The organism is Bacillus sp. z26, assembly GCF_058313635.1.
Map to the genome: position 1 here is coordinate 403,700 of NZ_JBZFQM010000003.1, position 208,543 is coordinate 612,242.

Consider the following 208,543-nt stretch of genomic DNA (forward strand, 5'->3'; position numbering starts at 1 on the left):
GCATTGTTTTAATATCCACTGCTTTCAAGGATGATGGCCCAATTACTCGCAGTCCGTCTTTTTCTTCTTTGATTATAATGCCCATTTCTTCCATTTTGGCAACTAGAGAAGATAAGTGCTCCATTAAAGCACCTTGTACCAATACGTTACCACCAGTAATGGCAGCAGCAACCATGAAAGTACCTGCTTCAATACGGTCTGGAATAATATGATGTTCTGTGCCGTAAAGTTTTTCTACACCTTCAATACGGATGGTAGCTGTTCCTGCACCTTTAACTTTAGCACCCATTTTATTCAAATAGTTAGCCAGGTCAACAATTTCCGGTTCTTTTGCACAGTTATCCAAAATAGTGACACCATCAGCTAATGCAGCAGCCATCATGATGTTTTCAGTCGCACCAACACTTGGGAAATCCAAATAGATTTTTGCGCCTTTAAGACGACCTTCAACCTCAGCTTCAATAAAGCCATTACCAACTTTAACGTCAGCACCCATTGCTTCAAATCCTTTTAAATGCTGATCGATCGGACGTGAACCAATTGCGCAACCGCCTGGTAAAGCTACGCGAGCTTTTCCGTTTCTAGCCAATAATGAGCCCATGACAAGAACTGAAGCACGCATTTTACGAACGTACTCAAACGGTGCTTCTTCTGCTAATGGTTTAGAAGCATCCACTGTTACAGTATTATTGCTAAATTCAACTTCTGTATTTAAATTACGAAGTACTTCATTTATTGTATATACATCGGATAGCTCCGGAACGTCTTTAAGAACGCTTTTTCCTTCACTTGCTAATAATGTTGCAGCTAATACAGGTAAAACGGCGTTTTTAGCACCTTCAACTCGAACTGTACCTTCTAACCTGTTTCCGCCGCGGACAATGATTTTTTCCAAAGTTATTCCCCTCCGCGTTCAATATCTCTATATTAGTATTCAAATGCTATTATCGGTGTGCCAATGGTAAACTGTATCCCATTGTCCATTCGATCGTCTTTCTGTTCTCGAAAGGCCAATTGGAGGTTGACTCCATTGGTCAGATTATTTGTAAATTGTTTGCTTTTTGCAGCAACAGAAATAAAATTGCTTTCTATTGCACGCTCCATTGACTTAGCTTCAAATTCATTCATCCAGTTTTTTAGTAAGACCTTATCCATATTAGCACCGGTTATCCCTTTGATACAAGAGAAATATTGGGGCTTGTCCTTAAATATGCCCTTAGTACCAGTTTTGAGCCAGTTCTGAATAAAATCCACGTGTCCACGTGTCCACTCAGTTCCCTCAATGCTAAAAATCAGAACTGTTTTTTGTGAATCACTGGACATGATTTTAATAGTAGACGTAGTATTCAACTTTTCATCCAGATATGTACCAACCAATGTTTTTCCATTGCTGCTTTTATCTTCGTTCCAAACATAATTGGTATATTTATTCTGTATGTCAGCTGTTACGACAGGGAATTGATCATCCACATTTGCACGAGCTAAAACAATCCAATCCGTTATTTCTGCTGCTGGATCTGCATGTTTTATGCCCTCTGCCAGTAGTATCAAATCGTGTTTAGACAAAGCTTCTGTCGTCTTATTCCCTACATATAAAACCATCAAACCAACAATTATTGAAAGAATCACTTTTTTCATGTATACCACTCTCCCCTATTGCTTTAGTCTTACCTTGGGGATTCATAAGCATACCGTAATCTGTTCGTCACTTTCTGACAACTTCGATTAATTAAAGAGATTCGTTAATTGCTGAGCATAACTCCAGTACTCAAGAAAAAATCCACTGACAGCTGAACCAATCGTGATGGTCAGCAAGATATACAGCACTCTTGCCTGAACCACTCTTCCCGCTCTCAGCAACTTATCAAAGTGTAAGGCTTGTAATGCCCACCATGTCACCGCTATAAAAAACAAATGGCTCACTATGCTGAGTAAAGCTTGCATTCCGAATGAATTCATGACCTTTTTCCTTTCATACAAAAAGATATACTTTTACAGTGTAACATATTTAAAAGGAAGGTTCCTCTTTTAAGACAAATAATCGACTATTTCTAACAAAAAAGTCAGCATCGGAAAAAAAACGCGAATTTTTGTCATTTCATCTGCATGATTTGCCTATCGAATTCAGCTACCTATTATTTTACAAAAAATAAATATAGATATCTATGTTCACTTTTTCACAATTTTACAGGTATTTATTGGGTATCACTGTTCACCAACAACTATTCAGAAGAATCTTTTCTGCCATTACACTATGTCAGGCTCATTTATTCTCCCTGATAAAAAACCAAGAGGCTCATTCACCTCCTGGTTATGTAGATCTATCTCAGCATTTGGTATATATCCGTAAAATTCTGGTGGAAGAAATCGAGCAAGTAATGAGGGAATAATCCAAATAGGATCGATCCCACTGCGCAAAGACCAATTATATAATGAACGATAGATATGTTCCTGCTGGCTTTCCCTTCTTCTCCAGACCTCATAAATAACTGAACCATGATATTAAAATAATACATATACGAGATCACTGTGGTTATTAACATAATTCCTGCCAGCAGATAATGACCATTTTCTTTTGCAAAAAGGGTCATGAATATATTCAGCTTTGCGATGAATCCCGCCGTACCTGGAATTCCTGCCATGGATAGGATGAAAATACTCATCGAGACAGCTAAAAATGGTGCTTTTTTATACAGACCGGAGAGCATATATTGATCCTCGTCTCCAATCTCCCGGTCTTCCGCGATCAATTGAATGACGGCAAATGCACCTGTCATCATTAACATATAAGCGGCAAAATAGTACCAGACAGATTCAATCGTATATTCTCCAAAGGCCGCCACTGCGGCAAGCAAGTATCCCGCATGAGCAATACTTGAATAAGCAAGCATCCTTTTAAGATTCTTTTGCCTTAATGCAATCACATTTCCGGCGATCATCGTGAAGGCGGCAAGAACAGCCAGATAGTTTTGATTGGCCGTAAAAATCGATAAGAATCCGATATCATCCATTGTCGCTGTTAAATAGACCGTAACCACGATACGTATTAAGAGCGCAAAGCCTGCTGCTTTAGAAACGGTACTTAAAAAGGCAGTGACCGGTGTTGGTGATCCCTCGTATACATCCGGAGCCCACATATGGAATGGCACGGTAGCCAGTTTAAAGGATATTCCAATCACAAATATCAGGAAGGATAGTCCGGCAATATATTGAAGCTGGGAATTATCCTGTGTGGCGAATATAGTACCGATTTCAAAAATATTAGTCGTTCCGCTCACGCCATACAAGTAACTCAGAGCAAACAGGATAATCGCCGTTGAAATCCCGCCATTGACTACATATTTCATGGAAGCCTCAGCAGATTTCAGGTTATTCTTCTGCATTCCCGCAAGGATATAGGACGAGACGGACAATAGTTCAAGCCCAACAAACAATGTGATTAAATCTCCGCTTGATGTCATCATCATCGCACCCAATAAAGCAGTTAAGAATAAATAATAAAATTCAGCCTGGTATGGCTGCATTCCGGCTCTCGGCTTATGCCCAATAGCCAACAACATAACGAACGCAGACCCTGCCAGAAGAATGAGTTTAAACGCTTTGGCAAAGGAATCCAGGCGGAACGTATCATATAAGATGGATTCTGCCTCCATTGGTATCAAACCCAATAAGGTAATGATAGCCAAAAGGATACTGCCAAACGCAAACCAGCCAAGTATCTTTCGTGCAAACTGTTTAGGCATGCAAAGATCCATTACCGAGAGAATGACCGCCGCACCAAGAATGATAAATTCCGGTATTAATAAATTCCAGTTCATTGACATTAACGTATCCATATCCATATGGCGATCACCTCCCTATCCCTGTCATCAAGTCAGCAATTTCAGCCTGCAGCGGTCCTTCCAGGATAGCCGGGCTGATGCCAATCAAGATAATGAAACTAAGTAATACAAATGCCGGTACTGCTTCTGCCGCTCTTAAATCGGCCAGAGGCAGCGTATCCTTTTTGGTACCAAATGTAATAGTCAGAACGGCGCGTAATACATAAACAGCTGTTAACACAATTCCAAGCGTACCAATGGCAGCAAGGATTGGTTCGTTTTGAAATAATCCCATGAACGCCATAAATTCACTGATAAACCCGGACATTCCCGGCAAGCCAAGTGATGCCATCCCGCCTGCCAATAAAATACCGGAAAAAATCGGAATGGATTTAGCTAATCCACCAAGCTGATTCAAATCCGTCGTTCCGGTTCTTTCATAAAGGAAACCGACCAGCAAGAATAACAACGCGGCAATCAATCCATGAGAAACCACTTGAAACAGAGCTCCCTCTATCCCCGCAGCATTTAACGCACCCAGTCCAATCAGGACAATCCCCATATGAGAGATAGAGGAATAGGCAAGCACGAGCTTAAAATCCGTCTGGAGTAAAGCAAGCCATGCCCCATACAGGAGATTAATGACACCAAGCAAGGCAATCAGAAAGGAAAACTCCTTAAATTCTTCCGGAAACAATCCCATTCCAAACCTGATTAGCCCATAGGCACCAATTTTCAATAATACACCGGCATGCAGCATGACAATCGCCGGCGGAGCCTGCACATGGACACGCAGCATCCAGGTGTGGAACGGAAAAATCGGCAGCTTGATGCCAAAGGCAAGGATGATTCCGGCAAAGAGGACATATTTTAATTCCTGGCTGATTGGAGCGAGCAGCGTCTGCCCGCCAACCGATAAGATTTGCCCCAATATCTCCATATTGGCTGTACCGGTTCTCGCAAAAAGAACCATAATCACAAACAGGAGAAAACCAGAACCTAATCCGTTATAGATCAAGAAGCTAAAGGCAGCCTTCTCTTTGTCAAAATACCCCCATTTCCCTATTAAAAAGAACATCGCCACCAACGTAACCTCGAAGAATAGGAAGAATAAAATTAAATTCTCAGCCAGGAAGACACCAAGCATGCCAACCTCTAATAAGAGGAAAAGGAGAAAATAGCCCTTCCATTCCTTTTTAATTTGAAGAACAGAAGCAATGGCTGCGAGCGTACACAGAATGGCCGTCAATAGGACCATGACAAGCGAAATCCCATTGAGACCTAACTCAAAAGGCACCGCATACAGTTGACTTTGTCTGATTCCCCCATCTCCTAATTGAAACCATTTGTGAAAAACCGCAAAGGCTGAAAATTTCACACCGGATAGATACTGGCTATATATATAGAAGCTAAGGAGCAGTGGAAGAATAGTTCCCAAAACCCCCAAACGTTTCAACGCTTTTTCATTATCTTTTGATACAAACAGCAATCCAGCTATCCCTATGAACGGAGAGAAAACTAGCAAACTAAGAATATATGGATTCATCTGACGTACCCTCCTGTCCATGCAAAGATCACAAGCACGGCAGCCAGGCCAAGCAGAGCAATCGTTCCGTATAGTTGAATTTGGCCATTATGGGCTTCAGATCCCTTGACCGATCCGTAATGGACCAAGTATTGAATCGCTGCCAATATTCCCTGGAGGATATATTTTTCAATCCAGAAGAGGAGAACGCCGAAGGATTTTACGCTACGTACAATTGTATACTGATAAAATTCATCGACATAAAACTTATTGGCTACCATTTGATACAACGGTCCAGGCACTTCCTCCTCCAAACGGACATGGCCTCCTCTTCGATAAAACAAGTAGGCAGTTCCGCTCCCAATCAAAAAGGCAAATGTGGCCGCGATGGGGATCCAAATTGGCCCCTCTGTATGTACATGGCCAATGTATTGATTCCCCTCCACCAGCCAATCTCCAAGAAATGTGCCCAACCAAGGAGTGTTCACGTAACCTGCAAAGATTGAAAGGATGCCAAGGATCATCATCGGAACGATCATAGAACCAGGTGACTCCTGAATGCCCTTTGTTTCATGTCGGGAAGGCCCGGTAAAGACGAGAAAGAAAAGGCGGAACATATAGAAGGCTGTTAATATAGCAGTTAGGAAAGCGAGAATAAATAGGACGTAATGGCCGCTCTCCCAAACAGATACCAGAATCTCATCCTTACTAAAGAATCCGGAGAAGAACGGAAATCCGGTAATGGCCAATGTACCAATTAAAAATAGTGGCCCGGTACGCTTTAATTTTTTCCACAAACCACCCATCTCGTGGATATTCTGGGTGTGAACGGCATGAATGACACTGCCGGCTGCCAGGAATAAGAGGGCTTTAAAAAAGGCATGTGTTGTTAAATGAAAGACACCGGCTACATAGCCTGCTGTCCCGAGTGCGAGCATCATATAGCCAAGCTGGCTAATGGTTGAATAGGCCAAAATTCGCTTAATATCCTTTTGGACCGTAGCAATGACGGCAGCAAAGATGGCTGTAAAAGCACCGATAATCGCTACTGTCAGCAAGGCCGTTTCACTCGCTGCAAACAGAGGATACATGGTCGCTACCAAATAGACTCCGGCTGCCACCATTGTAGCGGCATGAATCAAGGCTGAGACAGGAGTCGGGCCTTCCATCGCATCAGGAAGCCATGTGTGTAAGGGGAATTGACCGGATTTCCCGATGGCGCCAATAAAGATCAGCAATGCAGTGGCCGTAATCCAGCCTGGTGAAAGGTTACCATTTTCTACGGCAGCAAAAATGACTGCGTACTCAAAGCTTCCCGTTTTCCAGAATAAGAGGATGATGCCGATAAAAAGACCTAAATCGCCAATTCTGGTCATAATGAACGCTTTTTTCGCTGCGCGCCGTGCCGCATCCTTGTAAAAATAAAACCCGATCAAAAGGAAGGATCCCAACCCGACCAATTCCCAAAATATATAGAGCTGCAGGAGATTGGGTGAAACAACCAAACCCAGCATGGCAAACGTAAACAGTCCCAAATAAGCAAAGAAAACGGGTACTCTTTGCTCACCATGCATATACCCAATTGAATAAATATGTACTAATAAGCTGACCAGTGAAACAATGACCAGCATCAACGCATTTAGCTGGCTTACCTCTACTCCCATGGTCACTTGTGCGTCCCCAATTTTCAGCCAATCCACCACAGAGCGATAATCAGGTGTTTGAAAACGGGCAAAGAGTACCAGCAGAGAGCTAAGGAAGGTAAGAAACGTGAAGCCAATCCCTATATACGCGCTCGACGCCTTCAGCCTCTTGCCAACCACAAGCAAAAGAACGAATGACAGGAGCGGGAAAAGAGGGATGACCCATACAAGTTTCATCATAGTAACATTTCCCCTTACGATTGAAGAACGGCATTTCCCCTCTTCAATTCGAGATTATCCATTGACGTTAATTTTTCAATGTATCCATTTCATCTATATGGACGGTCTTGCGATTCCGATAAAGCGAGAATAAAATCGCTAGTCCCACTGCAGCTTCAGCAGCTGCCACCGCGATAGCAAACAGAGCGAATACTTGCCCTGTAATCGCAGGGGCCGGTCCAAGCTTACTAAAAGCGACCAAATTAATATTCACCGCATTGAGCATTAATTCAATAGATACAAGAACAATGATTATATTACGCTTTGTTAAAGCTCCATAAAGCCCTATGCAAAATAACGTTAACGCCAGCGTTAAATAAGCAGGAAGCGGAACAGAATTCATTTTTCCTCCTCCTTTTGATCATCTTTTCTTGCCAGTACTACAGCTCCAACTAAGGCAACCAGCAGCAATACAGAAACCAGTTCAAATGGAATCACAAATTTCGTAAAGATTGCGAGTCCAATTTTCTCCGTATTATTGATATGCAAGGTGCTCGGTTGATTTGCAAAATTTGAATCAGTGGTGCCTGTATGGACTGACTCTGTAAAGTTTAAATTATAGATACCGGCATAGACTGCACCCGCAAAGCCCAAGATCCCGACTATGACAAAGGCTTTCCTCCATATGCCTGCCTTCGATACACTGGGGTCACGATGATTGGTCAGCATAATCCCAAAAAGCATAATGATTGTGATGGCCCCAGAATAAATCATGATCTGGACGACCGCTACGAATTCTGCTGACAGTAAAACATAAATTCCGGCGATGCTGATAAAGGTAAACACGAGCGCCACCATCATATGCATCACCTTTGTTAAATGGATCATCAGCACAGCGCCGCAAATTGCTATTAACGCCAGCACACTGAATGCCGCCATTTCTCCGCTCATTATTGATTCACCTTTCGAATATTTTCATCATTTTCGTCGAGCCATTCCAGGTTCTTAAATAACTCGTCCCGGCTGTATTCTGCCAGTTCAAAGTTATTGGTCATGACAATGGCGTCTGTCGGACAAACTTCTGTACATAAATCACATAAAATACATATCTCAAAATTGATGTCATAGGTGTCGATGATTTTGCCTTTTTTAGTAGGATCAGGATGTTTTTTACCTGTTAAATGGATACAGTCTGTAGGACAAATATTCATACATTGATTGCATACAATACATTTTTCGGGATAAAATTTTTGAATGCCGCGGAAACGATCAGGTACCATAATCGACTCGTTTGGATAATCATAGGTTACTTTTTCACGAGCTAAATTCTTCAGTGTGTACTTCAGCCCCTTAGCTAAACCGAACATTTTTCTCCCTCCCTCTATTCATCTCTCTATCTAGGCTATAATTTTATGACTAATGCCGTTATGAAAATATTAAGTAAGGCAATCGGCAGTAACACTTTCCAGCCAAACTCCATTAAATGATCTGCCCGTAACCTCGGAAACGTGACACGAACCCAAATAAGAAAAAAGATGATTACAAACCATTTTAAGCTGAACCAAACAGCACCCGGGATCCACTCAAGGAACGGAAGCGGCTGCCATCCTCCAAAAAACAGGACTACGGACAAAGTGGCCATCGCAAACATATACACATACTCTGAAAGCATAAAGAATGCCCATCTGAATCCCGAGTATTCAACATGAAAACCGGCGACAAGCTCCGATTCAGCCTCTGACAAATCAAAAGGAACGCGATTTAATTCCGCTACTGCGGCTATAAAAAAGACAATAAACGCAATCGGCTGGCGGATAATATTCCATACACCGGATTGATCTTCCACAATATCATTTAAATTCAAGCTGCCTGATAACAGAATAATCCCGATGACCGACATGACAAGCGGAACTTCATAAGAAATCATTTGGGCGCCTGCACGCATCCCGCCAAGGAGGGAATATTTATTATTGGACGCCCAGCCGGCTGCCAAGATCCCCACTGTACTAACTCCTGACACCGCAATATAGTAGAGCAATCCTACGCCAAGATCCGCGAATTGAAGAGCCTCTGTAAAGGGCAATACGGCGACAACTGCCATGGCCGGTGCGAAGGCGATAAAGGGAGCCAATTTAAATAATGGTTTATCTGCCTGGTTCGGAATCGTATCTTCTTTAAGGAGCAATTTGAGGACATCTGCGACAGTCTGGAGCAAACCCCATTTTCCCCCAAGCTGATTGGGACCATGGCGCAGTTGCATATAGCCCATTACCTTCCGCTCTGCCAATATGGCAAATGTCACAAATCCCAGAATGACAAACATCAGAACAATCGCTGAACCTGCAAATATAGCTACGGAGCTCCAGCTTGGAGTTGAGGTAAGTAAATCTTGAATCATCACCCATCAACCTCCCCAAGGACAATATCAATCGCACCCAATATAGCAACCAGATTGGCTATGTTTTCTCCTTTTAATAATTTTGGCAGAATTTGCAAATTGTAAAAAGAAGGCCGTCTGAATTTTAGCCGATACGGTTCTTTTTTTCCGTCGCTTGCTATGTAACAGCCAATTTCTCCACGCGGTGATTCAATGCGTACAAACCCTTCTCCTTTTGGAGGTTTAATAATTTTAGGAACCTTCGCCAGCACCGGTCCATCAGACGGAAATTGCTCGATACATTGCTCCAAAATTTTTAAGGATTCTTCAATTTCATCCAGCCGAATTTCATATCTCGATAACACATCGCCTGTTTCACGTGTAACAATTCTGAAATCAAATCGTTCATATATGGAGTAGGGAGCTATCTTTCGTAAATCCTGTTTTACACCCGTACAGCGTAAATTTGGTCCGCTCAACGAATAGGCAATGGCATCTTCAGCTGAGTAAATTCCAATTCCCTTTACCCTGGTTAAAAATATCTCATTTCCGCTTACCAGCTCCCGATATCCCTCCAGTTGTTCACGCATATAGGGAATAAATTCTGCAACCTTTTGAATCCAGCCTTCCGGGGCATCCCATTTCACACCGCCTATACGCATATAATTAAAGGTCAGTCGGGCCCCTGATAGCTCGTTTAAGAAATTAAGAATCATTTCTCTTTCCCTGAATGCGTAGATAAATGGACTGGTCGCTCCCAAATCCAGCACGAATGTCCCCCATGCCACAAGGTGGCTCGAAATCCGACCCAGTTCCATGGCCATGACCCTTAAATATTCAGCTCGTTCAGGCACTTCAATCTTCATCATCGTTTCGACTGCATGACAAAGCACATAATTATTGGTCATCGCTGATAAATAATCTAGCCGGTCCGTGTAGGGGATAATCTGAGTGTATTGAAGATCTTCTGCCAGCTTTTCAGTTCCTCTATGTAAATAACCAATAACCGGTTTTGCTTCTGTTATGATTTCCCCATCAATTTTTACAACAATCCGCAGAACACCATGTGTACTTGGATGCTGAGGTCCTACATTCAAAAGCATTTCTTCCGTTCGAATCATACCCCTACACCTCCACATCGTCGTACTGCTCATAATCCTTACGCAGTGGATGACCAACCCAATCTTCCCCGAGAAGGATACGCTGTAAATCCGGGTGACCAGTAAATGTTATCCCGAGTAGATCATATATTTCAGACTCGGCCCAATTCGCACCCTTCCATAACGGTACGATAGATTCCAATTCTGGTTGATCACGATTCAGTTTCACTTTAATGACAATATCACGCTGATATGGAAAAGAATACAAATATAAATATACCTCGAAATGGGTGATAAAGTCAGTTCCGTGAATTTCAGATAAATAGTTAAACTTCAATTGTTCATTTTTGCGTAAAAACGCAAGCGTTTGAAAGTATGCCTCCCTTTTCACAACAATTGTCGGCACATCCTTGGAAAGCGTATTAATATAGGCATCTTCTAAACTATCAGGGCCTATATTCCCTTCCAATATCGTTTTATATGAATCTAGCAGGGCTTGATTTGGAGATGGAACTTCTTCTGGTGCTGGTGTGGATCGTTTTTCAGTCGGTTGTGCTTTAGCTTTAGCTGCTGCAGCGGCCTTTGCCTTAGCGAGGGCAATTGCTTTCGCTTTGGCTTTTTCTTTGTCTGATTCGTCTAGTGATGTGGCGGATTTGGATTCTCCCTCTGGCGGTGTGGCGGATTCGGATTCTCTATCTGTTCGCTTTTGTTTGGTCAGTGCCGCGGCCTTTGCTTTGGCTGCTGCCGCTGCTTTTGCTTTCGCGAGGGCGATTTCTTTTTCTTTGTCCGTTTCGTCTTGTGGTGTGGCCGATTTGGATTCTCTATCTGTTCGCTTTTGCTTGGCCAGTGCGGCGGCCTTTGCTTTGGCTGCTGCCGATGCTTTTGCTTTCGCAAGGGCGATTGCTTTTTCTTTGTCCGTTTCGTCTTTTGGTGCGGCGGATCTGGATTCTCCCTCTGTTCGTTTTTGCTTGGCCAGTGCGGCGGCCTTCGCTTTGGCTGCTGCCGCTGCTTTTACTTTCGCGAGGGCGATTGCTTTTTCTTTGTCCGTTTCGTCTTGTGGTGCGGCGGATTTGGATTCTCCCTCTGTTCGTTTTTGCTTGGCCAGTGCGGCGGCCTTTGCTTTGGCTGCTGCCGCTGCTTTTGCTTTCGCGAGGGCGATTTCATCTTTTTCTTTTTGGAAATCTGCTTGTGTAGATGGTTCTGAGGATTGTCTTTCAGCAAGCTTTCTTTTTGCTGCTTCTTTTGCCTTTTCTGCCGCCTCTTTCTTTTGCTGGGATAAGTCTTTCTCGCTCAACTACAACACCTTCTTCCCAGTTTTCGCCTCATATTTAATCTTTTCTTTTAATTTATTGATGCCATATATCAGCGCAGCAGGATTGGGGGGACAACCGGGTATATAAACATCGACGGGCACAATTTGGTCGACACCCTTCACGACACTGTAGGAGCGTACATATGGACCTCCCGCAGTAGCACACGAACCCATAGCAATTACCCATTTCGGTTCAGGCATTTGATCATATAGCCTTCTTAGAATAGGAGCCATTTTCTTTGTTACTGTGCCAGAGACAATCATAACGTCTGATTGACGAGGAGATGTCCGAAAAAATGAACCAAACCGGTCCACATCATAATGCGAGGAACCTACTGCCATCATTTCAATTGCACAACATGCCAGTCCAAAAGTAAGCGGCCATAAGGAGTTTCCTCTCGCCCATCCCTTGACTTGCTCCAATGTCGCCATAAATATCGTACGTTGAAGTTCATCCACTTCACGAGGAGACAGATCATCCATTTTTAATTCCATTTAAGCACCTTCTTTTTCCAGGCATAGAGTAATCCAATTACAAGCATCACTACAAAAATAAACATCTCAATCAATGCAAATACACCTAATTTGTCATAGGCTACAGCCCATGGATATAAAAATACAGTCTCCACATCAAATAAAACAAACAACAGTGCAAAAATATAATATCGTACATTAAATTGAACCCGTGAATCATGAAAGGGTTCCAGCCCACTTTCATATGTTGTACCTTTTTCATCGGTGGGTTTGTAAGGTCTTAATAACTTTCCCAAAGACAGTGCAACGATCGGAAGTAAGATACCAAGGCATAAAAAAACCAGAACGATTATATAATTGTTCTGATACCAATGTAGTGATGCCACTCTCATCCCCCATTCTTCGTCTTAAATTGTCTGAATATTTAAATGTAACCGTATACATTATATCATCGTGAAATATACATGTCGATACTATATGGATAATTTTGGTCATACCACTTCTATATCATTTATTTTTATAGAATGGGGTAATGCTTGTTTATTACTGGATTTCGCTGCTTTTTTGCATCTTTGTTGCACCTTTATCCCGTCAAAGCTCTAGCATAGGTGGAGGATAGGTGTTTTCCCTCACCTTTCACACACCTTTGCTGCACCTTTACCCCGTCATAGCTGTGGCATAGGTGGAGGATAGGTGTTTTATCACAGCTTTCACACACCCTTCCTGCACCTTTACCCCCTCATAGCTGTCGCATAGGTGCAGGGTAGGTGTTTTTCCTCAGCTTTCATACACCTTTGCTGAACCTTTACCCCGTCATAGCTGTAGCATAAGTGGAGAATAGGTGTTTTCCCTCACCTTTCACATACCCTTGTTGCACCTTTATCCCCTCATAGCTGTAGCATAGGTGCAGGGTAGGTGTTTTCCCTCACCTTTCACACACCCTTGCTGCACCTTTACCCCGTCATAGGTGCATCAAAGGTGTAGCAAGAGTGTGCCATAGCTGACTGCTTTCATAATCAAACACCATCCATTTCACAGCCCAATCTCACAATTACGCAAATCTCTCATTCCCATACACTTACCGGTAACTACATCCCCTCATACTTTATATATATTTCTCGAATGCGAAGTTATGTACAAAAAAACTCCAGGGGTCTCATCCCTGGAGTTTTTATATAGCTTTTTAACGTCGGTTATGTTCAGCAATATCTAGACGGTTTAAAGCACGCTTAAGTGCCAGTTCTGCACGGTGTGCATCGATTTCAACTTGTCTGTCTTGAAGTCGTCTTTCGGCACGTGCTTTAGCCTGTTTGGCGCGAGCAGTATCAATATCTTCAGCACGTTCAGCTGACTGCGCGAGTATGGTTACTTCTTCTCCGTTTACTTCCATAAATCCTCCGGATACAGCAACCCATTCTGTATTGTTACCCGTTTTTAAACGAACGGAACCGATATCAAGTGGAGCTACCATTGGAATATGGCCGGCAAGGATACCAAGTTCCCCCGTTTTTGCTTTTGTACTGACCATTTCTACTTCTTCTTCCAATACAGGACCGCCAGGAGTAACTACAGAAACTTTAATCGTTCTCATATATGTGCCCTCCTATAAGATCCTTTTGGTTAAGCCTCAACGCCCATTTGCTTAGCTTTTTCAACAACGTCTTCAATGCGTCCAACAAGACGGAATGCATCTTCAGGAAGGTTGTCGTATTTGCCTTCAAGGATTTCTTTGAAGCCTCTAACTGTTTCTTTAACTGGTACGTAAGAACCTTTTTGACCAGTAAACTGTTCAGCTACGTGGAAGTTTTGAGATAAGAAGTTTTGAATGCGTCGTGCACGGGCAACAACTAATTTATCATCTTCTCCCAATTCGTCCATACCCAGAATGGCAATGATATCTTGTAACTCTCTGTAACGTTGCAATGTAGATTGAACGCTACGAGCCACTTCATAGTGTTCTTCTCCAACAATCGCAGGAGAAAGCGCACGAGATGTAGATGCCAATGGATCCACCGCTGGGTAAATACCCATTTCTGATAGTTTACGCTCTAAGTTTGTTGTTGCATCTAAGTGGGCAAATGTTGTAGCCGGAGCCGGATCCGTGTAGTCATCGGCTGGTACGTAGATTGCTTGAATAGATGTAACAGATCCCACGTTAGTGGATGTGATACGCTCTTGTAATTGACCCATTTCTGTAGCCAATGTTGGTTGGTAACCAACGGCAGAAGGCATACGTCCAAGAAGGGCGGATACTTCTGAACCGGCTTGTGTGAAACGGAAGATATTATCGATGAAGAATAGTACGTCCTGACCTTGTACATCACGGAAATACTCAGCCATTGTCAAACCAGTCAAGGCAACACGCATACGTGCACCAGGTGGTTCGTTCATTTGTCCAAATACCATGGCTGTTTTCTTGATAACACCGGAGTCAGTCATTTCGTGGTAAAGGTCATTTCCTTCACGAGTACGTTCTCCTACACCTGCGAATACGGAGATACCACCGTGTTCTTGGGCGATATTATTAATTAATTCCTGGATTAATACCGTTTTACCTACACCGGCACCACCGAATAATCCGATTTTTCCACCTTTAATATAAGGGGCTAGTAAGTCTACTACTTTGATACCTGTTTCAAGGATCTCAACTTCAGTAGATAACTCATCAAATTTCGGAGCTTCTCTGTGAATTGGATCTTTTTGATAGTTTCCTTCTAAAGGAGCATCCAAATCGATTTTTTCACCTAACACGTTGAATACACGACCAAGTGTTATGTCTCCAACCGGTACAGAAATCGGTGCTCCTGTATCGATAACCTCTGCATTACGGACTAATCCGTCTGTAGAAGCCATTGCAATCGTACGAACCGTATCATCGCCTAAGTGAAGAGCAACTTCCAAAGTAAGGTATTCTGCTTCATCAGCAGGTGCTCCTTTGGAAATGTTGATCTTCAGGGCGTTATAGATCTCAGGTAGTTTGCCGTTTTCAAATCTAACGTCAACAACTGGACCCATGACTTGAGTAACGCGTCCTATGTTCATTCCATTCCCTCCTATTTACTCTATGCCGTGTGAATGTTCGAATCTATAGTTCCATTTTATCTATTCGAGAGCAGCGGCTCCGCCGACAATCTCGGTAATTTCTTGTGTAATTGCAGCCTGGCGAGCACGGTTGTATGTCAATGTGAGAGACCCGATAAGCTCAGAGGCATTATCAGTGGCACTCTTCATTGCCGTCATCCGTGAAGCATGTTCGCTTGCCTTACCATCCAGCAATGCGCCATAGATTAAGCTCTCGGCATATTGCGGCAGTAACACTTCTAGAATCTCATCCTGATTAGGTTCGAATTCATAAAGTTTTGTTGCTGCTTGTCCTTCTACACTTCCAAGAGGTAAAAGTTTAGTTTCCGTTACTTCTTGGGAAATAGCACTAATAAAGTGGTTATAGTACATATAGATTTCGTCAACAGTTTCGTCTGCGAATAATTTTACCGTACTGGCTGTGATTTCTTTAATGTCATCAAAGCTTGGTTGGTCAGACAATCCGACCATCTCCTGAATGACGTTCATTCCGCGGACACGGAAAAACTCGCTTCCCACGCGTCCGAGAACGATAATGCCGTATTCATCCGGGGATTGATGGCGTTCATTGATTGTCTGATAAACTTTACGTAAGACACTGCTGTTATAGGCTCCAGCTAATCCGCGATCGGAAGTGATAACCAAATATCCGGTTCTTTTCACAGGACGTGAGACCAGCATCGGATGAGATGCATCCGTGCTTCCATTCGCAATGCTCGCTACGACCTCTTGGATTTTTTCCATGTACGGTACAAAAGCTTTCGCGTTCGCTTCGGCACGATTCAATTTGGAGGCGGAAACCATTTGCATGGCTTTTGTGATTTGGCTCGTCTTTTTAGTTGATTTTATACGCGCATCTATATCACGTAATGATGCCATTCATTCTCACCATCCTAGTATTTAATGCCTATCCTGTTATTCCGATACAACAAATTGTTTTTTAAATTCATTAACAGCTGCATTCATATCGTCTTCTTTTGGCAGGTCGCCAGTTGTGCGAATATGTTCATACAACTCATTGTGGTTGCGTGCAGTCCATTCGATGATTTCAGCTTCGAAACGTCTGATATCAGCAAGTGGAATATCATCAAGGAATCCACGAGTTAAGCAGTATAGAATCAATACTTGCTGTTCTACACGAAGCGGTTTGTGAAGATCCTGTTTTAATACTTCTACTGTGCGTTGACCACGATTTAATTTTGCTTGTGTGGCTTTATCCAAGTCAGATCCGAATTGGGAGAAAGCTTCAAGCTCACGGAAAGATGCCAAGTCCAAACGAAGAGTACCGGCAACTTTTTTCATTGCTTTAATTTGCGCGGATCCACCTACACGGGATACGGATAGACCTGCGTTGATTGCAGGACGTACGCCGGAGAAGAAAAGATCAGATTGTAAGAAAATTTGTCCATCTGTGATGGAGATAACGTTTGTTGGGATATAAGCGGAGATATCTCCTGCTTGTGTTTCAACGAACGGTAAAGCTGTAATTGAACCGGCGCCAAGTGCGTCGCTCAATTTTGCAGCACGCTCTAATAAACGGGAGTGCAAGTAGAATACATCCCCTGGGAATGCTTCACGGCCTGGAGGACGTTTTAGCAATAAGGAAAGCTCACGGTAAGCTGCTGCTTGCTTGGATAAATCATCATATACAACAAGGACATGTTTGCCTTGAAGCATAAAGTATTCACCCATTGTTACACCACTGTATGGAGCAAGGTATAACACTGGTGCTGGTTGTGATGCAGATGCAGAAACGACGATTGTGTAATCCAAAGCGCCATGCTTACGGAAAGTCTCAACTGTTCCACGAACGGTTGATTCTTTTTGTCCGATTGCCACATAGATACAAATCATGTTCTCATCTTTTTGGTTCAAAATAGTATCGATCGCCACAGATGTTTTACCTGTTTGACGGTCACCAATGATTAATTCACGTTGTCCACGTCCGATTGGAACTAGGGCATCGATCGCTTTAAGTCCTGTTTGTAAAGGCTCATGAACAGATTTACGATCCATTACACCCGGTGCATTATTTTCAATTGCACGCGTTTCAGATGTAACGATTGGACCCATTCCATCAAGTGGTTGTCCAAGAGGGTTAACGACACGTCCGATTAAAGCCTCACCTACTGGTACTTCCATAATGCGGCCTGTACGGCGTACTTCGTCTCCTTCTTTAATGTCGCGGAAAGGACCCAGGATAATAACACCAACGTTATTTTCTTCCAAGTTTTGCGCCATACCAACTACACCGTTGGAGAACTCCAACAGCTCTCCGGACATGACGTTGTCCAATCCATGAACACGCGCGATACCGTCACCAACAACGATTACGGTGCCGACTTCACTCATTTCTATATCAGATTGATAGCCTTCAATTTGTTTCTTAATCAGCGCGCTGATTTCTTCAGCTCTGATGCTCATGAATTTCACCCCTAACTTCTAATATTAACTCAACAATTGACGTTCCAAGCGTTCTAGCTTACCTAAGACCGTACCATCAAAAATACGGTTACCGATTCGCAGCTTGATTCCGCCCAGAAGACTGCTGTCTACGATATTTTCAATGCGCAGTGCCTGTTTTCCAATTTTTTGGGCAAAAGCCTTTGAAATGCCTTCTTGTTCCTGCTTCGATAAAGCACGGACAGAATAAACTTTAGCATCGACTACACCTGTGTATTCGTTTACCAAAAGAATAAATTCATCTGCCAGAGTCGTCACGATATTTTCGCGATGACGGTCTACAAGAATCATTAATAGGTTTTGAATAGATGGAGACATAGTAGCAAAAGCCGTTTTTATAGCGTCTTTCTTACTCTCCAACGTAACCTTTGGATGCTCAAGGAATGTAGTAAGTTCCTTATTTGACAGGAATACTTCCTTCAAAGTCCGCATTTCGCCTTCCAAACGGTCAATTTGATTATCTTCCTTGGCAATTTGGAAAAGAGCATCTGCATAGCGTTTTGCTACAACCGTATTACTCATCGCTCTTCTCCTGCCTCTTGAATGTAATCGTTAATTAATTTTTGTTGATCAGCTTCACTAAGTTCTTTTTCAATCACTTTGGACGCAATTAGAACGGACAAGGATGCAACCTGCTCACGAAGGGCAACCATTGCTTGCTCTTTTTGCTGTTCAATTTCGCGTTTCGCTGACTCTTTCACACGTTCAGCTTCCTGACGGGCAACAACGATGATTTCTTCGCGTTGTTGTTCACCATGTTTCTTAGCATCTTCAATAAGAGACAAAGATTCCTGGCGTGCTTCTTTCAGCATAGTACGTTGTTCTTCTAACAAAGCAGCTGCTTCTGCACGATTCTTTTCTGCTACTTCAATTTCACTTGCAACATGTGATTCACGTTCTTTCATAATGCCCATTAGAGGACCGAATGCGAATTTTTTCAGTAAAAGCATCAAGATAATAAAAGAGACTAATTGGAAAATGATATCTCCCGTATTTAGCCCGCTGTGTGCTGCAGCTCCAAGTACCAAATTATTAAATAACACCCCTATTTCACTCCCTTCAGAAGTCTTTACGGCTTACTTTTTAGTGCATATACGTTTAAACCGTACAAGGACGGCTAGATTTTAGTAAACATAAAGGAATGGCGAAGATTATCAATTGATTCTCCGCCATCAATATTGTCAATTACTTGTTCAATACCATGAACGCGATAACAACCGCGATGATAGGAATCGCCTCTACTAACGCTACCCCGATGAACATAGTTGTTTGAAGCATACCACGTGCTTCCGGTTGACGTGCGATACCTTCTACTGTACGAGATACGATCAAACCATTACCAATACCTGCTCCAAGAGCGGCTAAACCGATTGCGATTGCTGCTGCTATAACTCCCAAACTCATTATGAAGTTCCTCCTTTAAATTGTATAACTTAAATTAGATTTTTTTATATTATTAATGGTCTTCGCTGACCTTGTGGGCCATGTAAACCATCGTTAACATCGTAAAGATAAATGCCTGAATTGCTCCGATAAACAAACTGAAACCTTGCCAAATAATAGTTGGCACAATGGCTAAAACATTGCCCCAGATTCCTGTAGCAAGAGATCCTGCTAAAAGGCTGAGTAAAATTTCACCCGCATAAATATTACCGAATAGACGCAAGCCCAGTGTTAGGGTATTTGCAAACTCCTCAATAATCTTTAAGGGAAATAAGAACGGCATTGGTGATACAAAGTTTTTACTGTATCCTTTTAAACCGCGCATTTTCAGACCATAGAAGTTTGTCAAAACTATGATCATCACTGCAAGGGTTAAAGCGACTACTGGATCGGCTGTCGGTGACTTCCACCATAGGTCTCCATCATACGTAACTGAGAAAGGAAGACCAAGCATATTTGAAACAAATATGTACATGATGAGCGTCGTTCCAAGAACTAAAAAGCGTCCGCCTGTGTTCCAGTCCATATTGCTATTAATAATGTTTCTGACAAAGTCTATGACCCACTCCATAAAGTTCTGCATACCTGATGGCTTCACTGCCAATTTTCTTGTCGACAGTACAGCGATTAAAAATACAATCACACTTGCGACCGTAATCATCAGAACGTTACCAAGATTAAAAGTAAGGCCCATTAATTCGACTGTTGGTGCTCCATGATTCAATCTATATTCACCTCTTTTCCCCCCGCCTTATGTTATGGATTGTTAAATCTATCATAATGACAAGGTAACCCGTCATTAATCCCAATACTACAAAAAAGACATTAAATCGATCTGGGTATTGCATGGCGATAGCTACAGCCAGAATAGCTGCGGCCATTCTCGAGATTGTCCCAATTGATTTCATACTGCGGCCATTCTGCACCATTTCTCCCAATTGAGCAGTTTTTTTGGATAAAAGCCAGATATTATAAATACCTATAATACTACCAAGTGCCATTCCCAATGCTTCTGCTTTATATGGGGTTACCCCCCATAGGATAACATAAATGGATAATAAGGTGAACGTGAATTTAAGATAGCGTTTGAAAACAATGTGGACTTCTAGCATTTGATTAGGTTTCTCCATTAAAGTAGTTATTTATCGAACGGATGGCAGCATAGACTCCTATTGCCAGTCCGGTCAGGAGACAAAGGATTAAAAAAAGGGGTTCCAATTGATATCGATTATCGAGCCACCTACCAAAAAATATTCCTATAAGCGTAGGACCGACAATTTGTGATAAAATCGCAGACATTAAACCCATTGCATGAAAAGCACCGCGATTATTTTTCATTGTATCTCCTCTGCTATGAATAGGTGGGGAGGATATAATAATAATCTCACATTGACATGATAAATGGAAATATGTCTGTCAATTTGAAAACCCTACCATTTATACCCTATGTAAGAATACAATAGGCAAAAATGATTGTCAATTCAGATAGGTGTTGAATCCATTACCTATACTAGAATATAATATAAATTCTGTAAAAATTAGTGTATAACTTTCATTCTAACTGAAAATGCAAGAAATTTGTATCGTTTATTACGACTTTTTGGTGATTTTTCTCTACTTCTGCCACAATTTCGTAATAATTTGAAAGAATAGATTCCGGTAAAGTAACCCTTTGTTTTAAAACTCCTCTTTTAACATTTTTTATTTCTGCTAAATCTTTCGTATTTATGAGCGAATCCGCATCATACAGGGAAAACCTTACAGCATCTGCTCCAAACGGCAAATAAATGCTTATATCCATTTGGCGTTTGCCTTTAATTTGGTCAATCTCTAACCCTTCGGCAATTGGATATTCAGGCTTCTGCATCGCAAAAATATAAGGAATCTGCCTTACTTTAGATCGTCCCGTTTCATTGAGGTACAAATATCCATCTTCAAGATCACTCTTCTCCTTCCAATCATCCAATTCAAGCTGCATCTCCAGTGTCTTTTTCTGACCTCCTTCAAGTGTAAAAGCCAGAGGTAGCTTCCAGGACTTAAATCTTTCCTTACGAGGAATTGAAAAATAAAATTGCTTTTTGTACTTGCTTCTATTTTCTACTACTATATTTGCTTTATACGTACGGCCATTAGATGCCATGCCGAAAGTAACAGATGATGGGGCTAAAAATGTATCCTCTTGAAGGGCTTCTCTCCCATTTATCCGGCCTGCCCCTTGTTCAAATGTGTGATACATTTCTTGTTTTTCGTTTTTTAACAGATTGGCACTGGTCATTAAAGCAGATTTAAATTGTTCAGGGACCCAGTCAGGATGAGCTTCTTTTAGCAAAGCACAAACGCCTGCGACATATGGAGCTGCCATACTTGTCCCCTGCAAAGATAGATAGCCGCCTCCAGGAATCGTGCTTTCAATGTTTACACCGGGGGCGACCACATCAGGTTTTATTCCAATGGTATGAATGACTGGTCCACGAGAACTAAAGTGAGCCATTTTTTCTCTTTCAACAATTTCTTCCGTACTGCAGGCAATCGGCCCCGTTTTCATGGCCCGTTTCATTTTCAATCCATCTTTTTGCGTGACGGTTATGACAGGAATTTCTGAATTCATTTCAAGTGAAGCATTTAATTCCCCGTCTTCATTATTAAAAATGATTACCCCCAAAGCCCCAGCCTTCGTTGCATTAATCACCTTATCTTTAAAGGATATGACTCCCCTTTCCACCAATACGATTTTATTCTCCACTTCAATTTTATGGTAATCCTTCTCTTTGCCCAGGCCTGCATCACTCAGTAACATAGAATGTGGAAAATTCCATTCAGGTGAGCCTACAACAGATTGAACCTTTATATCTGCCCAGTTTTTCGTAAAATTCAATCGTTTCACTTTACCTGCATCTGCACTGGCTCCGACACTTATAGCTCCTCCTGATGTCCCTGGTGAGCCAACCGACCATATCGCCGGTCCATCATTTCCATTTGCCACCACAGCCACAATTCCCTTTTTAACTGCCTTATCAAGGGCTTTACACGTGGGCAGATCAGGGCCATTCATGGTATCTCCCAATGACAGATTGATAATGTCCATCTTATCGTTTACCGCTTTCTCGATTGCCGCGATCACTTGATCAGTTGTTCCATATCCGCCTGGTCCCAACGCTCTGTATGCATAAATATTGGCCTCAGGAGCCATTCCTTTCATTTTCCCATTAGCTCCGATAATCCCCGCCACATGCGTACCATGCAGGGTTGCATTTTTCTGGTTCCCCAGAGTTTCCATTGGGTCTGAATCTTTATCAACCACATCGTAGCCGCCTTTATAGTTAGCCTGAAGATCAGGATGCGTGTAGTCAATCCCCGTATCAATAACCCCTACCTTCACTCCTTTACCGGTAGCCTGTAAGGGCTGGTTGAATTTCAAGTGCGACGGCTGGCTTTTTGGTCGCGAGTCTTTTTTAATAGAGGCTTTAAATGAACCTGTTTGATAAATAGCAGTAATTGATTTCTCCTTCTTTAAACTTGATAGAAGCGCGGAAGGAATATTTGCCGAAAAACCGTTGTATACAACATGATAAAAATAGCGCGGTTTAATCGCTGGATACTTTGCAGTTAGCTTTGCCGCCACTTCCTTAGGTGCTTCATCTTTCACTGTTTCAATCACAACTACCTCTGTACCCTCAGCATAACTATGCGGGATATATACTAAAAATTGAATAAACATGAAGAATCCTATCAAAATTCGCATCAATGAGTATCATCACCATCCTTATTTTTTTAGAATGGATTAACTGCCATCACTTATACATGTAAAAAAATAATTCCTCTCCTTTAAATAAGAAATCGAACCCTTTCCCTATCGACTTCTTATTGTTTGGATGATGCTGCTCTCTTAAAAAATTCGTTTAGTTTACATTCGGGAGAGGGTATGAATGTCAGGATACAAGTTTTTTCGTTAGGATGTGCATACAACATGTTTGGACTTTACGACCTCTTGTCATTAGTGATATCCGCCTTTATTATCCTGCCTATCGTCGTATTTCTTCGGGAGATGGGGTACCTGATTGTCAGCGGGTTATTTGGTGTTATTAATCCGAGATTGACGATAGGATCAGGTCCGCGCCTCATTAAATTGGGAATGTTTGATTTCCGCAAATATTATCATTTGTACAGCTGGTTTTCATATGATGATTTAAAGCGCAAGAGCAAGTTCGCTTACATTTGCGTCTACTTGGGACCCATTTTAATGAACCTGGCCATCGCTCTCATCATTAATTTTTCAATTGCTAACGGCTGGATCGTGGATTATAAAACATTTTGGGACCGGTTTGCTTTCTACTCTATCTATTATGTGCTATTTGATGTTGTACCGATGCATACGTTCAACGGAAAGCCCAACAATGGGATGATCATTTATGAAATGCTTCGTTACGGAAAACGGATTGATTATAATAATGAGTCCTTCCTTCCGGAAACCTGGAAGGTGGAAGAAGAATATCAGGCAGAAATGAAGAGAATTGAAGAGTTAAGAAAAGAACGCGAAAAAAATAAAAGATAACAGCTCCTGGATCTTATTTGATTGCTTTCAATAGGCAGACAGATTAAGACGAAAGATATTTTTACGTTTATCAATTACTAGCTCACCCTATTAAAAAAAAGAGATGTCCATCAGCCAAAAAAGCTGATGAACATCTCTTTTATCTTTATTATTTTGTTCCGAATAAGCGATCGCCTGCGTCACCAAGTCCTGGAACGATATAGCCGTGATCATTTAATTTTTCATCAAGTGCAGCGATGAAAATATCAACATCCGGATGGGCTTCTTCCACTGCTTTAACGCCTTCAGGAGCCGCAACCAGACAAACAAATTTAATATTTTTTGCTCCACGCTTTTTGATTGCGCTAATAGCATCGACAGCAGATCCACCTGTAGCAAGCATTGGATCAACTACGATAAATTCTCTTTCTTCTACATCAGCCGGAAGTTTTACATAATACTCAACTGGTTTCAATGTTTCAGGATCTCTGTATAATCCCACATGGCCAACTTTTGCAGCTGGTATAATTTTAATCATGCCATCAACCATGCCGAGACCCGCACGTAAAATAGGGATAATAGCCACTTTTTTACCTGCGATGGTTTTGGATGTTGATTTGCTGACTGGCGTTTCAATTTCGACTTCTTCTAACGGGAGATCTCGGGTAATTTCAAAAGCCATCAAAGTAGCTACTTCATCCACTAGTTCTCTGAATTCTTTTGTGCCCGTATTTTTATCACGGATAAATGTTAACTTATGTTGAATTAACGGGTGGTCAAATACAAAAACTTTTCCCAATTGGATCTCTCCTCACTTTAAGTTCCTTTTTTTACACTCGTTTTATTGTACAGAAAATTCTCGATTTGTTCAATTAAGTTTAGATTACCAAAATGTACCGTTTAGAGACCTTATTTAACTTAACAATCTTAACTACTTTAGTTTTTTAATAATCCCTTATTTTATACGGTATTCCCAAAAAGGGGGTATCAATAAGCCTTTAACGGACTCATCAACACCCCATCTACATATCCTTAATAATCAGGATACAATTCATATTTGCTGGATAGCTTTGTCACTCGTTCTGCTGCTTCTTTCAGCTTCTCTTCATCCTCGTGATTTTTGAGGGCAAGGCTGATGATGGCAGCAATCTCATCCATATCCTCCAATTGGAATCCACGGCTGGTGACGGCTGCTGTACCAATACGGATACCGCTTGTCACGAAAGGACTTTCCGGATCATATGGAATCGTATTTTTATTAGCCGTAATACCGATATCATCCAATACCTTTTCAGCTACTTTACCTGTTAGATGAATGGAGCGAACATCAATCAGCAATAAGTGATTGTCTGTTCCGCCTGAGACAATTGTAAGTCCTTCCTTCTGCAGACTTTCGCCAAGGCGTTTGGCATTCTCTATAATATCCTTTGCATAACCTTTAAAGGAATCCTGAAGCGCTTCGCCGAATGCCACAGCTTTTGCGGCAATTACATGCATAAGGGGTCCGCCCTGAATACCAGGGAATATGGATTTGTCTATTTTCTTGGCAAACTCATCTTTACAAAGAATCATGCCGCCACGTGGTCCGCGCAATGTTTTGTGAGTTGTCGTTGTGACGAATTCTGCATAAGGAATCGGGCTTGGGTGCAATCCAGCTGCAACAAGTCCTGCAATATGAGCCATATCTACCATCAAGTAAGCGCCCACTTCATCCGCAATTTCACGGAACTTCTTGAAATCAATTGTCCTCGGGTATGCACTTGCTCCGGCAACAATTAATTTCGGCTTACTTTGAATCGCTTTCTCTCTGACGTCCTCGTAATTTATAAGATGAGTTTTTTCATCAACACCGTATTCAACAAAATTGTACTGGATTCCGCTGAAATTTACAGGACTGCCATGGGTTAAGTGTCCTCCATGGGATAAGTTCATCCCCAGCACTGTATCTCCTGGATTCAAAATTGTAAAATAAACAGCCATATTTGCCTGAGCACCTGAATGCGGTTGCACGTTCACATGCTCTGCTCCAAATATCTTTTTAGCACGTTCTCTTGCTAAATCCTCCACAATATCCACATACTCACAGCCGCCGTAATAACGTCTTCCCGGATACCCTTCGGCATACTTATTCGTCAGAACGGATCCTTGCGCTTCCATCACTACTTCGCTGACAAAGTTTTCAGAAGCGATCAGTTCAATCTTTCCGCGTTGTCTGCCCAGTTCTTGTTGAATTGCATCAAATACTTGTGAGTCTTGCTCTTGCAAATACCTCATCTTATAGCTTCCTCCCTTTTCGTCAAAACGGACAATTCTTCACTTTAGTCCCTTCAATTCTAGCACGATAAAGGGCAATAGTCATTTATTCCATTGACGTATCATTCTTACATTTACTTCTCGTTAAACCTATTATATTGAGCCCTCGGCCCGCCTATCAGTTTCGGTCTTGTCATGGCCAATGTCACATGTGCCTGGCCAATCTCTCTTACCGCGGAACGCAACGGAACCGCCACATGCTTTAGGTGCATACCGATCATTGTATCGCCAATATCTATGCCTGCATCCGCTTTAATATGCTCGACCACGACCGCATCCTCAAGATTCGTAAATGCATAGGCGGCCATTGCCCCTCCGGCTTGGCGGGCAGGTACAACCGATACTTCGTCCAATCCATATTGAATGGCTGTTTTTCTTTCAATAATTAAAGCTCTGTTAATATGCTCACAGCCTTGGAAAGCCAAGTAGGCTCCCTTTTGCTTAGAAAATTCATCTACAGCTTCAAAAATAGCCTTCGCTACTTCCAGCGTCCCGCCCGTACCGATCCGTTTGCCAATCACTTCACTGGTGCTGCAGCCAATCACCAACAAACGGCCATTCATTGGAAAAGCAGCTTCCAGATCATTCAGAATAGCAGTTACTTGAGTTCTTATATCCACTACATTTAGCTCACTCATTTGCATACTGCCTTTCTTCGTTTATTTTTCCGATTCAGCTATTTTTCCGATTCGTGTTTGATGGCGACCGCCTTCAAACTCCGTTGTCAGCCAAATACGGGCGATTTCTCTAGCTAAGCCAGGACCAATCACACGCTCTCCCATGGTTAAAATATTACTGTTATTGTGCGCTCTTGTCGCTTGGGCACTAAACATATCATGAACAAGTGCTGCCCGAATTCCTTTTACTTTATTTGCTGCAATGCTCATGCCAATCCCTGTACCGCAAATTAAAATTCCTCTGTCAAATTCTCCATTTGCCACTCGTTCTGCTACCGGCAGGGCATAATCAGGATAATCGACAGATGTTTCGCAATCACATCCAATGTCTTCGTACTGAATCTCAAGCTCGTCCATTAAGTTCATAATTTCTTTTCTTAAATTAATTCCGCCGTGATCTGATGCAATGATAACTTTCATGTTAATACGGCTCCCTTCCATTTTTAAACTGCCTTTTCTCTATCCTAATTCTAGTCTCTCAATTTTTCCACAAGCTTTTTAATCCAGTGGGATAATTCATGGAAAGTTTGTTCATATATTTGTTCATTTCCCCCAAATGGATCCGAAATATCCCTGTCTGCCGGATCCTCTTTTACAAATTCCTTTAAGGTAAAGGTCTTTTCAATAGCTTGAGGGTAATTCATAGCAATTAACTGTTTGTGGCTTTCCGTCATTGTAAATATATAGGTTGCCCACTCGATGTCTTCGCCTTTTAAAGGAGATGATGCATGTTCATGGACCACTTGGTGCTGATCAAGAACCTTTGCGGCGTACTCAGAAGCAGCTTGCCCTCTGGACGCATAAACCCCTGCTGATTTCACTTCCAAATCAGCTTGTTTATAATTTCGCAAAATGGCTTCTGCCATGGGACTACGGCATGTATTTCCCGTACACACAAATAAAATTTTCTTCAACTTCATTCCCTCCTGTCCCCATTATAGAATATTTACGGACAATAAAAAAATGTACCAGATCGATCTGATACACATCTTTATCCATGTAGGTGCAGGATGATCTTTAAACCAACCGCAAACATGATGCTTCCTCCAAAAACCAAGCTGTATTTTCCTAGAAATGTATGTACTCTCCTCCCTAACAGCAAGCCTGATACCGTCAAAAAAAAGGCAGCAAACCCAAAGCAGAGAATGGTCATCAACGCTCGGGAGCCAAGCATCCCCAAACTCAGACCAACAGAGAAACTATCCAGACTGACACTTGTTGCAAATAGAATTAATCCTGTTCCCACCGGGGCTACAACGGTTTCACTTTTCCCTTGGATTCCGGAGAGGAGCATTTGTAAGCCAAGAAACAGCAATAAACCCGCACCGGCATAAGATGCAAATAATCCAAATTGAGCGGACAATAACTTCCCTGAAAAAATTCCTAAAAGCGGCATCCACATATGAAAAATACCAACCGTCGACCCAATGATGAGTACTTGCCTAAGCCTCAGCTTATACGAACCCATTCCCAATCCAATTGAGAAGGCATCCATTCCGAGTGCCAAAGCCATAAAAAGCAGGCCAAATAATTCAACCATCTTTTGTTCCATTAATAGTTACCTCCCGGGACCAGCTCTTTAGTAAACATATGCCTGTCCCGGATCAATTAGAACTTGTCTTGCTGGATGATTCTCCCTCCGGCTGCCTTCTTTAATCTATTCATAATGGCTTGCCCGATGCCTTTTTCCGGAAATACTTCTCCAAAAATAAGATCCGGCTGTTCTTTATCAAATTGGCGCAGCACCCCATACATTTTCTCGGCTACAGAATTCAATTCCTCGCGAGTTCCCCCGGTAACAATGACATCCGCCTTATAGAGATGGGCATGCTCATCAACCGTATATACGCCCACTTTTTTACCGGAGGCACGCTCTTCATCAATCAATGTTTGAATGAATTGAGGGGTGCCGTCCACGAGAGTCAGCGGTGCTTTAGGCGCATAATGTTTGTATTTCATTCCCGGCGCTTTTGGGGCGTCACTATCCTTCAGCAGACCAGGGTCAACAGATACTTCACCGATTACTTCTTCGAGCTGTTCACGCGTAATCCCGCCAGGTCTGAGAATTTGCGGTATTTCCCCCGTCACATCAAGTACAGTCGATTCGAGACCGACCCCAGTTGGCCCTCCGTCAACAATTCCGGCAATTTTTCCGTCCAAATCCTCACGGACATGTTCTGCCGTTGTTGGACTCGGTTTCCCAGATAGATTTGCACTCGGTGCCGCAGTTGGACATCCCGCTTCCTTTAGTAACTCAAGCGCAACCGGATGATCAGGCATTCGAATGGCTACCGAAGAAAGCCCTGCTGTCACTACATCCGAGAAGACTCCCTCTTTCTTTTGGAAAATTAACGTCAAAGGACCCGGCCAAAATCGATCCATTAGTTTCTCCGCAACTGCAGGTATCTCTTTCACAAGGCCATGCAATTGTTCTTTGTCTCCAATATGAACAATTAATGGGTTATCGCTCGGTCTTCCCTTCGCTTGATAAATAGCTGCTACTGACGCTCCAATCAAGGCATTCGCTCCAAGTCCATAAACCGTTTCAGTCGGAAATGCAATCAGTTCTCCCATCTTCAATTTTTGGGCTGCATCCACAATTTGTGGATAACTATTGTTTTTATCCACATTTTTATCCACTGTCCACAATTTCGTTTTCATTGTTATCACCTGCCACCAATCTACATCATTCTCTATATATTACTTATAAATTAAGGATTCTTCGACATTTTTCACAAATTTACTTTGCAAGTATAAAAGAATTTAATTAATAAAACAAGCTTTATCCACAGTATGTGAATAAAGCTGGCAAAACCGTGGATAATTTCATCCTTATAGGGCTCTTTCCATAAAATACGCTTCCTTCATTGTCCACACTTTGTCCACAACCTCAGAATTCTTCACCAAATCAGGAATCTCCCGGTCATTCACCCGCTCAAATTGAAGAGCCTCAAAAAAACCTAATGCCTGAAGTTTATTCGAGATCAGAAATATTTTTTTCAACCCTTTTTCTTTTGCCAGAGCTAATACAGTCGCAAAGAGAGCCGGTACCTGTGCTTGAGCCTCCGGTACAAACAAAAACGATCTGAGCACCCCATATTCTCCACAAGGCTCAAGACCAATCATTCCTTTTAATGAATCTTCTTCTTTTAAAAGGATAAACTTTCCGGAACAAATATCCGTATGATTCAGCTCAAGCCCCTGTGTTTTAATAAACTGCTCCATTGCCTCAATATCGACGCTTTTTGATATAGATATATAATACACGTTCTATTCTCCCTTCACTACCAAATGTTACTCTACTCTATGATTATGATTTGCTAGGGAGAATAGAACTTAAATAGCTATTGAACTCTTAGTTGGCTGGATTCTGGAACACTTTGGCTGGATTTCCCCTGAGTTTGGCCGGATTCTGGAACACTTCGGCTGGATTCCCCGTGAGTTTGGTTGGATTCCGGACAACTTCGGCTGGATTTTTCTTGTTTTCCTCTCTATTCCCGGCATCTCCGCTGGTTTTTGCCTGATTCTTGCTCTATCCTGGACCTTTTCTCTACTCTAATCCGGTCCACTCAGCTGATTTTCCTATTTTCCAATCTAATTCCGTACATTTCCACTCTACTCCTTCTCCCACCGCGGTTCATCAAATTTGTCCTTTTTAAAGTGGACTCATGTTTCCCTCCGGAGTGATGCGGTTTCTCAAAATAAATCTTTCACCATTTCTACTAAAAAGAATTTCACCTTGACTGGCTCTTCATCCTGACTTTCATAAACAGGTGGATTGGCTTCCTTGTCAGCTTTATTTTCAGGCTGTTCCACGTCTTTATTTTGTGACGCCCGTTCTTCTGTCTGTTCATTCGGTTGTTGTGTTTGACTGAACCTTTCAATTGGTTGAGTCTCTTGTGCATTTTTTTGTGTTTGTTGTGTCTCCTGCACATTTGTTTGTGTCGTCTCTACCTCTAGTACATTTGTTTCTGTTCGTTGTGTCTCTTGCCCATTTGTTTGTGTTGGCTCTACCTCTTGTTCATTTGTTTGTGTTTGTTCCACTGTATCCTCGTTTTTACTGCTGTTAGATTTTTCATCATTTGCTGCTGGCACTTCAGGCGACTCTTCAGGAATCGTTGCGTCTGACTCACTTGCTACGGCTGTTCCACTGTTAAAATCAAGGAAGCATAGCGGAGGAAAAAGGACGCACCACCAATTGTCCCCCTCTCCTTCACCTAAAGTAATCTTAATAGCTTCATACTTTCCGGCCGGATATAAATATTGACCATATAGTTTCGTAGGAAAAACAGTTTCCCCAAAATCAACCTGTATACTTTGTACATTATTTTCTTTCACCATTACTTCTTTTGCTATGGCCTCTATATCAGCTAAATGAGCGCTTATAACTTTTCTGGCTTCTTCAATCGATGTTAATTCAGCTACCCACTTGTTAATCTCCTTATTGACCTCATCTCGAATCGACCGCTTCAATTTCTGATCAGATTCCTTATTGCTATTAGCCAAAATCCGCAAGCGGATCGCCTCATTTGGTATAACCTGAACCTCTGTTGCAGATGTATTATTTTTTGGGGTCAGTAACCCAGTCATGGTCGCTGCACATAAGAATAAAATATATATTAAAGGCAAGTATTTTTTAGCCATCATCATAAGCACCGTCCCTTCACTTACCAACAGTGTGGACAGTTTTTTTCTATCTTAAACTATAATTATCTGAATTTTATTACTGCTGTAAGATTTTTAAATAAAGGGAGTTGGTTGGCGTTAGATATAATTGGTATTGAATACAGCATGCGGCTTGAAAATATGAGTTCTGAGAATGTAAATCTCAGAGTCAACCTAAAACGGATTTCAGCGCTTATAAAAAGGACACAGCTCAATCGAGGCATGTGTCCTTGTTTTTATTTTATCTCAGCAAAGACCATTCGATCTTTCCCATTAATATCGAAAATAACTTCCACATGTGCTTCAGGATATCTCCTCCGCAAAAGTTCTGCTACTTGCTCACCCTGACCGGCACCGACTTCAAAACCAACCAACGCAGTATCTGCAAGTACACTTGGCAGGGCTGATACCATTTGCCGGTAACAATCCAGTCCATCTTCACCAGCAAATAAGGCAAGATGCGGTTCATGATTTCTAACCACATCTGAAAGAATCGCATGATCAGATTCAGGAATATAAGGAGGATTGGAAAGAAGGATATCTACTTTTTTACCAGACTCAATCAATGGCTTGAGCAAATCTCCCTGCAAGAACGTCACCTCTGCATCAAGTCGTTCAGCATTTTTAGCTGCTTGTTTCAATGCTTTTTCTGAAAGATCCACAGCTGTCACATTCACATTGGGACATTCCAACGCCATCGTTATAGCAATAATACCACTGCCTGTCCCGATATCAGCCATCTCCAGCTTTGTTTCAGGACTGAACAGGTTCTTAACTTTTGCTAAGGTGTGGAATATCAGTTCTTCTGTTTCGGGACGCGGAATCAGTACATCCCCATTCACCAGAAATGTCCTGCCGTAGAACTCCTCGCTGCCAATGATGTGCTGCACAGGTACTGCCTCGATTCCATGCTTTTTTACATCCCTAATAAAGAGAGCCTCTTCCTCTTCCGTTAACTCCTCATGCATATTCGCAAGCATTTGGGCACGGGATAAATGGAGCTGATTCATCAATAGCCATTCCCCGGCATTTTCATCGCGGTCATTTTCCCTTAAAAAAGAAGAAGCCCATCGAAGAGCTTCATACACTTTCATCATTCTTAATCCTCCGCATTTTGAAGACGGCTTGCCTGATCTTCCATAATTAATGCATTAATGACTTCATCAAGTTTGCCTTCCATGATTTGATCAAGCTTTTGGATAGTTAATCCAATGCGGTGATCCGTTACACGGTTTTGCGGGAAATTATACGTACGAATACGTTCCGAGCGGTCCCCTGTACCTACGGCAGATTTACGGGCACTATCATACTCAGCCTGTGCTTCCTGCTGGAATTTATCATAAATGCGCGCGCGTAGTACTTTCATGGCTTTCTCTTTGTTTTTAATCTGTGATTTTTCATCCTGGCAGGATACAACTATTCCTGTTGGAACATGAGTAAGACGTACAGCAGACATGGTTGTGTTAACACTTTGTCCGCCTGGTCCGCTTGATGCAAACGTATCTACGCGGATATCTTTATCATGAATGTCAACTTCTACTTCTTCTGCCTCTGGCAAGCAGGCAACAGTAGCCGTTGATGTATGAATACGACCGCCTGATTCTGTTTCAGGTACACGCTGTACGCGATGGGCGCCGTTTTCAAATTTCATTTTGGAGTATGCGCCATTGCCATTAATCATAAAGATAATTTCTTTATAACCGCCGAGCCCCGTTGGATTTGAATCCATTACATCAATCTTCCATCCTTGCGCTTCAGCAAAACGGCTGTACATTCTATAGAGGCTTCCGGCAAATAAGGCTGCTTCATCCCCGCCAGCTGCTCCGCGGATTTCCATAATTACGTTTTTGTCATCATTAGGGTCTTTAGGAATCAGTAATACTCTAAGCTTCTCTTCCAGCTCTTTCATCTGTCCGGAAAGCTCATCCACTTCTTCCTTCACCATTTCACGCATGTCAGCATCCAGCTTATCTTCAAGCATCGCTTTAGCATCCTGAAATTGGGAACGCACATCTTTATATTCTCTATAAGCAAAGACAGTCTCCTGAATATCTGATTGTTCCTTGGAATATTCACGAAGCTTCTTTGTGTCATTTACAATTTCCGGGTCACTTAAAAGCTCATTTAATCTTTCATATCGGTCTTCTACTGCTTGTAAACGATCGATCAACTTCTTCACCTCATTAACAGGTTTTTAAAAACACAGGTGTCATCACCTTAGCGTTTGATTTGTTTATTGTACCACAATATAGAGGAAACGAAAAAAAGAGGGTGACAGAGATCCAAATTTATCATTCCTCTTTGGAATATCCATATCCCTGACATACAAAAACACCTCCAAATTCAACTGATCTTCCGGAGGTGTTCATTTTCTTTAAAATTTGTTGGTTTTAAGGTTGTTCATACCACCGTCAATTGGTGTATGCACCGTTTCTTGTTTACCCGGTACTTCATGATGATGACGGCATCTTGGTTCATAGGATTCTGATGCTCCCACTAAGATAACAGGTTCATCATAGCCTGCAGGCTTCTTGTCAATCAGACGCTGTGTCCTGCTTGACGGGGATCCGCATACGGAACAAACTGCCTGTAGTTTTGTTACTTGTTCTGCCAAACACATTAACTCTGGCATCGGCCCGAATGGTTCTCCTCTAAAATCCTGATCCAAACCAGCCAAAATTACGCGATATCCACTATCCGCCAAATGCTGGGCAACTTGTACAATTTCTTCATCAAAGAACTGCACTTCATCAATGGCAATTAAATCTGTATCCAAATCTATATGATCAAAGATTTTAGATGAATGTGGAATGGTTTTGGCAACAACAGAAGATCCATTGTGGGAAACCACCGCTTCCTCACTGTAGCGATTATCAATAGCCGGTTTGAAGACAGCAATAGATTGCTTAGCAAAGACAGCTCTCCTTACCCTGCGAATCAGTTCTTCAGATTTTCCGGAAAACATGCTGCCACAAATTAATTCCATCCAGCCGGATTGTTTCATTTCGTACATGTGTTGGGGTCTCCCTTCCTGTCTTTACTCCACTCATTTGGGTTTACTAATAAGATTCCTGCATGTCTTGTACCAATAGCTAATTATACATCATAAATAGCGTATGAAATATTTTATTAAATATATAGTAAGGATTATTGCTGATATAAAATATATAGCTGACTTCTAAAAAATGCAATACAGGCTGGCCTATTTTGACATTCCTGCCTGCGTCTGTTCTTAAAGTCACGCTAATAAAAAACAGGCAAGCGGCTTACCCGCTGCCTGTTTCTGAAAATCCGAATTATTGTTCTTGTTGTTGGGATTTGAAGCCGTACTTCTTGTTGAAACGCTCAACACGTCCATCAGCAGAAGCAAACTTTTGACGTCCAGTATAGAATGGGTGGCATTCATTGCAAACCTCTACGCGCACCTCTTCTTTAACGGAGCCAGTTTCAAATTCATTACCACAAGCACATTTAACAGTTGCTGTTTTGTAATTAGGGTGAATTCCTGTTTTCATCTTTTCCACTCCTTCCGCCCTGAGTCTTTCGAAACAGAGTTATCAAGCATGCTTTTTCGAATTGAAGCACACTTAAGATATTATATCAGACGTTCTATTTTAAATCAACTACTACTGCCAACTATTACAAGAGTCTTTTCGATCCGCCTGTTGACTTTTTCATCTCGTCATCAAGGTATTGGAAGAACTCCTGATTTGTTTTAGTTTGTTTCATTTTACGCAATAAACGCTCTGCAAAATCTGGCATATCTGACATTGTCTTACGTATAGCCCATAATTTTTCCAAATGATCTTTTGGAACGATGAGTTCTTCTTTTCTTGTTCCGGAACGGCGAATATCAATAGCCGGGAATATTCTGCGCTCTGCAAGAGAACGATCCAAATGAAGCTCCATATTACCTGTCCCTTTAAATTCCTCATAAATAACGTCATCCATACGTGAGCCTGTATCGATAAGAGCTGTTGCCAGAATCGTTAAGCTGCCGCCCTCTTCGATATTACGGGCAGCCCCAAAGAAACGCTTCGGACGGTGAAATGCCGCTGGATCAATCCCGCCTGACAACGTTCTTCCGCTTGGCGGAATTACAAGGTTATAGGCACGTGCCAATCTGGTGATACTATCCATTAAAATAATAACATCCCGTTTATGTTCAACAAGGCGCATCGCACGTTCTAAAACAAGCTCTGCTACTTTGATATGGTTTTCAGGAACCTCATCAAATGTCGAGCTGACCACATCTCCCTGTACAGACCGTTCGATATCTGTTACTTCCTCAGGACGTTCGTCAATTAACAGGACGATTAATTCAGCCTCCGGATGATTCGTAGTAATGGCATTGGCAATCTCTTTAAGAAGCATCGTTTTACCAGCTTTTGGAGGAGCAACAATCAAGCCACGTTGTCCAAACCCAACCGGTGCTACGATATCCATTACACGCGTAGAGACATTTTGAGGAGTTGTTTCGAGTACAACCTGGCGATCCGGGTACAACGCCGTCAATGCAGGAAAATGCACTCTATCTTTAGCTGATTCAGGATTATCTCCATTTACCGCTTCTACATGCAATAATCCATAATATCGTTCATTCTCTTTTGGAGGACGCACTTTACCGGATACTTTATCACCGTTTCTTAAGTCAAATCGGCGAATTTGAGATGCCGAAATATATATATCCTCTGAACTTGGTGAGTAATTAATCGGTCTGAGGAACCCAAATCCTTCAGACGGAATGATTTCTAATACACCTTCCATGAACAGATACCCATCTCGTTCTGCTTGTGCCTTTAAAATGGCAAAAATAAGTTCTTTCTTTGTTAGCTTGCTATAATAAGATACTTTATATTTTTTAGCTTGCTCGTACAGTTCTTTCAGCTTTAAATTCTCTAAATCGGAAATTGTTAATTCCATTATGACACCACTCTTTAGTTATTAATTTAATTGATTTTTAGTGATTTGTTAGTACTACATAGATAGGGTTATCAAGAAGAAAATATTTAGGAAGGTAAAAGGATGAGTTGCGGTTTATTTTTAAGTAAACCTTTAATCGCTAGATCAGCATTTCTATATTCTATTCTATTTTTTTCTCAAAAACAAATCCATTTTACTCGCTTTTGATTAAGAGTTCAACTTTAAACATTACATACATTTTTTCTAAACCATCATAACATTCTAAATATAGCACAATTTTATAACTTTTATAATAAAATCCTCCAGATTTTAATCTGGAGGAAATGCTATATTTATCCAGGTTGTGATTTTATAACCAAATTTGGTCTCTTTTAAAGAGGACCTTACCAGATTTCGCTCTCATAACAGCTGAACGAATCTGTTCAAAAGTGCTTATGAAATGAAGTTCCCTGCTCAGTTCCTCTTGATTTTTTACATTAAGAGTTCTTAAGCTGCTCTATCTCTATCGGTGATAATTTTTCTCTCCATATGGTAGCTCCCAGTCCTGAAAGCTTGTCCACTATATGACTGTATCCCCGATCGATATGTTCGAGTCCGGTTATCTCGGTTATTCCTTCTGCTATTAGACCGGCAGCAATTAAAGCAGCGCCTGCTCGTAAATCACTAGCCTTCACTTTTGCTCCATTCAGCTGAACGGGTCCATTGATAATCGCAGAACGGCCTTCTACCTTAATATCGGCATTCATCCTGCTTAATTCATCTATATGTTTAAATCGAGCTCCATAAATAGTATCCGTAACAACTGAAGATCCCCGAGCCTTGGTCAGGAGTGTTGTGATAGGCTGCTGCAAATCCGTTGGGAAACCAGGATACACCAGAGTTTTTATATCTACAGCTTTTAATTGTTCAGCTTTCGGTATATAAATTTGATCGTCCCGCTCTTCAATGGTCACTCCCATTTCTCTCAGCTTAGCGATCAAGGGTTCAAGATGCTGCGGAATAACATTATCAATTAATATGCCATCACCAATTGCTGCTGCAATAATCATATAGGTCCCTGCCTCTATACGGTCTGGTATGATGGTATGCCTGCAGCCATGAAGTTTTTCAACACCTTCGATGCGGATGACATCTGTCCCTGCACCTTTGATACTGGCCCCCATATTCGTTAATAAAGTTGCAACATCGATAATCTCCGGCTCTTTTGCGGCGTTTTCAATAATCGTTTTGCCCTTAGCTAAAACAGCTGCCAGCATAATATTGATTGTTGCCCCTACACTGACAACGTCCAGATAGATTCTGGCTCCGCGCAATTCGTCAGCACGCAAATAGATTGCTCCCTGCTCATTCGTTACTTGAGCTCCCAAAGCCTCAAATCCTTTGATATGCTGATCGATTGGCCTCGGACCCAAATAACATCCACCAGGCAAGCCGATAACCGCTTTCTTAAATTTACCGAGCATTGCTCCCATTAAATAATAGGAAGCGCGTAATTGCTTGACTCTTCCGTTTGGAAGAGGCATTGAAATCATATTTGATGGATCAACAGTCATTTCATTTGAATCAAGTGTTACCTGACCACCAATTTCTTCAAGTAATCCTTTTAGCATTTCTACGTCAGAGATATTAGGAAGCCCCTCAATTGTTACAGATGAGTCAGCAAGAATAGTTGCTGGAATTAAGGCAACTGCACTATTCTTTGCACCACTTATGCGAACTTCCCCTTTTAGCGGATACCCACCCGCTATTTTAAGTTTTTCCATAATAGCTCCCTTCTGCGCCCTTGATGCAGTTTTCTACGCCCGGCGAGAATAAGGTAAATATTACCACAAAGATCCCCTGATTTAAAGCGAGTCAATCAAATTATTTCACAAGGTTCGATTATTCATACACATTTTACCAAATTTTATAGCCCTGTTCTTGTTTCCCAATCTTTAAGGAATGCTTCAATACCTTTGTCTGTTAAAGGATGTTTACAAAGCTGAAGAATGACATTATATGGTACAGTGGCAATGTGCGCGCCGCGAAGTGCTGCCTGAGTCACGTGCTGCGGATGGCGGATACTTGCCGCTATAATTTCTGAATCGATATTATGAATCGCAAAGATTTCTGCAATCTCAGCAATTAAATCCAGACCATTTTGCCCAATATCATCCAATCTACCGATGAAAGGTGAAACATATGCAGCACCGGCTCTTGCAGCAAGCAATGCCTGATTAGCATTAAAGATTAGTGTTACATTTGTTTTGATTCCTTCTTGTTTCAAAGCATGAACTGCTTTTAGTCCTTCTGGAGTCATTGGTACTTTTACTGTAATGTTCGGAGCAATCTCAGCTAATTCTTTCCCCTCGCGAATCATACCTTCCGCATCGAGCGCAATAACCTCTGCACTTACAGAACCAGGTACCAACGCTGTAATTTCACGAAGGCGATCATGGAAAGAAACATCTTTTTCTTTTGCTACCAATGATGGATTTGTTGTTACACCTGCTAAAATACCAAGTGCATGCGCTTCCTTAATTTCATTAATATTAGCAGTATCTATAAAAAATTTCATTTTAAATTCCTCCCAAACAAATTCTCATATCTTTCTATATTGTGTCACTGTTTTTCATTTTCGGCAAATAATATAAATGATAAAAAATTGTTTTTATTATAAAAAATGTAAAATAGTAAAAAAGGAGGATCCCATAATAAATGGGCTCCTCCCGTAAAGATAAGTTTTATGCTCTGTTAGTAGAACCAAATTCACGCATTTTACCAATAACTGTTTCTTTAATGGCTTCACGAGCTGGTCCAAGATATTTACGTGGGTCGTAAACTTCTTTATCTGCTGCCAATACTTCGCGTACTGCTTTAGTAGAAGTAATTTGATTTTCAGTATTTACATTGATTTTAGCAGTTCCAAGAGAAATAGCTTTTTGGATATCGTGTGTAGGAATACCGGATCCACCATGAAGTACTAAAGGCATACCCGTTTCTTTTCCGATTTCTTCCATTTCCTTGAATCCTAGATTTGGCTCGCCTTTGTAAGGTCCATGTACAGAACCCAACGCAGGAGCAAGGCAATCAATATTTGTACGTTTCACAAGGTCTTTACACTCTTCAACGTCAGCATAGATAACGCCATCAGCGATTACGTCATCTTCCTGTCCGCCAACTGTTCCAAGTTCTGCTTCAACAGAAACTCCATTTGCATGAGCATAATCAACCACTTTAGATGTGATTTCAATATTCTCTTCATATGGATGATGAGAAGCATCAATCATAACGGAAGTGAATCCTGCATCAACAGCTTCTTTACATTTTTCAAAGCTAGAACCGTGGTCTAAGTGAATAGCAACCGGAACTGTTGTTTTGTATTCTTCCATTAAGGCTTTTGTCATAGCTACACACACTTTAAAACCGCCCATGTAACGAGCTGCCCCTTCAGAAACCCCTAAGATTACCGGAGATTTTTCTTCCTCAGCAGCTTGAAGAATCGCTTGCGTGTACTCTAAGTTGTTGATGTTAAACTGTCCAACTGCATATCCTTCTTCTTTTGCTTTGTTTAGCATTTCAGTCATTGATACTAAAGGCATTTTTCTTCCTCCTTGTTAATAATAAGATACGAGCCAAACGGCTTCCCTTATCATTTTCCCTAATGGATCGATATGTATTCCCCCTTTTAGCATATTGCTTTTTTAGAGGGAAGTCATCTCTAGCATATCAACTTGTCCTAAAACTATCAACAAGTGTGCAAAATGTACATTTAACTGTCAATATTAGCAACCGGCAAATGATTCTTTACCGCTTTCCTTATATCATCAATATCAAATGGTTTTGCAAAATGCGTTAAAGCTCCCAGGCTCATCGCTTCCTGAATCATATCTAATTCTCCATACGCAGTCATAATTAATACACGAATGTTCTGATCTTCTTCTTTCATTCTTCTTAAAATCTCAATTCCGTCCATCCCGGGAATTTTCATATCCAGTAATACTAAATCAGGTGATTCATTTTTTTGGAGCGCCAATGCCTGCTCTCCATTTGCAGCCAGGTATGTTTGATACCCTTCCTGCTGCAAAACTTCATTCAGTAATATCCGGATGCCAAATTGATCATCAACAATTAAAATTTTTTCATTCATTTTACACAGCTCCTTCTTTCCGTTAGCCTGTATAAACATAGATACGTATAAATCTATAAGTTCTACTAATAGGTAAATAATCCTCTATTCAACTGAAAATGTCTTTCGACAATTTCTGTCTAAGCATTTATACTTTGACAAGAACTAATCATTTTACTACGGTACAACTAAGGATTAGGAGCATCTATTACTATTAAAATTAGGAGTGGACCTAAATGTTGAAAATATTTTTAACTCAATTAAGCGGCATTTATAAAAAAATCGAACAAGATGAACAAGAAAATATGGAAGACGCAGCGAGATTATTAGCTCAGGCTTTAGTAGGTCATGGCACTATTTATTTGCATGGTTTTAAAGAAATGAATGGAATCATCAACCAGGCAATTGATGGCCCTGAACCATTAAAAGGCATGAAACGATTATACAATGGTCAGTATATGGCTCAGGTCGAACAACGGGACCGCGCTATTATTTTTGCACGCTCTGCTAGCGAACCGGAGGCAGTGGCCCTGGCTGAATCTTTGAATGGGCAGCGTATTCCTTTCGTTGCTGTATCCCAGGCACCAACTGCTGACGATATGGATAGCCCAAATCTTGCTAACCTGGCAGATATTCATATTGATATAAAGGCAAACAGAGGCCTTATTCCCAATGAAGATGGGACAAGAAGCGGGATTCCGACCCTTGCTGCCGCTCTCTTTGTTTATCAAGGAATCACTCTGTCAATCGATGAGATCATTAAGGAATATGAAGAAGAATAATTATCCTGTTTGGCCAGAAAATAACTTTACATTACGTAAGCGTATACCGGCAAGTATCTTGTCTGATTTTGTAGAACGAAAGTTTTTCTCTAAAAAGGATTTATCTTTACGGGTGTTTTAGGGTAAGAGTTCATTTCCATTTGGCGCAAAATGTGATAAATGACCTTTTCAGTTTTCTACTGAAGAGGCATTTTCTTTTTTACACACAGTCGCTCTGGTTAATGTAATTCAGACTTAGGTGGTTTTCGTTCGATTTCTTCATCTGTGGATACTCATCTTCCCCCTCATTCCTACAAAAAATAAGGTGTACAGAAAGCCACTGTCAAGCGACTTTCTGTACACCTTTTACTTTATTCCTTATTTTTCGCCAAGTGACGCATGAATGAATTCACGGAACAACGGCTGCGGACGTTGTGGTCTTGATTTGAATTCAGGATGGAATTGAGAAGCAATAAACCATGGGTGATCCTTTAATTCAATAATTTCTACCAGACGTCCATCCGGGCTTGTTCCAGAGAAGATAAAGCCTTGTTTCTCCATATCATCACGGTAATGATTGTTGAACTCATAACGATGGCGGTGGCGCTCATATACCACTTCATCTTGGTAAGCTTCAAATGTTTTCGTTCCAGGAACAATTTTACATGGATATAGTCCAAGTCGAAGAGTTCCTCCAAGGTCCTCGATATCAATTTGTTCAGGAAGTAAGTCAATGATTGGGTTTGTCGTTTCTGGATTAAGTTCAGAAGAATGAGCGTCTTTTAATCCAAGGACGTTACGTGCAAATTCAACAGATGCAAGCTGCATACCCAAGCAGATTCCAAAGAATGGCTTTTTGTTTGTACGGGCATATTCCGTTGCCAGGATTTTTCCTTCAACACCGCGGTCTCCAAATCCACCCGGCACTAAAATACCATCCACATCATCCAGCATTTCATTTACATTTTCTCTATTTACATGTTCTGCATTGATCCATTTAATTTTCACATCTGCATCAAATGCATAACCGGCATGTTTTAATGCTTCTACTACAGAAATATAGGCATCTTGAAGCTCTACATATTTTCCAACAAGACCGATTCTCACTTCTTTGGTCAGGTTCGTTACTTTATGTAGCAACTCTTTCCATTCTGTCATATCTGCATCATTTGTTTGTAATTTTAAATGGTTACAAACAATTTCATCCATTCCTTGTGCCTGAAGATCCAATGGAATGGAATATAATGTTTCCGCATCACGGCACTCAATGACAGAGTTTTTATCAATGTCACAGAACAGAGCAAGCTTGTCTTTCATGTCCTGAGAGATTGGTAATTCTGTACGCACGACGATAATATTTGGCTGAATACCTAAGCTGCGCAATTCTTTAACACTGTGCTGTGTAGGCTTCGTTTTCATTTCACCGGCAGCTTTCAGGTATGGAATCAGTGTACAGTGGATGTATAGGACATTATCGCTGCCAATATCACTCTTAATTTGACGAATCGCTTCAAGGAATGGCAATGATTCAATATCCCCTACAGTTCCGCCGATTTCGGTAATAACGACATCTGCATTTGTATCGTGTCCAGCTTTCATAATTCGCTCTTTAATTTCGTTCGTAATATGAGGAATAACTTGGACAGTTCCGCCTAAATAGTCTCCGCGGCGTTCTTTTTTCAATACATGGGAGTAGACTTTACCTGTTGTTACATTGGAAAGCTTAGATAGATTGATATCAATAAAACGTTCATAGTGACCTAAGTCTAAATCGGTTTCTGCACCATCATCCGTCACGAACACTTCACCATGTTGGTAAGGACTCATGGTTCCTGGGTCCACGTTAATATATGGATCAAATTTTTGGATTGTTACTTTCAATCCTCTGTTTTTTAATAAACGTCCCAGTGAAGCAGCTGTGATTCCTTTACCTAAGGATGATACAACGCCACCCGTAACGAAAATATATTTTGTCATGTATAAAAAACCTCCTAAAGATCGTATTGAATTTATTTAACAAGCACTAAATCTATTCATACAGATTATTTTTTGTTTTTTAATCGGACCTATTCCTAATAAAATAAAAAAAGCTCCCTTGCAAGCAAGGGAGCTTAAATCGCTTAATCGTGTTTCCTTTATTTTAAAGGAGCCCAATGAATATTCTACAAAGATTGACACTTGAAGTCAAGGTTAAAAGATTATAGTTTGTCGTCCTCATCATCTTCATCAATCTCTAATTCTTCTTCCTCTTCTTCATCATCATCAAGATCAAATTCATCCTCAACGAGAACTTCATCCTCGATTAGATCCTCATCATCGTCATCTTCGTCGTCATCTTCATCGATATCGTCGAAGCCAACAATCAACGGTTCATCCTCGTCCTCTTCTTCATCGAAGTCATCAAGATCGTCGAATTCAAGATCTTCATCCACATCATCAAAGTCATCGACAATCGCTTTTTTACCTTTTTTCTTCTTCTTCACTTTAGAAGCTGGAACTGTTTCTTCTTCTACTTGTTCAACAGGATACCATCCTTTTAATCCCCAGCGATTGTCTCCAATGCTGATAAAACGGCCATCAATATTCAAATCTGTATAGAATTGACCCATTTTTTCACTAACTTCTGCATCTGACAAACCAAGCAACTTTTGGATTTTATCCATCATCACCTTAAAATCTATTGCTTCTTTCTTTTCTATAAGTAACACGTTCGCAATTTCAATGTAAGCCATTTCACTTACTTCTTCCTTAGACAGGTTGGCTAGTTTCATTGTTCGCACTTCCTTTCTATCAAATCAACATGAATGCCCAATTATGCATATCCCATTATAACCAAACGATTCATCTATTTGCCACTTTATTTTATCCGTTCTATTCTTTTTCCTGTGGCGGCTTCAATAAAAAGCCATCACAAGGACCAGGAGGAGCACTGACAGGAATTTCATTCAACCCTTTTCCAGTATCCTTTTGTTTCTCCATTATAACCTGCTTTTATGTATCTTATAATAAAAAGCACCACTTTTTTTATCCTACCATACAACCACGCGGTTTTGTTCAATACCTATACACAAATATTGAACAAACTAAAAATCCCTGCTCCTTCTGTCTTTCCGGCAAGAAATGGGGTATAGACCGACAACCGACCTATACTCCCAAACACTGTGTTTTTACATGTTTCTGCGATATTGTCCTCCAACTTCATATAATGCATTTGTGATTTGGCCCAGGCTGGCTGTTCTAACCGTTTCCATTAGCTGCTCAAATATGTTCTCTCCATTAATAGCAGCCTCTTTTAATTGAGTTAAAGCCTTTTCTGCATCGATCTTATGCTGTTCCTTAAAGTACTTCAAATTCGTAATTTGCAAATCCTTTTCTTCTTTTGTTGCACGGGCCAGTTCCATATTATTTACGTCTTCTTCACTTGGAGGATTTGGATTCAAATATGTGTTTACCCCTATAATCGGAAGCTCACCCGAATGCTTTTTCATCTCATAAACAAGAGATTCATCCTGAATCTTTCCACGTTGATACTGCATTTCCATTGCACCAAGGACGCCGCCTCTATCATTAATTCGCTCAAACTCCTGTAAAACAGCTTCTTCGACTAAATCCGTTAATTCTTCTATAAGAAAGGATCCCTGCAGAGAATTTTCATTTTTCATCCAGCCGAATTCTTTCGTCACAATCATTTGTATGGCCATGGCCCGGCGGACGGATTCTTCCGTCGGTGTGGTAATAGCTTCATCATAGGCATTAGTATGCAAAGAATTACAATTATCCTGTAAAGCGAGCAATGCTTGCAGGGTCGTACGGATATCATTAAAATCAATTTCTTGAGCATGCAGGGAACGTCCCGATGTCTGGATGTGATATTTCAGCTTTTGGCTTCGTTCATTTGCGCCATATTTATCTCTCATTACGATCGCCCATATTCGTCTTGCCACACGTCCAAGAACGGTATATTCAGGGTCGAGCCCATTTGAGAAAAAGAAAGAGAGATTAGGAGCAAACGAATCAATATCCATACCTCGGCTTAAATAATATTCTACATACGTAAAACCATTAGATAGGGTAAAAGCCAGCTGTGAAATAGGATTTGCGCCCGCTTCAGCAATATGATACCCCGATATGGAGACGGAATAATAATTTTTCACCTGTTTTTTTACAAAATACTCCTGGATGTCGCCCATCATTTTCAAAGCGAACTCCGTAGAAAAGATACATGTGTTTTGTCCCTGATCTTCCTTTAAGATATCGGCCTGAACCGTCCCTCTGACAACCTGCAGAGTCTCTTCCTTTATGGTTTCCATTTCATCAGGACTCAGACTTCTCCCAAGCTCCACTTGTCTTTTTTCGATTTGCTGATCAATGGCGGTATTCATAAACATGGCAAGAATGATGGGTGCAGGGCCATTGATTGTCATGGAAACGGAAGTACTTGGTGAACATAAATCAAACCCGTCATAGAGTTTTTTCATATCTTCAAGGGTACAAATACTGACACCGCTTTCTCCAACTTTCCCATAAATATCAGGGCGTATATGCGGGTCCTCTCCATACAGAGTGACTGAATCAAAAGCTGTGCTCAGTCGTTTAGCCGTATCATCCTTTGATAAATAATGAAAACGGCGATTTGTTCTCTCTGGTGAACCTTCTCCGGCAAATTGACGCTTCGGATCTTCCTCTTGCCTTTTAAACGGAAAGACGCCAGCTGTAAATGGAAATTTACCCGGAACATTTTCCTTCTGTACCCAGTGAAGAATTTCTCCATAATCCTGAAATTTAGGTAAAGCTACTTTCGGTATGGTCAGACCACTTAATGTAGTAATCTTCAATTCTGTCTTTATTTCTTTATTTCGTACTTTCGTAATCAGTTCTTTTTGTGAATACAAGTCCTTCTGATTGTTCCAGCCATCTATAATGGCTTGTGATTCGTTGGTCAGATTCTGCCTATATTCCTTTTGGAGCTCAAGCAGTGTCTCACTTCCATCTGCTGGATAGCCCTTTTCATTCCATGCCTGTATGGCGCCTTCTATTTGAAATAACCGCCTGGCAATCTGCTGTTGCTCACGTGAATCAGCATGATATTGCTTTACTGTTTCAGCAATTTCACGTAGGTAATATTGACGGTCAGGGGGGATAATGACATTTTGTTTTTCTGTGCGCATGGATGTATGAAATCGGCTTTTGTATTCCTTACCGGTTTTCTTCTCAATGACTTCAAGCAATGCCGCAAAAAGCGCATTTGTCCCCTTATCATTAAACTGACTCGCAATCGTTCCATACACCGGCATCTCAGCCAGATCTTTATCAAAAAGATTGCGGCTGCGCTGGTATTGTTTTTGGACCTGACGCAATGCATCCTCTGATCCTTTTCTTTCAAATTTATTGATAACGATTAAATCGGCAAAATCAATCATGTCTATCTTTTCAAGCTGTGAAGGTGCTCCAAATTCACTGGTCATGATATACATGGAAATATCGCATACTTCCGTTATTGCCGCATCTCCCTGGCCAATTCCGCTTGTCTCAATGATAACGGCATCGAACCCGGCTGCTTTTACGACAGCCACAGCATCTTTAATCGAATCGGACAGCTCTGATCGAGAGTTCCGTGTTGCCAAACTCCTCATATACACACGCGGATGAAAAATGGCATTCATTCTAATTCTGTCTCCAAGCAGCGCTCCGCCCGTTTTTTGCTTCGTTGGATCTATGGAAAGGATGGCGATGTTTTGCTCAGGGATTTCATTAATAAATCGGCGTATTAATTCATCCGTCAGCGAACTTTTACCTGCTCCTCCAGTACCAGTTATCCCAATTACCGGAACCTTGTTACCATGGTTATCCTTTACCTTTAAGAGTTCATCTGACAATGCAGCGGCTTCCTGCCCAGCCAGTAATCCATTTTCCGCCATTGTAATCGCACGCGCTACCGATAATGGCGCCGATACAGAAAGCTTGGCTTCATTTAACTCTTCAAGTGGAGGCAATGAATAATCACACTTACGCATTAACAATTCCATCATGCCCTCGAGGCCCATTTCTCTTCCATCATCCGGTGAAAAAATCCTGGCAATTCCATAATCATGCAGTTCTTTAATCTCTCTCGGAATAATTACGCCGCCACCGCCGCCATAAATACGAATATGACCGGCTCCTCTTTCCTTCAGCAAGTCATACATATACTTAAAAAATTCCACATGGCCTCCCTGATAGGAAGAAACGGCAATCCCCTGAACATCCTCCTGAATGGCAGCATTGACGATCTCTTCAACTGAACGATTATGGCCAAGGTGGATAACTTCCGCCCCTTTTGCCTGAAGAATTCTTCTCATAATATTGATACTGACATCATGTCCGTCAAATAAACTGGAAGCCGTCACAAAACGTACCGGGTGTTTTGGTTTGTATCCTTTATTCATCTATTCATCATTCTCCTTTGCTTATCGATTTTCCCCAGTGGCTAATCCGCTTAAAAGAAGCTGTGTTTGCAACTTAATATATTGATCGATTGTATAGCTTTTTCTTAGTGTCCATCGTCTAAATGCCCACATTTGGCCATGGACGATAATATTATGGGCAAGCAAGTGGATTTGTTTCGGGCTTAAATCAATTTCCTTCTGCTGTACACATGTCTGAATAAGTTCCTCGAACATGTCAGCCATTTCATTTTCTTTATTTAAGACATAGGGCAAGGCTGCCCGACTCAACGATTTGGCTTCTTGATACATCACCAATACTTCATTCTGCATTTCGTCACAGATTCTAAAATAATAGGCGATTCCCAGCTGCAGCCCGGCAAATGTTCCCTCGCTTTCTTCAAGCGCTTTTTGAAGCCGATCCTTCACCTCGTCGTAAATATTGTCACAAACCAAATACAAGATATCATCCTTCGATCTGATGTATTCATAGAGCGTTCCAATACTGAATCCGGCTGCTTTTGCAATCTCCCTGGTCGTTGTCCGGTGGTAGCCTTTTTCTATGAATAAGGAGACCGCCCCCTTGATCATCTCGTCCCGGCGTTTTTTCACAAGCCTCTCATCCTTTACCGAGGCATGAACCTCTATCCGCTTCACCCTTTCACCCACCTAGTCGCTTCGTATTTCTCCTAAACAACCTGTTCTTCCCGGCAGGATATACCAGGAAGAACCCTATGAAAAATTAATTTTTGGTCAGCATTCTTGAGATAACCAGTCTTTGAATTTCCTGTGTTCCTTCATAAATTTGAGTGATTTTTGCATCACGCATAAATCGTTCCACCGGATAGTCCTTGGTATATCCATATCCACCGAATACCTGTACAGCTTCAGTAGTAACCTTCATCGCTGTATCGCCGGCAAATAATTTAGACATAGCAGACTCTTTTCCATATGGAAGCCCCTCGGATTCAAGCCATGCAGCCTGATAGGTTAATAATCTGGAAGCCTCAATACTTGTTGCCATATCTGCAAGCTTAAAGCCCACTCCCTGCTGGGCGGAAATCGGTTTGCCGAATTGGACCCGCTCCTTCGCATAATCGACTGCAGCATCCAGCGCTCCCTGAGCAATCCCGACAGCCTGGGCAGCAATTCCGTTTCGGCCGCCATCCAGGGTCATCATAGCAATCTTAAATCCTTCTCCTTCTTGCCCTAATAAATTTTCCTTCGGTACCTTACACTCTTCAAAAATTATTTCAGTTGTTGGAGACGAACGGATTCCAAGCTTCTTTTCTTTCTTTCCTACACTAAAACCCGGGAAGTCTTTCTCCACAATGAACGCACTTGTACCTTTATGTTTAGAAGACGGATCTGTCAAAGCAAAGACAACATATGTATCTGCCACGCCTCCATTGGTGATGAATATTTTAGAGCCGTTTAAAATATAATGGTCTCCTTCCAAACGCGCAGTTGTTTTCATTGCACCGGAATCTGATCCGGAGCCCGGCTCAGTTAACCCGTACGCTCCAATCTTTTCTCCCTGAGCCATAGGTCTCAAATATTTTTGTTTTTGTTCTTCATTGCCAAATTTATAAATTGGCCAGCCCGCCAACGACGTATGGGCAGACAGGGTAACGCCTGTTGAAGCACATACGCGTGAAAGCTCTTCAATGGCAATACAGTAGGCTACATAATCGCTGCCAATCCCGCCGTACTCCTCTGGCCAAGGAATCCCCGTAAGTCCGAGTTCCGCCATTTTATCAAAAATTTCTCTGTCAAAACGCTCTTCCTCATCTCGTTCTGCTGCAGTTGGCGCCACTTCATTCCGTGCAAAATCTCGGACCATTTTGCGAATCATTTCATGTTCTTCTGATAATTTAAAGTTCATTCTTAGCTCTCCCCTATTCTATTTACCTATTAATTGTTTACTGATTACGATTCGTTGGATTTCACTTGTACCTTCATATATTTCCGTAACTTTCGCATCCCTGAAATAACGTTCTACCGGGTAATCCTCGGTATATCCGTACCCTCCAAAAACCTGTACGGCTTCTGTAGCTACCTCAACTGCTGTTTGCGAGGCAAACAGTTTTGCCATGGAAACTTCCTTCGTACACAGTTGACCCGCATTTTTTAAAGCGGCTGCCTGGTAGACAAGTAATTTGGATGCCTCGATCTTGGTCCCCATATCGGCAAGCTTAAAACCGATGCCTTGTTGATCAGAAATCGGCCTCCCAAATTGGGTACGTGCCTTCGCATATTGGACTGCATGCTGAAAGGCCCCTTCCGCGATTCCGAGTGCCTGGGCGGCAATTCCAATTCTCCCCGTATTTAGATTATTCAGGGCGATGGTTAAACCCTGCCCTTCAGAACCAAGCAGATTTTCTGCTGGCACTCTCATATCCTCAAAGGTGATTTGTACCGTTCTCGAACCATGCAAACCCATTTTGTTTTCATCCTTGCCGATGATCAGACCAGGTGTTTCTTTGTCTACAATAAAAGCGCTGATTCCCTTACTTTCTTTGGAAGGATCCGTGGAGGCAAAAACAATATAGACATCTGCCTCTCCCCCATTGGTAATGAAAACTTTTGTACCATTGATGATATAGTCTCCATTCTTTTTAACTGCTCTTGATTTCAATGAACCTGCATCTGATCCTGCGCTCGGTTCTGTTAAACAGAAGGCTCCCAGATATTCCCCGCTTGCAAGCTTAGGTATATACGCCTTTTTTTGTTCTTCATTGCCAAAATTCAAAATTGGGTAGGTTCCAACAGATGTATGGACGGACAAAATTACACCAACTGCTGGACTTATTTTTGAAATTTCATGAATCGCTGTAATATAAGAGATAAAATCCATCCCAGCCCCACCGTACTCCTCGGGAATAGGGATGCCCATCAATCCGAGCTCCGCCATTTTGGATACAATCTCCCTCGGAAATATCCCTGCTTCCATCTTTGGCACAAATGGTTCGATTTCCTTGTTGGCGAATTCACGAACCATTTTTCTCATCATTTGCTGTTCATCCGTAAATCTATATTCCATGCAGACAGCCCCCTTTTGGACTAACTTAGTTGTATTGATAAAAGCCTCTTCCGGATTTCTTACCGAGCCATCCAGCACCCACATACTTACGCAACAGCGGACATGGCCGGTATTTGTCATCTCCAAGACCTTCATGCAAGGTCTCCATAATGTACAAACAAGTATCAAGGCCGATAAAATCTGCGAGCTGAAGAGGGCCCATCGGATGATTCATCCCGAGCTTCATGACTTCATCGATTGCTTCTTTGGTAGCGACCCCTTCATATAACGTGAAAATGGCCTCGTTAATCATCGGCATAAGTACACGGTTAGACACAAATCCAGGGAAGTCATTTACTTCCACCGGGATTTTCCCGAGCACACTAGCGGTCTTCTCAATCATTTCGTACACTTCATCCGAAGTTGCGAGCCCACGAATGATCTCGACAAGCTTCATAACGGGTACAGGATTCATAAAATGCATCCCGATTACCCGTTCCGGGCGCTCAGTAGCCGCTGCAATTTCTGTAATCGGTAAGGAAGAGGTATTCGTAGCAAGTATGGCATGTTCCGGTGCCACTTCATCAAGCTGCTTGAAAAGTTGCTTTTTGAGATCCATTTTCTCGGTGGCCGCTTCAATCACCAGGTCCACATGACCTGCGTTATTTAAATCAGTAGAGGGGGTGAATTTCCTCAGGATCTCAAGCCTCTTCTCTTCATCCAATCGTCCTTTTTCCACTTGCCTTACTAGATTGTTTTCAATCGTATCCATACCTTTTTTTACGTACTCTTCCTTTATGTCATGAAGAAACACATCAAATCCAGCTACCGCACATACCTGGGCAATCCCAGAGCCCATTTGCCCGGCACCGATAACCATTATTTTTTTAATTTCCATCCCTGATCCCCCCGTTCTTACTCTGTTACTTTTGGCACTTCGATCATGATTGCATCGCCCTGCCCACCGCCGCTGCAAATTGATGCAATTCCGATACCGCCACCACGTCTTTTCAGTTCATACATGAGAGTAAGAATGATTCGTGCTCCACTTGCCCCAATCGGATGGCCAAGCGCGACTGCTCCGCCATTTACATTTACTTTTTCCGTATCCAGATTAGCAAGTTTTCCACTCGCCAATACCACCGCTGCAAATGCTTCATTCACTTCAAATAAATCAATCTCATTGAGCGATTTTCCTGTCTTCTCAAGAAGCTCATTAATGACTAATCCAGGGGTTTTAGGAAAATCCTTTGCTTCAACTGCAATCTCGGCATGACCGATAATCGTTGCACCTATGCGGTAGCCTTCCTGGTGCGCTTTATCCCCACTCATTAAAACGAGCGCCCCTGCCCCGTCATTAATTCCTGGTGCATTGCCAGCCGTTATCGTTCCATCCCGATCAAACGCCGGTTTCAATGAACTCAACTTTTCTAATGTCGTATCCTTTCGCGGAGCTTCATCGATCTCCACCTTAATAGGGGCACCTTTACGCTGTTTGACCGTTACTGGAACAATCTCTTCCTGCAGACGTCCGGATTCGATGGCCTGGATCGCCTTTTGATGGCTATGATAAGCCCATTTATCCTGGTCAATCCTCGATAATTCCAGATCAGCCGCTGTGCTGTTGCCGTAGGAGCCCATATGCGCTCCGGTAAAGCTGCATGTCAAACCATCATGGACCATCATATCGACCAATGCCGTATCTCCCATACGAGCTCCCCATCTTGCTTTCGGAAGAATATATGGAGCATTACTCATTGATTCCATTCCACCGGCCACAATAATCTCTTCTTCACCAAGCCGAATAATCTGGTCTGCGAGTGTCACACTTCGCATACCGGAAGCACAGACTTTATTAATTGTTTCCGTCTTGACCGACCATGGAAGCTCGGCTTTCCTTGATGCCTGGCGTGAAACAATTTGGCCTTGGCCTCCCTGCAAGACGCAGCCCATAATCACTTCATCTACATCTTCCCCTTTAACTCCTGCACGTTCTAAAGCTTCTTTTATAGCGATACCGCCTAAATCTGAAGCTGTTAAACTACTTAATGCTCCCCCAAACTTTCCAAAAGGCGTTCTTGCACCATCAATAATTACGGTTTTCCCCATCGTTTTCCCTCCGCTTATAAATTTCTTCCTTCGGTTAATTGACTGAACGCTCGCTCGTCGATGACTGAAATTATGTAAGCGCTTTAATTTGGTATAATTGTATTTTACTGTAAATAAGAAAGAAACGGAAATGTTTACACAATATTTCGAAAACAAATAGTTGCGTACATTTCCGTTTCTGCCTCATCTATTACTACTATATGAACCCCTACATATATCGGTGAAAATTAAGATACAAGCTCCCTTTGTTCCCCAAACACCGCTTTTTCAAGCAGTTCTGCCACATCATATGTTTTAACTTCTTCTTCCACTTCCTTCGCCTTTGTACCGTCACTTAGCATCGTTAAGCAATATGGACAACCGGAACTGATAACCGTTGGGTTTACTTCTAAGGCCTGCTCTGTACGGGCAACATTGATACGGTGACCTGTTTCCTCTTCCATCCACATTAATCCTCCGCCCGCTCCGCAGCACATTCCATTTTCACGATTTCGTTCAATTTCTACAAACGATGCTCCTGGAATTGCTTTTAAAATATCCCGCGGTGCATCATACACATCGTTGTATCTTCCCAAGTAACAGGAATCATGGAAAGTAATTTTCTCATTTACTTCATGAACCGGTTTTAATCTGCCATCCTTCACCAAATCGGCGAGCACTTGCGTATGGTGATAAATCTCTGCCTGTAAACCGGAGTCCGGATATTCATTCTTAAAGATATTGAAAGCATGCGGATCGATTGTCACAATCTTTTTGACCTCGTTTTTCTCGAATTCTTCAATATTCTTTGTGGCCAGCTCCTGGAACAGGAATTCGTTGCCAAGGCGGCGCGGTGTATCTCCGGAATTTTTCTCCTTATTGCCTAGAATGGCAAACTTTATGCCCGCTTCATTTAATAGCTTGGCAAAGGATAAGGCGATTTTTTGTGAACGATTATCATAAGATCCCATGGAGCCCACCCAGAATAGATATTCAAACTCCTCACCGGATTTCTTCATTTCTTTCACGGTCGGTACGACTACATCCTCACGTGCTTCCCGCCAATCCTCACGCTCTTTACGGTTTAATCCCCAAGGATTTCCCTGACGTTCAATATTTTGCATCGCACGCTGAGCATCAGCAGGTACTTTCCCTTCAGTCAATACAAGATATCTGCGCATATCGATAATTGCCCCGACATGTTCATTCATAACCGGACATTGATCCTCACAGTTACGGCATGTTGTACATGCCCAAAGCTCTTCCTCTGTAATAACTTCTCCCACCAAGGCTGGATTGTACATTTCTGTCGTTGCTGCTGTTTCCGCAACACCCGCACCCTGAGCGGCCAACGCAATTTGATTGCCTTTTGTATTGCCGAATACGAAGGAAGGAACCCACGGTTCTTTCCTTGTGACTGCAGCGCCTGTAAAGGTTAAATGGTCACGCATTTTAATTAAAACATCCATTGGTGACAGCATTTTTCCTGTACCTGTTGCCGGACACATATTGGTACAGCGCCCGCATTCCACACACGCGTATAAATCAACGAGCTGCAGATCCGTAAAGTCCTGAATCTTTCCTACTCCGTAAGTCTCTTGTGTTTCATCCTCAAAATCTATTTTCTTTAATTTTGGAGGAGTCAGTCTGTGTAAGTAAACATTGGCCGGCCCTGCAATTAAATGCGCATGTTTGGATTGAGGGATATACACTAAGAACGTCAAAATGAAAAGTAAGTGTATCCACCAGGCTACATAGAATACAGTTATGGCAGCTGACTCATTCATCCAGCCAAGCGCCATCGCAATCGTTGAAGCAATTGGCTCAGACCAATGAAGCTCCCCGCCGTGCCAAATGATTGCTGCTCCATTTGCCACGAGTGTCGCCAGCATCAATCCTCCGATAAAGATCAGAACAAGCCCGGATTTAAATCCCCTTTTAAGCCGGACAAGCTTCTCGATATAACGGCGGTAGAATGCCCAAACAACAGCCACCAGCACTAGGAGAACAACTATCTCCTGGAAAAAAGTAAAAATCGGATATATAGGTCCCAATGGTAAATGGGATCCCGGTTTAATTCCCTTCCAGATTAAATCGATGGCTCCAAATTGGACAAGGATAAAACCATAAAAGAAGAGCACATGCATCGTTCCGCTTTTCTTATCTTTAAGTAGTTTTTTCTGCCCAAATACAAACACCCAAATCTTTTCCAACCGCTTTTTTACGTCATTATCAAACTCTGTTTTCTTCCCGAGTTTAATATAGGCTATTCTTGTCCTAATCAGATACACGAACAGCCAACCTGCGTAAGCGGTTACAAGTGCAGCCGCAATTAAGTTGATCCATAGAAGACCATTCATCTCCATTCTCTTTCGCCCCTTTTGCTACCAAAAGCATTATTTAAAAGATATATCCAACATGAACTCGTAATACCTAATCCAGTATAGTATAGCTATATTTTATATAATGAATGAGCATTCAGTCAATCGTTAATTTACATATTTTAGATTAATTATTAAAACATGGTAAATATAATCTATATATTCCGAGAAGACAATCTTAGATTTATTTTGACATTTAGAGTCATACTAAGTTGAGTATATTCTTATTTGAGTTAATGAACTTTGGGGATACTTCCATAGACGCGTACAGATTTCGAAAATATAGCGTTTTATGCCTGTCCCCTCACCTTATAGCTCTAAACACGGTGGTTACGTAAATACCCGGAAAGGAATGGCAATTATTTATGGATATTCGTTTTGGATACGTCTCTACTGCTCTAAATCTTTGGAATTCTACTCCTTCAAAAACGATAACCTATACGCGTTGGAGCGGATTGCCCTTAGAGGAGCAACTTGATCGATTAATCATGATTACCAAACAGAACATTGAAACAACCAAACGAATCCTCCATTATAATATTGCTCATGAAATACCGATCTATCGTTTCTCCAGCTCAATTGTCCCCCTCGCAACTCATCCGGAAGTGAGATGGGACTATATAACGCCGTTTAATAGAGATTGGGCAGAGATTGGTGAACTGGTGCGGAAATACAACTTGCGCGTCAGTTTCCATCCAAATGCCTTTACACTTTTTACCTCTCCCAATCATGATGTGACGGATAAGGCAGTTGAAGACATGGTATATCATTATAAAATGCTGGAGGCTATGGGAATGCCGGAGCAAGCGCTTATAAATATCCATGTTGGCGGATCTTACGGAGATAAACAAGCAGCCATTCGGAGGTTTTATGCCAATAGCCGGAAAATTCCGGAAGCCATTAAACAGCGGATGACGCTTGAAAATGATGATAAGACCTATACAACAGAAGAGACTCTTCAAGTTTGTGAACATGAAAATATCCCGCTCTTATTTGACTATCACCATCATATCGCAAACCCTTCACTTATCTCACTGGAGGAGTTGCTGCCGCGTATTCTTCAGACATGGGAAAAAAGGGGCTGGAAGCCTAAGATCCACATCTCCTCTCCCAGATCGGAAAAGGAAATCCGGGCACATGCGACTAATGTGGATGTAGATTTTATCCTGCCATTCATCCACCTGCTGAAATCCACGGGAATTTCTGAAATTGACTTCATTATCGAGGCAAAAAATAAAGATATCGCAATGATGAAACTGATAGAAGATTTGGCTTCCTTACGCGGGATTAATCGGATTAATGGCGGCAGTATTAGGATTAAATAAATACTTGGACTTATCCTCCTCCCAATTTTGCTGACATCATATAAAAAGCCCACACCACTTTTAGGTGCGGGCTAATTTCGTGAATTACATTTTTTCCGGAGCAGATACTCCAATGAGTTTTAATGCATTTGCCAATGTAATTTTTGCTGCCTGAACAAGAGCAAGTCTTGCTTTACTTCTTTCTGGTTGATCTTGATCCAATACTTTATCAGCATTGTAGAAGCTGTGGAATGTGGATGCCAAATCAAAGATATAATTCGTAATTCGGTGCGGCATACGTTTTTGGGCTGCTTCTGCAACTGCTTGTGGGAATTCACCAAGCTTTTTAAGAAGGTCAATTTCTTTTTCAGAACCTAATTTGCTGTAATCAACCTCTCCTTCTAATGTAATTCCAACCTCAGCTCCCTGACGGAGGATGCTGCAAATACGGGCATGTGCATATTGAGCATAGTATACTGGGTTGTCATTAGATTCGGATACAGCCAGGTCAAGGTCAAAGTCCATATGCGTGTCCGCACTTCTCATTGCAAAGAAATAACGAACGGAATCCAACCCAACTTCTTCCATTAAATCTCTCATTGTGACGGCTTTTCCAGTACGCTTGGACATTTTCATCTTCTCCCCGTTTTTAAACAGGTGAACAAGCTGAATGATTTCTACTTCCAATGTATCTTTGCCGTAACCCATTGCCTGTATTGCTGCCTGCATACGGGGAATGTAGCCGTGATGATCTGCTCCCCAAATGTTGATTAATTTATCAAACCCGCGCTCCAGCTTATTTTTGTGGTACGCGATGTCTGGAAGAAGGTAGGTGTATGAACCATCATTCTTGATTAATACACGGTCTTTATCATCACCGAACTCAGTAGATTTGAACCAAGTAGCGCCATCTTTTTCATAAATATGGCCCTTCTCCCTTAACGACTCCAATGCTGGCATAATTTTGCCATCCTCATATAGAGAAGTTTCGGAGAACCATACATCAAATGGTACACGGAAGCTTTCAAGGTCTTTCTTCAATTTCTCCATTTCATACTTTAATCCGTATGCACGGAAGAAATTAAACCGTTCTTCTTCATCTGCCTGTACATATTTATCGCCAAATTCTTCAGCCAGGCGTTTACCGATATTGATAATGTCCTCGCCATGATAGCCATCTTCAGGCATTTCTTTGTCCATTCCAAGCGCCTGCATATAACGAGCTTCCACGGAATAGGCTAAATTGTTAATTTGGTTACCTGCATCATTGATATAGTACTCACGGGATACATCCCAACCTGCTTTATCAAGAATATTGGATAAAGAATCCCCAACTGCCGCGCCACGTGCATGGCCCAAGTGTAGATCACCTGTCGGATTCGCAGAAACAAACTCAACCTGGATTTTTTCTCCGCCGCCTACATTTGATTCTCCATAAGCTTCGCCTGATTCTAAGATGGTTGGAATCAGCTTTGTTAAGTATCCATTATTTAAATAGAAATTGATAAAACCTGGTCCAGCAATTTCTATTTTCTCAATAGATGCTTTTGATGTATCAAAATGAATAATGATGTCTTCCGCTATTGTCCGAGGCGCCTTTTTAGCAATACGCGCAAGCTGCATAGCCATATTAGTAGAATAATCTCCATGTGTTTTATCCTTTGGCAATTCAAGAATAACACTTGGAATCGTTGCTTCATCTGCTAAACCAGCCTTGATCACAGCTTGCTTAATCTCTTCTTTAATCTGATCTTGAATCTCTGTTACGATGTTCATCTTGTCTTTTCCTCCTTGACCGTCAATGTAAGTGAGTAGTTGCCCACATTCTCTTGTTGTAAATATAGGTTGTAGGAAACATAGAATGTCTCCTCTTTTGTTTCTGGATGGACGGTATGCTCCAGCTTATTTGTACGTGTCGTTAAATCCAGTGTACCATGAATGCTATCATAAGAGCCTCTAGTTTCTGTGCCAATTTTGTAAAGTTGCTTCATTCTAACCGCACCGCTTCTAATAATTAACATTTCATCTCCGCTATATTTAACGGTTGTATTTATTTCTCCGTTATTTTCAACGTGCTCAATATAGCGGAGATATGTTGCATTTGGCATGTGATGCAAAGTACCAAATGTAATTAGTTCAATATTCTCTTCATCATCCACATATTGAATATGTGTTTTCAATCGAACCATGACCTCTATGGGTGCGTTACTTTTTTCCTCGGTCATCTAATAAATTCCCCCTGGAATTGATTATTTTTACTCAATCATACAAGTATAAGGTAAAGAAAAACTCTATGGCAACTTGTCAGAATCTTTTTTCTAAAAAAAATCCCCGGTTCTACTATCATAGACAGGGGATTGCTGGTCTTATTCAGTTATCATTTTTTATTTACCCAGCCTAATAGAATTTCGCGAATAAATTTGGCTGTAGCAATTTGTGTTTGTTCGGATGAATCATAAGCAGGAGCTACTTCCACAATATCTGCTCCTACGACCTTCACGCCGGAATTTGAAATAGCAGTAATCGCCTCAAGCATTTCTTTGGATGTAATGCCGCCTGCTTCAGCCGTTCCGGTACCCGGTGCATGCGCTGGATCCAACACATCAATATCAATCGTGACATATACGTTTCGTCCTGACAGGGTTGGCAGCACTTCTTTTAAAGGTGCAGCAACATCAAATTTATACATATGCATCCCGGAATTCTTTGCAAATTCGAACTCTTCCCTCATACCTGAACGAATTCCGAATGAGTAGACATTCTCTGCACCAATTAAATTACAAATCTTACGAATAGGTGTGGAATGGGACATCGACTCCCCTTCATACTCTTCTCTCAAATCCGCATGAGCATCAAAGTGAATGATCGCTAAATCTTCATATTTATTATGAAATGCTTTAATAATCGGCCATGTAACAAGATGCTCGCCACCCATGCCAAGCGGGAATTTTTCCTCGGCCAAAAGAGTATTAATATATTCTTCAATCATATCAATACTTCTTTGGGGATTGCCGAATGGGAGCGGTATATCTCCAGCATCAAAAAATTGTACATCCTCCAAATGCCGATCAATATAGGGGCTGTATTCTTCCAATCCAAGTGACACTTCGCGAATACGGGCCGGTCCAAAACGAGACCCAGGGCGAAAACTAACCGTCCAATCCATTGGCATACCGTATAAAACCGCCTCTGACTCTTTAAAATCAGGGTGACTTCCTATAAAAACCTTACCAGAATAAGCTTCTTCAAATCTCATCCTCTGCACTCCTCTACTGTACTCATTTCTATCATTTATTATTTATTTTTAAAAGGTCACCAACAAATTTGGGCAGCACAAAAGCCGCCTTATGAAGCTCTTTTGTATAATATTTTGTATCCAATTCAGCAAACCGCTCATCGCTGATTTGGAGAGGATGATATTTTTTCGATCCCATCGTAAAGGTCCATAAACCGCTTGGATAGGTTGGGATATTAGCTGTATACAGACCGGCAATCGGGAAAATGTCCTTTACATCTTTAAAGACCGTCCGTATCAAATCAGCTTTAAACCAGGGATTATCGGTTTGCGCAACAAAGATGCCCTCATCCTTGAGTGCGTTATGGATGCCAGCATAGAAACCTTTTGTAAATAAATTTACGGCTGGTCCAACCGGTTCAGTTGAATCTACGATAATCACATCATATTGATTTCTACTTTTGGCTATATGCATAAAGCCATCATCAACCAGCACATCAACTCTGACATCATCAAGCTGACCTGCTATTTCTGCCAGATACTGTTTTGAGTATTCAATGACTTTGCTATCAATTTCTACTAAAGTAGCTTTTTTTACACTCTCATGCTTTAACACTTCACGGATTACACCACCGTCACCGCCGCCTACGACAAGGACATGCACCGGATTTGGATGTGTATGCAAGGGAACATGAGCCACCATTTCATGGTAGACAAACTCATCCTTAACAGATGTCATCACCATATCATCCAGCATGAGCATCGTGCCCCATTCTTCTGTTTCTACTATATCTACCTTTTGAAAATCAGTTTGTTCCGTATGTAAGGTGCGGTTTATTTTTATAGTGATCCCAAAATGATCTGTTTGCTTTTCTGTAAACCAAATACCCATGTGGAACCCCTCTCAAATTTCAATATCAGCGGCTCAATCATCCATTTCTATCTATTAAACTTAGAAGAGTATAGTGCAATCTATTGAAAAAGTAAAGATTTTCCCGCATTTCCATTTTTGTCAATCTTATGTCCGTTTTACGTTTAAAAATGATGGTTTATTTTCATACTATTGGTAAGGAATAATTTCAAAACAGATCAGGGGGAAGACAGGTGTCTCCAAGCAGACTTAGAAGAAGGAAATTACTCGCTTACAAGCGCGCCTTTATATTTACAGTGTCGGTGATTGCCACACTTATACTAGTTGGAATTGGTACAGCCTTGCTTATTGTAAAACTTGCCGGACCGCCATCCATATCTGTACCGCAAACAACCCAATATATAGCTGATGATTTAAGTACATTTACGGAAAGCCACGGAGCCGAGAGAAGGTATTGGGTTCCTCTCAGCGAGATATCTCCCTATTTAATACAATCCACTCTGGCAGTTGAGGATCGGAATTTTTACGAACATAACGGTTTTGATACAAAGAGAATTTTGGGAGCAATTGTCTCAGATACAATTGCGATGGCTAAGGTACAGGGGGCCAGTACGATTACTCAGCAATATGCCAAAAATCTTTTCCTTGGCTCCGAGAAAACCTGGACACGCAAAGCTAAAGAAGCTCTTTATACTCTTCGAATTGAAGATCATTTCAGTAAAGATGAAATTCTCGAAGGGTATTTAAATACGATTTATTACGGACATGGAATGTATGGGATACAGGCTGCGAGTCATTTTTATTTCCATAAGGATGCCAAGGATTTAACCTTAGCTGAAGGAAGCTTACTTGCCGGAATTCCAAAAGGCCCAGGTATATATTCACCGCTTATCTCGAAAAAACAGGCAAGGGAACGACAGTCTATTGTCCTCGCCTCTCTAAAGAATACCGGCAAGCTCAGTGCCAAACAGGTGAAGGAAACACTGGAAACCGCGGATCATTTAACTATTTACGGTTCATTGGATACAGAGGAAAAACAAGAAGCCCCTTATTTTCTTGATGCTGTAAATCAAGAATTGCGCCATGTCTTAAAGGGAAAAGAGGAGCTAATCAGACAGGGGGGCTTGAAGGTTTACACCACCTTCAATACTAAACAGCAGACAATCGCTGAGGAGACGGTCGCGAAGAATATACAGCCCGGGGCCGACCTGCAAGCAGCATTAGTTGCAATGAATCCTCATAACGGGATGGTAAAAGCATTGGTGGGTGGAACTAATTATAAAAAAAGCGCATTTAATCGTGCGACCCAGGCACTCAGACAGCCAGGTTCGACGATTAAGCCACTGCTTTATTACACAGCTCTTGAAAAAGGATTCACTCCATCAACCACTTTGAGGAGTGAAGTAACCACCTTTTCATTTGATGGAGGTAAAGACGAATATACTCCACATAATTTTAATAACCGATATGCTAATGATTCGATTACATTGGCACAGGCACTGGCTGTCTCAGACAATATTTTTGCTGTCAAAACGCATTTGTTCCTTGGTGAAGAGGAACTGGTGAAAGCCGGTAAGCGCTTTGGATTAACCACTTCCATGACCAAGGTTCCCTCATTGGCACTTGGAACATCCGGAGTTAAACCACTGGAAATGACTAACGCTTATAATTTATTTGCCAACGGCGGAAAAAAAGTTCAACCTTACTTTATCACTAAGGTGACAGGGAGGGACGGTGAAGTTCTTTATCAAAAAAAATTAAAGCGAGCATCAGTATTAAAGCAAGAGGATGCCTATGTGATGACGCAAATGCTAACAGGTATTTTTGATAAAAAACTAAATGGTTACGCCTCTGTGACAGGAGCCTCGATTGCCCCTAAGCTTTCGAGACCCTATGCCGGGAAATCCGGCTCAACTGAGTACGACAGCTGGATGATTGGCTATACCCCGCAGCTCACTGCGGGTGTATGGACCGGGTATGATCATTCGCAGAAAATTGAAACCAAACAAGAAAAAATAGCTGCCAAGGAAATATGGGCAAGCTTTATGGAACAATCTTTAACGGATGAGCCTGTTAAAGATTTTAAAAAGCCAAAAAATATTGTTGCCGTCGAAATTGATCCAGAAAGCGGCTTACTTGCACACAAAAGCTGCCCGGTTAAACGGCTTACTTATTATAAAAAAGGGACAGAACCCACACACTATTGTCCGGATCATACAAATAGTACTAACGAAAATGACATAACGCCTTCCGATGAGCATGGCCAGGATAAGCCACATGATCCCTGGTACAAGAGAATATGGCCTTTTGGGAAATTGTAATCCATTTGGCTAAAAGCATAATGAATATAAAAATCCCCAAACCAATGGTTTGGGGGATTTTCGTGTCCTAGTTCTACGTGCTTGCACGCTGGTTTTAGTGTACTTTTTTTACGGAAAGCCGACAAGGAATATGCTGATTTATCTTTCAAAAATTACACATAAATCAACATTCTGTCCAGCATCAGTTTGTACCTAATTGTTCCTTTAATTCATCTCTCGAGTTATTCCATAGCTCTTCATTATGACTCTTAAGGAAATTAGCGAGGATGATTTTAGAAGGTTCATCCATATGATCAACAATGATATGCCTTTTCAACGATTTATCCATGCGATTCACATGCTCCGGCAACGATTTATAGCCACGGCGAATCTCAGCATCAACCGTCATTTCGCATGCTGTTACGCCTGCATAATAGGCTCCTTCTTTCGTCTGTTCAATCGTAACCCATACTAGCCAGTATGGCTTTCCGTTTGGCACATCATCTTTATTGGGCAGGAACTTGATTCGTTTCTCGATTGCACTTCTGGCATGCATGGCACCTACATCAACAAAGGCTTCGCCTGCTTGCACATCAATAATGACAGGTGAAACATTCTCAAGGCTCAAGGCACCCATTCCAAAGCCCTTGTGACCATCAGTAGGATCATTTTTAATGATATTAAAAGCTGGTTTTTTCTTATCTTGACTCATGGGCTGATACAAGCCTCCCTTTAAATAAATATAGAAACTAAGAACTGCTCAATTGCCGGTACCAATTTATAAATAATTGGATCAATGGTGTAATGACCCAGCGGTGTAATGACAAGGATGAGGAATATCAACGCTCCGTACTGTTCATACTGCGTCATTTTCGGACGAACAGCGGGCGGAACAAGATCCTCAATAATACGATACCCATCCAATGGAGGAAATGGCAATAAATTAAACACAAACAACACGACATTTAAGCGGATAAAAATATTGAAAAAGGTGTAGATGAAGTCCGGTAAATTAGTCGCGGCTCCCGTCATACTCATGATATATATCAATAGAATCCCAATGAAGGCCAGTACAAGATTGCTCAAAGGGCCAACAACCGAAACAATAATACTGTTCATTCGGGGATTCTTAAAGAAAAAGCGATTGACCGGAACCGGTTTTGCCCAGCCAAACCCTACTAATACGATAAAAATCGCACCAATTGGGTCAATATGGCGTATCGGATTTAATGAAAGCCGTCCCTGATTTTTCGCCGTGTTGTCTCCGAATTTATAAGCCGCATAAGCATGGGCAAATTCATGAGCAGTAAAGGCAATCGCAAGCGTTACAAGTGTATATGGTAAATTGGCAATGATACTCTGGAAATCAAACATCCTAAACGTCCCCCACTTCCAAACATTAATAAAGAACTTATCAGTTCAGATCCACTCGTTCATTCTGCACTTCACCACTTGCTTTCCACTCACGATTATGGAAAACTATCATCATAATCACTTGTTTTTACAAATAATGAGGAGGGCATCCAATGCCGTATGTAACCGTTAAAATGTTAGAGGGCCGTACTGAAGAACAAAAAAAGGCTTTATGTGAAAAAGTAACCGAAGCCGTCTCAGAAACAACCGGAGCACCAAAAGAAAAAATCACCGTGTTCATTGAAGAGATGACTAAATCTCATTATGCGGTTGGCGGTGTACGTGCCAGCGATCAATAAAATTCGAATGGAGCATATGATATGCTCCATTCTTTTTATTTCTCATGCCCCTCTTACATAGGGATAAATCATCGTTTTAGTTCGCATACATCGGTTTGTTTTCCCTGATAAGCTGTTCTGCATAATCAAAGGCTTCATCTATTTCCTCTGCCGTATAATGCTGCTTCGCCTTTAACTCCTGGATTTTCTTCATAACTTCATCTTTGGATAGATGATCGAAATAGAAAATGGTGGAGACTAATTCAAGAAAACGCGCATTATGATTGTTCAAAAGCTTTACACACGCAGATAGTTCATCATTCCCCTGTTGATTTCCATATAAGGAAAGGAATTCTTTACCTGCATCTGTTAAAGAGTAATCATAATGAACATACCCATTCTCTTTATCCTTCATTTCTAATAAAAGTCCCAGATTACAGAGTTCTTCTATCTTTAGCGTTAACTCCTCTGAATATGGTCCGTAAAAATGAAATTCAAATTTCTCCTGAAAAGGATATGCGAGTTTTTTTGAGATAAAAACCATCTTTTGAAGCTTTTTTCTTCCGCCTATATGCCCGGCTGCCTCAATGGCTGAAAGAATTCTGGCATGCTCCCTCAACACCATTCTTCACTCCTCCTGTATCAATTAATCCCACTCAAGCCATTCTTTTATTTTTTTCTTTATTTCTAGATGATTCGATTCATCTTCAAGCACATCAGCAGGAAAATACAATTTATGATCTGTACGCCTTTTCCCAGATATTGCATCCACGATATCTGATTGTCTGGACAGCTCTTTTAACTCTTTCTTTTTAGAAAGTAAATAAATCGGAATTCTTTCACCCTCTTCTCCGGGACGATAAAAATCGTATGGAAGATCTGAAGAAGAGTCAAGCACCAAATAATAATCTGGATCGAGACCTGCTTCTTCAAACAATTGGGTAAGTTCCATGACTTTTTTCATTTCAGTACTGGATGACGGCAGGAATTCAACATACTGAAATAAATTCCGGTTCATATATCTGGAGCATAAATCACTTAGAATCCTATCCTCTTCTTCTTCCCATAACTGAAAGTAGTATAGCATAACGCTATCGTCCAATTTCAGATAGTCGTAAAGAGTCACGGACTGTGTAAATAAAGAATAAAAATGATGCGGTACCTGCTTGAATTGATAATTCTTCTTATATAAATCCTTGGCTCGATGCAGGATTTTTGTCAAAATGACTTCTGCACTTCGAGATACCGGATGGAAATACACCTGCCAATACATTTGATATCGGCTCATAATGTAATCTTCTACAGCATGCATCCCGCTTTGTTTAAAGACAACCTGATCTTCCGTTGGCCTCATCACGCGCAGAATCCGCTCCATATCAAACTGGCCGTAGCTTACTCCCGTAAAATAAGCATCTCGTAACAAGTAGTCCATCCGGTCTGCATCAAGCTGGCTCGAAATCAAGCTGACAACCAGCTTATTGGCATGCGTTTTGGCAATGACCTCAGCCACCTCTTTCGGAAAGCTGTCATCTACCTTTTTCAAAACAGCATTAACCTCAGTATCTCCTAAAATAATCTTCCTTGTAAATTTTTCATGATCCAAATCAAATACTTTTTCGAACGCATGCGAAAAAGGACCATGCCCAAGGTCATGAAGCAAAGCTGCACATAAAGACAGGAGACGATCTTTTGGATTCCACTCAGGTCGATCGGTAAATACCCCATCCACAATCCTTCTCACAATCTCATATACTCCGAGAGAGTGACTAAATCGGCTGTGTTCGGCCCCATGAAATGTTAAATAAGTTGTACCAAGCTGTTTAATCCGTCTTAAACGCTGAAATTCCTTTGTATCAATTAAATCCCATATGACCCGATCATTCACATGTACATAGCGATGCACCGGATCCTTAAATACTTTTTCTTCATTCATTTTTTGCAGAGAATATTCTATCATTCTATTCCCTCTTCCTAATCGGTCATGGTTCTATTATAGCTTGTTTAATCTAAAATAACATAATCATCTCTTTCCATACTAAAGAAAGCGATGGAACCACCCTACATGAACGGAAATATGAAAGTACCCGACCCGTCATTTAGTTGGTTATCGTACCTTTTTATATGGATTTTTTGGTTATTAGATTAGTAAGTTCGTTCCATTGCGCGCTTACTCCACTCGCTTTCCACGGGGAGGAAGGCTTTAGCCTCCTTGGCTACGCCTGTGGGGTCTCAGCCTTTCCTCTAATTCCCGCAGGAGTCGGTGGCTTCCACTCCATTCCACTAAGGTTAATAGTGGTATACAGTAGTAAAAAATCTATTGAAAACAAATAAAAATCCGAACTATTAGGCGTAATATTTATTAAAATATCACCTAATAATTCGGATTTATCATTGACTGAAATAATTATGTCCCAGCCGCCTGCTTTTAGATTGAGCTTTTTAGACACTGTCTCTTTATCTGGTTGTAAATTTCCAAACTGGTGAGCGTGTTTTTCCGCCATAATTGTCACTTACTTCCACATACCAGAAATAATTGTGACGATGCTTTAAATCCTTTAATCGAATTTGTACTTTCTCCTGATTTCTTCCGTCCTTATCTTCACCCAATAAGGTATTTGAATATACATTTACACCTATATAATCAGTCGCCACCTGTTTTTGAATCGGATTGAGTTCCATTTGTTCAAATGTAAATTCATCGACCTCAGGCTCAAAGAAATTATAGTCATCCAAGTAAGGAGAATAGGTTTTAACCGTTAGCTCCTTTGCTTCCGGATTAAAGCGAAGCATCCGCATATATCCTTCTCCGCCTTCCGGACCGCTCTGGTAGTCAGCCAGCATTTCATACACTTTGCGTGATTTCGATGGGTTATCCTTTAGCGGAATGGTCGCTACATGACGACTTGCTCCTGAATTATGTCCGGCAAGGACCAGTTTGATATTCTCATACTTCCGTACAATTTCTTTAAAGACCTGCCTGCCGTTGTGCGTTCGTTTCCCTTTATGATCGAGATAATTATGCAAAGCAAGCACCACATTTCTCTCCGAGTATTGGTTCAATACTCGATCAACCCATTTTAATGTCGCCGGCACTGTTTCTTTCCCCCAGCCCAGATACAGGAAGAGGAAATCATGCCCTCCAAATGAAACTAAATCATAGTGATTTGTATTATTTTCCATACCGCCGCCGTAATGGGAGGTATGTTTAAATCTTTTTTCACCGAAATATTTCGCATAATTGCGGTAATCCAATACCAAGTTTCCAACATCATGGTTCCCTGAGACCACTCCATAAGGAACATGATTCTCATCCAAAATTCTCATACTTTTATCCGCAACATCCCATTGGTCCAAGTCCCATCTGACATTCACAATATCTCCCGTATGAATCACGTATTCTGCATTGCCGAGCTGATTTTGGATTCTAATCCAGTTTGTCATCACAGGGAAAATATGTGGAAATGACTCCGAATAATATTGGGTATCTGACATCCATATCAAATTAAAGGGCCGATTCACTTCTCCAATAATCTGATCTTGCAGGAGTACTTGCATCTTTTGATGATTTAAATAGCTTTGCACATCGATTTTTGCTTTTAACGTGAAATCTTTTTTGCCATAGCCATATGCCAATGCATCCCATTTTGAGGTATCTACATTCCAGGCATAGAGAGTAACCTTCCTCCCTTGCAAAGAATGCCCGACCCACTTTACCTCCATCTCTTTCATATCTGATGGTGCTTCATCCATAAGAATTTCAAAACGCTGGTATGGAAATCCCTTATTCGAATCGATGACCCAATACTTTTTGTCTACCTTAGAAATTTGTTTCATTTGTTTAGATGAAACAGCAGCTTCACGCGGAAACGTTTGATTGGGAGGCGGTTCTTCATCGGCAATATTAGAGTACGCTTTTATCTGTGCATCACTTTTTGAATTGAAGTCATAGCGATTACCGGAGAAAAACTTGGCCACTATTTTATCATTGGTTGGGTCATCCACTTTCACACTTAGTTTTGGATGAACTGATACTCTTTCATCATGATCACTTGGAGTTGCCTTACCGGTGATAATTGGCGCTTCATCTACGATATTAAAATGAATCGTTTTCTTTTTACGATTTCCTGCCGCATCCACCGACTTAAAGGTAACCGAATGCTTCCCCTTTTTCAGCACTCCGGAGGAAGTTGTATAAGGCAGATTAATTTCCCGTCCATCAAGATAGCCTTTAATGGACGCAATGGACGTCACTTCATCTTCCGGGGTTGCATCAATAGTAAATGTGCCTTTATAGGTTCTCCCGTTAAGTGGTGCTTTCACATGGAGATTAGGGGCTGTATTATCAAAAACCACTTCTGCTTGATGAATAGCCGTGCCGGTTGATTGAATGCGGTGAATCCCATCCTGATAAGCGGTCGTATCAATCTCCGCCTCTTCCGCCGTGAATAGAGCTGCCGGAATTATAAACTCATAGGATTGAATAACTACCCCCTTATTCCCCACCTTCCATAGCTGATTCTCACGTGTACTTTCCCGATTTTCATCTCCATCGCTCGTTATAGAATTAACACTTATCGGCCGGATAATCGTCCCATCACCCATTAATAACTTCACGTTTTTAATAGAGAAGCGATCGATGTCTTTTATTTTTACTGTACTCCCAGGCATAAATGGCTCCTTCTTCGTACCCGTATGAATAGAAATAGCATTTTTACCTGGTTTGATTTCATCAATTGGAATGGATATCTCATATGGAAGATATAATCCTTCTGTAGGTTTTAATTTTGAAATAAGACGGTCTCCTATGTAGACGGCACTTTTCTTTCTTTCATCAATCCCCAACCCTTCAAACACAATGGCAGCCGAACGGCTCACTGTCCGTTTCGTTTTCAGTTTTTGTCCATCAACCGTCAGCTTAATCTGTTCATTTGCCGTTTCCTTTTGAACCTGGATCTTTTTTGTTCCTTTCAGGATTGTATTATTTTGGACTGAAAGCCCTGGTTTCACTGGTTTATACATATCAGGATTGCCAATTTTAATAGACTTTGTCCCTTGCTCCGGGTACCTGACCACATGCTGTCCATCTGATACTTCCAAATAATAATCAAAGGTGGGCATAGAGCCATAAACATCGTGCCTCGATATGGTCGATTGATAGGTAGTCGTCGTTTTCATGAGCATATTAGCTTGTGAAAACGTTGGATCCTGCCCTCTTTTATAGAAAATTTCCGCCCGTTTGATCAGATGTTCATCCTCAATTTGAACTTCAATGGTTACATCAGAACGCTCAGGGATTTCATTGGGCATTACAATGGGCCGGACAATCGGTTTTACGGTATCCGTCTGTTGATTGGAATTTAAAGGGATCTGTCCATTACTGGTCTGACAGGGTGTATATTTTTTAATCTGCTTGTCCTGCTTTAATTTCTTAGACCCCTTTGCCTCCTTATAATGGTGGAGTCCTTTTTCATACGATACATAGGAAATGACTGCTCCTGTATCTGTTGCTAAAACAACCGTATTTTTACCTTTATTATATAAATTGCCTTCCAACCGGATTAACTGTTGATCTTCCACCTTCGTATGAAAGTGACCATTAAAATCCTGTACACCTAAATTGGCTTTATCTTCTGCATTCTTTAACCAAATGATTTTCGTAGATTTCGGCTTTATAAAAGTTGATTCTTTTATATCCCATACTTGCATGGATTTGTTCATAGAGAGGTAACGCAGATTATAATCGTACAAATCGATTGCCACGTCTGTAGTATTATAAATCTCGACATATTCATATGTTTTCCCCTGTGGAGAAATCTCAGTGATTAATAAATCCGGGGTATCAATTGACATGGCGATCCCTGCATCCGGATTAAACGATATACACCATACTGCTGTTAAAATCAGCAAAGCTATCTTGTTCATACTTATCCTCATTCCCCATTCAAAGATGATACCTTAGTATGGAATAAACAGAGGATATTTATGAAAAAAAGTCGTTTCTCTAAAAAATATGTTTTTAGAGAAACGACTTTTTTTAAATTTATTTAATTTTACCTTTTATTTTTTCAATTAGTTCATCTTCTGTTGGCGCCGCGACTGGACGGTTATTTACGAATGCAAATGATTTTTTCCGTCCAGGTCCACAGTAGGACTGACATCCAATCTCAATCTTTGCATCGGGATCTACCTTTTTTAATTTTGGTAGCAATGTCTTTAAGTTTGTAGCCTGACAGTCGTCACATACTCTAAATTCGTTCGACATGACCGCCTATCCTTTCTTGCCATAATATTGACTCTTCCTTATGTTGTGAGCCTGTTGGGACTAAAGCGTATTGTATCACTCCATATCCCCTATTTGCAACAATCCGCTGATTATCTATTAGTTAATGAAAAAATCTAGTAACCTGTATAAACTTTTCTTTTTATGTCCATGCTAGAACCATAATTTGCAAATTTATTTTAAATCTTATAGAAAAGGGAGTTGCAGATCATGAAAATTAGACAAGATGCATGGACAGAAGAAAATGATTTATTATTGGCAGAAACTGTTTTAAGACATGTCCGGGAAGGCAGTACCCAATTGAACGCATTCGATGAAGTTGGGGATAAATTGAACCGCACTGCAGCAGCCTGTGGGTTTAGATGGAATGCGGTCGTACGTCATACCTATGAAAAAGCATTACAGCTTGCCCGTAAACAACGTAAGCAACGTCAGAGATTACTTGGAAAAGACCAGGGCGGCAAAAAGAAGATTCTATATCAGCCACCAGTTCCGTCTTTACGAGATTTTGAAACAGTTACAACCGCAATGGAAGATGAACTAATGGAAATGGAGATTTCACCGGAGATCAACGATACTGAAGAATTTGAACAGACCAGCCTTTTCCCTGTGCTGGAAGAATACAAGACTCCGGCTCCGGCTCTTACGATGGATGATATCATTGCATTCTTGCAAACATATGATACAGACAGCCTGAAGCTGCAGGCTTTAAAATCCGAAAATGAAAGATTAAAACTTGAAATCCGAGATCTGAAAAACACAAATAAAGAATTGCAGCATAAGCTCGATAACGTTGAAGAAAATACAGTTACCATCCAGGAAGACTACGAGACACTCATGAATATTATGAATCGCGCTCGCAAATTAGCTTTACTGGATGAAGATGACCATCATGCTACTAAATTTAAAATGGATCGCAATGGGAATCTGGAAAAAATCGCAGAATAACCATACAAGAAAGCCGGCCTCTCCCATGAGCCGGCTTTCTTATTGGCGATACCCAGCACGACATAAAGCGTTCCTTCTTAAACTGGTTATCTCTGCTCCGAATGGCTATCATCTCTGTTAAAAAGTATAGAGGCTGCTTTCTGACAGCCCCTGCAAAAATATCTTTCCCTTTGGCATGTATGTAGTTTTAATCAGTCGATTCCCAATTTATCATTTCTGTCTTGCATTCTTTCTAAATAGGATTCGAATAATGGCATTTCCGCTTCAGTCAGAGAAATCATTTCAATTTGTCCGGAATGATCCTGTAAAGCCTTCATTAAACGCAGCATCACATCACTCACAGTCAGCCGAACCCCTAGTAAATCGGACAAGGAAGCCATGACTTCTGGATTTACAGTCGGATAAACGAATTTCGTTTGTGCACCATTTAGTGCAATTTCATAGAAATCCCTAACCAATCCTGCTCTTTTTCCTGCATCCCCGTTGACATCCAAATAGATTTGCACCGCTACACCATTTCGGATTCTTCTCTGAGAAATTCCTGCGAATTTTTTGCCATCAATGCTTAAATCATAGCTTCCCGGACAATAGGAGCCCACGATTTCACCTGCTTTAATGTCCTGATCAAAATCTCGAAACATATACTGAATCAATTCCCACATTGCGTCATATCCGCGATTAATCTCGATTTTCCGTTCCCTTTCCGGAAAAACAAGCGTAAGGTTCAAGATTCCCTCATCCAGTACAACTGCCAATCCCCCTGAATTCCGAACAATACAGTCATAGCCCTTGTTATGTAAAAAATCAGCGGCTTGCTTCAGCATAGGCAGCCGCCCATCCTGAATGCCCAGTACAACTGTTTTTTGATGAACCCATGCCCGTGCTGTAACTGGCGAGGTCCCTGCCCCTACCGAAGCGCATAATGTATCATCAATTGCAAATGATTGGATAGCGCGTGTATGCAGGCCGGTTAGGCTATGGTCTATGATTCTCCAACGATCCTGCTTTAATAAATTCATCATTTTCTCTCTCCATCTATAAAAAATAGGCGCCATAAATGGCGCCATAGGTCACTTATATTCTTATTTTACCAAAGCTTGTGAAGCTGTGATAAGCGCGAGGTTGTATACATCTTCTGCATTACATCCTCTGGATAGATCGTTCACAGGAGCGTTCAACCCTTGCAGGATTGGTCCAACTGCCTCAAATCCTCCAAGACGCTGTGCAATTTTATAGCCGATATTACCAGCTTCGAGGCTAGGGAATACAAATACATTTGCAGAGCCTTGAAGTGGAGAGTTTGGAGCTTTAGCTTCCGCAACAGATGGTACAATTGCCGCATCAAATTGGATTTCTCCATCTACGATTAATTGTGAATCCATCTCTGTCACAATTTTAACAGCATCTGCCACTTTAGTAGTTTCTTCAGATACAGCAGAACCAACTGTGGAGAAGCTGAGCATTGCCACACGTGGATCAAGGTCAAACATACGTGCAGTTTTTGCACTTTCTAATGCAATTTCAGCAAGATCCTGGCTGTCTGGAGCAATGTTGATTGCACAGTCAGCAAATACATATTTTTCATCACCTTTTACCATGATGAATACACCTGAAGTCTTTTTAACGCCTGCTTTTGTTTTAATGATTTGCAATGCCGGACGAACTGTATCTGCTGTAGAGTGAGCCGCACCGCTGACAAGACCATCAGCTTTATTTAAATAAACAAGCATGGTTCCAAAATAGTTTTCATCGAGCAAGATTTTACGCGCTTGTTCTTCTGTCGCTTTACCTTTACGGCGTTCAACGAAAGAAGCCACAAGCTCGTCCATCATAATATATGTAGCAGGATCGTAAATTTCCATATTATCTACAGAAATATTCATACCCTTCGCTTTTGCAGTAATTGCATCAATGTCTCCAACTAAGATTGGAACAATTGTTTTTTCAGCTGCCAATCTTCCGGCTGCTTCAAGAATTCTTTCATCCATACCTTCTGGGAATACAATTCGCAATTGATTGCCAGAAACTTTTTCTTTTAATGTGGTAAATAAATTACTCATTTTTTATGTCCTCCTCAAAATGTCCTCTTCATAGAATACACCTTTATGATGAATTATTTAATAGGTTTGCCTTATTTTTTAAAATTATAGCGGGATGTCAAAATATCGACAAGTTTATTAGAGCCATGATTCGGGAAAATCTCTTAATGATTATGATATAGTATAAATTGGCATGAACGAAATGACAGTAGGAGATGATCAATATGAGTGAAGCAGCTAAAACATTGGACGGTTGGTATTGTTTACATGACTTCCGAACAGTCGACTGGGTTACATGGAAAATGTTGCCCGAAGACGAGCGCGCCGCTGCCATCAATGAATTCCTGGGATTAGTAGAAAAATGGAATAAAACTCAGGACGAAAATCAAGGCAGCCATGCTCTTTATACGATTGTAGGACAAAAAGCAGACTTCATGATGATGCTTTTACGCCCAACAATGGAAGAACTAAATGCAATTGAATTAGAGTTTAATAAAACTAAGTTAGCAGAGTTCACAATTCCGGCACATTCTTATGTATCTGTTGTTGAACTAAGTAATTATCTGCCTTCTGATTCAGATGAAGACCCATATCAGAATCCTCATGTCCGTTCCAGACTATACCCGATCTTGCCGACATCTAAGCATGTTTGCTTCTATCCAATGGATAAGCGCCGCCAAGGCAATGATAACTGGTATATGCTGCCGATGGATGATCGGAAAAAACTTATGTATTCTCACGGAATGATTGGCCGCCAATACGCTGGTAAAGTGAAACAAATTATATCTGGCTCTGTTGGTTTTGATGATTATGAGTGGGGAGTTACCCTTTTCGCAGATGATGTTATCCAATTTAAAAAATTGGTTTATGAAATGCGTTTTGATGAAGTGAGTGCCCGATACGGGGAGTTTGGCTCCTTCTTCGTAGGAAATATTCTGACTCCAGATCATATCAGCGAATTCTTACATGTTTAAATAGTATAAATGGAAGTGCCCGAAAACCGTTATACACGGTGGAATGGGCACTTTTTTTGTTATACAGAGGTATTATTTGCCATCATCCATATTTGAAAGGCGGTTCGTTTACATCCTTTAAGGAAAATCGATGCAATGAAAAGATTCTATAGTACCGTCGAATTTTAAACATGTATTTTCATTAGACGACAAAAGAATACGTACCTCCAGCGGCTACTTTTGAATCTGTTATAACGGATTATGTAAAATTAATCTATAAGAATTACATACTTTGATAAGGTAAAGGAGCACACCTCCTTATTAAATTACATACATAACCTCCACCACCCCATTTGATTCGATTCCCATTTTCCATTCAAAATGTCCCTTTCACTTTTCACATCAAACGTCTGCTTGCCTCCATAGACTATTAATTGAGAAACCCCTCTTTTTATCATAAGCCGGTCTCTCTCTGCATATTTTTCTATAGTGAGCATATCTTTTACGTATCTAAACACACCCAGAAATGACCTATCGAAAAGAGGTGCTTCAGTATGGCAGTTATAAAGGCTACAGAGGAAGATATAAAAGTCCTTGCCCGGTTAATGAGAGCAGAGGCGGAGGGTGAGGGAGAGCTCGGAATGTTAATGGTCGGCAATGTAGGCGTCAACAGAGTACGTGGAGAATGTCTGGATTTTGTAAATATCCGGTCTATCCCTCAAATGGTTTTTCAAAACCCAGGAGGATTTGAAGCGACACAAAAAGGATACTTTTACCAACGTGCCAGGGAGAGTGACATCAAACTGGCAAGACGAGTCGTTAACGGTGAACGCTTTTATCCGGCCTCGAACGCCCTTTGGTTCTTCAGACCAGAAGAAAGCTGCCCGGAACAATGGTATGGCCAATATAATACCGGGCGATACAAAGCACACTGCTTCTTTGCACCGACACAATCTGATTGTCCAACTGTTTTTTAGAATACTATTGTTAATAGAGGAGGAGTCATTTTATGAAACAACCGGGTTCACAATCATACGGCGGAGGGCAATCATATGGAGGTGGTTATCAAGTTCCTTATAATCCCTATATGGCAGGACAAACCAGCGCAGGACAGCAACAGTTTCCACAACAACAACAACAAATTCCCTATCAGGGACAGCCGTTTGCAACGGGTGGTGGTGGGTCACCTTTCCAAACGTCTCCTTCGCCATCTCCGGGTCAATTCGTAGAGCAATCCTATATAGAGAATATTTTACGATTGAATCGCGGTAAACTGGCTTCTGTTTATATGACATTTGAAGGAAGTAAAGATGGCAACACCAAATTATTCAAAGGAATTATTGAAGCAGCAGGCCGTGATCATGTCATCTTAAGTGATCCTCAAACTGGCACTCGCTACTTGTTGCCCCTGATCTATCTTGATTATGTTACCTTTGATGAGGAAATAGAGTATTCCTACCCCTTTGGCGGCTCGAATCGTTAATGGTAAAAAGAAAAGTTTCAGAGCGTATAGTTAAATGACAAAACTCTCTCATTTATTACATAGAAAAAACCGCTTATGTCTTGCATGAGCGGTTTTTCTATATCTATCGAATTTATGCATATTTATACACGGCCACAATCATTAAAACCCAGGAAGCAATAAAGGCAACTCCGCCAAATGGCGTTATGATGCCAAGCTTGCTAATACTGGTGACACTAAGTAGATATAAACTTCCGGAAAAAAGAATAATTCCAACTAACATGGCCCAGCCTGACCAATTTAATAATTGATGTGAAGATAATCGATCCCACAACAGCCCAATTGCCAGTAGCCCACCTGCATGAAACATTTGATACTGAACGGCTGTTTGCCAGACTGCCAGAGATTTTTCAGAAATCTTCCCCTCCAGCCCGTGAGCTCCGAATGCACCGCATGCCACAGACATTGCTGCATTAATGGCTGCTATAATAATAAATGTTTTCAACCCAGTCTCTCCCCTTTACGATTAAAAATCAAGCAGTGAATCTCCGTTTGCGTCCTCCATCTTAACTGCTTTCTCCTGCGGCAGGGAAACAGTCGGATTCGTTTGTTGAATTGGAGTATATGACACAGATTGGTTCACAGCAGCTTGTCTTCCCACTTCTGTATGGTCTGTTATAACAAGGTCAATCAAGCTTTGAACGGCAATTAGATATCCATTTCTTTGTTCAGTAGGAGCTATTTTAGCTTTCTGAATCAGTTCGCCCATTTTATCCAGTATCTTTTCTGATGTTATTTCCATAGATTCACCCCACTTACCTTTATCCTGTTCATATCCAATTCTATCTTAACTTCGCCAAGGAATCTATTCATCCGTAACCTCAGAGATTGGGAATTGTCCAATCTATTTCTTTAAGCCCTGATTGCCGAAGAAATTCATTTGTTTTAGAAAACGGCTTGCTTCCGAAGAAACCTCGCCGGGCAGATAACGGGCTTGGATGAACAGATGTAATGATATGATGCTTCTTCTGATCAATTAAATGAATTTTAGATTGTGCTGGTTTCCCCCATAAAAGGAAAACAACCGGCTCTGCCTTTTCGTTCAATGTCTCTATTATTCTATCAGTTAGTTGCTCCCATCCTATCCCCTTATGGGAATGGGCTTCTCCTTGTCTGACCGTTAAAACGGTATTTAATAAGAGTACCCCCTGATCTGCCCAGTTTTTCAAATATCCATTATCAGGAATTGGGATTCCTAAATCATCGTTCAGTTCTTTGAAAATATTGCGCAGCGATGGAGGAAGCGCTACCCCAGGCTGTACAGAAAAACTTAATCCATGTGCCTGATTGGGTCCATGATAAGGGTCCTGCCCGAGCAATACTACTTTCACTGATTTGAAATCTGTATAGTGCAAAGCATTATAAATATCTTCAGCCTTGGGATAGACTGTCTCCGTTTCATACTCTTTTTTTATAAAATCATGCAAGGCCACATAATAAGGTTTTTTAAATTCATCCTGTAAATATTCGTTCCAGTCATTCTTTAAAATCTGACGACTCATGCAGATCACTCTCCATCTCTTTTTCACGGATTGCTAAATCCAACAAACAACCTTGACACACTTCTCTCCTCATTACCCAACTAAACTTATGTTTATAGATTATTTAATAGGTTATATAAACACTATAACTTCACAACTAAGAAAAAATATCGGAATTTATAAAAATCGAGGAGGATGTATGATGTATCAAGTTTATGTAGTAGAAAATTCAGTTCAAGCTAAAGAAAAAATTGAACAACTTACATCTGAAGGTTTTACAAAAGATCATATTTATTTGTTTTCCCACAACAAAGAGTTTTCAAAGGACTTGACTGATGCAACAGATACAAGCCCTATAGGCATCGGTGAACAAGGCTTTTTTGAAAGTGTAGGCAATCTCTTCAAAAAGCGCGGTGACGAGTTGCGCTCAAAGCTTCAATCACTTGGATTATCTGAAATAGAAGCACTTCAATATGAAAAAGATCTTGATGAGCACAAAATTGTAGTCGTAACATCCGACCAGGCAAGCGATATTGATAACACAAAAATCATGTAATATATCGTTGGAGGAAAAAGGGCTTAAGGATATGAACTCTTCCTTAAGCTTTTTTTCCATGCAGTAAGCTGAAACGGCCATTTAGCTATTGTCCAGTTTCCCCTGCCCGGGTGGCCGACCGCTACATCTGATCCTGACCACTTGCCCTCGATTTCACAGCCCATCTGCTCCAAGCTTTTTAAATTGCCAATTACACTTAATAAAGAATCTTTCTCTCGGTTGCTTAAATGGGTACAGACCTCATTTAACGGTAGAACCTTCATGCCCCAACATCAATTAATCTGTGAGGATACGTTTCTTTATTAAAGCTATACTTTTATTATAAAGTTTCTTCATTATCCACTATCTTCTACATATAGTATCATTACTATATGCATTTGTACTTCCATAAACTATTGTTGTGTACCTCTGCATTCTTTTCATGATAAAATACCATAAAATGTTGATTCAAGCACTCTATTCGTAAGAAGATGTCATCCATTAACAGCATCACATTTATACGATATATATTGTCTTGATATGTATTTTAAAGTATAACTTAATTAAACTTTATATTGAGGGAGGATACGCTAATGAGTCTAAAAAAAGCATTGACTATTGCAGGATCTGACAGCAGCGGCGGAGCAGGTCTTCAAGCAGATCTTAAAACATTCCAAGAGTTAGGTGTTTATGGGATGAACGCCGTTACTTCAATCGTTGCCATGGATCCTAAAAATGACTGGTCTCACAATGTATTTCCTATTGATGTCTCAGCTGTGGAAGCCCAATTGGATACGATTCTTTCCACAGGAATTGATGCTATGAAAACTGGTATGCTGGGAACCGTTGATATTATAGAACTGGTTGCACGAAAAATTAAAGATTATGGTCTTGATAAAGTAGTCATCGACCCTGTCATGGTTTGTAAAGGGACAGATGAGGTGTTAATGCCTGAGAATACAGTCGCAATGAGAGAATTACTTCTGCCGCTTGCAACGGTTGTGACACCAAATCTTTTCGAAGCATGGCAATTATCCGGGATTGGGCCCATTACTACTATTGATGAAATGAAACAAGCAGCAGCAATCATCCATGATCAAGGAGCAAAGTATGTTCTTATCAAGGGCGGCACTAAGCTTGAAGGGCAAGATAAAGCGATTGACCTAATTTTTGACGGAAAAGACTATACGCTCTTGGAATCCGAGAAGTTTACGACAACCTATACTCACGGTGCCGGCTGTACAACTGCTGCAGCAATTACTGCTGAACTGGCTAAAGGAAAAACGGTTGAAGAAGCATTAGCTACTGCTAAAGAATTCATCTCTGCAGCTATTGAACATGGCTGGAAACTAAATGAATTTGTTGGGCCTGTTATGCATGGCGCTTACCGTACATATAAATAATGAATGTTTATTTACTGGGCTGTCCGGAATATGGGCAGCCTTTTTAGAGCTCCATTTTTAGCATTTTTTCAGATACTTTAGTATCATAATTAGTACATCACTATTTTAATAGGAATAAACTGTATTCTTTTTTTATATTGGGAGGTAACCTTAATGAAGCCAATTGACCTGATTGATTCACAAAAAGCTCTGCAAACATACGCTGGTATACAGGTTTATTTGCATTTAGAGACAACGAACGGTGCCTATGCGACCCATAATGATGAAGCATTTTTCTCAGCAGGAGCATTTATCCGTAACGTTTCCATCTGTTTCGATGAAGGAAAAATTATGGGCGATGGCCCATATCGAGTTGGATTGAGGATGAAGGAAGGCTGGGTATATGCTGAAGGGATTACTCATTACGAGATTGATGAATTTGGCCGCCTTTTAATGGCCGGACTCGATCCGAATGGAAGATTGGCTGTCGCTTTTGAAATCAGTACCGTCCCTTTTGATAAATAACTAGGAGTTGTGATAAATGGATAAAGAGAAGCATGTTTTAGTCATATTCCCTCATCCGGATGATGAGGCATTTGGGGTTTCTGGAACAATTGCCTCTTATACGAGAGATGGCATCCCTGTCACCTATGCATGCTTAACGCTAGGTGAAATGGGCCGAAATCTTGGAAATCCCCCGTTTGCCACACGGGAGAGTCTTCCGAAAATCAGAAAAAAAGAATTAATGGACGCTGCACAGATAATGGGTATCAAGGATTTACGTATGATGGGGCTGCGTGATAAAACTGTCGAATTTGAAAATGAAAAATGGCTGGCAGATCAAATACTTGCGCTAATTGATGAGCTTCAACCTTCCCTGATCATTACTTTTTACCCAGGATTCAGTGTTCATCCGGATCACGAGGCTACCGGCAGAGCTGTGGTACAAGCCGTTTCCGAAATTGATCCTGACAAAAGGCCGAAACTTCATTGTGTAGCCTTTTCCAATAACCATCAAAATGTCCTTGGACAGCCTGATATCGTAAATAATATTCAGGACGTAATTGAAACCAAACTAAAGGCAATCTCTGCGCACCGTTCCCAAACAGAGGCAATGATGGCCGGTTGGTCTCAGCTACTTGCTGAAGGAAATAAAGAACTTGAAAGCCAGCTTTTCTTTGAGAGGTTTTATCAGTATAAATGGCCTGAAAAAATATAAGATTGAAAATGTCTTTTAAATAGCAATCAATAGCAGAACTGCCCCATTAAAGTTAGACATCAATCTAACTTTAATGGGGTTTTTTATGAGCATTTCTAATTTTATTTCAATAAAAAAACCGCCTTCATTACAAAAGGCGGTTCAAAAAAGGGGGGGATACTTTGGAAAACTTCATTGTAATTCTATGGTAACCATATTTTGATACGTTTATACCGTTTTAAAAAATTATTTTTGAACCATATATTTGTAGATGATATGCGCTACCCCATGCTCTTCATTTGATAAGGAGACATCCTTGCAAAGGCCCTTAATCTCATCGGAGGCATTCCCCATGGCAACGGATAAGCCGGCCTTATCAAACATAGATACATCATTAAAGTTATCTCCAATAGCAATCGTTTCTTCAAGTGGGATTTGTAATTTTTCCATTAAGCTCTCTAAAGCTATTCCCTTAGAGACACCGCTCTGGTTAATCTCAATATTTCCTTTACCTGATGAAGTGACCATTAGTCCTTCCATCTGTCCAAGGATTGTAACTGTATTTTTTAATTTATTCATATCAGTAGAAAAGACTAGTATTTTAAATATTTCGATATCCTCTTCGTTAATCAGCTTGAAATAATCATCTGTTGCAAATACGAACCCTAATTTAATTCTGCCTTCAGCAAATTCGCGAACTTGTTCCTCTCCCTGATCAGGATTGGCACTCAGAAAGATATCGACGAGTGAATCAATCGCTTTTTCAGGATTCTTAGAGAATGTCCCTCTGTTTGTATACAGTTCAAAATAAAGATCCATTTCCTCCAAAAGCTTGACAGTTTCTAGCAAACTGTCTTGTTGCAACGGATTCGATGCTATCAATTCACCCTGTTGATCATAGACAGCCGCTCCATTCAAACTAATAATTGGGCAGTGAAAGTTAATCTTATCAAGAGCATATCTTGCTTCTTTATAAGAACGACCCGTAGCTACTATAACCTGCCCTCCACTGTCTCTGACAGCTTCCATGGCTTTCCGGTTCTCTTCACTTACCATCTGATATTCATTCAATAATGTTCCATCCATATCAGTTGCTATACATTTCATTCTACTATTCCCCTTCTATATATATTCTTAGAAAAAAGCTGAAGGGCCTCGTTCAGGCGCGACAAGCATAAGAGGAGGTGCGTAGGGAGAGCGCTCTTTCTCTCCCGCAGCAGCTACACTTATGTCTCGAGCGACTAGGCCCTGAAGCTAGATTACAAAAAAGCTGAGACAGCTTGCCCAGAAGTGAGGAGCATAAGAAAAGGGCTCGGAGGGAGGTGTTCTTCCCTCCTGCAGAGACCGTGCTTATGTCCTGAGCTTCTAGCCGTTGAAGCTGGATTACATAAAAAGCTGAAGGGCCTCAATTAAGGAACGAAGACTAAATACGCCACGTCCTGTGGCAACGTCTTCATGACCTACATCCTTTATGCCTGCACAGAAGTCTTCGGTTTTCATATCACTCCGAATAATCTACATCACACAGAATTGCACATCCTCCTCTATCAGCATAAAGTTATCAAAAGTGGATAAAGATACTATTGATTAATTGAAGATTGCCCCTTTTTTTATTATGCTAAAGGATATTAAACTAGGGAGGAAGTTCATGGAATCTCTTACCAACGCTAAACTTCTTAGAGCTATGTATATACCTATATTCTACCCATACATAAAGACGGTTTTCAAATTTAGATGATGAAAGTATTAGAGGGTGAACGATTATGAATAAACAAACTGATTCTCCATTATCATTTTGGGGAGGATTGGGCTTCACTGCCATTTTGGCATTACTCGGTTTTATACTTGCCGAATTGCCTTTTTTTAGTTACATAGGACCTTTAGCATGCAGTATTATGCTAGCTATCCTCTATCGTAATATTCGGAGCTATCCTACAAATTTGCGAGCTGGTGTCCAATTTTCAGCAAAAATACTGCTGCGGGCCGCTATTATTTTATATGGCCTGAAATTGGATATGCAGATTATCTTCAATGAAGGGCTTGGCTTGGTAGCCAAAGCTTTCATCTGTATCGTGCTTTCCGTAGCACTCATGGTATTGCTCGGTAAATGGCTGAAAATCGATCCCATGATTTCTTTCTTGCTTGGGGCAGGTACTGGGATATGCGGTGCAGCTGCTATAGCGGCAGTATCGCCTGTTGTGGATTCAAAAGAAGAGGATACAGCGATGAGCGTCGGGATGATTGCATTGATGGGTACGATTTTTTCTGTCTGCTATACCATGCTTATTCCGATTCTCCCCCTAACACCAACTGAATATGGAATTTGGTCCGGGCTTAGCTTACATGAATTAGCTCATGTAGCATTGGCGGCTGAACCCGCTGGGGAAGCTGCTGTTACAATGGCATTATTGGCTAAATTATGCCGTGTTTTCTTGCTGATTCCTTTCTGTTTTGTATTAGTATTCTGGATGAAACGTAAACAGGAATCCGGCAATCAAACAGCCATTCCATTCCCGTGGTTCCTGCTGGGATTTTTGGCCTTAAGTATCTTTCGTACATATCTTGCCGGGTCATGGTTTCCTGAATACTTATATGATTACATCGCCACACTAACTACATTTCTACTTTCGATGGCTATGGCCGGGCTGGGATTGACAATAGATTTAAAAGAGCTCAAAAGTCGCGCAACTCTTCCATTGCTTACGCTTTTCATTACATCTTTCCTTCTATCCATTCTGACTTATTTCTGGGTATAAGCCTTAGAGAGGCTTATGCCTCTTTTTTTTTTTGTGTTTCCTTCATTTATAGGTGAGTTTTATTAAATTTTTTTGTCGTACAAGCCTATGTACATGCATATGATGTTTTTAGCAATCAAAATGGAGGTTAATATTTTATGTATGGATTAATGGGATATGTCTATTTAGGAATTTCCTTATCAGCCCCTATTGGACCAATTAATGCAGCACAAATGGAACGTGGTCTAAGACATGGATTCATGAATGCATGGGTATTCGGGCTTGGCGCCATTCTGGCTGACATCTGTTTTATGTTTGCTGTTTATACTGGCTTGTCTCAATATATACAAGTTCCACTCATTCAAACCTTTCTCTGGTTATTTGGTGCATTTGTCCTCACCTATTCTGGAATTGAAAGCTTGGTTGCGGTTTATCGCAATAAAAACCAAAGCGATACTCGGAACAGTGGAATTACACGTTCCTTTCGCTCTGGCTTTATCATGTCGCTAATGAATCCTTTATCTATTCTTTTCTGGCTCGGCATCTATGGATCAGTCCTCGCTCAAACTGTCACTCACCTATCCGCACAGCAAGTCATTATAAACAGTATGGCTATTCTTGCCGGAATCTTTGTTTGGGATATTTTAATGGCCATGATGGCTTCTATATTTAAACGGTATTTAACCAATAAACTCTTGTCCGGAATCTCAATTATATCTGGCATTTCGTTAGTTGGTTTCGGAATCTATTTCGGGTATATGGGCTTTCAATCGTTATGAAACCTTCGCTTAGTGAGTGGCCTTTTTCGTATGCGAATGATAGCCATAATGAAGGTAATCAAGCCAACAAAGGAAACAAAGACTAAACTTACGAAAAAACCCATTCTTGTATCCTTTTCAATAATTGTTCCCACAATAGCAAGCGTAATGAGACCAAGCCCAATCGTTCGCTTAACCTTTTCTTTTGTTTTTAATTCATTAAGTTTAGAATACGTTAACAGGATTAATAACCAATTATACAATATCAATAATCCAGCACCGGTTGTAAAATATTCATAAACCTTATCAGGCATTACTCTCGATAAAACAATCGAGATCAATAAGCCGGTAACTGTTACAGCAAAAGCCGGCAAAGGTATCGCGAACCTACCCTTTTTACTCAATACCTTGGGTGCATCTCTATCCTCTGATAAAGTGATCAGCATATTCGTAACGGAGTAAAGGGAAGCTGACATCGTTGAAAAACCAGCTATGATTAAAGCTCCATTAAATAGATGGGGGATGAATTTGATCGGATAATAGTTCAACACCGTAAGAAACGGGCTTTCGTTTAAATTAATCTTATTCCACGGAAGCATCATCACCACAAAACCCAAGGATATAATATAGATAAAAGTTAAAGCGAAAATCATCACTTTTCCTGCCTTGGGAGCATCTTCTTTTTTCTCTAATCTCATGGACATGATACCAAGAACCTCAATACCACCAAAGGCAAAGAAAGCAAACACAAGGGACGACCATGTTTTCTTCCAATCTGTCGGGAAAAATTCCTTACCTGTAGCAGGAAAGTCAAGCGTTTCTTTTCCATCAATTATTCCGCTTAGACCGAGGATTACAATAATAACGAACATTAGGATGGCCGACACCTTCACGATTGCACTGACATTTTCCATCGGCTCAAAAAGCTTTGCTCCAATCATAATAACAATCAGCCCCAGCCCGCCATATATGGCAGCAAAAATCCATAGAGGAAATTCTGGAAACCAAAACCTCGAGAATAAAGAAAGGGCCGTTAATTGACTCCCCATGATAAGCATTTCTGAGAACCAATAGACCCACCCATTTAAAAATCCAAAGGACCGTCCAAAAGCTTTTCTTGAATATGTGCGAAAGGACCCTTTTTGGGGATCTTTTTCTGTCATCTTCGCTAAAGCCTCATATACGATATAAGTGGTACATGCCGCAAGTAAAAAAGAAATTAATATAGCTGGACCGGCAAGTTTGATTCCCAATCCTGATCCAAGGAAAAAGCCTGTTCCAATTGTACACCCCACCCCTATTAGGGAGAGCTGCCACCACTGTAATTTTTTCTTTTCGGGAGTTACGCATGCTACTTTTTTCATATCTTATTCCGCCTTTGTCAGGTAGTATCCTCAATTAATCTGCTCCATCCAGACGAAACTTATGCTTTTTTGTATTCCCATATAAAAAGGGTACAATCCGCTTAGATTGTACCCTTTGGTTTTGTTGAATTATGGTTTTTATTGAATTAAATGCGTTCTACATTTGCAGCTTGCGGACCGCGATCTCCGTCTACGATTTCGAATTCAACTTCTTGACCTTCTTCAAGAGTTTTGAATCCTTCTCCTTGAATCGCAGAGAAGTGTACGAATACATCGTCACCATCTTCGCGTTCAATGAAACCAAAACCTTTTTCTGCATTAAACCATTTTACTTTTCCGACCATTTTTTTGGCCTCCTAACTTTTAGTGAAAATTTTAAAAGTAGAAAACCAGAAAAACCTTTTCTGTCTAAGCATGTACTTAAAGACTGTAAAAATTTTTTTGATCTTCAAACCTTTTAGCTATTTTTATCGTACCATACACACTACGAATTGACAAACAATTTAAACAACTCTAACTAGTCCAAAATGTGCTGATTATAACAAAATGAGGTAATAAGTGTATCAAATATACTATAAACTAACACAAATCGAAATAATTGGTGTATGTTTTTCAAAATAGAATAAACTGAAGTATGAGGATTCAACCTGTATTTGTGTTAATCAACGTAGCTAGATTATCCGCAAAACAGATCGTTCAACCGCTCCCCTTTCTGCTCAGCTATTTCTTTAAATACTTCTTATAGAAATACATCCTGATGAAAAAGCAACCATCGATTTGTATTATTCACCTGCACTCCACTTCCTTAGATAAAACGATAAGTGATAAACCCTCACTTTATTTCATACACGCTAACTATGTTATATTAACAGTACAAGATATTGGAGGAGTATGAAATTATGGCGAAAAGTTTAGTATTAGCAGAAAAACCATCAGTAGCTCGTGATATTGCGAATGTACTGAAATGTAATAAAAAAGGAAATGGCTTTTTAGAAGGAGATAAATATATCGTAACATGGGCGCTTGGACATCTAGTCACATTAGCAGATCCAGAAACCTATGATAAAAAATATCAAAAGTGGAATTTAGAAGATTTACCAATGCTTCCTGATCGTCTAAAACTATCCGTAATCAAACAGTCAGGTAAGCAGTTTAATTCCATTAAATCGCAAATAAATCGTGCGGATGTTAATGAAATCATTATCGCAACAGATGCCGGACGCGAAGGTGAATTAGTTGCTCGATGGATTATTGCTAAATCTAAAGTAAATAAACCGATTAAACGGCTATGGATTTCATCTGTAACAGATAAGGCAATCAAAGATGGATTCAACAATTTAAAACCTGGCAAAGCATATGAAAACTTATATTACGCTGCTGTAGCTCGTTCTGAAGCAGATTGGTATATCGGATTAAATGCTACTCGAGCCTTAACAACAAAATATAATGCACAGTTAAATTGCGGACGTGTACAAACGCCTACTGTAGCTATGATAGCGGCACGAGAAGAGGAAATTAAAAACTTCACCCCACAAACATACTATGGCATTGATGCACAAACTGATTCTGTCAAACTAACTTGGCAAGATACCAGCGGGAATAGTCGAAGCTTTAGCAAAGAAAAGATTGACTCCATTGTAAAGTCACTTGGCCGTCAAGATGCAACCGTGATCGCTATTGAACGAAAAGCTAAAAAATCATTTTCTCCAGCCCTTTATGATTTAACAGAATTACAGCGCGATGCCAACAAATTATTTGGCTACTCAGCGAAAGAAACATTAAAAATCATGCAAGGTCTATACGAGTCGCACAAAGTCTTAACCTATCCTCGTACAGATTCTCGCTATTTATCTTCGGATATTGTCAGCACGATCCCAGAACGACTAAAAGCATGTGGAATAGGCGAATACCGTTCACTTGCTAATAAAGTACTGAACAGACCCATAAAGCCTTCTAAAGCGTTTGTAGATGATAGTAAGGTAAGTGATCACCATGCCATTATCCCGACTGAAGGATACGTTAACTACTCTTCTTTCTCTGATAAAGAGCGTAAAATCTATGATCTAGTAGTGAAACGTTTCATAGCCGTGCTTTTCCCTGCTCATGAGTATGAACAATTAACATTACAAACGACAATTGGAAAAGAGAAGTTTATTGCGAAAGGTAAAACAGTTATTAACTCCGGCTGGAAAGAAGTGTATGAAAATCAATTTGATGATGAAGATTCTTCAGATGATGTAAAAGAGCAATTACTGCCTTATATTAAAAAAGGTGATGTATTAAAAACCAAATTAATTGCACAAACATCCGGGCAAACAAAACCACCTGCCCGATTTACAGAGGCCACCTTATTATCTGCTATGGAAAACCCGGCAAAATATATGCAAACGGGTAATAAAGAGCTTGCAGATACATTAAAAGCGACAGGTGGACTAGGTACAGTTGCTACACGTGCGGATATCATTGATAAACTATTTAATTCATTCCTAATCGAAAAACGCGGCGGCAAAGAAATATACATTACTGCAAAAGGCCGTCAACTGCTAGATTTAGTTCCCAAAGAATTACGTTCACCCTCTACAACAGCAGAGTGGGAACAAAAACTTGAATTAATTGCAAAAGGCAAGCTAAAAAAAGATGTCTTCATCAATGAAATGAAACAGCATACAAAAAAGATAGTGGCTGAAATTAAAGCCAATGATAAGAAATACAAACATGAAAACATCTCTACCAAGTCATGTCCTGATTGCGGTAAGCCTATGCTTGAAGTTAACGGTAAAAAAGGCAAAATGCTTGTATGCCAAGATCGTGAATGCGGCCATCGTAAAAATGTTTCACGTGTTACGAATGCACGCTGTCCACAGTGTAAAAAGAAACTTGAGCTTCGCGGTGAAGGAGAAGGACAAATCTTCGTATGTAAATGTGGCTATCGCGAAAAATTATCTGCTTTTGAAGCAAGACGCAAAAAAGAATCACGCGGTAAAGTAGATAAACGTACTGTTCAGAAATATTTAAAACAACAAAATGAAGAAGAACCGGTAAATAATGCACTGGCAGAAGCGTTAAAAGGATTGAAGTTCGATTAATAAAAAAGGCTTTACCATGCTCTACCATAGAATCAACTAAAACAGCATAAAAGAATAGAAAAAGCGTGTTTTGATGGAATTTAATCAATACACGCTTTTTCTATTCTGCTAAATCATCACCCTAAAACAGGACGCTTGTTCACCAATTATTTTTGATATTCCTTTATTAATTCATTCAATATTAATTGTTCTGTATGGCTATAATTGAGATCTGCTTTAGCCAGCTGTTCTTTAGGCCCTACTCCCACTGCAAACATACCTGCGCTCTTAATAGCTTCGACACCTGCTGCGGCATCCTCAATCCCTATGCATTCATAGGCTTTAACTCCGAGCATATCAGCAGCTTTCAGGAAGATTTCCGGATCTGGTTTGCCCCTTTTAATGGTATGAGCATCCACCATATAATCAAATTGGTCACTCAGCTGCAAAGAGTTCAACACAGCCGGTGCATTTTTACTGACAGAAGCAAGACCCAGCTTATATCCGGCATCTTTAATATCAATTAGCAGTTGCTTAATGCCAGGTAAGATATCACTCGGCGTGATCTGCTTAATCAGATCCACGTAATGCGCATTTTTCTGTGCAGCCAGCTTTTCTTTTTCTTCATCAGTATAGGAAGATTGTTTATTCCCAATCTCCAGTATGATTTCGAGAGATTCCATCCGAGAGATACCTTTTAATCTCTCATTATCTTCTCTTGAAAATTCAATCCCCAGCTCACTGGCAAGCTGTTTCCATGCACGATAATGATATTCTGCTGTATCTGTAATAACGCCATCCAAATCAAAGATAAACGCTTTTAATACTTTACTCACGAGATTTCCCCCTCCTTTTTCAGCGGTACATTTACTACACCATCAGCAGGCAATTCGAGCTCACTACCGTAAACTTTGAGTTTCATAACCGGCCCGGTTTGAGAAAAGCTCACGGACTCCTGATTTACTTCAATAGTTATGTGGTGATTTCTGTAATTGATAGTAAAGGAATAACGTTCCCAAGCCGCTGGGATAAATGGCGCAAAGGAAAGCTCTTCATTAAATGTTTTCATACCAGCAAATCCCTGTACAATTCCTAACCAGGAACCCGTCATACTTGTAATATGCAGGCCATCCTCAGTGTCATTGTTATAGTTATCCAAATCAAGCCTTGCTGTCCTTGTATACATCTCATACGCTTTCTCTTCCATACCGAGCTCAGCTGCCAAAATCGCATGAACGCACGGAGACAGAGAGGATTCATGTACAGTCATGGGCTCATAAAATTCAAAATTACGGCGTTTTTCTTCTTCTGTAAATTCGTTATTCAGGAAATAAATTCCTTGCAAAACATCTGCCTGCTTAATAAAACAGCTGCGCAAAATTTTATCCCATGACCATTTTTGATTTAATGGGCGGTCTTCAGGCTTTAATTGTGATGCTGGCATCAAATCTTTATCCATATACGTATCATGCTGAACAAATACTTTATTTTCATCATCATATGGATAGTACATTTTATCCTTGATTTCCTGCCAGTTATTCAACTCTTCTTCCGTAATAAATAGGTCTGAAAATCTCGCTTCGTGCCCATTTTCTTTTAAATAGGCAATGACTTCGAGGGTGTAACGTAACGTCCATGCTGCCATTGTATTTGTGTACCAGTTATTATTGACGTTATTTTCATATTCATTAGGGCCTGTTACCCCATGGATCATGTATTGATCCTTCTTTTTATGATAATGAACACGATCAGCCCAGAAGCGTGAAATGCCAACCAGCACATCTATGCCATATTCGTTCAGATAGTTCTTATCCCCCGTATAATTCACATAATTATAAATCGCATAGGCAATTGCTGCATTACGATGGATTTCTTCAAACGTAATTTCCCACTCATTGTGGCACTCTACTCCCGTGAAGGTCACCATAGGGAATAATGCCCCTTTTACGCCCTGCCTTTCTGCGTTGAGATAGGCTCCTTCCAATTGAGCATGACGGTAGATTAAGAGATTGCGAGCCACTTCGGGCTGAGCTGTTGCCAGATATAATGGAATGGCATAGGCTTCAGTATCCCAATACGTTGCTCCGCCATATTTCTCGCCTGTAAATCCTTTGGGCCCGATATTTAATCGGGCATCTTCCCCATAATAGGTTGAAAACAGCTGAAATAGGTTAAAGCGAATTCCCTGTTGTGCTTCAATGTCTCCATCAATTTGAACATCTGCCAAGTCCCAGCGCTCGGTCCATTTATCGCAATGTGCTTTCAAACAGGCTTCAAAACCTTGCTGCTTAGCCGCGTTAACGATCTCCAAGCCCTTCTCACATAGAAATCCGGCATCATGGTCACGATCTGTTGTGATTGCTACATATTTGGTTAAGGTAACCGTTTTGCCCTCTTCTGATGAAACTTCAATTTTATTATCTACATATTCTTCATGTTTGAACGGATTGATCGCGGCTGTGTTGCCATCCACTTCAAGAGCCATAGTCGCGGAAACGGTAAAGCGCGCTGTTCCGAAAGGGTTTTCATTTGTTTGCATCACCAGATTGCCAGTGAGCTCAGATGAGCTGGATGATATATATTTCCAAAAGTCTTCTTCATAATTGGAATCTTCATTACGAACTTCCCCATCTAAATAAGGAATAAACGTAATCGTACTGTCATGGTTAATTGGTGTAACCGCATACTTAATTACGGCTAATTGTTTCTCTGCAATTGATAGATAGCGGACTACTTTCACAGCTGTTTCTTTTCCTGCTTGTGAAATGGTAAAGCATCTTGTGAGAACACCATTTTTCATATCCAGTTCACGGCGGTAATTGCTCACTTCTGACTTATTAAGGTCCATTTCCTCTTCACCTATGAAAACACGGATTCCGATAAAATTGATTGTATTGATGACTTTTCCAAAATAATTGGGATATCCATTCTTCCACCAGCCTACCCTTGTTTTATCCGGAAACCATACACCTGCTATATAGGTTCCTTTATGAGTATCACCTGTATAGGTTTCTTCAAAATTACCTCTTAGCCCCATATGCCCATTACCAAGGCTCGTCATGCTTTCTGCCAATCTGAAATCATCTTTATGCATCTCTTCTTCAATAATCTTCCAAGGATCTATTGAAAACAGCCGTTTCATGCAGTACCCCTTTCCATCTTGACTCGATCATTTATTTTAACTAGTGGTATATTGGCTTCATTGATTGAATTGTGCAATCGGTTGCACGAAAGTACAGTTTTATTATAACTCATTCATTAGTTTATGAAAGTATTATTTTGATAATTCTTAAATTTCCCTAAAATACATTACATAGAAGTGAAGCCAGAGTTTAAATAGTGACAAATGGTCTATATATGAACATTAGCTTCGGGCTCCACATAATAGGTCTTTCCCTACTACGCTTGATCTAACAGACTAAATATAAAAAACCTCTGAAGGATTACTTAATGGAGTAATCCTCTAGAGGCTGAATCCTGCTTTTTATTCATTTGAACGGATATCAGGACTATTTTCGTGCGGTGGCTTGCCGGGATGCATTGGTCCAAAATGAGGCGGAATGTACCCATTTTCCTGAATCCTTTCAAATCGTTTATTCATATGATTTGTTAACATATCGGCAGACTCTTTAGACATAACACCGAATTCTACATACTTTGCAATAATAGCCTTTTCCTTCTCATACACTTCTTTATGCATCGCAGCCAATTCAGATTTTTGTTGCTCCGTTAATGTTGGTTTTGTTTGTTTATTGCTGTTTTCTGCCGCTTTTACAACCGTATTTGTTAATCCTATGGATGTAAAACTTAGTATAAAAGCCATTATCAAAAGCAGAGACCCTTTTTTCACTCATCCCACTCCTTCATTATATTCTGACTCTAGTTTTTACCACTCTTCATTATTTATGCATAAGCTTTTCCCTCGTATATAAGTAAAAAAGGCTGTACCCGTTAAGAGCCAGCCTGTTCTTACTTATTTTCTTTTTCCTGGATTTGATTTCTTCTTTGTGAATTTTGGCTTTTGATCATATACAGGCCGAGTATCCACAATCTTTCCTTTATACAGTTCTTTTTTCTGAACGGTTATATTCAGTTCGCGCGCGTATTTTTTCAATTCACGTTCTTCACGTGCGGTTACGATTGAAATGACTGTTCCACTTGCTCCCTGACGGCCAGTCCTTCCTGATCGATGTATATATTGAGCAATCGTTTCAGGAAAATCGACATGGATAACATATGGCAATCCTTCTATATCCAAGCCTCTTGCTGCCACATCAGTAGCTAACAATATGCTTGACTCCTGCCTGCGAAAATCACGTATCGCTGCTTCCCTGTCCATTTTTTTAGAATCACCATGAATGATACCTAAATCTACTCCCTTATATCGAAGCTTAGATGCCAACACATCTAGATTTCCGATATCTTTACCAAAGACAAGAGCTCGCATATCAGCCATTTTTGTCAGTTTCTCAAGGATGAAAATTTTATCACGCGCCTCGGTGACAAAATAAATGTGATCGACTTTTGATTGCACGGTATCTTCCTTTTTAACTCTTACTTTAACAGGATCATTCATCCATTGGTCTGCTTCTTCCTCTAATCCGGCCGGCAGCGTAGCAGAAAAAAGAACAACCTGACGATCTTTCATTGTGCTCTTAATGATTGTCCCAACTGTAGGCAAATGTTCCGGAATCATGAGTTGATCCCCTTCATCCAATACAATTGTTTTGACCTCATGCATTTTTAGCTTTTTTTGCTTAATCAGTTCCTCAAGCCTGCCTGGAGTTCCGATAACAATATGAGGATGTTTTTTCAGCTTCTCCAATTGACGCTTTGGATTGGCACCCCCGATAAATGAGGCAGCTGTGATACCTGTCTCTTTTGCCCATGCTTGTACAACTTCAAAAATCTGCATAACAAGCTCTCTTGATGGAGCCAGAATAACAGCCTGAACCTTTTGTTCATCCGCTTTTATTTTATTTAGGATAGGAAGGACATATGCAAGGGTCTTCCCAGTTCCTGTCGGAGACTCTGCCAACAGGTCCTTTCCTTCATAGATAGGGAAAAATGTTTCTTTTTGGACTGTCGTTGCTTCTTTAAACCCGGATAATTCCCATTGTTTTTTTAACCCATCTATTAACTCATTGATCATTAAATCATTTGTACTCATTATATTCTCCTAACTAAATCCTTACTTGTATGGTTCTTATTATACATATGCCAAACGATGAATATCAATAAAGGAGAGGCCTCGACACATTCCAAAGGAGTCTCTCCTTCCCAAACACAATTTTATACAGTCTTTAAACCTCAACCATTTGAAGAATCAAGTTCGTTATTTCCTGCGGCAGAGCAACTGTTTTAAGTATTGATTTGCCTTTTACCACTTCGTCAGTTATACACCTGCTGCTGCAACGGGTGTATCCACATAAACACCAGCCAATTTTAAATATGTCTCCTTCATATAGCCAGGGAAGCGTGCTCCAAGCGATACTTTTTAAGCAATATGATGTATTGGTAGAAGAAAATACAGTTATACTACATATATACAATAAAATTACTATATTAAAAGAACGCACAAAAAGTGAAAATGTATTTATTTATAGGCTTCTTGCGACATGGGATTATTTCCATTAGAATGAAACTACTAGTTTATGCGAAAGAGGTTGAAGATGGTGGAGCACAACAATACGTCAAATTTTATTCGTAACATTGTTATTGATGATATAAAATCAGGTAAAACAGAACAGGTTATTACTCGTTTTCCTCCTGAGCCAAATGGGTATTTGCATATTGGACATGCAAAATCCATAGTTTTAAACTTCGAACTTGCTGATGAATTTAAAGGCAAAACAAATTTACGTTTTGATGATACAAATCCGTTGAAAGAAGATACAGAGTATGTTGAATCTATTAAAAAAGATGTCAAATGGCTCGGGTTTGACTGGGACAACCTCTTCTTTGCTTCTGACTACTTTGAAGAAATGTACAATCGTGCGATCTTGTTAATCGAAAAAGGATTAGCTTATGTTGACGATTTAAGTGCAGACGAAATACGAGAGTATCGCGGATCTTTAACTGAGCCAGGTAAAGAAAGCCCTTATCGTACCCGTTCTATTGAAGAAAATCTGGATTTATTCAAACGTATGCGTAATGGCGAATTCGGTAATGGCGAAAAGGTTCTTCGCGCCAAAATTGATATGAGCTCACCCAACATTAATTTACGTGACCCGGTTATCTATCGAATAGCTCATGCTACACATCATAACACAGGTGATAAATGGTGTATCTATCCTATGTATGCATTCGCTCATCCAATTGAGGATGCGATTGAAGGTGTTACTCACTCCATTTGTACTTTGGAGTTTGAAGATCAGCGCCCGCTTTACGATTGGGTTATCAAAGAATGTGAAATGGAAAGTACACCAAGGCAGTATGAGTTTGGTCGCTTAAATTTAACGAATACCGTTATGAGCAAGCGAAAATTGAAGCAATTGGTTGAAGAAGGCTATGTAGATGGCTGGGATGACCCAAGGATGCCGACTATTTCCGGTCTGCGCAGAAGAGGATACACACCTGAATCCATCCGTAATTTCTGCCGTGAAATTGGAGTAGCGAAAACAAGCGGTATTGTGGATGAAAAAATGCTTGAGCACTTCGTAAGAGAAGATTTAAAATTAAAGGCACCACGAACAATGGGAATCTTAAAACCATTAAAAGTAGTCATTACCAACTATCCGGAAGGACAAGTTGAAATGCTTGATGCTGAAATCAATCCAGAAAATCCTGAGATGGGGTCGCGTAAAATTCCATTCTCGAGAGAAATCTATATTGAACAAGAGGATTTCATGGAAAATCCTCCAAAAAAATATTTCCGTCTCTTCCCTGGAAATGAGGTACGCCTGAAGCATGCCTATTTCATTAAATGCGAAGAAGTCATTAAAGATGAGGACGGCAATGTAATCGAATTACGCTGTACCTACGATCCGGAAACGAAGAGTGGATCAGGTTTCACCGGCCGTAAAGTGAAAGGTACCATTCACTGGGTTGAGGCAACACAGGCTGTTCCAGCTGAATTCCGTTTGTATGAACCGCTCATTCTTGATGAAGAAGTAGAAGACGGAAGTTTCCTTGATCATGTAAATCCGAATTCCTTACTCATTGAAAATGGCTTTGTTGAACCTAATATGAAAAACGTTCAACCAAACGAGAAATTCCAATTCTTCCGCCATGGATACTTTAATGTTGACAATAAAAACACAACAGCTGATCATTTAGTTTTCAACTTGATCGTATCTCTGAAGAGTTCCTTTAAAATTTAAACCATTATACACTGAAGGACCGTGATAATACACGGTCCTTTGTCATGTTGATTTTGAATTGGAATCATGGTTGTTACTCATAATTGCTTGCTTTTAAATACTCCCTAGGCGAGAGCCCAAACTCCTTTTTAAAGGCCCTAACAAAGGTTGAGTAATCATTAAAACCTGCACTTTGGGAAATATGTGTCATCGATTCTCCCTTAGAGAGCATCGATTTTGCCAGATATAATCTCTTCTGCAGGATATACCGATGCAACGTGTACCCTGTATAGGATTTAAACTTTCTCATTAAATGATACTTACTCAAAAAACATTTTGATGCTAATACCGGTATGGAGAGATCCTCATTTAAATGTTGATTAATATACGTTAAGACGTCTGTTATATTTTTATCAAAAAGGATATCCTGTGAATGTATTGTTGCTTCATCATGGATAAAAATACGATTAAGAATAATCAGCAATTGCATTAACAGAGCTGATTTTAAAATATCATCTCCAAAAGCAGCTTCCCGTTCAGTCTCTATTAATTCCTGAACAATGCTTTTAATTTTTCCAAGCGGCTTATTCGAAATTCGTATCAGATTAATTTCACGGCGGGCAGCCAAATCAAAACACATCAACAAATTGCTATTTTCGCTGCTATGCCTGGAAACCATAGCTGGATCAAACCAAATGATAAAACGCTCATATTCTTCCGTTGGGTCGATAATTGGCTTATGGATTTGTCCATGCCCTATAATGAGCAAATCCCACGGTTTCAATTTATAAGCCTTCCCTTCTATCATGTAAGTGACATTTCCTTTAATAAAGATGATGATTTTATTAAAATCGTGATAATGGTATTCAAACTCATTCACAATTTGGTCCTTAATGTGAAATACTTTTAATTCCTGATTTAGGATTCCTCTTCTCTCTGATTGCTGTCTATCAAATTTAAGCATTACATTCCTCCTGCTTAAGAGCACTTTTTGCCATCTTTTAAGCAATATTTTCATAGAACGTGGTAAAATAGTCAAGTATGCTTATAGTAGTAATTATCGAGAGGCAGTGAACAGAATGAAACAAATTTTTTCAAATTATAAAGGCTCCATCATCTTACTGCTGGCTATCACGATTGGCGGAATAGCCGGATATATTATTGGTCCCGATATAGCAGTTATTAAACCATTCGGGGACTTATTTCTGAACTTATTATTCATGATTATTGTTCCGCTTGTGTTTTTCAGTATCACTTCCGCGATTGCAAATATGAGCGAAATGAAGCGACTGGGGAAAATCATGGGCAGCATTGTCATCGTGTTTTTCACAACAGCTCTTATTGCCGCTGTACTCGGCTTCCTGGGTACAACTGTTATAAACCCGATTGGAGATTCAGATGTATCATCCATTAAAGAATTAATGTCAACCGCTGAAGTACCGGAAACAGAAGAAATCTCTTTCCTGGGCCAATTAGTTAATACCTTTACGGTCAGTGATTTTTCGCAGCTATTATCTAAATCCAATATTTTGCAGTTGATCGTATTTTCCGTATTAGTTGGGCTGGCTACAGCAATGGCTGGGGAAAAGGGCCGTCCTGTTGCACAACTGATGACCTCAGCAACTGAAGTATTAATGAAGGTTGTCAAGATTGTCATGTACTATGCACCTATCGGACTGGGCTGTTATTTTGCCACGATTATTGGTGAGCTTGGACCGCAAATTTTAGAAGGATATGCCCGTTCATTCGTTCTTTATTTAATTTTGAGCGTTATTTATTTCTTTGGATTCTTTACATTATATGCCTATATTGCAGCTGGGAAAAATGGGATTAATATATTCTGGAAGAATATCCTCCCTCCATCAATAACAGCTATCGCAACATGTTCAAGTGCTGCTTGTATACCAATTAATCTGGAAGCTACGAAAAGGATTGGAGTACCAGACGATATCGCCGAAACAGTTATCCCCCTTGGCGCCAATACACATAAGGATGGTTCTGTATTTGGCGGAGTCCTGAAGATCGTCTTTTTATTCAGCCTCTTCGGTAGAGATATGACAAGTGTATCAAGTATTTTAAGTATTCTTGCTGTTTCCTTCCTTGTAGGTGCGGTAATGGGCGCTATCCCAGGCGGAGGTATGATTGGAGAGATGCTGATCCTTTCCGTATTTGGATTCTCACCAGAGGTGCTTCCAATTATCGCTGTTATCAGCACCATCATTGATATACCAGCGACCTTATTAAACTCAACTGGAAACACTGTATGTGCAATGCTTGTGGCTCGTTTAGTTGAGGGTAAGAACTGGTTGCAGAACTCACTTAGTAGAACAGCTAAAGCATAAATACTAAAATTACGAGAGTTGAAGTGAAACCAACAACATCAACTGTCACATTTTAAAGCCCCTTAAACTTTCAATAGTTAAGGGGCTTTTCTTTCTTCAATAGCTCCCGCAAACCGCCACAGGAGAATTTATAGTATGCATGCTGTTTAGTCTACTTTTGGGCACGAATGATTCGGTAACCCAACGCGTCACGATATTGATGTAAAAATCTTTCATGCTGTTCCAATAAATCAAATATAGCAGTTGGAACGTCCTCAGATGGCTGGAATTCTGTCATGAGCTCCTGATCATCATAAAAGGATGGTAATGTTCTAACTTGTACATCCACAAATCCTGCCTTTATCAAAGCGTCCTTCCACCTATCCTCGTTCCACATTTGCCGAAAACCATAAAACTGCCCAATCTGTTTTTGTTCTATTTCAGCAAGTTGTCTTTGCATGGTTAATTCAATGGCATATAATACGCCACCAGGCTTTAATACCCTTTTTATTTCTCTCAGAGCTGGCTCAATTTCAACGAAAGATAGCACAGACTCAGCCAAACAATAATCAACAGCTTTGTTATCCAGCGGGATTTCATCCAATGAGGCTTCTATAACCTGCACAGGTAAGCCTAATTGTGAAAACCGATACTTTGCTTTCTCTATCATGACTGGATGGGCATCAAGCGCAATCAGGTTTGCATGGTAAGTATTATACAAATAGGCACTGGTTTGTCCCGTACCACAACCTGCATCCAGGATGATGGTATCTTGCTGAATTGGCTCATTCTTCAGCATCATTTCTGTTGCTTTTAACCCACCCGGATGCGCCCCTCCTATTCCAAGTTCAGATAGTAGATCCATATACGTAAATTTGGCCATTTTACACCTCTGTCATTGTTTTTCACATTTTATGGCCCCTTCTTTATTTTGGTTCATATCTTACCATCGGATTTTTATCGTCCAATTAGGTAAACAAACAGTCAAGTTGTCCATCTATCAATACAATACAGAGAAAACATTATTTGAAAGGGGCATCAAGTGGATGAACTACTACAATCTTTGCAATAAACATATTGGACGAAATGTGCGCATTACCGATCGCCATAATCGAGTTCATAACGGCACAATTACAAGGGTCACTAGATCTCATGTATGGATTAAACCTCATGGCGGACAGCATGGCTATGGCTATTGGGGCGGCGGCTGGGGCTGGGGTGGAGGCTGGGGCTATCCGGTAGGACTTGGCCTTATTACCGGCTTTGCCTTAGGAGCTTTATTTTTCTAAACGGACATGGCCTCGTATCCTATTCCGATACGAGGCCATTTTCATCATTTGCTTAATTGGATAAAGACTACTTTCAAGTAATTACCCTCTGAATATTCTTCTATCGTTCTAAAATCCTCCGGCAATGAAAATTCTTCAACAATTTTATATTTCTGATGCATTTCCTTACAAGCCGTATCGATAAAGGCTTTGAACTTATCCATTCCAAACAGACTGCAGTTGGTTGAGGCAACAATCATTCCGCCTTTTTCTGTAATTGCGATGGATTCCTTCAGTAAATTCGTATAATCCTTAGCAGCACTGAAAGAGAATTTCTTCGACTTGGCAAAGCTTGGCGGATCGAGTATGACCATATCAAACTTTAACTCTTTTCTTCTTGCATATTTAAAATACTTAAAGACATCCTCTACGATAATATCCTGTGCTTCATAGTCGATTCCATTCACACTGAATTGTTCAATCGTTTTCGCTCGGCTTCTATTGGCAAGGTCCACACTGGTTGTCTTTTTTGCCCCACCAAGTGCAGCAAACACCGAGAACGCCCCAGTGTATGAAAACATATTAACAACTGTCTTTCCCTTTGCATAGCGGTCCCGAATCGTTTTACGTACATCACGCTGATCCAAGAACACACCTACCATGGCGCCATCATTTAGATTAACAGCAAAGTTTACGCCATTTTCCTTAACGATGATAGGAAACTCACCTTTTTGACCTTCAACAAAATCATCGTCTTCAATGTATTTCCCTTTTGTATCAAAACGTTTTTTTTCATAAATTCCTTTAAAATCTGTTAATCTGCGCAAAGAGTCTAAAATATATTCTTTGAATGTGTAAATACCCTGACTGTACCATTGAATGACATAATACCCTTCATAATAATCAATAATAAGACCCCCAATTCCGTCACCTTCACTATTGAACACACGGAAAGCTGTTGTATCTTCCATGCTGTAATAGTGCGCTCGGTTATCAAGTGCCTTACGAATCTTATCATCAAAAAATGCTTGATTAATAGAAAGATTCTCCTGTCTGGTCAATACCCAGCCATAGCCTTTGTTTTGCTTGCCGAAATACCCTTTTGCAACAAAACGGCCCTCTTTATCAACAAGTTTAAGAATCTGGCCTTCCTCCTCCAGTTTATGAGGAGACACGATCGCTTCCTTTGATATTAGCGGAGACCCACTCCTTATTTTCTTACTGTCTCTTGGTTTTATTTCACAGATTAATTCCTTTTGACTTGAACTCATTTTTAATTCACATACTCTCTCTCTTTTGATCTTTTCTACTAACAGTATAACGAAAACTCCCTTCCTTCCCAAATTAAACATCATTAAAATGAAGGAATTTCCACTTTCTTCGTCTAATTCTTTATGATAAGTTCTCAGGAAGGAGGTCATTTTATGAAGATTAAACTACTTTCTCTTTTCATTTTATTAATGAGTATTATTTATATTTTCTTCATTCCATCTGAACCATTTGAACTCAAATTGCTATTTAAATTAATTCCTATGTGGATGATTATCTACTTTGCCTTTCTCCAAAAATCTGATGAGGTTCGGCAAAATAAAAGACTTATCATGATCGGACTGTTTTTTTGTATGCTCGGTGATGGACTGCTCCACTGGTTTATAATTGGGCTAAGCTTCTTTTTGATTGGGCATCTCATTTATATTGCTGGATTTCTAAAGCAATGGAATTTTTCCAAACTTCGCTTTTTATCGATCTTTCCGCTTCTCGCTTTTGACTTTATAGTCGGTAACAAACTGATAAATGCCCTGCAGCAGGCAGGAAATGATGAATTGGTTATTCCTATCATCTTCTATATTGGTGCGATTTCTATGATGGCATGGGCAGCCTTTATGACCGGAAATTTGTATGCAATTTGCGGGAGTCTGCTTTTTGTGATTTCTGATACTATATTATCCTGGAATATGTTTATTTCTGATGTATCTCACTCACATATCTGGATTATGACAACCTATTATGCAGCTCAATATTGCATTGCCTTCAGTATCGGAAAAACCTCTGAGCAGACAATTTATTCAACTATAAATCCTTCGAAAGGATAAGGCTCATTTCCTAGACTTAAGGTAAGGGATCGATAACCATAAGGGGATATTCTATTCCACACTATTAAAAAAAAGCAGATTCAATTGAATCTGCTTTTACGTTTTTCTATATTAAAGAACCAACCCGACAATGATTCCTGATAATACGCTTACAAGAGTGGCTCCAAATAACAATTTCAACCCAAAGCGTGCGACAACATTTCCTTGTTTTTCGTGTAATCCTTTTACCGCTCCGGAAATAATTCCGATCGAGGAGAAGTTTGCAAAGGATACAAGGAAAACGGAGATGATACCAAGAGTACGTTCGCTGAATGTATTCTCTATTTCTGTCAAGCTGATCATCGCAACAAACTCATTTGTTACTAGTTTTGTAGCCATGATACCACCCGCAGATACTGCTTCACTCCAAGGGACACCCATTATAAAGGCAAATGGTGCGAAAATATAACCTAATATTTGTTGGAAGGAAACTCCGATTGTCATATCAAACAAGGCATCTATACAAGCCATTAACGCAACGAAACCAATCAACATGGCAGCTACGGTAATCGCTACTTTAAAGCCGTCCATGATATATTCACCTATCATCTCGAAAAAGGTTTGTTTTTCTCCTTCTTCTGCCACAACGAGAATATCTTCTTTTTCATCTACTTCATAAGGATTGATTAGGGAAGAAATAATAAATCCACCAAATAGATTGACCACTAAAGCGGTTACTACATATTTAGGATCAATCATCGTCATATATGCACCGACAATTGACATGGAAACGGTAGACATAGCTGATGCACATAAAGTATATAAACGGTGAGGCGGTAACTGCCCTAATTGTTTTTTCACCGTTATGAATACCTCTGATTGTCCAACCATTGCTGACGCTACTGCATTATATGATTCTAGTTTACCCATTCCATTTACTTTGCTTAACAGAAGGCCAATTCCCTTCATAATAAAAGGAAGAATTTTAAAATGCTGTAATATTCCGATTAATACCGATATAAAAACAATTGGCAATAAAACTGTAAGGAAAAATGGTGCTTCTCCTTCATTTGCCAATCCGCCAAATACAAAAGATATTCCTGATTCTGCAAATTTCAGTAAATGTCCAAAAACAGAGGCAATACCTTGGATTAAAACGAAGCCGAATTTGGTATTTAATAATAAAGCTGCTAATGCAATCTGTATAACAATCATTAGCCCAATATATTTATACTTAATTTGTTTCCTGTTTGAACTCACTAACAAAGCTAACCCTACCACTGCCAGTAACCCGATGATTGAAATTAGATATTTCATCATAATTCCTCCACTAAGATGTTTAGATTATTTTTGGTACACCTTAACTAAAAACCCATTCTACTTTACAGAATCCGGCTCCAATTATGTTTGGAGATTGGAGCCGAACACTGTTCTTTATAGTTGAATTAAATTATTTCCCCATGTCCGTTGATTTAAAAAATCCTGGTAGTAATTCTGTAATTGAAGTTTCCAATAAGTCACCCTTTAAGTTGGATAAATAGACTTTCGTATTGTGATCACTAAACTCGGCGATTACTTGTCGGCAAGCTCCACATGGTGATACCGGACCATCTGTATCAGCAACAATAGCAATCGCTTCAACTTTTGGTTCACCTTCTGAAACAGCTTTAAATAATGCTGTTCGTTCAGCGCAATTCGTCAGTCCATAAGATGCATTTTCAATATTACACCCACGGAAAACATGCCCATTTGCAGTTAAAACAGCTGCACCCACCTTAAATTTGGAGTACGGTGTATATGCCTGTTTCCGTGCCTCGATTGCTTCTTGAATCAAACTGTTTTTATCCATAAGGGGCCTCCCACATGCTTCTTCTACTAATTAATAGTCTGTGTTCGCTGTTTCACCTTTGGCAATTGAAACTCCAGAACTCGCACCAATACGGGTAGCACCAGCTTCTGTCATTGCTTTTGCATCTTCAAGACTTCTAACACCGCCAGAAGCTTTAACACCGATTTCAGCTCCAACTGTTTTTCTCATTAGAGCGATGTCTTCCACTGTTGCGCCGCCTGTAGAGAATCCAGTTGATGTTTTAACAAAGTCTGTACCTGCAGATACAGCCAGTTGACATGCTTTCTCAATTTCTTCTTTTGTTAACAGACATGTTTCGATGATAACTTTTACTAGAGCTTTCCCTTTTGCTGCATCTACTACTGCTTTAATATCAGCTTCAACGACATCATAACGGCCATCTTTCATAGCCCCGATATTGATGACCATATCCACTTCATCCGCACCATTTTCAATTGCATTTGTTGTTTCAAAAGCTTTTACTTCAGAAGTATTTGCTCCCAATGGGAAACCAATAACTGTACAAACTTTTACTTCCGGTGTGTCTTTAAGCATTTCTGCACATTTTTTAACCCATGTTGGATTTACACATACAGAAGCAAATTTATGCTCTTTTGCTTCCTCAACAATTGTCGTTATTTGTTCTTCTCTTGCATCTGCTTTTAATAATGTGTGGTCGATTAAAGATGTTAATTTTGTAGTCATTTACTTTTCCTGCCTTCCAAATCTTAAATTAATGAATTTCAGTATATATTAATGTTGGAGCTGTTACTTCTTCATCACTGATGCTGTATGCTCCATAAATCTTTTCTAATACGCTTGCGATATCTTCTGAATTTGAATGTACAGTTACGAGTGATTCACCTTCCGCAACTTTATCTCCGACTTTCTTATTCAGTACAATCCCAACAGCCAGGTCAATAACAGATTCCTTCGTAGCACGGCCAGCTCCAAGCATCATCGCAGCAACACCAATTTCCTCAGCCTGAATGCCAGAAACATATCCAGTAGCTTTTGCCGGAACTTCAATCTGGTATTTAGCTGTTGGTAGTTTGGATGGATCATCAATAACAGATGCATCTCCGCCCTGAGAAGCAAGGAATGTCTTGAATACTTCAAGCGCTTTTCCATTATGCATAACTTCCTCAAGCATGCCACGTGCTTCTTCAGTTGTTTCCGCTTTGCCAGCTAGCATGACCATATGGCTTCCCAATGTTAAACATAGTTCATGCAAATCAGCCGGACCTTTACCCACTAAAGTGTCAATCGCTTCTTTAATTTCCAGTGCATTTCCCACTGCAAATCCAAGTGGTTGACTCATATCGGATATGATTGCTTTTGTATTTCTGCCAACTCCATTTCCGATATCAACCATTGCTCTTGCCAATTCTTTTGCATCGTCAAGGTTTTTCATGAATGCTCCATCGCCTGTTTTAACATCAAGAACAATAGCATCTGCTCCGGCTGCGATTTTCTTACTCATAATCGAGCTTGCAATTAGAGGAATAGAATCTACTGTTGCTGTCACATCACGTAAGGCATATAACTTTTTATCAGCTGGTGTTAAGTCACCACTTTGCCCAATAACAGCGATTTTATTTGTATTAACGAGGTTGATGAAATCTTCATTTGAAATTTCCACATGGAATCCTGGAACAGCTTCTAACTTATCAATTGTACCGCCTGTATGGCCTAAACCACGTCCAGACATTTTTGCAACCGGTACTCCAAGTGCTGCTACCAAAGGTGCCAACACAAGCGTTGTTGTATCACCAACACCACCCGTACTATGCTTGTCTACTTTTACGCCATTTATTTGTGATAGATCAATTTGATCTCCTGATTCAACCATTAACTCAGTTAAGTTAACTCTTTCTTCCTGAGTCATACCTTGAAAATAAATTGCCATAGCAAATGCTGACATTTGATAATCAGGTATACTTCCATTCGTAAATCCTTCAATAACAAATTGGATTTCACTTTTATTCAACTCATGACCGTTACGTTTCTTTTCAATAACGTCAACCATTCTCATGATCTTACACCTCATTTTTGAATTATCGTAAAATAGCCACCATTACTTAGATTAAGTATGTAAGTGAAAATATTGGTAGCACTTACAAAACTAACTATACCATATAAATTGAACAAAAGTAATATTAAAGTTTGAACAAATGTAAAACAATTTTTCGTCATTCTATTTATCCTCTAAAATCCATTTTTTAACACAGAAAACCTCCTATTAATATAAACAGGAGGTTAGAACCATATTCACTTTTTTGTTTATTTATCCAAAATAAATTTGGCCGTATATTGATCTGTAATTATTACATTAGCAAACCCACCCTTTAGCGCCCCATGGATGGAATCTACCTTCTGGGAACCCCCGGCAACCAATATGGAATATTCCTTTTCCTTCAGCTCCTCCAAATCAATTCCCAATGTTCGTTCATTCAACGAATCATTGCAAATTTCCCCATTCTTATCGAAAAAGCGTGAACAAATATCTCCAACTGCTTTGGAATAAAGCATCTCTACATCTTCTTTCGTAAAATATCCCAGTTTAAAAAGTAGAGATTCTGTTTTAATCGGCCCACAAGTAAATAATGCGATATTAGCTTTTTTACCAGTATCTAAAATTCCTTTAATATGTCTGTCTGCCATCAGCGCTTGCTTAACAACTACCCGGTCGACAATTGCCGGTAAAGGTAAATGAAGTGGCATGGTATGGAAGGCTTTGCCGAATAAATAAAGAATTTCCGACACATAGGTATGCGTCTCAGAATGGCTGATTCCACCTTTGAGCTGCACAATCTTAACATTATTCACTATTTTCTTCTTCAACTCTACTGCGACATGGTAGAGAGTCGTTCCCCATGTTACCCCGATGATGTCGTGATCTTTAACGATTGTATCAAGATATTCAGCGGCTTTTAGTCCAATAGTTGTTTTAATAATATGATCATCATACTGGGGAACAGGCACAACCACTGCTTTTTTCAGCCTATATTTTTTCTCAAGCGCAGCCTCCAGACTCTCTATATTTTCCTCATTATCACCTATTTTAATTTGGACAATTCCTTCTCTTTTAGCCGTTTGCAGCATACGTGACACAGTAGGTCTTGATACACCTAGTTTTTTTGCTATTTCATTCTGTGTATAGTCCAGTAAATAATAAAGCTTAGCCGCTTCTACCACTTTATTTTTTTTATCTGCTTCCATATCAAACCCCTATTTTCCTTCATATAGTTCTTATTTCAAACCCTAAAATACGATTGTTTTATTCCCCTGTACAATAATTCTGTCCTGTAAGTGCCATTTTACGGCTCTCGCCAGCACACTTCTTTCAATTGTTTGTCCTATTTTCTTCATTTGCTGAATATCGTCCTGGTGATTAACACGCATAATGTCCTGCTCAATGATTGGACCTTCATCCAAATCGTCTGTTACATAGTGACTGGTTGCTCCAATCAGTTTAACCCCGCGTGCAAACGCTCTCTCATATGGACGTGCTCCCATGAATGCTGGTAAAAAGGAATGATGGATATTAATAATTTTATTCTTATATAGCTTAACGAAACTTGGAGATAGAATTTGCATATAGCGTGCTAAGACTATTAGGTCGATCTTATATTGATTGAGCAGCGCCTTTTGCTTTTCCTCCGCTTCTGTCTTCGTTTCTTTCGTCACAGGTATATAGAAGAATGGGATATGCATCGATTCTACCAACTCTTTGGCATCTATGTGATTACTGATCACAATCGGAACCTCTGTCATTAAATCGCCTGATTGCCACTCCCATAATAGTTCTCGTACACAATGCAGCTCCTTCGAAACAAATATAGCTGTTTTCTTTATATGAAAGTTAAAAATAATATCCCATTTCATCTTAAACTTATTCGCTATTGAAAGGAATCCTTCTTTCAATTTATTCTCTTTTTTACCCAAATCTGGGCACTCGAATTCAATCCTCATAAAAAATGTTCCCGCATTACTGTCTGTTGAATATTGGCTGGATTCAAGGATATTGGCATCTTGTTTAAACAGGAATTCTGATACAGCTGCTACAATACCAGGTTGATCTGGACAATTGATTAGTAGTCGACCCTTATCTCGCTGACTTTCCTTATAGTGATCCACTTGTTTCTGAGCTCTTGTTTCCATTCCCTCACCATCCTGATCCGTTTTCGGTCCATATTAATCCGCTTACATTATTTTCATTTTAACATATATCCATGCCTAATCTCTCTGCTATTATCTTTCCATTTCCCTTTTATGGGATATTTTCTCAAGCGAAAAAAGGCAAGCTTGTAGCTTGTCCCACTTATTCCTTATTTGACATATCATTTGAATGAAAAATGGATATTCGTTTCTGTTGGATCTCCAGCTTACCCTTGCTTTGGATATGTTGTCCTATACCCGGGGATAGGCTGGTCATAGCCGGAGTATAGGTGTATCAAGGTATCAAGGGCCTTATAATAAGTTTAAATTTTTTGTGTCCTCCTGCTATCCGTTCTTTTTCACTAACATATACAGATTCTAAAAATATATTTAAATTTATGTTTCTAAAGGTATGCGTAACGGGTAAAACAACGGGTAAATAGGTAAATATTGTTTTATTAGCTGAACTCTGCTAATAGAGAGAATGTGAGGTGGTACAAATGGGACAAAATCATACGATGATGCAATTTTTCGAGTGGCATATCTTACCCGATGGCACTCACTGGAAACGATTAAAAGAATTAGCGCCAGTATTAAAAAACAGTGGAATAGATTCTGTTTGGATCCCACCCCCAACTAAAGGACAAACTCCTGAAGATACAGGTTACGGAATATATGATTTATATGACTTAGGTGAATTTGACCAAAATGGCTCCATTCGAACAAAGTATGGTACGAAGGACGAATTAATAGAAGCCATTGAAGCATGTAAAGAAAATGGGATTTGCGTGTATGCAGATATCGTCATGAACCATAAAGCTGGAGCAGATGATACAGAGAGATTTAAAGTTATTGAGGTTGATCAGAATGATCGAACAGTAGAGATTTCGGAACCATTTGATATTGACGGTTGGACAAAGTTCACGTTCCCCGGACGCGGTGACACATATTCTAACTTTAAGTGGAATAGTGTGCACTTCAATGGAACTGATTATGATGAAGGTACGATTCGAACAGGAATATTTAAAATCCTCGGCGAACATAAAGACTGGAATGAACATGTAGATAAAGAGTTTGGAAACTATGACTACTTAATGTTCGCAAATATTGATTATCGTCATCCAGATGTGAGAAATGAAATGAAGAGTTGGGGGAAATGGCTCGCTGACACGATTAAATGTGATGGTTATCGCTTAGATGCTATTAAGCATATTGATTATACCTTTATTAAAGAATTTGCCGATGAAATGAGAAAGGCCCATGGTGATGACTTTTATATGGTAGGAGAGTACTGGAATCCAGACCTGAAAGCATGTCAGGAATATCTGGCGAAGATTGACCATACTCTTGATTTATTTGACGTGCCGCTCCATTATAAGTTACATCAAGCCTCACAAATGGGACGCGATTTTGATTTAACAACTATTTTTCACGATACCCTAGTGGAATCCAATCCATTAAATGCTGTAACATTTGTAGACAATCACGATTCACAACCGGAAGAATCACTGGAATCATGGATCAATGATTGGTTTAAACCATCCGCTTATGCACTTATTTTATTACGTCATGATGGCTATCCATGTGTTTTCTATGGTGATTATTATGGAGTTGGCGGTGAGAATCCGGTTGGTAGAAAAAATAAATTGATTGATCCTCTTCTATATGCGAGAGTCCATAAAGCTTATGGGGAACAAGTCGATTACTTCGATCATCCTAATACAATTGGATGGGTAAGAATGGGCATTGAAGAGAAGGAAAATTCCGGATGCGCCGTTGTCATCTCAAATGGCGAAGAAGGTGAAAAAAGAATGCTTGTAGGTGCAGAAAGAGCTGGCGAAGTATGGACCGATTTCACCAATAACCGATCAGATAAAATCGAGATTGATGAAGAGGGCTGGGCAACCTTTCCTGTCAATGGAGGCAGTGTTTCTGTATGGGCCAAGCCGGATCCGGAAGAATAATAATTATACAAAACATGAGTGGAATATTTGTGGTGTTAAATCAGTTATCTAAACGTTCAACCATCAGAATTCGCAGATACAGGGGACTCAAGAAACATATTATTTCGCAATGTTTCATGAGTCCCCTGATATTTTTTTCATCTCAATACGACTATTTAATCAGATCATACGAAATAATTGCCGGTTTACCGGTTCGTGAATCCTTCACGATGGAAGCATCAATTTGAAATACTTCTTTTAATAGATCCACCTTCATCACTTCTTCCGAATTCCCCTGTAAAACCAATTGCCCATTTTTAATAGCAACCAATTCATCCGCAAACCGACTTGCGTGATTCAAGTCATGAATCACCATAACAATCGTTCGCCCATCCTTAAGATTAAGTTTTTTAAGAAGTTCCAAAACCTCCAATTGATGAGCTAAATCTAAGTAGGTGGTTGGTTCGTCCAATAATAGCAACCCTGTTTCCTGTGCAATTGCCATTGCAATCCAGGCACGCTGGCGTTGCCCGCCAGACAATGAGTCCACTGAGTGGTTTTTAAAATCTGTTAACCCGGTCACTTGAATCGACCAATCGACCATCTCTCTGTCATGTTCGTTTAAACGCGAAAAACCGCCCTGATACGGGGTTCTCCCGTAAGAAACCAAGTCTATGACAGACAAGCCTCCAGGAGCTTCCGGAGATTGGGGCAGGATCGCCATTTTTCTCGCAATTTCCTTTGTGGGTGTATTTTTAATTTCTTTTCCATCTAATATAACAGATCCAGACATTGCTGGATGCAGTCTTGCCATGGTTTTTAAAATAGTCGATTTTCCACAGCCATTAGGGCCAATGATCGCTGTGATTGCCCCTTTTTTAATATCTATATTGAATGAAGGGACGATTACATTTCCATCATAGCCTATCTTTAAATTTCGTGCTGACAATTCCAAAAGGTTCACCCTCCCCTACTTTGACTTCATTAGAAGATAAATAAAATACGGAGCACTAATGACGGAGACGACAACCCCTGAAGGAATATCTACTCTGAGCAAATTCCCCCCCAGCATATCTGCCAGCAGCAAAATAAAAGCTCCAATCATTGCTGCAGTAGGTAAGAATGCTCCATGTTTGGGCCCAACAAGCTTCCTTGCAATGTGAGGTGCGATCAGACCAAGGAAAGCAATGCCTCCACCAACTGTCACACCCAATCCTGCCAAGGCAACAGCAGCTCCAACTAAAATTAAACTTTCTTTTTCTGTACGAATACCCAACCCTGTAGATATTTGGCTGCCAAGATTCAATACATTCAGTGTGTGTGATTTATATAGGATAAAAGGAATCAGGATTAAAAACCATGGCAGCAAGGCCCATACATATTTCCACTGTGTAGCCCAAAGGTCTCCGGACAACCACACCATCGCTTTCATAAAATCATGAGGATTTAGTCGAAGCTGCATTGCTGTTAAAATAGCTGCGAAACCGGCATTAATGCCAATTCCAACTAAAAGAAGACGAATCGTATCCATCCCTTTTCTCCATGATAAAGCTACTATTAACACAGCTGTAAGTAAAGCCCCGGCAAAAGCAAATAAAGGCATCATAAATGTACCTATTTGGCTCTGGCTACTAATGGTAGATTGAAATACAGTAATATAAATTAATACAGCCAATCCAGCTCCAGCGTTAATGCCTAAAATTCCAGGCTCAGCCAGTTCATTCTGGGTTACTGTTTGCAATACCGAACCAGATATAGCCATTCCGGCTCCCACAAGTATAGCCAATACAATAGCTGGCAAACGGATTTCAAACAAAACAAGCTCTTGCTTAGCAGTCCCATTTCCGATTATCGTTTGCCAGACTTCTGCAGGTGAAATACTAACTGTTCCTATATTCAAGCTAAGTAAACAGACGATTACTATGAGCACGAACAGGGCTGTCCACACTCTCATCAATTTTGTACTTTTCATCAAAACAATTGTCTCCCTTCACTGCGGACAAGGTACAGGAAGAAAGGGACTCCTATAAGTGCTGTCATTACGCCAACAGGAGTTTCATAAGGAGGATTGATTATTCTTGAGACAACATCAGCCAATAATAACAAAACACTGCCCAAAACTGCTGTAAAAGGCAGTAATTTTCTATAATCAACCCCAATGATCATCCTTGTAATATGGGGAATGACCAAGCCGATAAACCCAATCGTTCCAGAGACTGCAACCGAACTTCCAGTAAGCAATAGAATAACAATAATTCCTAGTGCATGCACTAGCTTAATGTTAATCCCAAGCCCCTTCGTCACATCAGTACCTAGCGATAATAAGGTTAACGAATGTGCGATGGTGAATAAAATTGGTAATCCTATCAATCCAACTACCGCTACTATTTTTACTTCCTGCCACTGGCTATTAGCTAAGTCTCCTGCATACCAGTAGCTAATATTTTTGGTGACATCAAAATATAAAGCCATACTGGTTGTTAGAGAACTTAAAAACATCCCGGTGGCCATACCTGCTAAAGCTAGCTTTACTGGTGTAGCCCCTCCTCTGGATAAGGCAGATAACGAAAATACTAATAAAACAGCCAATCCTGCTCCAATCATGGAAGCGATGATTGAACCCATTATGGATAATCCAGAGAAAATCGTTAATGATAAAACTAAGGCGAATGCCGCCCCATTTGATACTCCCAAAAGGGATGGCTCAGCCAGCGGATTACGTGTTAATGCTTGCATAACAGCACCGGAAACGGCTAAGAATGCACCGACCAAGATGGCCATAAGTGCCCGCGGCAGCCGGATTTCCCAAATAATCTGATGGGTCACATTATCTGGATGACGATGAATCAACGCTTCCCATACTATAGAAAAGTCTATCGTTTTTGTCCCTATTATTAACGAAGCAAAAAAGATGACCAAAAGTAATAAAAAAGACATAGTTAGAATTATACTAAATCGTTTCCTTTGAAACGGATTATATTTATTTTCATTCTTCTGCACGTACGTTCAGTCCTTAAAAAATCTTTTCTCATTATAATAAGCAATCTAATGGAATATACCTTTCTATTATTACCACAAAACAGATAGGTATGAAATTTCCATTGACTCTATAAGTGAGAATGATTATCATTATTTACGATGAATTTATTCTACATACTACAGGAGGATATGGCAATGGTAATAAATAATAAATACACACGTCTTCTCGTGTTGATGCTTTGTACTGTGTTAGTGCTTGTAGCCTGCGGCTCAAAGAATAATGATTCTGCTGACACAGAGAAGTCAGCTAAGACGGTTACAGATGCAATCGGTGAAATGAGCTTCCCAACAGCCCCTAAACGGATTCTTGCACCAAATTTAGAGGATTATTTAGTTACTCTAGGCATTACACCGGCTGCTCAGTGGTCAATTGGTACATCTGTTCATGGATATTTACAAGATGATTTAAAAGATGTTCCATTAATTGGTTGGGATATGCCAATTGAAGATGTCATTGAAGCAGATCCAGATTTAATTTTGTTTGAATCCGAAGCTGCTATTCAGGAAGGGCAATACGAGGAATATAAAAAGGTTGCTCCAACCTATGTATTTGAGAAAGAAGACACTTCTGACTGGAAAACATTATTGACAAAGATGGGCAAGTTATTCGATAAAGAAGATCAAGCCAAAGCAGCGATTCAAAGCTATGAAGATAAAGCTGCAGAAGCTAAATCAACTATCGATGAGAAAATCGGAGATGAATCTGCCGCTCTTATTTGGGTAACTGGCGGCCAGTACTTTGTATTCGAAGGAGACCGATACGCTTCAAACGTTCTTTATAATGATTTAGGATTTAAGATGCCTACTTTTATTAGTGAACTTGGTGAAGCTCAGGAAACATGGCAAGCCACTTCACTCGAAGCGTTGGCAGATTTAGATGCAGATCACCTCTTTATCGCTGCGGCGAGTGGTGAGGCAGGGATCGAAACATTGGAAAACAGCTCTATTTATAAATCCATTCCGGCTGTCCAAAAAGGGAATGTTTATATGTTTGAGGATTCATCGAACTGGACCATGAATGCAAAAACAGCCAATAATCAAACAATCGATCTTGTTTTAGAATCTTTAAATAAATAAGGAAATAAAGGCGGCTCTTTTAAAATGAGCCTCCTTTTTATTAGATATCTGGATTCTATTTTCTTTCATATAGATCCTCTCTTCGATCCTTAAACACAGAGATGCTCGCTCTGACCTGATCTACTTCCTGTATGTTTAATTCAGCATACTGGATACATTCCCCGGTATCCCCGATTATGATCGTATCACCCCAGGGACCAATGACCATGGAATGACCGGCGAATGTATTATGAGGATCTTTCCCCACCCGGTTGACCGCAATAATGAATAGCTGATTTTCAATGGCGCGTGCCTTTAAAAGTGTTATCCAATGGTCTACTCTCATTTCCGGCCATTCTGCTGCTACGAACAGTAATTTCGCTCCTGCTAAAGCATGCTTCCGAACCCATTCCGGAAAGCGAATATCATAGCAAATCAAACCGCCGCAAAGATTCCCATCCATCATAAATATATTTTCCTTTTGTCCTGCTTTAAGGTAGAGATGTTCATCCATCACGTTAAAAAGATGCACTTTATCATACTCTGATAGGACCTCTCCAGAACGGCTAAACACATACATTCTATTAAAATACCCCTTCGATGTTTTCACAGCTACTGAGCCGCCGACAATATAGACACTGTACTTTGATGCCAATGAAGAAAGCATTCTCTTTGTTTCCTCACCATCAGGATCTGCAAGTTCCTCCAACTGCTGCAGGGCATAGCCTATATTCCACATTTCAGGTAATACAATACATTCTGCTCCATTATGGGCAGCTTCTATTATAGAATCCTTTACACGGTTGAAATTTTCACAAGGCTTTGCAAATTTGATATCTATTTGTACACAGGCTATTTTCAATAACTCCACCTCTTCCTCATTTATCTAGAAGGGTATTGGAATGCATGGATGATATCAACTTTATTGCTATATAAGGGTCCAGTGCCAGAAAAACAATGGGTCGTTCAAACTATAGCGGTTATAGTAAATGGAATCGATTCTCCTTCGACTCAAATCCTCTTTAATAAGTTTGTTTAATCATCTGTTTGTATCCATTCGGGTTTTGTATTTGCCATTTCCATGAATCCGCACACATATCTGTCAGACTTTTTTCGGCTTTCCAGCCTAAAAGATTTGCTGCCTTATCAACATCAGCATAACAAACAGCTATATCCCCAGGTCTTCTTTCCACCACTTCGTACGGAATTTTCTTTCCATTGACTTTTTCGAATGCGTTCACTAGATCAAGAACGCTGTATCCGTTTCCTGTCCCAAGGTTAAATGCTTCTACCCCTGACTTCCTATCCAAATACTGCAATGCACTCAGATGGCCCTTCACTAAATCGACTACATGAATATAGTCACGGACACCCGTGCCGTCATGGGTGTCATAATCGCCGCCAAACACTAATAAGTGATCTCTTTTACCAATAGCGACCTGAGTAATATATGGCATTAAATTATTGGGAATACCACTCGGATTCTCGCCGATTTTTCCTGTTTCATGTGCGCCAATAGGGTTGAAATACCTGAGTAAAGCGATACTCCATGACGAATCGGAAACATGCAAATCACGCAGAATTTCCTCTATCATTAATTTTGAACGACCATATGGATTTGTTGCCGATAAGGGAAAGATCTCGTCAACCGGTACAAGATTCGGCATGCCATACACCGTGGCAGAGGAGCTAAACACCAGCTTTTTCACATGATACTTCGCCATTATTTCACATAACTTTATCGTACCTGTTATATTATTATCATAATATTTAAGAGGGATCGAAACAGACTCACCAACCGCTTTTAAGCCGGCAAAATGAACAACTGAATCAATATCGTATTTGATAAACAGTTGCTCAACTGCCTCAACATCTAATAAATCAATTTCATAAAACGGAAATTCTCTCTCAGTCAAATCTTTAACTCTTTCAATTACTTCTATTTGACTATTCGACAAATTATCCAAAACCACAATCTCATAACCCGCTTTTAAAAATTCAACAGCCGCATGGCTGCCTATATAACCGGCACCGCCTGTAATGAGTATTGCCATCCATGATCTACTCCCCTGTTTTTCACGATTGGTATTTCGAAAGTCCTACAAGATAATTTTACCTTATTTTGGGTTAAATGGTATTTATTTTCCCGAAAAATTCCAATCACCAAAACAGCATTAGACAGTAGAGTTCATTTTATTAAACCATGAATGGGTTCTTATTAGGCCTTCATCTGAAGGCTCTTTAGGACTCTTTCCCTTTAGCTTTAAGAAATTCCTCTTTAATCTCCCTAAGTAATTCCTGATCTGTCAGAAGACGATAGCCAGCATTGGCTAATGCTTTTGCACCAGTAAGGATGGCTACATCTCCTTTTTCTGACACAGCGCAATCTCTAAATTCCTTTGTATGAGCTATGAGATCATCCGGACCAATTTTTATATAAGGATGGGCTGTTGGTACAACATGGCTCACATTGCCTGCATCTGTCGAACCGGATGCATTCCGCGCACCCTTTACAACATCTTCCCCAAGAGCAGCCAGTTCCTCCCTTAAGACATCATCGAGAGTCGAGTTTAGTACGAAATCATGAACTTCATTTTGAAATCGATTGATCTTTACTTGGGCTCCTGTTGCCAATGCCGCACCTTTGGCAATCTGAATAATCCTTTCCGAAATTTCTTCGCATCTCTTCCATGTTGAAGCCCTTATATAAAATCTTGCAGAAGCATAATCAGGAATGATATTAGGTGCATCTCCTCCATCTGGAATAATGCCATGAATCCTGATATCAGTCGGTAATTGCTGCCTTAAGGCTCCAATCCCATTAAATAACTGAATGACTGCATCAAGAGCATTGATTCCTTCCTCGGGAGCTGCTGCAGCATGAGCAGCTTTACCGTAAAATTTAAAATCAAGAGGATTGACAGCCAAAAAAGGCCGAGTCGTTCTGGTCTGCCCTGATGGATGAATTAAAATCGCCGCATCCACTCCTTCAAATAATCCATGCTTCACATAACTCCCCTTGGCACTGCCATTTGCCCCTCCTTCCTCTGCTGGTGTACCGTACACAAGAACCGTTCCGCCTGTTTCCTCTAACACTAATCCAAGTGAAATCCCTGCCGCTACACTCGTTATACCGATGATATTATGGCCGCAGGCATGACCAAGACCTGGCAAGGCATCATATTCAGCGAGAAAAGCAATCGTTGGTCCCGGCTTTGATGATGATTTCTTCGCTATAAAGCCTGTTTCATGACCGGCGATATTACGTGTGACCTCAAAGTCCGCTTCATTTAATATCCTGGTTAGTGTCTCTGAAGCTAAGAATTCTTCATTCCCTATTTCAGGATTGGCGTGTATGTAATGACTTATATCTATATACATGTCAGCCTGTTGATCTAAATATCGATTGATTATATCTTTATGGAAAATACGTCCTTCATTTTTAATCATTTCTCTTCCCCCATTCGTTTTTTTAAGCTGCCATGATAGGCGTTTTCTAAGAGAATTATTCTTTCACAGCCGGGCTAACCCAGGCATCCTGATAATTAACTAATTCTTCTACTGATACAAAAGCAGGAATCGTATTCCCTTTAAACGTTTTATGGATAAAATCCTCTACTTCTTTCGAATGATAAATTTCCACCAGTTTATTTAAATCTTCGCGATCTTTATCCCCTTTTTTTACAGCGATGATATTAATGTATGGTTTAGCGGTGGCACTTTCATGGAACAAGGTATCTTTTAATGTTAATCCTGCTTCAACGGCAAAGTTATTGTTAATAATAGACGCATCTACATCTTCTAGAAAACGTGGTGTATTACCGGCTGCTACTAGTTCAAGTTTAATATTTTTAGGATTGTTTTTAATTTTATCGACAGAACCAACCCCATCAAAATTTTCTTCTAATGTAATGAATCCTGCCTCTTGCAAGAGCAATAATGCCCGGCCAAGATTTGTACCTTCATTAGGAACAGCGATTGTAGCCCCCTCAGGCAGTTCCTCCAAATCTTTATATTTATTTGAATAGATTCCCATTGGGGCAATAACAGTAGAACTTAGTGGCTCAAGATCTAAATTCCTCTCCTTAACTTGCTCTTCAAAGTAGGAGATTGTCTGGAATGCATTGGCATCTACCTCGCCATCATTTAAAGCTGTGTTCGGCAAAATATAATCACTGAACTTTACAAGCTCTATATCTAATCCCTTCTCCTTGGCAAGTTCGGCAATATAATCCCATGTCCTTGTATCCCCACTGCTTACCCCTACCTTAATGGTGGAACTATCTTCTTTTGCACTCCCTTTTGAATCACTTCCACATGCTGCTGTTACGATTGTGAATACTATTACTAAACCAGTAAGAAATAATTTTTTCATTCGGTCCATCTCCTTCTTTATCGTCTTCTTATTTTTCTTGCCAGCGTATTGCCTGTAGTTTGTAAAAGCTGCACAATGATCACCAATGCGGCTACCGTTACGATCATGGTGATCGTGTCAAATCTCTGATAACCATATGTGAGAGCAAGATCTCCTACACCTCCTGCTCCTACCGCCCCTGCCATAGCTGAGGCACCAACCAGACCGATGGTTGCCGTCGTAAAGGTTAATATAAGGGAACTTAGTCCCTCTGGTATCAAAAAACGAAAAATAATTTGCCATTCGGTCGCGCCCATTGCCTGAGCTGCTTCAATAATCCCCTTATCGACTTCCAATAATGAATTTTCAACTAATCTGGCAATGTAGGGACCCGCATAAAATACAAGCGGGACAATCGCGGCATTCGTCCCAATCGCTGATCCAACAACGAATCTTGTAAATGGAATCAAAGCTACCAATAAAATAATGAATGGGACCGAGCGCAAAATATTGATAATCGAGTTTAATATATTAAACACCCATTTATTCTCCAGGATATGCCCCTCTCTCGTAATAACAAGTAAAATCCCTAAAGGCAATCCGATAATGGCCGAGAATAGTAATGAAAAGAAAACCATATAAAGCGTGTCACTGAAACCGATCAGTAATTGTTCAAGCGTAATTTCCATTCCCCATAACTGTTCATTCATGAAGCTTCACCTCCTGCAGAATTACATCTTCATTCGCTACATAATTGAATGCCTTCCTTATTTCTTCTGTTTCTCCTATAACTTCCACGATTAGATTGCCGAAAGGTGTTTCCTGTATTTCAGATATATTGGCAGAAAGAACGCTTAAATGGACGTCAAAGCTTTTGGCCACTGTCGATAGCAGATGCTTACCTGAAGATGATCCTAAAAAATTGAGTTTCCAGACTGCAGGATTCTTTTCCTTTAAGGAATTCAAAAAGCTTTGTGGTATTTCATCATGGATTACCGTTCTAACAAACCGTTTGGCAATCTCCGTCTTTGGCTTAGAAAAAACATCTAGGACTGACCCCTGTTCAACCACTCCTCCATTTTCCATGACAGCGACCTTATTACAAATTTCTTTAATCACCGACATCTCATGTGTAATGAGCAAAATTGTTATGTTGTATTCACGATTTATTCTTTTCAATAGTTTTAAAACATCACTTGTCGTTTGTGGATCCAATGCGGATGTAGCCTCATCACATAGCAGAATCGATGGGTTTGTGGCCAGCGCTCTCGCAATTCCAACCCTCTGCTTCTGTCCGCCTGACAATTCTTCTGGATAACTCTGAGCCTTATCTGATAATCCAACGAACTCCAGTAACTCTCGGACTCTGGTTTGAATCGTTTGTTTATCTGTCCCGGATAGCCTTAATGGAATTGCCACATTATTAAAAACTGTTTTGGATTGGAGTAAATTGAAATGCTGAAAGATCATCCCAATTTTCTTTTTTTCTGCCCTTAATTCCTTAGATTTTAGTTTCGTAAACGATTTACCGTTAACAAGAACCTCTCCTCCAGTAGGTCGTTCCAGCATATTAACCAACCTCAAAAGAGTACTTTTTCCGGCACCGCTGTATCCTACGACGCCATATATATCTCCCTTATCAATTGTCATATTAACCCCATTTAATGCTTCAACCGTCTGTCCATTCGCGTGGTATGTTTTTTTTACGTTTTGAAACTCAATCATGTTCTCTCCTCCAAGCCTTATGGAATTCGAAATGCAAAAAGCCTCTACTGTCATTAGACAGAAGAGGCTTTATATGGAACATATACATAAAAGTGATTAGTAATATGTCCGGTTAGGCTTCTTCTTATCTTTCAAACAGTCGTTTGTTGGATTTAGCACAGTATTTTTACCTAAGTAAAAATCCGCTGCCGAAGTTTCATAGGGCCAAATCCCTCCACTTCTCTCGATAAGAATCGCTTACTATTCAATTAAATTTGATGTTTCCAACTATATCCTAACCTGTTTGCTAATGTCAATTACAATTTTCTGAAATTACAATTAATTTTGTATTATACTATAAATATCCTCAATACTATTTTGATGATTCTATACGATTAATGAATCATTACAGCTTTTCAATCGTATAGGTTAATAAGAGAATTTACATAAAAAACCAGAGGGGGTTAACTAGTGGGAAACATCTTCATCTATTCCATCATCATTGGGATTATATCGGCACTTATTCTTGTGCCATTCAAGGATAATGAAAAATTACGCATCCTCATGAAGGGGAAAACAAAACTTCTTGTTTTTATCACTTTAGCTATATTAATTACGATTGGTGCATTTTTATTTTATTACTTCACCCTGTTGGATCAAACCATCTCTTCTCTGTGGATTTTTGTAATCATACTGACCTTGTTGGGTTCACTGCTTGCTACAGGTATAGAGAGAAAGATTAAAGGTGTTTTATTAGCTCTTAGTTTGCTTGTCGGACTCTACTTTTTAACAGCCTTTCTGTTCAATGCCGATGAAAAGTTTAAGATCGCCAAAATGGATGTCAAAGAAGAAATTCAAACATTTGACGAGAAGAAAACACCCGCCAGCGTACCACCTCAATACGCACGTAATAAAATGAAAAAAGCGTTTGGACAGGTGCCTAATACGAGTTACTATGAATTAGGGAATTTGCAAATCCAAAAAGTGAATGGTGAGTATGTTTATATTGCTCCGGTTGAATTTTCCGGATTTTTCAAATGGTTAAAAGGGAAAGAAACTCCCGGATACTTTATGCTGAGCGCTACAGACTCTTCAGCTAATCCTAAATTTGTTAAAGCAGACATGCTTTATACTCCCTCTGCTTTCTTTAACAAAGAAACTGAACGTCGTATACGCCTGCAGTATCCATCGTATATATTCTACGGTGATGCCCAGCTTGAAATAGATGATAACGGGGCACCTTTTTATATTCGCTCTTATGGTGATTTTGTATCTGCCAGAAACGGTTTCAAGGTGAAAGGTGTTGTGGTGATGGATGCCAAAACCGGGAAATCTAATTCCTATTCATTGTCTGACACACCTGAATTCATAGATGGAGCAGTTGCCCCTGAAGTTGTCAGTACACAAAACAGCTATTATGGAAATTATGTGCATGGATTTTGGAATAGCCTGTTCGGAAAATCAGATGTAAAACTCCCATCAGACGAAGGCACTGAAGCTAATGTAAGTCCAATCTTTGATGAAAATGGAGAAATGTATTATTTTACTGACTTCACCAGCCCTAAAGAAGGCGTAGATTCTATGCTGGGTTATGCGCTCACAAATTCCAGAACGGGTAAAGCTGTCTATTATACAGGCAATATGGAGGAATCCTATATGGATTCGCAGGGAGCCCTGCAAATTATCGAGAAGAGATTTATAGAAAAGAAATGGGAAGGAAGTATGCCAATCATCTATAATTTCTATGGTGAGGCCAGTTGGTTGGCGGGTGTGCTCGATTCCAATGGATTTTTGCAAAATTATTTCATTGTATCTGCAGCCAATCCTGAAATAACTGCATATGGTTCTACTCCAAACGAGGCCCTGAAGCTCTACAAAACAGCGCTTCAAAAAGGCGGGGGAACGGTCAATGGCACTTCCACGAGTGAGGAGAAAAAAATCGATGGGAAAGTTGTCAGAGTCTATAAGGAAAAATCAGGTGAATATACCGTTGTTTCTTTCCTCCTGGACAACGGACAAAGCTACAATATGTCCTCTGAAAAGGACCCTTTGATTATTTACTTACAGGAGAATGATCAGGTTGCTATTACCTATTTGGATACTGGAGAAAACTTCTTACCTGTAAATAGTATTATGATTAAGAATTTACAATAAAAAATAAACGATAAAATAGATCATCCCCATTAGGGTTTGATCTATTTTTCTCTGTTTATAATATGATTTATTTTCATTAATCATTATTCTTAAATAAAGTGTTAGACATCGTATTAAATAGGGTAAATAAAGTTAGTCTTAAATACTCATAATAAGAAGCGTATACATTTATTACGAGACAGACAGGTCTTTTGGCTGATTATTGTAGTGGGAAATATCAATAACGGATAAAGGTTTGAGGGTGATATAAAAACAAAGCTGGAGACAAAGCCTCAGCGAATATAGACTTTGGATTTCTCCATTGGTGACGCATTTGATTTATCTAACTATATCCCGCAAGTAAAACTTGAACGGTAAGAAGGCTATGGCAGTACATTACATGCAAATAAACTATATAATGCATATATCTTAGCCTATCTGGGACTCGTTTTGTTCTCGTGTAAAAGGGAACATTTTTATAGCATTGTAATTGTAAACAAGCCTGCCTTTAACATGTGAAATCAGAAATATTTTTAGGTGCCTTTCATCTATTTTATTAAGCATAAACACATGTAAAAGTACGTTTCAGATTATTTCCTACATAACATTTCGGAAGTACTTTCCATTTACAAAGTTCTATTTATTTTATTAGATTAAGTAAGAATATACTAACGCGTTCTTTCGACTCTCCATCCTTTTTTTATCTACTTCTCCACAAAATTTAAAGGAAATCTTATAGTAATCTAATATTATTTGGAAAGTATCCGTTGCAAAAAAACCGTATTTTTATATATACTCATAGAGATACACAATTTGTGATAAGATTCATCATCCCTTTTATCCCATTCATTGGACAATAGAGGGTTTTTAAACGTTTTTATACAAAGGAGGCTCATAATGAAGAGATTTTCAAAATTCACACTTTTATTTACAATGACTATGATCATGATTGCTTCATTTATATTCCCTGCTTTAGACACAAAAGCAGAAGGAAAAAAATATGAAATTGCAACAGATATCACATTCGCACCATTTGAATTTCAAGAGACGAATGGTGAGTTTGTCGGTATTGACATCGACTTATTAAAGGCTATAGCTGAAAATCAAGGATTTGAAGTAGAAATTAAACCGCTTGGTTTTAATGCTGCTGTACAAGCTCTTGAGTCCAAACAAGTTGACGGCGTTATTGCCGGAATGAGTATAACAGATGAAAGAAAACAGAAATTTGATTTCTCCGATCCCTACTTTGAATCTGGTGTAGTCATGGCGGTTGCCGAGGGTAATGAAGAGATTAAATCATATGAAGATTTAAAGGGAAAAAGAGTAGCTGTTAAAACAGGTACAGAGGGTGCCAGTTTTGCAGACACCATAAAAGATAAATATGGTTTTAAAACAGTAACCTACGATGATTCAGCCAATATGTATGATGATGTTAAAACAGGAAATTCTGCAGCAGTTTTTGATGATTACCCTGTCTTAGCATACGGAGTTACACAAGGAAATGGATTAGAAATCGTAACGGAAAAAGAAAAAGGCGGATCCTATGGATTTGCCGTATCTAAGGGACAAGACCCTGAATTGCTTGAGAAATTCAATACAGGGCTTGCTAATCTGAAAGAATCCGGCGAATATCAAAAAATCATGGATAAGTACTTGAAAGCAGAAAAAAGTACGGATACCGATAATGGTTTCTTCGGCCTATTAGAATCAAGCATGCCAAGTCTGTTAAAAGGGCTTCAAATGACCCTGATTTTAACGGTCGTGTCTCTCATTATCGCATGTATATTGGGAATTATATTTGGTCTATTCCGTGTGTCCCATCTAAAAGTCTTAAGAGCAATTGGAGTCATTTACGTAGATATCTTTAGAGGAACCCCACTAATTGTTCAAGCTTTCTTTATCTATTTTGGTATCCCTGCAGCACTTGACTTCCGGATATCCGCAGTCGCTGCCGGTATCATTACATTAAGTTTAAATGCTGGTGCCTATATGGCTGAAATTGTACGCGGCGGTATCGAATCCGTCGATAAAGGACAAATGGAAGCTGCCCGAAGCCTTGGTCTTCCTTATAAAAAGGCCATGGCAAAGGTTATCCTTCCACAAGCGATCCGTTTAATGATTCCGTCTATCATTAACCAGTTTATTATTACATTAAAAGATACCTCTATCCTATCTATCATTGGTATCAATGAACTGACGCAAAGCGGAAAAATCATCATTGCCAGAAATCTGGAGTCCTTCCAAATGTGGCTGATTGTAGGTTTAATCTACTTTATCATTATTATGATATTGACTAAGGTATCAAACCGTATGGAAAGGAAGATCCAAAATGGGAAAGCTTAAAGTAAAAGGCTTAAAAAAATCATACGGGAAGCTGGAAGTACTAAAAGATATCAGTCTTGAAGTTAAAGAAGGCGAAGTTGTTTGTTTAATCGGCCCTTCCGGATCCGGTAAAAGTACTTTATTACGCTGCCTCAATTTACTTGAAGAAGTAAATGAAGGCGAAGTGACGATTGATAATAAAAATTTAACGGATAAGAATACAGACATCAATAAGGTTAGGGAAAATATCGGAATGGTGTTCCAGCATTTCAATCTCTTCCCTCATATGACTGTACTGGATAATATTACTTTAGCTCCAATTGAGCTGAATAAAGCTACCAAAGAAGAAGCTAAAAAGACAGGCCTAAAGCTATTAGCCCGCGTTGGCCTTGAAGATAAAGCCAATGCTATGCCGGCCCAATTGTCCGGGGGCCAGAAACAGCGTGTAGCAATTGCACGAGCTCTTGCCATGAACCCTGACATTATGTTATTTGATGAGCCTACAAGCGCACTTGACCCTGAAATGGTCGGTGAGGTTCTGAATGTTATTAAACAACTGGCTCAGGAAGGAATGACCATGGTCATTGTAACCCACGAAATGGGCTTTGCCCGTGAAGTAGCCGATCAGGTTATCTTTATGGATGGCGGTTATGTTGTGGAACGAGGAACACCTGAAGAAATCTTCTCTAATCCACAACATGAACGTACCCAGGATTTTCTTGATAAAGTTTTATAACACGAGCAGGGGCTGTTTCTCATCAGCCTCTAACTTTAAAAGGTGGAGAAAAGTAATTACTTTTCTCCACCTTTTTTGTTAGCTGAAATTGTGGCAGCTTTATACTGTTACTTCCAGATGAAGTCAGACGTTGATTTCATAAACCATTTGCAAAGGACTTTCACTTTTCACAATCCTTCCCCTATCCTCCATGCATAAATAAACAAAACGATTATTTAGAGTCTTACTCTTGTACCCTGCCCTTGCCTTCAACCCTCGAACTATCCATCTGAGAGATTTTCATAGTAATGTTCAGTTGAGGGTAAAATAATATTCATTATGATTAGTCCCACTCTACTTTCTGAATTTTCCAGTTTCATGCTGATCTGCAAATGTTATTATTATTTTAGTATAAAAATTTAAATTTTCATCACAAAGTAGGAGTGTTACTTATGGATTCAGTAAGTTTTTTCGAAATAATAAAATTCATCTTTTTAGGATTACTACAAGGATTTACCGAGCCAATCCCTGTATCTTCAAGCGGTCACTTGGTTATTTTTCAGCATTTTTTCGGACTTAACATTCCGGGATTAAGCTTTGAGCTATTTGTAAATTTTGCGTCCCTGCTGGCTGTTATTTTTATTTATCGAGCGGATTTAATAAAACTGATTAAAAACGGATTTTCCTATTTAACAGTTTCTGATAGAACCATTGCTATGAAAAAGGACTTCTATTTCATCCTTTACCTGATTGTAGCTACAATTCCAGCCGCCTTTATTGGCCTCTTCTTCGAAGATCAGATTGCCTCTATATTTAAAGGTGTGCGTGTCATTGGCTTTACGCTGATTATTACCGGTATTGCCCTATGGCTGATCCGTAATTTTGAGGGTAGGAAAGCTGAAGGCGAACTGACATTTAAGGATGCCATTATTGTAGGATTATCACAGGCTGTTGCTTTAATTCCTGGAATCAGCCGATCCGGTGCAACCATCGTATCCTCTATGGCGATGGGCATGAATCGTGAAACCGCGTTGAAGTTCTCATTCTTCTTATATATTCCAATCAGCCTTGGCGGCATGGTATTTTCAGTATCCGATATGATGAACGATCCTAATTTAGGAAAGCTGATCCTGCCTTATGCATTGGCATTCCTGGCTTCCCTCATTGCCTCCTATTTTTCACTGCGCTGGTTTATGGATATTATGAAAAAAGGGAAATTGGGGTACTTCTCTATTTACTGTTTCATTGTGGGAATCCTCGTTATAATCTTTGGCTAACGCTTAGTAAAAAGGAGAACAAGCATAAATGCTTGTTCTCCTTTTTGTATTTGCTAATCATTTTTTATAGTACAATTTATGTAAATAAGCTGAACATGACATGACAAACACCTATTACCTACAAAATAGCTTAAGTTACTATTCTGCCAGTCGCAATACTAATAAACAAAGAACGGTGATGGTTATGTTTAAAATTTTATTAATTGAAGATGACACCAGCCTCTTTAAAGAAATTAAGGAGAGGTTAACACAATGGTCCTATGAAGTATATGGCGTTCAAGATTTCGGAGAGGTACTTAATGAATTCACGAATATTCAGCCTGACTTAGTCCTTATTGATATCCAATTGCCTAAATTTGATGGTTTCCATTGGTGCCGGCTGATTAGGACGCACTCCAATGTACCCATATTATTTTTATCATCCAGAGACCACCCTACCGACATGGTCATGTCTATGCAGCTTGGTGCTGATGACTTTATACAGAAGCCCTTTCACTTTGATGTGTTGATTGCGAAGATACAAGCCATTTTGCGAAGAGTTTATCATTATAATGCTGATCAAACACAGCTGAAAATCTGGTGCGGAGCAACCATTAATTATGAAAAAAATACGATTGAAAACGAACACGGGTCAATAGAGCTATCAAGGAATGAAATTTTCATTTTAAAGCAACTAATAGATCATACGAATAAAATTATCAGCAGAGATATTTTAATTCGCAGTTTATGGGATGATGAGCGATTTGTCAGCGATAACACATTAACGGTTAATGTGAATCGATTGCGAAAGAGGCTCGATGAACTTGGACTTGGGCATTTTATTGAAACAAAAGTGGGTCAAGGATACATGGCAAAAGAGAAAGCTGATTCCATATGATAAAAAACTATTTGATTGAAAAACGAAGCTGGATTACCTTATTCCTGTTTATTCATCTATTCATTCTCTTTGTAGCTTATATCGACCAATCCATCCCTTTTCATTCAATCACTTATATTGTCTTTTTATCTGCGATTTTATTTTTCATTTTTATGATCATTCGCTATAAAATAGAAACACGATTTTATAGAAGTTTAGCTAAATGGGAAACTGATTTGAACATCTCTAATCTACCGGAAGCAAAAAGTCCTTTTGAACAAATTGTTCTAACCAGTATCCTGAATCAAACGGAGCAACTGAGACAGGAAACCGTGCATAGCCAAACCTTAATTGAACAAGAAAAAGATGATTTACTCTCCTGGATTCACGAGGTTAAAACTCCATTAACAGCAATGAATTTAATCATTGATCGCTTGGATGATGAAAAAACAAGATCTGAGCTAACCTATGAATGGATGAGAATTCACCATCTGCTTGATTCTCAACTTTACCAAAAGCGCCTTCAATTCATTGAAAACGACCTTCTAATAGAGACTCTGGACTTACGATCGATGATTTATAAAGAAGTAAGAGATTTGCAAAGTTGGTGTATCCAAAAAGGGATAGGCTTTGACCTCCAATTGGATATCATCTCCGTTTTAAGTGATGCCAAGTGGTTGAGCTTTATTATTAGACAATTATTAACGAATGCAGTCAAATATAGTCATGATTCTGATATTACTCTTTCGAGCAGTCTTCTGCCAAACGGACATATCATTTTAACCATACAGGATAACGGAAGAGGTATCGACCCAAAAGACCTGCCTCGCATTTTTGATAAAGGCTATACATCTGCCGTTGAACATACCGACAATGCTGCTACAGGCATGGGTTTATATTTAGTAAAAAAAGCTGCAAAACCTTTACTGATCGAGATAGGAGTCGATTCAAACCTAAGCGAAGGTACACGGTTTACCCTCACCTTTCCAAAGAAAAATGATTTTGTTGAGGTCATTGGCATGTGACAGGAATGTCACATGCTTTTCTATTTTGTTCGGAGAATAGAAGGATTTAAAGTTCGGTGGCCTCTTATAATGAAGATACCAATTAAGAGGAGACGATTAATATGAAAATTTTAGAGGCATATAAACTCCATAAATCATACGGGAGCAAATTTAATAAACAAGAAGTTTTGAAAGGGATTGATATTTCTATAAAGACAGGAGAATTCGTTGGAATAATGGGGGCCTCCGGTTCAGGAAAAACAACATTACTGAATGTATTATCGTCGATTGATAAAGTCAGCCAAGGGACCATTATGATAAATAATATAGAGATGACCGCAATGAAAGAAAAGAAATTGGCGGAATTCCGCAAGCATCATCTCGGCTTCATCTTTCAGGAATATAACTTACTGGATACCTTAACCGTTAAGGAAAATATTCTATTACCACTATCTATTAGCGGCTTATCTAAAAAAGAGGCAATCATGAAATTTAACGAGGTAGCAAAGGAGCTTAGCATTCTTGATGTGAAGGATAAATACCCAAATGAACTCTCAGGTGGTCAAAAGCAACGAACCTCAGCAGCACGAGCGTTTATCCATGAACCAAGTATTATTTTCGCCGATGAACCTACAGGAGCTCTTGATTCTAAATCAGCATCCGATCTGTTAAATAAGCTGAGTGATTTAAATCGAAAAAGAAATGCAACCATTGTTATGGTTACACATGATGCTGTTGCAGCCAGTTATTGCAATCGAGTTATTTTTATTAAGGATGGACAAATCTATACACAGCTAACTAAGGGCCAGGAAGATCGTGAATCCTTTTTCAGAGGAATTATGAAAACACAAGGAATCTTGGGTGGTGTGAAGGATGAGCGTTAAAACACTCATATGGAGAAGCCTCAAAAAAAATACAAGCAATTATTATCTCTATGTATTTGCCTTAATTTTCAGTGTTGCCCTTTACTTTTCTTTTGTTACTCTGCAGTATGACCCCGCAATGGATGCTACTAAAGGTTCGATAAAAGGAGGAGCTTCACTTCAAGTAGGATCTATTTTGCTCATTGGCATCGTACTTGTTTTCTTGCTCTTTGCTAATAGTATTTTTATTAAAAGGCGCAGCAAAGAAATTGGTCTATTCCAGTTAATCGGTATGACGAAGTCGAAAATATTCCGTATCTTGAATATAGAAAATATGATCCTCTACTTTGGTTCATTGTTGGCTGGTATGTTTATTGGTTTCTCTATTTCAAAGCTTATTATGCTTATTTTAATTAAATTAACTGGTGTCGACGATATCGCTACTCTTCGTTTTTCAGGAGAAGCTCTAATCCAAACCATTATTGTGTTCAGTGTGATTTATCTACTAATCATGTTATCGAATTATCTCTTCATTAAAAAACAAACTATATTGTCATTATTTAGAGTAAGCTCTTCCACTGAAGTGAAGGTTAAAAAGATATCTAAATTTGAAATTACCATTGGTACACTCGGTATTTTATTGGTGGGATCTGGCTACTATCTTTCAACTAAAATTTTAGATGGCGATTTTACTACCAGCAATGAGTTATTTGGAGTGATGGCTTACATTCTTGGGGCAGTTATAGGTGGAACCTATTTGTTTTATAAAGGCTCTGTGACCTTTATTTTAAATCGTGTTCGCAAAAGTAAAGATGGTTATTTAAATGTGGATGAGGTTTTATCTCTCTCTTCCATCATGTTTCGGATGAAATCGAATGCTCTATTATTAACGATCATCACAACCGTTTCCGCACTTGCTATCGGATTACTCTCATTATCTTATATCTCCTTCTATTCAACAGAGAAAACGGCGAAGAATAATATTCCGGCTAACTTCTCATTCATTAATAATAAAGATGCCAATCAATTTACGAATTTCCTTCATGAAAATGGTATTGCCTATAAGGAAAAGAAAATTGAAGTGGTTCAAGCGCGAATAAATATCGAACACATACTAAAAACCAACCTTGATTTGCTTGATTATCAACCAGATGCTATGCCAATGCCTGTAATCAGTGACAAAGCAATGGACGAGGTTGATTTATCTCCTCATGAAGCTTATTTTACGGGTTACAGTGATATGCTGAGAAATATGATAGATTTTAAAAATGAGGGAAACATACAATTAGCAGGTGAAACTATAACAATTGACCAAGAATATAAAGGCCTTAATAGAGAGTATGTGATATCCTGGTACTTTACAAATGGAGGCATACCTACTGTAGTTGTAGATGAGTCTACATTTCAAAGGCTAAAGGATGATATTCATCCAGCTGTTCATGATGCCTCTTCACTCTACATCGGGATTGATATTAAGGCTCCTAAACAACTTTCTGTTGCAAATAGTCTGTTCAACCAATTTGTTACTCAGGATGATACACATGAATCTCGCCTCAACATGAGTCAAGATAATAAAAAATCAATGGGATTACTAATGTTTATTGTCGGTTTTTTAGGATTGACCTTTCTGATTACATCCGGCTGCATTCTTTACTTTAAACAAATGGGTGAAAGTGAAAACGAAAGGTTAAACTTCTCAATCTTAAGAAAACTTGGATTTACCCAACAAGATCTTTTGAAGGGGATTAAGCTCAAACAATTGTTTAATTTCGGAATTCCACTAATACTTGGCCTTTGTCATAGCTATTTCGCAGTTAAGTCAGGATGGTTCCTATTTGGAACAGAAATTTGGGCGCCGATGTTACTAGTAATGGTGTTGTATACAGGATTCTATTCTATATTTGGAGTATTATCTGTTTCATATTATAAGAAAATCATAAAAGAATCGTTATAGTAATGATTTTGAAGCTCTTGCTTTGAATAGCGGAGCCTTCTTTTCATTTTAAAGAAAATAATTCGAGGAAAATATGTGTTTAATGATGGAGTTTTATGGTGCATACTCTAAGTGCCTTTGTCTATTCATTTTAGATAAAGGCATTTAATGAAGTATACACCATTCCTAAAGTTGCTGCTTTAGAGGAAAATATTATCACAAAAGCTTTCATATAAGACCCTCCCTTGTTTTAGATATTAGTCAAAACCTGCATGTAGTTAATTACATTAAACAAATAACATAACAGCCATAGTTACAAATTTAAATCCAAATACAACTCCTAATGCTTTCATTCTTTTCTTCCTCCTGTCTTTTTAAAAATTTTGCATTCCTATAAAAACAAATGTGACACATACAAAGTTCATTACATAAATAACATTAATCCCATTGTTACAGCTTTAAACCCAAACACCATCGCTAATGGTTTCATTCTTTCTCCTCCTATCTTTTAGTGAAAATAGTCCTATTACATAAAAACTTGCATCGCTGTATATACTAACAATAGTGATCCTGCTTTTAGTGCAAAAGTTGATACTACACCTTTCATTTTCACAATCTCCTTTTCTAAATTGAGCAATTTTTAATTTTATTTCTTAACTTTATAGATACAGTATAGTCCAAAATAACTATAACAGTCCAGTGAAATTTTCAAAAAAAGTTTGTGAAATATTTCACTTTAGATTAATTAATCAAACTCTTAATCTATTGGTATACGTAGTTGTATACAAGTATTATTTGATGAGTATGATTGTGAAAGCAATGAAAACACTTCCAAAAACATGTGATATTTTTCACAAACTGTATTAATCCGAACCAAAATACACTATAACAGTTTTGTCATTTCAATTATTTTTTTGCTCAAATTTATTCACAAACTTTACATCTTTTCAATTCAACTTTTAGTTTCCATTAAAAAAACCTAACTGAAAGTTAGGTTTAAATGTATGCCATTTTAATCCTTTAACATAATTAAAATTAACTCAAATAATTCAAATAATTTCTTAGGATCTTTATTTGTTATCTCCTTAATTTTATCCAAACGATATTGCAGCGTATTTCTATGAATATGTAACTCTTTTGACGTTAATGTCATATTGCCATTCTTATTTATATACATCTGTAAGGTCTCCAACAATTCTGGCGAAGAGATAAGAGAACCTTTAATATAGGAATGAGTAATGAACGAATCTATATCTATCTTGCTGATACTGGATAAAAAGCATACATCCTTATAATGGATAATTCTCTTTTGAATATTTAATTTTTCACTAATTTGCATAGCACTGATTGCTTGATGATAGCTCTCAGAAATAGTGTCTACATGACTTCCAACACTGATCTCTATAGTCCGATTTTCACTGGTTATCAGGTCAACCAAGGATTCGATTCCACTATTATCCTGTAGCAGGATAATGGAATACTCCTCTTCCTCAAAAACAGGATAATGGATTCTTTTAGGACTTGGCTTTGGTTTTGCAATCAGGACAGACGTTTTTCTTGTCAGATCAAGCTGGTAATTCAGAGCTTCCCTTTTTATTTCATCTGAGTATTGGTACTTCGTTTCTACTAATAACTTAAGAAACGCGGACTTCTTTTTACTAATCTCCTCCATACTCTTTAATGCGATTTCTTGTTCAATTAACAGAGAGACTGTGGTTTTGACTAGTTTGCAAAAAGGGATTACCTCACCCGGCTCGCCACTAATCCCAATAACACCTACCATCCTTTGATTAATGACAATCGGTTCATTTGTACCCTTTTTTTCGTACTTATTATCCTCTGTTATTGTAATCCTCCTGCCTAAACGTAAGGCTTGGACTGCTCCAGTATGAAAGGTTCCGATTCTTTCCTTACTCCCGCTGCCGATAATAATGCCCTTTTCATTCATAATATTGATATTATACGGAATATCCGCCATCATTTTATCGACAATATGTTGTGCCTGTTTATTTGTTAACTGATACATGGTGAACAAAACCTTTCTTCATTTCTGTACCCTACTTATCTTATAATTCGTAAATCATCTCCTATAACTCCATTATAAACTAGCAAACCTCTCCTCCCTTTCTTTGTGCATTTGCACAAAGAAAATCATCTATCTATCAATAGATATGTAACCGCTATCAAATTATAATGATAACGTATTCAATACAACTTAGGAGGTTACGAGATGGACGGGATTATGATTAGTTGGTTTGGGGCTTTAGCCGGTCTGGCAATTGCCATTGTCTTAATCTTAAAAAAGCTGAACCCGCTGTATGCTCTATTTTTAGGAGCCATTATTGGTTGTTTAATAGGTGGAGCCAATCTTGAGGAAACCATTAATATTCTTGTTGGCGGCACTCAAAGTGTTATGGGTACTGTTATTCGCGTACTTGCCGCTGGAGTTCTAGCCGGTGTCATGATGGAATCCGGGGCGGCAGAAACGATTGCCCAATCAATTGTTTCTAAATTAGGAGAAAAGAAGGCACTCATTGCTTTAGCTCTTGCCACCATGATTATTACAGCCGTTGGGGTATTCATCCCTGTAGCTGTCCTGATTGTAGCCCCTATTGCTTTATCAATTGGTAATAAAATGGGCATTTCAAAAATCGCTTTATTATTAGCACTATCCGGAGGAGGAAAAGCAGGTAACATCATCTCTCCAAACCCGAATACAATTGCAGCAGCCCGAGGCTTTGATTTAGAACTTAGCGATGTTATGATTGCCGGCCTTATTCCGGCGGTTTTTGGCTTAATCACTACTGTCCTTATTGCCTCTTTAATAAAAAATAAAGGTGAAAAAGTCTCAAATAATGAGGTTGTAGACTTTAATCATGATTCAGCCCACTATCCCTCATTAAAAAAAGCAATCATTGCTCCATTGGTAGCCATTGTTTTATTAATGATTAATCCATTAGGATCTATTTTAAATATTGAAGCTTTATCCAACTTTAAAGTGGATGCCATGTATATTCTTCCGCTTGCAGGGATAATCGGAACAATCGCCATGGGAAAATCGAAGAATCTGTTGAAATATACTGCATCAGGCTTGGATAGAATGACAGTAACTGTGTTGATCTTAATTGGTGCAGGTGCCATCGGCGGATTAATATCGCATTCTAATCTATCAGCACAAGTCGTTTCTATAATTGATGCTTCTGGTATTTCCGGTACATTCTTGGCACCTATAGCAGGTATTTTAATGGCAGCTGCCACTGCTTCTACATCTACGGGCGTTATTATTGCCACGGGTTCATTCAGCCAAGCCATTTTAGACATGGGAGTTGCACCACTTGCCGCTTCTGTTATGGTCCACTCAGGAGCAACTGTAATTGACTCATTACCGCACGGGAACTATTTTCATGTGACAGCACAAAGCATGAACATGTCGATTAAACAAAGGATGTCCGTGGTCGGCTATGAAGCAATCGTCGGTGCGACTATGACTATTGTTGCCACGCTTATATTCGGATTTATTTTATAAATGATATCTATTATAGGAGGATTTCCAATGAGCAAAACATTTGTACTTGCACCCGATTCCTTTAAGGAGAGTATGACGGCAAAAGAGGTATGTATAGCAATGGAAGCAGGTATCAAAAAGGTATATCCACATGCAGATTATATCCATGTTCCGATGGCAGATGGTGGTGAAGGCACTGTTCAGTCACTCGTTGATGCAACAGGCGGCACTATCTATTCACTGGACGTAACTGGTCCACTCGGCAGTCCTGTTACAGCTCGCTATGGAATTATGGGAGATCAGGAAACTGCAGTGATTGAAATGGCTGAGGCCAGCGGAATACACCATGTCACCCAAGAAACCAAAAACCCACTCATCACCACTACATATGGTACAGGTGAATTGATTCGTGCTTGTTTAGATAAAGGGATTAAGAAAATCATCATTGGAATTGGCGGAAGTGCTACTAATGACGGCGGAACTGGTATGGCTGAGGCGCTGGGTGTCCAGTTTCTTAATAAAGAGGGAAACCCTATCCCTCAAGGAGGCGGCTACTTAAATCAATTACACACAATTGATACCTCACAGCTTGATTCACGTCTGACTGATATATCTATGATAGTAGCTTGTGATGTGACTAATCCTCTATGTGGTGAAACAGGCGCCTCTAACGTATTCGGACCACAGAAAGGCGCCACACCGGAGATGGTCAAACAGCTGGATCAGAACCTTGCACATTATGCTAACATAGTAGAACAACAATTAGGGCATGCGGTTCGGAACACTCCAGGCGCCGGAGCTGCCGGTGGGCTGGGTGCAGGCTTACTTATTTTCACGAATGCTAGCCTTCAAAAAGGGATAAATATTGTAATCGAATACAGCGGTTTACGAGAAAAATTAAAAAATGCTGACTATGTATTTACAGGTGAGGGCGGCATTGACTTTCAAACTCAATTTGGTAAAACACCTTATGGGGTCGCGCAAGCTGCAAAAGAACTGGATAAAAAAGTGATTGCCATTGCCGGTTGCATCGGAGAAGGGGTCGAAGAACTATACGACAAAGGATTTGATGCCATTTTCGGAATCATCCCAGAACTCGCTCCCCTAGACCAAACCCTAAAAAACGGCCCTAAAAATGTAGAAAGAACCTGTGAGAATATTGCAAGAGTGCTGAAGGGCCTTGATCAGACGCGACAAGCATAAGAGGAGGTGCGGAGGGAGAGTGCTTTTGCTCTCCCGCAGAAGCTACACTTAGGACTCGAGCGTCTAGGCCCTGAAGCCGGACTATCTAGAGTGCTGAAGGGCCTCTAATTAAGGAACGAAGACTAAAAACGCCACGTCCTTTGGCAACGTCTTCATGACCTACTTCCTGTAGGCCCGCGAAAAGCATAAGACGAATACTCGGAGGGAAGGTTCTTCTCCCGTAGAGTATTTGCTTATGACTCGAGCTCCGAGGTCCTGAAGCTGGATCACATCGAGTGCTATTATTTATTTCTTTAATCAAGGATATAAATATAGGCACTTCCTATACGGAGGGTTTTCGGAACCTTGATTCGGAGGCTTCCGATTTACTTATGGTGTAACTGGCAGGAACATTCTCTGCTATCTCAATATAAATTGAGTTACAGTTTCGAACATAAAAGAGATCAGGTTTAATAGCTATGACCTCTTTTTTAGTCTGATCTGATACTTTTTTCCCTTTATAATTATTAATCATCATCTTAATAATAGACAGTTCCTAGTCTTCTTACATTGAATATCTACCACTCTTTCACTTCTCCCTACAGCATAAATGTAAGCACTTCTAAATTACCTATACATTTAAAAAAACTAAGTCATGCTACCTGTTTTTTTATCTAGTCAACTTTATTTTATGGTAGTATTTACCTGTTATTCTCTTTATCTATCCTTTAATTAGAATATATTTGATATATTTGTAAGTGGAGTCTAAAAATTTCAAAAAATACAAAGGATAGGTGCCTAGTATGAAACTATGGAGCAGTAATAAAGGTCGAATCGTTGTATCAAGTACACTGGCAATCGTCTTGACAGCAACCACTTTTATGGCAAGTGAAGCAGGAGCCACCAAGCATAAGCCACACAAACCTAAGGAACAACCACAGGTTAATCTTCGTATTATGGAAACGACAGATATTCATACTAATCTTCTAAGCTATGACTATTATAAAGATAGCACTGCTCCTAAAATAGGATTAGCCAAAACAGCTACTCTTGTAAAGAAAGCACGTTCAGAAGTAAAAAATTCCGTATTAGTTGATAATGGCGATCTTATTCAAGGGACACCTCTTGGCACATATAAAGCAAAAATCGATCCATTAGAAAAAAGAGAAACACATCCAGCCATAAAGGCTATGAATATCATGGATTATGATATAGCAACTCTTGGAAACCACGAGTTTAACTATGGGTTAAAGTATCTGAACGAAGTATATAATGACGCTGATTTCCCGGTCATAAATGCAAACGTATACATTGATGATCATGATAAAAACCCACGCAATGATGTTAATAAATTTCAGCCGTATAAAATCGTTAACAAAAAAGTAAAAGATCAATCCGGAAAAACGAAAATCATTAAAATCGGTTATATTGGATTTGTTCCACCACAAATCAACGAGTGGGACAAGGTTAATCTTGATGGCAAGGTCATTACAAAGGATATTATAGAAACAGCTAAAAAATATATTCCGATCATGGAGAAAAAAGGCGCTGATGTCATCATTGCTATGGCTCACTCCGGCTTTAGCGGAACTAGCAATAATACGGAAGATACTGTATATGCTTTAAGTAAAGTATCTGGTATTGACGCGATTACATTTTCACACACACATAAAGTATTCCCGGCAAAAACAGTTGCTGATTTAGATGCCTTATTTAAAGATTCTGCAGGAAACCCTCTTCCTGGTGTTGATAACACTAAAGGAACCATCAATGGCGTGCCTGCTGTGCAAGCAGGGTATGGTGGCGCTGCACTTGGGATTATTGATTTGACTTTGAAACAAGTAAAAGGTGAATGGGACGTATCCAAATCTCAATCCTCAACAAGGGGTGTCGACGAGTCCGTACAACCCGATAAATCGATTGTTCGTGCTGTTCAAAAGGATCACGAAGGCACATTGAAATATATTAATACGCCTATCGGTACCACTACAGATGACATTTACAGCTATTTCGCACTGGTTCAGGATGATCCATCTGTTCAGGTCGTTACGAATGCACAAAAATGGTATGCAGAAAAATACATCGAATTAAATAAACCTGAATTAAAAGATCTTCCTATTTTATCGGTTGGCGCTCCATTTAAAGCAGGCCGAAACGGTGTTGATGAGTTTACAGATATTAAAAAAGGCGATTTAACCATCCGAAGCGCTGGTGATTTATATCTTTATGACAATACATTAAAAGCCGTTAAAATCAAAGGCTCCGTTGTAAAGGAATGGATTGAAATGTCAGCAGGTAAGTATAATACAATAGACCCTGCCAAAACAAGTGAACAAGAACTATTGAACCCTTCCTTTGCGGTCTATAATTTTGATGTCATCGATGGTGTCAATTATCAAATTGATGTGACGAAGGCTCCAAAATATTCGGCAAATGGTACACTTATCAATCCTGAATCAAGCCGTGTTGTCAATCTGGAATACAATGGAAGCCCGGTTGATCCGAATCAGGAATTTGTCGTTGTCACAAACAACTATCGCGCAGGCGGCGGAGGTAACTTCCCTGGATTAAAAGGCAGTGAACTTGTCATTGATTCAGCAGATGAAAACCGTCAAGTTCTAATGGATTATATCTCTGAAGTAAAAGAAATTACACCAACAGCTGACCGCAACTGGTCTATTGCTCCTATTTCTTCTGACGTGAATGTCACATTTACGACTTCACCAAAAGCCGAAGAGTATATCACAGATGAAATACCATTCACGTACACCGGTAAAACAGATTCTAAAGGCTTTGGCATCTTCAATATCGATTTAAATCGTGGTATCAATGTTCAGTTATTGGGATTAAATGATTTACATGGTCAGTTGGATACTGTCACTAACGTTGGAGAATTACCAACAGGTCCGATTTCATATACGGCTGCTGCACTAAAGCAAGAAGAAGCTAAAAACCCCAACACATTTCTGGTACACGCAGGAGATATGATTGGAGGAAGCCCATTAGTATCTGCTTTGTTTCAAGACGAACCTACCATTGAAATTTTAGAAGAAATTGGATTTGATGCAGGTACGTTCGGCAATCATGAATTCGATGAGGGAATTGATGAACTAAAACGGATGATGAATGGCGGCGATCATCCTAAAGGAAACGCTGACTACGACGGAATGAACTTCCCATTAGTTGCTGCCAATGCTTTTGATACAAGGGATGGCCAATTAATCACTAAACCTTATACTGTCTTAGAGGCTGAAGGCAAGAAAATTGGTGTGATTGGCGTCGTAACCCAGGAAACTCCTACTATGATCGTTACAAAAGGGAATGAATCGTTAAAAATCACAGATGAAGTAGCTGCCATCAACAAGTATACAGAGGAAATTAAAAAACAAGGCATTGAGGCCATTATCGTACTGGCCCATAATCCTGCAACACAAACCGGCTATACAGATTCCTTTGATGCAAGCCGGATTGCAGAGCAGATTGATGATGAAGTCGATGTTATTTTCGCAGCGCATAATCATGTAAACGTGAACCGCGTTGTTGATCAAAAATTAATAGTCCAAGCTTACTCCTATGGAAATGCTTTCTCTGACGTGGATCTCGTCATTGATCCTCTAACAGGCGATATTGTCAGCAAAACAGGGGAAATTAAAACGGTTTATCAAAAGGACTATTCTCCGGATCCTAAGGTAACAGCTATCTTAAAAAAATACGCTGACAGAGTAGAACCAATCAAAGCACAAATAATTGGCCAGAATACGGCTTCTCTTGAAAAAAGTTATCCAACTACAACTAGAGAACTCAGTGATATCGCCCTTGGAAACTTGATTGCCGATGGTATGAAGGCAGCCATGGATTCAGATTTCGCCTTAATGAATGGCGGCGGTGTACGCTCTCCACTAGATGCGGGCGAGGTGACATTTGGAGATTTATTCGCCATCCAGCCATTTGGTAATGTATTAAACAAAGTAAAGCTTAGCGGAGCTGACTTAGAGGTTATTTTAAATGAGCAAATCACAGCAAGAGGGTTAGATTACCACGTATCCGGCTTTAACTATACGTACACATATGATGACCTATCAAAAACAGGGAAAGTCGTCGATATCCTCTTACCTGATGGCAGTAAAGTAGATCCGAATAAAGAATATACAGTTGTCATTAACAACTATATGTATGGAAATATCAGCACGAGCTTTGGTAAGCTATCGACAGACATGGAAGTCGGTCCAGTCGATTTAGATGCGACCGTTGATTATGTTAAAACCTTATCTTCTCCGTTTGAATATAAAGTAGAAGGCAGGATTCAGAAGGTAAGTGAATAAATGATAAAAGGACTGCCAAATCCGTACCAACGGATTTAGTGCAGTCCTTTCTAATCTTTACTTTTCAAATAAACTTAAGTATTGTCCGTATCCCTTTTCCTCTAACTGATCAACCGGGATAAATCGGAGCGCTGCGGAGTTAATACAATAGCGAGCTCGGTCCGGACCTGGTCCATCATCAAAAACATGTCCCAGATGTGAATCTGATGTTTTGGATCTCACTTCAATTCTTCTCATCCCATACGAAGTATCAAGCTTTTCTTCCATTTCCTGTCTTTGTATCGGTTTCGTAAAACTAGGCCAGCCACAGCCGGCATCATATTGGTCAAGAGAGCTAAATAAAGGTTCACCCGAAATGATATCTACATAGATTCCCTCTTTCTTATTGTCCCAATACTCATTCTGGAATGGCGGCTCAGTCGCATTATTTCTTGTGACCTCATATTGGATTGGTGTTAATTCTGCCCGCAGCTGCTCATCACTCTTCGTATTCTTCCAATTCTCCCTGATAAAACGAGCTCGGCCGGATCCCTCTTTATAGAGATTGTAGTGAAAAGGATTCTTCTTATAATAATGCTGATGCTTCTCTTCTGCCCTGTAAAACGGCCCCGCTGGAAGGATCTGCGTTACAATATCCTTCTGAAAGCGTCCGCTTTCGGCCAGCTCATTCTTTGAGCTAATAGCTAAACGGTGCTGCTCTTCAGTATGATAAAAAATCGCTGTCCGATAAGATTGACCCCGGTCATTAAATTGCCCTCCGGCATCCGTTGGATCGATTTGCTGCCAATACTGTTTAAGCAATGTTTCATATGACATTTTTTCAGGATCATATGTGATTTGAACCGCCTCATAATGGCCCGTAGTATCACTGCAAACCTCTTCATAGGTGGGGTTCTCTGTATGACCGCCGGTATAACCCGATACCACATTTATAATGCCAGGCTGTTCATCGAACGGGGAGACCATGCACCAAAAACAGCCCCCCGCGAAAGTTGCCAGTTCCAATTGATTACCCATTTGGCTCACTCCTTACTATGCTATATTTTTTTCAGAAAATAATTCCCTACTATCTTTCCAACCCCACTTCCTTCATATTCAAACCAATGGGGTGTTCTAGACAACTCTTGATTTCATTCTTATGTCCATTCACACCAATAAAATAAGGGCATTGCAAAGCAGAAAGTTTCTATACCTTTTGCTTTGCAATGCCCCACAACCTCTATACTTTTTTCATACTCAGCATGAAAACCGCTTCGAAAAAACTGTTGCTTTGGCCCTCGACGTATACGCCAATTTAACTAAGCACTTTTCTCTTAATTCCATGAAGTATTCATAGGTGGGTTGATCATTTGTATCATGAGCCAGTCTTTACTGATTCATTCCATATCTGCGTGTCTTCATTACTTTCAACTTCACTTTTTTGCCGCTTCTTTAGATTAATATACCCAATTGCTGTGACAGTAAAGGCGCCGAGGGCATCTACAATGATATCCCCCATCGTATCCATAACAGCATTCCTGCCAATCATGACAACCCCTTCTCCTGTAATGAATTTTTGCATGTTTGTCCCTAATACTCCATCTGCCACAAACTCATAAATTTCCCAAACAGCTCCACAGGTTATAGCAAAACAAAAGGCAAATAAGGTCACAAAAAAGGGACTTAAATCAATGGTTTTCTTGGTATCGTTAAGGTAATTGACAATGACAAATCCTAAAGCCCCCAACATACCTGCACTAAAACAATGTAGAATTGAATCCCAGTATGGAATCTTATAATAAAAATTGCGAACCTCGCCAAGATAGATTGCACAAAATAAAAATATAAAATACATGATTTCCATAATATCAGGGATATCGATGCGAAAGCGATGCTCAAGTTGGGATGGAAGGAAAATGACAATACATCCTGTAAAACACTGCAAAATCATCAGTACATAGTCGCTTTTTACTCGATCATATTCATTTTTGGCAATGCCTGACGGAGCATTAACCATCATATATATGGCATAAATGACTGATATCGCGAGTAGCAGAAGAACCACTCTAAAAATCCAGTTTTTTCTTTTCTCATATTTTAGATATTCCATTCTAATTCACTCCTCCCTCATATTTTAACCTTTCTTCTCTGTAAGTGGTATGGTATTTAGGCACCGGGAGATATAAGACTATAGACATTGGAAATTAAAAGACCAAGGAACCTCCTCAAAAGGTATTCCTTGGTCATCAAAGGTATACAAGTATTCTATCTCAATCACCTATTCCAACAGGAAGGTAATAGGAAAGATTATCGGTAATAATACCCCCAACCCTGAAGCCGAAGGCAGAAGATTTCCCGTTAAGCAGGAAGCTCCCCAAGAGCAGCCGACCTTCCTGATGCCCCTTTTCGCTTTGAAAACCCACCACAGGCTGCTCGACATAAAGCTGGTAAACCGAGGTATATGCAGTGTATGATTTTTGAGTATCTGCATACTTTAATCGGCCATCTTCCTGAAAAATTTCTACTGTGTCACCCTCACGCCCAAATGCTGGCTTTTTTACATAAGGTAAACGTTTATCCAAAAAAGGACCGGCTTCAAGATACGAAGGCAGGAAATAATCCTCAATCCATTGATGCTCCAGGTCCGTGAAAAAGGGGTGCATCTCTTCATGCAACCCCCAAATGACAACCTGAACCGCTTTGTTTTGCAGTAAAAAAGCTGATGGTGGATTCAGGATGGAAAGCTTCCCTTCTTCCACCAGCTCAAGCATCCACAAGCCGATGGGATTCCCCGCATCATCCTGATCCAATATGGCATTCTCAATTGGAAAAGTCTGCCGATAGAGGATATCAATCCTGACTCCATCCTCATCGAATAGCCCCACGCCTCTTTGGATTTGTAACTTATGCAGCGGAGTGAACTTAGATGAGGGTACAGCATGTTTAAGGTACTGAACTGTTTCTCGATCCTCGAGATTATCCTCATGAGCAGTGAACACAATATGCGGAAATCTTCCTTTGCTGCTTTGGCGGATACTATCCTGAACTGCCTTATACAACTGCGCGTCCAAGCCTTCATTGGGATTCTCTACACGAAACTCACTACAAATCCTCCCGTTTACATAAAATAACTCTTTAATAAATGTCGGAGTATCTGAATTAATCTCGATACACTTATATCCTTCTCCGAACGGAATAAGATCCAGTCGTGCGATTACACTCTCGACTGGTAGAGTTTTAAGCCTTAAAAAGGAAAGCGTCTCTTTAGGAAATCCCATATCAAGAAATGTTTCATCAGGAACTTTTCGCAACAGCGAGGCTGTTTTCAAGAATATCTTGCCAACCCGTTCAGTGACCAAGCGAATATGTGCTGCCTCTTGCCGGCTTAACAACTTCATATCATACAAGGCATATTCCTCGCCATAGAGATCTGCCCAAAAACTTTCTATGTTTCTATAAAACTGTTGTCGTCTTTCATGGTACTTATTCGTCAACATCACTTATCTCCTTGACATAAATCACATAGACGCCACGATCCTCATCAACCTCAGTAGACGCCACGAGCATCTGCCCGGAGCCCGGTACATCCACAATATCCTTCAAGAGATAACGCAGGACATCATAATGAGCATCGCAAGGTATGGAGGAAAGCAGCCGGTAGTTTTCCCGTAATTCAGGGCTTCGAAATTCAATATGAATTCCTTGACCGCGGTAGTTTGTTTCTTTCTCGCCCTGCAAGTTCCTCCCTGTTTCTTTAACCACAAGGATTTCCTCTTCACCAGCCATTTCATTTGATGTAAGCTCATATTGCGTTCCTCTTGCAATAAAATATGTGCATAGCTGTCTGGCATAGCACTCATCTACGCCAACTGTCGGGAGGTCATATTGGTAAAATGGTTCATAATCTCCATTGCCTCTATCGAGATAATACGTTAATTGCTTCATCTCCACTTCCCTGCCTCATCTAATAAGATAAACATTTTGCTAAAATTAACCCAATTGCCAGCGATAATGAGACCAACATAATACCTACTGCCTGATTATCCTCCTCAATTGCCTGATGAATACTAAAGCGGATCGTAAGAACTTCTGCGAGTAAGAACACAACAATTTGTGAAATAATCCCTATAACTCCCCAAATCATCATATCCCTGAGTGATACAGAATATTCAACTGCTGCCCCAAGCACAATCGCTAGCCCGACGATTTTACCGCCGAGTGACATAGCTGCTGTTGAATTCTTTTCGGCAATCAGCCTAAATTCCCTCAGCTTAGGCGTAGTAATGATAAATAAAGCGATCCCTACAACAAGTAATAAAAATGCTACTCCCAAGTACGATAGGAAATTAACATATAAATTCATATAAATCCTCCCTTTCCATTAGCTTAACCTCCAAATACTTTCGTTCCGCTCCCAAACCCTGAACTTGCCTTAATCCCTCCCTTAAAAGAAGAGCTGTTTTTATAAGATTGATAGGTATCATTATTCAAAAGTGAACTTTTGTTCCTATAGTATGTACCGCCATAGTAATAATGGCCAAAATGACTCGATCTATCATCGTCACATTCCCATACACCGTCTTCATCATCCCAGTCCCAATCCCTACAGTCTTGATCAGTGGGCTTTGGAGGAAGGTCCGCATTTGTTGTACCGCATCTGACCAGACCAATCGTTAATGCAGTTGCAGTCACACCAATCATGATTTTCTTGGTTTTATTCAAAATTATCACCCCTTTTCCTTTTTTATTATATTTTACTAAATAATCCCAATAAATAGTATAATAGTTGGTAAAAGAATTTATATATTCTCTTAATTAAGCTTGCTTACTTATGCAGAACCATTGCTTACGGATATAATCGGTATACGTATGCTTGAGCTAATTTCTTGGCTTCTTTTTTCAAACAATCATTAAAAATTCATGCACTGATAACCGCTCGACCAATTCTAAATAAAAAAGCCTCTAAAACATGTATGTCTTAGAAGCAATTCCAGTGGTCTTTATAATGGTTATGAATTAATTTGTAATTCATCTATTTAACATCTTTTAACAGAGCACTTTTTCTCCTAAAACATGCTAGAAATGATAAAAATAGAATCATTATTTCACTTTGAAAAATATTGATTTCTACTGCCAAATAACTGTCATATGACCAGTTGCTTTTATTGATAAATAATAACAGCATAAAAACTATTAACAATATATTACTTTTTATAAAAAATGGAACTCCTCTTTTAAATAAGAAAAGCTTGTTTACCATCCTATTTTCTTTTGAATTAAGGTAAGCCGTGAAAAAATTTCTTATATGATCCTCTATTAACTGTAAATACTGCTTACTTGTGGTACTCGCTATTGTTACTTCATCATTTCTTACATTCTTGTATTCTATAAACCAAACATAATTCTTTCCTGTAAAGAAAAATTCTGTAAAATTTATACGATTATCATATGCAAATATAATAGGACTAGCCTTTTGTTTATTATCTTTAAAATCTCTTAAAAATTCCTTAATGGGCTTTGCTCTTTCTTCTTCCATTAATTTATCTATCTCTGTTACTATAAAATGATCAAGTTCCTTTTTAGTCATTGCATGAATTTGATCATAGAAATTAGTATCTATATTTAGTGCATATGGTGTTTTAGAATCTACTTGTTCATCCTCTAAACCATAAAACTCTCCTAATAATCTTGATAAATCTGATTGAAAAGGCTGGATAAAAAAAGTATGATTATTATCATTAATCATTTCAATTAGTAATTTTTCATTTAAAGGAGCATATAAAATAAGGTACTTATCCTCAAATTTGCATACAATTTTCTGTTTTGCTTTAACTATGTATTTTACTATCTGTCCTAAATCTTCTAATAAGCCGCTTCCCCTACTAGACGAACTTAATATTTCTTTTAATTCTTTACGATCTAAATATTCCATACCAATTTCTCTGGCCTTTTTTTTGTAACCTGCTCTTGCCAATCCCCTTATCAAATCTTGTGTAGTAATAGTGTTCCTAACTTGTTGCTCCATTATAGCTCCTCCTCATGTAAACAGAGTAAACTTAAGTATCCGATACCAATTGCGCACAATGCTTAGTTTTCATCCAATCATATCGATCTAGCTCCGATTATCACTTAATCAAAAACAGCTATAAGTCCCACTATACTCCACATAAGGAATAGAAAGAATACCGTAGAAAGAACTTTTCTAATGATGAAAGGAAATGACCTGAATATTGACTGAACATAATAATTTATACCAGACGTTATTATATATGCATATTGAAATAGATAGTCAAAGAATCCCCTTTGCTTCTCATACACATTTGCTTCATATAGTCTAATCACTATAGTTTGTGTAAAAATTGAGGCAAAAGCATACATGCAATTGAATGATAATATTATAAAAATATACGTACTTGGTATAGGCATGAAACTATTTAAAAAGAGAGCTATTAAGGTAAAACCAATTATCACTATTATTAGAGCACTAACCTTTTTCATAATAAGCCACTTCCTAACTAATCTTTGTATTCCTACCTAATAGCATTGTATTTTATTATTTACTCCATACTTTTGTTCATCCCATCATTATTTTGCTGACTTTGTTTAGTTGTCTGCCATTAAATGCTCTTAGGACGAAAACAAGCGATGAGTGTAATAAATAAGATCAATACCTCACTAAAGAATCCAAATAGTTCATAAAAATCTCTTCCGTCATATACCCAGCTGTTCCTGTTAATATATATCGCCAACATAATTATAACGAGCACGATATTACTCTTTACAAAAAAGGGAAAGCCCCTTTTTAAAGAAAAGAATTTATCATTTAGTTTTGTCTTTTCACCTTCAAAATCTGTAAAAACCTTTCTAATCAGATCCTCAATCATTTTAAAATAAGCTTCCATACTGACACTATGAATAATAATTTCATCTGCTTTAACATTTGTATAATCTATCATCCATATGCATTTTGAACTTGGAACAAAAAATTCCATACTTAAAACTCGGCCTTTTTTTGTAAAGGCAATAGAATTAATCTTTTGTTTATTAGCAGCAAAGTCTTCAAGGAAATGCTTTGCTGAAATTTCGGAATCATTTTTATGTATAAATTCAACCAACTCTTCCTTATTCATCTCATGGATACGGTCATAATTGCTTATATCCATAGCAATAGCTGTTTCATATAGATCTACCTTGGACGTGTCTTGTAAGCAGTAAAAATTAATAATGAATTTATAAAAGTCTTCTCCTAGATCCATTATTGAGAAGGTATGACGGTTATCCTCAATGATTTCGGTTAGTATTCTATCTTGTTTAATAGAATGAATGATTAATATCTTGGAGTTATTCTCAAAAATGATAGAATGATGAGATTCCCCTAAATATTGTATAATTCTATTATCATCTGTATGGTGATTTTGTACATCTACCCCATTGATTTCAGGCTTTCTTACTCCTTTATGTAAATACCTTTTTGAAATTTCCTTTGCTTTCTTTCTATTTCCTGTTTGAGTAAGTAATTGAACTAACTCTTCTGTGGAAAGACTGAATTCATTTTTATCGGCCATTTTATCTCCTCGCTAACAAAAGATTCCTTACAATGTTTCCGGGGTGAATTACCATATACAGCTTATATTCATATCCATATCTATAGATTGCCTTTGTCTAATACCATTAAAGGGATAGGATAATTAGTAGAAATATAAGTACTCAATCGAAAATCCCCGAAATAAAAGTTATTAAAAACAGATGGGCTCCACAAAACAGACCGGCAAATAATTTATTTAGAATAATTGGGATTCGATTAAATATAATTTGTACATGATAATTTATCCCAGAAAGAAATATAGCTATATATTTAAATGTATAGTCTAACAGCCCCTTTTTTTCTTCATAAACATTAATTTCATATAGTCGAAGTATCAGTGTTTGCATAAAGATAGAAACAAAAGAAAATACTAAATTCGTAATAAAAATTAAATAAATGTACGAACTTGGCAAAGGGATACCTCCCCCTGTTATCAACCCAGCAGGGATGCTACATAAAAGCACAGCGAATAAAAAACCAATATAATTATCCATGTAAGTATCACATCTTAATTGGTGAGTTCATAGTTTCAATTTAATGAATCATTGATACAGCATTAGCCTCCCCATCATTAACTCGCTCAACCATTCTTAGTCAAAAAAAGCCTCTAAAACTTTAAATGTCTTAGAAGCAGTTCGTGTAGTATTTAAAATAGTTTTGAATTAAGTTATTAATTTAATATCTTTAATTTGGCTTTCTCCCTGTGAAAACATGCAAAGAATGATAAAAACAGAATTAAAATTTCACTTTGAATAACAAGGAATATTAAGGACGTATCACCATCATATGCCCAACTATTTTTATTTATTAAAATAAGGGCTACACAAACAATTACCAAAGCATTACTTTTAGCGAAAAACATAAGTCCCCTTTTAAATAAAAACAACTTGTTTCTGACCCTATTTTCTCTCAATTTGAGGAAATCAGTGAAGAACTCTTTTATAAGCCTCTCAACCTTTTGCAAATATGCGTTACTGCTAATACTGGATATTGTTAATTGCTGTTTCTTTATATTTTCGTATTCTACAAACCATATACAATCTATCCCTGGAACGAAAACTTCAGTAAAGTTTATACGATTGTCATTTATAAAGACAATTTGATTTACCTTTTGCTTATTAACTTTAAAATCTCTTAAAAACTTTTTTGTTGGTTTGGCATTTCCATCTATTATTAGTCGATCCACTTTTTCCTCAATAAATTCTTCTAATTCTTTTTCAACCACAGTATGCATTAAATCATAAAAACTGTAAGTAACTTTTATACTACGAGAAGTTTCCGATTCATCTTTCTCAGTATCTAAACTATAAAATTCACTTAGTATTTCGGACAAATTTGAACTTAGGGGCTGAACGATAAAGGTATGCTTTTTATTATCAATCATTTCAACAAGTAAATCTTCATTTCTAAATGGATAAAAAATAAGTTGTCTTTCATTTAGTCTACATTTAATTTTCTGTTTCGTTTTTGTACTAGCTATGTATCTCATAATATACTCTAAATCTTCCGATATATTTACCTGACCTGAAACACTAAGCACTTCATTTAGTTCTTCTGATTGTAAAAATTCCTCGCCAATTTTTTTAGCCCTTTTTTTATAACCCAATCTTACCATTCCAATTATTAAATCTTGTGTAGAAATAGTGAAGCTATCGTGTTTCATTGTATGTTCCCCCTCAATCAACAACCTGTCCAAACAAAAGATTATTCAAAATCTATTCGTTGTTAATCCTTTAGACTAAGCTTGATATCCATCTCAAATAATTTTTTTAATCGAAAACTATCATAATCCAGCCTATAATCCACATTAGAAATAGAAGAAAAGCAATAGATATCACCTTTCTAATTAAGAAGGGAAATGAACTAAATGTTAGCTGAGCGTAATAATTGATACCAGATATTATGATAGCGATATATCGAAATAGATGATCAAAAAATCCTTTTTGTTCTTCAAACACATTTGCTTCATATAAACCTATCACCATTCTTTGGGAAAATATTGAACCAAAAGCAAATATACTATTACAAGATAGTATTATGAAAATATACGTACTCGGAACAGGCATGAAGCCATTCAAAAACCAAGCCAATAATGTTAAACCCATTAATACAGATATAAAAGCACTTATCCTTTTCATATATGCCACTTCCTAGTCTATGGTTTCCTAACTAATTGAACTGTTTTATATATCAAAAAAGTTTAATATCTGGTTGTTAATTAGGTTAAAATAATTATCCTTATATGTTGGAATAACATAAACTTCTTTATTCATAATTTCACTATAATCAAGATGCCATATATGATATTTGTTCGGAAGCATGAAGAGAACTTGTTTTAAATCCATCTTATCCCCAATATAATCCATTTCCATAAAGGTTAAATTGTCGAATTGCTGATTATTGCATTTAAAGTCCTCTAAAAATTCTCTTAAATCGTCGTCTAATCTATCATCTTTTATCATATTTTCTAATATTAAGGGTTCCAAATTATGTAATTCATTATACAGATCCTCGGACAAGAACATTGTCTTTTTTTTCTTCAAAAAATTATTATTTGTTTTAACTACTCTAAAATGCCTTCTTAGAAATTGTTCAAACCCCTGTTTGTTCCGTTTTTTAGTAAAATAGTGAACCTGATTTTTAATTTCCTGGATTAACACATTATCCTTATCTATACAGTGAATAAAGAGAACATGCTCATCTTTAATACATCTTACTTTTCTAGTAGATGTCATTAATAAATGTAAAAGATCTTCTACTTCAGAAACTAATAATGTAGACCGAGATTCATCTAAGTAACCTTTACCTGCGAGAGTAGACCCAGTATACTCTATAAAACGGTTAATAGTCTCTTCATCATTATTACTATTTTTTATGTTAAGGATAAAATCACTTGCAATATTTTTATACCCACATAAGGCTAAAGCAGCAGCTAATTCATTGGTTGATAATTTTACAGAGTTAACTTGAATCAATTAATACCCCTCCCAAATCAATTAAATAATCCTGATACAAAATCTCCTGCATTGGACATTTTATCTTTCAAGGCACCACCGGTTTTATTTGCTGCTTCTTTTAAATCGTCAACTTTATCTTTTACAGCACCACCAGTCTTTTTAGCTATATCTCGTGCATCTTCATACGTATCTTCAACCCATTTCCCTGCTTTCTCGCCATTATCTTTTACCGTATCTTCAAGTTTAAAGGAAGCAACTATTCCAACCGCCGCTCCTACGGCTCCTCCAATGACAGTACCCGGTCCTGGGATAATTGAACCTAATGCTGCTCCTGCGCCTATTAAAGCCGCAGTTCCAGCATCTAGCCCTATTCCTGCAGCTGCTCTTCCTACCTTTTCAAAATCAGATTTATACTTATTCTTATCACTCATTAATTCTCCAGCATTGGTTCCAATTGAGAACACAATTCCTGCATACGGTAATTTTTTTATTAATGCTTTAAATTGATTAACATCTGTAAATTGGCTCAGTGTCGCTTTAATATCGAATGGGAATGCCTTATATGCATCTAGAGCACTATCTGAGTACTTAGCAATTGATCCACCGAATAAATCTTTATAGTTAGCCGTATTTAAATGTGGTTTTACTCCAATTAACGCTCGCAAGACTCTACTCGGAGCATTGCTAAATTTCGAAAAATAATTTTGTATAAAAGATACTGAGCTGTTACTGCCTTTCTTAAGGATTCCATGAATGATTTCGGCAAGTTGGGAATTATACTTCCCTTGACTGTTTTGTTTCCAATCCGGATGTGCACTAATTTTAAATTTACCGTTACCACTTTTCTCTAAAGTAAGTGCCTTTGAGAGGAGTACTGCTGATGCTCCAGCTGCCTTCAAAATTTCTGTGCCGCCTTTAAATTTCCCCATTTTATCAAGCCAATCAGCGACATCTCCTATCACTGTTGAATCGCCTTGTTCTACGGATAACTCTACAGCTGAATCAATCAGTTCATTGAGTGTGTCATTCTTTGCAAAATAATTATTGATTTCCGTGATGGTGTTTTCATTAATAACCATCCCTTTACTGGACCATGTTTTAATCTTTTTAATGAAAGAGGATATGTCTTGTAGATCCTCCAAAGATTTTTTTAGTTCCTTTACACTTTGCTGGTCTAATTCATTGAGGTCTTCTATTGTAGATTTACTTTGAAGTCGTGTGGATTCTATGGAGTATTGTATAGAAGAAGTTACTAGAGGAGAAGCACTGACTAAATCTCTAACTCCATTAAAGTCTTGATTAATATCCTCTATAATTTCGTCTGTCATCCTTTCAATTTTCTTTAAGCCTTGTTCTACATCATGTTCGATGAATTCCTGATTTATTAGGCCATTCTTATCCTCATAATTTAGTATGGAGTCCTTAATCTTATTAAGCTGTTTTGTGTATTGATCCAGGAATTGATTAATCAATAGGACAGCTGGTATATGTAATACTGTAAAATGCTCTCTGATTGCATTTCCCATCTTGCCATCAATAAACTCTTTCGAATCACTTATCTTGTTGAGTGAATCTCTTAAATCAAGAATTTGTTTTTTTTCTTCTTTCTTCTTCTTAATTGAAGTATCAAGCTCAGAAAGAACTTCATTAACATTCAGTACCTTCAAGGCATAGGCCTCCTAACTTTATGAGTTTTTACGGGCAAGTTCTCGATCTGTTTCAAGCAAATCCTCGATACTGGATCTTGCAGTCAGCTCGCTATCGCCTAGCATAGCTATATAGTTTTCTATTATCTGATAATATTCCACTTCAACTTGTTTAATCTTATTAATTAGATCCATCTTACTTTCTGCAAATTGAATATGCGGGTTTGTTTTATCAAGAGATTCAATTTTGCTTTTCAAATCATTAAGAATAGAATCTGTTCCACTTTTTTCAACATGGATTTCATGCATCCTTTTACCTCCTTGCTATGTTTCTCTCAACAGCTCAATTCTTGACCTTTTACTTGATATTGAATTGTTTAAATTTCGATTAATAGCATTGTAATGCTCGATTTCATCTCTAATTCTATCTAACATATCTTGAATATCTTTATTGCCAACCTTCATGTATACGTTCTCTATATCATCTCTTTTCTCCATAAACTTATCAGCATGTTTGCCTTTCCAAACGCTGCCGGTAAGTTGCGGCTTATGAATATATCTTTTATTATCGAAATAGTCCTCCTGCTTATTTGATATATTCTTATACGCACGCTCCAATCGTTCTACCTTTTCATTATTCTGACGTATTTGACCGTTTATCGATGAGATTTCATCATAAATTAAGTTAATACTATGACTATTATCTTGCATTTTCTCACCTCGCCATTATTTGATTACGCAGTCTCTCGATATACCATTTATTGTCATATTTTATAATAATAAAAAACATAAAATTATGATACTAAAGTGTCACAATAACGAAATAATCGGGACTTTTTTACTAGTTAACTATCAAAGTAAATCTATAATAATCTTTGTTAATAACAATATGTATTAATAATTACGTTTTGTATTAAAGGCGATCTGTTGCCTTTCGTGCGTTCCATTAAAATTTATATATCCATAAGTTCCTACCACAAACAGTTATTGCAAGCAACACACAATTGGATAACACACATAAGATCCAGGAAATAAGACGTGTGGACAAGAACAACAAATAAGCCAACGTAAAAAATCACCCTCCTCATTTAGTTAGGAGGGTGATTTTCAAATAAAGGATTTGTAAAGATTTTATACGATTTTCTTATTAAGATCGGTTTTTTCTGAAAGTTTCGCGGCAGTTGCTTTAAACCCGAATTTCTTAGTGGTCAATAATCCGATTAAACAAATTACAGCAGCACCGGCAAGCCAAGCCCAAGTATGTACACCAAACCCTTGCTCACTGGCTAAGCCAATTTTAGAGAATACGATATAGAAAGAAATGACACAAAAGATCATTCCCCAGGCAGCTTCCTGGCGATATCTCCATGGCTCCAGATTTACAAGATTGCGACTAGGGAGAACATACGCCTCTTCCCTTGGTTTAATTTTCCCAATTACCAACATGAGCAGACAACTGATGACAAACAGGATAGCCAATTGATATAAGAAACTCATCTCCGGTTTAATAACCAATTGAAGGATCGCATACGTTGCAATAAAGAAGGTGATTGAAATCTTCGCTGCAATGGCTGGAACCCTCTTTGTTACATATCCGATAAAAATAATAGTGAAGATCGGTACATTGAAAAAGCCGTTAATGACTTGTAAATATTGAAATAATCCGCTTGGTGCATACATAATTAATGGTGCGATAAACATGGAAATCAAAGCAATGAAAACACCGAACCATTTGCCTTTCCTAACAATTTCATCGTCAGATTTATTCTTTCCTAAGGTTGGTGCATATACATTGATAGCAAAAAGGGTAGAAGCACTGTTTAAGATTCCATTAAATACACTTAATACAGATCCAAACATCGCAGCGGCAAACAAGCCGATCAACGGTTTTGGCATGACTTCTGTCACCAAAGCTGAATACATGGTATCTGGGTTAGCCCCTGTATTACCAATAATTTGAAAAGCCATGATTCCTGGAATAATTACGATAATCGGTGTAAAGATTTTCAATAAACCGACAAACATAATTCCCTTTTGCCCCTCTTTTAAACTCTTGGCAGCCAAGGCACGCTGAACAATCGATTGGTCCGTTCCCCAATAGTAGAAGTTCACCAGCAGAAGGCCAGTTAAAGCAGCTCCAAATGGGACGACATCCTGATTGGTACCGATTGCATTAAACTTTTCAGGTGTAGCCGCAACAAACTCAGAGAATCCTTGAGACATGCTGCCATCTCCTAAAGTAAGCAAACCAAAGATTGGAACTAATAAACCGCCTATGGCCAATGCAATTCCATTAAATGTATCTGAAATCGCAACCGCTTTCAATCCGCCCAGAATGGCATAGAAGAAACCGATGATCCCGATTAACCAGACCATAATCCAGATTCCTGCCCCGTAGCTGATATGAAATGTACTTTCAACATCGAACATTTGGCTTAATGCAATAGCCCCGGAATATAGGGTTGTCGGCAGCATATTTAACACATAACCCAATAAAAACAAAATAGATACTAAGGACTTAACCTGACTGTCATATCTGTCTTCTAAAAATTCCGGAATGGTTGTAATTCCTTGTTTTAAATAGCGCGGCAGCAGATAAATAGCTACTAGCGCCAAGACGAATCCAGATGTCACTTCATAAGCCATGTTGCTCATATTCCCTGCAAAAGATTGACCGCTCATGCCCACGAACTGGGTGGCATTTAAGTTTGTCAGTAGTAAGGACATTCCAATAACGCCCCAAGTCAAACTTCTGCCACCTAAGAAATAACTATCCTTAGATATGTCAGTTCCAACTTTTTCTTTCTTAAGTTTAGAAAATGTATAGTAGGCAACTACACCTGTAAAAAGAATAAATGATAGAATGATATACCACTGCACGTAAAATCCCCCTGCTGTTCAAGATAAAAACGCTTTCAGGGGTATCATAATAAATTTTAGTAAATTAATCAATTTATTTTACTAAATATTTTTCAAATAAATAACCTATCTCAAACAGAAATCCGAAAGAACATGACTATCACCCTACTTATTTAAAGAAAAATTGTCTTTCATTCTGCGGCTTTCAGACTTATTTCCTTTCCCATTCTTATACAGTAAAACGAATATATTCTTAAAGAAATTTACTAAAAAATATAGTATACTGAAAGCGCTGTATTAAACGGATATATAATTATACAAAATGTGACGTTCATTTTTAAACTAGATGTAAGGAGAGGAGGATGCGGTTCATTGGCAACGATTAAAGATATCGCAAATAAGGCAGGAGTTTCAATTGCAACGGTTTCAAGGGTTCTGAATTACGATGACTCTTTATCCGTCAGTAACGAAACAAAAAAACGCATTTTTGAAATAGCAGAAGAATTAGATTATCAAAAAAAGCCTAAGCGCAAAGCACTCACGTATAAAGTAGGAATCGTCAATTGGTATACCGAAAAAGAAGAGCTGGACGATCTGTATTATATGGCTATCAGACTGGGCGTAGAAAAGCGGTTGGAGTACCATAACATTCAATCGACTAACTTCCCCGTCGATTCTTTACGTTCCCTTCAAAACGAAGGAATCCAGGGGATTATTGCTATCGGGAAATTTAGTGAAAACCAGGCAGAGGAACTAAAGAATGTCACACAAAGGATCGTATTTGTAGATAGTTCACCCAATGACAGCCAATTTGATTCTGTGATCGTTGATTTCGAAAGTGCCACACAAAACGTCCTACACTATTTCCTAGAACAAGGACACACTAAAATTGGTTATTTAGGCGGACGAGAAATTTATAAAGATCAAACATCCGAGATTGATGATCTCAGAAGAGTTAGTTTCGAACAATTTTTAACAAAAAAAGGCCTTTACCAAGACGCTTATGTCTATGAAGGCAAGTTTTCTGTGGATGATGGGTATCATCTGATGAAACAAGCAATCAAAGATCATAAGGATGATCTCCCCACTGCTTTTTTTGCCGGAAATGATTCGATCGCTGTTGGCGCATTACGGGCACTTCAAGAAACAGGCATTCAAGTTCCTAATCAGGTTAGCATTATCGGAGTAAATGATATTAGCATTTCTAAATACATGTCCCCTCCCTTAAGCACAGTTAAGGTATATACCGAATTAATGGGTGAAACTGCCGTTGATTTGCTGCTTGAGCAGTTTACTGGGAGACATATCGCAAAAAAAGTTACCCTTGCCACACAACTAAAAATACGCAAAAGCTCTAAATAAAGCGCACATTTTTTGTGCGCTTTTTTATATAATAAAAAGCCTTAGTAAAAATTTTAGTAAAATTGTTGACGGACTTTACCAATTTTCTATACAATGATATTGGATACGCTTTCAAAAAAAGGAAACATCTTCGTATAAGACCCAAATATGGGAACTTAATTGCTACAAAATGCCTTATTTAAATGACAAAGGGAAGTGACCTTAATGGATCATCAACAACTATTATCCACATTTCAACGTGTTTTCTTAGGAAGCATACATGATAAAATCCGTACTTTTTTCTCACCCGGACGGGTTAACTTGATTGGTGAGCACACGGATTATAACGGCGGGTATGTATTCCCGGCAGCCATTACCTATGGTACATACGGTTTGGCACGAATTCGTAAAGACCGAAAAATCCGGGTATACTCACTGAATTTCAAAGAGGTCGGAATAATCGAGTTTTCTTTAGATGAACTGAATTACGACCCATCCCATCTATGGGCCAACTATCCTAAAGGAGTCATCCGCTACATAATCGATCACGGACACGAAATACCAAATGGCCTTGATATTCTCATATATGGAGACATTCCGAATGGCGCGGGTCTTTCTTCTTCTGCCTCGCTCGAAATCCTGATTGGCGTAATGCTGAATGAGGTCTTTCAAATAGGAATTGAACGCGTACAGTTGGTGAAGATTGGACAGAAAGTAGAAAACGATTTCATCGGAGTAAACTCCGGTATAATGGATCAGTTTGCAATTGGGATGGGGAAAGCAAAATCTGCTATTTTACTGGACTGCCAGACTCTTCGCTATGAATATGCCCCTTTTGATATCGCTGATCATCAAATTGTTATTATGAATACAAATAAACGTAGAGAACTCGCTGATTCAAAATATAATGAACGACGAAGTGAATGTGAAACAGCGCTGGAAAGACTGCAAAAAGTAACTGACATATCTTCGCTTGGAGAAATGTCTGTTGATCTTTTCAATCAGCATAAAGATCATATTGGCGATCCCATTATTGAAAAACGGGCACGTCATGCGGTTTATGAAAATGAACGTACAAAAAATGCCTTTCAAGCTTTACAGTCTGGCGATTTAACCCAGTTTGGCCTCTATATGAACGAATCCCATATCTCTCTTCGGGACGATTACGAAGTGACCGGACCAGAATTGGACGCATTAGTGGAAGCAGCTTGGCAACAGAATGGGACAGTTGGTGCCAGAATGACTGGTGCGGGATTTGGCGGCTGTGCGATTGCACTGGTTAAATCAGATTATATCGAACGTTTCATTCGGGAAGTCGGGGCTGCTTATAAGCAAGCCATCGGATATGAAGCAGATTTTTACGTTGCCAGTATTGGAGATGGAACAAAGGAAATTATAGAGGAGGCAATTGTATGAGCATTGTAGTTCTTGGAGGAGCCGGCTATATTGGTTCACATGCTGTATATCAGTTAATGGACGAAGGCTACGACACAGTAGTGGTCGATAATCTGCAAACGGGCCATAAGGATGCTATTCATCCTAAGGCGAGATTTTATCAAGGAGATATCCGTGAAAAGGACTTTTTAAGGGATGTGTTTACGAAAGAAAAAGTGGACGCTGTCCTTCACTTCGCAGCTTATTCACTGGTCGGTGAATCAATGGAAAAACCACTTGAGTATTTCCGTAATAATGTATATGGAACGCAAGTGTTGCTTGAAGTGATGAATGAGTTCAATGTTAAACATATCGTCTTCTCCTCTACTGCTGCTACATATGGAGAGCAAGATCGGATGCCGATTACGGAAGAAATGCCGACGAACCCAACAAATGCCTATGGCGAAACAAAACTAACAATGGAAAAACTGATGAAGTGGTGTGACAAGGCATATGACATGAAATATGTGTCGCTGCGTTATTTTAACGTTGCCGGAGCGCGCTCTACAGGGGAAATTGGTGAAGACCATCATCCGGAAACACATTTAATACCAGTTGTATTACAAGTTGCATTAGGACAGCGAGATTCCATTTCCATTTTCGGAGAAGATTATCCTACGGAGGATGGAACTTGCATCCGTGATTATATACATGTGGAGGACTTAATTGATGCTCATATTTTAGCCTTGAAGTATCTACAAAACGGCGGGGAAAGTACTATTTTCAACCTTGGCAGCAATACAGGCTTTTCAGTCAAAGAGATTGTGGAAGCAGCCAGAACGGTCACGGGCCACGAGCTTCCTGCCAAAATAGCACCGAAGAGAGCCGGCGACCCAAGCATGCTGATTGCCTCTTCCGAGAAAGCCGGGCGCATTTTGGGCTGGAAACCAAAACGGACATCCATTCAAACTATTATTGAGGATGCATGGCAGTGGCATCAGACGCATCCAGCCGGATACGAAGATAAATAAAGAGCTAAATAAATTAAAGGGGGATATATCATGGAGATCTATATAGCAGTTCAGCAACTTTTGAATCAAGCGAAAAGGTGTCAAATGCTTGATTCTGTAGATGAAATATACGCCAGAAATCAGATATTGTCACTGCTTCATTTAGATGGCTATTATCAACACCCAACAGAGAATGAACTGCCTATCCCAGATTTATTGGACCTTTTAGCTGATTATGCCGTTAAAACTGGCGTAATTGATAGTTTAATGGCTGAAAAGGATATTTTAAAGGCAAAGCTTATGAATGTGTTTATTCCAAAGCCATCCGAATTAAACCATATCTTTTATCAAAAATACAAAGAGCATCCAAATCAGGCAACCAATCATTTTTATGAGCTTAGCAAGAATAGCAACTATATCCAAACCAAACAAATTGAAAAGAATATCAGCTATACCGTCGAGACGGATTATGGGGAGCTTGACATTACCATCAATTTATCAAAACCTGAAAAAGATCCTAAACAAATTGCATTGGAACGCGAAATGAAGCCAGTATCCTCTAACTACCCAACATGTTTACTTTGTATCGAGAATGAAGGATATGCAGGCCGAGTGAATCACCCTGCTCGTTCTAATCACCGAATGATTCGTATTCCACTCGGGAATGAAGCCTGGTATTTACAATACTCTCCTTACCTATACTATAACGAGCATTGCATTCTGTTATCTGGCGAACATCGTGATATGAAAATTAATTTTCAAACTTTCACCAACCTGCTGACATTTGTTCAAAAATTCCCGCATTATTTCATGGGTTCAAATGCAGACATACCTATTGTAGGCGGGTCGATTTTAACACATGACCATTATCAAGGTGGACGATATGAGTTTGCGATGGCCCGAGCGGAAGAAGAAATACCGTTCTCCATAAAAGGCTTCCCTTCTATATCTGCACAAATCGTGAAATGGCCAATGTCCGTGATTCGTATAAAAGGAGTCCGTCTGAAGGAAGTTGCGGGTGCAGCTGATCGGATACTCAATAAATGGATTCACTATAGCGATCCTTCAGTTGATCTTGCAGCCTATTCCGGAGATACCCGCCACAACACGATTACACCGATTGCCAGAATGCGGAATGGCCAGTTTGAACTTGATCTCGTTCTTCGCAATAATCGAACAAGTGCTGAACATCCGTCAGGCATCTTTCATCCTCACCAGGATGTTCATCATATCAAAAAAGAGAACATTGGTTTAATTGAAGTCATGGGGCTTGCTGTACTGCCGGCTCGTTTGCAAAAAGAACTCCTCGAAGTTGAGAAGTTTCTGCTCAATCAGCCTAATGAGATAGCAGACTATCACCAAGCTTGGGCTGAAGAATTAAAACTGGCGAATGGTGAAGTGATAACACCTGAGTCTATAAAGACAATCATCTCTCAAGCAGTTGGCTTTAAATTCCTGAGATGTTTAGAGGACGCTGGTGTATTTAAACGGACCCCTGAAGGAAAACAGGCATTTCAACGATTTATTGATGTGCTTTAATGATTCAACTTCTTTTCAAGAGACAAAAAAGAAGGCAATTAGGTGCCTTCTTTTCTTATTCATATGCATACTGATTCTCCTGCGCCATATAGAAGATTGGTCTATGGTTCTTTAAAAAGGATTTGTTGCAATAAAGCTTGCTGTTTTCACATAAACACGTGGATTCAGCTTTAATTGATCAACTATAAATTCTGCAAGATCCTCAGGCTGAATAAATTTTGAATCATTGTTTTCTTTAATTAAATCCAGGTCCATAGCCAAATCTGTTGCTACTGTGCTAGGTGTCAAAGCCGATACACGGATATTGTTGCGGCGAACTTCCTGCGCTAGAGATTCCGTAAAGCCAATGACAGCGAATTTTGATGCACTGTAAGCGCTGGATGTAGCTGCTCCGCTTAATCCGCTAGTTGAAGACACATTGATAATATCTCCGCCATTTTTTTCGATTAATTGAGGAAGCACAGCTCGTGTAACATAATAAGTTCCCATTAGGTTGATATCAATGATTCGTTTCCATTCTTCCGGGTCCATATCTGAAACCGTCCCAAATGCAGCAATCCCTGCATTATTAATAAGAATATCAGCTGATCCCAACTCATTGGTTAGCCCTTCAATCGCAGCTTCCACTTGATCTTTGGATGAAATATCAGCAGTTGCATAAGCTGCTTTAACACCGAAGCTTTCTATTTCGGCAGCTACCTTTTTAAGAGTATCCTCTGTTCTCGCAAGCAATCCAATGTTTACTCCTTCTTTTGCCAGTGCTATCGCTGTTGCTCTTCCGATTCCTCTGGCTCCACCGGTTATAAACGCTACTTTCTCTTTTAATGTCTGTGCCATTATAAGAAGCTCCTTTCCAAATCATTTATGAAATACTCCTTAAGTATAATATCTAGGTAGAAATATGACTAAAGGTATGCACCCGTGCTTACTAGTTTATACAGTACTAATTTCCCTCTATATACTTAATATAAGTTTCGCATGTCCCAAAAATCAAAAAGCTTAAACTCCTTTTATTCACCTCTATAGGCAATTTCACATAAATTGAAGGGATGCCGTTTAACTTGATTGAAAATTTTCTGAAAGATAACAATCATAAACTTGAACCACATATAACATTAAAACAATAGTTGGAAAGGAATAATGATATGAATTTACTATCTTTTCAAGGCATTGTGACTGAGATGAATGGATTTATGACAGGGCAAAACGGCGAAACAGAGGGCTGTTTTAAACAAATGACGGTTGAAGATCGGCAAGGTAGGATAGTCAATTTCGTCGTTTCACCTACCACTTACTTTGTAGATCAGGCAATCGTGAACATCGGAGATAGAGTTACTGGTTATTATGATGGAGATGCACCAGTACCTTTAATTTACCCTCCACAATATCGGGCATTAATCATTGTAAAAGAACGTAACGATCAAAACGTCAAGGTAGACTATTTTAACAACCAATTGGTTAGCCGGGACGGCCAATTACAAATAAATCTTTCATCATACACTCCTATCATTCTAAGAAATGGTCAACCCTTTTCAAACTATATCGGGAATCGAAACCTCATTGTGATCTATGGACCAACTACTAAAAGCATCCCTGCCCAAACCACACCTTATAGGATTATTGTTTGGTGCTAAGCAGAGCAATATAGATAGACTCCCCCCTTTTCTCTTTTTTAATAAGATGTGATAGTATCACAACAAATCCATATAGCAGGGTTACTTAGATCAGCTTTTCATTTGAATACCACCTATTAAAAAAGATGACCATTAACTAAAATGGGTCATCTTTTTATCCTTCCTATATGGTTTAGCTGGATTATGAGATATTTCGGATTAAACATCCTGTAATTAATTCCTTCACTGTTCATTTTTCTTAGAAAGGCTTCCGCTCAATAGTTGATAAACGACATCTTCTTTACTGATTTGTTGTGATTGAGTTACTTCGTTTCCCAATTGGAGTTGCGCTTCTTCTAACGTTCCTACAAATTGGAGTTGCCCTTTTTGAAGTATCCCAATTCGATTGCAAAGATGGATAATTTCATGAATGTCATGCGTTATATATAGAATCGTTTTACCCTGCTCAGCCATACTTTTCATATATTTATTAATATCCATTTTAGATTGAAGATCAATTCCGACTGTCGGTTCATCCATTAATAGAATAGGTGGATCATGTATCAAAGCAATCGCAATATTAAGTTTCCGCTTCATGCCTCCCGATAAATCAGATACTTTTTCATTCCACTTATCTCCTAATGACACGGCCTCGCATAGTGCCAATAATCTATCTTCCGTTGGTTTTACATTAGCAAATTTACTCCAATAATAGAAGTTTTCTTTAACCGTGAAGTCCTCCCACAATGCTATTTCCTGTGGGACATACCCAATCATTTGCCGAATTTTTTTCTTCCCATCCTTTATATCGATTCCATTGATTGTGACACTTCCGGCAGAAGGCTTTAAAACTGTAGCCAATATGGATATTAAAGTAGATTTACCTGCCCCATTTTCACCTAATAAGCCAAATATCTCGCCCTCCCGAACATCCAGGGAAACACGATCCAACCTTTTCACCGATCCATACTTCTTTTCAATGTTGTTGATACTAATCATCATACTCGTAACCTCCATACACTCCATCCCCCAAAAAGAAGCGAGCTGCCCAGTGTTATCAAAGGCAATTTCCATCCTTCACCCGACCTTTTTTCCTCCAACAATTGATAGGGGAGCCAACTTGACAAAACCTCAAGTGAGGAGGAAAATTCAGAAACCGAGAAAAAGCCCCCTCCCACTATGGTCAGAATAAATGTCACTAATAACCCTGCTACATAGTAAGCTCCAAGATGCTGAAAAAAGCTAGCCAACCATATACTTAAGGAAAGAGAAACTATAACAAAGGCGAACATCCCCGCAAGCAGGGTACTTTCTCTCTCTATCCATCCAAAATGAGACAGGATTAAAAAGCTCAGGACTGCCTGTCCACAATAAAAAAGGAGGAAGGCTCCTGCTGTTTGCCACAGATAGGACGACAGCCCCTTATAGGTTGTCCTGATACGGGAAAATAAGATAGGACGTTCCTTAACTACCCAAATAGATGTTATAAAGCATGAACTCATTGTGAAAAAGCTCCAAATACCTAAATAAGGTACAAATAACGAGGTCCCTTCTGTTTTCGTTTCTTGCTTCAGTGGGAGCTTATCTTCCGTATAATTTATAGTCATAAGAGGCTCAGGCTCCCATTGCATTAGGGTATAATCGTAAGCATCCTGCCAATCAAACTCACTGCTTATATGGTTCCTTTTATATAATTGCTGAACCTTATTAGATGCTTTGATAGCACTAGTAATTTTAGTTACCTCACTTGCCACCACTTCCTGAATGACTCCGGATAATACGGAATTAGGTGATATCCATAACTCAATCATCTCTTCTCTGCTTTCTTTTAAAAGCTGTTCCTTAAAACCAGGCTTAATTACAAAAACACTATCTACTTCATTGCGCTCCAGAAGTTCATTTCCTTCTTCAGAAGAAACTTCATAAATCAGTAGCATCTCTTGATTATTCAATACCCTAATTATTTCCTTGGAAAAATCACTCTCATCAAGATCTACGATTCCTATGGGAATTACTAACTCCTTCTGCTGTTTTTCTAGAAAACCTCCTAGAAGCAGAGTGGCTGCAAGCGGAATTAAAAGTATTAGGAGAAAGTTGGGCCTCAGAAGCCTTTTACATCTACCCATCATAATATGCATCTCTTACACCTTCCTCCTATCCCACTGTAAAATTACACCTACAGTCAAAAGACAACCGATTGCAAAAAGAAACAAATAAAATCCAAGCTGTGCGGACGAGTAAATACTCCAATCAAGATGAAGTGAGAATATCCATTTCAATATCCAGCCATTTAAAGAAAAAGCATTGAGCTTTTCCAGCCAATCTGGATAATAAACAGTCGGGATAAAATGCTCACCAATTATTCCACTTACGATAATGACGAGGAGACTGACAGTTGAGTAAAGCTTTTCACTTTCAAATAAAGCTTCAATGAGCATAAATAAACTCAGAAAGACAAGCGTGATTAGCATGGTTTCCCCAATTAGAACCATTAATTGGTGAAAGTTGGCCACACCTTGCCAAATAAACAAAGGAACCGCTACCATGAGTGCACTGCCGATGACAAGGGTAAATACAATCAGCATACGAGCAAATACAGTATGTACTTTTAAAAAACCCATAGCAGCCAGCCTAAGGCGGATAGCCTTTTTCATATTAGTTTTAAACAGAAGAATGCCCATATAGCTCCATATCATGATTAGAAGAACATAAAACGACAAAGCATAATAAATGAGAATGCTTTGTTGAAATAAGTTCTGTTTCTCAACCGTTTCAAATGTTTCCCCTCTCCCCAGGATATGCAAAGCAAAGGAAAGTACATTTTGTTTAAATTGAGCCCTTTTTTCCTCTTTAGAAAAATCAGCTATCTCCATGAAATAATCCACTGTATTAATACCGCTTTGAGCTGCAGATGTAAAGTCAGCAGCACTCTCCAATACATACAGGATGAGCTGTGATTGCAGCGGTCGTTTAGCGTTGCCAATCACTTTCACCGGCGTATTGATTCCTTTGGCTACATCTCTGCTGAAGCCCTCCGGAATATGAATGATTGCAGCAATCTTATTATCCTGTAGATAAGATATTGCTGCTTTTTGGTCTGTTTCTACTGTGGAGAATATCTTTAAGTGAGAGCTTTCTGTCAACTGACGAATGACAAGCTGTGTTTCAAAAGTTTGATCTTCGTTTACGATTGCTACTTTAAACTGCTCGGTTCGAGATTCTTCTTTAAATTGCTGCATCCCGATAATAGCCGCACCAACTAAAAAGAAAATAGGCGTCAGCCATAAAACTATGGCTGACATCCTATTATTTCTTAACATCTTCAAATAAATGGATGTGAAAATGAGCGTATTTTTCATATGAATTACCTTTTAACTATCAATGCTTTTGAAAGCATTATTCAAAATAGTCAGATTCGGATGTGTCATCAGTTTCGTAATAATCATCCTCATAATAGTAATCTTCTTCAGGGAATAGCCCATACTTAGTCCCAAGTTCATAAATACCCATACTTGCTTCTTCAACTATCGTACCCATTTCTTCATCAGATACTTCGACCACATTAACTCCATTATTAGAATCTGCAGTTAAATCCGGGAATTTCAGATCATCTTTTAAAGTTGTCTTAGAATCAAGATTAAGCGTCAATGAGATAGGGTCATAATCATCTTCTACGTCCAGCTTAAATGTCAGCTTTTCCTTGCTATAATCTTTCTTCAGATTCACATCACTAACCTGTTTAATTTCCCCTTTCAAGCCATTCAGTTCGTAATAACTTGGAGAACTGGATTCCAGTCCAAATTTACGGTTGATTTCCTGTTTACCATCTTTTCCTTTAAAATCACTGTTCATTTTGAACGTAAATTCTTCAGGTTCCCCGTATTCCTCAAGCACTACTTTCACCTGCATATCTTCGGTACGATTTTCCTTTTGTTCTTGAACGTCATTCGTGTATAGCAGGCTCAGTTTATTTCCTCCCTCCTCTTCCGGAGAGACCTCTAGTTTCCATTCATTCCATTCCTTATCATCTTCATAAGGAACATTTTTGCTCGTGAAAACTGCATTTGCTTGTTCTCCATCGACAGAGACTGCAAATTTCATATCTCGATCTATGATTTGTTCGCTCTTATCTAGTAATAAGGTTGATGTAAATCCATCAGGAAAATCAACAGATTTTAAGTCTTCTTTCATGTCTTTGAGGGAATTAACCATTTCTTCCTTCATTTCTTTTTTATCAAGCTGTTCTGCTTCCTCTGCCACAGCAGCTGCATCCGCTATTATTTCAACTCGTTCAATAATAATATTATGAAGCTTATCATCTTTGATCAATTGATCCATAAAGCTATTTAAAACTGCCTTTACTTCCTTCTCTGTGAGGGTTAGTTTGACAGACCTCAGCTTCATTTCTTCGCCCTTATATTCATAATTAACATTCTTCTTTAATTTGAAATTATCGTCTTTAAGTGAATCCAGTAAAAATTCAGCATAACGTTCTGTTAAATACTCATTTTCTTCCTCTGATAATTTTAAATCTTCAATTTTTAAGTTTGATAGTTCTAATTTTTCTGGTCCGTCATAATAAGGATCTTCTCTTCTCATCAATTCACCGAATTGATCAAGGTTGAAATATAGATATTTATCATATAGAACAGGGACTTTAATCCCTAGTTGATTCTCTGATTGAAACAACTCAGCATCCATTGCTTTTTCGTTCTCGACATTTAATGCAAGTGCATAATGTGCTTGTTGTTTAGCAGGATTTTGCTTTATTTTTGCTTCAATAGAGCTGGAGTCTAATAATTCTTGAAACATATCATAATCTGGATTACCTTCAGCAGTTGCTTGACTGAAGCCGCCACTTATCTTCCACTCTGATTGAGATGGATTATCTAATGTTTGTTCTTGGAATTCAATTGCATCCCCATATTTAACATCGAACCCTGTCATGCTTTGTTGAATCGCATTATATTCAGAAAGGAAATATTGTTCCTTTGGAGACTTATTCAATAGTATGGCTGCGGTAACTCCTCCTCCTATCAATAGTAAAATACAGATAATAAAAATAGGTTTTTTTATAAATGCGAATATCTTTTCTTTTCTTGATTCTGCTTGTGAAGATCGTTGCTGAGGTTGCGGATGAGATTGGGACTCTAATGCTGCACTGGATTGTTGTTCGGTAACATTTCCTTGATCGGTCGGTGCACCACATGATTTACAAAATTTCGCACTCTCATCCAAAGGTGCATTACAAGATTTACAATGTTTCATTTCTTCATACTCTCCCCTTTACTAATCTATTACTTTATTCCTAAACTTATATTATACAATAATTAACACAATTTCCAATAATTATAAATAAAGATGTAAAAAGTACTAGTACCCTATTCATAATTTTTTACATTTAGGAGAGGGTGACTGTTCTCTTAGAAACTAGTCATTAAGTTCTATAATGGTATCTTTCCCCAGAATTATGTACGTTTTTTCCCTCTGATTTTAATTTTAACAAGGACCTCTTTTTTGTTCAATAATTCAAAAAATTTAACGTTTTTCACAAAAACCTCTTAAACCACTAGATGTTTCCCGCACAACACATACAAGTATACTAATATATCAACGAATCTACTGGAATGCTCTGTACTCACATTGATTCTCTCTTACTTTGTGAAAAAAGGCTTGCCTACTATAAACAATGCTAAAAACCTACATTTCGAGGGATGTAGGTTTTTCTGTATATGCCTTTTCTCAATATAGATCCAATCTACTTGTAATCATTTATCGGTCCTTTATCTCTTATAATTTGCTATAAACAAATTGTTTTAGAACGCTATCATTCCAACTAATCGACCAATGCCATACCCAATTAACACTAATGAAAATCCACCAAAAATATAGATACTGGCTCTAATGAACTCATCTTGTTCATTAATCTTTTTAATGATTTTTCGCAAAATTCGCCTCCTTTTTTTACCATATTTGTATTATACCAGAATTATGAATAGCTAATTACCAAATAACTACTTCTGTTTGGATGTTCTTCTTCCGCTAACCTACCTAATAAGATGCCAATCTCTATTTAACATCTATTTTTCAGGCATACCAATTGACCCTCTAGATTCATTTATGGGGTTATATGGATAAACAGATTTCCTAAGATTAATCCAAGAAATCCCCTTTTTCAACAAAGTATAAAGCCATAAATGCAACTTCATAATATTATAAATTTGAAAACTCAGATAATTTAATATATCATTTCTCTATTAGACTAAAATGTACATATTAATTTACTGTTCACCTAAGGGAGGGCTTATAACAGCATGACTGTATTGACAGAGCTTAGAGACACCGAAACGATCACTGCGAAAAATTATGTTAATGAAGTATTTGAAACAGTCAAAAAGCGAAATCCTAATGAAAGGGAATTTCATCAGGTTGTTAAAGAAATCTTTGATTCACTCGTCCCTATACTAGCTAGACATCCAGAATACATGGAACAAAGTATCCTTGAAAGAATTGTAGAGCCAGAAAGACTGATTACCTTTCGAGTTCCGTGGGTTGATGACCAAGGTAAGGTGCAGATAAATCGTGGATACCGTGTACAGTATAACAGCGCCATTGGACCCTATAAAGGAGGCTTAAGATTCCACCCCACTGTTAATGCAAGTATTATTAAATTTCTCGGCTTTGAGCAGATTTTTAAAAACGCTCTTACCGGTCAGCCGATTGGAGGAGGCAAAGGTGGAGCCGACTTCGATCCTAAAGGGAAATCTGATGGAGAAATCATGAGATTTACTCAAAGCTTTATGACGGAATTGAGCAGACATATCGGACCGGATATAGATGTACCAGCTGGAGATATTGGCGTTGGGGCCAGAGAAATTGGATTTCTGTTCGGTCAGTACAAGAGAATACGCGGTGGCTATGAGGCGGGTATCCTGACAGGAAAAGGACTTGGATACGGAGGAAGCTTAACTCGAACCGAAGCTACTGGATATGGTACTGTTTACTTTGTACAAGAAATGCTTAAAGAACAAGGCCTTAGCTTTAAAGGAAGTACAGTTGTGGTATCCGGTTCAGGTAATGTTGCCATCTATGCAATCGAAAAAGCTGCACAACTAGGTGCAAAAGTTGTCGCCTGCAGTGATTCTGACGGCTATATTTTTGATCCAAACGGTATTAACCTAGAAACCGTAAAACGTCTAAAGGAAGTTGAAAGAAAAAGAATATCGGCCTATATAGAAGAACATCCACATGCACAATATACGGAAGGATGCTCAGGTATTTGGTCCATCTCATGTGACATTGCCTTGCCATGTGCCACACAAAATGAAATTAACAAAAAATCAGCGGAAATGCTGGTTGCAAATGGATTAAAAGCCATCGGGGAAGGCGCTAATATGCCATCTACCTCTGAAGCTATTGAAGTGTTTTTGAATAACCATATCCTCTTTGGTCCAGCAAAAGCCGCCAATGCAGGTGGTGTAGCAGTTTCTGCCTTAGAAATGGCACAAAACAGCGCTCGATTATCCTGGACATTTGAAGAAGTCGATGCAAAATTGCAGGATATTATGACTAACATTTATAAAGGCAGCGTCAATGCTGCTGAGGACTTTGGTAACCCAGGCAATCTGGTTGTTGGCGCAAATATTGCAGGCTTTAAAAAAGTAGCCGATGCCATGATTGCACAGGGAGTTATCTAACATATCTTTTAATCATATATCATGAGGGCTTTTAACCTAATTGTGTCTTTATCTGATATGGCTTTGAGTAGTTTGAACAAAGATATAACAAAATTCAATACCTATTAAGTTAGACATATACAAAAAGGATGTCTCTTAAAGCCAGACATCCTTTTTGCTTGATTTAAATTTTGTAAGACAATGTGTGATCCATATCTTTCAATGGTATCACTTTAACAATCCGGTACTAAAGTTGCTAAATTCCTTTATGCAAAAATCCTTCTATTTATATACTCAAGAAGTTAGTAGATGATCCTTTTGATCAAGGAAATAGGCTATCAGCTTCTTACATTGAGGAATAGAAAATCCCAAAATTGGACCCAACCCAAACGCAATGAGCACAGTTCCAACACCAACAGGACCTCCTAACATCCAACCAACGAGAAAAACGATTACTTCAATTCCATTTCTGACCAATGGGATACTCCAGCCCATTTTTTCAACAATTAAAAACATAAAGCTATCTCTAGGTCCTGCTCCAAGATCAGCAGAAACATACAATCCAATACCATATCCCATTAAACCAACACCTATGATAAAGGCAATTGTTGCTCCTATCAAATTATCAATACTAGGTATCATCCAATTAAAAAGATCAATAAATAATCCAAGCAACATCATATTCAGGAATGACCCTATTTGTGGCCATGCTTTATTGAAAGCTGAACTGATGAACAAAAGCAATAATCCACTTATAATCGACCAAGTCCCAATAGTAAATCCGAATTTAGTAAATAGTCCATAATGAAATACATCCCACGGTCCAATCCCTAAAAACTTTCCTTTGATTGTTAGCGATATACCAAATGCTAATACCATTAATCCCAAAATAAAAAAAGCCCAGCGTAACATCCATTTCCTTTTCATAACTGTCCCTCTAACGTATATTTTATTTTTCTACTATATCATTAAATTAGGACAGAAATTGTAATCTATATTTTCTGAAAAAAACTAGGGGCGATCCAAAAACAAATTACCTTTTTGTAACTCTTCTTAATTCCTTAACTGCCATATGCAAAACAATTTTTATACTAAAGGAAGACAATGGTCTTTTACTATAATTACGCTTCTTTTCATCTATGTTCAACATGGAAAGCATATTAAGATAAAACAGCTTACTTATGGTACGGTTCCCCACGATTAATCCGAAAAGCCCTATAAATCTGCTCCACCAGGATCAATCTCATCAATTGATGGGGAAAAGTCATTTTTGAGAAGGACAAGGTATCATTGGCACGTTTCATCACATCAGCACTTAAGCCAAGCGATCCCCCAATAACAAAGGCTACCTTACTTTTTCCGTAGGTGGCGAGTTTGTCTATCGTATCTGCGAGTTCCTCCGATGATTTCATTTTTCCCTCTATAGCGAGAGCAATGACATGGGTATCATCAGAAATTTTTGCAAGGATTCGTTCTCCTTCTTTTCCTTTGACCTGCAGCATCTCCATCTCACTTAATGTTTCAGGTGCTTTCTCATCAGGAATTTCAATAACATCTATTTTGGCATAGGCCGATAATCTTTTTACATATTCTTCGATTCCCTGTTTTAAATATTTCTCCTTCAATTTACCTACAGTTATAATTGAGATATTCACATGTTACCCTCACTTTACAAACAATTTATCCACAGGAGTTATCCACATATGCACAACCTGTATCCACATATTGTGCCCGAATATTAGTTCGCCACAATATATATAGCTGGTTGTCCACAGTATTCACAGGTGAATTCCTTAGAATTGTTAGTAACTTCTTTATTTTCTACCTCTGAAATCTCATTTATAAAAGGAGGGACTTCAGCCTCATCCACAATTGTATCCAGTCCAATTTCTACGTGTTCTTTACAGCAATAAATTTTCATATCTATTCTCCATTTCTATTGTTGTCTTTGATAAATTCCTAAAACAGTACAGAACCTCATATTTAAAGCAGGGAATTATAGAATCCCCTGCTTCCACACCTTACTATATCACATTTGGGCTTCAATCAATGTCATTTCGGTTGTCGCTTTTTTCCCATTCCTAAAGTACGTAACTTTCATTTTATCACCAATCTGCTTGTTCACATACAAGTGTTTACGAAGTTCAGGAACATTAGCGATTTTCTTGCCATCCAGCTCTACAATGACATCATATTCCTTTAGACCAGCTTTAGCAGCTGGAGAACCTGTTTCAACACTTGTAATGACCACGCCTTCTGTAACATCAGCAGGCAATTTCAGCGTCTCTTGCCGCTGATAGTTAGTTACTTCATTTAAAGAGCGAAGGCTCGTTCCCATATAAGCACGTTTCACTTTCCCATGCGTCTCTAAATCCTCAATGATTGGTATGGCATAATTGATTGGAATGGATAAACCAATTCCCTCAACAGAAGACTCTGCGATTTTCATCGAGTTTATCCCAATTACCTGGCCGCTTATATTAACCAACGCTCCCCCGCTGTTTCCTGGGTTAATGGCAGCATCTGTTTGGAGTACCTCCGCATTCCAGTCCTCCACGCCATCCGAGTTCACATCAATCGGGATCGTCCTGTTCAAACCTGAGATAATTCCTTGAGTCACGGAACCGGAGAAATTTAACCCCAATGGATTCCCGATTGCAATGACGGGTTCTCCAACCTTTAATTTATCAGAATCTCCAAAGTCAGCAACTGTATCAATACCTTTATCAGCGATTTGGATGACAGCTAAATCTGTCCATATATCGCTGCCTAGGGATGTTGCTTGTGTTTTTATTCCATCAGCGAGTGTTACTTCTAAAGAAGATGCACCCTCTACCACGTGATTATTCGTTACAATAAACGCTTTTCCATTTTCCTTTTTATAAATGACTCCTGAGCCTGTGCCTGCTTCCTGGGTTTCATTAAAAAAATTAGAGCCTTGGATATTCGTAATTCCTATTACTGCATCTCCCGTTTTTTCAACAGCCTTGGTCACATCAGTCGTTACATCCATAGATACATTTTGGGTCATTTTCGAGGATTCATTCCTATTATTTGTATGGGTGTTCTGATTAAAACCATTATTATTCATGTTACCCGTTATTAAAAGGACCAATAATGCACCAATAATAGAACCAATTAAACCGGAAAGAAAATAACCCGCTTTACTGCCTTCCCGCTTATTCTGCCGTTGTTCTGACTGATTATCATCTTGATCATAATAGCCCAATATCCAACATTCCCTTCACTAATTACTTATATACCTATCTAGTATTTGTCGTTTTCCATTTTATAAACACAAACGGAAACGAAAGGAACACTCTTGTCACAGCGTTTAAAGAAATGATTTCAATCTTATGGATATTCTCCAACCTTTACCAATAGTATATATAATACCAAAAAAAATAACAGAGGAAACACCCTCTGTTAAACATGTATTAATTCGGTTGGCTCACTTGGATCTGTATCATACAGGCTAAATTGTTCACCCACTTTGATCCCTTTTGTTTCTAGTGTTTGGCTGACTGACATACGCGCCAGATCCTTCATATTATTGTCTTTACTTAAATGGGCAAGATAAAAACTCCTCGTCCGGTCACCAGCCACTTCACTCATGGCAATGGCCGCATCTTCATTGCAAACATGCCCTACATCACTTAGAATACGCCGTTTCACGCTCCAGGGATATCTCCCCATACGAAGCATACTTACATCATGATTGCTTTCAAAAATATATATATCCGCATTTTTAATAATGCCTTTCATTCGATCACTAACATATCCTGTATCTGTAATAGTCACCAGCTTTTTTCCATCCTGATGAAACACATAAAACATGGGCTCTGCAGCATCGTGCGAAACACCAAAAGACTCTACATCAAGATTGCCAAATGATTTAACGGTTTCCATACCAAATTCAAATTTTAAATCTGTAGGAATTTCTCCAATTAACCCATCCATCGCTCTCCATGTATTGGCATTTGCATAAATAGGCAACTGATATTTACGAGCCAGGATCCCGAGTCCTTTAATATGATCACTGTGCTCATGTGTTACAAAAATCCCTGCTAAATCTTCAGGTTTTTTATTAATTTTATTTAATAGCTCGGTCATTTTTTTGCCGCTTAAACCAGCGTCCACTAGGAAGGAATGTTCTCCTGACTCTACATAGAGTGAATTTCCTGTGCTTCCACTGGCCAGAACGCTAAATTTCATCGACATTCTCCATCACTCCGTTACATTACCTTCTTCCGTATTCAGCACTTGTCCTTCTATGCCCTTAACGAAATAATCCTCTTGTTTGTTTACTGTAAAATGCCATGTTGGCACTAGGACCAACACTTTTGATTCAGATACCTCTATTAAGGTATAAAAACCAAGTTCTCCCTTTGAAACTTCACTGCCTTGTGATAAATATCCTCCATTCAATAAACTTTCCACGGCTTGAATAGGAGGATTAATTTCTTGATTTTCATTAAATTCCTCAATATCGTCAAGAAGGGTTTGAACATAAGAAACCACTTCATTCTTGTCATTCATCATAAAAACTAAGGCTCCGTTTTTATTATTGAAAAGCAAACGGCCCTTATAGGTTTGGTAATAGGTTATTTTGCCATCCTCTTTACGCCAAAATTTATACTCACTGCCTGAATATATATTTTTATCAATGAAACTTTCAAGCTCAAAATATTTCCCTTCACCGGAACCAATTGGGATTGGTTTATTAAGCGTCGATCGAATCGTTCTTTTATTATCAATGATAACGGTTTGATCTTTAAGAACATCTAGTTCCTCTTTACTGAATTCTTTAGGCTTGGCACTGATCGTCTTTTCCCTAAGTCTTTCCTGAGTACCCACATGATAAGTGATTCCCTCAGCCTTTAGCCTTTCTTCGATGGTTGATTCCTTATTGATTTCAAGTTTTGCTGCCCTAAAATCGAGGAATTGATATAAGAGGAATACATCCAGGATAAGAAACACAACAATAAATAAACTTTTTGTATTATTCCAATCCATCCATAATTCCTCCTATATAGTCTTCGGATATCTCCATCCAATTCCCATCATAACGATAGTACCAGACAGGTTTTAATTCTAAAAGAGTCGTGCCTGAGTTATCATACTGAATCATTCTATATCCAACAGTCATATCCGTAAGCTTATCTGCATCATATTGTTTACTCTTTTCAGCCTTAAAGGCCTTTAAAGCTTCATCTGCAGAAGGAAGTGTAACCTCTTTTTGATCCAATGGATCATCAGCTAGATTAACATAAGACCTTTCATATTTCTTAACATTTTGAGTCCCATATTCCACATTGATTTCAGTCATTCCCTCTTCATTAAATACCGGAATACCATTCATATATAATTGAAAAGAGACTTCACGAGTATTCTCATCCATTGACGCATAACGATGGCGTAGATCCCAACCTGCATGGTTATTGATAAATTCAATACTCCTTTGCAAGATATGAGTCTCCATCGCTGTCTCTTCTTTTGCTCCGACAACAAGGTTTTTATATTCAATCATTGACGTTTTTGAGTTCTTTTTCAATATACTCAATCCATCCGTATAGATATCGCCTTCTTGTTTAACACTGCTTGGTCTGATAAACAGTGCTTCTTTAAAGCTGTTCACATCGGCAGTTTTAATCAGAAAATCATACCCATTTACCTTTATTTGCCCAGCAGGAACAAGGAAGAAGTTAGTTTCTGAAAGTTTCACCTTTTTATATGGCTGCAACATATCCACTCTGGCAAACTCTTTTTTAAAGATTTCAACCAAACTTCTGTCAACTGATGCTTCTAGTACTGTTTTCTTTTTATTGGAAACAAAGTAAATAGAATCACCATCAGTATGAATAAGGATACGGTCAAAACTGACATCCGGCACCTCATCGTCTTCTATTTTTAAATGGTTTTTATAAAAAGACAGAGGGACGATATCATTAAAAATTAATTCAATGATACCATCCTTCTCGCTAAACTTCTGGATATCTGAGGCATTTTTATACTTTATTGATTGATCATGAAAGTTAAATAAATTCCACTTTTTTAAGGAACTTGTTGCAAGTGCAATCATATCCTCAGAGTTAGAGCCATAGTATAAACCGTCTTTATGATAAATCATTTTTGTAGGCTTTACGACTTCATCTGGTTCAAGATTACTAAAGATTTTTTCCTGTACATAATTATTTTTTTCCACAACATCATAGCTTGGCTGGTAAAACCAATAGGACCACGTCAGTAAACCGCTTATCAAAATGAGGGACACCAATAAGATATTTTTTAATCCTTCCCAGCTCATTCCCAATCATCCTCTTGTAATGTTTCATATGGGAGGGTAAAGAATATGGTTGTCCCTTTCCCTTCCTCACTGGAGGCCCAAATATGCCCTTTATGTGCTTCAATCATTTCTTTTGCAATAGCAAGGCCTAAGCCTGTTCCGCCCATTTTTCTTGATCTTGCTTTATCTACGCGATAGAATCTTTCAAAAATCTTTGCAACATTCTCTTTCGGTATTCCCATTCCTTCATCTCTAACACTGATCTCAACAAATTGGCCGATTACTTGCAGCTTAAAAGTAATCTGGCCACCCTCAGGTGAATATTTCAATGCATTAGAGATGATATTATCTAGCACCTGAGTGATTTTATCTTCATCTATTTCAACGCCTATTGGCTCAGATGGAATTAAACGATTAAAGGTTACATTTCTTGATTTGGACATCTCAAACCGGTCAATAATTCTGTGGAAATAGCGGCCAAAGTCAACCCAAGTTGTGGATAGATTATAATCTGTATTATCCAGCTTTGAAAGCTGCAAGAGATCATTGACCAATCTAATCATACGCTCTGTTTCAGTCTGAGCTATATTCAGAAAACGTGGAGCCAGCTCTTTATCATCTATAGCGCCATCTGCCAAAGCCTCCAAATAACTTCTCATCGTCGTCAGCGGCGTTCTCAATTCGTGTGAAACGTTCGCCACAAATTCTCTTCTTTCCTCATCTATCTTTTCCTGCTCCGTGATATCATGAAGAACGACAATTAATCCATTAATAAATCCTGTCTCTCTTTGAATAACTGAGAAGTTCGCTCTTAAATAAAGTAATTTCTTTTCATTACTGTAGTTAAGGATAATGGACTCTTTCTCGCTCAGTAATTGCTCAAAGGTATATGTGTCCTCTAACCCTAAAACCTCTGTGATTGGCTTTGATAAAGATGTTTCACGTGAAACCTTCAACATAGACAATGCCGTATCATTAATCAAGATAACCCGGCCTCTGCGATCCGTTGTAAGTACGCCATCTGTCATATTAGTCAACACAGAAGACAGCTTCCTTTTCTCTGCGTCGGTTGTCGCCTGTGCATCCTGAAGCTTTTTCGTCAAATTATTAAATGTAATCGCCAATTGACCAATTTCATCATATCCATATATCTTAACTTTTCTAGAAAAGTTACCACGTGACATAGCTAATGCCTGCTTACGCATATCGGATATTGGCCTTGTTATTGTCTGTGCCAGTAATATTCCCAAAAAGGCAGTCACCACAAGAGATATAATGGTTCCCTTCGCCATTATGGTGTTAATTTGTTTTAATTGAGCATAGACATTTTCTATTTTCGTGTTCAGGTATAAATTACCAATAATTTGCCCGTCACTTACGATAGGTTCAGACCAAATAAGGATCCTTTTTCCTGTCTGTGGGTCAAATCTGATTTCCTTTTGGGGAGTTCCCTGATTAAATGCACTAATGACTAACTTTTCAGTCGAACGGCTCCCGATTATATTCTGCTTTTCCGGATCAGACGTTCCGATGATTTTTGAGTCCTGATCCATTACCCGTATCTCCGTAATATCGCCGGATGAATATCCCTCTAACGTTGTCTTAATATCTTCTATTAAGGTAGGGTCTTCTACTTTACGAGTTTCAGTTATTTCTTTCTCCAAGCTATAGGATAGTATGGTTACCCGTTCCTGGATGGAACTCTTAAAATTATCCAATAGCTGCTGTTCGAGCCCCTGTGCAAAATAAACCCCAATAATTTGCATGGCAACTAATATAAGTAGCACATAAATTAGCACAAACTTAAAATAAATCGATTTGAAGAAACCTACTTTTCTCATAACTTTTACTCCTGTTCAGGATGACGGAGGTAGTATCCAACTCCTCTTCTAGTAACAATCCATGCAGGATGACTTGGATTATCTTCTATTTTCTCGCGTAGGCGTCTAACCGTTACATCGACTGTTCTTACATCCCCATAGTAATCATATCCCCATACTGTCTGCAGAAGGTGCTCCCTTGTCATTACCTGGCCAATATGTTTAGCCAGATAAAAGAGTAACTCAAATTCCCTGTGAGTTAATTCTATGGTTTCTCCCCTTTTGGATACCATATAGGAATCAGGGTGTATAACCAGATGGCCAATCGTAATTTCATTTGTTTCCGTGTTATCTTCCTGCTGATTTGCAGCATGCTTCTGCCGGCGTAAATTTGCTTTAACACGCGCAATTAATTCACGGGTACTGAAAGGCTTTGTCACATAGTCGTCTGCACCTAACTCAAGACCCAACACTTTATCTATTTCAGAATCTTTTGCCGTCAACATAATAATTGGCATGTCATATTTTTTGCGCACTTCTCTGCAAACTTCCATTCCGTCCTGTTGAGGAAGCATGATATCTAATAAAATCAAATCTGGCTGCAGCTCTTCTACCAGTCTAATGGCATCATTACCATCATAGGCACAATGCACCTCAAACCCCTCTTTTTTTAAATTAAACTGTAATATATCTGCAATGGGTTTTTCATCGTCTACAACTAATATCTTTTTATCCATAGTCTGTTTCTCCCTTTTCATAATAAAATATATATATGAACGTCATCAGAATGTCACTTTGTTGTTAGACTCTCTTAAACCTACTTTACCATTTCTATTAAAACAGGTCATCTTTTAAAAATAAAATCCCAGATATAGGCAATCTTGTATACTAAAAAGGATTAGACTCATATCTAATCCTGAAATGTTTTATATTAAATCCAGAGCACAAGTGATTCATTTAGTAAAAGGCTGACAAACATTTTGTCTGTCAGCCAGTTTTTTATATACCGTATGGGTTGCGTAATATATTCGTTTGATTGCGATCTGGTCCTACCGAAAAGATCGATAATGGAATACCGGATAATTGGGATACCCTTTCTAAATAGGTCCTTGCATTAGCTGGCAGCTCAGACAATGTCTTCACTCCCGTGATATCTTCTGTCCAACCTGGAAGCTCTTCATAGATTGGTTCACATTCTGCCAATACTTTAAGACTCGCTGGGAATTCCTCCATTACTTTTCCCTTGTGTCGATAAGCAACACATATTTTTAATGTCTCGATGCCTGTTAAAACATCAATTGAGTTAAGAGAAAGATCTGTGATTCCACTGACACGGCGTGCATGGCGAACTACCACACTATCAAACCAGCCTACCCTTCTTGGACGGCCCGTAGTAGTGCCATACTCTCTTCCCACTTCACGAATTTGATTGCCGATTTCGTCATCAAGTTCAGTTGGGAATGGTCCATCTCCTACACGTGTTGTGTATGCTTTACACACACCCACCACATGATTAATTTTAGATGGCCCGACTCCGGAACCGATTGTAACGCCACCTGCAACTGGGTTGGATGATGTTACAAATGGATAAGTACCTTGATCAATATCAAGCATTACCCCTTGTGCACCTTCAAATAAAACACGGCGTCCTTCATCTAAAGCATCATTTAATACAACAGAGGTATCACATACATATTGTTTAATTTGCTGACCATATTCATAATAATCTTCAAAGAAATCATCCATCGTAAAGCCTTCTGTTTCATAGAAAAGTTCCAGCATTCTGTTTTTCTCTTCCAGATTTCTTTTCAGTTTCTCTTCGAATACTTCTTTATCTAATAAATCGGCAATTCGGATTCCGATACGTGCCGCTTTATCCATATAAGCTGGTCCAATACCCTTTTTAGTAGTACCTATTTTATTATTTCCTTTTCTCTCTTCTTCTACCTCATCCAGTTTCAGATGATACGGAAGAATTACATGAGCTCTGTTGCTGATACGTAAATTATCTGTGGACACTCCGCGATCGTGCAGATAAGATAGCTCTTTAATAAGTGCTTTTGGATCAACGACCATACCATTACCGATTACAGATATTTTATCCTTATAGAAAATACCTGAGGGAATCAAATGGAGTTTATATGTTTCACCATTAAATTTTATTGTATGTCCTGCATTATTTCCGCCTTGATATCTGGCAATCACTTCTGCATTTTCTGAAAGGAAATCAGTAATCTTTCCTTTACCTTCGTCTCCCCATTGTGTACCTACTACTACGACTGAAGACATTCTGTACACCTCCACTAATTTACCAACATCTTGCATTTGGCTTACAAACAAATTAAGTGTATCAATTATAACCGGTAATTTCAAGTTAAACACGAACATTTATATAATAGTTCCAATATATGTTCGTGTATAGGAAAATAAATAAGCCCACCAATTTAAGGTGGGTCTTTTACATATTATGCTCCAGACGGGATAGCATCATCCTGGAATCTTCGTTCTAAGTTGACGAACTTATTATATTCTTTTACGAATGCCAGCTGAACCGTTCCAACTGGGCCATTCCTCTGTTTCGCAATGATGATTTCGATCACATTCTGGTTTTCTGTTTCTTTATCATAGTAGTCCTCCCTGTAGAGGAAAGCTACAATATCAGCATCTTGCTCAATACTTCCTGACTCACGAATATCGGACATCATCGGACGCTTATCCTGACGCTGCTCAACACCCCGGGAAAGCTGAGAAAGGGCAATCACTGGAACCTCAAGCTCCCTTGCAAGAGCTTTAAGGGAACGGGAGATTTCCGATACTTCCTGCTGTCTGTTTTCTCCTGATCTTCCATTTCCCTGAATAAGCTGAAGATAATCAATCAAAATCATACCAAGGCCATGTTCTTGTTTTAAACGCCGGCATTTTGAGCGAATCTCACTAATTCTGATACCTGGAGTATCATCAATATAAATTCCTGTATTTGATAAGCTGCCCATCGCTAACGTCAATTTGCGCCAGTCTTCATCTGTCAGGGAACCTGTTCTGAGGTTTTGAGCATTAATATTGCCCTCCGCACAAAGCATACGCATAACCAATTGCTCTGCACCCATCTCCAAGCTGAAAATCGCTACATTTTCATCAGTTTTTGTAGCGACATTTTGGGCAATATTAAGGGCAAATGCTGTCTTACCAACTGAGGGACGGGCTGCTACGATAATCAGATCATTTCGCTGAAAGCCTGCCGTCATTCGATCTAAATCACTAAAGCCTGTAGGGATTCCGGTCACATCCCCAACGCGGTTATGCAGCAATTCAATATTATCGTAAGTACGAACTAAAACGTCCTTAATATTATGGAAGGCTCCTGCATTTTTACGAGAGGCAACCTCCATGATACTTTTTTCCGCTTCACCCAAAAGATTTTCCACTTCATCTTCACGGGAATATCCATCCTGCACAATGCCGGTTGCTGTATTAATTAATCTCCGCAAGACCGACTTTTCTTCAACAATTCGGGCATAATACTCTATATTGGCAGCTGTAGGTACAGATGCAGCCAATTCAGTTAAGTAGGGAACTCCCCCAACCTCTTCAAGTTGCTTTGTTGCACTTAGTTCCTCTGTTACTGTAAGTAAATCAACAGCTTTTCCTTTATCATTTAGCTTCAACATAACAAGGAAGATTTTTTGATGTGCACTTCTATAAAAATCCTCTGGGATTAAAATCTCAGAAGCAAGTATTAAAGAGGAAGGCACAAGAAAAATTGCTCCTAAAACCGCTTGTTCCGCCTCAACATTTTGTGGTGGAACCAAATCAGTAAAGAGCTCATTCATTCGGCAAACCCCCTTTATATAGTTAAACGTAATCGTGTATTTATCTCATCAAATAGAATGGATTGCTCTTCTATTGTATATGGAAATGATGAGAATAGGTATAGGAAATTTTTTTCCGTCCATATTTGTAAGTTCTATCATACTAAAAAAAAGTGATGAAATCAGCTAGAAAGCCTTTCATCACTTTTTTAATAAAATTATTTCCCGAGAAATATTCTTCTATTGTTCTTTTACATGGACATTTAATGTTGCAGTTACCTCATGATGAAGCTTAACTGGAACCTTTGTGTAACCAAGTGAACGAATCGCATCCTCTAACTCAATCTTGCGTTTATCAATTTTATGCTTATGTTGTTTTTCCAATTCATCAGCAATTTGTTTGCTGGTGATTGAACCAAATATTCTGCCGCCCTCGCCAGTTTTAACCTTCAAATCAATTGTAAGCTTTTCTAATTGCACTTTTAATTTTTTTGCATTCTCTAATTCTTCAGCTGCCAGTTGCTTCTCTTTATTTTTCTGATTTTCCAATGCTTTTATACTGCCACCAGTTGCTTCTACTGCTAATCCTTGTTTCAAAAGGAAATTATGTGCATATCCATCTGCGACATTTTTAATTTCACCTTTTTTGCCTTTTCCTTTAACATCTTTTAAAAATATTACTCTCATGTACTTGTGCCTCCTTCATATAGCTCATCAATAGCATTTTTTAGCATTTCTTCTGCTTTTTCTATTGATTTTTCATCCAGTTGCGTTGCCGCATTTGTTAAATGCCCTCCGCCTCCTAAGCGTTCCATAATAACTTGAACATTTATGTCACCGAGAGACCTTGCACTGATACCAATGGTTGTTTCTGATTTTTTTGATAAAACAAATGATGCAATTACTCCATCCATTGTTAACAATGTATCGGCAGCCTGGGCAATTAAAACCTGATCTGCAAAGTCATCAATCTCACCATGGGCGATGGCAATCCCATCACGATACAAATAAACATCTTCTATCAGCTTCGCACGTTTCAAGTAAGTCGCCACATCTTCTTTAAGAAGCTTTTGCACCAGAACTGTATCCGCACCATGTCCTCTTAAAAATGAAGCTGCATCGAACGTTCTGGAACCTGTTCTAAAGGTAAAAGATTTTGTGTCTACTATGATACCTGCCAACAAAGCGGTTGCTTCCAGCATACCCACCCTTACACGCTTCGGCTGATACTCAATTAGCTCGGTTACTAATTCAGCTGTTGATGATGCGTATGGCTCCATATAAACAAGGAGAGAGTTATCAATAAACTCTTCACCGCGTCTATGGTGGTCAATCACGACAATTTTTTCTGTTCGGGAGACCAGTCTTTCCTCAATAACCATGCTTGGTTTATGTGTATCTACGATAACCAGTAATGTTTTGTCGGTTACTAACTCAACACCACTTTCAGGCGAGATGAACCTGGAATCTAATTCAGGCTTTTGCTTCACTTCAGAAAGAAGTCGTTTAACACTGGAGTCCAGCTCATTTCTATCAAGAATAATATAACCTTCACGATTATTCATTTCAGCAATTTTCAATATCCCCAATGAAGATCCTATAGCATCCATATCAGGGAATTTATGACCCATGATAATAACTTTATCACTATCAGCAATTAAATCCCGCAATGCATGTGAGATAACTCGTGCACGTACCCTTGTTCGTTTCTCCATAGGGTTTGTTTTTCCGCCATAGAATTTCACCTTACCATTCGGAAGCTTTATAGCAACCTGATCTCCGCCTCTTCCCAAGGCCAGATCCAAGCTTGATTGAGCGATACTTCCAAGATCAGGTAAAGCAGAAACTCCACTGCCCACTCCAATACTGAGAGTTAAAGGTACGTTTTGTTTGGCTGTCGTTTCCCGCACATCATCTAATATGGAGAACTTTGTTTTTTCCAATTGATCCAGTATGCTTTCGCTAAAAATAGCAATAAAGCGATCAGATGAAATTCTCTTTAAAAATACTCCATAATCTTTAGCCCAATTATTTAATAAAGAGGTTACAAAACTATTTAAGCTACTTTTACGTTGGTCATCCATTCCTTGTGTCACATCATCATAATTATCCAAATAAATAATACCGATAACGGTTCGTTCCTCTTCGTACATTTTTTCAATTTCTGTTTGTTCCGTAACGTCAAAGAAATATAATAATCTCTCCTCCGGTTTATGAACGATTCGAAAATTGCGGGTATAAATTGCTATAATATCTTCGCTTTCTTCTCTTTTCACCAAAGGTATCAAAGATTCAGCAACCTCAGATAAATCCTTACCAACCAGTGTATCTTCCTGTAGGCATCTTGCCAAATAGGGGTTGGTCCATTCAATTACATATTCCTCATTGAAAAGCAGAATACCAATTGGCATTTCTAAAAGAGCTTCTTCCCCTACTTTTTTTAATCGATAGGAGAGAGTGGAAATATAGATTTCCGTTTCTCTTTGTATCCCAAATTCGATTTTTAATATTAGAAAGAAAAACAAGCCAAAAAGCAAAGAAGCTACTATCGCAAATACCCAATTATAATAAGCAAGAACTCCGATAATCACTAAAGATACAACCAATAATGCATAGATGGGATAACGGATCACTTGCCTGTTTAAATAAGATGGCATAGATTCAGCTCCTAAACAAAGTGGATCAATTTATGTATTACTTATCATTATACTTGATAAAACTCCATTATGACCAACATGGTAATAAATTACCTTCACGCAGCGAAGAATTAATACCCTTCATTGTATCTGTTTAAAACTAAAAATAAAAATAAAGAATATTATATAGTATAAATAATATGACAAACAAAAAACAAGACACTCAATTCAAAGTATTTACTATTTTTAAATAGTATTCAAAAATAATGTTTACCTTTTTGAACTTTCCCCCTTAATTATAGGATCTTTATTTTCATTTTCATTCCCTAAATACAATTAAAAAACGGAAAGGAGTATCCTTTCCGTTTCTTGTTTGTAAAATCTTATTTTTCCTCTGCTACGAATGGTAGAAGAGCCATAGTACGAGCACGTTTGATTGCGATAGTCAATCTACGTTGGTACTTAGCGCTTGTTCCAGTTACACGACGTGGAAGAATTTTTCCACGCTCAGAGATAAACTTTTTAAGAAGATCTACATCTTTATAGTCGATGTGCGTAATGCCGTTTGCTGTGAAATAACAAACTTTACGGCGTTTTGCACGTCCGCCTCTGCGTCCGCCTGCCATATTATTCACTCCTTTTCATTATATATATTTTTTCCGTTCGAATTATCAATGTTAGAATGGAAGGTCATCATCCGAAATATCAATGGTTTGTCCATTACTGCTGAATGGATCATCATCTATTTTCGTATAATTACTATCCTTCCGTTGATTCTGGTTTTGGTTGTTATTCCCCTGGCCAAATGGATTAGTATCATTACCACCATATTGGCTTCCGCTGCTTTTTTCGCCAGAAGATGCACCTTTTGGCTCTAGGAATTGTACGCTTTCTGCCAACACTTCTGTTACATATACACGTTTTCCATCCTGACCTTCATAATTACGAGTTTGAATACGTCCATCTACTCCAGCAAGATTGCCCTTTTTCAGAAAATTAGCTGCGTTTTCCGCTTGGCGTCGCCAAACTACACAGTTAATAAAATCTGTTTCCCGTTCACCTTGTTGGTTAGAAAATGGACGATTTACTGCTAATGTAAAGGTTGCAACAGGAACACCGTTTGGAGTATAGCGGAGATCAGGATCCTTCGTTAAACGACCTACCAAAATGACACGGTTTATCAACAGAATCAACTCCTAATATTAGAAAATTGTTCCATGTGAAACAATTTATGTTCAATCAATCTTATTCTTCTTCTTTAACTACAATATGACGGATGATATCTTCACTGATTTTAGCAAGACGGTCAAATTCTTGAACAGCCTCAGCATTTTCAGCTTGGATTTTGTTAATTGTGTAATATCCATCACGGAAATCATTGATTTCATAAGCAAGACGGCGTTTTCCCCAGTCTTTTGTTTCAAGAACTTCAGCACCTTTGTTAGCTAAAATTCCATTAAAACGCTCAACTACAGCTTTTTTGCTATCTTCCTCAATGTTTGGACGGATGATATACATAATTTCGTATTTTGTCATCACTGTCACCTCCTTTTGGTCTAAACGGCCCTATTGGGCAAGGAGCAATTATTTACAATTACTCACAAGTAAAAAGTATATCATATATCTGATAAATTTGCAATAACGGTTAAAGGACCAGTTTGATAACTGGTCCTCTTGGTTTATACATTAAAACGGAAGTGAATAATATCTCCATCCTTCACTTCATATTCTTTTCCTTCTAGTCTAACTTTCCCTGCTTCTTTCGCAGCATTCATTGACCCGGCTGCCATTAGATCATCATATGATACAATTTCTGCTCGAATAAATCCGCGTTCAAAGTCAGAGTGAATAATTCCGGCACACTGTGGAGCCTTCATCCCTTTTCGGAAAGTCCATGCGCGCACCTCTTGTACACCCGCCGTAAAATAAGTCGCCAACCCAAGCAAATGATAGGAAGTGCGAATCAACTGATCCAATCCAGACTCTTCTATACCAAGTTCTTCAAGGAACATTGCTTTTTCCTCTCCATCGAGCTCTGCAATTTCAGATTCAATTTTGGCACAAATCACGATTACTTCAGCATTTTCAGAAGCTGCAAATTCACGTACCTGACGCACATATTCATTATCAGAAGCATCAGCTATTTCATCTTCATCAACATTAGCAACATATAAAACTGGTTTGATAGTGAGGAGATGCAATCCTTTCACTATTTTCAGCTGTTCATCGGTGAATTCTACTGCCCTCGCCGGTTTTTCCGCTTCAAATGCTTCTTTCAGTAAGGAAAGAACTTCATATTCAACAACGGCTTCTTTATCTTTTTGTTTTGCTAATTTCCCAACACGATCGATTCGTTTCTCAACTGTCTCCATATCTGCTAGAATTAATTCCAAATTAATGGTTTCAATATCATCAATTGGATTCACTTTACCTGAAACATGGGTAATATTCTCATCAGCAAAACATCTTACTACATGGCATATCGCATCTACCTGTCGGATATGGGAAAGGAATTTGTTCCCCAACCCTTCACCTTTACTTGCCCCTTTTACAATACCTGCAATATCCGTAAATTCAAAAGCAGTCGGAACTGTTTTTTTAGGAACTACAAGTTCCGTCAGCTTTTGTAATCTATAATCCGGTACCTCAACAATCCCTACATTGGGATCAATTGTACAAAATGGATAGTTGGCGGATTCTGCTCCTGCCTGAGTTATTGCATTAAAGAGAGTAGACTTTCCTACGTTAGGCAATCCTACTATTCCGGCTGTTAATGCCACATCATTCACTCCTTATGTGAAAACATTTTAAATGTATATATAAATAGATTATATGTGATAAACCTTTACCAATTATAGTGACAAGTCTTCTAAAAGACAAGCCGCTCTTGTTCATTTAAGTACATGCATGACCCTTTATATGATAGCATACTCGCTGCATAATAAGCTTACTCAATTTAGGCTTCGTGTTTCTCCACTATCTTTTTCATCTTCCTGACAAAATCTTTGCGAGGCAACATGACACTGTGGCCACACCCTTCGCACTTTATCCGGACATCCATACCCAACCTAATAATTTTCCAGCGGTTAACACCACATGGATGAGGTTTTTTCATTTCAACTATATCATTTATTTCAAAATCCTTATCATCCATAGCTCCTAATCCTCCAATATCTAAACTTTACCCATTATACCAATGAATTATATCAGCATATAGCCAGACCTCCAATTAAAACCAAAAACCAGAATGACCCTCCTTTTTCTTTACCTTTCCTCTTATGATTTCACGATCTAGCTTTTACAATAAACTTCCCATCTTCAACCATCAGCATCTTGTTATAATACAAGGAATTGCAACTGGGAATTAAAAAATTTGAAAACAATAACTGTGGAGTTTTACTTCTGATAGAGATACATTTATCCGATCATGAATAAGATGATGCGATTGAATAAATTATCTTAATATAATTTATTCAATCATAATCATTCAATATACCTGCTTACATCATTTATCACAATGTTTTCTTATTCCAATCTGTTGGGTATACAAATGATAAATCAATCGTGTGATATAGCATTTTATAAAATAGTTAAATCAGTACTTTAAAGTGTGCATTTATAGAAGGATTCAATCTTATCCCTTCACAGTTTAAAAAGGGCATAGGATTTGTAATCATGCCATTTATTCTAAAGTTAAGTGTATAAAAATCCCTTTTTTTCCGTATACTGATAGTACTTTTGCAGAGGAGTGGTAATTATGAACATGAGGCCTTCTTTTTTTGACCAACGCAACACAGCAAATCGAATATCTTATGAGGAAGAGAATGCCCACCATGTTATTTCTAGAGAATTACTAACGATCCTCCCTACTCATAAAGTACGTCCTATTGTAATAGTTTGTATTGGTACTGACCGTTCAACTGGGGATTCACTTGGTCCCTTAATTGGAACATTGATAAGTGAAAAAACGCTGCCCAACTTTTATGTATATGGTACTTTAGAGGACCCAATCCATGCTGTTAATTTAAAGGGAAAGCTCGATTACATTCACAGTACACATGAAGATCCATTTATTATTGGGATAGATGCTTGTCTTGGCAGAGTTAAAAGTGTAGGTATCATCCAGGTTGGTAAAGGGCCCGTAAAGCCTGGTGCCGGTGTAAATAAAGAATTGCCCGATGTAGGAGAAGCCCATATTACTGGAATTGTGAACGTTAGTGGATTTATGGAATATTTTGTTTTACAGAATACCCGATTAAATCTGGTTTTAAAAATGGCTAAAGCAATTACTAAAGGTATCTATTTAGCTGGATTAGCCTATAATCATGCCAATCCTTTAACTACTACCTTTAATTGGAGTTTCGATGAGGAAAAAATACATGATAATCTATAGTTATAAATAAAAAACCATTTTAAATGGTTTTTTATTTATCTAAAATTTCCAGGAGTCTTTCCAAATCTTCCTGAGAGAAAAATTCTATTTCTATTTTCCCTCTCTTTTTATTCTGTTTTATGGTTACAGAAGTTCCAAATCGTTCCCTTAAAAGATTTTCTCTTTCTTGGATAAAGATATCCTTGGAAGGCACTCGCTTTGTTTCACGTGGAACACTCGCATTTAGGTTTTGAATAATCCCCTCTAGTTGCCTGACATTGAGATTATCCTTGATTACTTTATCCGCTAAAGGGTTAATTTCCTTTTTAGCTTTCAAACCGAGCAACGCTCTTCCGTGTCCCATTGATAATTTACCTTGAGAAATATAATCCTGTATCTGTACAGGTAAAGATAAAAGACGAATATGATTGGCTATATGAGGACGACTTTTCCCCATTCTCTTTGCCAATTCTTCTTGTGTGATATCAAGATTTCTCAATAAGGACTGATAAGCAGCCCCCTCCTCCACTGGATTTAAATCCTCTCTTTGAAGGTTTTCCAGTAGAGCCAGTTCCATCATCTGCCGATCATCAAATTGACGAACTACAGCAGGGACGGATTTTAATTTTGCTTCTTTTGCTGCACGAAAGCGCCTTTCCCCTGCAACAATCTCGTATCCCTTTATACTGCTTTTTCGCACAATAAGAGGCTGAAGAATTCCGTGTTGTAAAATTGAATTTTTCAGTTCCTCAATAGCTTCAGGCTGGAAGGATTTTCTCGGTTGGTATGGATTTGGCCGCAAACTTTTAATCGAAATTTCTTGCACTATTTCTTCTTTGCTGACTTCCATATTAGTAATAAGGGCATCAAGGCCTTTTCCCAGTCCTTTACCCATTCGCAACCACTTCCTTTGCCAAATCTATATATACTTCCGCTCCGCGTGACTTAGGATCATAAATAATAATCGGTTCACCATGACTTGGTGCTTCACTTAAACGTACGGTACGCGGGATGATTGTCTTATATACTTTATCCTGGAAGTACTTCTTAACCTCTTCAATGACTTGTATACCCAGATTTGTACGAGCATCAAGCATCGTTAATAGTACTCCCTCTATTTTTAAATCATGGTTCAAATGTTTCTGAACTAATCTAACTGTATTAAGTAATTGACTGAGGCCTTCAAGGGCGTAGTATTCACATTGCACAGGTATAAGTACAGCATCAGATGCTGTCAGGGAATTGAGAGTCAATAAACCTAAAGATGGAGGACAATCAATAATAATATAATCATACTGATCAGTAACTGCTTCTAACGCTCTTTTCAGGCGTACTTCTCTGGATATTGTAGGCACCAATTCTATCTCAGCACCTGCAAGTTGAATAGTAGCTGGTATGACATCTAAGTTTTCAACTTTTGTTGCCTTAATAACGTCAGCAACCTCAACATCATCGATAAGCACATCATAAATGCATTGTTCTACATCAGCTTTCTCAATCCCTACTCCGCTGGTCGCGTTTCCTTGTGGGTCAACATCGACTAGCAAAACTTTCTTTCCTATGTACGCCAAGCAGGCCCCCAAATTGACGGAAGTTGTTGTTTTACCAACTCCTCCTTTTTGGTTTGCAATAGATATTACTTTTCCCATGTTGTCACCTGCCTCACTTTACATTCAGACTTATAACGTTTCTATTTTAACATGTTTCTTTTTTTCAAAGTTCATATATTTAAAATATTGTAGAGAAAATATCGATTCATGTAAAAATAAAGGTAATTATAAAAAAATGGCAACCTACTGGATTGCCAATTTACTAATAAATGAATCTATTATTTATTTTTTTTAGGAATGCGGATGGTAATTTGATAAAAATCATCAAATTCCGCTTCTTCTGAGTCTAAATTAATTCCATTATCCTTTACCATGCTCATAGATTGGCGGATGGTATTCACCGCTATTCTCATATCCTTACTGAATGCTTTTCGGATCGCACGCGGCTTTTTGTCTTCATCTGCTGAGAGCAGTTTGCTGACCCGTTCTTCTGTCTGTTTCACATTCAGCCCTTTCTCAATGATCTCTTCAACAAGCTTTGATTGTTTTTCAGAATCTTTCAAAGGAATTAAGGAACGTGCATGTCTCTCTGTAATTGTCTTTTGCATGACCGCGTTCTGAACCACCTGCGGTAATTTTAATAACCTAATTTTATTAGCAACCGTAGATTGGCCTATTCCAAGCCTGTTTGCCAAGCCTTCCTGGGTCAATTGATGTAATTCAATCAACTTGCTATAGGCTACAGCTTCTTCAATAGGTGATAATTCTTCACGTTGAAGGTTCTCAATTAATGCTACGGAAGCTGTTTCAGTATCTGAGAGATTATTAATAATGGCCGGAATCTTATCCCAACCCAATTTACTTATAGCCCTGTATCGGCGCTCACCAGCAATAATTTCGAATTGGCCATTATGAATCTCCCTGACTACAATCGGCTGTATAATGCCGTGTGTCTCTATAGTCAGAGCAAGTTCTTCAATTTTTTCATCATCGAAAATGCTTCTTGGTTGAAAACGATTTGGAACGATTGAAGAAATTGGTAATTTATGGATTTCATCGCGGTTTATTTCTTCCTTTACTATCGCAATTTCTGATTCCCTGTCTACATTTTCTTCTTTATCTCCAAGTCCAAAAAAACGTGAAAAAGGATGTTTTGTCATCCCTACACCACCTTTAAAAAACTTCCAACTAGCTTAATATATTGGAAAAAATCATAGAAATATGAATTCCAACTGTCTCATTATTTGGTAATGACTATCTTTATTATACCGTCTTTTAGAATATCCGTCTCAATAAAGTTTATTCTAATGGTTGCTTATTCGGTGTTCCTGGTTTACGTGGATATTTTTTTGGTGTGTCCTTTACTTTGTCTATCAAAATAATATGACGTTGACTATCTTCCTTAGGCAGTTGGAAATAGAAGTCTTTATTCATTTTACCACCTAGAATGGTCAAAGCTTTTTTACCTGCCAATACTTCATCATCAGCACCTGCCCCTTTTAAGGCGATGAATTTTCCTCCTTTTTTTACTAAAGGAAGGCATAGCTCACTCAATACGGATAATCTGGCAACCGCTCTGGCTGTAACAAAATCGTATTTTTCACGGTGTTCTGCTAATTTCCCGAATGTCTCTGCGCGATCATGATATAGACTTACATCCTGTAGACCCAATTCATCTGTTAACGTTTTTAAGAAATTAATTCGTTTGTTTAGAGAATCTACAATTGATAATTTAATGGATGGGAAGCATATTTTTAACGGTATACTTGGGAATCCCGCTCCAGCTCCAACATCACATAAAGATAGATCCTGATTAAAATCAATAAAGAATGATGGCGAAATTGAATCATAGAAATGTTTTAAATAAACTTCTTCTTTATCTGTAATAGCTGTCAGGTTAACTTTTTCATTCCATTCTACCAACAGTTTAAAATATGTTTCGAATTGCTCAAGCTGAGAAGGAGAAAGAGCAATCCCCTTCTCCTCCAGTGCATTTTTAAATTCAGATATATTCATGTATTTACCTCTTAGTTATGGGGTATTTTTGCAATCTTACCTTGTTCAATATAAACAAGCAATATAGAAATATCGGCTGGGTTTACTCCTGATATACGGGAAGCCTGTGCCATTGATAATGGACGTACCTGTTTCAATTTCTGGCGTGCTTCTGAAGCTAACCCCGTGATGTCATCATAATCAATAAAATCAGGGATTCTCTTATTTTCCATCTTTTTCAGCCTTTCAACTTGCTGAATAGATTTTTCAATGTATCCCTCATATTTAATCTGTATCTCCACCTGCTCAGCTACTTCGTGCGAAATTTCAATATCAGAGGGGATTAATTGCCTTATATGTTTGTATGTCAATTCGGTCCGTCGCAACAGCTCATTGCCGCGGATCCCATCCTTCAGCTCACTGCTAGCCCATTCTCTTAAATAGGTTTGAGTGGTTTCATTCGGCTTAATAATAGTAGTAGCAAGCCTTCCGATTTCATTCTGAATGGCTTGTTTTTTGGTTAAGAAGCGTTCATAACGATCCTCGCTGATCAATCCAATGCGATAACCTATTTCTGTTAACCTCAAGTCAGCATTATCATGTCTCAGCAATAAACGGTATTCAGCACGGGATGTCAACAATCTGTATGGCTCATTTGTACCTTTTGTTACCAAGTCATCAATCAGAACCCCTATATAAGCATCCGAACGACTCAGAATAATCTCTTCTTCATTCAGAGCTCTGCGGCCAGCATTAATACCTGCCATTAAGCCCTGACCAGCAGCTTCTTCATAACCTGAAGTGCCATTGATTTGCCCAGCTGTATATAAGTTTTTAATTTTCTTCGTTTCTAAGGTTGGCCAAAGCTGTGTCGGTACGATCGCATCATACTCAATAGCATAACCGGGCCGCATCATTTGGACATTTTCGAGTCCCGGGATAGTCGCAAGTATTTCTTTTTGCACATCTTCCGGCAAACTTGTAGATAGTCCTTGTACATATACTTCATTCGTATTCCTGCCTTCAGGCTCAAGGAAGATTTGATGACGAGGCTTATCATTAAAGCGAACGACTTTATCTTCTATTGATGGACAATAACGCGGTCCAGTTCCCTTAATCATTCCAGAATACATCGGAGAGCGATGTAAATTATTATCTATAATTGTATGTGTTCCTTCGTTCGTGTAGGTAAGCCAGCATGGCAATTGGTCCGTGATAAAGGCTGTTGTTTCGAAAGAAAAGGCCCTTGGTATATCATCGCCCGGCTGTATTTCAGTTTTATTATAGTCAATTGTATCACCGTTTACCCTTGGCGGTGTACCAGTTTTGAAACGAACCAAATCCAATCCGAGTTCTTCAAGATGTTCTGAGAGCTTGATGGATGGCTGCTGATTATTTGGACCGCTGGAATATTTTAGTTCTCCTAAAATAATTTCACCACGTAAAAAAGTACCCGTTGTGATGACAACTGCTTTTGAATGATAGATCGCGCCTGTCTGCGTTATAACACCTTTACATTCTCCATCCTCAATTAATAGCCGGTCTACCATCCCTTGCATTAAGGTTAGATTTTTTTCATTTTCAAGAGTTTTTTTCATTTCGTTCTGGTAAGCAAATTTATCAGCCTGTGCTCTTAACGCACGAACAGCCGGTCCTTTACCCGTATTGAGCATCCTCATTTGAATATGGGTCTTATCAATATTACGACCCATTTCACCGCCCAGAGCATCAATCTCTCTGACTACAATCCCTTTTGCAGGTCCTCCCACTGAAGGATTGCAGGGCATGAACGCAACCATATCCAAATTAATCGTTAATACAAGTGTTTTAGCCCCTTGTCTGGCTGCGGCCAAACCTGCTTCACAGCCTGCATGTCCTGCGCCTATTACTATTACATCAAATTCACCAGCATGATATGCCATAGTTTACCTCCTTATTTCCCAAGACAGAACTGCGAAAACAATTGATTAATTAAACTTTCATGGACACTTTCTCCAATAACTTCCCCTAATAGTTCCCATGATTTTGTTAAATCAATTTGAACTAGGTCAATAGGCACACCTTCATTAATGCCAGCCAGTGCATCGTCAATTGCCTGTTTAGCTTGATTCAAAAGGGCAATATGACGCGAGTTAGATACATATGTCGCATCGCCGGTATTTAAGTTTCCTTCAAAGAAAAGACTAGAGATGGCTTCTTCTAAGTCATCAATACCTTTGTCCTCTTTTAACGATGTTAAAATAATCGAATAGTCCTTTGCAGCAGCTTTTACTTTATTTATATCCAGTTTTCCTGGAAGATCTGTTTTGTTAATGAGCACGATAACATCCATGCCATTCACGGCTTCAAACAATAATTGATCTTCTTCAGTAAACTCTTCAGCATGGTTTAATACTAGTAGAATCAAATCAGCTTTTTTTAATACCTCTCTGGAACGTTCAACTCCAATTCGTTCAACTATATCTTCTGTTTCACGAATTCCGGCAGTATCCACTAAACGCAGGGGTACACCTCTTACATTAACATATTCTTCAATTACATCCCTCGTTGTTCCGGGAATATCGGTAACAATCGCTTTGTTTTCCTGAACCAAACTATTTAATAAAGAAGACTTCCCTACGTTTGGTCTTCCAACAATAACGGTCGAAATGCCTTCTCTTAAAATTTTTCCCTGATGACTGGTTTGCAGCAATTTTTCAATTTCAGCGCTGACAAACTCGCAACGTTCCTTAAATAGGTGATGGGTCATTTCTTCCACATCATCATATTCAGGATAATCTATATTCACTTCCACCTGTGCCAATGTTTCAAGAATATCCTGGCGCAGGTTTTTTATTAATCTTGATAGTTTCCCTTCAATTTGCCCCAAAGCTACATTCATTGCTTTATCTGTTTTAGCTCTGATTAGGTCCATAACCGCTTCCGCTTGAGATAAATCAATCCGTCCATTTAGAAATGCCCGTTTTGTAAATTCACCAGGCTCAGCTAAAGCAGCTCCCTGTCTTAAAATAAGTTGAAGTACCCGATTCACAGAAACTAAGCCACCGTGGCAATTGATTTCAACGATGTCTTCACGTGTGAACGTATTTGGAGCTTTTAACACGGTCACCATCACTTCTTCTATGAGGGAATTTGTTTTAGGGTCTATGATATTCCCATAATGAATGGTATGGCTTGGTACTTCAGTCAATCTTTTTCCTTTTGGGCTGCGATAGACCGTATCTGCAATATTTATTGCTTCATTGCCACTAATACGAACAATCCCAATCGCTCCCTCGCCCATGGGAGTCGATATCGCAGCAATTGTATCAAAATCCATGAAGTATACTCCTTTCATAAAAGAAATAAACAATACTATTATATATCGGCTAATATCTTTATCTGCCGTTCTTATCCACAATCATTAAAATGCAGTACGTATAATTTTAACTTATCCACATGTGAATAACAAGAATCTAAGCACATTCTTCCTTTTCATGACATTATTATCTTTTGCAATTGTCATATTGGATAGTTTGTTCATTAAATGGAAATTTTACTTTATTTTACTTCTTAAGCCGCTCCATCAAAAAAATCTCCGAAATCATCCGGAGATTTTAATCACACTATTTATTTTGACGCAATCACAATATGTCGATTAGGTTCGGAACCGGCAGAATACGTTTTGACTTTTTTGTTATTCATCAATGCCGTATGAATCACTTTTCTTTCAAAGGAAGGCATCGGTTCCAATGATACTTCTTTTTTGGTGTAGATGGCTTTGTTTGCCATCTTCTCTGCAAGATTAGTTAATGCTTCATTTCTTCTGCTCCGGTAATCCTCCGCATCCAGCATAATCGTTAAATATTGAGAAGAGTTTTTATTGGCAACAAGTTGCGTCAGGTATTGAAGGGAATTTAAGGTTTGACCCCTTTTTCCAATCAGCATGGCTATTTTTTCACCTGATAACTCAAATGTAACTACTTTGCCTTCTTGCTTATGATGAACATGTACCTCTGCACCCATTTTTTCTGCTACATTCTCGATGAATTGCTTTGCTTCTGCTAACGGATCATGCTTAACAGTCACCTTAACAATAGCCGGTTTTGAGCCAAACAGGCCTAAAAAACCTCTTTTTCCTTCATCTACAACTTGGATTTCAATCTTTTCCTTCGTTGTATTTAATTCCTTAAGAGCAGATTCAACAGCTTCATTAACTGTTTGGGCTGTAGCGGTTACTTGTTTCACTTTTTCTTACCTCCGGCATTTACATTTGATTTATCGGCTCTTGCTTGCTTTAAATCAGGCCCTTTAATGAAGTAAGTTTGGGCAATCGAGAAAATATTACCAACAACCCAGTATAAAGATAGTGCTGCCGGGAAGTTAATTGCGAACACAATAATCATAATCGGCATAATATATAGCATCATTTGCATAGTTGGATTATCATCCTGTCCAACCATGGATATTTTTTGTTGAATAAAGGTTGTTACCCCTGCAATCAGCGGAAGGATAAAGTATGGATCCTTGTCTCCTAAATCAAACCAAAGGAAACTGTGATTAGCGATTTCAGTTGTTCTCATAATTGCATGATAGAACGCAATCAAAATTGGCATTTGGATAAAAATCGGCAAACATCCTGCTAAAGGATTTACACCATGTTTTTGAAACAAAGCCATTGTTTCCTGTTGTAGCTTTTGCTGAGTTTCAGCATCTTTAGAGCTGTATTTCTCTTTCAACCTATTCATTTCCGGTTGAATAGCCTGCATAGCTTTTGTGCTTTTAATTTGTTTAATCATCAATGGCAAAATCAATAATCTAACCATTATAGTGACAATAATAATGGAAAAGCCAAATTCATTTCCAAGTAACTCAGCCATTTTGGTTATCAGCCAAGAAAGCGGATAAACAAAGTATTGGTTCCAAATTCCTGTACTTTCTGAAGTGATCGGTTGATTAACTTCACTACATCCCGATAGAACAGCGGTGAGAAAAATAACCGAACCAAAGAGAAGCATATGTTTCTTCTTCAAGCTTTATTTCCTCCTAACTAACTTAAAAGGTTTTAACCTCTTATATGCAATAAATGTATTTTAACATCTTTTAGATGTCCATGCCTAACATGTTTTAGGCTTTTTTGTAACAGAACGCCATGCTTATATTTTTTTCAAGACGCCTGCACGTTTTAAAACATGAATAAGGCTTGCTTTCGATTCATGAAAATCCATTTCTGAAGTTGGCTTTCTGGCCACTACAATATAGTCATTTCCTGACATGATTCGATCTTCTAATTCTAAGAAAGATTGTCTAACATAGCGTTTAACACGATTTCGTGTCACTGCGTTACCAATCTTTTTACTTACTGAAAGTCCAAGCCGAAAATCTGCCTGTCCCCTCTTTTTAAATACGTATATGACAAATTGTCTGTTTGCAAAAGACTTGCCCTTTTGAAATACTTCCTGGATTTCCTGATTTTTTTTTATCCTGCGCTCTTTATTCATTTATCCACCTGCACTTAACACATACATTTCAACTTATAATTGGGGTCATTTTTCCAAAAACCCATTACAGTTCCATTGTACATCATTAACAAATTTCAGCATTATTAAAACGTCAATTTAAACTTATAAATTATATATTCCAGATCTCTTTCCACCAAAACTGCTCTAAACTTAAAAAAAGACCACTGAAAAGGTCAGTGGTCTAGGCAGATAAAACTTTTCTTCCTTTACGACGACGAGCTGCAAGAACACGACGTCCGGTTTTAGTGCTCATACGGGCACGGAACCCATGAACTTTGCTGTGTTTACGTTTATTTGGTTGGTACGTTCTTTTCATATAGTACACCTCCCTGAGGATTACAGTTAAAGACAGTCTTTACAATTATATAGATGGCAATACGTAATTGTCAACTTATACTTTTAAACAACGAAAAACTCTCCTTACTGATCCCCTCAAACTTCTCTAAATGAATCTGCGTGAAGTTTTCCTCATTTCTTTTTTACAAATTAGACTTGCCGTCTATGGATAGGTTGTGGATAATTAAATTAATCAATTTTAACAATCCACACCCCTTTTCGACAGGTTTCTCACAAATAAACCTCTTGTGGAAAACTTTAACCCCCATCCACTGCATATTGTGGATAAACAACAAAAAACGTTGCAACTCCAGCAAATTTTTGATATCATATTTTTTGTTTTCATTCTTAATAACTTATCCACACAAATAACTTATCCACACATTGTTAATAACATGTGGATAGAATTTTGCGCAGTTCCGTATAACTTTGTCCACAGGAAGTGGATATTGTCGAAAACTAATAATCCCCATAATATTCCTTATGCATAGTTTTTTATATTTATACATTTTCTATTTATTTTGTCTTAATTCGAGTTTATGGTGGTTTGGCTGTCTTAGAAGGAGGATCAACGAGTGAAAAATATAGATGAACTATGGAAGCACTCATTATCAATATTAGAAAAGAAAATAAGCAAGCCAAGCTTTGAAACCTGGCTAAAATCAACAAAGGCACATTCCTTAAAAAAGGACACACTTACTGTGGTAGCACCAAACGAATTTGCCCGCGATTGGCTGGAAGAACGTTATTCAGATGTCATAGGTGAGGTTTTATACGAAAGTACAGGGGAACAACTGGAAGTTAAGTTTATTATTCCCCATAACCAAAAAGAAGAAGACTACGATTTACCGGCTCCGGCGAAAAGGGTCAGAAGAGGAAGTGATGAGCAGCATGAGATTCCGCAAACCTTATTAATACCTAAGTATACATTTGATACTTTTGTTATTGGGTCCGGTAATCGTTTTGCACATGCTGCATCCTTAGCTGTAGCAGAAGCACCTGCAAAAGCCTACAATCCTTTATTTATATATGGAGGAGTTGGGCTTGGGAAAACGCATTTAATGCATGCAATTGGCCATTATGTTTTAGAGCACAACCCATCAGCCAAGGTTGTTTATTTATCTTCAGAGAAATTTACAAATGAGTTTATTAACTCAATCCGTGATAATCGAGCAGAAGATTTCCGCAATAAGTATCGCAGTGTCGATGTTCTGCTAATCGATGATATCCAATTTTTAGCTGGAAAAGAGTCTACTCAGGAAGAATTTTTCCATACGTTCAATGCACTTCATGAGGAAAGTAAGCAAATCGTAATCTCAAGTGACCGCCCTCCGAAGGAGATACCTACTCTTGAAGACCGGCTGCGATCTCGTTTCGAATGGGGTTTAATCACCGATATTACGCCTCCGGATCTTGAGACTAGAATTGCGATCCTACGGAAAAAAGCGAAAGCTGAACGTTTGGATATTTCAAATGAAGTCATGATTTATATCGCAAATCAAATCGATTCCAATATTCGCGAGCTCGAAGGTGCACTCATACGTGTCGTAGCTTATTCATCCTTAATAAATAAGGATATTAACGCTGATTTAGCTGCTGAAGCGTTAAAGGATATTATTCCTAATTCGAAACCAAAAATCATTTCTATTGCGGATATTCAGAAGGTAGTTGGAGAATACTTTAATATAAAACTAGATGATTTCAAAGCTAAAAAACGGACAAAATCGATTGCTTTTCCTAGACAGATAGCCATGTATCTCTCCAGGGAGCTGACGGACTATTCTCTTCCTAAAATAGGTGAAGAGTTTGGCGGACGGGATCATACAACTGTTATACATGCCCATGAAAAAATATCTAAGCTTATGCAAAGCGATCCTCAGATGCAGGATCATGTTAAAGAAATTACGTTAAAACTTAACAGTCACTGATTAACAAAGTAGTTACTAACTGTTGATAATCAAGTAAGTTGTTATCAAGATTACTCACAGTCTGTCCACATGTGGATAGACTGTTTTTCAGTCGAAAAGTCTAGTTATCCACATTTCCACAGGCCCTACTAGTACTTCTTCTTTTATTTTTAAATATAAATTAATAAATATGTATCTAAAATCAATCATCATTATTGGGAGGATTACTCATGAAAATTACGATTCAGCGTGACCGTCTCGTCCAAAGCGTGACAGATGTTCTTAAAGCGGTTTCGACCCGAACTACTATACCGATTCTAACTGGAATAAAAATTAAAGCCACTGAAGAAGGAGTTACCTTAACAGGAAGCGATTCTGATATATCTATCGAATCTTTCATTCCAGCTGAAGAAGAAGATAATGAATTAGTTGAAATTAAAGAGCCTGGATCTATTGTTTTACCAGCCCGTTTCTTTGCTGATATCGTAAAAAAACTTCCTGAAAGTACTGTAGATTTAGAAGTATATGCCCATCTACAAACAATTATTCGTTCAGGAAAAGCTGAATATAAACTCAATGGGCTAAATGCTGAAGATTATCCACAGCTTCCTCAAATGGAGGAACAGCATATGTACTCCATGCCAATAGATTTGTTAAAGAATATCATTCGTCAAACTATATTTGCAGTGTCCACCTCAGAAACACGCCCTGTGTTGACAGGTGTAAACTGGCGTATTGAAGATGGACAACTTATCTGTATTGCAACAGACAGCCACAGGCTGGCCATGAGGAAAACGGTGATTAATGGAAATGGAGACAGCTACAGTGTAGTAGTCCCTGGGAAGAGCTTGAATGAATTGAGCAAAATCCTTGATGATACGGATGAAGAAATCAATATTATATTTACAGAAAATCAGGTTCTGTTTAAATCAAAAAATTTATTATTCTTCTCAAGATTATTAGAAGGAAATTATCCAGATACATCCCGATTAATACCAAATGAAAGTAAAACGGATGTTAAAATCAATACAAAAGAACTTCTCCATGCCATTGATCGTGCTTCTTTATTAGCGAGAGAAAGCCGGAATAATGTCGTTAAGCTTTCTACGATTGAAGATTCTTATATTGAAATTTCCTCCCATACACCAGAAGTTGGCACGGTAACAGAGGAAATCCTTACACAAATGATCGAAGGCGAAGAATTAAAAATATCCTTTAGTGCGAAATATATGATGGATGCCCTAAAAGCATTAGACGTAACAGAAGTGACGATTAATTTCACTGGAGCCATGAGACCGTTTGTTCTTAAAGGTGTGGAAGACGACAGCATGCTTCAGCTTATATTGCCAGTAAGAACATATTAACTTTATTCATTCAAAGAACCTGTTTGTATATATGCATCGAAACAGGTTCTTTTTGTGCAAAACCAAATTATTTAGTAAAATAAACTTTTAGAGACTTTTACAGGTGGGATCTTATGATGGAATCAATACACATTCAAACCGAGTATATTACTCTCGGACAATTTTTAAAATTAGCGAGTATCATCGATTCTGGAGGAAGTGCAAAATGGTTTCTTGCAGAATATGAAGTATACGTAAATGGTGAACTGGATGTTCGCAGAGGCAAAAAACTCCGGGTTGGAGACCGTATTGAAATCCCGGAAGTCGGTTCCTATATCATTACGGATTAAAGTAAAGGATCTGAGATATGTATCTTGAAAAGATTAGTCTTCAGCATTATAGAAACTATGAAAGTCTGACTGCAGAATTTGAAAATAAAGTGAACGTTATACTAGGGGAAAATGCCCAGGGAAAAACAAACGTGATGGAAGCTATGTATGTATTGGCAATGGCCAAGTCTCACCGCACCTCAAATGATAAAGATCTTATTGGGTGGGACCAGGAGTATGCTAGAATAGAGGGTAGAGTGCTTAAAAAAAGAGGGACTCTTCCCTTAGATTTAATTATCTCCAAAAAAGGCAAGAAAGCCAAAATTAATCATTTAGAGCAAAAGCGTTTAAGCCAGTATGTTGGCAATATGAATGTGATCATGTTTGCCCCTGAGGATTTAAACCTGGTTAAAGGCAGCCCTTTAATTAGAAGACGATTTATAGATATGGAAATAGGACAAGTATCACCTGTTTATTTACATGATAGTAATCAATACCAAAAGATTCTAAATCAGCGAAATGCTTTTTTGAGACAGGTGCAACTGAGTAAAAAATCAGACGATGCCATGCTTGCTGTTCTAAATGAACAATTTATTCATTATGCTGCAAGAATTCTTTTAAAAAGATTTGAATTCCTAGAATTGCTTAAAAGTTGGGCTAAACCTATCCATAAAGGCATTTCAAGAGGCCTTGAAACACTGGATATTCAATATAAACCATCCATAGAGGTATCAGAATCTATGGATTTGTCGAAAATAGTAGAAAGATTTCAGGAAAAATTTGATAAAATAGGTACAAGGGAAAAAGAACGTGGCACAACATTAATTGGTCCCCATAGAGATGACTTGCAATTTTTCGTAAATGGACATGATGTGCAAACGTTTGGATCACAGGGTCAGCAAAGAACCACGGCATTATCTTTAAAATTAGCTGAAATTGAACTAATTCATTCAGAAATTAATGAATATCCAATTCTTCTGCTTGATGATGTTCTTTCTGAACTAGATGACTACAGACAATCTCATTTGCTGAATACCATTCAAGGTAAGGTACAAACATTTGTAACGACCACAAGCGTTGATGGAATCGATCATCAAACATTGAGGGAAGCCGCGACCTTTCAAGTGAAAAGCGGAACAATGTCCAGAGTGAAATGAGGTGGTTCGGATGTATCTTCATGTCGGAAACGATATTGTAGTTAAAATCAGTGAACTGGTTACGATACTTGATGCTAAGATGCTATCTTGTTCAACTGGTCTGCAAAAATTTTTGGATGAAAATAAGGTCATTGATTTGGCTGAAGGTAAGTCCAAATCAATTGTGGTCACCGGTTATCACATCTATCTTTCACCAATTGGACCAACTGCTTTGAAACGAAAAACCGCAAAGATGTCTACGTTGTAACACAACCGATAAGATACGAAATAATGCATGAAAAGTGTAGGTGAAATGGTTTGACAATGGAGCAAAAAGAAATACAAAAAGAATCTTATGATGAAAACCAGATACAAATACTTGAAGGGTTAGAAGCGGTACGTAAAAGACCCGGTATGTATATTGGTTCTACAAGTTCCAGAGGGCTTCACCATCTGGTCTGGGAAATTGTTGATAACAGTATCGATGAGGCACTGGCAGGATATTGTGATGAAATTAATGTATTCATCAATAAAGATAACAGTATTACGGTAAAGGATAATGGCCGTGGTATTCCGGTTGGTATACACGAAAAAGTAGGCCGTCCTGCAGTAGAAGTTATTATGACTACTTTGCATGCCGGCGGTAAATTCGGCGGCGGAGGCTACAAGGTCTCCGGCGGGCTTCACGGTGTAGGTGCTTCAGTTGTTAATGCCCTGTCTACTGAATTAACCGTGCGTGTAGAACGTGAAGGCAAGATTCACCTTCAACGTTTTGAAAGAGGAGTACCAAAAGGTGAGCTTGAGATCTTAGGTGAATCCGACCGTACTGGTACAACTATTACATTTAAACCGGATGACGAAATTTTCACAGAAACTCTTATTTATGAATATGAGATTTTGGCTGTAAGGTTAAGGGAATTAGCCTTCTTAAATCGTGGCATTAAGATTACGATTAAGGATGAACGTGAAGATGGTAAAGAAAATGAATATTACTATGAGGGCGGCATTAAATCCTATGTAGAACACCTCAACCGTACAAGAGAGGTACTTCATGAAGAACCAATCTTTGTAGAAGGTGAAAGAGACGGAATTTCTGTTGAAGTTGCTTTGCAATACAATGACAGTTTTACAAGTAATATTTATTCATTTGCCAATAATATTCATACTTATGAAGGTGGGGCCCACGAATCTGGTTTTAAAACAGCCTTAACGCGTGTGATTAATGACTATGCAAGAAAATACGGTATTTTCAAGGAAAATGACCTGAATCTAACCGGCGAAGATGTTCGAGAAGGCTTAACAGCAATCGTATCGATTAAGCATCCGAATCCCCAGTTTGAAGGACAAACGAAAACCAAGCTAGGCAATTCTGAAGCAAGAACGATTACAGACTCTGTTTTCTCTGAAAAAATGGAAAAATTCCTGCTTGAGAATCCAAGCGTAGCAAGAAAAATTATTGATAAAGGATTAATGGCAGCGAGAGCGAGAGCGGCAGCCAAGAAAGCCCGCGAACTGACTAGAAGAAAGAGTGCCTTGGAAATATCCAACCTACCAGGGAAATTAGCAGATTGCTCTTCCAAAGATCCATCGATAAGCGAAATTTACATCGTTGAGGGTGATTCTGCCGGTGGATCGGCAAAATCCGGCCGTGATCGTCACTTCCAGGCCATTTTGCCATTGCGCGGTAAAATATTAAACGTAGAGAAAGCACGTCTGGATAGAATTCTTGGCAATCAAGAGATCAGAATGATTGTAACAGCCTTAGGAACAGGTATTGGCGAGGATTTTGATATTACGAAGGCTCGATATCATAAAGTTGTCATTATGACTGATGCCGATGTTGATGGAGCTCATATCAGAACTTTATTGCTGACGTTCTTCTACCGTTATATGCGACCGCTTCTTGAAAATGGGTATATCTATATTGCACAGCCGCCTTTATACAAAATACAGCAAGGCAAACGTATAGAGTATGCTTATAATGATCGAGAGCTGGAAAGTATTTTGAAGGAGCTTCCTAACCAGCCAAAACCTGGTATGCAGCGTTATAAAGGTTTGGGAGAAATGAATGCGACCCAGCTATGGGATACAACCATGGATCCGGAACACAGAACCTTGTTACAGGTCACTCTAGAAGATGCAATTGATGCAGATGAAACCTTTGAAATGTTAATGGGTGACAAGGTAGAACCACGTCGTAATTTCATTGAAGACAATGCATTGCATGTTAAGAATTTGGATATATAAATTCGGTTGATTTTTCAGTATGGTCTTAAATGCGATTGTTATGAAATTGGGAAATAGCAATCCATACATGTTTCCTGCAGGATAGACAACAACTATCCTGTCTTTTTACATGTATAACTGGATTTTGCGGATAAGAGGAGGTAATTCCATGGCGGAAATGGAAAACTCGAGAGTTAAAGAAATAAATATAAGTCAGGAAATGCGAACATCGTTCTTGGATTATGCTATGAGTGTTATCGTAGCCAGAGCACTTCCGGATGTTCGTGATGGGCTAAAGCCTGTTCATAGGCGTGTACTGTACGCTATGAATGATTTAGGTATGACGTCGGATAAAGCATTTAAGAAATCAGCACGTATCGTTGGTGAAGTTATCGGTAAATACCATCCTCATGGTGATACGGCAGTCTATGACACGATGGTTCGTATGGCTCAGGACTTCAACCTTAGGTACATGCTGGTAGATGGACATGGTAACTTTGGATCTGTTGATGGTGATTCAGCTGCGGCAATGCGTTATACAGAAGCCCGTATGTCTAAAATATCAATGGAGTTAGTCAGAGACTTAAACAAGGATACAATTGATTACCGAGACAACTACGATGGTTCAGAAAAGGAACCTGTTGTACTTCCATCACGTTTTCCTAACCTGCTTGTAAATGGTTCTTCCGGAATTGCGGTTGGTATGGCTACGAATATTCCTCCACATCAATTAGGAGAAGTCATTGATGGTGTGCTTGCTTTAAGTAAAGACCCTGAGATCACCATACAGGAATTGATGGAAATTATCCCGGGCCCTGATTTTCCAACTGCTGGACAAATTTTGGGTAGAAGCGGTATTCGCAAGGCTTATGAAACTGGCCGCGGTTCCATCACGTTAAGGGCAAGATCGTTTATTGAGGAGAAACCAAACGGTAAACAGGTCATTATTGTAACGGAACTTCCATACCAAGTGAACAAAGCCAAACTAGTTGAACGTATTGCAGAGTTGGTACGGGATAAGAAAATCGAAGGTATTACAGATTTACGTGATGAGTCTGACCGTAATGGTATGCGTGTCGTAATTGAATTAAGAAGAGACGCGAATGCGAACGTACTTTTAAATAATTTATATAAACATACAGCTATGCAAACAACATTTGGTATTAATATGCTCTCTCTTGTTGATGATCAGCCAAAGGTTCTAAATCTGAAACAAATGCTATATTACTATTTGGAACACCAAAAAGTAATCATTCGCAGAAGAACGCAATTTGAGCTTCGTAAAGCAGAAGCAAGAGCGCATATTTTAGAAGGATTGAGAATTGCACTCGACCATATTGATGAAATTATAGCCTTAATCCGTGGTTCTCAAACTACTGATATAGCAAGAGAAGGATTAATGACTAAGTTTGAATTGACTGAAAAGCAAGCTCAGGCAATCCTTGATATGCGTCTGCAACGATTAACAGGTTTAGAGAGAGATAAAATCGAAAATGAATATAAAGAGCTTATGACATTGATTGGCGAATTAAGAGCCATTCTTGCTGACGAAGAAAAGCTTCTTGACTTAATTCGTGAAGAGTTAACTGAAATTAAAGAACGGTTCAATGACGAAAGAAGAACAGAAATTGTATTGACCGGTCTTGAACACATTGAGGATGAAGACTTAATTCCTCAAGAGAATATCGTTATCTCTTTAACAAATAAAGGGTACATTAAGCGACTTCCGGCTTCAACTTACAGAAGTCAGCGCCGTGGAGGACGAGGCATTCAGGGAATGGGTACCAATGAAGATGATTTTGTTGAGCATCTGCTTACAACTTCAACGCACGATACGATCCTCTTCTTCACGAACAAAGGGAAAGTATATCGTTCGAAGGGTTATGAAATCCCTGAATATGGACGTACAGCTAAAGGACTCCCAATTATAAACTTACTTGAGATTGAAAAAGGTGAGTGGATTAATGCGATTATTCCGGTTGAAGAATTTGTGGATGATTGGTTCTTATTCTTTACTACAAAACAAGGGATTTCTAAACGTTCGCCATTATCTTCTTTTGCCAATATAAGAAACAATGGACTGATTGCAGTTGGTTTACGTGAAAATGATGAATTGATTTCCGTTAAATTAACTGATGGCACACGAAACATAATCATTGGAACAAAAGATGGGCAATTGATCCGATTCCCGGAAACTGATGTACGTTCAATGGGACGTACAGCAACAGGTGTTAAAGGTATTACCTTAAGTGAGAATGATGAAGTAGTCGGTATGGATATACTCGAGGAAAATCATGATATATTAATTGTTACTCGCAATGGATACGGTAAGCGGACCGGAGAAGAAGAATATAGAATCCAAAGCCGTGGCGGTAAAGGAATCAAAACATGCAATATAACGGATAAAACAGGTTCTTTAGTATCTGTAAAAACTGTTACAGGGGAAGAAGACCTTATGGTTATTACTGCAGCTGGTGTGGTCATCCGTATGGATGTTGGGCAGATATCCCGTTTAGGCAGAAATACAATGGGTGTTAAATTGATCAGACTTGAAGCTGGTGATGATCAATATGTGTCCACGGTAGCTAAGGTACAAAAAGACGAAGATTCACCTGGGGACGACGAGCAGGAAGAATCTATAGAAGAAAAAGATCTAGGTACAGATACCGAATCACTGAATTCAAGTGAAGAAGAATAATAGATGTTATATTAAATAGACTTTACTGACAACACCTCTTTCTTTTGATAAGAGGTGTTGTTTTTAGTGAGGATTGTTTAAGTTATTTTTTGTTTATTGAGCATTAACATTGGTCTGACTTGGCGGGTATGCTAATGAGTGAAAGAGAGTTCAGATTGTAGGGATGAAGCTGATAAGTGTCGGAGATTGCATCTGATTTTAGGTAGTCATGTGATTCAGTAAACTTTTTTGTTATTTTTTAAATAAATGTATTGCATTCCTGATTAGAAGTTGATATACTAATTTAGCTGACCGAGAAACATCGGGAGGCAAAGTGTTATAAAAATAAAATTAAAAAGTTGTTGACAAACGATTGCTAACTTGATATGATAGTTAAGTCGTTAAAACGACAACAAAACAGATTGTTCTTTGAAAACTAAACAAAACGAAACGCCAAGCAAGTCTAAAAAACAAGAGATTTTATAAATCTCGTCAATTTGCTTTAAAAATTTAGCTAGATCAAACATCTTTCGGAGAGTTTGATCCTGGCTCAGGATGAACGCTGGCGGCGTGCCTAATACATGCAAGTCGAGCGAATCAAAGGGAGCTTGCTCCCAATGATTAGCGGCGGACGGGTGAGTAACACGTGGGCAACCTGCCCGTAAGATTGGGATAACTCCGGGAAACCGGTGCTAATACCGAATAGGTTCTCTTTTCACATGAGGAGAGAAGGAAAGTTGGCTTCGGCTAACACTTACGGATGGGCCCGCGGCGCATTAGCTAGTTGGTGAGGTAACGGCTCACCAAGGCAACGATGCGTAGCCGACCTGAGAGGGTGATCGGCCACACTG

At 39.0% G+C, this 208,543-nt stretch carries 190 protein-coding genes, 1 rRNA gene and 1 riboswitch (1 of these 192 only partly in view); of the genes, 48 read left to right on the plus strand and 143 right to left on the minus strand.

The window, feature by feature from the left end:
• From murA (AC4G3K_RS12250) to AC4G3K_RS12370, 25 genes are all read right to left on the minus strand, one after another.
• Positions 1-895: the 5' portion of a UDP-N-acetylglucosamine 1-carboxyvinyltransferase gene (gene murA, locus AC4G3K_RS12250; RefSeq protein ID WP_491077376.1), read on the minus strand. Its footprint begins 407 nt before the window's first position; 895 of the gene's 1,302 nt are visible here — the first part of the coding sequence; its start codon is at positions 893-895; the stop codon falls past the left edge of the window.
• 32 nt (positions 896-927) lie between these two features.
• Positions 928-1,638 carry a YwmB family TATA-box binding protein gene (locus tag AC4G3K_RS12255; RefSeq protein WP_491133474.1) on the minus strand — a complete coding sequence of 237 codons (711 nt, stop codon included), beginning with the start codon at positions 1,636-1,638 and terminating at the stop codon, positions 928-930.
• Positions 1,639-1,725: 87 nt separating this feature from the next.
• Positions 1,726-1,959 (minus strand): DUF1146 family protein, encoded by a 234-nt coding sequence (locus AC4G3K_RS12260; protein ID WP_491077374.1) that lies wholly within the window; start codon positions 1,957-1,959, stop codon positions 1,726-1,728.
• A 362-nt stretch (positions 1,960-2,321) separates the two neighbouring features.
• On the minus strand, positions 2,322-3,842 hold the full coding sequence (nuoN, locus tag AC4G3K_RS12265) for an NADH-quinone oxidoreductase subunit NuoN (RefSeq protein WP_491133475.1): 1,521 nt from the start codon (positions 3,840-3,842) through the stop codon (positions 2,322-2,324).
• Positions 3,843-3,849: 7 nt separating this feature from the next.
• A complete protein-coding gene (locus AC4G3K_RS12270; protein WP_491133476.1) occupies positions 3,850-5,367 on the minus strand; it encodes an NADH-quinone oxidoreductase subunit M in 1,518 nt (505 codons plus the stop codon).
• Positions 5,364-7,229 carry an NADH-quinone oxidoreductase subunit L gene (gene nuoL, locus AC4G3K_RS12275; RefSeq protein WP_491133477.1) on the minus strand — a complete coding sequence of 622 codons (1,866 nt, stop codon included), beginning with the start codon at positions 7,227-7,229 and terminating at the stop codon, positions 5,364-5,366. The genes AC4G3K_RS12270 and nuoL overlap by 4 nt, the downstream gene beginning before the upstream one ends.
• A 67-nt stretch (positions 7,230-7,296) precedes the next feature.
• A complete protein-coding gene (nuoK, locus tag AC4G3K_RS12280; protein WP_491077370.1) occupies positions 7,297-7,611 on the minus strand; it encodes an NADH-quinone oxidoreductase subunit NuoK in 315 nt (104 codons plus the stop codon).
• On the minus strand, positions 7,608-8,159 hold the full coding sequence (locus AC4G3K_RS12285) for an NADH-quinone oxidoreductase subunit J (protein ID WP_491133478.1): 552 nt from the start codon (positions 8,157-8,159) through the stop codon (positions 7,608-7,610). The genes nuoK and AC4G3K_RS12285 overlap by 4 nt, the downstream gene beginning before the upstream one ends.
• Positions 8,159-8,575 carry an NADH-quinone oxidoreductase subunit NuoI gene (gene nuoI / locus AC4G3K_RS12290; RefSeq protein WP_491077368.1) on the minus strand — a complete coding sequence of 139 codons (417 nt, stop codon included), beginning with the start codon at positions 8,573-8,575 and terminating at the stop codon, positions 8,159-8,161. Before nuoI ends, AC4G3K_RS12285 begins: the two co-directional genes overlap by 1 nt.
• Before the next feature lie 35 nt (positions 8,576-8,610).
• A complete protein-coding gene (nuoH, locus tag AC4G3K_RS12295) occupies positions 8,611-9,606 on the minus strand; it encodes an NADH-quinone oxidoreductase subunit NuoH (RefSeq protein WP_491133586.1) in 996 nt (331 codons plus the stop codon).
• The gene (locus AC4G3K_RS12300) at positions 9,606-10,706 is read right to left on the minus strand and encodes an NADH-quinone oxidoreductase subunit D (protein ID WP_491133479.1); all 1,101 of its coding nucleotides are present in this window, start codon (positions 10,704-10,706) and stop codon (positions 9,606-9,608) included. The genes nuoH and AC4G3K_RS12300 overlap by 1 nt, the downstream gene beginning before the upstream one ends.
• A gap of 4 nt (positions 10,707-10,710) precedes the next feature.
• Positions 10,711-11,979 carry an NADH-quinone oxidoreductase subunit C gene (locus AC4G3K_RS12305; protein ID WP_491133480.1) on the minus strand — a complete coding sequence of 423 codons (1,269 nt, stop codon included), beginning with the start codon at positions 11,977-11,979 and terminating at the stop codon, positions 10,711-10,713.
• A complete protein-coding gene (locus AC4G3K_RS12310) occupies positions 11,980-12,492 on the minus strand; it encodes a NuoB/complex I 20 kDa subunit family protein (RefSeq protein WP_491077365.1) in 513 nt (170 codons plus the stop codon).
• Positions 12,483-12,857: an NADH-quinone oxidoreductase subunit A gene (locus AC4G3K_RS12315; protein ID WP_491133481.1), complete on the minus strand. Its 375-nt coding sequence runs from the start codon at positions 12,855-12,857 to the stop codon at positions 12,483-12,485. Before AC4G3K_RS12315 ends, AC4G3K_RS12310 begins: the two co-directional genes overlap by 10 nt.
• Before the next feature lie 797 nt (positions 12,858-13,654).
• Positions 13,655-14,062 (minus strand): F0F1 ATP synthase subunit epsilon, encoded by a 408-nt coding sequence (locus AC4G3K_RS12320; RefSeq protein ID WP_491077363.1) that lies wholly within the window; start codon positions 14,060-14,062, stop codon positions 13,655-13,657.
• Positions 14,063-14,091: 29 nt separating this feature from the next.
• Complete coding sequence (gene atpD / locus AC4G3K_RS12325) at positions 14,092-15,513, minus strand: F0F1 ATP synthase subunit beta (protein ID WP_491077362.1); 1,422 nt, start codon at positions 15,511-15,513, stop codon at positions 14,092-14,094.
• 60 nt (positions 15,514-15,573) lie between these two features.
• Positions 15,574-16,431, minus strand: coding sequence for a F0F1 ATP synthase subunit gamma (locus AC4G3K_RS12330; RefSeq protein WP_491077361.1), 858 nt, complete (start codon positions 16,429-16,431; stop codon positions 15,574-15,576).
• Positions 16,432-16,467: 36 nt separating this feature from the next.
• Positions 16,468-17,976 carry a F0F1 ATP synthase subunit alpha gene (gene atpA, locus AC4G3K_RS12335; protein ID WP_491133482.1) on the minus strand — a complete coding sequence of 503 codons (1,509 nt, stop codon included), beginning with the start codon at positions 17,974-17,976 and terminating at the stop codon, positions 16,468-16,470.
• Between the two features lie 24 nt (positions 17,977-18,000).
• Positions 18,001-18,537, minus strand: a complete 537-nt coding sequence (locus AC4G3K_RS12340; RefSeq protein ID WP_491077359.1) for a F0F1 ATP synthase subunit delta — start codon at positions 18,535-18,537, stop codon at positions 18,001-18,003.
• Positions 18,534-19,058 carry a F0F1 ATP synthase subunit B gene (atpF, locus tag AC4G3K_RS12345; RefSeq protein ID WP_491077358.1) on the minus strand — a complete coding sequence of 175 codons (525 nt, stop codon included), beginning with the start codon at positions 19,056-19,058 and terminating at the stop codon, positions 18,534-18,536. Before atpF ends, AC4G3K_RS12340 begins: the two co-directional genes overlap by 4 nt.
• 142 nt (positions 19,059-19,200) lie before the next feature.
• Entirely contained in the window at positions 19,201-19,419 is a 219-nt protein-coding gene (gene atpE / locus AC4G3K_RS12350) for a F0F1 ATP synthase subunit C (protein ID WP_491077357.1), read from the minus strand.
• A gap of 52 nt (positions 19,420-19,471) precedes the next feature.
• The gene (gene atpB / locus AC4G3K_RS12355) at positions 19,472-20,182 is read right to left on the minus strand and encodes a F0F1 ATP synthase subunit A (protein ID WP_491077356.1); all 711 of its coding nucleotides are present in this window, start codon (positions 20,180-20,182) and stop codon (positions 19,472-19,474) included.
• A gap of 7 nt (positions 20,183-20,189) precedes the next feature.
• Positions 20,190-20,570 carry an ATP synthase subunit I gene (locus AC4G3K_RS12360; RefSeq protein WP_491133483.1) on the minus strand — a complete coding sequence of 127 codons (381 nt, stop codon included), beginning with the start codon at positions 20,568-20,570 and terminating at the stop codon, positions 20,190-20,192.
• A 4-nt stretch (positions 20,571-20,574) separates the two neighbouring features.
• Positions 20,575-20,796 carry an AtpZ/AtpI family protein gene (locus AC4G3K_RS12365; protein ID WP_491133484.1) on the minus strand — a complete coding sequence of 74 codons (222 nt, stop codon included), beginning with the start codon at positions 20,794-20,796 and terminating at the stop codon, positions 20,575-20,577.
• Between the two features lie 214 nt (positions 20,797-21,010).
• A complete protein-coding gene (locus tag AC4G3K_RS12370) occupies positions 21,011-23,176 on the minus strand; it encodes a S8 family serine peptidase (protein WP_491133485.1) in 2,166 nt (721 codons plus the stop codon).
• Positions 23,177-23,425: 249 nt separating this feature from the next.
• Between AC4G3K_RS12370 and AC4G3K_RS12375 the strand changes: the two genes are divergently transcribed.
• Positions 23,426-24,010, plus strand: coding sequence for a hypothetical protein (locus tag AC4G3K_RS12375; RefSeq protein ID WP_491133486.1), 585 nt, complete (start codon positions 23,426-23,428; stop codon positions 24,008-24,010).
• 148 nt (positions 24,011-24,158) lie between these two features.
• On the opposite strand, the gene upp is transcribed toward AC4G3K_RS12375, so the two are convergent.
• From upp to AC4G3K_RS12465, 18 genes are all read right to left on the minus strand, one after another.
• On the minus strand, positions 24,159-24,788 hold the full coding sequence (gene upp, locus AC4G3K_RS12380; RefSeq protein WP_491133487.1) for a uracil phosphoribosyltransferase: 630 nt from the start codon (positions 24,786-24,788) through the stop codon (positions 24,159-24,161).
• Between the two features lie 233 nt (positions 24,789-25,021).
• Positions 25,022-26,263, minus strand: coding sequence for a serine hydroxymethyltransferase (gene glyA, locus AC4G3K_RS12385; protein WP_491133488.1), 1,242 nt, complete (start codon positions 26,261-26,263; stop codon positions 25,022-25,024).
• Between the two features lie 113 nt (positions 26,264-26,376).
• On the minus strand, positions 26,377-26,940 hold the full coding sequence (locus tag AC4G3K_RS12390; protein ID WP_491133489.1) for a TIGR01440 family protein: 564 nt from the start codon (positions 26,938-26,940) through the stop codon (positions 26,377-26,379).
• 21 nt (positions 26,941-26,961) lie between these two features.
• Positions 26,962-27,399, minus strand: a complete 438-nt coding sequence (gene rpiB, locus AC4G3K_RS12395) for a ribose 5-phosphate isomerase B (RefSeq protein WP_491077349.1) — start codon at positions 27,397-27,399, stop codon at positions 26,962-26,964.
• Positions 27,400-27,449: 50 nt separating this feature from the next.
• Complete coding sequence (locus AC4G3K_RS12400) at positions 27,450-27,893, minus strand: low molecular weight protein arginine phosphatase (protein WP_491133490.1); 444 nt, start codon at positions 27,891-27,893, stop codon at positions 27,450-27,452.
• Between the two features lie 77 nt (positions 27,894-27,970).
• On the minus strand, positions 27,971-28,531 hold the full coding sequence (locus AC4G3K_RS12405; protein WP_491133491.1) for a manganese efflux pump MntP: 561 nt from the start codon (positions 28,529-28,531) through the stop codon (positions 27,971-27,973).
• A gap of 56 nt (positions 28,532-28,587) precedes the next feature.
• Entirely contained in the window at positions 28,588-29,640 is a 1,053-nt protein-coding gene (locus AC4G3K_RS12410; protein ID WP_491133492.1) for an L-threonylcarbamoyladenylate synthase, read from the minus strand.
• A 171-nt stretch (positions 29,641-29,811) separates the two neighbouring features.
• On the minus strand, positions 29,812-30,246 hold the full coding sequence (locus tag AC4G3K_RS12415; protein WP_491077345.1) for a GNAT family N-acetyltransferase: 435 nt from the start codon (positions 30,244-30,246) through the stop codon (positions 29,812-29,814).
• Positions 30,247-30,675: 429 nt separating this feature from the next.
• On the minus strand, positions 30,676-31,629 hold the full coding sequence (gene spoIIR / locus AC4G3K_RS12420; protein ID WP_491133493.1) for a stage II sporulation protein R: 954 nt from the start codon (positions 31,627-31,629) through the stop codon (positions 30,676-30,678).
• A gap of 251 nt (positions 31,630-31,880) precedes the next feature.
• A complete protein-coding gene (gene prmC, locus AC4G3K_RS12425) occupies positions 31,881-32,738 on the minus strand; it encodes a peptide chain release factor N(5)-glutamine methyltransferase (RefSeq protein WP_491133587.1) in 858 nt (285 codons plus the stop codon).
• A gap of 5 nt (positions 32,739-32,743) precedes the next feature.
• Entirely contained in the window at positions 32,744-33,814 is a 1,071-nt protein-coding gene (gene prfA, locus AC4G3K_RS12430; RefSeq protein ID WP_491077342.1) for a peptide chain release factor 1, read from the minus strand.
• A 204-nt stretch (positions 33,815-34,018) separates the two neighbouring features.
• The gene (locus AC4G3K_RS12435) at positions 34,019-34,657 is read right to left on the minus strand and encodes a thymidine kinase (RefSeq protein WP_491077341.1); all 639 of its coding nucleotides are present in this window, start codon (positions 34,655-34,657) and stop codon (positions 34,019-34,021) included.
• 283 nt (positions 34,658-34,940) lie between these two features.
• Complete coding sequence (rpmE, locus tag AC4G3K_RS12440; protein WP_491077340.1) at positions 34,941-35,159, minus strand: 50S ribosomal protein L31; 219 nt, start codon at positions 35,157-35,159, stop codon at positions 34,941-34,943.
• A gap of 124 nt (positions 35,160-35,283) precedes the next feature.
• Positions 35,284-36,567, minus strand: a complete 1,284-nt coding sequence (gene rho / locus AC4G3K_RS12445) for a transcription termination factor Rho (protein WP_491077339.1) — start codon at positions 36,565-36,567, stop codon at positions 35,284-35,286.
• A 476-nt stretch (positions 36,568-37,043) separates the two neighbouring features.
• On the minus strand, positions 37,044-38,330 hold the full coding sequence (gene murA, locus AC4G3K_RS12450) for a UDP-N-acetylglucosamine 1-carboxyvinyltransferase (protein WP_491077338.1): 1,287 nt from the start codon (positions 38,328-38,330) through the stop codon (positions 37,044-37,046).
• A 143-nt stretch (positions 38,331-38,473) separates the two neighbouring features.
• Positions 38,474-39,124, minus strand: a complete 651-nt coding sequence (gene fsa / locus AC4G3K_RS12455) for a fructose-6-phosphate aldolase (protein WP_491077337.1) — start codon at positions 39,122-39,124, stop codon at positions 38,474-38,476.
• 166 nt (positions 39,125-39,290) lie between these two features.
• Positions 39,291-40,148 carry a class II fructose-bisphosphate aldolase gene (locus AC4G3K_RS12460; protein WP_491077336.1) on the minus strand — a complete coding sequence of 286 codons (858 nt, stop codon included), beginning with the start codon at positions 40,146-40,148 and terminating at the stop codon, positions 39,291-39,293.
• A gap of 170 nt (positions 40,149-40,318) precedes the next feature.
• Positions 40,319-40,696 carry a response regulator gene (locus AC4G3K_RS12465; RefSeq protein WP_491133494.1) on the minus strand — a complete coding sequence of 126 codons (378 nt, stop codon included), beginning with the start codon at positions 40,694-40,696 and terminating at the stop codon, positions 40,319-40,321.
• A gap of 215 nt (positions 40,697-40,911) precedes the next feature.
• Between AC4G3K_RS12465 and AC4G3K_RS12470 the strand changes: the two genes are divergently transcribed.
• Positions 40,912-41,457, plus strand: a complete 546-nt coding sequence (locus tag AC4G3K_RS12470; protein WP_491133495.1) for a DUF2529 family protein — start codon at positions 40,912-40,914, stop codon at positions 41,455-41,457.
• 357 nt (positions 41,458-41,814) lie between these two features.
• Here the strand turns inward: AC4G3K_RS12470 and pyrG are convergent, their stop codons facing one another.
• From pyrG to AC4G3K_RS12515, 9 genes are all read right to left on the minus strand, one after another.
• On the minus strand, positions 41,815-43,413 hold the full coding sequence (gene pyrG, locus AC4G3K_RS12475; protein WP_491077333.1) for a CTP synthase: 1,599 nt from the start codon (positions 43,411-43,413) through the stop codon (positions 41,815-41,817).
• A 221-nt stretch (positions 43,414-43,634) separates the two neighbouring features.
• Positions 43,635-44,207, minus strand: coding sequence for a DNA-directed RNA polymerase subunit delta (rpoE, locus tag AC4G3K_RS12480; protein WP_491077332.1), 573 nt, complete (start codon positions 44,205-44,207; stop codon positions 43,635-43,637).
• Between the two features lie 396 nt (positions 44,208-44,603).
• Positions 44,604-47,861 (minus strand): fused isobutyryl-CoA mutase/GTPase IcmF, encoded by a 3,258-nt coding sequence (gene icmF / locus AC4G3K_RS12485; RefSeq protein WP_491133496.1) that lies wholly within the window; start codon positions 47,859-47,861, stop codon positions 44,604-44,606.
• 21 nt (positions 47,862-47,882) lie between these two features.
• On the minus strand, positions 47,883-48,515 hold the full coding sequence (locus AC4G3K_RS12490; protein WP_491133497.1) for a TetR/AcrR family transcriptional regulator: 633 nt from the start codon (positions 48,513-48,515) through the stop codon (positions 47,883-47,885).
• Positions 48,516-48,600: 85 nt separating this feature from the next.
• On the minus strand, positions 48,601-49,743 hold the full coding sequence (locus AC4G3K_RS12495; RefSeq protein ID WP_491077329.1) for an acyl-CoA dehydrogenase: 1,143 nt from the start codon (positions 49,741-49,743) through the stop codon (positions 48,601-48,603).
• An 18-nt stretch (positions 49,744-49,761) separates the two neighbouring features.
• On the minus strand, positions 49,762-50,901 hold the full coding sequence (locus AC4G3K_RS12500) for an acyl-CoA dehydrogenase (RefSeq protein ID WP_491133498.1): 1,140 nt from the start codon (positions 50,899-50,901) through the stop codon (positions 49,762-49,764).
• A gap of 25 nt (positions 50,902-50,926) precedes the next feature.
• On the minus strand, positions 50,927-51,778 hold the full coding sequence (locus AC4G3K_RS12505) for a 3-hydroxybutyryl-CoA dehydrogenase (protein WP_491133499.1): 852 nt from the start codon (positions 51,776-51,778) through the stop codon (positions 50,927-50,929).
• 17 nt (positions 51,779-51,795) lie between these two features.
• On the minus strand, positions 51,796-52,989 hold the full coding sequence (locus AC4G3K_RS12510) for an acetyl-CoA C-acetyltransferase (protein ID WP_491133500.1): 1,194 nt from the start codon (positions 52,987-52,989) through the stop codon (positions 51,796-51,798).
• A gap of 227 nt (positions 52,990-53,216) precedes the next feature.
• Positions 53,217-55,328, minus strand: a complete 2,112-nt coding sequence (locus tag AC4G3K_RS12515) for a (Fe-S)-binding protein (protein WP_491133588.1) — start codon at positions 55,326-55,328, stop codon at positions 53,217-53,219.
• Positions 55,329-55,714: 386 nt separating this feature from the next.
• Here AC4G3K_RS12515 and uvsE point away from each other — a divergent pair, with 386 nt between their 5' ends.
• Positions 55,715-56,674: a UV DNA damage repair endonuclease UvsE gene (uvsE, locus tag AC4G3K_RS12520; RefSeq protein WP_491133501.1), complete on the plus strand. Its 960-nt coding sequence runs from the start codon at positions 55,715-55,717 to the stop codon at positions 56,672-56,674.
• Positions 56,675-56,758: 84 nt separating this feature from the next.
• Here the strand turns inward: uvsE and argS are convergent, their stop codons facing one another.
• The 4 genes from argS to speE form a co-directional block, all read right to left on the minus strand.
• Positions 56,759-58,429, minus strand: coding sequence for an arginine--tRNA ligase (gene argS / locus AC4G3K_RS12525; RefSeq protein WP_491133502.1), 1,671 nt, complete (start codon positions 58,427-58,429; stop codon positions 56,759-56,761).
• Positions 58,426-58,878: a YwiB family protein gene (locus tag AC4G3K_RS12530; RefSeq protein ID WP_491133503.1), complete on the minus strand. Its 453-nt coding sequence runs from the start codon at positions 58,876-58,878 to the stop codon at positions 58,426-58,428. Before AC4G3K_RS12530 ends, argS begins: the two co-directional genes overlap by 4 nt.
• A 152-nt stretch (positions 58,879-59,030) precedes the next feature.
• Complete coding sequence (gene speB / locus AC4G3K_RS12535; protein WP_491133504.1) at positions 59,031-59,909, minus strand: agmatinase; 879 nt, start codon at positions 59,907-59,909, stop codon at positions 59,031-59,033.
• A 31-nt stretch (positions 59,910-59,940) separates the two neighbouring features.
• Positions 59,941-60,780, minus strand: a complete 840-nt coding sequence (speE, locus tag AC4G3K_RS12540; protein WP_491077321.1) for a polyamine aminopropyltransferase — start codon at positions 60,778-60,780, stop codon at positions 59,941-59,943.
• 212 nt (positions 60,781-60,992) lie between these two features.
• Here speE and AC4G3K_RS12545 point away from each other — a divergent pair, with 212 nt between their 5' ends.
• The gene (locus AC4G3K_RS12545) at positions 60,993-63,080 is read left to right on the plus strand and encodes a transglycosylase domain-containing protein (RefSeq protein ID WP_491133505.1); all 2,088 of its coding nucleotides are present in this window, start codon (positions 60,993-60,995) and stop codon (positions 63,078-63,080) included.
• 181 nt (positions 63,081-63,261) lie between these two features.
• Here AC4G3K_RS12545 and AC4G3K_RS12550 read toward each other — a convergent pair whose 3' ends face one another.
• Positions 63,262-63,771: a YwhD family protein gene (locus AC4G3K_RS12550; RefSeq protein ID WP_491077319.1), complete on the minus strand. Its 510-nt coding sequence runs from the start codon at positions 63,769-63,771 to the stop codon at positions 63,262-63,264.
• A 20-nt stretch (positions 63,772-63,791) separates the two neighbouring features.
• A complete protein-coding gene (locus AC4G3K_RS12555; RefSeq protein ID WP_491077318.1) occupies positions 63,792-64,433 on the minus strand; it encodes a site-2 protease family protein in 642 nt (213 codons plus the stop codon).
• A 152-nt stretch (positions 64,434-64,585) separates the two neighbouring features.
• On the opposite strand from AC4G3K_RS12555, the gene thmT reads away from it, so the two are divergent.
• Positions 64,586-64,771, plus strand: a complete 186-nt coding sequence (gene thmT, locus AC4G3K_RS12560; RefSeq protein WP_491077317.1) for a 2-hydroxymuconate tautomerase — start codon at positions 64,586-64,588, stop codon at positions 64,769-64,771.
• Positions 64,772-64,847: 76 nt separating this feature from the next.
• Here thmT and AC4G3K_RS12565 read toward each other — a convergent pair whose 3' ends face one another.
• The 5 genes from AC4G3K_RS12565 to AC4G3K_RS12585 form a co-directional block, all read right to left on the minus strand.
• The gene (locus tag AC4G3K_RS12565; protein WP_491133589.1) at positions 64,848-65,372 is read right to left on the minus strand and encodes a YwgA family protein; all 525 of its coding nucleotides are present in this window, start codon (positions 65,370-65,372) and stop codon (positions 64,848-64,850) included.
• A 24-nt stretch (positions 65,373-65,396) separates the two neighbouring features.
• Complete coding sequence (locus tag AC4G3K_RS12570; RefSeq protein ID WP_491133506.1) at positions 65,397-66,707, minus strand: HD domain-containing protein; 1,311 nt, start codon at positions 66,705-66,707, stop codon at positions 65,397-65,399.
• Between the two features lie 256 nt (positions 66,708-66,963).
• Positions 66,964-67,251 carry a hypothetical protein gene (locus tag AC4G3K_RS12575; RefSeq protein ID WP_491133507.1) on the minus strand — a complete coding sequence of 96 codons (288 nt, stop codon included), beginning with the start codon at positions 67,249-67,251 and terminating at the stop codon, positions 66,964-66,966.
• Positions 67,205-70,672 carry a lamin tail domain-containing metallophosphoesterase family protein gene (locus tag AC4G3K_RS12580; RefSeq protein ID WP_491133508.1) on the minus strand — a complete coding sequence of 1,156 codons (3,468 nt, stop codon included), beginning with the start codon at positions 70,670-70,672 and terminating at the stop codon, positions 67,205-67,207. The genes AC4G3K_RS12575 and AC4G3K_RS12580 overlap by 47 nt, the downstream gene beginning before the upstream one ends.
• 118 nt (positions 70,673-70,790) lie before the next feature.
• Entirely contained in the window at positions 70,791-71,012 is a 222-nt protein-coding gene (locus AC4G3K_RS12585; RefSeq protein WP_491077313.1) for a YuzB family protein, read from the minus strand.
• A 228-nt stretch (positions 71,013-71,240) separates the two neighbouring features.
• On the opposite strand from AC4G3K_RS12585, the gene AC4G3K_RS12590 reads away from it, so the two are divergent.
• Positions 71,241-71,978, plus strand: coding sequence for an RsfA family transcriptional regulator (locus AC4G3K_RS12590; RefSeq protein ID WP_491133509.1), 738 nt, complete (start codon positions 71,241-71,243; stop codon positions 71,976-71,978).
• A 191-nt stretch (positions 71,979-72,169) separates the two neighbouring features.
• On the opposite strand, the gene lipL is transcribed toward AC4G3K_RS12590, so the two are convergent.
• Positions 72,170-73,000 (minus strand): octanoyl-[GcvH]:protein N-octanoyltransferase, encoded by an 831-nt coding sequence (lipL, locus tag AC4G3K_RS12595; RefSeq protein WP_491133510.1) that lies wholly within the window; start codon positions 72,998-73,000, stop codon positions 72,170-72,172.
• A 60-nt stretch (positions 73,001-73,060) separates the two neighbouring features.
• Entirely contained in the window at positions 73,061-74,038 is a 978-nt protein-coding gene (pta, locus tag AC4G3K_RS12600) for a phosphate acetyltransferase (protein ID WP_491077310.1), read from the minus strand.
• A 203-nt stretch (positions 74,039-74,241) separates the two neighbouring features.
• Here pta and hemQ point away from each other — a divergent pair, with 203 nt between their 5' ends.
• The 3 genes from hemQ (at position 74,242) to gerQ (ending at position 76,453) form a co-directional block, all read left to right on the plus strand.
• On the plus strand, positions 74,242-74,991 hold the full coding sequence (gene hemQ / locus AC4G3K_RS12605) for a hydrogen peroxide-dependent heme synthase (RefSeq protein ID WP_491077309.1): 750 nt from the start codon (positions 74,242-74,244) through the stop codon (positions 74,989-74,991).
• A 533-nt stretch (positions 74,992-75,524) separates the two neighbouring features.
• Positions 75,525-75,947 carry a cell wall hydrolase gene (locus tag AC4G3K_RS12610; RefSeq protein ID WP_491077308.1) on the plus strand — a complete coding sequence of 141 codons (423 nt, stop codon included), beginning with the start codon at positions 75,525-75,527 and terminating at the stop codon, positions 75,945-75,947.
• A gap of 32 nt (positions 75,948-75,979) precedes the next feature.
• Complete coding sequence (gene gerQ / locus AC4G3K_RS12615) at positions 75,980-76,453, plus strand: spore coat protein GerQ (RefSeq protein WP_491133511.1); 474 nt, start codon at positions 75,980-75,982, stop codon at positions 76,451-76,453.
• Between the two features lie 112 nt (positions 76,454-76,565).
• Here gerQ and AC4G3K_RS12620 read toward each other — a convergent pair whose 3' ends face one another.
• The 3 genes from AC4G3K_RS12620 to AC4G3K_RS12630 all read right to left on the minus strand — a co-directional run bounded on the left by AC4G3K_RS12620 (position 76,566) and on the right by AC4G3K_RS12630 (position 77,994).
• On the minus strand, positions 76,566-76,937 hold the full coding sequence (locus AC4G3K_RS12620) for a DUF423 domain-containing protein (RefSeq protein ID WP_491077306.1): 372 nt from the start codon (positions 76,935-76,937) through the stop codon (positions 76,566-76,568).
• Between the two features lie 21 nt (positions 76,938-76,958).
• Positions 76,959-77,234, minus strand: a complete 276-nt coding sequence (locus tag AC4G3K_RS12625) for a DUF5327 family protein (RefSeq protein ID WP_491077305.1) — start codon at positions 77,232-77,234, stop codon at positions 76,959-76,961.
• A gap of 79 nt (positions 77,235-77,313) precedes the next feature.
• Entirely contained in the window at positions 77,314-77,994 is a 681-nt protein-coding gene (locus AC4G3K_RS12630) for a uracil-DNA glycosylase (RefSeq protein ID WP_491133512.1), read from the minus strand.
• A gap of 181 nt (positions 77,995-78,175) precedes the next feature.
• On the opposite strand from AC4G3K_RS12630, the gene AC4G3K_RS12635 reads away from it, so the two are divergent.
• Positions 78,176-78,529, plus strand: a complete 354-nt coding sequence (locus AC4G3K_RS12635; protein ID WP_491077303.1) for a YflT domain-containing protein — start codon at positions 78,176-78,178, stop codon at positions 78,527-78,529.
• 23 nt (positions 78,530-78,552) lie between these two features.
• On the opposite strand, the gene AC4G3K_RS12640 is transcribed toward AC4G3K_RS12635, so the two are convergent.
• Positions 78,553-78,792: a hypothetical protein gene (locus AC4G3K_RS12640; RefSeq protein ID WP_491133513.1), complete on the minus strand. Its 240-nt coding sequence runs from the start codon at positions 78,790-78,792 to the stop codon at positions 78,553-78,555.
• A 309-nt stretch (positions 78,793-79,101) separates the two neighbouring features.
• Between AC4G3K_RS12640 and pdxK the strand changes: the two genes are divergently transcribed.
• The 3 genes from pdxK to bshB2 all read left to right on the plus strand — a co-directional run bounded on the left by pdxK (position 79,102) and on the right by bshB2 (position 81,109).
• Positions 79,102-79,911 (plus strand): pyridoxine/pyridoxal/pyridoxamine kinase, encoded by an 810-nt coding sequence (gene pdxK, locus AC4G3K_RS12645; protein WP_491077301.1) that lies wholly within the window; start codon positions 79,102-79,104, stop codon positions 79,909-79,911.
• Positions 79,912-80,064: 153 nt separating this feature from the next.
• Positions 80,065-80,415, plus strand: a complete 351-nt coding sequence (locus AC4G3K_RS12650) for a YojF family protein (protein WP_491077300.1) — start codon at positions 80,065-80,067, stop codon at positions 80,413-80,415.
• Positions 80,416-80,431: 16 nt separating this feature from the next.
• The gene (gene bshB2, locus AC4G3K_RS12655; RefSeq protein ID WP_491077299.1) at positions 80,432-81,109 is read left to right on the plus strand and encodes a bacillithiol biosynthesis deacetylase BshB2; all 678 of its coding nucleotides are present in this window, start codon (positions 80,432-80,434) and stop codon (positions 81,107-81,109) included.
• Positions 81,110-81,334: 225 nt separating this feature from the next.
• Here bshB2 and AC4G3K_RS12660 read toward each other — a convergent pair whose 3' ends face one another.
• Entirely contained in the window at positions 81,335-82,195 is an 861-nt protein-coding gene (locus AC4G3K_RS12660) for a Cof-type HAD-IIB family hydrolase (protein WP_491133514.1), read from the minus strand.
• A gap of 656 nt (positions 82,196-82,851) precedes the next feature.
• Here AC4G3K_RS12660 and AC4G3K_RS12665 point away from each other — a divergent pair.
• Positions 82,852-83,844, plus strand: coding sequence for a YeiH family protein (locus AC4G3K_RS12665; RefSeq protein ID WP_491133515.1), 993 nt, complete (start codon positions 82,852-82,854; stop codon positions 83,842-83,844).
• 137 nt (positions 83,845-83,981) lie between these two features.
• Positions 83,982-84,602 (plus strand): LysE family transporter, encoded by a 621-nt coding sequence (locus tag AC4G3K_RS12670; RefSeq protein WP_491133516.1) that lies wholly within the window; start codon positions 83,982-83,984, stop codon positions 84,600-84,602.
• Here AC4G3K_RS12670 and AC4G3K_RS12675 read toward each other — a convergent pair.
• Positions 84,590-85,945, minus strand: a complete 1,356-nt coding sequence (locus AC4G3K_RS12675) for an amino acid permease (protein ID WP_491133517.1) — start codon at positions 85,943-85,945, stop codon at positions 84,590-84,592. The genes AC4G3K_RS12670 and AC4G3K_RS12675 overlap by 13 nt on opposite strands.
• A gap of 146 nt (positions 85,946-86,091) precedes the next feature.
• The gene (locus tag AC4G3K_RS12680; RefSeq protein WP_491077294.1) at positions 86,092-86,289 is read right to left on the minus strand and encodes a cold shock domain-containing protein; all 198 of its coding nucleotides are present in this window, start codon (positions 86,287-86,289) and stop codon (positions 86,092-86,094) included.
• Positions 86,290-86,844: 555 nt separating this feature from the next.
• On the opposite strand from AC4G3K_RS12680, the gene AC4G3K_RS12685 reads away from it, so the two are divergent.
• Entirely contained in the window at positions 86,845-89,031 is a 2,187-nt protein-coding gene (locus tag AC4G3K_RS12685) for a DNA topoisomerase III (RefSeq protein ID WP_491133518.1), read from the plus strand.
• Positions 89,032-89,177: 146 nt separating this feature from the next.
• Here the strand turns inward: AC4G3K_RS12685 and pgmB are convergent, their stop codons facing one another.
• The 4 genes from pgmB to AC4G3K_RS12705 form a co-directional block, all read right to left on the minus strand.
• A complete protein-coding gene (gene pgmB / locus AC4G3K_RS12690; RefSeq protein ID WP_491133519.1) occupies positions 89,178-89,846 on the minus strand; it encodes a beta-phosphoglucomutase in 669 nt (222 codons plus the stop codon).
• A complete protein-coding gene (locus AC4G3K_RS12695) occupies positions 89,843-92,152 on the minus strand; it encodes a glycoside hydrolase family 65 protein (RefSeq protein ID WP_491133520.1) in 2,310 nt (769 codons plus the stop codon). Before AC4G3K_RS12695 ends, pgmB begins: the two co-directional genes overlap by 4 nt.
• Positions 92,153-92,494: 342 nt before the next feature.
• Complete coding sequence (locus tag AC4G3K_RS12700; RefSeq protein ID WP_491133521.1) at positions 92,495-92,860, minus strand: YckD family protein; 366 nt, start codon at positions 92,858-92,860, stop codon at positions 92,495-92,497.
• Between the two features lie 123 nt (positions 92,861-92,983).
• Complete coding sequence (locus tag AC4G3K_RS12705) at positions 92,984-94,180, minus strand: DEAD/DEAH box helicase (RefSeq protein ID WP_491133522.1); 1,197 nt, start codon at positions 94,178-94,180, stop codon at positions 92,984-92,986.
• Between the two features lie 502 nt (positions 94,181-94,682).
• On the opposite strand from AC4G3K_RS12705, the gene AC4G3K_RS12710 reads away from it, so the two are divergent.
• Complete coding sequence (locus tag AC4G3K_RS12710; protein WP_491133523.1) at positions 94,683-96,332, plus strand: glutamine--tRNA ligase/YqeY domain fusion protein; 1,650 nt, start codon at positions 94,683-94,685, stop codon at positions 96,330-96,332.
• Between the two features lie 73 nt (positions 96,333-96,405).
• On the opposite strand, the gene AC4G3K_RS12715 is transcribed toward AC4G3K_RS12710, so the two are convergent.
• A complete protein-coding gene (locus AC4G3K_RS12715; RefSeq protein WP_491077287.1) occupies positions 96,406-97,275 on the minus strand; it encodes an AraC family transcriptional regulator in 870 nt (289 codons plus the stop codon).
• 115 nt (positions 97,276-97,390) lie between these two features.
• Here AC4G3K_RS12715 and AC4G3K_RS12720 point away from each other — a divergent pair, with 115 nt between their 5' ends.
• A complete protein-coding gene (locus tag AC4G3K_RS12720) occupies positions 97,391-98,653 on the plus strand; it encodes a dicarboxylate/amino acid:cation symporter (protein WP_491077286.1) in 1,263 nt (420 codons plus the stop codon).
• A 151-nt stretch (positions 98,654-98,804) separates the two neighbouring features.
• Here AC4G3K_RS12720 and AC4G3K_RS12725 read toward each other — a convergent pair whose 3' ends face one another.
• On the minus strand, positions 98,805-99,515 hold the full coding sequence (locus tag AC4G3K_RS12725) for a class I SAM-dependent methyltransferase (protein WP_491133524.1): 711 nt from the start codon (positions 99,513-99,515) through the stop codon (positions 98,805-98,807).
• A 163-nt stretch (positions 99,516-99,678) separates the two neighbouring features.
• On the opposite strand from AC4G3K_RS12725, the gene AC4G3K_RS12730 reads away from it, so the two are divergent.
• The gene (locus AC4G3K_RS12730) at positions 99,679-99,921 is read left to right on the plus strand and encodes a hypothetical protein (RefSeq protein WP_491077284.1); all 243 of its coding nucleotides are present in this window, start codon (positions 99,679-99,681) and stop codon (positions 99,919-99,921) included.
• A 44-nt stretch (positions 99,922-99,965) separates the two neighbouring features.
• Here the strand turns inward: AC4G3K_RS12730 and AC4G3K_RS12735 are convergent, their stop codons facing one another.
• Entirely contained in the window at positions 99,966-101,171 is a 1,206-nt protein-coding gene (locus AC4G3K_RS12735) for a class I SAM-dependent rRNA methyltransferase (RefSeq protein ID WP_491133525.1), read from the minus strand.
• 153 nt (positions 101,172-101,324) lie between these two features.
• On the opposite strand from AC4G3K_RS12735, the gene AC4G3K_RS12740 reads away from it, so the two are divergent.
• Entirely contained in the window at positions 101,325-101,993 is a 669-nt protein-coding gene (locus tag AC4G3K_RS12740) for a lysoplasmalogenase (protein WP_491077282.1), read from the plus strand.
• Between the two features lie 111 nt (positions 101,994-102,104).
• Here AC4G3K_RS12740 and AC4G3K_RS12745 read toward each other — a convergent pair whose 3' ends face one another.
• The 6 genes from AC4G3K_RS12745 to purU all read right to left on the minus strand — a co-directional run bounded on the left by AC4G3K_RS12745 (position 102,105) and on the right by purU (position 107,985).
• A complete protein-coding gene (locus AC4G3K_RS12745) occupies positions 102,105-103,289 on the minus strand; it encodes a NupC/NupG family nucleoside CNT transporter (RefSeq protein ID WP_491133526.1) in 1,185 nt (394 codons plus the stop codon).
• A 133-nt stretch (positions 103,290-103,422) separates the two neighbouring features.
• Positions 103,423-103,821 carry a cytidine deaminase gene (locus tag AC4G3K_RS12750; RefSeq protein ID WP_491077280.1) on the minus strand — a complete coding sequence of 133 codons (399 nt, stop codon included), beginning with the start codon at positions 103,819-103,821 and terminating at the stop codon, positions 103,423-103,425.
• A gap of 30 nt (positions 103,822-103,851) precedes the next feature.
• Complete coding sequence (deoC, locus tag AC4G3K_RS12755; protein WP_491077279.1) at positions 103,852-104,526, minus strand: deoxyribose-phosphate aldolase; 675 nt, start codon at positions 104,524-104,526, stop codon at positions 103,852-103,854.
• A gap of 28 nt (positions 104,527-104,554) precedes the next feature.
• Entirely contained in the window at positions 104,555-105,856 is a 1,302-nt protein-coding gene (locus tag AC4G3K_RS12760; RefSeq protein ID WP_491133527.1) for a pyrimidine-nucleoside phosphorylase, read from the minus strand.
• A 248-nt stretch (positions 105,857-106,104) separates the two neighbouring features.
• Positions 106,105-107,043: a DNA-binding transcriptional repressor DeoR gene (deoR, locus tag AC4G3K_RS12765; protein WP_491077277.1), complete on the minus strand. Its 939-nt coding sequence runs from the start codon at positions 107,041-107,043 to the stop codon at positions 106,105-106,107.
• Between the two features lie 42 nt (positions 107,044-107,085).
• Positions 107,086-107,985, minus strand: coding sequence for a formyltetrahydrofolate deformylase (gene purU, locus AC4G3K_RS12770; RefSeq protein ID WP_491133528.1), 900 nt, complete (start codon positions 107,983-107,985; stop codon positions 107,086-107,088).
• Positions 107,986-108,482: 497 nt separating this feature from the next.
• Between purU and AC4G3K_RS12775 the strand changes: the two genes are divergently transcribed.
• Positions 108,483-109,946, plus strand: a complete 1,464-nt coding sequence (locus AC4G3K_RS12775) for an alpha-amylase (RefSeq protein WP_491133529.1) — start codon at positions 108,483-108,485, stop codon at positions 109,944-109,946.
• 151 nt (positions 109,947-110,097) lie between these two features.
• Here AC4G3K_RS12775 and AC4G3K_RS12780 read toward each other — a convergent pair whose 3' ends face one another.
• Genes AC4G3K_RS12780 through AC4G3K_RS12790 form a run of 3 tightly spaced genes read right to left on the minus strand, consistent with a single transcriptional unit; the run spans position 110,098 to position 112,925 of the window.
• Positions 110,098-110,880, minus strand: a complete 783-nt coding sequence (locus AC4G3K_RS12780; protein ID WP_491077274.1) for an ABC transporter ATP-binding protein — start codon at positions 110,878-110,880, stop codon at positions 110,098-110,100.
• A gap of 15 nt (positions 110,881-110,895) precedes the next feature.
• The gene (locus AC4G3K_RS12785) at positions 110,896-111,897 is read right to left on the minus strand and encodes a FecCD family ABC transporter permease (RefSeq protein ID WP_491133530.1); all 1,002 of its coding nucleotides are present in this window, start codon (positions 111,895-111,897) and stop codon (positions 110,896-110,898) included.
• Complete coding sequence (locus AC4G3K_RS12790; protein ID WP_491133531.1) at positions 111,897-112,925, minus strand: FecCD family ABC transporter permease; 1,029 nt, start codon at positions 112,923-112,925, stop codon at positions 111,897-111,899. The genes AC4G3K_RS12785 and AC4G3K_RS12790 overlap by 1 nt, the downstream gene beginning before the upstream one ends.
• Before the next feature lie 174 nt (positions 112,926-113,099).
• Here AC4G3K_RS12790 and AC4G3K_RS12795 point away from each other — a divergent pair, with 174 nt between their 5' ends.
• Positions 113,100-114,041, plus strand: a complete 942-nt coding sequence (locus tag AC4G3K_RS12795; protein ID WP_491133532.1) for an ABC transporter substrate-binding protein — start codon at positions 113,100-113,102, stop codon at positions 114,039-114,041.
• A 55-nt stretch (positions 114,042-114,096) separates the two neighbouring features.
• On the opposite strand, the gene AC4G3K_RS12800 is transcribed toward AC4G3K_RS12795, so the two are convergent.
• From AC4G3K_RS12800 to AC4G3K_RS12825, 6 genes are all read right to left on the minus strand, one after another.
• On the minus strand, positions 114,097-114,882 hold the full coding sequence (locus AC4G3K_RS12800) for a carbon-nitrogen family hydrolase (RefSeq protein WP_491133590.1): 786 nt from the start codon (positions 114,880-114,882) through the stop codon (positions 114,097-114,099).
• 160 nt (positions 114,883-115,042) lie between these two features.
• Positions 115,043-116,074, minus strand: a complete 1,032-nt coding sequence (gene galE / locus AC4G3K_RS12805) for a UDP-glucose 4-epimerase GalE (protein ID WP_491133533.1) — start codon at positions 116,072-116,074, stop codon at positions 115,043-115,045.
• A gap of 187 nt (positions 116,075-116,261) precedes the next feature.
• Positions 116,262-117,470, minus strand: coding sequence for an amidohydrolase (locus AC4G3K_RS12810; RefSeq protein WP_491133534.1), 1,209 nt, complete (start codon positions 117,468-117,470; stop codon positions 116,262-116,264).
• A 55-nt stretch (positions 117,471-117,525) separates the two neighbouring features.
• Positions 117,526-118,395, minus strand: coding sequence for a MetQ/NlpA family ABC transporter substrate-binding protein (locus AC4G3K_RS12815; RefSeq protein WP_491133535.1), 870 nt, complete (start codon positions 118,393-118,395; stop codon positions 117,526-117,528).
• Between the two features lie 17 nt (positions 118,396-118,412).
• Positions 118,413-119,063 carry a methionine ABC transporter permease gene (locus AC4G3K_RS12820; RefSeq protein ID WP_491077719.1) on the minus strand — a complete coding sequence of 217 codons (651 nt, stop codon included), beginning with the start codon at positions 119,061-119,063 and terminating at the stop codon, positions 118,413-118,415.
• Between the two features lie 13 nt (positions 119,064-119,076).
• Entirely contained in the window at positions 119,077-120,099 is a 1,023-nt protein-coding gene (locus tag AC4G3K_RS12825; protein WP_491133536.1) for a methionine ABC transporter ATP-binding protein, read from the minus strand.
• A gap of 121 nt (positions 120,100-120,220) precedes the next feature.
• A riboswitch (SAM riboswitch) is annotated at positions 120,221-120,332 on the minus strand.
• Positions 120,333-120,549: 217 nt separating this feature from the next.
• Between AC4G3K_RS12825 and AC4G3K_RS12830 the strand changes: the two genes are divergently transcribed.
• The 8 genes from AC4G3K_RS12830 to AC4G3K_RS12865 all read left to right on the plus strand — a co-directional run bounded on the left by AC4G3K_RS12830 (position 120,550) and on the right by AC4G3K_RS12865 (position 131,202).
• Positions 120,550-122,232, plus strand: a complete 1,683-nt coding sequence (locus AC4G3K_RS12830) for a hypothetical protein (protein ID WP_491133537.1) — start codon at positions 120,550-120,552, stop codon at positions 122,230-122,232.
• An 876-nt stretch (positions 122,233-123,108) separates the two neighbouring features.
• A complete protein-coding gene (locus AC4G3K_RS12835; RefSeq protein WP_491077265.1) occupies positions 123,109-124,554 on the plus strand; it encodes an amino acid ABC transporter substrate-binding protein/permease in 1,446 nt (481 codons plus the stop codon).
• The gene (locus AC4G3K_RS12840; protein WP_491077264.1) at positions 124,541-125,269 is read left to right on the plus strand and encodes an amino acid ABC transporter ATP-binding protein; all 729 of its coding nucleotides are present in this window, start codon (positions 124,541-124,543) and stop codon (positions 125,267-125,269) included. Before AC4G3K_RS12835 ends, AC4G3K_RS12840 begins: the two co-directional genes overlap by 14 nt.
• A gap of 431 nt (positions 125,270-125,700) precedes the next feature.
• A complete protein-coding gene (locus AC4G3K_RS12845; RefSeq protein WP_491133538.1) occupies positions 125,701-126,525 on the plus strand; it encodes an undecaprenyl-diphosphate phosphatase in 825 nt (274 codons plus the stop codon).
• Positions 126,526-126,709: 184 nt separating this feature from the next.
• Entirely contained in the window at positions 126,710-127,402 is a 693-nt protein-coding gene (locus tag AC4G3K_RS12850; protein ID WP_491133539.1) for a response regulator transcription factor, read from the plus strand.
• On the plus strand, positions 127,399-128,406 hold the full coding sequence (locus tag AC4G3K_RS12855; RefSeq protein ID WP_491133540.1) for a sensor histidine kinase: 1,008 nt from the start codon (positions 127,399-127,401) through the stop codon (positions 128,404-128,406). Before AC4G3K_RS12850 ends, AC4G3K_RS12855 begins: the two co-directional genes overlap by 4 nt.
• 101 nt (positions 128,407-128,507) lie before the next feature.
• Complete coding sequence (locus tag AC4G3K_RS12860) at positions 128,508-129,269, plus strand: ABC transporter ATP-binding protein (RefSeq protein ID WP_491133541.1); 762 nt, start codon at positions 128,508-128,510, stop codon at positions 129,267-129,269.
• Positions 129,259-131,202, plus strand: coding sequence for an ABC transporter permease (locus AC4G3K_RS12865; RefSeq protein WP_491133542.1), 1,944 nt, complete (start codon positions 129,259-129,261; stop codon positions 131,200-131,202). Before AC4G3K_RS12860 ends, AC4G3K_RS12865 begins: the two co-directional genes overlap by 11 nt.
• A gap of 991 nt (positions 131,203-132,193) precedes the next feature.
• Here AC4G3K_RS12865 and AC4G3K_RS12870 read toward each other — a convergent pair.
• On the minus strand, positions 132,194-133,207 hold the full coding sequence (locus AC4G3K_RS12870) for a CdaR family transcriptional regulator (protein ID WP_491133543.1): 1,014 nt from the start codon (positions 133,205-133,207) through the stop codon (positions 132,194-132,196).
• A gap of 204 nt (positions 133,208-133,411) precedes the next feature.
• Between AC4G3K_RS12870 and AC4G3K_RS12875 the strand changes: the two genes are divergently transcribed.
• The 3 genes from AC4G3K_RS12875 (at position 133,412) to AC4G3K_RS12885 (ending at position 140,190) form a co-directional block, all read left to right on the plus strand.
• A complete protein-coding gene (locus AC4G3K_RS12875; RefSeq protein ID WP_491133544.1) occupies positions 133,412-134,707 on the plus strand; it encodes a GntP family permease in 1,296 nt (431 codons plus the stop codon).
• Positions 134,708-134,734: 27 nt separating this feature from the next.
• Positions 134,735-135,889, plus strand: a complete 1,155-nt coding sequence (locus AC4G3K_RS12880) for a glycerate kinase family protein (RefSeq protein ID WP_491133545.1) — start codon at positions 134,735-134,737, stop codon at positions 135,887-135,889.
• Positions 135,890-136,671: 782 nt separating this feature from the next.
• Positions 136,672-140,190, plus strand: a complete 3,519-nt coding sequence (locus AC4G3K_RS12885; RefSeq protein WP_491133546.1) for a bifunctional 2',3'-cyclic-nucleotide 2'-phosphodiesterase/3'-nucleotidase — start codon at positions 136,672-136,674, stop codon at positions 140,188-140,190.
• A gap of 57 nt (positions 140,191-140,247) precedes the next feature.
• Here the strand turns inward: AC4G3K_RS12885 and msrA are convergent, their stop codons facing one another.
• The 14 genes from msrA to AC4G3K_RS12955 form a co-directional block, all read right to left on the minus strand.
• On the minus strand, positions 140,248-141,207 hold the full coding sequence (msrA, locus tag AC4G3K_RS12890) for a peptide-methionine (S)-S-oxide reductase MsrA (protein WP_491133547.1): 960 nt from the start codon (positions 141,205-141,207) through the stop codon (positions 140,248-140,250).
• A gap of 337 nt (positions 141,208-141,544) precedes the next feature.
• The gene (locus AC4G3K_RS12895) at positions 141,545-142,279 is read right to left on the minus strand and encodes a DUF2238 domain-containing protein (protein WP_491133548.1); all 735 of its coding nucleotides are present in this window, start codon (positions 142,277-142,279) and stop codon (positions 141,545-141,547) included.
• Between the two features lie 160 nt (positions 142,280-142,439).
• Positions 142,440-143,666, minus strand: coding sequence for a glutathionylspermidine synthase family protein (locus AC4G3K_RS12900; RefSeq protein WP_491133549.1), 1,227 nt, complete (start codon positions 143,664-143,666; stop codon positions 142,440-142,442).
• Positions 143,653-144,114, minus strand: coding sequence for an RNA helicase (locus tag AC4G3K_RS12905; protein WP_491133591.1), 462 nt, complete (start codon positions 144,112-144,114; stop codon positions 143,653-143,655). The genes AC4G3K_RS12900 and AC4G3K_RS12905 overlap by 14 nt, the downstream gene beginning before the upstream one ends.
• A 19-nt stretch (positions 144,115-144,133) precedes the next feature.
• Positions 144,134-144,532 carry a DUF350 domain-containing protein gene (locus AC4G3K_RS12910; protein WP_491133550.1) on the minus strand — a complete coding sequence of 133 codons (399 nt, stop codon included), beginning with the start codon at positions 144,530-144,532 and terminating at the stop codon, positions 144,134-144,136.
• Positions 144,533-144,555: 23 nt separating this feature from the next.
• Positions 144,556-144,891 (minus strand): aminotransferase yhxA, encoded by a 336-nt coding sequence (locus AC4G3K_RS12915; RefSeq protein ID WP_491077254.1) that lies wholly within the window; start codon positions 144,889-144,891, stop codon positions 144,556-144,558.
• Positions 144,892-145,201: 310 nt separating this feature from the next.
• Positions 145,202-146,194, minus strand: coding sequence for a hypothetical protein (locus AC4G3K_RS12920; RefSeq protein ID WP_491133551.1), 993 nt, complete (start codon positions 146,192-146,194; stop codon positions 145,202-145,204).
• A 592-nt stretch (positions 146,195-146,786) separates the two neighbouring features.
• Complete coding sequence (locus AC4G3K_RS12925; RefSeq protein ID WP_491133552.1) at positions 146,787-147,734, minus strand: hypothetical protein; 948 nt, start codon at positions 147,732-147,734, stop codon at positions 146,787-146,789.
• A 690-nt stretch (positions 147,735-148,424) separates the two neighbouring features.
• A complete protein-coding gene (locus tag AC4G3K_RS12930) occupies positions 148,425-149,417 on the minus strand; it encodes a hypothetical protein (RefSeq protein ID WP_491077252.1) in 993 nt (330 codons plus the stop codon).
• A 520-nt stretch (positions 149,418-149,937) separates the two neighbouring features.
• Positions 149,938-150,729: a hypothetical protein gene (locus AC4G3K_RS12935; protein ID WP_491133553.1), complete on the minus strand. Its 792-nt coding sequence runs from the start codon at positions 150,727-150,729 to the stop codon at positions 149,938-149,940.
• A 17-nt stretch (positions 150,730-150,746) separates the two neighbouring features.
• Positions 150,747-152,378 carry a T7SS effector LXG polymorphic toxin gene (locus tag AC4G3K_RS12940; RefSeq protein WP_491077250.1) on the minus strand — a complete coding sequence of 544 codons (1,632 nt, stop codon included), beginning with the start codon at positions 152,376-152,378 and terminating at the stop codon, positions 150,747-150,749.
• 18 nt (positions 152,379-152,396) lie between these two features.
• Positions 152,397-152,666, minus strand: coding sequence for a DUF5344 family protein (locus tag AC4G3K_RS12945; RefSeq protein ID WP_491133554.1), 270 nt, complete (start codon positions 152,664-152,666; stop codon positions 152,397-152,399).
• 15 nt (positions 152,667-152,681) lie between these two features.
• Positions 152,682-153,068, minus strand: a complete 387-nt coding sequence (locus AC4G3K_RS12950) for a YwqH-like family protein (RefSeq protein WP_491133555.1) — start codon at positions 153,066-153,068, stop codon at positions 152,682-152,684.
• Positions 153,069-153,488: 420 nt separating this feature from the next.
• A complete protein-coding gene (locus AC4G3K_RS12955; protein WP_491077247.1) occupies positions 153,489-155,237 on the minus strand; it encodes a solute:sodium symporter family transporter in 1,749 nt (582 codons plus the stop codon).
• A 351-nt stretch (positions 155,238-155,588) separates the two neighbouring features.
• Here AC4G3K_RS12955 and AC4G3K_RS12960 point away from each other — a divergent pair, with 351 nt between their 5' ends.
• From AC4G3K_RS12960 to galT, 4 genes are all read left to right on the plus strand, one after another.
• On the plus strand, positions 155,589-156,578 hold the full coding sequence (locus AC4G3K_RS12960; protein ID WP_491077246.1) for a LacI family DNA-binding transcriptional regulator: 990 nt from the start codon (positions 155,589-155,591) through the stop codon (positions 156,576-156,578).
• Positions 156,579-156,782: 204 nt separating this feature from the next.
• Positions 156,783-157,973: a galactokinase gene (locus tag AC4G3K_RS12965; protein WP_491133556.1), complete on the plus strand. Its 1,191-nt coding sequence runs from the start codon at positions 156,783-156,785 to the stop codon at positions 157,971-157,973.
• Complete coding sequence (gene galE / locus AC4G3K_RS12970; RefSeq protein WP_491077244.1) at positions 157,970-158,962, plus strand: UDP-glucose 4-epimerase GalE; 993 nt, start codon at positions 157,970-157,972, stop codon at positions 158,960-158,962. The genes AC4G3K_RS12965 and galE (AC4G3K_RS12970) overlap by 4 nt, the downstream gene beginning before the upstream one ends.
• A gap of 30 nt (positions 158,963-158,992) precedes the next feature.
• Positions 158,993-160,480 (plus strand): UDP-glucose--hexose-1-phosphate uridylyltransferase, encoded by a 1,488-nt coding sequence (galT, locus tag AC4G3K_RS12975; RefSeq protein ID WP_491133557.1) that lies wholly within the window; start codon positions 158,993-158,995, stop codon positions 160,478-160,480.
• A gap of 111 nt (positions 160,481-160,591) precedes the next feature.
• On the opposite strand, the gene AC4G3K_RS12980 is transcribed toward galT, so the two are convergent.
• Positions 160,592-161,317, minus strand: coding sequence for a 3-ketoacyl-ACP reductase (locus AC4G3K_RS12980; RefSeq protein WP_491133558.1), 726 nt, complete (start codon positions 161,315-161,317; stop codon positions 160,592-160,594).
• Positions 161,318-161,625: 308 nt separating this feature from the next.
• Here AC4G3K_RS12980 and AC4G3K_RS12985 point away from each other — a divergent pair, with 308 nt between their 5' ends.
• The gene (locus tag AC4G3K_RS12985) at positions 161,626-162,114 is read left to right on the plus strand and encodes a hypothetical protein (RefSeq protein ID WP_491077241.1); all 489 of its coding nucleotides are present in this window, start codon (positions 161,626-161,628) and stop codon (positions 162,112-162,114) included.
• Positions 162,115-162,336: 222 nt separating this feature from the next.
• Here the strand turns inward: AC4G3K_RS12985 and AC4G3K_RS12990 are convergent, their stop codons facing one another.
• The 5 genes from AC4G3K_RS12990 to AC4G3K_RS13010 form a co-directional block, all read right to left on the minus strand.
• Positions 162,337-163,095, minus strand: a complete 759-nt coding sequence (locus AC4G3K_RS12990; protein WP_491133559.1) for an ABC transporter ATP-binding protein — start codon at positions 163,093-163,095, stop codon at positions 162,337-162,339.
• Positions 163,092-164,231 carry an ABC transporter permease gene (locus AC4G3K_RS12995; protein ID WP_491133560.1) on the minus strand — a complete coding sequence of 380 codons (1,140 nt, stop codon included), beginning with the start codon at positions 164,229-164,231 and terminating at the stop codon, positions 163,092-163,094. The genes AC4G3K_RS12990 and AC4G3K_RS12995 overlap by 4 nt, the downstream gene beginning before the upstream one ends.
• 3 nt (positions 164,232-164,234) lie before the next feature.
• On the minus strand, positions 164,235-165,395 hold the full coding sequence (locus tag AC4G3K_RS13000; RefSeq protein WP_491133561.1) for an ABC transporter permease: 1,161 nt from the start codon (positions 165,393-165,395) through the stop codon (positions 164,235-164,237).
• A 94-nt stretch (positions 165,396-165,489) separates the two neighbouring features.
• The gene (locus AC4G3K_RS13005) at positions 165,490-167,361 is read right to left on the minus strand and encodes a hypothetical protein (protein ID WP_491133562.1); all 1,872 of its coding nucleotides are present in this window, start codon (positions 167,359-167,361) and stop codon (positions 165,490-165,492) included.
• 548 nt (positions 167,362-167,909) lie between these two features.
• Positions 167,910-168,041 (minus strand): hypothetical protein, encoded by a 132-nt coding sequence (locus tag AC4G3K_RS13010; RefSeq protein WP_491133563.1) that lies wholly within the window; start codon positions 168,039-168,041, stop codon positions 167,910-167,912.
• A gap of 366 nt (positions 168,042-168,407) precedes the next feature.
• Here AC4G3K_RS13010 and gdhA point away from each other — a divergent pair, with 366 nt between their 5' ends.
• Positions 168,408-169,790 (plus strand): NADP-specific glutamate dehydrogenase, encoded by a 1,383-nt coding sequence (gene gdhA, locus AC4G3K_RS13015; protein ID WP_491077235.1) that lies wholly within the window; start codon positions 168,408-168,410, stop codon positions 169,788-169,790.
• A gap of 273 nt (positions 169,791-170,063) precedes the next feature.
• Here gdhA and AC4G3K_RS13020 read toward each other — a convergent pair whose 3' ends face one another.
• From AC4G3K_RS13020 to AC4G3K_RS13105, 18 genes are all read right to left on the minus strand, one after another.
• Positions 170,064-170,696, minus strand: a complete 633-nt coding sequence (locus AC4G3K_RS13020) for a YczE/YyaS/YitT family protein (protein ID WP_491077234.1) — start codon at positions 170,694-170,696, stop codon at positions 170,064-170,066.
• A gap of 248 nt (positions 170,697-170,944) precedes the next feature.
• A complete protein-coding gene (rlmH, locus tag AC4G3K_RS13025; protein WP_491077233.1) occupies positions 170,945-171,424 on the minus strand; it encodes a 23S rRNA (pseudouridine(1915)-N(3))-methyltransferase RlmH in 480 nt (159 codons plus the stop codon).
• Positions 171,425-171,507: 83 nt separating this feature from the next.
• Positions 171,508-171,690: a CxxH/CxxC protein gene (locus AC4G3K_RS13030; protein WP_491077232.1), complete on the minus strand. Its 183-nt coding sequence runs from the start codon at positions 171,688-171,690 to the stop codon at positions 171,508-171,510.
• A gap of 108 nt (positions 171,691-171,798) precedes the next feature.
• Positions 171,799-172,998 (minus strand): S1C family serine protease, encoded by a 1,200-nt coding sequence (locus tag AC4G3K_RS13035; protein ID WP_491133564.1) that lies wholly within the window; start codon positions 172,996-172,998, stop codon positions 171,799-171,801.
• Positions 172,999-173,195: 197 nt separating this feature from the next.
• The gene (locus AC4G3K_RS13040) at positions 173,196-173,990 is read right to left on the minus strand and encodes an MBL fold metallo-hydrolase (protein ID WP_491133565.1); all 795 of its coding nucleotides are present in this window, start codon (positions 173,988-173,990) and stop codon (positions 173,196-173,198) included.
• A gap of 6 nt (positions 173,991-173,996) precedes the next feature.
• Positions 173,997-174,785 carry a two-component system regulatory protein YycI gene (locus tag AC4G3K_RS13045; RefSeq protein WP_491077229.1) on the minus strand — a complete coding sequence of 263 codons (789 nt, stop codon included), beginning with the start codon at positions 174,783-174,785 and terminating at the stop codon, positions 173,997-173,999.
• Positions 174,772-176,076 carry a YycH family regulatory protein gene (locus AC4G3K_RS13050; protein WP_491133566.1) on the minus strand — a complete coding sequence of 435 codons (1,305 nt, stop codon included), beginning with the start codon at positions 176,074-176,076 and terminating at the stop codon, positions 174,772-174,774. The genes AC4G3K_RS13045 and AC4G3K_RS13050 overlap by 14 nt, the downstream gene beginning before the upstream one ends.
• Positions 176,073-177,896 (minus strand): cell wall metabolism sensor histidine kinase WalK, encoded by a 1,824-nt coding sequence (gene walK, locus AC4G3K_RS13055; protein ID WP_491077227.1) that lies wholly within the window; start codon positions 177,894-177,896, stop codon positions 176,073-176,075. Before walK ends, AC4G3K_RS13050 begins: the two co-directional genes overlap by 4 nt.
• A 5-nt stretch (positions 177,897-177,901) precedes the next feature.
• A complete protein-coding gene (gene yycF / locus AC4G3K_RS13060) occupies positions 177,902-178,612 on the minus strand; it encodes a response regulator YycF (protein ID WP_491077226.1) in 711 nt (236 codons plus the stop codon).
• Between the two features lie 262 nt (positions 178,613-178,874).
• Positions 178,875-180,164, minus strand: a complete 1,290-nt coding sequence (locus AC4G3K_RS13065; RefSeq protein ID WP_491133567.1) for an adenylosuccinate synthase — start codon at positions 180,162-180,164, stop codon at positions 178,875-178,877.
• Positions 180,165-180,340: 176 nt separating this feature from the next.
• The gene (gene dnaB, locus AC4G3K_RS13070) at positions 180,341-181,705 is read right to left on the minus strand and encodes a replicative DNA helicase (protein ID WP_491077224.1); all 1,365 of its coding nucleotides are present in this window, start codon (positions 181,703-181,705) and stop codon (positions 180,341-180,343) included.
• Positions 181,706-181,924: 219 nt separating this feature from the next.
• A complete protein-coding gene (gene rplI, locus AC4G3K_RS13075; protein ID WP_491133568.1) occupies positions 181,925-182,371 on the minus strand; it encodes a 50S ribosomal protein L9 in 447 nt (148 codons plus the stop codon).
• Complete coding sequence (locus AC4G3K_RS13080) at positions 182,368-184,341, minus strand: DHH family phosphoesterase (RefSeq protein ID WP_491077222.1); 1,974 nt, start codon at positions 184,339-184,341, stop codon at positions 182,368-182,370. The genes rplI and AC4G3K_RS13080 overlap by 4 nt, the downstream gene beginning before the upstream one ends.
• Positions 184,342-184,703: 362 nt before the next feature.
• On the minus strand, positions 184,704-184,946 hold the full coding sequence (gene rpsR / locus AC4G3K_RS13085) for a 30S ribosomal protein S18 (protein WP_066109691.1): 243 nt from the start codon (positions 184,944-184,946) through the stop codon (positions 184,704-184,706).
• Between the two features lie 51 nt (positions 184,947-184,997).
• On the minus strand, positions 184,998-185,504 hold the full coding sequence (ssb, locus tag AC4G3K_RS13090; RefSeq protein WP_491077221.1) for a single-stranded DNA-binding protein: 507 nt from the start codon (positions 185,502-185,504) through the stop codon (positions 184,998-185,000).
• 61 nt (positions 185,505-185,565) lie between these two features.
• Positions 185,566-185,856: a 30S ribosomal protein S6 gene (gene rpsF / locus AC4G3K_RS13095; protein WP_491077220.1), complete on the minus strand. Its 291-nt coding sequence runs from the start codon at positions 185,854-185,856 to the stop codon at positions 185,566-185,568.
• Positions 185,857-185,999: 143 nt separating this feature from the next.
• Positions 186,000-187,100: a redox-regulated ATPase YchF gene (gene ychF / locus AC4G3K_RS13100; protein WP_491077219.1), complete on the minus strand. Its 1,101-nt coding sequence runs from the start codon at positions 187,098-187,100 to the stop codon at positions 186,000-186,002.
• 176 nt (positions 187,101-187,276) lie between these two features.
• Entirely contained in the window at positions 187,277-187,474 is a 198-nt protein-coding gene (locus AC4G3K_RS13105; protein WP_491077218.1) for a DUF951 domain-containing protein, read from the minus strand.
• A gap of 603 nt (positions 187,475-188,077) precedes the next feature.
• Here AC4G3K_RS13105 and yyaC point away from each other — a divergent pair.
• Complete coding sequence (gene yyaC, locus AC4G3K_RS13110) at positions 188,078-188,713, plus strand: spore protease YyaC (RefSeq protein WP_491077217.1); 636 nt, start codon at positions 188,078-188,080, stop codon at positions 188,711-188,713.
• A 31-nt stretch (positions 188,714-188,744) separates the two neighbouring features.
• Here yyaC and AC4G3K_RS13115 read toward each other — a convergent pair whose 3' ends face one another.
• The 10 genes from AC4G3K_RS13115 to rpmH all read right to left on the minus strand — a co-directional run bounded on the left by AC4G3K_RS13115 (position 188,745) and on the right by rpmH (position 198,054).
• A complete protein-coding gene (locus AC4G3K_RS13115) occupies positions 188,745-189,587 on the minus strand; it encodes a ParB/RepB/Spo0J family partition protein (RefSeq protein ID WP_491077216.1) in 843 nt (280 codons plus the stop codon).
• Entirely contained in the window at positions 189,580-190,341 is a 762-nt protein-coding gene (locus AC4G3K_RS13120; RefSeq protein ID WP_491077215.1) for a ParA family protein, read from the minus strand. Before AC4G3K_RS13120 ends, AC4G3K_RS13115 begins: the two co-directional genes overlap by 8 nt.
• A gap of 179 nt (positions 190,342-190,520) precedes the next feature.
• Entirely contained in the window at positions 190,521-191,402 is an 882-nt protein-coding gene (gene noc / locus AC4G3K_RS13125; protein WP_491133569.1) for a nucleoid occlusion protein, read from the minus strand.
• Between the two features lie 139 nt (positions 191,403-191,541).
• Positions 191,542-192,258, minus strand: a complete 717-nt coding sequence (gene rsmG / locus AC4G3K_RS13130; RefSeq protein ID WP_491133570.1) for a 16S rRNA (guanine(527)-N(7))-methyltransferase RsmG — start codon at positions 192,256-192,258, stop codon at positions 191,542-191,544.
• A gap of 11 nt (positions 192,259-192,269) precedes the next feature.
• On the minus strand, positions 192,270-194,159 hold the full coding sequence (mnmG, locus tag AC4G3K_RS13135; RefSeq protein ID WP_491133571.1) for a tRNA uridine-5-carboxymethylaminomethyl(34) synthesis enzyme MnmG: 1,890 nt from the start codon (positions 194,157-194,159) through the stop codon (positions 192,270-192,272).
• Between the two features lie 11 nt (positions 194,160-194,170).
• A complete protein-coding gene (gene mnmE / locus AC4G3K_RS13140; protein ID WP_491133572.1) occupies positions 194,171-195,556 on the minus strand; it encodes a tRNA uridine-5-carboxymethylaminomethyl(34) synthesis GTPase MnmE in 1,386 nt (461 codons plus the stop codon).
• Between the two features lie 290 nt (positions 195,557-195,846).
• Positions 195,847-196,464 carry an RNA-binding cell elongation regulator Jag/EloR gene (gene jag / locus AC4G3K_RS13145; protein ID WP_491077210.1) on the minus strand — a complete coding sequence of 206 codons (618 nt, stop codon included), beginning with the start codon at positions 196,462-196,464 and terminating at the stop codon, positions 195,847-195,849.
• Positions 196,461-197,249, minus strand: a complete 789-nt coding sequence (gene spoIIIJ / locus AC4G3K_RS13150; RefSeq protein WP_491077209.1) for a YidC family membrane integrase SpoIIIJ — start codon at positions 197,247-197,249, stop codon at positions 196,461-196,463. Before spoIIIJ ends, jag begins: the two co-directional genes overlap by 4 nt.
• Positions 197,250-197,372: 123 nt before the next feature.
• Entirely contained in the window at positions 197,373-197,717 is a 345-nt protein-coding gene (gene rnpA, locus AC4G3K_RS13155; protein ID WP_491077208.1) for a ribonuclease P protein component, read from the minus strand.
• 202 nt (positions 197,718-197,919) lie between these two features.
• Positions 197,920-198,054, minus strand: a complete 135-nt coding sequence (rpmH, locus tag AC4G3K_RS13160; RefSeq protein ID WP_491077207.1) for a 50S ribosomal protein L34 — start codon at positions 198,052-198,054, stop codon at positions 197,920-197,922.
• A gap of 595 nt (positions 198,055-198,649) precedes the next feature.
• Here rpmH and dnaA point away from each other — a divergent pair.
• The 8 genes from dnaA to AC4G3K_RS13200 form a co-directional block, all read left to right on the plus strand.
• The gene (dnaA, locus tag AC4G3K_RS13165; protein WP_491077206.1) at positions 198,650-200,002 is read left to right on the plus strand and encodes a chromosomal replication initiator protein DnaA; all 1,353 of its coding nucleotides are present in this window, start codon (positions 198,650-198,652) and stop codon (positions 200,000-200,002) included.
• 209 nt (positions 200,003-200,211) lie between these two features.
• Positions 200,212-201,345, plus strand: a complete 1,134-nt coding sequence (gene dnaN, locus AC4G3K_RS13170) for a DNA polymerase III subunit beta (RefSeq protein WP_491077205.1) — start codon at positions 200,212-200,214, stop codon at positions 201,343-201,345.
• 113 nt (positions 201,346-201,458) lie between these two features.
• Positions 201,459-201,674, plus strand: a complete 216-nt coding sequence (gene yaaA / locus AC4G3K_RS13175; protein WP_491077204.1) for a S4 domain-containing protein YaaA — start codon at positions 201,459-201,461, stop codon at positions 201,672-201,674.
• 17 nt (positions 201,675-201,691) lie between these two features.
• Positions 201,692-202,810, plus strand: coding sequence for a DNA replication/repair protein RecF (gene recF, locus AC4G3K_RS13180; RefSeq protein ID WP_491077203.1), 1,119 nt, complete (start codon positions 201,692-201,694; stop codon positions 202,808-202,810).
• A 10-nt stretch (positions 202,811-202,820) separates the two neighbouring features.
• On the plus strand, positions 202,821-203,057 hold the full coding sequence (gene remB / locus AC4G3K_RS13185) for an extracellular matrix regulator RemB (RefSeq protein ID WP_491133573.1): 237 nt from the start codon (positions 202,821-202,823) through the stop codon (positions 203,055-203,057).
• Positions 203,058-203,113: 56 nt separating this feature from the next.
• Entirely contained in the window at positions 203,114-205,036 is a 1,923-nt protein-coding gene (gene gyrB / locus AC4G3K_RS13190; RefSeq protein ID WP_491077716.1) for a DNA topoisomerase (ATP-hydrolyzing) subunit B, read from the plus strand.
• A gap of 148 nt (positions 205,037-205,184) precedes the next feature.
• Positions 205,185-207,713 (plus strand): DNA gyrase subunit A, encoded by a 2,529-nt coding sequence (gene gyrA / locus AC4G3K_RS13195; protein WP_491077201.1) that lies wholly within the window; start codon positions 205,185-205,187, stop codon positions 207,711-207,713.
• A 506-nt stretch (positions 207,714-208,219) separates the two neighbouring features.
• Positions 208,220-208,543, plus strand: a 16S ribosomal RNA gene (locus AC4G3K_RS13200); the annotation flags it as partial.

Excerpts from the sequence above, each read along its gene's own strand:
- rpoE (WP_491077332.1), bottom strand. The coding sequence starts at position 44,207 with ATGAAACTAGCCAACCTGTCTAAGGAAGAAGTAAGTGAAATGGCTTAC.
- AC4G3K_RS12550 (WP_491077319.1), bottom strand. The coding sequence starts at position 63,771 with ATGAGTCAAGATAAGAAAAAACCAGCTTTTAATATCATTAAAAATGAT.
- AC4G3K_RS12715 (WP_491077287.1), bottom strand. The coding sequence starts at position 97,275 with ATGCTTAAATTTGATAGACAGCAATCAGAGAGAAGAGGAATCCTAAAT.
- AC4G3K_RS13105 (WP_491077218.1), bottom strand. The coding sequence starts at position 187,474 with ATGGATGATAAGGATTTTGAAATAAATGATATAGTTGAAATGAAAAAA.
- AC4G3K_RS13065 (WP_491133567.1), bottom strand. The coding sequence starts at position 180,164 with ATGTCTTCAGTCGTAGTAGTAGGTACACAATGGGGAGACGAAGGTAAA.
- AC4G3K_RS12410 (WP_491133492.1), bottom strand. The coding sequence starts at position 29,640 with ATGAAAACGAAATTGTGGACAGTGGATAAAAATGTGGATAAAAACAAT.
- AC4G3K_RS12365 (WP_491133484.1), bottom strand. The coding sequence starts at position 20,796 with ATGAAAAATAATCGCGGTGCTTTTCATGCAATGGGTTTAATGTCTGCG.
- AC4G3K_RS12860 (WP_491133541.1), top strand. The coding sequence starts at position 128,508 with ATGAAAATTTTAGAGGCATATAAACTCCATAAATCATACGGGAGCAAA.
- rpiB (WP_491077349.1), bottom strand. The coding sequence starts at position 27,399 with ATGAAAGTTATCATTGCATCAGATCACGGCGGAATTAATTTAAGAAAA.
- AC4G3K_RS12930 (WP_491077252.1), bottom strand. The coding sequence starts at position 149,417 with ATGAAACACGATAGCTTCACTATTTCTACACAAGATTTAATAATTGGA.
- AC4G3K_RS12680 (WP_491077294.1), bottom strand. The coding sequence starts at position 86,289 with ATGGTCGGAAAAGTAAAATGGTTTAATGCAGAAAAAGGTTTTGGTTTC.
- galT (WP_491133557.1), top strand. The coding sequence starts at position 158,993 with ATGGAGATCTATATAGCAGTTCAGCAACTTTTGAATCAAGCGAAAAGG.
- galE (WP_491133533.1), bottom strand. The coding sequence starts at position 116,074 with ATGGCAATACTCATTACAGGCGGTGCCGGTTATATAGGCAGCCATGCG.
- argS (WP_491133502.1), bottom strand. The coding sequence starts at position 58,429 with ATGAACATCGTAACAGAGATTCAAGATCAGATTAAAGAAGAGATTAAG.
- AC4G3K_RS12580 (WP_491133508.1), bottom strand. The coding sequence starts at position 70,672 with ATGAACAAGATAGCTTTGCTGATTTTAACAGCAGTATGGTGTATATCG.
- AC4G3K_RS12665 (WP_491133515.1), top strand. The coding sequence starts at position 82,852 with ATGAATAAACAAACTGATTCTCCATTATCATTTTGGGGAGGATTGGGC.
- AC4G3K_RS12965 (WP_491133556.1), top strand. The coding sequence starts at position 156,783 with ATGGATCATCAACAACTATTATCCACATTTCAACGTGTTTTCTTAGGA.
- gyrA (WP_491077201.1), top strand. The coding sequence starts at position 205,185 with ATGGCGGAAATGGAAAACTCGAGAGTTAAAGAAATAAATATAAGTCAG.
- speE (WP_491077321.1), bottom strand. The coding sequence starts at position 60,780 with ATGGGTATTTGGTTTACAGAAAAGCAAACAGATCATTTTGGGATCACT.
- AC4G3K_RS12880 (WP_491133545.1), top strand. The coding sequence starts at position 134,735 with ATGAGCAAAACATTTGTACTTGCACCCGATTCCTTTAAGGAGAGTATG.
- rpmH (WP_491077207.1), bottom strand. The coding sequence starts at position 198,054 with ATGAAAAGAACGTACCAACCAAATAAACGTAAACACAGCAAAGTTCAT.
- noc (WP_491133569.1), bottom strand. The coding sequence starts at position 191,402 with ATGACAAAACATCCTTTTTCACGTTTTTTTGGACTTGGAGATAAAGAA.
- AC4G3K_RS12635 (WP_491077303.1), top strand. The coding sequence starts at position 78,176 with ATGTATCAAGTTTATGTAGTAGAAAATTCAGTTCAAGCTAAAGAAAAA.
- AC4G3K_RS13115 (WP_491077216.1), bottom strand. The coding sequence starts at position 189,587 with ATGGGTAAAGGACTGGGAAAAGGCCTTGATGCCCTTATTACTAATATG.
- AC4G3K_RS12855 (WP_491133540.1), top strand. The coding sequence starts at position 127,399 with ATGATAAAAAACTATTTGATTGAAAAACGAAGCTGGATTACCTTATTC.
- walK (WP_491077227.1), bottom strand. The coding sequence starts at position 177,896 with ATGAGAAAAGTAGGTTTCTTCAAATCGATTTATTTTAAGTTTGTGCTA.
- AC4G3K_RS12460 (WP_491077336.1), bottom strand. The coding sequence starts at position 40,148 with ATGCCTTTAGTATCAATGACTGAAATGCTAAACAAAGCAAAAGAAGAA.
- AC4G3K_RS12610 (WP_491077308.1), top strand. The coding sequence starts at position 75,525 with ATGGCAGTTATAAAGGCTACAGAGGAAGATATAAAAGTCCTTGCCCGG.
- nuoN (WP_491133475.1), bottom strand. The coding sequence starts at position 3,842 with ATGGATATGGATACGTTAATGTCAATGAACTGGAATTTATTAATACCG.
- speB (WP_491133504.1), bottom strand. The coding sequence starts at position 59,909 with ATGAGATTTGAAGAAGCTTATTCTGGTAAGGTTTTTATAGGAAGTCAC.
- AC4G3K_RS12775 (WP_491133529.1), top strand. The coding sequence starts at position 108,483 with ATGGGACAAAATCATACGATGATGCAATTTTTCGAGTGGCATATCTTA.
- AC4G3K_RS12650 (WP_491077300.1), top strand. The coding sequence starts at position 80,065 with ATGAAGCCAATTGACCTGATTGATTCACAAAAAGCTCTGCAAACATAC.
- AC4G3K_RS13040 (WP_491133565.1), bottom strand. The coding sequence starts at position 173,990 with ATGTCGATGAAATTTAGCGTTCTGGCCAGTGGAAGCACAGGAAATTCA.
- AC4G3K_RS12885 (WP_491133546.1), top strand. The coding sequence starts at position 136,672 with ATGAAACTATGGAGCAGTAATAAAGGTCGAATCGTTGTATCAAGTACA.
- deoC (WP_491077279.1), bottom strand. The coding sequence starts at position 104,526 with ATGACTACAAAATTAACATCTTTAATCGACCACACATTATTAAAAGCA.
- AC4G3K_RS12850 (WP_491133539.1), top strand. The coding sequence starts at position 126,710 with ATGTTTAAAATTTTATTAATTGAAGATGACACCAGCCTCTTTAAAGAA.
- yyaC (WP_491077217.1), top strand. The coding sequence starts at position 188,078 with ATGAACATGAGGCCTTCTTTTTTTGACCAACGCAACACAGCAAATCGA.
- AC4G3K_RS12995 (WP_491133560.1), bottom strand. The coding sequence starts at position 164,231 with ATGCATATTATGATGGGTAGATGTAAAAGGCTTCTGAGGCCCAACTTT.
- pyrG (WP_491077333.1), bottom strand. The coding sequence starts at position 43,413 with ATGACAAAATATATTTTCGTTACGGGTGGCGTTGTATCATCCTTAGGT.
- atpA (WP_491133482.1), bottom strand. The coding sequence starts at position 17,976 with ATGAGCATCAGAGCTGAAGAAATCAGCGCGCTGATTAAGAAACAAATT.
- remB (WP_491133573.1), top strand. The coding sequence starts at position 202,821 with ATGTATCTTCATGTCGGAAACGATATTGTAGTTAAAATCAGTGAACTG.
- AC4G3K_RS12255 (WP_491133474.1), bottom strand. The coding sequence starts at position 1,638 with ATGAAAAAAGTGATTCTTTCAATAATTGTTGGTTTGATGGTTTTATAT.
- AC4G3K_RS13045 (WP_491077229.1), bottom strand. The coding sequence starts at position 174,785 with ATGGATTGGAATAATACAAAAAGTTTATTTATTGTTGTGTTTCTTATC.
- AC4G3K_RS12370 (WP_491133485.1), bottom strand. The coding sequence starts at position 23,176 with ATGTTTATTCAATTTTTAGTATATATCCCGCATAGTTATGCTGAGGGT.
- hemQ (WP_491077309.1), top strand. The coding sequence starts at position 74,242 with ATGAGTGAAGCAGCTAAAACATTGGACGGTTGGTATTGTTTACATGAC.
- AC4G3K_RS12845 (WP_491133538.1), top strand. The coding sequence starts at position 125,701 with ATGGATTCAGTAAGTTTTTTCGAAATAATAAAATTCATCTTTTTAGGA.
- AC4G3K_RS12905 (WP_491133591.1), bottom strand. The coding sequence starts at position 144,114 with ATGAAGCAATTAACGTATTATCTCGATAGAGGCAATGGAGATTATGAA.
- AC4G3K_RS12895 (WP_491133548.1), bottom strand. The coding sequence starts at position 142,279 with ATGGAATATCTAAAATATGAGAAAAGAAAAAACTGGATTTTTAGAGTG.
- AC4G3K_RS12685 (WP_491133518.1), top strand. The coding sequence starts at position 86,845 with ATGGCGAAAAGTTTAGTATTAGCAGAAAAACCATCAGTAGCTCGTGAT.
- AC4G3K_RS12390 (WP_491133489.1), bottom strand. The coding sequence starts at position 26,940 with ATGAGTGAGCTAAATGTAGTGGATATAAGAACTCAAGTAACTGCTATT.
- pdxK (WP_491077301.1), top strand. The coding sequence starts at position 79,102 with ATGAGTCTAAAAAAAGCATTGACTATTGCAGGATCTGACAGCAGCGGC.
- AC4G3K_RS12590 (WP_491133509.1), top strand. The coding sequence starts at position 71,241 with ATGAAAATTAGACAAGATGCATGGACAGAAGAAAATGATTTATTATTG.
- AC4G3K_RS12740 (WP_491077282.1), top strand. The coding sequence starts at position 101,325 with ATGAAGATTAAACTACTTTCTCTTTTCATTTTATTAATGAGTATTATT.
- AC4G3K_RS12725 (WP_491133524.1), bottom strand. The coding sequence starts at position 99,515 with ATGGCCAAATTTACGTATATGGATCTACTATCTGAACTTGGAATAGGA.
- murA (WP_491077338.1), bottom strand. The coding sequence starts at position 38,330 with ATGGAAAAACTTAAAATAGCGGGTGGGTATCCGCTAAAAGGGGAAGTT.
- prmC (WP_491133587.1), bottom strand. The coding sequence starts at position 32,738 with ATGAAAGTGTATGAAGCTCTTCGATGGGCTTCTTCTTTTTTAAGGGAA.
- AC4G3K_RS12320 (WP_491077363.1), bottom strand. The coding sequence starts at position 14,062 with ATGAGAACGATTAAAGTTTCTGTAGTTACTCCTGGCGGTCCTGTATTG.
- atpE (WP_491077357.1), bottom strand. The coding sequence starts at position 19,419 with ATGAGTTTGGGAGTTATAGCAGCAGCAATCGCAATCGGTTTAGCCGCT.
- AC4G3K_RS12925 (WP_491133552.1), bottom strand. The coding sequence starts at position 147,734 with ATGGCCGATAAAAATGAATTCAGTCTTTCCACAGAAGAGTTAGTTCAA.
- AC4G3K_RS12785 (WP_491133530.1), bottom strand. The coding sequence starts at position 111,897 with ATGAAAAGTACAAAATTGATGAGAGTGTGGACAGCCCTGTTCGTGCTC.
- dnaB (WP_491077224.1), bottom strand. The coding sequence starts at position 181,705 with ATGAATGAGCTCTTTACTGATTTGGTTCCACCACAAAATGTTGAGGCG.
- AC4G3K_RS12405 (WP_491133491.1), bottom strand. The coding sequence starts at position 28,531 with ATGGAACAAAAGATGGTTGAATTATTTGGCCTGCTTTTTATGGCTTTG.
- thmT (WP_491077317.1), top strand. The coding sequence starts at position 64,586 with ATGCCGTATGTAACCGTTAAAATGTTAGAGGGCCGTACTGAAGAACAA.
- AC4G3K_RS12630 (WP_491133512.1), bottom strand. The coding sequence starts at position 77,994 with ATGAGTCGTCAGATTTTAAAGAATGACTGGAACGAATATTTACAGGAT.
- AC4G3K_RS12900 (WP_491133549.1), bottom strand. The coding sequence starts at position 143,666 with ATGTTGACGAATAAGTACCATGAAAGACGACAACAGTTTTATAGAAAC.
- AC4G3K_RS12820 (WP_491077719.1), bottom strand. The coding sequence starts at position 119,063 with ATGGAAATTACGCTTGAACAATTACTGATCGGTTTCAGTGACACGCTT.
- AC4G3K_RS12510 (WP_491133500.1), bottom strand. The coding sequence starts at position 52,989 with ATGGGGAAAACCGTAATTATTGATGGTGCAAGAACGCCTTTTGGAAAG.
- AC4G3K_RS12795 (WP_491133532.1), top strand. The coding sequence starts at position 113,100 with ATGGTAATAAATAATAAATACACACGTCTTCTCGTGTTGATGCTTTGT.
- AC4G3K_RS12720 (WP_491077286.1), top strand. The coding sequence starts at position 97,391 with ATGAAACAAATTTTTTCAAATTATAAAGGCTCCATCATCTTACTGCTG.
- pta (WP_491077310.1), bottom strand. The coding sequence starts at position 74,038 with ATGAGTAATTTATTTACCACATTAAAAGAAAAAGTTTCTGGCAATCAA.
- rplI (WP_491133568.1), bottom strand. The coding sequence starts at position 182,371 with ATGAGAGTAATATTTTTAAAAGATGTTAAAGGAAAAGGCAAAAAAGGT.
- AC4G3K_RS12640 (WP_491133513.1), bottom strand. The coding sequence starts at position 78,792 with ATGAAGGTTCTACCGTTAAATGAGGTCTGTACCCATTTAAGCAACCGA.
- AC4G3K_RS13030 (WP_491077232.1), bottom strand. The coding sequence starts at position 171,690 with ATGAAAATTTATTGCTGTAAAGAACACGTAGAAATTGGACTGGATACA.
- AC4G3K_RS12330 (WP_491077361.1), bottom strand. The coding sequence starts at position 16,431 with ATGGCATCATTACGTGATATAGATGCGCGTATAAAATCAACTAAAAAG.
- yycF (WP_491077226.1), bottom strand. The coding sequence starts at position 178,612 with ATGGATAAAAAGATATTAGTTGTAGACGATGAAAAACCCATTGCAGAT.
- AC4G3K_RS12710 (WP_491133523.1), top strand. The coding sequence starts at position 94,683 with ATGGTGGAGCACAACAATACGTCAAATTTTATTCGTAACATTGTTATT.
- AC4G3K_RS12810 (WP_491133534.1), bottom strand. The coding sequence starts at position 117,470 with ATGATTAAAAATGAAGGACGTATTTTCCATAAAGATATAATCAATCGA.
- rpsF (WP_491077220.1), bottom strand. The coding sequence starts at position 185,856 with ATGACAAAATACGAAATTATGTATATCATCCGTCCAAACATTGAGGAA.
- AC4G3K_RS12745 (WP_491133526.1), bottom strand. The coding sequence starts at position 103,289 with ATGAAATATCTAATTTCAATCATCGGGTTACTGGCAGTGGTAGGGTTA.
- AC4G3K_RS12585 (WP_491077313.1), bottom strand. The coding sequence starts at position 71,012 with ATGTCGAACGAATTTAGAGTATGTGACGACTGTCAGGCTACAAACTTA.
- gyrB (WP_491077716.1), top strand. The coding sequence starts at position 203,114 with ATGGAGCAAAAAGAAATACAAAAAGAATCTTATGATGAAAACCAGATA.
- fsa (WP_491077337.1), bottom strand. The coding sequence starts at position 39,124 with ATGAAATTTTTTATAGATACTGCTAATATTAATGAAATTAAGGAAGCG.
- AC4G3K_RS12840 (WP_491077264.1), top strand. The coding sequence starts at position 124,541 with ATGGGAAAGCTTAAAGTAAAAGGCTTAAAAAAATCATACGGGAAGCTG.
- AC4G3K_RS12875 (WP_491133544.1), top strand. The coding sequence starts at position 133,412 with ATGGACGGGATTATGATTAGTTGGTTTGGGGCTTTAGCCGGTCTGGCA.
- AC4G3K_RS12570 (WP_491133506.1), bottom strand. The coding sequence starts at position 66,707 with ATGATAGAATATTCTCTGCAAAAAATGAATGAAGAAAAAGTATTTAAG.
- nuoI (WP_491077368.1), bottom strand. The coding sequence starts at position 8,575 with ATGTTCGGTTTAGCTAAGGGGCTGAAGTACACACTGAAGAATTTAGCT.
- AC4G3K_RS12435 (WP_491077341.1), bottom strand. The coding sequence starts at position 34,657 with ATGTACGAAATGAAACAATCCGGCTGGATGGAATTAATTTGTGGCAGC.
- mnmE (WP_491133572.1), bottom strand. The coding sequence starts at position 195,556 with ATGGATTTTGATACAATTGCTGCGATATCGACTCCCATGGGCGAGGGA.
- nuoK (WP_491077370.1), bottom strand. The coding sequence starts at position 7,611 with ATGAATTCTGTTCCGCTTCCTGCTTATTTAACGCTGGCGTTAACGTTA.
- AC4G3K_RS12260 (WP_491077374.1), bottom strand. The coding sequence starts at position 1,959 with ATGAATTCATTCGGAATGCAAGCTTTACTCAGCATAGTGAGCCATTTG.
- rpsR (WP_066109691.1), bottom strand. The coding sequence starts at position 184,946 with ATGGCAGGCGGACGCAGAGGCGGACGTGCAAAACGCCGTAAAGTTTGT.
- dnaN (WP_491077205.1), top strand. The coding sequence starts at position 200,212 with ATGAAAATTACGATTCAGCGTGACCGTCTCGTCCAAAGCGTGACAGAT.
- AC4G3K_RS13000 (WP_491133561.1), bottom strand. The coding sequence starts at position 165,395 with ATGTCAGCCATAGTTTTATGGCTGACGCCTATTTTCTTTTTAGTTGGT.
- AC4G3K_RS12950 (WP_491133555.1), bottom strand. The coding sequence starts at position 153,068 with ATGCAAGATAATAGTCATAGTATTAACTTAATTTATGATGAAATCTCA.
- icmF (WP_491133496.1), bottom strand. The coding sequence starts at position 47,861 with ATGAATAAAGGATACAAACCAAAACACCCGGTACGTTTTGTGACGGCT.
- AC4G3K_RS12920 (WP_491133551.1), bottom strand. The coding sequence starts at position 146,194 with ATGGAGCAACAAGTTAGGAACACTATTACTACACAAGATTTGATAAGG.
- AC4G3K_RS12760 (WP_491133527.1), bottom strand. The coding sequence starts at position 105,856 with ATGAGAATGGTTGACGTTATTGAAAAGAAACGTAACGGTCATGAGTTG.
- purU (WP_491133528.1), bottom strand. The coding sequence starts at position 107,985 with ATGGAAACAAGAGCTCAGAAACAAGTGGATCACTATAAGGAAAGTCAG.
- AC4G3K_RS12660 (WP_491133514.1), bottom strand. The coding sequence starts at position 82,195 with ATGAAATGTATAGCAACTGATATGGATGGAACATTATTGAATGAATAT.
- AC4G3K_RS12675 (WP_491133517.1), bottom strand. The coding sequence starts at position 85,945 with ATGAAAAAAGTAGCATGCGTAACTCCCGAAAAGAAAAAATTACAGTGG.
- AC4G3K_RS12815 (WP_491133535.1), bottom strand. The coding sequence starts at position 118,395 with ATGAAAAAATTATTTCTTACTGGTTTAGTAATAGTATTCACAATCGTA.
- AC4G3K_RS12555 (WP_491077318.1), bottom strand. The coding sequence starts at position 64,433 with ATGTTTGATTTCCAGAGTATCATTGCCAATTTACCATATACACTTGTA.
- AC4G3K_RS12695 (WP_491133520.1), bottom strand. The coding sequence starts at position 92,152 with ATGAAACGGCTGTTTTCAATAGATCCTTGGAAGATTATTGAAGAAGAG.
- lipL (WP_491133510.1), bottom strand. The coding sequence starts at position 73,000 with ATGATGAATTTATTAAAGCAGGATCGTTGGAGAATCATAGACCATAGC.
- rho (WP_491077339.1), bottom strand. The coding sequence starts at position 36,567 with ATGGAATTAACAATTTCCGATTTAGAGAATTTAAAGCTGAAAGAACTG.
- bshB2 (WP_491077299.1), top strand. The coding sequence starts at position 80,432 with ATGGATAAAGAGAAGCATGTTTTAGTCATATTCCCTCATCCGGATGAT.
- AC4G3K_RS12470 (WP_491133495.1), top strand. The coding sequence starts at position 40,912 with ATGTTGAAAATATTTTTAACTCAATTAAGCGGCATTTATAAAAAAATC.
- AC4G3K_RS12670 (WP_491133516.1), top strand. The coding sequence starts at position 83,982 with ATGTATGGATTAATGGGATATGTCTATTTAGGAATTTCCTTATCAGCC.
- rsmG (WP_491133570.1), bottom strand. The coding sequence starts at position 192,258 with ATGAATATATCTGAATTTAAAAATGCACTGGAGGAGAAGGGGATTGCT.
- AC4G3K_RS13005 (WP_491133562.1), bottom strand. The coding sequence starts at position 167,361 with ATGAAACATTGTAAATCTTGTAATGCACCTTTGGATGAGAGTGCGAAA.
- AC4G3K_RS13120 (WP_491077215.1), bottom strand. The coding sequence starts at position 190,341 with ATGGGAAAAGTAATATCTATTGCAAACCAAAAAGGAGGAGTTGGTAAA.
- AC4G3K_RS12825 (WP_491133536.1), bottom strand. The coding sequence starts at position 120,099 with ATGATTGAGTTTCAAAACGTAAAAAAAACATACCACGCGAATGGACAG.
- AC4G3K_RS13050 (WP_491133566.1), bottom strand. The coding sequence starts at position 176,076 with ATGAGCTGGGAAGGATTAAAAAATATCTTATTGGTGTCCCTCATTTTG.
- rnpA (WP_491077208.1), bottom strand. The coding sequence starts at position 197,717 with ATGAATAAAGAGCGCAGGATAAAAAAAAATCAGGAAATCCAGGAAGTA.
- uvsE (WP_491133501.1), top strand. The coding sequence starts at position 55,715 with ATGGATATTCGTTTTGGATACGTCTCTACTGCTCTAAATCTTTGGAAT.
- AC4G3K_RS12270 (WP_491133476.1), bottom strand. The coding sequence starts at position 5,367 with ATGAATCCATATATTCTTAGTTTGCTAGTTTTCTCTCCGTTCATAGGG.
- AC4G3K_RS12515 (WP_491133588.1), bottom strand. The coding sequence starts at position 55,328 with ATGAATGGTCTTCTATGGATCAACTTAATTGCGGCTGCACTTGTAACC.
- AC4G3K_RS12865 (WP_491133542.1), top strand. The coding sequence starts at position 129,259 with ATGAGCGTTAAAACACTCATATGGAGAAGCCTCAAAAAAAATACAAGC.
- gerQ (WP_491133511.1), top strand. The coding sequence starts at position 75,980 with ATGAAACAACCGGGTTCACAATCATACGGCGGAGGGCAATCATATGGA.
- AC4G3K_RS12575 (WP_491133507.1), bottom strand. The coding sequence starts at position 67,251 with ATGGCGGAAAAACACGCTCACCAGTTTGGAAATTTACAACCAGATAAA.
- AC4G3K_RS12990 (WP_491133559.1), bottom strand. The coding sequence starts at position 163,095 with ATGATGATTAGTATCAACAACATTGAAAAGAAGTATGGATCGGTGAAA.
- AC4G3K_RS12340 (WP_491077359.1), bottom strand. The coding sequence starts at position 18,537 with ATGAGTAATACGGTTGTAGCAAAACGCTATGCAGATGCTCTTTTCCAA.
- AC4G3K_RS12985 (WP_491077241.1), top strand. The coding sequence starts at position 161,626 with ATGAATTTACTATCTTTTCAAGGCATTGTGACTGAGATGAATGGATTT.
- AC4G3K_RS12300 (WP_491133479.1), bottom strand. The coding sequence starts at position 10,706 with ATGATTCGAACGGAAGAAATGCTTTTGAATGTAGGACCTCAGCATCCA.
- AC4G3K_RS12910 (WP_491133550.1), bottom strand. The coding sequence starts at position 144,532 with ATGAATTTATATGTTAATTTCCTATCGTACTTGGGAGTAGCATTTTTA.
- galE (WP_491077244.1), top strand. The coding sequence starts at position 157,970 with ATGAGCATTGTAGTTCTTGGAGGAGCCGGCTATATTGGTTCACATGCT.
- AC4G3K_RS12625 (WP_491077305.1), bottom strand. The coding sequence starts at position 77,234 with ATGGAAATAACATCAGAAAAGATACTGGATAAAATGGGCGAACTGATT.
- AC4G3K_RS12465 (WP_491133494.1), bottom strand. The coding sequence starts at position 40,696 with ATGAATGAAAAAATTTTAATTGTTGATGATCAATTTGGCATCCGGATA.
- AC4G3K_RS12530 (WP_491133503.1), bottom strand. The coding sequence starts at position 58,878 with ATGACCGAGGAAAAAAGTAACGCACCCATAGAGGTCATGGTTCGATTG.
- mnmG (WP_491133571.1), bottom strand. The coding sequence starts at position 194,159 with ATGGCATATCATGCTGGTGAATTTGATGTAATAGTAATAGGCGCAGGA.
- spoIIR (WP_491133493.1), bottom strand. The coding sequence starts at position 31,629 with ATGATGATGGCTAAAAAATACTTGCCTTTAATATATATTTTATTCTTA.
- AC4G3K_RS12980 (WP_491133558.1), bottom strand. The coding sequence starts at position 161,317 with ATGGCACAGACATTAAAAGAGAAAGTAGCGTTTATAACCGGTGGAGCC.
- AC4G3K_RS12500 (WP_491133498.1), bottom strand. The coding sequence starts at position 50,901 with ATGGAATATAGATTTACGGATGAACAGCAAATGATGAGAAAAATGGTT.
- atpD (WP_491077362.1), bottom strand. The coding sequence starts at position 15,513 with ATGAACATAGGACGCGTTACTCAAGTCATGGGTCCAGTTGTTGACGTT.
- AC4G3K_RS12730 (WP_491077284.1), top strand. The coding sequence starts at position 99,679 with ATGAACTACTACAATCTTTGCAATAAACATATTGGACGAAATGTGCGC.
- AC4G3K_RS12835 (WP_491077265.1), top strand. The coding sequence starts at position 123,109 with ATGAAGAGATTTTCAAAATTCACACTTTTATTTACAATGACTATGATC.
- gdhA (WP_491077235.1), top strand. The coding sequence starts at position 168,408 with ATGACTGTATTGACAGAGCTTAGAGACACCGAAACGATCACTGCGAAA.
- AC4G3K_RS12705 (WP_491133522.1), bottom strand. The coding sequence starts at position 94,180 with ATGAGTACAAATGATTTAATGATCAATGAGTTAATAGATGGGTTAAAA.
- AC4G3K_RS12375 (WP_491133486.1), top strand. The coding sequence starts at position 23,426 with ATGTTTGGACTTTACGACCTCTTGTCATTAGTGATATCCGCCTTTATT.
- AC4G3K_RS13020 (WP_491077234.1), bottom strand. The coding sequence starts at position 170,696 with ATGAAAAGGAAATGGATGTTACGCTGGGCTTTTTTTATTTTGGGATTA.
- AC4G3K_RS12495 (WP_491077329.1), bottom strand. The coding sequence starts at position 49,743 with ATGAACTTTAAATTATCAGAAGAACATGAAATGATTCGCAAAATGGTC.
- AC4G3K_RS12505 (WP_491133499.1), bottom strand. The coding sequence starts at position 51,778 with ATGGAAATTAAAAAAATAATGGTTATCGGTGCCGGGCAAATGGGCTCT.
- rpmE (WP_491077340.1), bottom strand. The coding sequence starts at position 35,159 with ATGAAAACAGGAATTCACCCTAATTACAAAACAGCAACTGTTAAATGT.
- nuoH (WP_491133586.1), bottom strand. The coding sequence starts at position 9,606 with ATGATTCAAGATTTACTTACCTCAACTCCAAGCTGGAGCTCCGTAGCT.
- msrA (WP_491133547.1), bottom strand. The coding sequence starts at position 141,207 with ATGGGTAATCAATTGGAACTGGCAACTTTCGCGGGGGGCTGTTTTTGG.
- glyA (WP_491133488.1), bottom strand. The coding sequence starts at position 26,263 with ATGAGGTATTTGCAAGAGCAAGACTCACAAGTATTTGATGCAATTCAA.
- yaaA (WP_491077204.1), top strand. The coding sequence starts at position 201,459 with ATGATGGAATCAATACACATTCAAACCGAGTATATTACTCTCGGACAA.
- deoR (WP_491077277.1), bottom strand. The coding sequence starts at position 107,043 with ATGGAAGCAGATAAAAAAAATAAAGTGGTAGAAGCGGCTAAGCTTTAT.
- AC4G3K_RS12310 (WP_491077365.1), bottom strand. The coding sequence starts at position 12,492 with ATGGAATTAAAAATGGATGATCTGTCTCCTCGTGAAGTGGATGAACTT.
- AC4G3K_RS12735 (WP_491133525.1), bottom strand. The coding sequence starts at position 101,171 with ATGAGTTCAAGTCAAAAGGAATTAATCTGTGAAATAAAACCAAGAGAC.
- AC4G3K_RS12285 (WP_491133478.1), bottom strand. The coding sequence starts at position 8,159 with ATGAGCGGAGAAATGGCGGCATTCAGTGTGCTGGCGTTAATAGCAATT.
- AC4G3K_RS12360 (WP_491133483.1), bottom strand. The coding sequence starts at position 20,570 with ATGCTAGAAGTCCACATTGTTTTCAAACGCTATCTTAAATTCACGTTC.
- nuoL (WP_491133477.1), bottom strand. The coding sequence starts at position 7,229 with ATGATGAAACTTGTATGGGTCATCCCTCTTTTCCCGCTCCTGTCATTC.
- AC4G3K_RS12750 (WP_491077280.1), bottom strand. The coding sequence starts at position 103,821 with ATGGATAAAAACAGTTTGATTCAAGAAGCAATCGAGGCACGGAAACAG.
- AC4G3K_RS13080 (WP_491077222.1), bottom strand. The coding sequence starts at position 184,341 with ATGCCATCTTATTTAAACAGGCAAGTGATCCGTTATCCCATCTATGCA.
- recF (WP_491077203.1), top strand. The coding sequence starts at position 201,692 with ATGTATCTTGAAAAGATTAGTCTTCAGCATTATAGAAACTATGAAAGT.
- AC4G3K_RS12870 (WP_491133543.1), bottom strand. The coding sequence starts at position 133,207 with ATGTATCAGTTAACAAATAAACAGGCACAACATATTGTCGATAAAATG.
- AC4G3K_RS12945 (WP_491133554.1), bottom strand. The coding sequence starts at position 152,666 with ATGCATGAAATCCATGTTGAAAAAAGTGGAACAGATTCTATTCTTAAT.